This is a genomic window from Clostridium massiliamazoniense (assembly GCF_001403635.1).
Classification (GTDB): Bacteria; Bacillota; Clostridia; order Clostridiales; family Clostridiaceae; genus Sarcina; species Sarcina massiliamazoniense.
The window spans coordinates 403700-634385 of the sequence record NZ_LN879468.1 but is presented as its reverse complement, the minus strand read 5'-3'; the positions used below and the strand labels follow the sequence as shown (position 1 = coordinate 634385).

Annotated in this window: 231 protein-coding genes, 1 tRNA gene, 1 other RNA gene, 3 pseudogenes and 1 other annotated feature (2 of these 237 cut by a window edge); of the genes and pseudogenes, 75 read left to right on the top strand and 161 right to left on the bottom strand. The window is 26.8% G+C overall.

Annotation, left to right across the window (positions count from 1 at the left end; genetic code table 11):
* The 3 genes from folP to cls form a co-directional block, all read left to right on the top strand.
* Positions 1 to 284 carry the 3' end of a dihydropteroate synthase gene (gene folP / locus ARA19_RS09930; RefSeq protein WP_055070812.1) on the top strand. The gene continues 529 nt to the left of window position 1, outside the view, so only the last 284 of its 813 coding nucleotides appear in the window; its start codon lies beyond the left edge, outside the window; the stop codon is at positions 282 to 284.
* A gap of 7 nt (positions 285 to 291) precedes the next feature.
* Positions 292 to 1110, top strand: a complete 819-nt coding sequence (gene folK, locus ARA19_RS09925; protein WP_055070811.1) for a 2-amino-4-hydroxy-6-hydroxymethyldihydropteridine diphosphokinase — start codon at positions 292 to 294, stop codon at positions 1108 to 1110.
* 80 nt (positions 1111 to 1190) lie between these two features.
* On the top strand, positions 1191 to 2726 hold the full coding sequence (gene cls / locus ARA19_RS09920; RefSeq protein ID WP_055070810.1) for a cardiolipin synthase: 1536 nt from the start codon (positions 1191 to 1193) through the stop codon (positions 2724 to 2726).
* A 70-nt stretch (positions 2727 to 2796) separates the two neighbouring features.
* Here the strand turns inward: cls and ARA19_RS09915 are convergent, their stop codons facing one another.
* Positions 2797 to 3414: a 3'-5' exonuclease gene (locus tag ARA19_RS09915; RefSeq protein ID WP_055070809.1), complete on the bottom strand. Its 618-nt coding sequence runs from the start codon at positions 3412 to 3414 to the stop codon at positions 2797 to 2799.
* 143 nt (positions 3415 to 3557) lie between these two features.
* Between ARA19_RS09915 and ARA19_RS09910 the strand changes: the two genes are divergently transcribed.
* Positions 3558 to 4223, top strand: coding sequence for a hypothetical protein (locus tag ARA19_RS09910; protein WP_055070808.1), 666 nt, complete (start codon positions 3558 to 3560; stop codon positions 4221 to 4223).
* Positions 4224 to 4245: 22 nt separating this feature from the next.
* Here the strand turns inward: ARA19_RS09910 and ARA19_RS09905 are convergent, their stop codons facing one another.
* Positions 4246 to 5025 carry a biotin--[acetyl-CoA-carboxylase] ligase gene (locus ARA19_RS09905; protein WP_055070807.1) on the bottom strand — a complete coding sequence of 260 codons (780 nt, stop codon included), beginning with the start codon at positions 5023 to 5025 and terminating at the stop codon, positions 4246 to 4248.
* A 146-nt stretch (positions 5026 to 5171) separates the two neighbouring features.
* On the opposite strand from ARA19_RS09905, the gene ARA19_RS09900 reads away from it, so the two are divergent.
* The 3 genes from ARA19_RS09900 to argS all read left to right on the top strand — a co-directional run bounded on the left by ARA19_RS09900 (position 5172) and on the right by argS (position 9479).
* Positions 5172 to 6551, top strand: a complete 1380-nt coding sequence (locus tag ARA19_RS09900) for a PhoH family protein (RefSeq protein WP_055070806.1) — start codon at positions 5172 to 5174, stop codon at positions 6549 to 6551.
* Between the two features lie 232 nt (positions 6552 to 6783).
* Positions 6784 to 7425, top strand: coding sequence for a site-2 protease family protein (locus ARA19_RS09895; protein ID WP_055070805.1), 642 nt, complete (start codon positions 6784 to 6786; stop codon positions 7423 to 7425).
* Between the two features lie 91 nt (positions 7426 to 7516).
* Positions 7517 to 7736 (top strand) — a binding site (T-box leader).
* A 51-nt stretch (positions 7737 to 7787) separates the two neighbouring features.
* Positions 7788 to 9479 (top strand): arginine--tRNA ligase, encoded by a 1692-nt coding sequence (gene argS / locus ARA19_RS09890; protein WP_055070804.1) that lies wholly within the window; start codon positions 7788 to 7790, stop codon positions 9477 to 9479.
* Between the two features lie 9 nt (positions 9480 to 9488).
* Here the strand turns inward: argS and ARA19_RS17170 are convergent, their stop codons facing one another.
* The 3 genes from ARA19_RS17170 to ARA19_RS09880 are packed head-to-tail and all read right to left on the bottom strand — an operon-like array spanning position 9489 to position 11667.
* A complete protein-coding gene (locus ARA19_RS17170; protein WP_412366048.1) occupies positions 9489 to 9632 on the bottom strand; it encodes a FeoB-associated Cys-rich membrane protein in 144 nt (47 codons plus the stop codon).
* 15 nt (positions 9633 to 9647) lie between these two features.
* Positions 9648 to 11417: a ferrous iron transport protein B gene (feoB, locus tag ARA19_RS09885; protein WP_055070803.1), complete on the bottom strand. Its 1770-nt coding sequence runs from the start codon at positions 11415 to 11417 to the stop codon at positions 9648 to 9650.
* Between the two features lie 31 nt (positions 11418 to 11448).
* Entirely contained in the window at positions 11449 to 11667 is a 219-nt protein-coding gene (locus tag ARA19_RS09880) for a FeoA family protein (protein WP_055070802.1), read from the bottom strand.
* 241 nt (positions 11668 to 11908) lie between these two features.
* Between ARA19_RS09880 and ARA19_RS09875 the strand changes: the two genes are divergently transcribed.
* Complete coding sequence (locus ARA19_RS09875; RefSeq protein WP_055070801.1) at positions 11909 to 12649, top strand: ribonuclease H-like domain-containing protein; 741 nt, start codon at positions 11909 to 11911, stop codon at positions 12647 to 12649.
* Positions 12650 to 12677: 28 nt separating this feature from the next.
* Here the strand turns inward: ARA19_RS09875 and ARA19_RS09870 are convergent, their stop codons facing one another.
* A complete protein-coding gene (locus ARA19_RS09870) occupies positions 12678 to 13529 on the bottom strand; it encodes a ComEC/Rec2 family competence protein (protein WP_055070800.1) in 852 nt (283 codons plus the stop codon).
* 442 nt (positions 13530 to 13971) lie between these two features.
* Between ARA19_RS09870 and ARA19_RS09865 the strand changes: the two genes are divergently transcribed.
* Entirely contained in the window at positions 13972 to 15714 is a 1743-nt protein-coding gene (locus tag ARA19_RS09865; RefSeq protein ID WP_055070799.1) for a hypothetical protein, read from the top strand.
* A gap of 217 nt (positions 15715 to 15931) precedes the next feature.
* Here the strand turns inward: ARA19_RS09865 and ARA19_RS09860 are convergent, their stop codons facing one another.
* Complete coding sequence (locus tag ARA19_RS09860; protein WP_147574427.1) at positions 15932 to 16381, bottom strand: Lrp/AsnC ligand binding domain-containing protein; 450 nt, start codon at positions 16379 to 16381, stop codon at positions 15932 to 15934.
* A gap of 392 nt (positions 16382 to 16773) precedes the next feature.
* Here ARA19_RS09860 and ARA19_RS09855 point away from each other — a divergent pair, with 392 nt between their 5' ends.
* A complete protein-coding gene (locus tag ARA19_RS09855; protein WP_055070797.1) occupies positions 16774 to 17106 on the top strand; it encodes a YbaN family protein in 333 nt (110 codons plus the stop codon).
* A 72-nt stretch (positions 17107 to 17178) separates the two neighbouring features.
* Here ARA19_RS09855 and ARA19_RS09850 read toward each other — a convergent pair whose 3' ends face one another.
* Positions 17179 to 18210 (bottom strand): CehA/McbA family metallohydrolase, encoded by a 1032-nt coding sequence (locus ARA19_RS09850; RefSeq protein WP_055070796.1) that lies wholly within the window; start codon positions 18208 to 18210, stop codon positions 17179 to 17181.
* Positions 18211 to 18568: 358 nt separating this feature from the next.
* On the opposite strand from ARA19_RS09850, the gene ARA19_RS09845 reads away from it, so the two are divergent.
* The 15 genes from ARA19_RS09845 (at position 18569) to ARA19_RS09770 (ending at position 39966) form a co-directional block, all read left to right on the top strand.
* Positions 18569 to 19408, top strand: a complete 840-nt coding sequence (locus ARA19_RS09845) for a CvfB family protein (protein ID WP_055070795.1) — start codon at positions 18569 to 18571, stop codon at positions 19406 to 19408.
* A gap of 101 nt (positions 19409 to 19509) precedes the next feature.
* A complete protein-coding gene (locus ARA19_RS09840; RefSeq protein WP_055070794.1) occupies positions 19510 to 19941 on the top strand; it encodes a YaaR family protein in 432 nt (143 codons plus the stop codon).
* A gap of 16 nt (positions 19942 to 19957) precedes the next feature.
* On the top strand, positions 19958 to 20374 hold the full coding sequence (locus ARA19_RS09835) for an NfeD family protein (RefSeq protein ID WP_055070793.1): 417 nt from the start codon (positions 19958 to 19960) through the stop codon (positions 20372 to 20374).
* 13 nt (positions 20375 to 20387) lie between these two features.
* The gene (locus ARA19_RS09830; RefSeq protein ID WP_055070792.1) at positions 20388 to 21341 is read left to right on the top strand and encodes an SPFH domain-containing protein; all 954 of its coding nucleotides are present in this window, start codon (positions 20388 to 20390) and stop codon (positions 21339 to 21341) included.
* A gap of 719 nt (positions 21342 to 22060) precedes the next feature.
* Positions 22061 to 25423: a hypothetical protein gene (locus ARA19_RS09820; RefSeq protein ID WP_055070790.1), complete on the top strand. Its 3363-nt coding sequence runs from the start codon at positions 22061 to 22063 to the stop codon at positions 25421 to 25423.
* Between the two features lie 120 nt (positions 25424 to 25543).
* Positions 25544 to 26269, top strand: coding sequence for a putative ABC transporter permease (locus tag ARA19_RS09815; RefSeq protein WP_055070789.1), 726 nt, complete (start codon positions 25544 to 25546; stop codon positions 26267 to 26269).
* Positions 26270 to 26492: 223 nt separating this feature from the next.
* On the top strand, positions 26493 to 30224 hold the full coding sequence (locus tag ARA19_RS09810) for a phosphoribosylformylglycinamidine synthase (protein ID WP_055070788.1): 3732 nt from the start codon (positions 26493 to 26495) through the stop codon (positions 30222 to 30224).
* A 33-nt stretch (positions 30225 to 30257) separates the two neighbouring features.
* Positions 30258 to 30737: a 5-(carboxyamino)imidazole ribonucleotide mutase gene (purE, locus tag ARA19_RS09805; protein WP_055070787.1), complete on the top strand. Its 480-nt coding sequence runs from the start codon at positions 30258 to 30260 to the stop codon at positions 30735 to 30737.
* Positions 30737 to 31444: a phosphoribosylaminoimidazolesuccinocarboxamide synthase gene (gene purC / locus ARA19_RS09800; RefSeq protein WP_055070786.1), complete on the top strand. Its 708-nt coding sequence runs from the start codon at positions 30737 to 30739 to the stop codon at positions 31442 to 31444. Before purE ends, purC begins: the two co-directional genes overlap by 1 nt.
* Before the next feature lie 23 nt (positions 31445 to 31467).
* Entirely contained in the window at positions 31468 to 32868 is a 1401-nt protein-coding gene (gene purF / locus ARA19_RS09795; RefSeq protein ID WP_242862423.1) for an amidophosphoribosyltransferase, read from the top strand.
* A gap of 20 nt (positions 32869 to 32888) precedes the next feature.
* Positions 32889 to 33893, top strand: a complete 1005-nt coding sequence (gene purM, locus ARA19_RS09790) for a phosphoribosylformylglycinamidine cyclo-ligase (protein WP_055070784.1) — start codon at positions 32889 to 32891, stop codon at positions 33891 to 33893.
* Complete coding sequence (purN, locus tag ARA19_RS09785) at positions 33881 to 34492, top strand: phosphoribosylglycinamide formyltransferase (RefSeq protein WP_055070783.1); 612 nt, start codon at positions 33881 to 33883, stop codon at positions 34490 to 34492. Before purM ends, purN begins: the two co-directional genes overlap by 13 nt.
* Before the next feature lie 18 nt (positions 34493 to 34510).
* On the top strand, positions 34511 to 36013 hold the full coding sequence (gene purH / locus ARA19_RS09780) for a bifunctional phosphoribosylaminoimidazolecarboxamide formyltransferase/IMP cyclohydrolase (protein ID WP_055070782.1): 1503 nt from the start codon (positions 34511 to 34513) through the stop codon (positions 36011 to 36013).
* Positions 36014 to 36036: 23 nt separating this feature from the next.
* Positions 36037 to 37281 (top strand): phosphoribosylamine--glycine ligase, encoded by a 1245-nt coding sequence (purD, locus tag ARA19_RS09775; RefSeq protein WP_055070781.1) that lies wholly within the window; start codon positions 36037 to 36039, stop codon positions 37279 to 37281.
* A 267-nt stretch (positions 37282 to 37548) separates the two neighbouring features.
* Entirely contained in the window at positions 37549 to 39966 is a 2418-nt protein-coding gene (locus ARA19_RS09770; protein ID WP_084764572.1) for a glycosyl hydrolase family 18 protein, read from the top strand.
* Between the two features lie 88 nt (positions 39967 to 40054).
* On the opposite strand, the gene ARA19_RS09765 is transcribed toward ARA19_RS09770, so the two are convergent.
* Positions 40055 to 41875, bottom strand: a complete 1821-nt coding sequence (locus ARA19_RS09765) for an APC family permease (RefSeq protein WP_055070780.1) — start codon at positions 41873 to 41875, stop codon at positions 40055 to 40057.
* Between the two features lie 601 nt (positions 41876 to 42476).
* Between ARA19_RS09765 and ARA19_RS09760 the strand changes: the two genes are divergently transcribed.
* From ARA19_RS09760 to scpB, 15 genes are all read left to right on the top strand, one after another.
* Positions 42477 to 42974 carry a deoxycytidylate deaminase gene (locus ARA19_RS09760; protein WP_055070779.1) on the top strand — a complete coding sequence of 166 codons (498 nt, stop codon included), beginning with the start codon at positions 42477 to 42479 and terminating at the stop codon, positions 42972 to 42974.
* 194 nt (positions 42975 to 43168) lie between these two features.
* Entirely contained in the window at positions 43169 to 43642 is a 474-nt protein-coding gene (locus ARA19_RS09755) for a MarR family winged helix-turn-helix transcriptional regulator (protein WP_055070778.1), read from the top strand.
* Positions 43635 to 44609: a beta-ketoacyl-ACP synthase III gene (locus tag ARA19_RS09750; RefSeq protein ID WP_055070777.1), complete on the top strand. Its 975-nt coding sequence runs from the start codon at positions 43635 to 43637 to the stop codon at positions 44607 to 44609. The genes ARA19_RS09755 and ARA19_RS09750 overlap by 8 nt, the downstream gene beginning before the upstream one ends.
* A 50-nt stretch (positions 44610 to 44659) precedes the next feature.
* Positions 44660 to 44881, top strand: coding sequence for an acyl carrier protein (acpP, locus tag ARA19_RS09745; protein WP_055070776.1), 222 nt, complete (start codon positions 44660 to 44662; stop codon positions 44879 to 44881).
* Positions 44882 to 44949: 68 nt separating this feature from the next.
* Positions 44950 to 45894: an ACP S-malonyltransferase gene (gene fabD, locus ARA19_RS09740; RefSeq protein ID WP_055070775.1), complete on the top strand. Its 945-nt coding sequence runs from the start codon at positions 44950 to 44952 to the stop codon at positions 45892 to 45894.
* Between the two features lie 3 nt (positions 45895 to 45897).
* A complete protein-coding gene (gene fabG / locus ARA19_RS09735) occupies positions 45898 to 46638 on the top strand; it encodes a 3-oxoacyl-[acyl-carrier-protein] reductase (protein ID WP_055070774.1) in 741 nt (246 codons plus the stop codon).
* A 16-nt stretch (positions 46639 to 46654) separates the two neighbouring features.
* Complete coding sequence (gene fabF / locus ARA19_RS09730) at positions 46655 to 47899, top strand: beta-ketoacyl-ACP synthase II (protein ID WP_055070773.1); 1245 nt, start codon at positions 46655 to 46657, stop codon at positions 47897 to 47899.
* A gap of 11 nt (positions 47900 to 47910) precedes the next feature.
* Complete coding sequence (gene accB / locus ARA19_RS09725) at positions 47911 to 48414, top strand: acetyl-CoA carboxylase biotin carboxyl carrier protein (RefSeq protein ID WP_055070772.1); 504 nt, start codon at positions 47911 to 47913, stop codon at positions 48412 to 48414.
* 3 nt (positions 48415 to 48417) lie between these two features.
* A complete protein-coding gene (fabZ, locus tag ARA19_RS09720; protein WP_055070771.1) occupies positions 48418 to 48840 on the top strand; it encodes a 3-hydroxyacyl-ACP dehydratase FabZ in 423 nt (140 codons plus the stop codon).
* A gap of 14 nt (positions 48841 to 48854) precedes the next feature.
* On the top strand, positions 48855 to 50201 hold the full coding sequence (locus tag ARA19_RS09715; protein WP_055070770.1) for an acetyl-CoA carboxylase biotin carboxylase subunit: 1347 nt from the start codon (positions 48855 to 48857) through the stop codon (positions 50199 to 50201).
* Positions 50201 to 51061 (top strand): acetyl-CoA carboxylase, carboxyltransferase subunit beta, encoded by an 861-nt coding sequence (accD, locus tag ARA19_RS09710; protein ID WP_055070769.1) that lies wholly within the window; start codon positions 50201 to 50203, stop codon positions 51059 to 51061. Before ARA19_RS09715 ends, accD begins: the two co-directional genes overlap by 1 nt.
* 1 nt (position 51062) lies before the next feature.
* On the top strand, positions 51063 to 51878 hold the full coding sequence (locus tag ARA19_RS09705; protein WP_055070768.1) for an acetyl-CoA carboxylase carboxyltransferase subunit alpha: 816 nt from the start codon (positions 51063 to 51065) through the stop codon (positions 51876 to 51878).
* 119 nt (positions 51879 to 51997) lie between these two features.
* On the top strand, positions 51998 to 53182 hold the full coding sequence (locus tag ARA19_RS09700; protein ID WP_055070767.1) for a D-alanyl-D-alanine carboxypeptidase family protein: 1185 nt from the start codon (positions 51998 to 52000) through the stop codon (positions 53180 to 53182).
* A gap of 93 nt (positions 53183 to 53275) precedes the next feature.
* Complete coding sequence (locus tag ARA19_RS09695) at positions 53276 to 54016, top strand: segregation/condensation protein A (protein ID WP_055070766.1); 741 nt, start codon at positions 53276 to 53278, stop codon at positions 54014 to 54016.
* Positions 54009 to 54596: an SMC-Scp complex subunit ScpB gene (gene scpB / locus ARA19_RS09690; protein ID WP_055070765.1), complete on the top strand. Its 588-nt coding sequence runs from the start codon at positions 54009 to 54011 to the stop codon at positions 54594 to 54596. The genes ARA19_RS09695 and scpB overlap by 8 nt, the downstream gene beginning before the upstream one ends.
* Positions 54597 to 54623: 27 nt before the next feature.
* Here scpB and ytfJ read toward each other — a convergent pair whose 3' ends face one another.
* Together ytfJ and ARA19_RS09680 are read right to left on the bottom strand one after the other, a co-directional pair.
* Positions 54624 to 55076: a GerW family sporulation protein gene (ytfJ, locus tag ARA19_RS09685; protein ID WP_055070764.1), complete on the bottom strand. Its 453-nt coding sequence runs from the start codon at positions 55074 to 55076 to the stop codon at positions 54624 to 54626.
* Positions 55066 to 55656: a DUF2953 domain-containing protein gene (locus ARA19_RS09680; RefSeq protein ID WP_055070763.1), complete on the bottom strand. Its 591-nt coding sequence runs from the start codon at positions 55654 to 55656 to the stop codon at positions 55066 to 55068. Before ARA19_RS09680 ends, ytfJ begins: the two co-directional genes overlap by 11 nt.
* A 125-nt stretch (positions 55657 to 55781) precedes the next feature.
* Between ARA19_RS09680 and ARA19_RS09675 the strand changes: the two genes are divergently transcribed.
* On the top strand, positions 55782 to 56564 hold the full coding sequence (locus ARA19_RS09675) for a D-alanyl-D-alanine carboxypeptidase family protein (RefSeq protein ID WP_423230614.1): 783 nt from the start codon (positions 55782 to 55784) through the stop codon (positions 56562 to 56564).
* Positions 56565 to 56618: 54 nt separating this feature from the next.
* On the opposite strand, the gene ARA19_RS09670 is transcribed toward ARA19_RS09675, so the two are convergent.
* Positions 56619 to 57005, bottom strand: a complete 387-nt coding sequence (locus ARA19_RS09670; RefSeq protein ID WP_055070761.1) for a PadR family transcriptional regulator — start codon at positions 57003 to 57005, stop codon at positions 56619 to 56621.
* Between the two features lie 121 nt (positions 57006 to 57126).
* Between ARA19_RS09670 and ARA19_RS09665 the strand changes: the two genes are divergently transcribed.
* The 19 genes from ARA19_RS09665 to ARA19_RS09575 all read left to right on the top strand — a co-directional run bounded on the left by ARA19_RS09665 (position 57127) and on the right by ARA19_RS09575 (position 79626).
* Complete coding sequence (locus ARA19_RS09665; protein ID WP_084764427.1) at positions 57127 to 57363, top strand: hypothetical protein; 237 nt, start codon at positions 57127 to 57129, stop codon at positions 57361 to 57363.
* Between the two features lie 303 nt (positions 57364 to 57666).
* The gene (locus ARA19_RS09660; RefSeq protein WP_055070759.1) at positions 57667 to 58377 is read left to right on the top strand and encodes a pseudouridine synthase; all 711 of its coding nucleotides are present in this window, start codon (positions 57667 to 57669) and stop codon (positions 58375 to 58377) included.
* A gap of 8 nt (positions 58378 to 58385) precedes the next feature.
* Positions 58386 to 58928 carry a tRNA 5-(aminomethyl)-2-thiouridylate-methyltransferase MnmM gene (gene mnmM, locus ARA19_RS09655; protein WP_055070758.1) on the top strand — a complete coding sequence of 181 codons (543 nt, stop codon included), beginning with the start codon at positions 58386 to 58388 and terminating at the stop codon, positions 58926 to 58928.
* A gap of 74 nt (positions 58929 to 59002) precedes the next feature.
* Positions 59003 to 59884 carry a MurR/RpiR family transcriptional regulator gene (locus tag ARA19_RS09650; protein ID WP_423230605.1) on the top strand — a complete coding sequence of 294 codons (882 nt, stop codon included), beginning with the start codon at positions 59003 to 59005 and terminating at the stop codon, positions 59882 to 59884.
* Between the two features lie 292 nt (positions 59885 to 60176).
* Positions 60177 to 61406 (top strand): BaiN/RdsA family NAD(P)/FAD-dependent oxidoreductase, encoded by a 1230-nt coding sequence (locus tag ARA19_RS09645; protein WP_055070756.1) that lies wholly within the window; start codon positions 60177 to 60179, stop codon positions 61404 to 61406.
* Between the two features lie 15 nt (positions 61407 to 61421).
* Positions 61422 to 62075, top strand: a complete 654-nt coding sequence (cmk, locus tag ARA19_RS09640; RefSeq protein WP_055070755.1) for a (d)CMP kinase — start codon at positions 61422 to 61424, stop codon at positions 62073 to 62075.
* 20 nt (positions 62076 to 62095) lie between these two features.
* Positions 62096 to 62941 carry a 4-hydroxy-3-methylbut-2-enyl diphosphate reductase gene (gene ispH / locus ARA19_RS09635; RefSeq protein ID WP_055070754.1) on the top strand — a complete coding sequence of 282 codons (846 nt, stop codon included), beginning with the start codon at positions 62096 to 62098 and terminating at the stop codon, positions 62939 to 62941.
* Positions 62942 to 62978: 37 nt separating this feature from the next.
* Positions 62979 to 63788 (top strand): GNAT family N-acetyltransferase, encoded by an 810-nt coding sequence (locus tag ARA19_RS09630; protein WP_055070753.1) that lies wholly within the window; start codon positions 62979 to 62981, stop codon positions 63786 to 63788.
* A gap of 156 nt (positions 63789 to 63944) precedes the next feature.
* On the top strand, positions 63945 to 65276 hold the full coding sequence (miaB, locus tag ARA19_RS09625) for a tRNA (N6-isopentenyl adenosine(37)-C2)-methylthiotransferase MiaB (protein ID WP_055070752.1): 1332 nt from the start codon (positions 63945 to 63947) through the stop codon (positions 65274 to 65276).
* 310 nt (positions 65277 to 65586) lie between these two features.
* A complete protein-coding gene (gene mutS / locus ARA19_RS09620; protein WP_055070751.1) occupies positions 65587 to 68247 on the top strand; it encodes a DNA mismatch repair protein MutS in 2661 nt (886 codons plus the stop codon).
* A 73-nt stretch (positions 68248 to 68320) separates the two neighbouring features.
* A complete protein-coding gene (mutL, locus tag ARA19_RS09615) occupies positions 68321 to 70237 on the top strand; it encodes a DNA mismatch repair endonuclease MutL (RefSeq protein ID WP_055070750.1) in 1917 nt (638 codons plus the stop codon).
* A 15-nt stretch (positions 70238 to 70252) separates the two neighbouring features.
* A complete protein-coding gene (gene miaA, locus ARA19_RS09610; RefSeq protein ID WP_055070749.1) occupies positions 70253 to 71179 on the top strand; it encodes a tRNA (adenosine(37)-N6)-dimethylallyltransferase MiaA in 927 nt (308 codons plus the stop codon).
* Between the two features lie 89 nt (positions 71180 to 71268).
* A complete protein-coding gene (locus tag ARA19_RS09605; RefSeq protein WP_055070748.1) occupies positions 71269 to 72555 on the top strand; it encodes a methionine gamma-lyase family protein in 1287 nt (428 codons plus the stop codon).
* A gap of 224 nt (positions 72556 to 72779) precedes the next feature.
* Positions 72780 to 73625, top strand: a complete 846-nt coding sequence (locus ARA19_RS09600; protein ID WP_055070747.1) for a GGDEF domain-containing protein — start codon at positions 72780 to 72782, stop codon at positions 73623 to 73625.
* Positions 73615 to 74154 (top strand): hypothetical protein, encoded by a 540-nt coding sequence (locus ARA19_RS09595; RefSeq protein ID WP_055070746.1) that lies wholly within the window; start codon positions 73615 to 73617, stop codon positions 74152 to 74154. Before ARA19_RS09600 ends, ARA19_RS09595 begins: the two co-directional genes overlap by 11 nt.
* A 49-nt stretch (positions 74155 to 74203) precedes the next feature.
* Positions 74204 to 75076 (top strand): hypothetical protein, encoded by an 873-nt coding sequence (locus tag ARA19_RS09590; RefSeq protein ID WP_147574388.1) that lies wholly within the window; start codon positions 74204 to 74206, stop codon positions 75074 to 75076.
* 5 nt (positions 75077 to 75081) lie between these two features.
* Entirely contained in the window at positions 75082 to 76341 is a 1260-nt protein-coding gene (locus tag ARA19_RS09585; RefSeq protein WP_055070744.1) for a glycosyltransferase family 2 protein, read from the top strand.
* A 22-nt stretch (positions 76342 to 76363) separates the two neighbouring features.
* Entirely contained in the window at positions 76364 to 78487 is a 2124-nt protein-coding gene (locus ARA19_RS09580) for a cellulose biosynthesis cyclic di-GMP-binding regulatory protein BcsB (protein ID WP_055070743.1), read from the top strand.
* Positions 78488 to 78555: 68 nt separating this feature from the next.
* On the top strand, positions 78556 to 79626 hold the full coding sequence (locus ARA19_RS09575; RefSeq protein WP_055070742.1) for a glycoside hydrolase family 113: 1071 nt from the start codon (positions 78556 to 78558) through the stop codon (positions 79624 to 79626).
* A 53-nt stretch (positions 79627 to 79679) separates the two neighbouring features.
* Here the strand turns inward: ARA19_RS09575 and lexA are convergent, their stop codons facing one another.
* A complete protein-coding gene (lexA, locus tag ARA19_RS09570) occupies positions 79680 to 80285 on the bottom strand; it encodes a transcriptional repressor LexA (RefSeq protein WP_055070741.1) in 606 nt (201 codons plus the stop codon).
* Positions 80286 to 80495: 210 nt separating this feature from the next.
* On the opposite strand from lexA, the gene ARA19_RS09565 reads away from it, so the two are divergent.
* Both ARA19_RS09565 and ARA19_RS09560 read left to right on the top strand, forming a co-directional pair.
* Complete coding sequence (locus tag ARA19_RS09565) at positions 80496 to 81377, top strand: coiled-coil domain-containing protein (RefSeq protein WP_055070740.1); 882 nt, start codon at positions 80496 to 80498, stop codon at positions 81375 to 81377.
* Between the two features lie 57 nt (positions 81378 to 81434).
* Positions 81435 to 81803 (top strand): hypothetical protein, encoded by a 369-nt coding sequence (locus tag ARA19_RS09560; protein WP_055070739.1) that lies wholly within the window; start codon positions 81435 to 81437, stop codon positions 81801 to 81803.
* Positions 81804 to 81826: 23 nt separating this feature from the next.
* Here the strand turns inward: ARA19_RS09560 and ARA19_RS09555 are convergent, their stop codons facing one another.
* From ARA19_RS09555 to ARA19_RS09540, 5 genes are all read right to left on the bottom strand, one after another.
* On the bottom strand, positions 81827 to 82780 hold the full coding sequence (locus ARA19_RS09555; protein WP_055072101.1) for a tyrosine-type recombinase/integrase: 954 nt from the start codon (positions 82778 to 82780) through the stop codon (positions 81827 to 81829).
* Between the two features lie 1103 nt (positions 82781 to 83883).
* On the bottom strand, positions 83884 to 84009 hold the full coding sequence (locus ARA19_RS18140) for a hypothetical protein (protein WP_278321695.1): 126 nt from the start codon (positions 84007 to 84009) through the stop codon (positions 83884 to 83886).
* A gap of 41 nt (positions 84010 to 84050) precedes the next feature.
* Complete coding sequence (gene purB, locus ARA19_RS09550; protein ID WP_055070738.1) at positions 84051 to 85481, bottom strand: adenylosuccinate lyase; 1431 nt, start codon at positions 85479 to 85481, stop codon at positions 84051 to 84053.
* 321 nt (positions 85482 to 85802) lie between these two features.
* A complete protein-coding gene (locus tag ARA19_RS09545; protein ID WP_055070737.1) occupies positions 85803 to 86900 on the bottom strand; it encodes a 6-phosphofructokinase in 1098 nt (365 codons plus the stop codon).
* 219 nt (positions 86901 to 87119) lie between these two features.
* Positions 87120 to 88010 carry an undecaprenyl-diphosphate phosphatase gene (locus ARA19_RS09540; protein ID WP_055070736.1) on the bottom strand — a complete coding sequence of 297 codons (891 nt, stop codon included), beginning with the start codon at positions 88008 to 88010 and terminating at the stop codon, positions 87120 to 87122.
* A 283-nt stretch (positions 88011 to 88293) separates the two neighbouring features.
* Here ARA19_RS09540 and ARA19_RS09535 point away from each other — a divergent pair, with 283 nt between their 5' ends.
* The gene (locus ARA19_RS09535; protein WP_084764569.1) at positions 88294 to 89601 is read left to right on the top strand and encodes a Mur ligase family protein; all 1308 of its coding nucleotides are present in this window, start codon (positions 88294 to 88296) and stop codon (positions 89599 to 89601) included.
* A gap of 20 nt (positions 89602 to 89621) precedes the next feature.
* Positions 89622 to 90353: a type 1 glutamine amidotransferase gene (locus tag ARA19_RS09530; protein ID WP_055070735.1), complete on the top strand. Its 732-nt coding sequence runs from the start codon at positions 89622 to 89624 to the stop codon at positions 90351 to 90353.
* Between the two features lie 34 nt (positions 90354 to 90387).
* Here ARA19_RS09530 and ARA19_RS09525 read toward each other — a convergent pair whose 3' ends face one another.
* The 50 genes and pseudogenes from ARA19_RS09525 to ARA19_RS09300 form a co-directional block, all read right to left on the bottom strand.
* Positions 90388 to 90702 carry a hypothetical protein gene (locus tag ARA19_RS09525; protein ID WP_055070734.1) on the bottom strand — a complete coding sequence of 105 codons (315 nt, stop codon included), beginning with the start codon at positions 90700 to 90702 and terminating at the stop codon, positions 90388 to 90390.
* Positions 90703 to 90807: 105 nt separating this feature from the next.
* Positions 90808 to 91091, bottom strand: a pseudogene (locus tag ARA19_RS09520) (arsenate reductase family protein).
* Positions 91092 to 91275: 184 nt separating this feature from the next.
* Positions 91276 to 94092, bottom strand: coding sequence for an endo-beta-N-acetylglucosaminidase (locus ARA19_RS09515; RefSeq protein ID WP_055070733.1), 2817 nt, complete (start codon positions 94090 to 94092; stop codon positions 91276 to 91278).
* Between the two features lie 314 nt (positions 94093 to 94406).
* The gene (locus ARA19_RS09510) at positions 94407 to 94742 is read right to left on the bottom strand and encodes a rubredoxin-like domain-containing protein (RefSeq protein WP_055070732.1); all 336 of its coding nucleotides are present in this window, start codon (positions 94740 to 94742) and stop codon (positions 94407 to 94409) included.
* A gap of 370 nt (positions 94743 to 95112) precedes the next feature.
* Positions 95113 to 95238 (bottom strand): annotated as a pseudogene (locus ARA19_RS17165) (GGGtGRT protein); the annotation flags it as partial.
* Positions 95239 to 95529: 291 nt separating this feature from the next.
* Complete coding sequence (locus tag ARA19_RS09505; RefSeq protein ID WP_055070731.1) at positions 95530 to 96222, bottom strand: hypothetical protein; 693 nt, start codon at positions 96220 to 96222, stop codon at positions 95530 to 95532.
* Between the two features lie 495 nt (positions 96223 to 96717).
* Positions 96718 to 97398, bottom strand: coding sequence for an N-acetylmuramoyl-L-alanine amidase (locus ARA19_RS09500; RefSeq protein ID WP_055070730.1), 681 nt, complete (start codon positions 97396 to 97398; stop codon positions 96718 to 96720).
* Positions 97399 to 97400: 2 nt separating this feature from the next.
* On the bottom strand, positions 97401 to 97634 hold the full coding sequence (locus ARA19_RS09495; protein ID WP_055070729.1) for a hypothetical protein: 234 nt from the start codon (positions 97632 to 97634) through the stop codon (positions 97401 to 97403).
* Positions 97635 to 97750: 116 nt separating this feature from the next.
* Positions 97751 to 97894 (bottom strand): XkdX family protein, encoded by a 144-nt coding sequence (locus tag ARA19_RS09490; protein WP_055070728.1) that lies wholly within the window; start codon positions 97892 to 97894, stop codon positions 97751 to 97753.
* Positions 97894 to 98223, bottom strand: a complete 330-nt coding sequence (locus tag ARA19_RS09485) for a hypothetical protein (protein WP_055070727.1) — start codon at positions 98221 to 98223, stop codon at positions 97894 to 97896. The genes ARA19_RS09490 and ARA19_RS09485 overlap by 1 nt, the downstream gene beginning before the upstream one ends.
* The gene (locus tag ARA19_RS09480; RefSeq protein WP_055070726.1) at positions 98210 to 98854 is read right to left on the bottom strand and encodes a hypothetical protein; all 645 of its coding nucleotides are present in this window, start codon (positions 98852 to 98854) and stop codon (positions 98210 to 98212) included. Before ARA19_RS09480 ends, ARA19_RS09485 begins: the two co-directional genes overlap by 14 nt.
* The gene (locus ARA19_RS09475) at positions 98854 to 99147 is read right to left on the bottom strand and encodes a hypothetical protein (RefSeq protein ID WP_055070725.1); all 294 of its coding nucleotides are present in this window, start codon (positions 99145 to 99147) and stop codon (positions 98854 to 98856) included. Before ARA19_RS09475 ends, ARA19_RS09480 begins: the two co-directional genes overlap by 1 nt.
* Positions 99137 to 99694: a putative phage tail protein gene (locus ARA19_RS09470; RefSeq protein ID WP_055070724.1), complete on the bottom strand. Its 558-nt coding sequence runs from the start codon at positions 99692 to 99694 to the stop codon at positions 99137 to 99139. Before ARA19_RS09470 ends, ARA19_RS09475 begins: the two co-directional genes overlap by 11 nt.
* The gene (locus tag ARA19_RS09465) at positions 99687 to 100718 is read right to left on the bottom strand and encodes a baseplate J/gp47 family protein (protein ID WP_055070723.1); all 1032 of its coding nucleotides are present in this window, start codon (positions 100716 to 100718) and stop codon (positions 99687 to 99689) included. The genes ARA19_RS09470 and ARA19_RS09465 overlap by 8 nt, the downstream gene beginning before the upstream one ends.
* A complete protein-coding gene (locus tag ARA19_RS09460; RefSeq protein WP_055070722.1) occupies positions 100715 to 101152 on the bottom strand; it encodes a DUF2634 domain-containing protein in 438 nt (145 codons plus the stop codon). The genes ARA19_RS09465 and ARA19_RS09460 overlap by 4 nt, the downstream gene beginning before the upstream one ends.
* Entirely contained in the window at positions 101152 to 101502 is a 351-nt protein-coding gene (locus tag ARA19_RS09455) for a DUF2577 family protein (RefSeq protein WP_055070721.1), read from the bottom strand. Before ARA19_RS09455 ends, ARA19_RS09460 begins: the two co-directional genes overlap by 1 nt.
* A 2-nt stretch (positions 101503 to 101504) precedes the next feature.
* Positions 101505 to 102416, bottom strand: coding sequence for an XkdQ/YqbQ family protein (locus ARA19_RS09450; RefSeq protein ID WP_055070720.1), 912 nt, complete (start codon positions 102414 to 102416; stop codon positions 101505 to 101507).
* Positions 102416 to 102844 (bottom strand): hypothetical protein, encoded by a 429-nt coding sequence (locus ARA19_RS09445; protein WP_055070719.1) that lies wholly within the window; start codon positions 102842 to 102844, stop codon positions 102416 to 102418. Before ARA19_RS09445 ends, ARA19_RS09450 begins: the two co-directional genes overlap by 1 nt.
* Positions 102845 to 102855: 11 nt before the next feature.
* A complete protein-coding gene (locus ARA19_RS09440; protein ID WP_055070718.1) occupies positions 102856 to 103836 on the bottom strand; it encodes a phage tail protein in 981 nt (326 codons plus the stop codon).
* A complete protein-coding gene (locus ARA19_RS09435; RefSeq protein ID WP_055070717.1) occupies positions 103827 to 104807 on the bottom strand; it encodes a hypothetical protein in 981 nt (326 codons plus the stop codon). The genes ARA19_RS09440 and ARA19_RS09435 overlap by 10 nt, the downstream gene beginning before the upstream one ends.
* Before the next feature lie 34 nt (positions 104808 to 104841).
* Positions 104842 to 104988 (bottom strand): hypothetical protein, encoded by a 147-nt coding sequence (locus ARA19_RS17790; protein WP_197276586.1) that lies wholly within the window; start codon positions 104986 to 104988, stop codon positions 104842 to 104844.
* Positions 104989 to 105011: 23 nt separating this feature from the next.
* A complete protein-coding gene (locus tag ARA19_RS09430; protein ID WP_055070716.1) occupies positions 105012 to 105401 on the bottom strand; it encodes a hypothetical protein in 390 nt (129 codons plus the stop codon).
* 14 nt (positions 105402 to 105415) lie between these two features.
* Positions 105416 to 105841, bottom strand: coding sequence for a phage tail tube protein (locus ARA19_RS09425; protein ID WP_055070715.1), 426 nt, complete (start codon positions 105839 to 105841; stop codon positions 105416 to 105418).
* Between the two features lie 13 nt (positions 105842 to 105854).
* Positions 105855 to 106916, bottom strand: coding sequence for a phage tail sheath C-terminal domain-containing protein (locus ARA19_RS09420; RefSeq protein ID WP_055070714.1), 1062 nt, complete (start codon positions 106914 to 106916; stop codon positions 105855 to 105857).
* Positions 106916 to 107365, bottom strand: a complete 450-nt coding sequence (locus ARA19_RS09415) for a phage tail terminator family protein (protein ID WP_055070713.1) — start codon at positions 107363 to 107365, stop codon at positions 106916 to 106918. Before ARA19_RS09415 ends, ARA19_RS09420 begins: the two co-directional genes overlap by 1 nt.
* The gene (locus ARA19_RS09410; RefSeq protein WP_055070712.1) at positions 107365 to 107790 is read right to left on the bottom strand and encodes an HK97 gp10 family phage protein; all 426 of its coding nucleotides are present in this window, start codon (positions 107788 to 107790) and stop codon (positions 107365 to 107367) included. Before ARA19_RS09410 ends, ARA19_RS09415 begins: the two co-directional genes overlap by 1 nt.
* Positions 107790 to 108101, bottom strand: coding sequence for a phage head completion protein (locus tag ARA19_RS09405; RefSeq protein WP_055070711.1), 312 nt, complete (start codon positions 108099 to 108101; stop codon positions 107790 to 107792). Before ARA19_RS09405 ends, ARA19_RS09410 begins: the two co-directional genes overlap by 1 nt.
* A gap of 66 nt (positions 108102 to 108167) precedes the next feature.
* The gene (locus tag ARA19_RS09400) at positions 108168 to 108362 is read right to left on the bottom strand and encodes a head-tail connector protein (protein ID WP_055070710.1); all 195 of its coding nucleotides are present in this window, start codon (positions 108360 to 108362) and stop codon (positions 108168 to 108170) included.
* Positions 108363 to 108407: 45 nt separating this feature from the next.
* The gene (locus tag ARA19_RS09395) at positions 108408 to 109589 is read right to left on the bottom strand and encodes a phage major capsid protein (protein ID WP_055070709.1); all 1182 of its coding nucleotides are present in this window, start codon (positions 109587 to 109589) and stop codon (positions 108408 to 108410) included.
* Between the two features lie 53 nt (positions 109590 to 109642).
* Positions 109643 to 110344 carry a head maturation protease, ClpP-related gene (locus tag ARA19_RS09390; RefSeq protein WP_197276585.1) on the bottom strand — a complete coding sequence of 234 codons (702 nt, stop codon included), beginning with the start codon at positions 110342 to 110344 and terminating at the stop codon, positions 109643 to 109645.
* Complete coding sequence (locus tag ARA19_RS09385; RefSeq protein ID WP_242862421.1) at positions 110344 to 111582, bottom strand: phage portal protein; 1239 nt, start codon at positions 111580 to 111582, stop codon at positions 110344 to 110346. Before ARA19_RS09385 ends, ARA19_RS09390 begins: the two co-directional genes overlap by 1 nt.
* 20 nt (positions 111583 to 111602) lie before the next feature.
* Positions 111603 to 112691 (bottom strand): terminase TerL endonuclease subunit, encoded by a 1089-nt coding sequence (locus tag ARA19_RS09380; RefSeq protein ID WP_055070708.1) that lies wholly within the window; start codon positions 112689 to 112691, stop codon positions 111603 to 111605.
* A gap of 267 nt (positions 112692 to 112958) precedes the next feature.
* The gene (locus tag ARA19_RS09375) at positions 112959 to 113624 is read right to left on the bottom strand and encodes a terminase large subunit domain-containing protein (RefSeq protein ID WP_084764566.1); all 666 of its coding nucleotides are present in this window, start codon (positions 113622 to 113624) and stop codon (positions 112959 to 112961) included.
* A gap of 1 nt (position 113625) precedes the next feature.
* Positions 113626 to 114120, bottom strand: a complete 495-nt coding sequence (locus ARA19_RS09370) for a phage terminase small subunit P27 family (RefSeq protein ID WP_242862420.1) — start codon at positions 114118 to 114120, stop codon at positions 113626 to 113628.
* A 98-nt stretch (positions 114121 to 114218) separates the two neighbouring features.
* A complete protein-coding gene (locus ARA19_RS09365) occupies positions 114219 to 114641 on the bottom strand; it encodes an HNH endonuclease signature motif containing protein (RefSeq protein ID WP_055070707.1) in 423 nt (140 codons plus the stop codon).
* A gap of 14 nt (positions 114642 to 114655) precedes the next feature.
* Positions 114656 to 114823, bottom strand: a complete 168-nt coding sequence (locus ARA19_RS17595) for a hypothetical protein (protein WP_157452246.1) — start codon at positions 114821 to 114823, stop codon at positions 114656 to 114658.
* Between the two features lie 32 nt (positions 114824 to 114855).
* Entirely contained in the window at positions 114856 to 115071 is a 216-nt protein-coding gene (locus ARA19_RS09360) for a hypothetical protein (RefSeq protein ID WP_055070706.1), read from the bottom strand.
* 20 nt (positions 115072 to 115091) lie between these two features.
* Positions 115092 to 115709 carry a GIY-YIG nuclease family protein gene (locus ARA19_RS09355; RefSeq protein ID WP_055070705.1) on the bottom strand — a complete coding sequence of 206 codons (618 nt, stop codon included), beginning with the start codon at positions 115707 to 115709 and terminating at the stop codon, positions 115092 to 115094.
* A 78-nt stretch (positions 115710 to 115787) separates the two neighbouring features.
* Positions 115788 to 116261 carry a hypothetical protein gene (locus tag ARA19_RS09350; RefSeq protein WP_055070704.1) on the bottom strand — a complete coding sequence of 158 codons (474 nt, stop codon included), beginning with the start codon at positions 116259 to 116261 and terminating at the stop codon, positions 115788 to 115790.
* Between the two features lie 226 nt (positions 116262 to 116487).
* Positions 116488 to 116703 carry a hypothetical protein gene (locus ARA19_RS09345; protein WP_055070703.1) on the bottom strand — a complete coding sequence of 72 codons (216 nt, stop codon included), beginning with the start codon at positions 116701 to 116703 and terminating at the stop codon, positions 116488 to 116490.
* Between the two features lie 327 nt (positions 116704 to 117030).
* Complete coding sequence (locus ARA19_RS09340; protein WP_055070702.1) at positions 117031 to 117396, bottom strand: hypothetical protein; 366 nt, start codon at positions 117394 to 117396, stop codon at positions 117031 to 117033.
* A gap of 14 nt (positions 117397 to 117410) precedes the next feature.
* Positions 117411 to 118424, bottom strand: a complete 1014-nt coding sequence (locus tag ARA19_RS09335; RefSeq protein ID WP_055070701.1) for a hypothetical protein — start codon at positions 118422 to 118424, stop codon at positions 117411 to 117413.
* A 30-nt stretch (positions 118425 to 118454) separates the two neighbouring features.
* On the bottom strand, positions 118455 to 118649 hold the full coding sequence (locus ARA19_RS09330; RefSeq protein WP_055070700.1) for a hypothetical protein: 195 nt from the start codon (positions 118647 to 118649) through the stop codon (positions 118455 to 118457).
* 47 nt (positions 118650 to 118696) lie between these two features.
* The gene (locus ARA19_RS09325) at positions 118697 to 121894 is read right to left on the bottom strand and encodes a hypothetical protein (RefSeq protein WP_055070699.1); all 3198 of its coding nucleotides are present in this window, start codon (positions 121892 to 121894) and stop codon (positions 118697 to 118699) included.
* A 698-nt stretch (positions 121895 to 122592) separates the two neighbouring features.
* Positions 122593 to 123036, bottom strand: a complete 444-nt coding sequence (locus ARA19_RS09320) for a hypothetical protein (protein WP_055070698.1) — start codon at positions 123034 to 123036, stop codon at positions 122593 to 122595.
* 57 nt (positions 123037 to 123093) lie between these two features.
* Positions 123094 to 123351: a hypothetical protein gene (locus ARA19_RS09315; protein WP_055070697.1), complete on the bottom strand. Its 258-nt coding sequence runs from the start codon at positions 123349 to 123351 to the stop codon at positions 123094 to 123096.
* Between the two features lie 467 nt (positions 123352 to 123818).
* Positions 123819 to 124031 carry a hypothetical protein gene (locus ARA19_RS09310; protein ID WP_055070696.1) on the bottom strand — a complete coding sequence of 71 codons (213 nt, stop codon included), beginning with the start codon at positions 124029 to 124031 and terminating at the stop codon, positions 123819 to 123821.
* Positions 124032 to 124207: 176 nt separating this feature from the next.
* On the bottom strand, positions 124208 to 124429 hold the full coding sequence (locus ARA19_RS09305; RefSeq protein WP_055070695.1) for a hypothetical protein: 222 nt from the start codon (positions 124427 to 124429) through the stop codon (positions 124208 to 124210).
* A 52-nt stretch (positions 124430 to 124481) separates the two neighbouring features.
* On the bottom strand, positions 124482 to 124643 hold the full coding sequence (locus ARA19_RS17590; protein WP_157452245.1) for a hypothetical protein: 162 nt from the start codon (positions 124641 to 124643) through the stop codon (positions 124482 to 124484).
* Between the two features lie 30 nt (positions 124644 to 124673).
* Positions 124674 to 124925 carry a hypothetical protein gene (locus ARA19_RS09300; protein ID WP_055070694.1) on the bottom strand — a complete coding sequence of 84 codons (252 nt, stop codon included), beginning with the start codon at positions 124923 to 124925 and terminating at the stop codon, positions 124674 to 124676.
* A gap of 178 nt (positions 124926 to 125103) precedes the next feature.
* Between ARA19_RS09300 and ARA19_RS09295 the strand changes: the two genes are divergently transcribed.
* Complete coding sequence (locus tag ARA19_RS09295; protein WP_055070693.1) at positions 125104 to 125310, top strand: DUF6471 domain-containing protein; 207 nt, start codon at positions 125104 to 125106, stop codon at positions 125308 to 125310.
* Between the two features lie 45 nt (positions 125311 to 125355).
* Here ARA19_RS09295 and ARA19_RS09290 read toward each other — a convergent pair whose 3' ends face one another.
* From ARA19_RS09290 to ARA19_RS09240, 12 genes are all read right to left on the bottom strand, one after another.
* Complete coding sequence (locus tag ARA19_RS09290; protein WP_055070692.1) at positions 125356 to 125736, bottom strand: hypothetical protein; 381 nt, start codon at positions 125734 to 125736, stop codon at positions 125356 to 125358.
* A gap of 143 nt (positions 125737 to 125879) precedes the next feature.
* Entirely contained in the window at positions 125880 to 126122 is a 243-nt protein-coding gene (locus ARA19_RS09285; RefSeq protein WP_055070691.1) for a hypothetical protein, read from the bottom strand.
* Positions 126123 to 126329: 207 nt separating this feature from the next.
* The gene (locus tag ARA19_RS09280) at positions 126330 to 126818 is read right to left on the bottom strand and encodes a hypothetical protein (RefSeq protein ID WP_055070690.1); all 489 of its coding nucleotides are present in this window, start codon (positions 126816 to 126818) and stop codon (positions 126330 to 126332) included.
* Between the two features lie 366 nt (positions 126819 to 127184).
* Positions 127185 to 129074 carry an FtsK/SpoIIIE domain-containing protein gene (locus tag ARA19_RS09275; protein ID WP_055070689.1) on the bottom strand — a complete coding sequence of 630 codons (1890 nt, stop codon included), beginning with the start codon at positions 129072 to 129074 and terminating at the stop codon, positions 127185 to 127187.
* Positions 129071 to 129250, bottom strand: a complete 180-nt coding sequence (locus ARA19_RS09270; RefSeq protein WP_055070688.1) for a hypothetical protein — start codon at positions 129248 to 129250, stop codon at positions 129071 to 129073. Before ARA19_RS09270 ends, ARA19_RS09275 begins: the two co-directional genes overlap by 4 nt.
* Positions 129251 to 129258: 8 nt before the next feature.
* Complete coding sequence (locus ARA19_RS17585) at positions 129259 to 129429, bottom strand: hypothetical protein (RefSeq protein ID WP_207643339.1); 171 nt, start codon at positions 129427 to 129429, stop codon at positions 129259 to 129261.
* The gene (locus tag ARA19_RS09265; RefSeq protein ID WP_055070687.1) at positions 129426 to 130289 is read right to left on the bottom strand and encodes a ParM/StbA family protein; all 864 of its coding nucleotides are present in this window, start codon (positions 130287 to 130289) and stop codon (positions 129426 to 129428) included. The genes ARA19_RS17585 and ARA19_RS09265 overlap by 4 nt, the downstream gene beginning before the upstream one ends.
* Before the next feature lie 135 nt (positions 130290 to 130424).
* A complete protein-coding gene (locus tag ARA19_RS09260) occupies positions 130425 to 130631 on the bottom strand; it encodes a helix-turn-helix domain-containing protein (protein ID WP_055070686.1) in 207 nt (68 codons plus the stop codon).
* Between the two features lie 151 nt (positions 130632 to 130782).
* Positions 130783 to 131700 carry a hypothetical protein gene (locus ARA19_RS09255; protein WP_055070685.1) on the bottom strand — a complete coding sequence of 306 codons (918 nt, stop codon included), beginning with the start codon at positions 131698 to 131700 and terminating at the stop codon, positions 130783 to 130785.
* 215 nt (positions 131701 to 131915) lie between these two features.
* Positions 131916 to 132863: a tyrosine-type recombinase/integrase gene (locus ARA19_RS09250; RefSeq protein ID WP_055070684.1), complete on the bottom strand. Its 948-nt coding sequence runs from the start codon at positions 132861 to 132863 to the stop codon at positions 131916 to 131918.
* Between the two features lie 93 nt (positions 132864 to 132956).
* Positions 132957 to 133958: a GGGtGRT protein gene (locus tag ARA19_RS09245; protein ID WP_055070683.1), complete on the bottom strand. Its 1002-nt coding sequence runs from the start codon at positions 133956 to 133958 to the stop codon at positions 132957 to 132959.
* A gap of 26 nt (positions 133959 to 133984) precedes the next feature.
* A complete protein-coding gene (locus tag ARA19_RS09240; protein ID WP_055070682.1) occupies positions 133985 to 134677 on the bottom strand; it encodes an iron-sulfur cluster assembly scaffold protein in 693 nt (230 codons plus the stop codon).
* 244 nt (positions 134678 to 134921) lie between these two features.
* On the opposite strand from ARA19_RS09240, the gene ARA19_RS09235 reads away from it, so the two are divergent.
* Positions 134922 to 135003, top strand: a tRNA-Leu gene (locus tag ARA19_RS09235).
* A 269-nt stretch (positions 135004 to 135272) separates the two neighbouring features.
* Here the strand turns inward: ARA19_RS09235 and ARA19_RS09230 are convergent.
* The 4 genes from ARA19_RS09230 to ARA19_RS18135 form a co-directional block, all read right to left on the bottom strand.
* Positions 135273 to 137096, bottom strand: a complete 1824-nt coding sequence (locus ARA19_RS09230) for an ATP-binding protein (protein WP_147574386.1) — start codon at positions 137094 to 137096, stop codon at positions 135273 to 135275.
* Complete coding sequence (locus tag ARA19_RS09225) at positions 137041 to 137358, bottom strand: hypothetical protein (RefSeq protein WP_055070680.1); 318 nt, start codon at positions 137356 to 137358, stop codon at positions 137041 to 137043. The genes ARA19_RS09230 and ARA19_RS09225 overlap by 56 nt, the downstream gene beginning before the upstream one ends.
* Before the next feature lie 104 nt (positions 137359 to 137462).
* Positions 137463 to 138161 (bottom strand): N-acetylmuramoyl-L-alanine amidase, encoded by a 699-nt coding sequence (locus ARA19_RS09220; protein ID WP_055070679.1) that lies wholly within the window; start codon positions 138159 to 138161, stop codon positions 137463 to 137465.
* Between the two features lie 97 nt (positions 138162 to 138258).
* Positions 138259 to 138390: a hypothetical protein gene (locus tag ARA19_RS18135; protein WP_278321694.1), complete on the bottom strand. Its 132-nt coding sequence runs from the start codon at positions 138388 to 138390 to the stop codon at positions 138259 to 138261.
* A gap of 755 nt (positions 138391 to 139145) precedes the next feature.
* On the opposite strand from ARA19_RS18135, the gene rd reads away from it, so the two are divergent.
* A complete protein-coding gene (rd, locus tag ARA19_RS17160; protein ID WP_084764420.1) occupies positions 139146 to 139304 on the top strand; it encodes a rubredoxin in 159 nt (52 codons plus the stop codon).
* A gap of 25 nt (positions 139305 to 139329) precedes the next feature.
* Here rd and ARA19_RS09215 read toward each other — a convergent pair whose 3' ends face one another.
* Positions 139330 to 140370, bottom strand: a complete 1041-nt coding sequence (locus ARA19_RS09215) for a pyruvate kinase (RefSeq protein WP_055070678.1) — start codon at positions 140368 to 140370, stop codon at positions 139330 to 139332.
* A gap of 145 nt (positions 140371 to 140515) precedes the next feature.
* Between ARA19_RS09215 and ARA19_RS09210 the strand changes: the two genes are divergently transcribed.
* Entirely contained in the window at positions 140516 to 141001 is a 486-nt protein-coding gene (locus ARA19_RS09210) for a DUF4883 family protein (protein ID WP_055070677.1), read from the top strand.
* Positions 141002 to 141043: 42 nt separating this feature from the next.
* Here the strand turns inward: ARA19_RS09210 and thiI are convergent, their stop codons facing one another.
* The 8 genes from thiI to ARA19_RS17580 all read right to left on the bottom strand — a co-directional run bounded on the left by thiI (position 141044) and on the right by ARA19_RS17580 (position 149190).
* Positions 141044 to 142198, bottom strand: coding sequence for a tRNA uracil 4-sulfurtransferase ThiI (thiI, locus tag ARA19_RS09205; protein WP_055070676.1), 1155 nt, complete (start codon positions 142196 to 142198; stop codon positions 141044 to 141046).
* Positions 142195 to 143340, bottom strand: coding sequence for a cysteine desulfurase family protein (locus tag ARA19_RS09200; RefSeq protein WP_055070675.1), 1146 nt, complete (start codon positions 143338 to 143340; stop codon positions 142195 to 142197). Before ARA19_RS09200 ends, thiI begins: the two co-directional genes overlap by 4 nt.
* Positions 143341 to 143478: 138 nt before the next feature.
* Complete coding sequence (locus tag ARA19_RS09195; RefSeq protein WP_055072096.1) at positions 143479 to 143916, bottom strand: ACT domain-containing protein; 438 nt, start codon at positions 143914 to 143916, stop codon at positions 143479 to 143481.
* 5 nt (positions 143917 to 143921) lie between these two features.
* Complete coding sequence (gene thrB, locus ARA19_RS09190; protein ID WP_055070674.1) at positions 143922 to 144836, bottom strand: homoserine kinase; 915 nt, start codon at positions 144834 to 144836, stop codon at positions 143922 to 143924.
* 3 nt (positions 144837 to 144839) lie between these two features.
* On the bottom strand, positions 144840 to 146303 hold the full coding sequence (thrC, locus tag ARA19_RS09185) for a threonine synthase (protein ID WP_055070673.1): 1464 nt from the start codon (positions 146301 to 146303) through the stop codon (positions 144840 to 144842).
* Positions 146304 to 146469: 166 nt separating this feature from the next.
* Entirely contained in the window at positions 146470 to 148017 is a 1548-nt protein-coding gene (locus ARA19_RS09180) for a C40 family peptidase (protein ID WP_055070672.1), read from the bottom strand.
* Between the two features lie 96 nt (positions 148018 to 148113).
* Positions 148114 to 149007, bottom strand: coding sequence for a quinolinate synthase NadA (gene nadA, locus ARA19_RS09175; protein WP_055070671.1), 894 nt, complete (start codon positions 149005 to 149007; stop codon positions 148114 to 148116).
* An 18-nt stretch (positions 149008 to 149025) separates the two neighbouring features.
* The gene (locus tag ARA19_RS17580) at positions 149026 to 149190 is read right to left on the bottom strand and encodes a hypothetical protein (RefSeq protein WP_157452243.1); all 165 of its coding nucleotides are present in this window, start codon (positions 149188 to 149190) and stop codon (positions 149026 to 149028) included.
* 244 nt (positions 149191 to 149434) lie between these two features.
* Between ARA19_RS17580 and perR the strand changes: the two genes are divergently transcribed.
* Together perR and ARA19_RS09165 are read left to right on the top strand one after the other, a co-directional pair.
* Complete coding sequence (gene perR, locus ARA19_RS09170; RefSeq protein WP_055070670.1) at positions 149435 to 149851, top strand: transcriptional regulator PerR; 417 nt, start codon at positions 149435 to 149437, stop codon at positions 149849 to 149851.
* A 116-nt stretch (positions 149852 to 149967) separates the two neighbouring features.
* Positions 149968 to 150912: a hypothetical protein gene (locus ARA19_RS09165; protein WP_055070669.1), complete on the top strand. Its 945-nt coding sequence runs from the start codon at positions 149968 to 149970 to the stop codon at positions 150910 to 150912.
* A 41-nt stretch (positions 150913 to 150953) separates the two neighbouring features.
* Here ARA19_RS09165 and ARA19_RS09160 read toward each other — a convergent pair whose 3' ends face one another.
* The 27 genes from ARA19_RS09160 to ARA19_RS09035 form a co-directional block, all read right to left on the bottom strand.
* Positions 150954 to 152165: an NADP-dependent isocitrate dehydrogenase gene (locus ARA19_RS09160; RefSeq protein WP_055070668.1), complete on the bottom strand. Its 1212-nt coding sequence runs from the start codon at positions 152163 to 152165 to the stop codon at positions 150954 to 150956.
* A gap of 120 nt (positions 152166 to 152285) precedes the next feature.
* A non-coding RNA gene (ssrS, locus tag ARA19_RS17155) (6S RNA) lies at positions 152286 to 152479 on the bottom strand.
* A 56-nt stretch (positions 152480 to 152535) separates the two neighbouring features.
* Positions 152536 to 152931: a hypothetical protein gene (locus ARA19_RS09155; RefSeq protein ID WP_055070667.1), complete on the bottom strand. Its 396-nt coding sequence runs from the start codon at positions 152929 to 152931 to the stop codon at positions 152536 to 152538.
* Between the two features lie 15 nt (positions 152932 to 152946).
* Complete coding sequence (locus ARA19_RS09150) at positions 152947 to 153210, bottom strand: DUF1292 domain-containing protein (protein ID WP_055070666.1); 264 nt, start codon at positions 153208 to 153210, stop codon at positions 152947 to 152949.
* Between the two features lie 29 nt (positions 153211 to 153239).
* A complete protein-coding gene (helD, locus tag ARA19_RS09145; RefSeq protein ID WP_055070665.1) occupies positions 153240 to 155546 on the bottom strand; it encodes an RNA polymerase recycling motor HelD in 2307 nt (768 codons plus the stop codon).
* Positions 155547 to 155607: 61 nt separating this feature from the next.
* Positions 155608 to 156657, bottom strand: a complete 1050-nt coding sequence (locus tag ARA19_RS09140) for a DNA polymerase IV (RefSeq protein WP_055070664.1) — start codon at positions 156655 to 156657, stop codon at positions 155608 to 155610.
* A 105-nt stretch (positions 156658 to 156762) separates the two neighbouring features.
* Positions 156763 to 157236, bottom strand: coding sequence for a peptide deformylase (def, locus tag ARA19_RS09135; RefSeq protein WP_055070663.1), 474 nt, complete (start codon positions 157234 to 157236; stop codon positions 156763 to 156765).
* Between the two features lie 101 nt (positions 157237 to 157337).
* A complete protein-coding gene (locus ARA19_RS09130) occupies positions 157338 to 158507 on the bottom strand; it encodes an aspartate aminotransferase family protein (protein ID WP_055070662.1) in 1170 nt (389 codons plus the stop codon).
* A gap of 22 nt (positions 158508 to 158529) precedes the next feature.
* Entirely contained in the window at positions 158530 to 159390 is an 861-nt protein-coding gene (gene argB, locus ARA19_RS09125) for an acetylglutamate kinase (RefSeq protein ID WP_055070661.1), read from the bottom strand.
* Between the two features lie 78 nt (positions 159391 to 159468).
* The gene (argJ, locus tag ARA19_RS09120) at positions 159469 to 160686 is read right to left on the bottom strand and encodes a bifunctional ornithine acetyltransferase/N-acetylglutamate synthase (RefSeq protein WP_055070660.1); all 1218 of its coding nucleotides are present in this window, start codon (positions 160684 to 160686) and stop codon (positions 159469 to 159471) included.
* Between the two features lie 21 nt (positions 160687 to 160707).
* On the bottom strand, positions 160708 to 161751 hold the full coding sequence (gene argC, locus ARA19_RS09115; RefSeq protein ID WP_055070659.1) for an N-acetyl-gamma-glutamyl-phosphate reductase: 1044 nt from the start codon (positions 161749 to 161751) through the stop codon (positions 160708 to 160710).
* A 5-nt stretch (positions 161752 to 161756) separates the two neighbouring features.
* Positions 161757 to 163151: an argininosuccinate lyase gene (argH, locus tag ARA19_RS09110; RefSeq protein WP_055070658.1), complete on the bottom strand. Its 1395-nt coding sequence runs from the start codon at positions 163149 to 163151 to the stop codon at positions 161757 to 161759.
* Positions 163152 to 163174: 23 nt separating this feature from the next.
* Positions 163175 to 164389: an argininosuccinate synthase gene (locus ARA19_RS09105; RefSeq protein WP_055070657.1), complete on the bottom strand. Its 1215-nt coding sequence runs from the start codon at positions 164387 to 164389 to the stop codon at positions 163175 to 163177.
* 201 nt (positions 164390 to 164590) lie between these two features.
* The gene (locus tag ARA19_RS09100; RefSeq protein ID WP_055070656.1) at positions 164591 to 165547 is read right to left on the bottom strand and encodes an MraY family glycosyltransferase; all 957 of its coding nucleotides are present in this window, start codon (positions 165545 to 165547) and stop codon (positions 164591 to 164593) included.
* A 73-nt stretch (positions 165548 to 165620) separates the two neighbouring features.
* Entirely contained in the window at positions 165621 to 166187 is a 567-nt protein-coding gene (locus ARA19_RS09095; RefSeq protein WP_242862419.1) for a helix-turn-helix domain-containing protein, read from the bottom strand.
* A 173-nt stretch (positions 166188 to 166360) separates the two neighbouring features.
* Positions 166361 to 167005: a V-type ATP synthase subunit D gene (locus tag ARA19_RS09090; RefSeq protein ID WP_055070655.1), complete on the bottom strand. Its 645-nt coding sequence runs from the start codon at positions 167003 to 167005 to the stop codon at positions 166361 to 166363.
* Positions 167006 to 167008: 3 nt separating this feature from the next.
* Positions 167009 to 168391, bottom strand: a complete 1383-nt coding sequence (locus tag ARA19_RS09085; protein WP_055070654.1) for a V-type ATP synthase subunit B — start codon at positions 168389 to 168391, stop codon at positions 167009 to 167011.
* Positions 168384 to 170159, bottom strand: coding sequence for a V-type ATP synthase subunit A (locus ARA19_RS09080; protein WP_055072094.1), 1776 nt, complete (start codon positions 170157 to 170159; stop codon positions 168384 to 168386). Before ARA19_RS09080 ends, ARA19_RS09085 begins: the two co-directional genes overlap by 8 nt.
* An 18-nt stretch (positions 170160 to 170177) precedes the next feature.
* Positions 170178 to 170495 (bottom strand): V-type ATP synthase subunit F, encoded by a 318-nt coding sequence (locus ARA19_RS09075; protein WP_197276584.1) that lies wholly within the window; start codon positions 170493 to 170495, stop codon positions 170178 to 170180.
* Positions 170482 to 171483 carry a V-type ATP synthase subunit C gene (locus ARA19_RS09070; protein ID WP_055070653.1) on the bottom strand — a complete coding sequence of 334 codons (1002 nt, stop codon included), beginning with the start codon at positions 171481 to 171483 and terminating at the stop codon, positions 170482 to 170484. Before ARA19_RS09070 ends, ARA19_RS09075 begins: the two co-directional genes overlap by 14 nt.
* Positions 171484 to 171495: 12 nt before the next feature.
* Positions 171496 to 172095: a V-type ATP synthase subunit E gene (locus ARA19_RS09065; protein ID WP_055070652.1), complete on the bottom strand. Its 600-nt coding sequence runs from the start codon at positions 172093 to 172095 to the stop codon at positions 171496 to 171498.
* 40 nt (positions 172096 to 172135) lie between these two features.
* Entirely contained in the window at positions 172136 to 172615 is a 480-nt protein-coding gene (locus ARA19_RS09060; RefSeq protein WP_055070651.1) for a V-type ATP synthase subunit K, read from the bottom strand.
* 47 nt (positions 172616 to 172662) lie between these two features.
* Positions 172663 to 174618, bottom strand: coding sequence for a V-type ATP synthase subunit I (locus ARA19_RS09055; RefSeq protein WP_055070650.1), 1956 nt, complete (start codon positions 174616 to 174618; stop codon positions 172663 to 172665).
* The gene (locus ARA19_RS09050; RefSeq protein WP_055070649.1) at positions 174605 to 174931 is read right to left on the bottom strand and encodes a hypothetical protein; all 327 of its coding nucleotides are present in this window, start codon (positions 174929 to 174931) and stop codon (positions 174605 to 174607) included. The genes ARA19_RS09055 and ARA19_RS09050 overlap by 14 nt, the downstream gene beginning before the upstream one ends.
* Positions 174932 to 175244: 313 nt before the next feature.
* Complete coding sequence (locus tag ARA19_RS09045; RefSeq protein WP_055070648.1) at positions 175245 to 176918, bottom strand: B12-binding domain-containing radical SAM protein; 1674 nt, start codon at positions 176916 to 176918, stop codon at positions 175245 to 175247.
* Positions 176875 to 177417 (bottom strand): hypothetical protein, encoded by a 543-nt coding sequence (locus ARA19_RS09040; RefSeq protein WP_055070647.1) that lies wholly within the window; start codon positions 177415 to 177417, stop codon positions 176875 to 176877. The genes ARA19_RS09045 and ARA19_RS09040 overlap by 44 nt, the downstream gene beginning before the upstream one ends.
* A 104-nt stretch (positions 177418 to 177521) precedes the next feature.
* Positions 177522 to 178790 (bottom strand): hypothetical protein, encoded by a 1269-nt coding sequence (locus ARA19_RS09035; RefSeq protein WP_055070646.1) that lies wholly within the window; start codon positions 178788 to 178790, stop codon positions 177522 to 177524.
* A 162-nt stretch (positions 178791 to 178952) separates the two neighbouring features.
* On the opposite strand from ARA19_RS09035, the gene spoVB reads away from it, so the two are divergent.
* Positions 178953 to 180464, top strand: coding sequence for a stage V sporulation protein B (gene spoVB / locus ARA19_RS09030; protein ID WP_055070645.1), 1512 nt, complete (start codon positions 178953 to 178955; stop codon positions 180462 to 180464).
* A gap of 56 nt (positions 180465 to 180520) precedes the next feature.
* Here spoVB and ARA19_RS09025 read toward each other — a convergent pair whose 3' ends face one another.
* The 18 genes from ARA19_RS09025 to ARA19_RS08945 all read right to left on the bottom strand — a co-directional run bounded on the left by ARA19_RS09025 (position 180521) and on the right by ARA19_RS08945 (position 201388).
* Positions 180521 to 182131 (bottom strand): putative polysaccharide biosynthesis protein, encoded by a 1611-nt coding sequence (locus tag ARA19_RS09025; protein ID WP_055070644.1) that lies wholly within the window; start codon positions 182129 to 182131, stop codon positions 180521 to 180523.
* Between the two features lie 36 nt (positions 182132 to 182167).
* Positions 182168 to 183139: an RluA family pseudouridine synthase gene (locus tag ARA19_RS09020; RefSeq protein ID WP_055070643.1), complete on the bottom strand. Its 972-nt coding sequence runs from the start codon at positions 183137 to 183139 to the stop codon at positions 182168 to 182170.
* Between the two features lie 102 nt (positions 183140 to 183241).
* Positions 183242 to 184432, bottom strand: a complete 1191-nt coding sequence (locus tag ARA19_RS09015) for a M20 metallopeptidase family protein (protein ID WP_055070642.1) — start codon at positions 184430 to 184432, stop codon at positions 183242 to 183244.
* A 236-nt stretch (positions 184433 to 184668) separates the two neighbouring features.
* Entirely contained in the window at positions 184669 to 184986 is a 318-nt protein-coding gene (locus ARA19_RS09010; protein WP_055070641.1) for a hypothetical protein, read from the bottom strand.
* A 459-nt stretch (positions 184987 to 185445) separates the two neighbouring features.
* Positions 185446 to 188952, bottom strand: coding sequence for a transglutaminase-like domain-containing protein (locus ARA19_RS09005; RefSeq protein WP_055070640.1), 3507 nt, complete (start codon positions 188950 to 188952; stop codon positions 185446 to 185448).
* Between the two features lie 1035 nt (positions 188953 to 189987).
* The gene (locus ARA19_RS17575; protein WP_157452242.1) at positions 189988 to 190161 is read right to left on the bottom strand and encodes a hypothetical protein; all 174 of its coding nucleotides are present in this window, start codon (positions 190159 to 190161) and stop codon (positions 189988 to 189990) included.
* A gap of 90 nt (positions 190162 to 190251) precedes the next feature.
* Positions 190252 to 192243, bottom strand: coding sequence for an ATP-dependent helicase (locus ARA19_RS09000; protein WP_055070639.1), 1992 nt, complete (start codon positions 192241 to 192243; stop codon positions 190252 to 190254).
* A gap of 68 nt (positions 192244 to 192311) precedes the next feature.
* Complete coding sequence (locus ARA19_RS08995; RefSeq protein WP_055070638.1) at positions 192312 to 193070, bottom strand: cobalt-precorrin-6A reductase; 759 nt, start codon at positions 193068 to 193070, stop codon at positions 192312 to 192314.
* Positions 193071 to 193083: 13 nt separating this feature from the next.
* Positions 193084 to 193812: a precorrin-3B C(17)-methyltransferase gene (gene cobJ / locus ARA19_RS08990; protein ID WP_055070637.1), complete on the bottom strand. Its 729-nt coding sequence runs from the start codon at positions 193810 to 193812 to the stop codon at positions 193084 to 193086.
* A gap of 16 nt (positions 193813 to 193828) precedes the next feature.
* Positions 193829 to 194824: a cobalt-precorrin 5A hydrolase gene (gene cbiG, locus ARA19_RS08985; RefSeq protein ID WP_055070636.1), complete on the bottom strand. Its 996-nt coding sequence runs from the start codon at positions 194822 to 194824 to the stop codon at positions 193829 to 193831.
* Positions 194824 to 195573: a precorrin-4 C(11)-methyltransferase gene (gene cobM, locus ARA19_RS08980; protein ID WP_055070635.1), complete on the bottom strand. Its 750-nt coding sequence runs from the start codon at positions 195571 to 195573 to the stop codon at positions 194824 to 194826. The genes cbiG and cobM overlap by 1 nt, the downstream gene beginning before the upstream one ends.
* A gap of 11 nt (positions 195574 to 195584) precedes the next feature.
* Positions 195585 to 196250: a cobalt-factor II C(20)-methyltransferase gene (locus ARA19_RS08975; protein ID WP_055070634.1), complete on the bottom strand. Its 666-nt coding sequence runs from the start codon at positions 196248 to 196250 to the stop codon at positions 195585 to 195587.
* 2 nt (positions 196251 to 196252) lie between these two features.
* Positions 196253 to 196831, bottom strand: a complete 579-nt coding sequence (gene cbiT / locus ARA19_RS08970; RefSeq protein ID WP_055070633.1) for a precorrin-6Y C5,15-methyltransferase (decarboxylating) subunit CbiT — start codon at positions 196829 to 196831, stop codon at positions 196253 to 196255.
* Between the two features lie 36 nt (positions 196832 to 196867).
* Positions 196868 to 197488, bottom strand: a complete 621-nt coding sequence (gene cbiE / locus ARA19_RS08965; RefSeq protein ID WP_055070632.1) for a precorrin-6y C5,15-methyltransferase (decarboxylating) subunit CbiE — start codon at positions 197486 to 197488, stop codon at positions 196868 to 196870.
* Entirely contained in the window at positions 197485 to 198570 is a 1086-nt protein-coding gene (gene cbiD, locus ARA19_RS08960) for a cobalt-precorrin-5B (C(1))-methyltransferase CbiD (protein WP_055070631.1), read from the bottom strand. Before cbiD ends, cbiE begins: the two co-directional genes overlap by 4 nt.
* A 3-nt stretch (positions 198571 to 198573) precedes the next feature.
* A complete protein-coding gene (locus tag ARA19_RS08955) occupies positions 198574 to 199209 on the bottom strand; it encodes a precorrin-8X methylmutase (RefSeq protein WP_055070630.1) in 636 nt (211 codons plus the stop codon).
* 20 nt (positions 199210 to 199229) lie between these two features.
* A complete protein-coding gene (locus tag ARA19_RS08950) occupies positions 199230 to 200531 on the bottom strand; it encodes a cobyrinic acid a,c-diamide synthase CobB (RefSeq protein WP_055070629.1) in 1302 nt (433 codons plus the stop codon).
* A gap of 23 nt (positions 200532 to 200554) precedes the next feature.
* Positions 200555 to 201388 (bottom strand): sirohydrochlorin cobaltochelatase, encoded by an 834-nt coding sequence (locus tag ARA19_RS08945; RefSeq protein ID WP_055070628.1) that lies wholly within the window; start codon positions 201386 to 201388, stop codon positions 200555 to 200557.
* A gap of 156 nt (positions 201389 to 201544) precedes the next feature.
* Between ARA19_RS08945 and ARA19_RS08940 the strand changes: the two genes are divergently transcribed.
* Positions 201545 to 202282, top strand: coding sequence for a flavin reductase family protein (locus tag ARA19_RS08940; protein WP_055070627.1), 738 nt, complete (start codon positions 201545 to 201547; stop codon positions 202280 to 202282).
* Between the two features lie 22 nt (positions 202283 to 202304).
* On the opposite strand, the gene ARA19_RS08935 is transcribed toward ARA19_RS08940, so the two are convergent.
* From ARA19_RS08935 to hisZ, 13 genes and pseudogenes are all read right to left on the bottom strand, one after another.
* Positions 202305 to 203015, bottom strand: a complete 711-nt coding sequence (locus ARA19_RS08935) for a M48 family metallopeptidase (RefSeq protein ID WP_055070626.1) — start codon at positions 203013 to 203015, stop codon at positions 202305 to 202307.
* Complete coding sequence (locus ARA19_RS08930) at positions 203015 to 203584, bottom strand: hypothetical protein (RefSeq protein WP_055070625.1); 570 nt, start codon at positions 203582 to 203584, stop codon at positions 203015 to 203017. Before ARA19_RS08930 ends, ARA19_RS08935 begins: the two co-directional genes overlap by 1 nt.
* 411 nt (positions 203585 to 203995) lie before the next feature.
* Positions 203996 to 204808: an MBL fold metallo-hydrolase gene (locus ARA19_RS08925; RefSeq protein WP_055070624.1), complete on the bottom strand. Its 813-nt coding sequence runs from the start codon at positions 204806 to 204808 to the stop codon at positions 203996 to 203998.
* The gene (gene hisE / locus ARA19_RS08920; protein WP_055070623.1) at positions 204809 to 205135 is read right to left on the bottom strand and encodes a phosphoribosyl-ATP diphosphatase; all 327 of its coding nucleotides are present in this window, start codon (positions 205133 to 205135) and stop codon (positions 204809 to 204811) included. It abuts the gene before it with no gap.
* Between the two features lie 78 nt (positions 205136 to 205213).
* Positions 205214 to 205555 (bottom strand): phosphoribosyl-AMP cyclohydrolase, encoded by a 342-nt coding sequence (gene hisI / locus ARA19_RS08915; protein ID WP_055070622.1) that lies wholly within the window; start codon positions 205553 to 205555, stop codon positions 205214 to 205216.
* A gap of 23 nt (positions 205556 to 205578) precedes the next feature.
* A complete protein-coding gene (gene hisF, locus ARA19_RS08910; protein ID WP_055070621.1) occupies positions 205579 to 206346 on the bottom strand; it encodes an imidazole glycerol phosphate synthase subunit HisF in 768 nt (255 codons plus the stop codon).
* 119 nt (positions 206347 to 206465) lie between these two features.
* Positions 206466 to 207191: a 1-(5-phosphoribosyl)-5-[(5-phosphoribosylamino)methylideneamino]imidazole-4-carboxamide isomerase gene (gene hisA / locus ARA19_RS08905; RefSeq protein WP_055070620.1), complete on the bottom strand. Its 726-nt coding sequence runs from the start codon at positions 207189 to 207191 to the stop codon at positions 206466 to 206468.
* Entirely contained in the window at positions 207191 to 207814 is a 624-nt protein-coding gene (gene hisH, locus ARA19_RS08900) for an imidazole glycerol phosphate synthase subunit HisH (protein WP_055070619.1), read from the bottom strand. The genes hisA and hisH overlap by 1 nt, the downstream gene beginning before the upstream one ends.
* Positions 207814 to 208401, bottom strand: coding sequence for an imidazoleglycerol-phosphate dehydratase HisB (gene hisB, locus ARA19_RS08895; RefSeq protein ID WP_055070618.1), 588 nt, complete (start codon positions 208399 to 208401; stop codon positions 207814 to 207816). Before hisB ends, hisH begins: the two co-directional genes overlap by 1 nt.
* Complete coding sequence (hisC, locus tag ARA19_RS08890; RefSeq protein ID WP_055070617.1) at positions 208389 to 209435, bottom strand: histidinol-phosphate transaminase; 1047 nt, start codon at positions 209433 to 209435, stop codon at positions 208389 to 208391. Before hisC ends, hisB begins: the two co-directional genes overlap by 13 nt.
* A 1-nt stretch (position 209436) precedes the next feature.
* Positions 209437 to 210676 (bottom strand): annotated as a pseudogene (gene hisD, locus ARA19_RS08885) (histidinol dehydrogenase).
* A gap of 8 nt (positions 210677 to 210684) precedes the next feature.
* Positions 210685 to 211308 carry an ATP phosphoribosyltransferase gene (gene hisG / locus ARA19_RS08880; RefSeq protein ID WP_055070616.1) on the bottom strand — a complete coding sequence of 208 codons (624 nt, stop codon included), beginning with the start codon at positions 211306 to 211308 and terminating at the stop codon, positions 210685 to 210687.
* Between the two features lies 1 nt (position 211309).
* Complete coding sequence (gene hisZ, locus ARA19_RS08875) at positions 211310 to 212419, bottom strand: ATP phosphoribosyltransferase regulatory subunit (protein ID WP_055070615.1); 1110 nt, start codon at positions 212417 to 212419, stop codon at positions 211310 to 211312.
* A gap of 619 nt (positions 212420 to 213038) precedes the next feature.
* Here hisZ and ARA19_RS08870 point away from each other — a divergent pair.
* On the top strand, positions 213039 to 215648 hold the full coding sequence (locus ARA19_RS08870) for a cation-translocating P-type ATPase (protein ID WP_055070614.1): 2610 nt from the start codon (positions 213039 to 213041) through the stop codon (positions 215646 to 215648).
* A 110-nt stretch (positions 215649 to 215758) separates the two neighbouring features.
* Here the strand turns inward: ARA19_RS08870 and ARA19_RS08865 are convergent, their stop codons facing one another.
* Positions 215759 to 216547: a TIGR00266 family protein gene (locus ARA19_RS08865; RefSeq protein ID WP_055070613.1), complete on the bottom strand. Its 789-nt coding sequence runs from the start codon at positions 216545 to 216547 to the stop codon at positions 215759 to 215761.
* A 278-nt stretch (positions 216548 to 216825) separates the two neighbouring features.
* Between ARA19_RS08865 and ARA19_RS08860 the strand changes: the two genes are divergently transcribed.
* On the top strand, positions 216826 to 218409 hold the full coding sequence (locus tag ARA19_RS08860; protein ID WP_197276583.1) for a putative polysaccharide biosynthesis protein: 1584 nt from the start codon (positions 216826 to 216828) through the stop codon (positions 218407 to 218409).
* A gap of 31 nt (positions 218410 to 218440) precedes the next feature.
* On the opposite strand, the gene ARA19_RS08855 is transcribed toward ARA19_RS08860, so the two are convergent.
* The 9 genes from ARA19_RS08855 to ARA19_RS08820 form a co-directional block, all read right to left on the bottom strand.
* Positions 218441 to 219826 (bottom strand): MATE family efflux transporter, encoded by a 1386-nt coding sequence (locus ARA19_RS08855; RefSeq protein ID WP_055070611.1) that lies wholly within the window; start codon positions 219824 to 219826, stop codon positions 218441 to 218443.
* A gap of 171 nt (positions 219827 to 219997) precedes the next feature.
* A complete protein-coding gene (locus ARA19_RS17570; protein WP_157452241.1) occupies positions 219998 to 220156 on the bottom strand; it encodes a hypothetical protein in 159 nt (52 codons plus the stop codon).
* Between the two features lie 226 nt (positions 220157 to 220382).
* Positions 220383 to 220589 (bottom strand): hypothetical protein, encoded by a 207-nt coding sequence (locus ARA19_RS08850; RefSeq protein WP_055070610.1) that lies wholly within the window; start codon positions 220587 to 220589, stop codon positions 220383 to 220385.
* Positions 220590 to 220893: 304 nt separating this feature from the next.
* On the bottom strand, positions 220894 to 222402 hold the full coding sequence (locus ARA19_RS08845) for a DUF1846 domain-containing protein (protein WP_055070609.1): 1509 nt from the start codon (positions 222400 to 222402) through the stop codon (positions 220894 to 220896).
* 441 nt (positions 222403 to 222843) lie between these two features.
* The gene (locus tag ARA19_RS08840) at positions 222844 to 224010 is read right to left on the bottom strand and encodes an aminotransferase class I/II-fold pyridoxal phosphate-dependent enzyme (protein ID WP_055070608.1); all 1167 of its coding nucleotides are present in this window, start codon (positions 224008 to 224010) and stop codon (positions 222844 to 222846) included.
* Complete coding sequence (locus ARA19_RS08835; protein WP_055070607.1) at positions 224007 to 224489, bottom strand: Lrp/AsnC family transcriptional regulator; 483 nt, start codon at positions 224487 to 224489, stop codon at positions 224007 to 224009. Before ARA19_RS08835 ends, ARA19_RS08840 begins: the two co-directional genes overlap by 4 nt.
* Before the next feature lie 329 nt (positions 224490 to 224818).
* Positions 224819 to 226825: a YgiQ family radical SAM protein gene (locus ARA19_RS08830; RefSeq protein ID WP_055072092.1), complete on the bottom strand. Its 2007-nt coding sequence runs from the start codon at positions 226823 to 226825 to the stop codon at positions 224819 to 224821.
* A 369-nt stretch (positions 226826 to 227194) separates the two neighbouring features.
* Complete coding sequence (locus ARA19_RS08825; protein WP_055070606.1) at positions 227195 to 228022, bottom strand: Cof-type HAD-IIB family hydrolase; 828 nt, start codon at positions 228020 to 228022, stop codon at positions 227195 to 227197.
* 141 nt (positions 228023 to 228163) lie between these two features.
* Positions 228164 to 229186, bottom strand: coding sequence for a zinc dependent phospholipase C family protein (locus ARA19_RS08820; RefSeq protein WP_055070605.1), 1023 nt, complete (start codon positions 229184 to 229186; stop codon positions 228164 to 228166).
* A 700-nt stretch (positions 229187 to 229886) separates the two neighbouring features.
* On the opposite strand from ARA19_RS08820, the gene ARA19_RS08815 reads away from it, so the two are divergent.
* Positions 229887 to 230686, top strand: partial view of a 3D domain-containing protein gene (locus ARA19_RS08815; protein WP_055070604.1) — the 5' portion only. 538 nt of this gene lie beyond the right edge of the window; 800 of the gene's 1338 nt are visible here — the first part of the coding sequence; it begins with the start codon at positions 229887 to 229889; the stop codon falls past the right edge of the window.

The following is a 230686-nucleotide window of genomic DNA, read 5'->3' as shown; positions in this document are numbered from 1 at the left end:
TGTTAGATCCAGGCATAGGATTTGTAAAGACTTATAAAGAAAACTTAGAAACAATGGATAGACTAGAGGAATTGATGGATTTAGGATATCCTATGTTACTTGGAACTTCAAGAAAGTCTATGATAGGAACAGCTTTAGATTTACCTGTGGATCAAAGAGTTGAAGGAACTGTAGCAACTACTGCAATTGGTATTTTAAAGGGTTGTGATTTTATAAGAGTACATGATGTAAAAGAAAACTTAAGAGTAGCTAAAATGACAGATGCTATAGTAAGGAGGAAATAATTTAATAATGGATAAAGTAGTAATAAAGGATTTTGAGGTTTTTGCAAATCACGGAGTATTTGAAGAAGAAAAAGCTTTAGGACAAAAGTTTGTTATAGATATAGAATTGAGTTTATCAACTAGAGAAGCTGCTATAACTGGAGATTTAAAAAAATCAGTTCATTATGGGGAACTTGCTCATAAAATAGAAAAATTAATGAAAGAAGATAATTATGATTTAATAGAAACTGTTGCAGAGAAAATAGCAGAATTTACGTTATTAGAATATCCTATGGTTTCTTTTGTTAAAGTAAGAGTAAAAAAACCATGGGCACCTATTCATAGAACTTTAGATACTGTTTATATAGAAATTGAAAGAGGATGGCATTATGCTTATTTATCTTTTGGTTCAAATTTAGGAGACAAACATAAAAATATAAAGGATGCATTAGAATTAATAGATAAGTCTAAATATAATAAAGTATTAAAAGTATCCTCTATAATAGAAACAGAACCGTGGGGATATGAAAATCAGGATAATTTTTTAAATGGTGTTTGTGAAGTAAAAACATTAATGGCACCTAAGGAATTAATGGTATTTTTACTTGATATTGAAAAAGAATTAAAAAGAGAGCGTTTAATAAAATGGGGTCCTAGAACTTTAGATTTAGATGTAATTTATTATGATGACTTAATTTCAGAAGATGATGAAATAATACTTCCTCATCCTAGGATGGAAGAAAGAGAATTTGTTTTAGCTCCTTTAAATGAAATTGCACCAAATAAATTACACCCAATAAGAAAAATGAGAACTTTCGAACTTTTAAAAAATTTAAAGGAAATATAAAATTTATAATTCAGCCATTGTTTTAATATACATAAATTTAAGTAGAAAAAATAAATTAGCTAAGTTATAAAGGAGATAAAATGAAAAAAATATTAAAATTTCTATTTAGTAGGATGGCTATAGTAGGAATACTTATATTATTGCAATTAGCAATACTTTTTTATGCTATATGGGATTTAAGTGAATCATTTATTTATTTATACGCACTTTTCATTGCAATAAGTATAATGGTAGTAGTGTATATAGTAAGTAGGAATGATAATCCATCCTATAAATTAGCATGGACTATTCCTGTTCTTTTAGTACCAGTTTTTGGAGGCTTATTCTATTTAATATTTGGTGGAAATAAGACTAGTAAGAAATTTAGAAAAAAAATACAAGCAGCATATGAAGATTTTGAGCCCTTGATGAAGCAGGATCAATCTATTTTAGAAGAGATAAAAAATCAAGATAAGTTAGTATTTAATCAAGTAAAATATATTAAGGATTATGCAGGATATCCTATTTATAAAAATACTACAACAAAATATTTATCTCCAGGAGAAGAATTTTTTAAAGTTTTAATGGAAGAAATAAAAAAAGCTAAGCATTATATATTTATGGAATATTTCATAATTGAAAAAGGGGATATGTGGGATTCTATATTAAATGTACTAGAAAGTAAGGTTAAAGAAGGTGTTGAAGTAAGAGTAATTTATGATGACATGGGATGTCTTCAAACATTACCTTATAAATACAATGAAGTTTTAGAGAAAAAGGGTATAAAATGTGAAGTGTTTAATCCTTTTGTTCCACTATTATCATTAAAAATGAATAATAGAGATCATAGAAAGATAACAATAATAGATGGTCATATAGCTTTTACTGGAGGTATAAATTTAGCTGATGAGTATATTAATAAAATTGTTAAGTATGGTCATTGGAAAGATGCTTCAATAATGATAGAGGGAGAAGCAGTATGGAATTTAACTGTAATGTTTCTTCAAGCTTGGAACTTTGAAAAAAATACAAAGGAAAATTACGAGAGGTTTAAACCTACTATACATAAAGAGAAAGAATTTATATGTGATGGGTATGTTCAACCTTATGGTGATAGTCCACTAGATGGGGAAACTGTAGGTGAGAACATTTATTTAAATATAATAAATAAGGCAATAGATTATGTTTATATAAACACACCTTATCTAATAATTGATAATGAACTTGTAACGGCCCTTGTATTAGCGGCAAAAAGTGGAGTTGATGTAAGAATAGTAACTCCTCATATAGAGGATAAATGGTATGCTCATATTGTCACAAGGGCTTATTATAGTCATTTAATTGAAAGTGGAGTTAAAATTTATGAATATATTCCAGGTTTTATACATTCTAAAACATTTGTGTCTGATGATAAAATAGCAACTGTAGGATCTATAAACATGGATTATAGAAGTCTTTATTTACATTTTGAATGTGGAGTATTTTTATATAATACTAAATCAGTAGAAGAAATAAAAAGTGATTTTTTGAAGAATTTAGAAAAGTGTAAAAGATTTACTTTAGAGGATTGTAAAAATGTTAAATGGTCTAATAGAATTTTAAGAGCAATACTTAGAGTTTTTGCACCTCTCATGTAAAAAAATAAAAAGCTAATTTGATATAAATAATTTTAAATTTATTATTTATACTTACAAATTAGCTTTTTTGTTATTTGTTCAATAAATTAGTAAAATAGTTTTTAGGTATTAACCCTTTTTTTATACCATTAATTACTGTTAAATAAGTGGCAGCAGTATCAAAACGGGCATCATGATAGTTTCCACTACCCATAAATAATTTATTTGCTGTATCAGCAATTTCCTCAGGGGTAATATTTAAAAAGTTAATAACTTCTTCTAACTTAGGATTTTTGAAATCACCACTAGGTCTTAGAATTTTACAAATAGGTCTATAATATTGCATTGTACAGAAAATATTTTTAGGATTATATTCTTCTTCCATATATAATGCAGATAGTTCATGTTTTAAAAATTTAATATCAAATTGAACATTGTGTCCTATTACAAAATCAGCTTCTATAAAATCATTTAAAAATTCTCCAACCAAATCTTCAAAATACTGTCCATTACTTAAATCATATAATTTTTCTAAAGAAAAACCATGAACTTTTTCAGCTGCTGGATCCATATCTTCAACAGTAAAAAAGAAATTATGACCAGTTGTAACTTGAGGTTTAGAATCAGTATCAACTGTTATATAACTAAGTTGACAAATACTACCTGGTTTTATACTAGTTGTTTCAGTATCAAAAAATAATAATTTCATTAATAGTCCTCCAAATAAAACAAGTGTTATAGCTATATAATATTATAAAATAAAAATTATGTAAAATAAAAAAAGTACAATGAATAAATATTAAATTATTGTGGAATATTATTTTTAGTATTACGAATATAGGAGGAATTAAAATGAGTAATAAACTAAAGATAATGTGTGCAACATTAGTAATAACATTAATGCCAATGGGTTCAATTTGTTATGCAAAAACTAATCAAGTAAACTCAAATGGATATAAAACTATTTGGGTTCAAGATGAGAAAAAAGAAAATAATAAGCTAGAAGAAAAAACAATGAATTCAGAGGAAGAAGTAAAAGAAATATCTTTAGCTGAAATATTGGAAATGTCAAAGGATCAAGAAAGATGCAGCAAAGTAAAAAATAAAAATGTATGTATGAAAATCATTGTACACAAAGTTGATAAAAATGATGAATGCTATTTAATATCAACAAAAGATGGAATGCTTAAAAAAGGTGAATTTAAAATATCAAAGGAAGAAAATTCGAAGTTAGTTGATATAAAAAAAGGTGATGAAATAATATTACAAGGTACAGTAAAAGACTTGAGCAATAAAAAGGTTACATTAGAAAATACAAAAATACTAAAAGTAAACAAGAAAACTAAAGATAATAAAAAAGAGGATTGCCATAAGAAAGAGGAGCATCATAAAAAACATGACTATCATGACAAAGGTGATGAGCATAAAAAAGATTGTGATCATATAAAGATGAAAGAAGAGAAAAAAGATTGTGATGATCATAAAAGAATAGAAGAAAATAAGCAAGAAGAACAATAAAAAGCCGATTTTAATCGGCTTTTTATTTTAAGTGTTTTTTATCTATGGAAAACTCACCAGAATTAATAAATCTAATTTTATTATTATGTAATATTTTTAATGAACCATCCTTAGCTATATCTAATATTTTAACTTGAATTTTTTCATTATTATTTACTAGTGTAACTTCTTCATTAAGAAATAAACAGTTTGATTTGTATATATTTAAAACAGAGTCTAAATTAGAATTTAATTTAGGGAATAGATTATCTAAATTGTTTACAATAGATGCAAGTAAATCTTCTAAAGAGAAAGTAGTTTTATAAACTTCTTTTAAAGATGCAAAAATTTCATTTAAGTTTTCGTCAGCAGGGGATAACGAGTTAACATTTAAACCAATACCAATAACTATATAACTTAAGCCAAAAGAGGATATTTTACTTTCAACCAAAATCCCACAAATTTTTTTATTATTTATCAATAGGTCATTAGGCCATTTTATTTTACAATATACATTAAAACTTTTTAATGCTTCAAAAACAGCAACAGAGACAATTAGAGGTATTAGTTGGCATAAATTAATAGATGGAAGATTATCTTTTAATAAAATAGAAAAGTATAAGCCACCAGGTGGAGAAAGCCATTTTCTATTATTTTTACCACGTCCTAAAGTTTGTTTTTTTGCTATTATTATAGATTTATCATTTAATATTTTATAGTTCTCTTTACAGTATGCACTGGTTGAAGAAATTTCATCAAAAAATAATATAGATTTTTTGTAATTTTCATTGTGTATTTTTAATTTTAATTCATTAGTATTCATTTAAAACTCCTATTAACTATGTTTTATAAACTATTATAACAAATTTTTATGAAAATAATAGGGTAAAATAAATTAATTCCAAATTTTTGCATATAATGTTATAGGGAGGGTTTATATAAAGATGCTTTTCTGAAAGGGTGATTGGTTTGAAAAAAACTTATGTTCTAGATACTAATGTATTATTATATTCACCTATGGCGATATTTTCCTTTAAGGATAATGATGTAGTATTACCAGAGGTTGTATTAGAAGAATTAGATAATATGAAGAAAAATAATGGTGAATTAGGAGCTAATGCTAGGTTAGCTGCAAGAATGCTAGATTCTTTAAGAGGAAATGGTAAATTAAGTGAGGGCGTTGTATTAAGTAATGGAGGAACTTTAAGAGTTGAGACAAATCATTATGATACAAAAATTCCTAAATCATGGAGTATAGAAAAAGCTGACAATAGAATAATTCAGGTTTGCAAAGCCTTACAAAATTCAGGAGAAGATGTATATTTAATAACGAAAGATACCTTTGAAAGAATAAAGGCTGATACTGTTGATATAAAAAGTTCAGATTTTTACGAAGATGAAGTTCCTAAGTTTGAGGAGCAATATAGTGGAAGAATTGATGTTTATGCATCAAAGGATATTTTAGATAAGTTTTTTAAAGAAAAAGAATTAGATGCTAAGGAATTACAAGTCTTTAATGAGAAGAAAAATTCTTATGAATCACCAGAATTAGAGGTAAATGAATTTTTAATAATTCATTGTAATGATAATGAAAAACAAACAGCCTTGGGAAGATTTAATGGGAAGAAGGTAGTACCATTACGATATAAGGATAGTTGTAATATTATGGGGATTAGTCCAAGGAATGTTGGTCAAAAATTTATGTTGGAGTGTTTAAGTGCTAATGCTAAAATTTCTCCTCTTGTAATAATAAAGGGACCAGCAGGAACTGCCAAAACTTTATTTTCTTTAGCTGTTGGACTTCAAAAAATATTAGAAGAAGAAACAGGTGAATATAGAAGGATATTAGTTTGCAGACCTAATGTTACAATGGATGAGGATATAGGTTATTTGCCAGGGTCAGAAAAGGAGAAGATAGCTCCATTTATGAGGCCTATTTATGATAATCTTGAAATATTAATAGATTCTGACGAAAATGAGAGATATAAAAATGAATTAGAACTTAGGGATAAAATAGAGGAATTATTTGAAAGAAAAATAATAACTACTGAAGCAGTAGGATATTTAAGGGGAAGAAGTATAGCCAGGTCATGGGTAATTATAGATGAAGCACAAAACTTAACTCCAAAACAAGTTAAAGCTATAATAACAAGAGCAGGAGAGGGAGCTAAAATAATTTTAATTGGTGATCCTGAACAAATAGATCAAGCTTTTTTAGATTCACGAAGTAATGGCTTATGTTATGCTTCAGAAAAGATGAAGGGCAGTAAACTTTGTTACCAAGTAACATTAAAATATGACGAATGTGAAAGAAGTCCACTAGCATACGAAGCATCTAAAAGGTTGTAAATTTTCTTTAAACATTGCATCTCTATAATAAAATCCTTTATTATAGAGGTGTTTTTTAAAATTTTATGTGATATAATATACCATAAACTCAAACTTAATTCAGAGAGAGTTAAGCTTTAACTGAATTTTAGTGAAAAATATCTAGGGATATACATTTACTTATTTCTAATTTTTAAAAAATTAAATGTTACAGAAGATATCTATGAGAGAAGAAATTTGGAGGTGAAAATTAGTGTCGAACTTTTTATTACAAAAGTTTTTGATAATACCAGGAATACTTATAGTGTTTACTTTTCATAGTTTTATAAGGGCTTTAATTGCCTATAAACTAGGAGATAAGTCACAGAAAATGCAAGGAAATTTATCATTAGATCCTTTTGTACATATTGATATTATAGGATTTATAATGATTGTATTAGCAGGATTTGGATGGGGAAAAGATGCTGAAATTAATAAATATGCTTTTAAGAATTCAAAAAAGGATAATTTAAAAGTAAGTTTAGCAGGATTATTTTCATTTTTAATAGTAGCCATAGTAGCAGCTATAATAACAATGTTATGTATAAATTTGGGGTTTACTTTTAATAATGTTATTATGGCAATAATAACAGAAATATTTCAGCTAACAATGGTAGTAGCTATAAATTTATTTGTATTTAACTTAATCCCAATGCCAGGATTAGATATGTTTAGAATATTAGAAGATGTTAAACCTAAATGGGCATATAATATTCTTAATTTTGTAAGTCAATATCAAATACTTATCTTGTTTGCAATAATATTATTAGCGAATAGAGTATTAAGCTATCCTAATATAATAGTTCAAAATTTTGTAATAAGAATAGCCTATGCTATATTTGGTATTTTTAATTAGAAAAAAATTATTAAATTAATATTTTGATATTTTATCAATATAGTTGACAATTTTTAAAGTAAATTGATATAATCATATTACAATTTAAGAATAAAAATCTATGATTAGGAAAAGTAAAATATTTTAAATTTCTTTAAGCGAGCAGAAGTTGGTGTGAGTTCTGTAAGAAATAATATTTGAAAAGAGCCTATGAGATGCTATCTGAAGAAATTTTTTTAAAAAGTAAGATAGTCGCATTATAGCGTTAACTTATATAAGGTGGATTTTAATATCAATTAGAGTGGTACCGCGGATAATAGTCCGTCTCTTATTTTAAGAATAAGAGACGGATTTTTATATGTAAAAAATAGGAGGATGATAAAATGGATTATAAAAAAAATATTGCAGAAAGAATAAAAGAATATGTTGACTTAGAAGTAGAGAAAATAGAAGGACTTTTAGAAGTACCTCCTAAACCAGAAATGGGGGATTATGCTTTTCCTTGTTTCCAACTTGCTAAGGTTATGAGAAAAGCACCAAATATGATTTCACAAGAATTATCAGAGAAAATAAACAAGGATGGTTTTGAAAAAATTGAAGTTTTAGGACCATATGTAAATTTCTTTTTAGATAAATCATCATTTAGCCAATCCATAATAAACAAAGTATTAAGTGAAGGGGATTCCTATGGGGCATCTCAAGTAGGAGAAAATAAAAATATAGTTGTTGAGTATTCATCACCTAATATAGCTAAACCATTCCATGTAGGACATTTATTTACTACAGCCATTGGTAATGCATTATATAAAATGTATAAGTTTGAAGGGTATAATCCAATAAGAATAAATCACTTAGGAGACTGGGGAACTCAATTCGGAAAATTAATATCAGCTTATAAGAGATGGGGAAATGAAGAAGCTTTAGAAAAAGATCCAATAAAAGAACTTTTAAGAATATATGTTAAATTCCACGATGAAGCAGATAAAGATGAATCTTTAGTTGAAGAAGGTAGAATGTACTTTAAGAGATTAGAAGATGGTGAAGAAGAAGAAACAGCTTTATGGAATAGATTTAAAGATTTATCTTTAAAAGAGTTTAATAAGATTTATGAAATATTAGGTGTAGATTTTGATTCATGGGCTGGAGAAAGCTTCTACAATGATAAAATGGATGCTGTTATAAATGAATTAGATAGCAAGGGCATACTTACAGAAAGTAATGGAGCTAAGGTTGTAATGCTAGATGAGTATAACATGCCACCATGTATAGTTGTTAAATCAGATGGAGCATCAATATACGCAACTAGAGATTTAACAGCAGCAATTTATAGAAAAGAACATTATAATTTTGAAAAATGTATATATGTTGTTGGTAAAGACCAAATATTACATTTTAAACAAGTATTTAAGAGTTTAGAATTAGCAGGAAAAGAATGGGCTAAAGATTGCATTCATATACCTTTTGGAACAGTTAAATTTGCAGATAAAAAGTTATCAACAAGAAAAGGTGACGTTGTATTATTAGAGGATTTATTAAGAGAAGCTGTAGAAAATGCAAAATCATTAATAGAAGAAAAAAATCCAAATCTTGAAAATAAAGAAGAAGTTGCTAAGAAAATCGGAATTGGAGCAATTATATTTACTTATTTAAAAAATTCTAGAGAAAAAGATATTGTATTTAACTGGAAAGAAATGCTTAGTTTTGATGGTGAAACAGCACCATATGTACAATATGCTTATGCAAGAGCAAAAAGTATTATAAGAAAAGCTGGGAAAGTTGAAGGAAATGCAGATTATAGTAAGTTAAATTCAAAGGAAGAATTTGAATTAGCAAAATCATTAGAAGATTTTAATAATGTAGTATTAAATGCTATAGATAAATTAGAGCCTTCAATTGTTACTAGATATGCAGTTGAAGTTGCTAAAAACTTTAATAAGTTCTACAATGCACATACAGTATTAAATGTTGAGGATCAAGGACTAAAGGTTGCTAGATTAAAATTAATAGAGGCAGCAGCTCAAGTTATTAAAAATTCATTAGCATTAATAGGTGTAGAGGTAGTAGAGGAAATGTAAAAAAAGAGGCTATTTAGCCTCTTTTTTTCTTTTAGAACAATTAGAACTACATCCAGAACAATTACATTGTCCTTTTGCAGATTTTTTTAAGTTTTTAAATATTATAAATCCAACTGATAGGATTATTAATCCTGTTATTATATATTCTATCATATGTTCATCTCCTTACTAAATAAGCAAAGATCCTAAGTTAAATATTAAGAAAGATACAATCCATGCTAATGAAAATTGGAAAAGTGCTGATTTAGCCATAAACTTAGCACCAAATTCTTTTTTTAGCATTCCTAAAACACTAATGCATGGAGTATAAAGAAGTACAAAAATCATAAAGGTATAAGCTGAAATACTGTTAAAATGGGAACCTAATAGTGTAGATAAATTACCATTATATATAACTTCCATAGTGGATAGTACTGTTTCTTTAGCCATTAATCCTGATAATAATGAAACTGAAGCTTGCCAATTTCCAAAACCTAGCGGTTTGAATATTGGAGCAAAAAATTCACCTATGTATCTTAAAAAACTTTCGTTTATATTATCAGTTAAACCATGGAAATTAAAACTTTGAAGGAACCAGATTAATACACTCATTGCAAAGATTATAGTACCTGCTTTTATAATAAACCCTTTTGATTTTTCCCAAATTTGTTTTAAGACACTCTTTGGATCAGGAACTTTATACTCAGGAAGTTCTATTATAAATGGTTCTTCTTCTTTTTTAAATAATGTATTTTTAAATACTAATCCACAAAGAAAGGCTATTAGAACACCAATTATATACATAGAAGCAACAGCTAATCCACTATGTCTTGGGAAAAATACTGAAGAAAAAAGAAGATAAATTGGTAATCTAGCATTACAAGACATTAAAGGTGCTAATAATGCAGCAAGTTTTCTATCTTTTTCACTTTCTAAAGTTTTTGCTGAACTTATAGCAGGAACAGAGCAACCAAATCCAATAGTCATTGTTATAAATGCTTTTCCTGATAAGCCCATTTTTCTCATTATTCCATCCATTAAAAAGGCTACACGAGCCATATAACCACTATCTTCTAAGATGAAGATGCATAGATATAATGATACTATAAGAGGTAAAAATGAAAGAATACCTCCAACACCAGATATAATACCATCAACTATTAATGAGCTAAACCAAGGGGCAGAACCACTTAATAGATGTGCAATATAAGGCATAAAACTATTATCTATAAAATCACCTAACATATCTGAAAGAGGTTGTCCTACCCATGAAAATGTAAATTGAAATATTAAAAACATTATTGCAAGAAATATTGGATAGGCAAGTATAGGATGTAAAAATATTGAATCCAATTTTTCAGTAAATGCTGTAGAGTTAGATAAAGAATCTCTTCTATATATCTTAGAAAGTTTTTCTTCTATAAATGAGTAAGTGGATTTTTCATCGCCTAAGTTATAAACTTTAGTATCTACTTTTAAGTCATTTAATTTATCTTCTTGTAATATTTTTTTTATTTCATCAATGCCTATATTTTTAGCAGCAGCAATTGGAATTACAGTAACATTGAATTCTTTTTCAAGTTTTTTAAAATCTATTGAAATTCCTTTTTTTTCTGCTACATCAATCATGTTAATAACTAAAACTATAGGAATGTTAAATTTCTTTAATTGCATAGTTAGATATAAATTTCTATCTAAGTTTGATGCATCTACTATATTTATAATGGCCTGTGGTGAAGAAGTTTCTAAAAAAGTTTTGGCAACTTTTTCTTCATTAGAAAAGGCATCCATTGCATAGATACCTGGTAGGTCTATAACCTTTACATTATTAAAAATTCCTTCTTTTTTCTCCACTGTAACGCCAGCCCAGTTCCCAACCTTTTGATTAGAACCTGTAAGTAAGTTAAATAAAGTTGTTTTCCCAACATTAGGATTGCCAACTAAGGCTACTGAGTTCACTTAGAATTCCCCCTTATCATTTGTTAAAAGTTTATTGTATATATATTTTTTTAGCATCTTTTTTTCTAAGAGCTATATCAAATCCTCTAAAAGTTATTATTAATGGATCTCCTAAAGGAGCTTTTCTTTTTAATTTTATAGAAGTTCCTTCGATGCAACCAAGAGAAAGAAGCCTTTTTGTTAATTTTTCATTTCCTTCTATATTACTAATAATAGCTTGGTCACCTATTTTTAAATCACAAATGCTCATATATGCTCCTCCTTTATTGAAAATAATTATCATCTGCAAGTTAATATTATCACTTTTTGAACAACAATGTCAATTAAAAATGATTATCTTTACGATAACAAATGGTTAATAATTTATGAACATGAAATAATTTATGAACGTAAAATATTTAATAAATGAAGAAATAATCTATTCTAATATGTAAATATAATGTTATAATATAACATAGCACAACTATTTAATTTTAGAAAAGAGTGATAAGGTGATTATAAGAGAAAGAATTGTAGAAGTAGATAGTTTTAATAAAGAAGATGCTATTACTTTTGGTAATCATAAAGAAATATATAAAAATGCAGTATATTTTGACTTAGAACATTATGTATACAAAAAGCCAAAATGTATAGGGGTTTTTGGTGCTTGCTATTATGATGAAAAGGAAAATAATATAAAAGTTACTCAATATATGATAGAAAATAAAAATGAAGGTAAGGAGATACTTTATCTAGCTAAAAGATATTTTATAGATATATGTTCAAATAAAAAGAAAAAATATATAGTCACTTTTTCAGGTAATAATGATTTTACTGTAATAAACTATTTGTTTGCGAAATATGGAATTAATTTTAATTTTAATGATTATTTTAAATCTGTAGATATTCAAAAGATATATGAAAATATATTTAAAAAAGGTATTGGATTAAAGGCTTTAGAAAAGAAGTTTGGAATAATAAGAGAGGGTGAACTTATTTCAGGTTCAAACTTAGCAAAAACTTTTCACAAAGTCTTAAAGGATAGAGAATACTTTGAAAGAATGCCTAAGGAAAAAATTGAAAAAATACTAATTTATAATGAACAGGATGTAGTAAATTTATTTAAAATATTAGTTAATTGGAATAGTTTTGTTGAAAAAGAAAAAGAATTATTGAAAGAGGAAGAATCTATAGAAATAGAAGTAGAAAAAAATGATGAAGAAAAAAATGATGAAGAAAAAAAAGCATTATAAAAAAAGTAAGCACAGATAATATTAGTGCTTACTTTTTTTCTATTTCTATTATTGATTTTCCATAGGAATTAATTATAATAGTTCCATCTTCATCAGTTCTGTAAATTTTATTATTGAGTTTATTTAATCTCTCTAAAACTTTAGGATTAGGATGATTAAATGAATTATTTTTGCCACAAGATATTATTGAAATTTTAGGAGAAACTTTTTCTAAAAATATATTAGTGGATGAAGTATTACTTCCATGATGCCCTACCTTTAAAATATCAACATTAATATCTTTATTAATAAATTCTAATTCACCAAGCTCTTCATTATCACCAGTGAATAAAAAGCTATCTTTTTTAAAAATAACTTTAATCAAAGGAGAAAAGTTATTTATATTTTCATAATTTTTTTTTGAAGATGAGAAAATCTCTAAATAGAAGTTTTCATCAAATTTTATTTTAAAATCTTTATTTAAATTATATAAAGTTATATTTTTATTTTTTATTAAAGATAATGATTTAGATAAATCTTCACTTTCAAAATTTACTTTAGGCATAAATATAGAAGTGACTTTATAGTTAGCTATAATTTTATCTAAATTACCTATATGATCTTCATGAGGATGAGTTATAAAGATATAATCTATCTTGTTTATATTTAAACCACTTAGGTATTTAAGTAAGTTAGATTCATTTGAATTAGGTCCACAATCAATTAAAATTTTCTTGTCAAGATACTCTATTAAAGTTGCATCTCCTTGTCCTACATCTATATAATGGACCTTTAAATTTTTTATATAATTTCTTTTTGAAAAAAAGTTGTTTGTAGTTATCAATAATATAAATATAAGTAGAGAAAAAATAAAATAGAAAATTTTTTTTGATTTAAACAATATTAGCACCTCCTTTTAGTGATTTATAAAGTAATAAAGAAAAATATTGGAAAATATTAATAAATAATATATAATAATATTTAATAACCAATTTTTAGGATAAAAATACATCGAAAATAAAAAAAATAAAAAATCTTTTTTTGAAATTAATATTTGAAAGAAATAAAGATAAATACTTGCAAAAAAAGGGGCTAGACAGTATAAAATAATTATGAGGTAAATAAATTTTAATTATAAAAATATGAGATGAAGTATGTAAAATAGTATAAAACATATTAGTTTTATAATCGGTTTTTTAAAAAATTATATATTGTAGAAAAATAAAAAATAAAAAAATGAAAAAAAATATTTTTAAAATTGCAAAATGATGATATAATAAAAAAAGTAAAATAAAGATAATAATTATGTTAAATATAAAAAAAGTTTATGGGGGGCTTATTATATGAAAAAAGAATTTTCAATGAGCAATGATAAGGTAACTGTTAATTTTACAGCAAAATATTGTGATAGTTTTGAATCAATAATGGATAGTGAAGGCTTTGAAAGAGTAATTGAATCCTATTTAAAGAAGTCAAAAGACAAAAGAACTAATACTTTTAGATTTTTAAATTCAGTTTCAGGGACAGATGAAATAAGAGTTATAAGAAAGTACTTAATTAGCTCTTTTAAATTACTTTCTATGATGAAAGCGACTCAAGTTATAAGTTGTAATGAGAATTTCAAACCACTATTGGAAGATCCAAATAAATTATTAAATGTAATAGAAGAAATATATTCTTATTGGAGAAAGATGGAGAGATATACTCTTATTCACAATAATAGAATAAAAAGTGGTATAGCGGCAGTAAGCTTTACAGAGGCAAATACTCAATTTGCACAATTGATTTTAAGATTTTATAGAAGAATTACAAAGAATTTATTAAACGATACTCCAACAGTTTATAGACAACTTCCAGCTGGTGGAAATGCATGTTTGATGTTAAATAATGTTTTATGGCCAATACCAAAAGGATATGAAGTGTTAGAGGATATAAGCTTCCTAGACGGTATAGTTTTAGAAACTCCATTTATAACATATCCAAAGAAAAATACACGTGATGGAATGTTTACAGAGACCTTCGAGAATCCTATTAGAAATATAAGTTTAAATAAGGAACATTGGTTTTGTTATCCAGCTAAAGTTGGAGAATTATTAGCTTATGTATATTTCCATAGAGATTTTATGTCACATGGAATTACTCTGTGTAACCTTTTTGAAATGGCAAAATCAGATGAATATAGAGGTAAAAAACCAGATATAATATACGTGTATGGGGCTAAGGAAGATGGTCCTTTAAGAACTGAATTTTATGATGATAATAAAAATGATATGATGGTAGGATATATAAATTACAGTGATGAAGTTGATTATTTTGGGTATATGAAAAAAATGATTTTAACGCTTCATAACTTAATTATGATAAAAAGAGGTAATTTACCTATACACGGAGCTATGGTTAAAATTTTATTAAAAACAGGAAAAGAAGCTAATGTAGTTATAATGGGTGATAGCGGAGCAGGAAAATCAGAAAGTTTAGAAGCTTTTAGAACTTTAAGTGAAGATTATATAAGTGATATGACCATTGTTTTTGATGATATGGGAACTATAAAAATAGAAAAAGATAATATATATGGATATGGGACTGAAATAGGAGCTTTTGTTAGATTGGATGATTTAGATCCAGGATATGCATTTAAAGAGATTGATAGAAGTATATTTATGAATCCTGATAAAATAAATGCAAGATTAGTTCTACCTGTAGCTACTTATAATGAAATAATGGAGGGATATAAGGTAGATTTATTCTTATATGCTAATAACTATACTGCTATAAAAGATAGTGAAAAATCCATAAGATATTTTGAAAATTCAAAAGATGCTATAGAGGTATTTAGAAAAGGTGCAAGAATGGCAAAAGGAACTACTACTGAAAATGGGTTAGTAGAATCTTACTTTGCAAATCCTTTTGGACCTGCTCAAAAAAGTGAACAGTGCGATGTTTTATTAGAAAAATATTTTAATAAAATGTTTGAAAAGGAAATTAAAGTAGGGGAAATAAATACGTGTTTAGCTATAAAGGGAAAAGAAAAAATAGGTCCAAGAAAAGCTGCATTAGAAATGTTTGAGATAATAAGAAATTTATAATAAAAAAACTGCCTTAGGGCAGTTTTTTTATAGATATATCGTACATCTCTTTCATTATTAATAATATCTAGTTCAGAGGAAATCATTAATAAGAATTGTAAAATTTCATTAAATGAATCTAGAGTAAATATATTGAATAGCTATGAGATGAATTATATAGTTATTATAAGTGGAAAAAATAAGAAGCACTAGTTTAGTGCTTCTCTGTTGTATAGATTTACAGTTGTATATTTCTATCTACTGGTTGAGATAGAGAAATAAATGTATCAGTTCTATTGATTCCTTCTATTATATTTATTTTATTTAATAGTATATCTTGTAGATCTGAAATACTTTTGCATACTAATTTAGTTAATATAGTATAACTACCTGTAATTAAGTGTAATTCTACTATTTCTTTAATTGATCCTAATTTATCAAATATTTCATTATAAGAGGATGTACAATCAACATAAATACCTACAAAACAAGTAACATCATAACCTAATTTTGAAAGATTTAATAGTATTCTAGTTCCTTTTATAATGCCTAAATCCTCCATTTTCTTCATTCTAACATGAATGGTACCACCAGATACGTGGCATATTCTTGCTATTTCAAGATATGGAGTTCTGCAATCTTTAATCAGTATGTCTAAAATTTGTAAATCTAATTCATCTAAATGCATTGAGTTTGATAAAGACACAAAACCACCTCATATTATTTATTATTTATCTTTTATGATATTACTATTCTATCAAATAACAAAACAAATTTAAAGAAAAAGTTGCAGAAAAATAAAAAAAAATCAATAAAGTTGATAAAATGTTAATTAAATTTGTTGAAAAATAAAGGCTTAGAGAGTAGTTATTAATAAAATTATTAGCAATAAATTTTTATTTTAATAAAAAAACCTAAGCAAATAATAATATTCTCATCTTTTTTACATAATAATAAAATAAATGAAAAATAAGCTAGTTTATAAAGTAGGAATTAATCAAAAATATACAAATAGACTATTGAAAAAAAATGTAAAATATTCTAATATAATAATTAGAATTTATATATAGGAGGGTGAGTATGAATATAATTTTTTGGATCTTATCAGTTGTAGCTGGTGCTATAATAGTGTTTGGATCCTATGCATTATTAACTAAATTTGTTTTTAATAAAGTAGTAGTTAACAAATGGATTCTTTTAGCTGCATCATTAATATTTTTAGGATTAGGTTTTTTCTTTGTAACAAATACATGGCTGAAAATTGTTCTTGAAGGTATTGGAATAATAATATTATTTTGGTTCTTTGATGTTTATACAAATGGAAATCCAAGAATAAAAAAAGAAAAGAAAATTGTTATAAAAGCTAAAGCTAAACCAAATAGAGTTAAAAATAATAAAAAGCAAAACTTATAGCGATTAAATAAATTTAATTAAAAAGCTAAATTACTATAAAATTTTAATTTTTATAGAATTTAGCTTTTATTTTTATTCCTTTTCTTTTTCTTTTTCTAATTCAGGAGAAACTTCAAGGAAAATTGGAGAGCTTACAGCAACACGTTTATCTATTAAGGTAATTTTGATAACATACCAATTTTCCTTTATATTTATTTTTTTATTGAATAATATTTTAACTGAATGAAGATTAATATCTTTAAATTCTTTTACTGTTGTTCTGTTATTAGATAAAATTTCAACTTTAGAAATTTTTCTAATATTATCATCTACATTTATAAAAAAATTAAGTTCTTCTTTTTCGGAGATAGTAAGGGTAGAACCCATAAATGTAGAATTGATTGTAAAATAAAGTTTTAGGCTTTTAGATTCAGTAGAAAAAACTCGAAGCTTTCTAAAGGCTTCTAATAAGGCATCTTTATTAAAAGACTTTGTAATGGCACATGTCAAGTTCTCAGCTTTATCAAGATTTAATTTATGATTGTCTTGAGAGTTAATAGGGGCTAAATGCCATCCCTTATCTAAAAGATTGTAATAGAAACTTTCATGATTTGTATATTTATTATTATATATACCATTACCAACTTCTATGGTTCTAATATAATTATTAGATATTACATTAAGTGGTATATTATCAACATATTTATGTGGATGATTTATGGAGATAAGTACATTTTCAGGATTTTCTTTTAACATCCATATGAGCATATCATTAAAATTCTTTACAACACCTTTAAAATAACTTTTTGTATTAATTATATTAAAATGGCCAAGTTCAGAAGTTTTTGCCTCAAATCCAGAGAGAGCTATGAAATTATTATGCTTATTAAATTTTCTTATGGTTTTTATTAAAGTTTGCCATTTACTTATAGAATTATTTAAATTTTTGTTTATATAATCATTATGATCAGTTATAAATATAAAATCTAAAGAATTTTTATAGGCTAAGGTTAAGAGATCAATTATAGATCCTTCACCAGTAGATAGATTACTATGACAATGTGGAATGCCATATAGGAATATTAAATCATCGTAATATAAATAATTTTTATTTTTTTTATTCAATAAACTCACCTGCTTATTTCGCTATTTAAATAAAATCTTTACAATTCAAAAAAAGAAGTTTAATATGATATAAGGTTAAGTGTTAAATTTAATGAAATAAATAGTTAGTTAGATTTTAGTTTAAATATATAAGATAATTTTATTTAAATTGCAAGATAATAAATATTTATTCTAATTTTATAGAGACTATAACTATATTTTTATTTTATCTAGATATAGTTAGGGGCTTAGAGGAAATAAATAAGGTTTAATTTGTTAATTTAATTGAAGATTTCAATTTTAAAATCAATTGAAGGTTGATTTTTTACATAAGAGCTAGCTGTTACTTAATTTAAATTTCACATATAAGGAGGAAAAAATGATAAATATAGGTCAATTTAATGTTTTAGAGGTAATAAGAAAATCTGAATTTGGATATTATTTAGATAGAGGAACAGGAAGAACAAAGGATGATATACTTTTACCTAAAAGTGAACTTAAGGGTAAAGAAATAAATATAGGAGATAAATTAGAGGTATTTATATATAGAGATTCTAAGGATAGAATAATATCAACTCTTAGAAAACCATTAGCAACAGTTGGAGATTTAGCTGTATTAAGAGTAGTTGAAAATAGTCCTATAGGAACATTTTTAGACTTTGGTTTAGAAAAGGATATATTAGTTCCTAAAAAAGAAATGCTCTATGAAATGGAAGTAGGGAAATCATATTTAGTATACCTATATATAGATAAAACTGGAAGAATAGCAGCTACTACAGATGTAGACAGATACTTAGATTATATGGAAGAACCAAAGAAGTTAGATAATGTATCAGGAATAGTTTATGGCTATCAAACAAATAAATCTTTAAGTGTGGCAATAAACAATGAATTTAAAGGAACTGTTTTAAATACTGAATATTTCACTGATATCAAACCAGGTGATATTGTATCAGGGAAAATAAGCAAAGTTTATGAAGATGGAATGGTAAAAATCCAAATAAGAGAAAATAGATTAACTGAGAAAGAAATATTAGAAAATAAAATTTTGGACTACTTAAAGGAAAATGGTGGTCAAATGGAATTTAATGATAAAAGTTCAGCTGATGACATAAAGAGAACTTTTAAATGTTCAAAAAATTATTTTAAAATGGCATTAGGTGGTCTTATGAAAAGAAGATTAATAACTCAGGATAGTAATGGAACTAAATTGGTTTAATATGTTAATAAATTTTAAAAGTACTATAAATAAATATTTATAGTACTTTTTTTTTGTTTTTATTATTGTATGATTTATATATATGTAAAAGGGGGGATAATTTGGAAATTTCAAGAACTAGAACTATGATAAATAGTAAATCTACCATAAATAAGGACGTTAAAATTGAGGAAAACCGTAGTTTTTCTAAAAATTTTAATCAAGCACGTGATAGAAAAAATGAGGAAGAATTAAAGGGATTGATAGAAAAAATAAAAAAAGGAGGGAATAAATTAATAATAACTAAGTCTTATGCGGATGTAAGAGCATACAAAAGACTTATAAAGGAATATTTAGATAATATATTACCATATATATATAGTACAAAAAAGGATATAAGTTTTTGGCAAACACAATATTTTATAACTATAGATACTATAGATGAAAAGTTAGAAAATCTTATGAAGATTATGTTAAACGATGAGAAGGATGTTTTAGATGTAGCTAAAACTATTGATGAAATACAAGGGCTAATATTAGATATTTATAAATAATTTTAAGGAGATATTTATGGGAATATTGTGGTTAGCTATTATAATTATTGCCATTTTAGTAGATTTATTTACTTCGATTTTTTTATTTTCAGGATTTTCTATTGGAGCTTTAATAGCATTAGTTTTAAACATTTTTGGAGTAGCAAGTCATATACAAATTATAGTTTTTGCTGTAATTGGAATTCTGTTTATATTAATTGTAAGTCCTAAAATTAAAAAAAATATTGCAAAGAATCATAAAAATAGATTTAAAAGCAATGAAGAACGATTAATAGGTAAGGAATTTTTAGCAGAACAAGATATAGAAAATGAAGAATTAGTTAAATTAGAAGGAGTTTATTGGACTTTAAAAAATGAAGGAGCTTTAATAAAAAAGGGTGAAATTTTTAAAGTTATATCTGTTAAGGGAAACAAAATAATAATTAAAAAATAAAGGGGGATTTTTTATGGATTTAGTAGGCTTAATGATAATAGCTATTATAGCTATTATAGTGTTAACTTTATTAGTGAACTCTGTAAGGATTGTAAATACTGGACAAATTTATGTTCTTGAAAGATTTGGTCAATTTTATAAATTATTAGAACCTGGATGGCATATAACAATACCATGTGTAGATTTCGTTAGAAAAAGAATATCAACAAAGCAACAGATATTAGATATTCAGCCACAAACAGTAATAACACAAGATAATGTAAATATTCAAATTGATAATGTTATATTTTATAAAGTAATGAATGCTAAAGATGCTGTTTATAATATAGAGGATTATAAGTCAGCTATAGTATATTCAACTATAACAAATATGAGAAATATAGTAGGGAATATGAGTTTAGATGAAGTCCTTTCAGGAAGAGATAAAATAAATTTAGAACTTTTAAAAATAATAGACCAAGTAACAGATGCTTATGGAATAAAAATATTATCTGTAGAAATAAAAAATATAATGCCACCTAGAGAAATTCAAGAAGCAATGGAAAAACAAATGAAAGCTGAAAGAGATAAAAGAGCTGTAATATTAACTGCAGAAGGTATGAAGCAAAGTGAAATAGCTAAAGCAGAAGGAGAAAAACAGGCAAAAATTTTAGAAGCAGAGGCAGAGAAGGAAGCAAATATAAGACGAGCTGAGGGGCTTAAGGAATCTCAACTACTAGAAGCTGAAGGAAAAGCAAAAGCTATTGAAGCTATAGCAGAAGCAGAATCAAAGGCTATAGAAAAGGTTAATAAAGCTATTATAGATTCAGGTGCTAATGAAGTGGTAATAGCATTGAAACAAGTTGAAGCTTTAAAGGAAATGGCTAATAGTCCAGCTAATAAATTAATATTACCTATGGAATCTATATCATCTTTAGGAAGTGTAGCAGCAATAGGAGATTTACTAAAGGAAAATAAAGAAAAATAGCAAAATATAAAAGTTTGATAAATAAAAATAGAAGAACCCATCCAAGATAAAAACTTCATCTTGGATGGGTTCCTCTTCATTATAATATTTATAAATTTGCTATGAAGTTTATTTCATTAAGAAAATAAGCATATATGACAATAAAAATAATGAAAATAATAACCATTGTACATTTGAGAATTTTTGTTTGGCTAAATACATTTTTATATAATGGTTCTATAATCATACCTAGAAATATTAAAGGTAAAAAAGAAAAATTAACTAAAAAATTTTGTAAAATTGGATAATTTGTATCAAATATTGCAAAGGATGAAAGTAATAAACTCATAGCAAAATAAATTATGCAACTTAAGATAAATTTTAATAATGCTTGCTTTATTGTAGAATTCATTAGAGTCTTAACCTCCGTTATAGTTAATGTTATTGAAATATTAATCACTTATCTTGATTTATAATTATAGCAATTAATATTAAGAAAAACAAATATATAGTTTTGAATTTTGGAGTAAAGAATCATTGAATTACCTAAAAGACTTAATTTAAAGGCTTTTTATATTTAAAAAAATATATTATAAATGTGTTAATTTACTAAAAAAAATGGTATATTTAGAAGGTAAGAATAAAGAATTTGTAGAATTATAAAGTATTTGCTAAATTCGTTATATAAATATTGTAAATAGAATATTATTCCAGCATACAAAAGGAGGAAGTTTTATCTTATGGATATTAATGAAATAAATATTAAAAGATATTTAGAAAGCTACAAGAGAATGTTTTTTAAGAATCAATTAGATGATTTAAAAAGCAAAATTATATTAGAAAAAAGAAAAGAAGCATTAGAATTAAAAGATATAGATTTAAGTGAAAAGGAAGAAACTCTAAAGAACTCACTAAAGGAACTAATTAATTTTATAAAATCTATTTTAGAGAAAAATGAGGTTTTAGAAGAAGAGTGTTTAGAGGAAATAAAATTGTATATAGAAAATAAAAATTTAGATACAACAGATATGGACTCAGCTATAAAATTAGCTAAAACATTACTAAATGATTTTGAGGAATGTGAAGATGGCTCTAATTTATTAAAAGATGAAAAAGAAGAAATTTCAGAAGAAGAAATAAATAAATATATGAGTTTGTTTGAAAATAATTATGAAGAATTATTTGAAAATGATGAGTTTTTTAATGATTATTTAGATATATATAATAAAGAATTCAAATTGGAAAGTTTAAAATTATTGTTTTTTAACGGGTGCTTAATTTGCTTTGAAAAACTAAAAGAGAAAATATTAAATACAAACTTAGAAGAAATTCATAAGAAGGAAAGAATATTAATAATTTTTCAAGAATGTTATGGAGATTTAATAAATTATACTTATAATATTTTGACAAAAGAAGAAGTATGTGAAGAAAATTTCCCAAAAGGAGCTTTATTTGAAAAAATCTTTGGATTGCAATGCTTAGATACTTTAATTAAACAAATGAATAAAGTAGGGATTATGAATAAAAATAATGTACCTCTAGAAGAAATCAAAAAAAGCGTAGAAAAAAGTAAAAATGTCTACTTAAGTAATAGCAATAAAGACTATTTTAAAACAGAATCTATATATATGCTAGAAGAAGAAATAGAAAAAATATATTTAGATTTTATGAAAAAAAATAATGGTATAAGTTCTATAAGATCAATTCTAAATGAATTATTCTTCGAAGCAATGAAGTTTGTAAATAAATGTGCTATAGCAAACTTTGATATTTATACAGAAGATTATGGAAGAGATTTAAATAAATTATTTAAAATAAGAGAAAAAGTTAATCGTTCAATAGAAAGTAGGGCAAATTATTTAAGTGATTTAGATAATTATATGGATATATTAAGCAATAGTGTTAAAGAGTATCCATATAGTGAAGAATTATATGTAGAACTTGGATATTTTAAAACAAATATTTTTGTAAAGTATAATTATTTAAATAGAGCTATTGATATAATAGATAATTGTGGTGAAAAAAACAGTAGATTACTAGAAGAAATAAAAGCTACTGAAATAGAATTTTATAAAGAGCAGTTAAATTTAATTCCTGATCATATAAGTATAGATTTAAAAAGGATATTAGCAGAATATGTAATAAATAAATTTAATTTAAAAGATAATGTAGATGTAATATTTGAAGGAGAAATAGAAAAATTCGGATCTATTTTAAGCAACATAGATATTGAAAATGTTGATTTGAATTTAAGAGCTAAGGGCTTTAGAAAGGAATTAATAAGAGCTAAAAAGGAAAAATTAAGAGATGAAGATTTAATTAAGTTAATAAATGAAAATAAATTTAAATATAGTATAAGCGATATGGAAGCTTTTAAATCAGAATATAGTATATTTGGTTTTTCTTCTGAAATTGACATTTTTGAGAACCTAGATATAGAAGGTAAAAAATCTCTTTTAAGACATTGCCTGAATGCTATAAAAGAATTAGAATTTGATGAAATAAAAAGAAAAGAAGCTTTATTAGAATTAAGAGAAAGAAATATTTTAGACAAAAATTATTTCAGAGAAATTCAATATGAAGTCTTTGAAAAATTAATACCATTAACAGAGGAAGAAATTAAAGAAATAGAATTTGCTGAATCAGTTAAAGCATTATATACTAAATATTTAGAAAAAATAATAAAGTTAGATATATGTATAAGAGAAAAAAATGGAGCTATAAAGATACCCGAATTTTATAAAGTTATAAATAGAAGTGAAGAGGCAGAAGAAGTTGTTTTTGTGTATTCAGAACAGTCTAATTTTTCTTCTAAAAAGGAGTATTTTTTAATAACTACTAGTAAGATTTATTCAAGTTATGAAAATAATTATATATATTTAAAAGATATCATAGATGTTAATGTTAAAAGTTATTCTAGAGTAATAAAGGGAGAACGTATATATTTTGAAGGGGTATTTATAAATACAGAAGAGAAAGAATTCAAATTATGTTCTAATTTAACTGAAGGAAAGGAATATGTTGAATTTCTTATAAATGAAATATTAGAAAGTTATAGAAATATTTTTAAAATAGAAAAAATAATAGATTTACAATCTAATATAGAAAATATGGTAGGGTTCATGGAAGAAACTTCATCTTTAGAAAATAAAAAATTAGTAGAATCTCTTAAATTGCATTTAGAAGGAAATAAGTTTTATGATTTAATGAGCGATTTATTAAATTGTGGAAATACTGACATAAAAGAAATAATTTTAGAAATATCCAAAATTATAGGGGGAGAGCTTGGTAAAAAAATATACTTTAAAGACTTGACCACTGGGTATTCTGAAAAATTAAGTAATGCATGTACATCTTATGTTTTAGAAATTGATAAGGCTGAAGAAATTTTATTTGTTTATGATAATTCAAGATTTGGATCTGCTAAGGAAGGTTTTATAATTACTGATAAAGGAATATGTTGTAAAAATAGAATGGAAAATCCTTGGAGTATGGAATTAAGATATATAGATTCAGTAAAGGTGAAAGATAGTAATAAAATAGTATTAAATAATAGAGTCATAGAATTTGCTCATATAAAAACAAAAGAGCAGTTATATGAGATGAGGGATCTATTAGAACTTATAATATTTATAAATACTATGGAATTAGATAATAATGAAGAAGAGAAATCACCTATAATGGATTATATTATGGAGAGCTTAAACTCAATAAAATCAGAAAACTTAAGAAAATATTTATATATGCATACAGAAGGAAGAATAGCGGAGAAAAAATTTAATAATACCATTAATTCTTACGCTGAATTAGAAGAAAATGAAAAGCCTTTATTATTATTTGATAGTACGGTTTTTGCTTTTGGAAATAGTGGATTTATGATTACAACTAAAAATATATACTCTAAGGAAGCTATGGCAAAACCTATAAGGTTTAATTTAGGAGCAGTTTATAATGTGAAATTTAAAGATAATAACTTTTATATTAACTCTGTTTTATTAAAATTAAATGGACTAGATGAAAAAGATAAAGAAGAATTAGCTAATGTTATGTCAAAAATAGTTGAGTTTTTAAAAGAAAATTTTTTTAAAAAAGCAACAAATTAAAAAATAAGTGATGGATAAGGTATTTATCCATCACTTTATTTTTTTATAATAACTAAAAAAAATAAAAATATATTATATAGTGTAAGTTAATATTGTAGTAATCATTTTAGGAGAAGGAGAATGTTAATAAAATTATTTTTTTGCTTTTTCATTTATAGTATGATTGGTTGGGCTACAGAGGTTGTATTTTGTTTTATTGTAGATGATGAGATTGTAAATAGAGGTTTCTTAAAAGGGCCACTTTGTCCCATATATGGTGTAGGAGCTATTCTAACAATTATATTCTTAGGAAATATGAAAGGAAAATGGGGAGTAGTATTTTTATTAGGTGCTATATTAGCTTCTATTATCGAATATGTTACAGCATGTATTTTAGAATGGCTTTTCAAAACAAAATGGTGGGATTATTCTAACAATAAATTTAATATACATGGGAGAGTATGTTTGATAAATTCTGTGTTATTTGGGTTATTAGCCTTAATACTAATAGAATTTATTCATCCTTTAATGTTGAAAGTATTAAATAATATATCAAAAGATTTTCTATTAATGCTAGTATTTTTATTTTTTATAATATTCTTCATCGATTTATATAAATGTGTAAAAGCATTACTATCAATAAATAAAAAAGTCTATAAATTAGAGAAAATTTTAGATGATTTAAAAAAAGAGAATTTAGAATCGAGTAGCAATATAATAAAAAATAATTTAAGAGAAAAATTTAGTAAAAAAATTTTTATAAGTAGAAGAGAAAAAACTTTAATAAAAGCTTTTCCAAAGGTATCTCATAAGAAATATGATGAGAGTTTCACAAAACTAAAAAGTATAATTAAGAAAAAGGAATAATTGAAGGAAGTATCTAGAACATAAATTTTATGATTCGAAGATACTTCTTTTTAATAAAAATAAATTTATAATTTATATATTTTCTTAAATAATATACTCGTAAATGAATAATATAATAAAACAAAAAATGAATTGACACTAATAGAATAAAATGGTAATATTAAATTAATAAACGAATAATAATTTATAAATTTAAAATAAAGTTCGTAATTTGGAGGTAGAAATGGGGTTTATATTTTTTGTTGAAAAAAAGGATGGATTTAACGTAGAAGCCAAAGAGCTATTAAATGATTTTAAGCTTAACTTAAATATCATCAATTTAGAGAATGTTAGAGTTTTAAATAAATATACTTTTGATAAGGAAAATTTAAATGGCATTGAAAGTATAATACATGAACCACAAGTTGATATTTTATATAAAGAAGAGTTTGTTTTTTCAGAAAATGAAAAGGCTTTTGCTATGGAATATTTACCAGGACAATATGATCAAAGAGCTGATTCAACAGAACAATGCTATTTCATTTTAAATAATGGAGAAAAGATTAAGTGTAAAACTGGAAAAGTAATTATTTTAAAAGGTAATGTTTCAGAGAAAGATATATATAAAATAAAAAAATATTATATAAATAATGTAGACTCTAAGGAAGTATCTCCTTTTGATAATAAGATTATGGAAAATAATATAGAAATACAACCTATTGAGAAAATAAATGATTTTATAGATTATTCCTTAAAAGAAATAGAGAAATTTCATAAATCTAATTCCTTATCAATGACTATAAATGATCTTCTTCTAGTACAAGAATATTTTAAAGAAGAAGAAAGAAATCCTACAATAACAGAAATAAAAGTAATAGATACTTATTGGTCAGATCATTGCAGACATACAACTTTCCAAACCGTAATAAAAAATATAGAAATCGAAAAAAATAAGTTCACCAATCCATTAAAAGAAACTTTAGCTACATATGAAGGGATAAGAAAAGTAATATATAAAGACAAAAATAAGGATATTACTTTTATGGATATTGCTGTGATAGCTATGAAGGAAATGAAACGAAGAGGTGTATTAGATGATTTGGATTTATCAGAGGAAATTAACGCTTGTTCAATAAATGTGAAATTAGAAACAACAGAAGGTTTTCAGGATTATCTTATAATGTTTAAAAATGAGACACATAATCATCCTACAGAAATAGAACCTTTTGGTGGCGCAGCAACATGTCTAGGAGGGGCTATTAGGGATCCCTTATCAGGAAGAAGCTATGTTTATCAAGCTATGAGAATAACAGGAAGTGCAGATCCGAGAAATCCCATAGATGAAACTTTAAAGGGAAAATTGCCACAAAGAGTAATTACTTTAGGGGCAGCTCATGGTTATAGTTCTTATGGAAATCAAATAGGTTTGGCTACAGGTGAGGTAAGGGAAATATATCATGAAGGTTATAAAGCTAAAAGAATGGAAATCGGTGCTGTTATAGCAGCAGCTCCTAAAAAAAATGTTGTAAGAATGAAGCCAGAAATGGGGGATGTAATAATTCTTTTAGGTGGGAAAACAGGTAGAGATGGTTGTGGGGGAGCTACGGGTTCTTCAAAAGAACATAATGTAACATCAATAGAAACTTGTGGTACAGAGGTTCAAAAAGGAAATGCTCCAACTGAAAGAAAAATTCAAAGATTATTTAAAAAAGAAAAGGTAACTACATTAATAAAAAGATGTAATGATTTTGGGGCAGGAGGAGTTTCGGTAGCAATAGGTGAACTTTGTGATTCATTAGATATAGACCTTAGTTTAGTTCCTAAAAAATATGAGGGGTTAGATGGAACGGAAATAGCTATATCAGAATCTCAAGAAAGAATGGCGGTTGTAATTAGTGAGAAAGATAAAAAGAAATTTATAGAATTTGCAGAAGAAGAAAATTTAGAAGCAACTGAAGTTGCGAGAGTAACAGATACAGGTTATATGAGAATGTTCTGGAATGATGAACTTATTGTGAATCTTAAAAGAAGTTTCTTAAATACTAATGGTGCTAAGCAAGAAGCGAATGTTAAAGTAAGAGCACCAAAAAATAATGAAAATTATTTTGAAAGAAGAGATTTTAAATCTGTAAAAGAAGAATTTATTAAACTTGTACAAGATATAAATATTTGTTCACAAAAAGGATTAGTGGAAAGATTTGATGGAACCATAGGAGCCGGATCAGTATTAATGCCTTTTGGAGGAAAGTATCAATTAACTCCTTCAGAAGGGATGGTTGCTAAAGTTCCAGTAGAAAATGGGGAGTCCTTAGACTGTACTATTATGACATCAGGATTTAATCCATTAATATCAAGTTGGAGTCCATTTCATGGAGCTTATTATAGTGTGATTGAGGCAGTTACTAAGGTAGTAGCCATAGGTGGAGACTATAAAAAAGTAAGATTAACTTTGCAAGAATATTTTGAGAGACTAGGAAAAGATGAAGAGCGTTGGGGGAAACCATTTGCAGCTTTATTAGGAGCATTAAGGGCACAAATAGATTTAAATTTGGCAGCTATAGGTGGGAAAGATTCTATGTCAGGAAGTTTTGATAAATTAGATGTACCACCTACCTTAGTTTCTTTTGCGGTAGCAGTAGAGAAGGTAGATAATATTATATCTCCAGAATTTAAAAATAAAAATTCAAAGGTTCTTCTTATAAAAACTAACAGAGAAGAAAATGAATTATTAGATATAGAACAATATAAGTTGAATTTATCAAAAATAAGAGAACTTATAGAAACTAAGGATGTTATTTCTGCTTATTCAATAAAGGAAGGTGGAATATTAGAAGGTATATTTAAGATGGCTATAGGTAATAAAATAGGATTTATTCTAAATGAAGAAGTGAAAAAAGATGATTTAAAGGACAAACTTTATGGATCAATGATTTTAGAAGTAAATAATGACTTTGATTTATCAAAACTAACTAATATAAATTATACAATATTAGGTCATACTACAGATAATAAGAATTTGAATATTTTAAATGAAAATTTTGATTTAGATGAATTAATAGCTTTATGGGAAGATGGATTAAATTCAGTATTTAAGATAAAAACAAAGGACATTAATCAAAAAGTAGATAATTTAGAATTTTATAAGAAAACAATACTAGTTCCTAAAAATAATATAGTTAAACCACGAGTAATAATTCCAGCATTTCCTGGAACAAATTGTGAAGAAGATAGTAAAAGAGCCTTTGATAGAGCTGGAGCAAGTAGTAATGTCTTAGTTTTTAGAAATTTAAATAAGGAACAATTAGAAGATTCTATATTAAAGTTAGAAGAAGAAATAAGATCATCTCAAATTATAATGCTTCCAGGTGGTTTTTCAGCAGGTGATGAACCAGACGGATCTGGTAAATTTATAGCTACTGTATTTAGAAATGAGAGAATAAAAGATGCTGTTATGGATTTATTAAAAAATAGAGATGGATTACTGCTAGGTATTTGTAATGGCTTCCAAGCACTTATTAAGTTGGGATTAGTTCCATATGGAGAAATCACAAATCCAAGAGAGGATATGCCAACATTAACTTATAACAAGATAGGTAGACATGTAAGTTCCATAGTGAATACTAGAATTTCATCTAATTTATCTCCATGGTTCAATTCAGTTGAAGTTGATGATATTTACAAAGTAGCTGTATCTCATGGAGAAGGAAGATTTGTTGCAAATGAAACAATAATTAATGAATTAATAAGAAATGGACAAGTAGCTACTCAGTATGTTGATTTAAATGGGAAAGCAACAATGAATATGCCTTATAATCCAAATGGATCAGATTTTGCTATTGAAGCCATAACAAGTCCTGATGGACGAGTATTAGGAAAGATGGGACATTCAGAGAGAATTGGAAAAAATCTATACAAAAATGTAGAAGGTAACTTTGATCAGAAAGTATTTGAATCAGGTGTTAAATATTTTAAATAATAGGATTAAATTTATATTTAGAGGAGAAATGTAATGAAAGTAGCTGTATTTTTTGGAAGTAAATCTGATACAGAAATAATGAGAGGAGCTGCAAAGGCTTTAAAAGAATTTGGTATAGAATATAAAGCTTTTATTTTATCTGCTCATAGAGTTCCAGAGCAGTTAACACAAACTCTAAAAGAAGTTGAAAAAGATGGTTGTGAAGTAATAATAGCAGGAGCTGGTCTTGCTGCTCATCTGCCAGGAGTAATAGCTTCTCAAACTTTATTACCAGTAATAGGAGTTCCTATAAAAGGAGCTATTGAAGGGTTAGATGCTCTTTATTCTATAGTACAAATGCCTAAATCTATTCCAGTAGCAACTGTTGGAATAAACAATAGTTATAATGCGGGGATGCTTGCAGTTCAAATTTTATCATTAAAATATAAAGATATAAAAATTAAATTAGAAGATTTTAGAGAAACTATGAAGGAAAATTTCATAAAAGAAAATAGAGAAGGGATTGAATTATAATGGAAAACAGAGAAATGATATATGAAGGAAAAGCAAAGGTTATTTTTAGAAGTAATAAGGAAAATGAAGTTATAGTTTATTATAAGGATGATGCAACAGCTTTTAATGGAGAAAAAAAAGGATCTATCGAAGGAAAAGGAACACTTAATAATAATATCACTTGTTTAATATTTGACATGCTAGAGAAAAATGGGGTAAAAACACATTTAATAAAGAAGCTTAATGAGAGAGAGCAATTGTGTAAAAAAGTAGAAATTGTACCTTTAGAAGTAATAGTTAGGAATGTTGCGGCCGGAAGTATGGCTAAAAGATTAGGTCTTGAAGAAGGATTTCAATTAAAAACAACAATAATGGAAATATGTTTAAAAGATGATAAATTAGGAGATCCATTAATAAATGATTATCATGCAGTAGCAATTGGGGTTACAACATTTGAAGAATTAAAAGAAATTTATGAAATGACAAATAAAATAAATAAGTTATTAAAGGACTTTTTCTTAAAACAAAATATTAAATTAATAGATTTTAAATTAGAATTTGGAAGAACAGAAAATGGTGAAATTATATTAGCTGATGAAATATCACCAGATACTTGTAGATTTTGGGATGCAAATACTAATGAAAAATTAGATAAAGACAGATTTAGAAGAGATTTAGGTAATGTAAAAGATGCTTATGTAGAGATATTAAATAGAATAAAAGGGTAATTTCTTAAATGGGGTGTGAATATATGTATGATTCTATAAAAGATAAAATGGAAGAGGAATGTGGGGTTTTTGGTATTTTCTCTAATGAAAATACAGATGTAGCTAGATATACTTATTATGGATTATATGCTTTACAACATAGAGGGCAAGAGAGCGCAGGCATTGCTGTGTCAAATGGTGAATCTATAAACATGCATAAAAATTTAGGATTATTTACTGAAGCATTTACTGAAAGAGACTTAGAAAAATTAAAAGGGAATATAGCTATAGGACATGTTAGATATTCTACTTCTGGTGATACAAGAATAGAGAATGCCCAACCTTTAGTAAGCTCAACCAAGTTGGGGAATATAGCTATATCTCATAATGGTAATCTAGTTAATGCAGATATTATGAAAGAAATATTAGAGGATTCAGGTTATGTATTCCATACTACTAGTGATTCAGAAATTATAATGAGTTTAATAGCTAGAGGAGCAAAAAGAGGGATTATAAAAGCGATTCATGGTGCTGTACAAGCTGTAAGAGGGTCTTTCGCTTTAGTAATATCTACTAAGGATCAACTTATAGGAGTTCGTGATCCTAATGGAATAAGACCTTTATGCATTGGAAAATTAAATAATGATTATATTCTTTGTTCAGAAAGTTGTGCTATAGATGCTATTGGAGGAGAATTAATTAGAGATGTTAATCCAGGAGAAATAGTCATTATATCAAGAGAAGGAATTAAGAGCATTATTTACTCAGAAAAAACAATTTGTGAGACTTGTGCTTTTGAATATATATACTTTGCTAGACCAGATAGCGTAATCGATGGAATAAATGTTCATTTAGCAAGAGTAAGGGCGGGTGAGATGTTATTTAAGCAAAGTCCAGTTGAAGCTGATGTAGTTATAGGAGTTCCTGATTCAGGAATATCTTCAGCAGTTGGTTATGCAAAAGCTTCAGGAATACCATATGATATTGGATTTGTTAAAAATAAGTATGTAGGAAGGACTTTTATTTCGCCAAGTCAAGAAATGAGAGAAAAAGCAGTTTCAGTAAAGTTAAACCCATTAAAACCAAATGTAGAAGGTAAAAGAGTGATTTTAATTGATGATTCTATAGTAAGAGGGACGACTTCTAAATACTTAGTAGAATCACTTAGAAGGGCTGGAGCTACAGAAGTACACTTTAGAGTTGCATCTCCAGTTGTTAAATATCCCTGTTACTTTGGTATTGATACACCATATAGAAAAGATTTAATAGGTGCAAATAATTCATTAGAAGAAATAAGAGAAGCTATAAGTGTTGATTCCATAGATTATTTAAGCATAGATAATTTACTAGAAAGTTTAAGTGATGGGAATAAAGGATTCTGTTTAGGTTGTCTAAATGGTATTTATCCAGTTTCAACACCAATAGAAAAGGGAGAAGATTTATAAAGGAAAGGTAGGAGTTTTATATGGTAACAACCTATAAAGAAGCAGGGGTTAATATAGAAGAAGGATATAAGTCAGTATCACTTATAAAGGAATATGCAAGAAAAACATTAACATCAAATGTTTTAAGTGGATTAGGAAGCTTTGGAGCTTTTGTGGAACTTCCAGAAGGGTATAAAAAACCTGTTTTGATTTCTGGAACAGATGGAGTTGGAACTAAGTTAGATGTAGCTTTTAGAAGAGAAATTTATGATACCATTGGTATAGATTGTGTGGCCATGTGCGTAAATGATATTTTATGTCATGGTGCAAAACCGTTGTTTTTTTTAGATTATATAGCTTGTGGGAAATTAGAGGCAGAGGTAGCAGCTGATATAGTAAAGGGAATTTCTAATGGGTGTATTGAAAGTGAGTGTTCTTTAGTTGGGGGAGAAACAGCAGAAATGCCTGGATTCTATAAAGAAGGAGAATATGATGTTGCGGGTTTTGCTGTTGGTGTAATTGAAAAGGAAGAGATTATAGATGGAAGCAAAATAAAAGAAGGGGATATTCTTATAGGTTTACATTCTTCTGGGTTACATTCTAATGGTTATTCTCTTGCAAGAAAAATATTTGAGAATTTGGATGAAAAGATTGGAGATAAAAGTGCAGGAGAGTTATTATTAACTCCAACAAGAATATATGTTAAACCAATTTTAGAACTGTTAAAAAGTATTAAGATAAACGGAATGGCTCATATAACTGGAGGGGGATTTATAGAAAATATTCCGAGAATGTTTGGAAATAGAAACTTTACAGCAGTCATAAATAAAGCATCTTACAATATTCCAATTTTATTTAAGGAAATAATAAAAAGAGGTGTATCAGAAGAACATATGTATAATACTTTCAACATGGGAATAGGGTTTGTTATAGCTATAGATAAAGAACAAAAAGAAAATGCTATGAAAATATTAAAGGAATTAGGAGAAAATCCAGTGGAATTAGGTTATATTAAAACTGGAGGTGAAGGGATTTGCTTAGAATAGCTGTTTTAATATCTGGTGGGGGAAGTAATCTTCTTTCAATAATAGATAATATAGAAAGTGGATACTTAGATAAAATTGATTTAAGATATGTAATAAGCGATAGAGAAAATGCTAAGGGGATAAATATAGCTAAAGAAAGAGGTTATAACACTATTGTTTTAGATATGAATGAGTACGGAAAAAAATTGAGTGATGAAATTTTAAAAAAATTAAATAATAAGGTAGATTTTATTGTGTTAGCTGGATATTTATCGATTTTAACAGGGGATATAATTAAAGTTTTTAATAATAAGATAATTAATATTCATCCTTCTTTAATACCTAGTTTTTGTGGGAAAGGAATGTACGGAATAAAAGTACATGAAGCGGCTATAAAAAAGGGGGTAAAATATTCTGGTTGCACAGTACATTTTGTAAATGATGGAGTAGATGAAGGAAAAATAATAGATCAAAGTATAGTTAAAGTTTATAAAGAAGATACAGCTAAAGATCTTCAGGGAAGAATTTTAAAAGAAGAGCATAAATTACTTCCAAAGGTTTTAAAGGAATTAAGTAGTAAGAAATCAATAGAAGATTATGATTTGGTAACTTCAAATTAATTTTAAATGGAGGATATTATGATTAAGAGAGCATTAATTAGCGTTTATGATAAAACTGGAATATTAGAAATGGCAAGGTTTTTAAGAAAATGTGATATTGAGATAATATCATCAGGTGGATCTTATAAGTATTTAAAAGAAAATGGAGTAGAAGTTACTGAAATTAGTAAAATAACTAATTCTGATGAAATGTTAGATGGAAGAGTTAAAACTTTACATCCTGTTATTCATGGAGGAATTCTTGCTATAAGAGATAATGAAGAACATATGGAAACACTAAAGGAAAGAAACATAGAAACTATAGATATGGTTATTGTTAATCTATATCCTTTCTTTGAAAAAGTAAAAGAAAACATAGGTTTTAATGAAAAAGTAGAATTTATAGATATTGGTGGTCCAACTATGTTAAGATCAGCTGCTAAGAATTTTAAAGATGTTGTTGTAATAAGTGATATAAATGATTATAAAAAAGTAATAAATGAAATGAAAGAGGGAGAAGTTTCTTTAAGAACTAGGAAAAAATTAGCTGGAAAAGTATTTAATTTGATGGGGGCTTATGATTCAGCGGTTTCTAATTTTCTTTTAAATGATGAGGAGGAATTTGGGGATTATTTAAGCTTATCATATAAAAAAATTCAAGATTTAAGATATGGAGAAAATCCACATCAAAAAGCAGCATATTATGTTTCAACTGAAGTAGATGGTGCTATGAATAATTTTGAAGTTTTGAATGGGAAAGAATTATCCTATAATAATATAAAAGATTTAGATATAGCTTGGAAAGTAGTTAATGAGTTTGAAGAAATAGCTTGTTGTGGACTTAAGCATAATACACCTTGTGGAGTTGCCATCGGAGAAAATATAAGTGAAGCTTATTTAAATGCTTATGATTGTGATAAAACTTCTATATTTGGAGGAATTGTTACAGTTAACAGAAAATTAGATAAGAAGACTGCAATAGAGATGGTAAAAATATTTTTAGAAGTAGTAGCAGCACCTGATTTTGATGAGGATGCTCTAGAGGTATTAAGAACAAAGAAAAATTTAAGAGTCTTAAAAATGAATAAAAAACCAGCAAATAATAAGTATGTAGTATCAGTAGATGGTGGAATCCTAGTTCAAGATGAGGATAATAAATTTATAAACTCATTAGAGGTTGTAACTAAAAAAGTTCCTACAGCAGAGGAAATAGAAAGCCTAAAGTTTGCGATGAAGGTTGTTAAATATGTTAAATCTAACGCAATAGTTGTTGCAAAAGGGAAAAAAGCAGTAGGAATTGGTGGCGGTGAAGTAAATAGAATCTGGCCAACATCTCAAGCTTTAGAAAGGGGAGAAGGAGCGACAGTTCTTGCATCTGATGCATTTTTCCCATTTGATGATTGTGTTAGAGAGGCAGGAAAATATGGAATAAAAGCTATAATTCAACCTGGTGGTTCTATCAATGATAAGCTATCAATAGAAGCATGTAATGAATTAGGAATAAGTATGATTTTAACAGGCGTAAGACATTTCAAACATTAATTATTTAGGAGAGTTTTAGTTATATGAAGATATTATTAATAGGATCAGGTGGTAGAGAACATGCTATAGCAAGAAAGATATCTAAAAATGAGAAGGTTAGTAAGATATATTGTGCTCCAGGAAATGGTGGAACTGCAATAGAAAATAAATGTGTGAATATAAATATAAATTCCATTGAAGAATTAAAAACATTTGCTATTAATAACAAAATAGATTTAACTATAGTTGGACCTGAAAAACCTCTTATAGATGGAATAGTAGATATATTTAAGAAAGAGGGACTTAAGGTATTTGGTCCAAGTCAGAAAGCTGCAATGTTAGAGGGAAGTAAAAGTTTTTCAAAAGATTTTATGAAGAAATATACAGTGAAAACAGCAGAACATGAGTCCTTTAGTGACTATAAAGAAGCTTTAAATTACTTAAGAAAAAAAGAATTTCCTATTGTTATTAAAGCTGATGGATTGGCTGCTGGAAAGGGAGTTTATATTTGTCATAATTATGATGAGGGAAGAAATGCTTTAAAAGAGATTATGATAGAAGATATATTTAATGGTGCTGGAAGTATAGTCGTAATAGAGGAATATTTAGAAGGGGTTGAAGCATCTATATTATCTATAACAGATGGGAAAACAATAAAACCATTTATTTCTGCAAAAGATCATAAACAAATTTATGATGGTGGTAAAGGGCCTAACACAGGAGGGATGGGTGTACTAGCTCCCAATCCATATGTTACAAAAGAAGTAATGGAGGATTTTGAAGAAAATATAATGAAAAAAACTTTAGAGGGAATAAAAGAAGAAAATTTAGATTTTTGCGGAATAATATTTTTTGGAATAATGATAACAAAGAAAGGATGTTATTTATTAGAATATAATGTGAGAATGGGAGATCCAGAAACACAGTCAGTATTAGAATTAATGGACAGTGATTTGTTAGAGTTGGTTGAATATAGTTTAAAAGGGAGTTTAAATTTATTTGATTTACGATGGAAAAATAAGTCCTGTTGCAATATTGTTTTAGCTTCTGAAGGATATCCAGGACCTTTCAATAAAGGGGAAGAAATAGAATTTAATAAAAAGATGATAAATAATATTATATTTGCTGGTTCTAAATTAGATGGAGATAAAATGATAACATCAGGAGGAAGAGTTCTTTCTGTACTTGGAGTGGGAGATAGCAATAAGGAAGCAATTTTAGATGCTTATGATAAAATAAACTTCATTGAATTTAAGGGGAAATATTTTAGACATGATATAGGGATGTAAAAAAAGAGTATCATAAAGTAGAATTTAAAATTCTGCTTTAAAGATACTCTTTTTTTGTGTATATCTAAGAAGTTATTAATTATTCTTTTAAAAGGTAGTATTATACAATAATAAACTCTTAAATAAAATACTCGTAAATGATAATTAAAAAACAAAAAATATTAAAAATATATTATTAATAAAAATAAATTAAATGATTGATTAATCAAAAAATAATGGTAAAATTAGGATATGTAATTATTTTCATTTAATACAAGGGGGATTTTTATGGCTAAAAGAGCTTTTAAAAAAAAGGCTAAAAAATTAGTAGTATTCTGTACACTAACTTCTATATTGTTAGGTGCAACAATTACAACTTTTCCTATAACAACAGTACAAGCTGTTGAAAAACAAGCACAAACTCAAAAGCAAAATCAAAAAAGAAATGTAATGTATTATGGAGATTGGTCTATATGGGGAGGACAAGGAAATTTTTATCCAAAAGATATTCCTGCTGATCAATTAACTCATTTAAATTTTGCATTTTTAGATTTTGATGCTAATGGTAATTTACAGTTTACAGATAAAGATGCAGCTGTTGGTGCTCCTGTTGGTGAAACTGGAGTTCAATGGGGAGGAGCAAACGCTGGAATTCTATCAGCTTTCCAAGAATTAAGAGCTAAAAATCCAAATTTAAAAATAGGTATATCTGTTGGAGGATGGTCTAAGTCAGGTGATTTTTCAGAAGTTGCAGCAAATGCAGCTGCAAGAGCTAACTTTGTAAAGAATATGGTTAAATTTGTAGAATATACTAATATGGATTTTGTTGATTTAGATTGGGAATACCCTGCAGAAAAAAGAGATCCAGATAAAGTTGATAATCAAAATGATGAAGGAACAACAAAAGCAAGACCAGAAGATAAAGAAAATTATATAAAATTATTACAAGATTTAAGAAATGCATTAGATGCTAAGGGAAAAGAAATAGGAAAAACATATGAAGTCTCTGTAGCATTGCCAGCACCTAAAGCAAAATTAGATTTAGGTATTGATATAGATAAATTATTTGATATTGTAGATTTTGCTAATATAATGACTTATGATATGAGAGGAGCTTGGGATGAAACAAGTGGACATCAAACAGGATTATATGCAAATCCTAATGATCCAAATCTCGAAGCTGGTTTATCAGTAGATCAAAGTGTTAATTATTTGATAAGCAAAGGTGCAGAACCAGAAAAAATAGTTGTTGGAGCTGCTTATTATACAAGAGGTTGGGAAAAGGTATCAGAAGGTTCTGATTCATCACTACCAGGACTATTTGGAAATGCTGAAATTGTAGCGAAAGATGCAGATCAAACACCATCTAGAGGTGGTGCTAATGAGGCTCCTCTAAAAGTTGGTGAAGGTGGAAGAAGAGGTGGAGTTTGGTCTTATGGCAGTTTGGATAAGCTTAAAGCAGCATATCCTGGATTGAAGGAATATTGGGATGATACAGCGAAGGCACCTTATTTATATGATTCAAAAACAGGAGCATTTTTCACTTATGATAATCAACGTTCTGTAACTGAGAAAACAAAATATGTAAATGAAAATAATTTAGGTGGAATGATTGCTTGGATGGCATCACAAGATGCAAAAACTTCTTCTGGTAAAAGAGATGAATTAACCAAGGTTACGAAGGAAGGTCTTTTTGGAGCTGCTAAATTACCTGAAAATAAAATAGTTTATTCAACACTTGATATAGAATGTACCATTAAAACTGTAAAAGAAGAATGGGGCTCAGGTGGTGGATATGAAATTACAATAAAAAACAAAGAAGCGCTTCAAGAATCAGATGCAGTTTTAAAAGAGGTTGAAAGAGGAGGAGAAACAATAAAAACTCCTAAATTATATATAGCTAGTGATGTTTCATTAACTGCTGGAGATCATATGGCTGGTGTGGTATCAACAAAAGATGGAATAACATCAGTTGATTTAAAAGGTGTTTGGGAAGGAAAAAATATAGAACCAGGACAAAGTTATACATTTAAATTATCAACACCGACAGCTCAAGAAGATACATCTGCTATAAAGGGTATAAATATAGTTCAACGTATGAATGAAAGTGGAACAGAAATAGCAAAACAAAATATATATGGTAAAGATTTCACTGAACCTGGTGATGGAGAAGAAGCTCAAAATACAGCACCTGTAATAAATGGAGTTGAAAATAAAACAATATTAGTTAATGAAAAATTTGATAAGCTAGCAGGAGTTACTGCTATGGACAAAGAAGATGGAGATTTAACATCTAAAATAAAAGTAACAGGAGAAGTTGATACTTCAAAAGTTGGAGAGTATAAATTAACTTATTCTGTAACTGATAGTAATGGTGTTGAAACTAAAAAAACAATAATTATTACTGTTAAAGATAACGTAGTTAATAAGGATACTTATGATCCTTCTAAAATTTATTTAACAGGAGATATAGTAATTTATAATGGTAAAAATTACAAAGCTAAGTGGTGGAATCAAGGAGAAGCTCCAGATAAAAGCGCTGCTTGGGAACTAATAGTTGAAATTAATGAAGATGGAAGTATAGATTATACACAAGGAAAAGCCTATAATAGTGGAGATATGGTTAGATATAATAATAAAAATTATAAAGCTAATTGGTGGACAAATTCTATACCTGGAAGCGATTCATCATGGCAATTAATATAATAGAATATCTATAATAGAAAAAAAAACCTTAGTAATTTTGGTTTCTTAACTAATGGAAACTTATTACTAAGGTTTTTTATTATATTTTTTAAATTATATAAGGAATTGTAACAACTGCAATATCCCTATGTTTTAATAAAGAGGCTCTTACTATAAAACTTAACTGATTATGAAGTAAGTTATCCCAATTTTTAGATGTAACTAATTGTGGTAAAACTACTGTTAAGGTATTATTAGGAGCAATTTCTTTATTAGTTTTTTCAATAAATTTTATTAATGGTGATCTTATTTCTCTATATGGGGAATCTATTATAACTAATTCAACACCTAAATTATAAGAATTCCATTCTTTTAAAAGATTTTCAGTCCATGCTTTGTTAGTTGAAATATGAACCACAATTAATTCATCAGCTACTGATTTTGCATAGTTAAAAGCTTTAACAAAGCTTTTATTAAATGAACTAACTGGTAATATAAAATACCTTTTTCCTTCTTTAGGATTTGCTTTAAAGCAATTACAATTTATAGCTAATGCATCATTAGCTATTTTATAATGCTTATGTATTTTAATCATTAAATAAACTAAAAAAGGGATTAATAAACAAATAACCCAAGCACCTTCTAGGAATTTAGTAGCAGTTATATCTACGGCAGTAAAGGCTGTCATAATAGCTCCAAGCCCATTTATAAACATTTTACCTACCCATCCCTTAGGTTTTTTTCTCATCCATCTAACAAGCATACCGAATTGAGCTATTGTAAATGAAATAAATACACCTATAGCATATAATGGTAGTAAGGCATCTGTATTTCCATTAAATCCTATTACTAATAAACTTGATACTACTGCTATTAATAATATACCATTAGAGTAACTTAGTCTTTTACCAACTTTAGTTAGTTGTCTAGGTGCATATCCATCTTTAGCTATTATTGATAGTAGTAATGGTAACCCAGAAAATGCAGTATTTGCAGCCATAACTAATATAATTGCAGTAGTTGCTTGGATAAAGTAATACATTACATTACGTCCAAATACCTGTGTAGCAATTTGTGATATAACTGTTTGTTGATCAGATGGTACTGCATTATATATTGTTGATAAATAAGATAATCCACCGAATATAAGGAATACTAAAAGTGCTAATAAGAATAATACAATTTTAGCATTTCTTTGAGATGGTTTTTTAAATGCAGGAACCGCATTACTAACTGCCTCTATACCTGTTAACGCAGTACAACCAGAGGCGAAAGCTTTTAGGAATAATAGTATACCTATATTTTTTGAAAAAGTAGGTAGCGGATATAATGCTTTAGGTTGATAATGAAATACGTGATATTTTATTAACCCAAATACTATCATACTTAAAATTCCCAATACGAAAGCGTAAGTAGGAACACCAAATACGGTAGATGCTTCTTTTATTCCTCTTAAATTTCCTATAGTTAATAATATAATGAGAATTACTGTTATTAATACTTTATAGGGCAATAACTGTGGTATTGCTGATGTTATAGCTTCAGTACCAGCTGTTCCACTAACGGCTACTGTTAAAATATAGTCAACCATTAATGCAGCAGCAGCAGTTAAGCTAGCTTTAGGTCCTAAATTATCTTTTGCAACTATATAAGCCCCTCCACCTTCTGGATAACAATCAATAACTTGTTTATATGAAAAAATAAGTAAAAACATTAAAAATAATATCATTACCGATACATATAACATATACTTGTATGAATATAATCCGGCTACAGGTAATAGTACTAATAATATAGCTGACCCAGCATACGCAACTGATGATATAGCATCACTTGCTAATATAGGTAAGCCCCACAAAACATTCAATTTGCTTTCCTTTACATCATCATTTTTTAAAGACTTTCCAAGTAATAAATTTGAAATGTTCATTTTTTCAATTTCCACCTCTACGTGTATTATGTTTTAAATAAATTTAATGTTGTTGTAGTTGTATATAATGACTCTAATTATATATATTGCAATAAAAATTGCAACCAAGAACATTTATTAATACTTTATTAAAAAATCATTTAAATTAATGAATTAATAAATTTTATCTTTATTATTTAATAAAATACAATTTAATTTTTGTATAATGAAGTATATCTTTATTATGCCTTAGAGCTCTAAGAAAAATTATTAATATAAATTTGTTAGTACATAAACAATATTTGTTAAGTTAATTTTAGATTTATTAATAAATTAAAAAAATTACTTTCAAAATAAAAAGTAAATTTAAGAATGATTAAAAAAAATAATATATTAATGAAAGAAATAAATTTAATAATAAAAATAAGATTTTATATTTTGAATTAAATTCTTTAGATAAAGGGATTTTACTTTTTATGAAGTTGCTGAAAATATTACAACTTGATAAAATATAATTAATTTTAAAATAAAAAAATAAATTTAATTATAAATTATATTTAAAAAAATATGATATTTTTTGTTTTAATAAGATGATATTAAATTCTAAATCTAGGAGGATATTATGGAATCAAAAAGACAAGATTATATTTCATGGGATGAATATTTCATGGGAATAGCTTTAATAAGCTCTTTTAGGAGTAAAGATCCAAATACACAAGTTGGTGCATGTATAGTTGACAAACATAATAAAATAATTGGAATAGGATATAATGGGCTTCCTATAGGATGTTCTGATGATGATTTTTCTTGGGAGAATACAGGAGATTTTCTTAATACTAAATATCCATATATTTGTCATGCTGAATTAAATGCAATTTTAAATAGTATTGGAAAGGAACTAGAGGGATGTAAAATATATTCTACGTTATTTCCTTGCAATGAGTGTGCTAAAGCTATAATACAATCTGGTATTAAAGAAGTTATATATCTCTCAGATAAATATAGCAATACAGAAAGTGTAAAAGCATCAAAAATAATGTTTGAAAAAGCTAAAATAAAATATAATGAATTAACTTCTGAGAGGGAGACTTTAATTCTTTCATTTAATAAATTATCCTAAATTTTTTAATTTAGGATAATTTATTATTATATTGGAAATACTTACTAAAAAGACTTACAAGATTTCTAAAATTTTATTGACAGTTCCATGTAATTGTAGTATATTTTGATTATCAAAATAACTGCTTTGAAAATCAAAATATTTAACTTATGATAAAGTTTGTAGTAAAATATTTAATTAAGGAGCTGATAATAATGGAGAAAAGTAAAGATGTATTAAATAAACTTTTTGTTGAAGTTTTTAATGATATATTATTAATTGAGCAACAAAGCTTTAAAAATGGAATATTATCTGATTTATCCGTAACAGAAATTCATACTATAGAGGCTATAGGATATAAAGAATCTAAAACTATGTCTGAAATAGCTAATAGTTTAAATATAACTGTTGGTACATTAACTACTGCTATTAATAAGCTAATAAAAAAAGATTATGTAGAAAGAAAGAGAATTGAAACTGATAGACGAGTTGTATTAGTTCAACTTACTAGAAAGGGAAAATTAGCTTATAGAATACATGAAAGATTTCACAGAGAAATGATAAACAATGCACTTAGTTCTCTTAATAGTGAAGAAGAAAGAGTATTAGTTGACGCTTTAGAAAAAATGACAGTGTTTTTTAAAGAAAAATATATAGATGAAAATTTAAAGGAGAATGATTATGAGTAACTCTAAAATAATAGGAATAGGCTCTTATGTTCCTTTAAATGTATTAACTAATTCTGATTTAGAAAAATTAGTTGATACAAGCGATGAATGGATAGTATCAAGAACAGGAATAAAACAAAGACATATTTCTGTTACAGAAAATACTTCTGATTTATCTACTAAAGCAGCTATAGAAGCTCTAAATAATAGCAATTTAAAAGCAGAAGACTTAGACTACATAATAGTTGCTACATGTACCCCAGATAAATTTATTCCATCTACTGCATGTATAGTTCAAAAAAATATAGGAGCTAAAAACGCTGCTGCCTTTGATGTTAGCGCAGCTTGTACTGGGTTTATATATGCATTACATCTTGCATCTTCATTAATAAAGGCCGATACAGCAAAAAACATCTTAGTTATAGGAGCTGAGGTTTTTTCAAAAATACTTAATTGGGAAGATCGTTCTACATGTGTCTTATTTGGAGATGGAGCTGGTGCAGCTATTTTATCAAAAGATGAAGAATATGGAATAATATCATCTAAAATACATTCTGATGGAGATAAATGGGATGCTTTAGTAGTTGATGCACTTAATATAAGAAATCCTTTTGTAGATAAAGAAAAAAGTGATAATTTTGTGTCAATGAATGGTGGAGAAATCTTTAAATTTGCTGTTAAAGCTTTTGAAGGTGCAGTTAAAGAACTTACATCAGAAGCAAATATCTCAATTGATGACATTGATTTTGTAATACCACATCAAGCCAATTATAGAATCATAGAAACTATAGGAAGAAGACTAAATATTCCTATGTCTAAATTCATAACCAATTTAGAAGATGTTGGAAACACATCTGCTGCTAGTGTTCCACTTGCATTATATGATGGAGTAAAATCTGGCAAAATAAAAAAAGGTGATAAAATTTTATTAATAGGCTTCGGTGGAGGTTTAACTTGGGGTGGAACCCTGATTAAATGGTGTTTGTAATTTAATTTCATATAAATTATAATAAATTTAAATTTTAGGAGGAATACAATATGGTATTTGAAAAAATAAGAACAATAATATGTGACAAGTTAGAGATAGAAGAAAGTAAAGTTACTTTAGAAACTACTTTTGAAGATTTAGGAGCAGATTCATTAGATCTATTTGAAGTAATAATGGATATTGAAGAAGAATTTGATATTAAATTAGAAGAAGCAAATGACATAAAAACTGTTAAAGATGCAGTAGATTATGTTGAAAAATTAATAGGTTAATTTCATTTAATAATATGAGGCTATATATCTATAGCCTCTATAAATTTAAAGTTTAGTTGGAGGGCTTTATGAAAAGAATTGCTTTTTTATTTGCAGGTCAAGGATCTCAATATGTAGGTATGGGAAAGGATTTTTATGAAAATTTTAAAGAAAGTAAGGAAATATTTGATAAGGCAAATAAAATTTTGAATAGAAATATTACCGACATATGTTTTAATGGTCCAATAGAAATGCTTAATAAAACTGAGAATACACAACCTTGTATTGTTACTACTAATATGGCTATACTAAAAGCCTTAAATTCTTTAGGAGTTCATTCTAATATATCCTGTGGATTAAGTTTAGGAGAGTATTCAGCACTTTTAAACAATAATGTTTTAAAGTTTGAAGAAATAGTGAAATTAGTCGAAAAAAGAGGAATATTTATGCAAGAAGCTGTTAAACCTGGTGTTGGTGGAATGGTAGCAGTTTTAAAATTATCAGAAAATGATATAAAAGAAATATTAGAAAAGTGTTCTCACTATGGAATAATTGAATGTGCTAATTATAACTCACCAACACAAATAGTATTATCAGGCGAATTAACAGCTTTAGATAGAGCAATAGAACTAGTAAAAGAAAAAGGCGGAAGAGCAGTTAAACTTCCTGTTTCAGCTCCATTTCACTGTTCAATGCTAGAACCAGCTGCTGAAAAATTATCAGAAGAACTTGCTAAAATTACTGTTAATGAGATAAATGGAACTGTACTTTCAAACGTTAAAGGTATAAGCTATGATAAATCAGATGATGTTAGAAAATTATTAAAAACTCAGGTTGAAAACTCTGTATTATTTATGAAGAACATAGAATATATAAAAAGTTTAGGTGTAGATATATTTGTAGAAATAGGACCAGGTAAAGTTCTAAGTGGATTTGTAAAGAAAATATTTAAAGAAGCAATTATATTAAATGTAGAAAATATAGAATCATTAAATAAAACAATAAATGTATTAAAAGAAATGGAGGTAATTTAGTAAATGTTAGAAAATAAATGTGCCATTGTAACAGGAGGCACTAGAGGTATAGGAAAGGCTATAGTTTTAGAACTTGCAAAATTAGGTGCTAACTTAGTTATAGGTTATAGAAGTTCTGATAAAGAGGCTGAAGAATTAAAAAGTGAAGTTGAGAGTTTGGGAAGAAAAGCTATATTAGTAAAGGGTGATGTCTCAGAAGTTGCTTATGCAAAAGAACTTATTTCAACTTGTAAAGATAACTATGGTAAAATAGATATTCTTGTTAATAATGCAGGTATAACAAAAGATAATCTTATTTTAAGAATGAGTGAAAGTGAATTTGATGATGTAATAAATGTGAATCTAAAAGGTACTTTCAATTGTTCAAAAGAAGTTTCAACGGTTATGCTTAAACAACGATATGGAAAAATAATAAATATGGCTTCTGTAATAGGTGTAATAGGAAATGCAGGGCAAGCAAATTATGCAGCATCAAAAGCAGGTATAATAGCTTTAACAAAATCAATGGCTAAAGAACTTGGCTCTAGAGGAATTCTAGTAAATGCTATTGCACCAGGATTTATTGAAACAGATATGACAGCAAAATTACCTGAAGAAGTTAAAAAGTCTATAAAAACTAATATTGCATTAAAAAAATTAGGTGCACCATCCGACATAGCTAAATTAGTAGCATTTTTAGCATCAGATAACTCAAATTATATAACTGGGCAAGTAATAAATATTGACGGCGGAATGGTAATGTAAAAAGGAGTAGATTTAAATGGAACATAGAGTAGTTATAACAGGACTTGGAGCAATAACTCCAGTCGGAAATAATGTGAATGAATTTTGGAATAATATAAAAGATGGCGTTTGTGGAATTACAACAATTGATAAAGAAAATTATTTTGATACAACAGAATATGATGTTCATATAGCAGGAACAGTCAAAAATTTTAGTGCTGAAGATTATTTGGGAAAAAAAGAAGCGCGTAGAAGTGATAAATTTGTTCATCTTGCAATTAAAGCAGCAGATGAGGCTATGGAGGATGCAAAATTAAAAATAGAAGATATTGATCCTTATAGATTTGGAGTTATTGTAGGATCTGGAATTGGTGGATATACAACAATGGAATCTCAAATGGAAGTATTATTAAAAAAAGGTCCAAAAAGAGTATCACCATTTTATATTCCTAGTTCAATAATAAATATGGTTTCTGGTACATTATCAATGAGATATGGTGCAAAAGGTATATCAGCTTCTACTGTAAGTGCTTGTGCATCAGGAGCAAGTTCTATAGGGGATGCTTTTAGACAAATAAAACATGGTTATATGGATATAGTTATTGCTGGAGGTTCAGAAGCGGCAATAATTAGATCTGGAATTGCAGGTTTTTCTAACCTAAAAGCACTAAGTACATCACAAGATTTAGAAAGAGCTTCAATCCCATTTGATAAGGAGAGAAATGGATTTGTAATGGGTGAGGGAGCTGGTATATTAATACTAGAAAGTTTAGAAAGTGCTAAAAAAAGAGGAGCTAAAATTTATGGTGAAGTTATTGGATACGGAGCAACAAGTGACGCTTATCATATAACATCTCCAAATCCTAATGGTGAAGGTGCCGCAAAAGCAATGGAAAGCGCTATATTAGAAGGCGGAATTAATAAAAATGATGTAGCTTATATAAATGCTCACGGAACAAGTACAGCTGCAAATGATAAAGTTGAAACTCAAGCAATAAAAAATTGTTTTGGAGAGAGAGCATATGATATTTCTATTTCTTCAACAAAATCAATGACAGGACATTTACTAGGTGCAGCTGGAGCTATAGAAGCCATTATTTGTGTTAAAGCTATGAATGATAGTTTTGTACCACCAACTATTGGTTATAAAGTTAAAGATGAGGCATGTGATTTAAATTACACACCAAATGAAGGAGTTAATAAAAAAATTGATTATTCATTAAGTAATTCACTTGGTTTTGGTGGCCATAACGTTTCATTATTATTTAAAAATTATAATTAGAGGTGGTTATAGTGAATATAACAGAAATTAAAGAATTAATTGATAAAATAGATAATTCAAATATAAGTTTATTTGAATTAAAATTAGATGATAATTATTTAAAAATGGATAAATCAGAAGTGAGAAACACTTCCTCTTCTGATTATTCTAATTATGAAAGTGATAAGTCAATCGATACAAACAAAAATATCAGTAGCAAAATAGAAAATAATATAGAAGTTTTAGATAAGAAAAGAGACTCTGTTGATTCTTTAGAAAAAGAAATAGATGAAAATTTAACAATAATAACATCTCCAATGGTAGGAACATTTTATGAAGCACCTGGAGTTGATTTAGATCCATTTGTTAAAGTTGGTGATTCTATTAAAGAAGGTGATACTCTTTGTATAATAGAAGCTATGAAACTTATGAATGAATTAGAATCAGAGATAAATGGAGAAATAGTTTCTATTATGGTTAAAAATGGAGAGATGGTTGAGTATGGAAAACCTTTATTTAAAGTTAGGAGGAAATAATTAATGTTAGGAATTAATGATATAAAGAAAATATTACCACACAGATATCCTTTCTTATTGGTTGACAAGGTTGAATATCTTGAAGAAGGATCTAAAGTGATAGCATATAAAAATGTTACTGCCAATGAGGAATTTTTCCAAGGGCATTATCCAGAATATCCTATAATGCCTGGTGTATTAATAGTAGAGGCATTAGCACAAACTGGAGCTATTGCTTTACTTACAAAAGAAGAATTTAAAGGTAAAACTCCACTTTTTGCAGGTATTAATAAAGCTAGATTTAAAAAACAAGTTGTTCCCGGAGATGTTCTAAAATTAGAAGTAGAAATAACAAAATTAAAAGGACCTGTAGGAATAGGAAAAGGAACTGCATCTGTTGATGGTAAAATTGCTTGTAGTGGTGAAATTTTATTCGCAATACAATAGGTTAGGTGATTTTTATGTTTAAAAAAGTATTAATTGCAAATAGGGGTGAAATAGCTGTAAGAGTTATACGTGCCTGTAGGGAACTTGGAATTTTAACTGTAGCGGTTTATTCCGAAATGGATAAAGATGCACTTCACGTAAAACTTGCTGATGAAGCCGTATGTATTGGACCATGGAACTCAAAGGATAGTTATCTTAATATAGCCAATATATTGAGTGCCTGTGTTCTAACAGGGGCAGAAGCTATACATCCTGGATTTGGATTTTTATCTGAAAATCCTAGATTCGCAAAGATGTGCGAAGAATGCAATATAAAATTTATAGGTCCATCTTGGCAGGCTATAGAACTTATGGGAAATAAAGCTAGAGCAAGAGAAATTATGAAAAAAGCAGATATTCCTATAGTTCCAGGATATGAAGGCGTTATAGAATCAGCAACACATGGTTTAAGTATAGCTAAAGAAATTGGATTTCCTGTCATGATAAAAGCAGCAGCTGGTGGTGGCGGTAAAGGAATAAGAATAATAAGAAAACTAGAAGAATTTGAATCAAATTATAATAATGCAAAAGCAGAAGCTAAAGCAAATTTTAATGATGATACAATGTATATAGAAAAATTTATAGAAAATCCAAAGCATATAGAATTTCAAATATTAGCTGATAGTTTTGGAAATGTAGTTCATTTATTTGAAAGAGATTGTTCTGTTCAACGTAAAAATCAAAAAGTTATAGAAGAAGCTCCATCTAGTATATTAAATGATGAATTAAGAAAAATAATTGGTTCTGCAGCTATTTCTGCTGCAAAAGCTGTAAATTATGAAAATGCTGGAACTATAGAATTTCTTTTAGACAAAAATAATAATTTTTATTTCATGGAAATGAATACTAGAATACAAGTAGAACATCCAATAACTGAAATGATAACTAATATTGATTTAGTTAAAGAGCAATTAAGAATAGCTTCAGGTGAAAAATTATCTATTTCTCAAGATATGCTTACTATAAATGGTCACTCTATAGAATGTAGAATAAATGCTGAAGACCCTTATAAAAACTTCATGCCTTGTCCAGGTGTAATAGAAAGCGTTAATATTCCCGGTGGATTCGGTGTAAGAATGGATACTGCCATTTATCCTGGTTATAAAATTCCTCACTGTTATGATTCAATGATAGGTAAATTAATAGTCCATGGTAAGGATAGAAATGAAGCTATAATTAAGATGAAAAGGGCTTTAGATGAATTTGCAATAGAAGGTGTTACAACTAATATAGATTATCATTTTGATATATTAAATGATGATAAATTTATAGATGGTTCATATGATACATCATTTTTATCAAATAAGTTGGTGAATAAATAATGTTAACAGATATACTAAATAGAAGAAAATTAATAACAGTAAGTAAAGTTGAACTAAAATCTGAAAAAAAAGATAAGCCTAATATCCCTACAGGAATGTGGAGTAAATGTAATAACTGCAATGCTCTTTTATATACAGAAGATTTAAAAAATAATTTAAATGTATGTCCTAATTGCAATTATCATTTTAGATTAAATTCTAAAGAAAGATTAAAAAATATATTAGATGAAAATACATTTGTTGAATTAAATTCTACTCTAAAAGGGAGAAATCCTCTAAATTTTGAAGGATATAATGAAAAAGTTAAACTTACTGAAAAAATGAGCAATTTAAATGAAGCTGTTATAACAGGAATTGGAGCTATAAATCATATTAAAGTTGCTATAGCTGTAATGGATCCTAATTTTATGATGGGAAGCATGGGATCAGCTGTAGGTGAAAAGATAACAAGATTAATCGAATATGCTACAGAAAAAAAGCTTCCATTACTAATTTTCACAGCTTCTGGTGGTGCTAGAATGCAAGAAGGAATATTTTCTCTTATGCAAATGGCGAAAATAAGTGGAGCTTTATATAGACATTCAGAGGCTGGACTTTTATATATAACTATATTAACAGATCCTACTACTGGTGGAGTTACTGCAAGTTTTGCAATGGATGGGGATATTATATTAAGTGAACCAAATTGCTTAATAGGATTTGCTGGTAGAAGAGTAATAGAAAAAACAATAAATGAAAAATTACCAAATAAGTTTCAACAATCAGAATTTTTATTAGAAAAAGGATTTGTGGATAAAATAGTAAATAGAAAAGAGTTAAGACATTTACTAAGTAAAATTTTGAAAATTCACGAGGTGTAAAATGAGTAGAGATTTAATAAGAACAATGAGTTGTTGGGAGAAAGTAGAAACAGCTAGAAGACTAGATAGACCTACAGCTAAATTTTACATTGAGTCCATTTTTGATAGTTTTATAGAATTGCATGGAGATCGTTCATTTGGTGATGATAAAGCTATTATGGGTGGAATAGGAACTTTAGCAAATAGATCTTATACTATAATTGGTATATGTAAAGGTGAAAATACAAAAGAGAATATAGAAAGAAATTTCGGAATGCCACATCCAGAGGGATATAAAAAAGCACTGAGATTAATAAAACAAGCAGATAAATTTAATAGACCAGTAGTATGTTTTATAGATACACCGGGGGCTTTTTGTGGATTAGAAGCCGAAGAAAGAGGGCAAGGTTATGCTATTGCTGAAAATCTAGTTAGTTTAATGGGAATAAGAGTTCCTATAATTTCTATTGTAATAGGTGAAGGTGGTAGTGGTGGAGCATTAGCTCTAAGTATTGCTGACAAAATTTATATGCTAGAACATTCTATTTATTCTATATTATCACCAGAAGGATTTGCTACTATTTTATGGAAGGATAGTAGCAGAGCAAAAGAAGCTGCTGAAGTAATGAAAATAACAGCTCAAGACTTAAAAAACTTTAATATTATTGATGGAATAATAAAAGAACCTTTAGGGGGAGCTCATAAAAATCCAGATAGAGCTTCTTTATTAATAAAAAAAACAATTTTATCAGCAATAGATGAATTAGCTGATTTAGATGCAGAAACACTTAAAAATAATAGATATAATAAATTTAGAACAATTGAACAATCACTATAAAAATAGTAAGAAATGAATATATATTCATTTCTTACTATTTTTTTATATATGTTAATATTAAGTTCACTTTCATATTTTTTTTCTTTTTGGAAATGCTATTTATGAAAGGAGTTTTTTATATGAAAATTAAACTAAATAGAATTGCTGCTATATTACTTTCAACTTTAATGTTATTTTTTATAGCTATTACACCACTCACTGTAATGTCTGATGAAAAAACATCTACTGAAAAATCATCTGCTTTAGATGTAGATGCAAAATCTGCTTTATTAATGGAGGTTTCTAGTGGTAAAATAATATATGAGAAAAATCCTAACGAAAAATTCGCACCTGCTTCAGTAACAAAAATAATGACAATGTTACTTACAATGGAATCTGTAGATTCAGGGAAAATTAAATTAAATGATAAAGTAACAGTAAGCGAAAATGCAAAAAAAATGGGTGGAAGCACAATGTTATTGGATACTGGAGAAATTAGAACTGTTGAAGAACTCTTAAAGGGAGTGGCTATAGCATCAGGAAATGATTCAGCAGTTGCCCTTGCTGAATATTTAGGTGGAAGTGAAGAAGCCTTCGTAGAAATGATGAATAAGCGTGCTAGTGAATTAGGGATGAAAAATACTACATTTAAAAATTGTACTGGATTACCTATACAAGGACATTTATCAACAGCTTATGATATATCAATAATGTCTAGGGAACTTCTCAAACATGAAACTATTTTAAAATTTTCAGGGAAATATATGGAAACAATTTCTGAAGGCAGAAGAAGTCCTATAGAATTAGTGAACCATAATAAATTAGTAAGATTTTTTAATGGGTGTGATGGTCTTAAGACCGGTTTTACAAATGAAGCTAAATATTGTATATCAGCAACAGCTAAAAGAGATGGAACTAGGGTTTTAGCTGTAATAATGGGTGCCCCTACCTATAAAGTAAGAAATAGAGATGCAAGTATGTTGATGAATTATGGTTTTTCAAAATTTGAAAGTAGTAAAATAGCAACTAAAGATTCAGAAATTGAAAAATGTATATTTAATAAAAAAGGAGATAAATACATAATATTAAAAGCCTGTACTGATTTAACTTTAACATATCCAAAAGGTATGAAGGAAAAAATAGTTAAAAAGGTTAAAATAGATGATAACAAGACTGTTTTCAAAGCTAATGAAAAAGCAGGTAAGTGTGAATACTATATAGATGATAGTTTAATAGGAGAAATAGATCTTTACTCTGATAGAGATTTAAATTTAAATAGTTTCTTGGAAAAAATCAAAATTAAATTTAATAGTTTATTTTCTTAAAAATTGATAACAAAAGGAAGTTTGAAAGACTTCCTTTTGTTTAAGTATTTTGATATTATTATATAATTAAATAAAATGTTAGGAGAGTTGTTCATGGCAATGCCAATAATAAAAATATCTAATTTTGATGGGCCATTTAATTTATTATTACATTTAATAAAAAAAAATGAAATGGATATAAATGAAATTAGAATAGAAGAAATAGTAAAACAATATTTAGATTATATAAATTTTATGAAAGAATTAGATTTAGAAATAACTTCAGAATTTATTGTAATGGCAGCTACGCTTATAGAAATAAAATCAAAAACTTTACTACCAAAAGAGCAGAAAGAGGAAGAGGATAAAGATCCGACAAAAGAACTTTTAGTTAAACTTAATGAGTATAAAAAATTTAAACTTATAGCGGAATATTTTAAAGGCAAGGATTTTGATGCTGGTACATCATTTACAAAAAAGCCTGAAATAATAGAAGATGTAAAAGAAATTGATAACTTTAATTATCTAAAAAATACTTCTATGTTAGATTTATATAATCTATACAATAAGTTAATGAGATTATATAATGAAAAACAAAATCATGGAAATGTTATAGAAAAAAAAATAAAAGTAGATCAATATAAAATTAAAGATAAAATTAAATTAATAAAAAATAGTATAAAATTCAAACCAATAGTGAATTTTTCTGATATAATAATAAATTGTCAATGTAAATTAGAAGTTGTAGTTACATTTCTAGCTTTATTAGAAATGATTAAAAATAATGAAATAACAGTCATTCAAAATAATAATTTTGATGAAATAATAATAGAAAGGAATAATGAATTTGAATAATATATCTCAAATAGAATTCAAAGAAGTATCAAATAAAAAAAGGTTATTTTCAATAATAGAATCACTACTTTTTGTTAGTGGAGATCCATTAAGTCCAATTGAAATATCTAAAGCAATGGATTTACCAATAGAGGAAGTTTTATCTGTATTAAAAGAATTAGCATTAAATTATGATAATGAAGATAGAGGAATAAACTTAATAACTATTAATGGAAATTTTCAGTTAGTAACAAAAAATGAAAATAGTATTTTCATACAAAAATTACTAAAAAAGAATACAAGGCAATCTTTATCACAAGCTTCTTTAGAAAGTTTAGCTATTATAGCTTATAAACAACCTATAACTAAAATAGAAATAGATGAAATACGAGGTGTAAAAAGTGAAAGTGCTATTCAGAGATTAATAGAAAAAAATTTAATTGAAGAAACTGGACGAGCAGATGCCCCTGGAAGACCAATATTATATGGAACAACAGATGAATTTCTAAGACATTTTGCATTAGGTGAACTTAATGAATTGCCTTCAATTGAATTATTTGATGATAACAATGAAACAAAAAAAGAGAGTTATGAAAGATAATTTTTCATAACTCTCTTTTTCTTCTGGTTAGTCAATATCTTCATATTCATTAACTATATCATTATTATTTTCATTTTTTTTCTTTTTTCCTTTACAGGATTTATCTAAAAGGTCTTTTAACATTTCTATAGCTTGAGGTACTGTATCAATTAATTTATCATAAGGATTACTTGACTGTGTTACAGGTAATAATCTAATATTATTATCTTTAAAAATTAAAAATGCCACTGGTTTTACTGATACTCCAGATCCTGATCCACCACCAAAGGGAAATTTCCCTTCTGAATTTAAAGTTTCTTTAGTTTTAGGGAAATCTGTTCCTCCTGAAGCAAAGCCAAAACAAACTTTTGAAATAGGAATAATATATGTGCCATCTTTAGTTTCAATAGTTTCACCTATAACAGTATTTACATCAATCATAGTTCTTAAATTTTCTAAGGTACTTTTCATTAAACTTTCTAGTGGGTGTTTATTTTCCATATGTATTCCCCTTTTGGGTTCCTCCTTTAAATCTTGTATTTTTTATAATAATTACTATCATAATAATAATTTGCACAAGATTAACTTTAATTATACTTTTATTAAAAAAACTAATTGAATTTTTATCTTCGAAAATAGGTGTTATTTTATTATAATTTATTTTTAAATTAAAAAATAAATTAATAGTAGCAAAAAAAGAGTAAAATACAGCACTTATTAAACCGTAAACTATAGCTGTAATAGCTGCATCACATAGTGAATAAGAAATATCATTATAAATAATTAACTTTGGTTTATATTTATTATCTATAAAATTATTTATTAAATTTATTTTTTTTATATCAAGATGTTTTAATAAGTATACTGTTTTCTTTTTACTTTTTTTTTCGTTTTTAGTTTTTTTATCTTTCGAATTTAAGTTTTTAACTTTCAATAATAATTCACTTATATTCATTTTTAAAATATTAAATTTAAATAATTTTATTTCGAAGTTATTTCCATCAAAAAAAAGAGATAATTTAATTTTTATAGGAAATAATAATATTAAAATAATAACCAATGTAATAAATAGTTTAAACATAAAAAGCCTCCTTAAATATCTATATTAAGTATTAGCTAATTTAATAAATTTTACTACAATTTCTCAAAAAATATAGATTTTAAGTAAAAGGCTACCTATTGGAGGGAATTTTTATGAAAAAATTAATGAGTTTATTAATATCACTTATGTTAATAGTTACTTTTCCTGTAACTACATACGCTCAATCTATAGCAAATACTGCTAGAAATGCTATTGCTATAGATGGAAAGACTAAAGAAATTTTATTTGAAAAGAAGGCTTTTGATAATGTTGCAATGGCAAGTACTACTAAAATAATAACAGCTCTAGTTGCAATTAATTATGGGAATTTAGATGATACTGTAACAATATCTAAAAATGCCTCTTCTATAAGAGGATCTAAAGTAGGATATAAAGCTGGAGAAGAAATAAAATTAAGAGAACTTTTGTGGGGATTAATGCATAAATCTGGTAATGATGCAGCTATAGCTATAGCTGAACACTTAGGTGGAAGCATAGATGGTTTCGCAGTGATGATGAATAATTTTAGTAAATCTATTGGCTTAGTAGATTCTAATTTTCAATCTCCTCATGGCCTAGATAGCTCTAAGCATTTTTCAACTGCTTATGATTTAGCTATGGTTGCATCAGTAGCAATGGAAAATGATACATTCAGAGAAATTGTTTCAACTAAATCTTTAGGAAGAAATGTTTATAATTTCTCAAGAGATTACAATAATATTAATAAAATTTTATGGCGTATTGAAGGGGCTAACGGAGTTAAAACAGGATATACTGGTCAGGCTGGTAAATGTCTTGTTTCATCGGTTAGAAACAAAGATAGAAACATTATTATTGTTGTTTTAAATTGTAATGACAGATGGAAAGTTACTGAAGATATTTATAATAAGGTAAAAGGAACAATATAAAAAATAATCATCTAATAGTTTAGGATAAATCCTAATATTAGATGATTATTTTAGTTAAGAAAGCATTTTTATTAAAACATCTAATGTTGCCTTGTTTTTATGAAGTGCATCTATATAGTCAGCAACATGAGTTTGGTAGAATCTAATACCTTCATCTGTTATTTTATATATCTTTCTACTTCTTTTATTTATAAATTCATCTCCTATCCATCTACTTACTACAAGTCCATTTTCCTCCATAGAATATAATGTATCATATATTGTACTAGAGGAAACAGGAAAAGGTAATGGAGAATTAGAAAATGTATTCTTGAAAGTTTCTAAAACCTTATTACCAAATATCTCTTCATTTTTAGATAATTCCTTTAATATATAAAAGGTATATAATTGTTTTGTATTAACTATATTTCTAGGTGCAACCATTCTATTTCTTGAAGACATAATACCCCTCCAATTTATTATTTTAATTTTATTATAAATATAAAATTAGTTATATACAATAACAAATAAAAATCACACTTTTATGGAGTTTAGAATATATTGTAGTAAAAGAGGTGATATTATGTCAAAGAGAAGATGTTGTAATAATTGTTGCTGTAATCCTTGTTGTAACACTTGCTGCAATACTTGCTGTAACAATTGCTGCAATAATTGCTGTTGCAATTCTTGGGCAAGTGGTTGTTGTAACAATGGTGGTTTATTTGGTTCTAATAACCTTTTATGGTTATTCCTTTTAGGTGGATTTGGATTTAACGGATGTAGATCTGGATGTTTTGGAAGAAACAATTTCTTTTGGTAGGCTTTAAAAATAAACTAAAAAATGGGCTATTATATTAGCTCATTTTTTAGCTTTACATAAAATTTTATTAAATTCACAGATAGAACTAAAACTTTATCTAATTTTTAATGAAAGTTATCTACGAAAATATGATTATTTATTTTCAATTTATAAAAGCTTGAGTATTTCAGATACTGGTCACTAGATAAAATAATTTAAATTAAGATTATCTTTTACATAATAGTTTAAAAGATTATGAAAGTATTGCTTATATTTTAAGAATTATTTAAAATATAATAGTCTAATAGACTAAGGAGGTCCAATATGGAAGAAAGACTACAAAAATACATGGCTAAGTGTGGTGTCGCATCTAGAAGAAAATGTGAAGAAATAATTTTAAATGGTAATGTTGAAGTTAATGGAAGCTTTATAACAGAATTAGGATTTAAAGTGAATGAAAATGATGTAGTAAAAGTAAACGGTAATATAATAAAAGTAGAAGAAAATAAAGTATATATTATTTTAAATAAACCAACTGGATATATTACAAGTAATAGTGATGAAAAGGATAGAAAAACTATTTTAGATATAGTGAATGTAAAAGAAAGAATTTATCCAATAGGAAGATTAGATTATGATAGTTCAGGATTATTATTACTGACTAATGATGGAGATGTATATAATAAAATAATACATCCAAAAAAAGAAATAGAAAAACGATATTTAGCTACTGTAAAGGGAAGCTTTTCAAAAGAACAATTAGAAAAATTTAAGGCTGGTGTTGATATAGGAGGATATATAACAGCTCCTGCAAAGATAAAAGTTGTTAAAGAGGGTAAAGGTAATTCAGTTGTAGAAATAACAATACATGAAGGGAAAAATAGACAAGTTAGAAAAATGTGTTCTGCTTTTAACCATGAAGTTTTAAGTTTAAAGAGAATTGCTATTGGAAAGCTATCTTTAGATGATTTGAAAGAGGGTCACTGGAGATATCTAAACGAAAAGGAAATATCATATTTAAAATCTTTAAATTAGGAGGATTTATGTTTAATTATGTTAACAGCGTTAATATACTAATTCATGATATTGTAAGAGAAAAAATTGATAAGAAGAATGTAGCTATAGATGCTACTTTAGGAAATGGACACGATAGTGATTTTTTAAGTACAATATTTGAAAAAGTTTATTCATTTGATATTCAAAAAGAATCAACAGATAAATATATAGTTAAAAGCAAAAAGAATGTAGAAGTTATTTTAGATAGTCATGAAAATTTCAAAAATTATATAAATGAAGAAGTTAATTGTATAATTTATAATTTAGGCTATCTTCCTGGTGCAAATAAACATATTACAACAAAAGTAGAAAGTACAATAAAAAGTATTAAGGAAGGATTAGATTTATTAAGTAAACATGGCTTAATGTTAATTGCTATATATTCTGGTCATGAAGAGGGGAATTTAGAGAAAGATGCCATTCTAAAACTTGCAAAAACTCTACCTACAAATAAATATGGAGTATTATTTAGTGATTTTATAAATCGACCTAATAATCCACCTTCATTATTAGTTATAGAGAAAATATAACTTGAAGAAAAAAAGGTAAAATGATAGAATTGATATATATTTATTTCATTTTCATTTAGGTTTTAGAAAGGAAAATGTATATGGAACATAATCAAGATTTAATGAAACTTATACAAAGTAAGTTTCCTAAGCTTAGTAAAGGGCAAAAGTTAATTGCTGAATATATATTAAACAATTATGATAAAGCGGCTTTTATGACAGCAGCCAAGTTAGGAATAAATGTAGGGGTTAGTGAGTCTACTGTCGTTAGATTTGCTATAGAATTAGGATTTTCAGGATATCCTAAATTACAAAAGTCATTACAAGAATTAATAAAAAATAAATTAACTACAGTACAGAGACTTGAATTATCTAGTGATTTTATAAAGGAAGAGAATCCTTTAAAAGGAGTTTTAAAAGCTGATATAGAAAATATAAGATCTACCTTAGAAAAAATAAATAATGACGATTTTGAACAAGTAGTTGCTGATTTATTTAAGGCTAAAAGAATATATATAATAGGACTAAGAAGTTCAACAGTTTTAGCAGAGTTTCTAGGATTTTACCTTAATTTAATATTAGAAAATGTAAAAGTGGTTTCTAGCGGAATTAGTGATATATTTGATCAAATGATAAATATAGGTGAAGGTGATGTAATAATAGGTATAGGATTTCCAAGATATGCATTAAAGACAATAGATGCATTAGAATTTGCGAAAAGTAGAAATGCAAGGGTTGTAGCTATAACAGATAGCTTAATATCTCCTTTAGCTACTAATGCTGATTGTACCTTAATTGCTCAAAGTAATATGGCATCATTTGTAGATTCACTTGTTGCTCCTCTTAGCATAATAAATGCTTTAATAATATCTGTGGGAATGCAAGAAAAAGAAAAAATAACTCATACTTTTGAAAGCTTAGAAAACATTTGGAAAGATTACAATGTCTATTCAAATAACAAAAACAATATAGATTAAGAAAAGATAACTCCTTAAAAAGCAGGAGTTATCTTTTCTTATGTTAATTCTGCAATTAAAATAAAAATAGACAATTAAAAATAGAAAATTGATGAAAATAATATTGTAAAACAAAAAGAAAAATAGTAAAATTAACCGAACTAAGATTCATATTTAGTAAAGGAAAGTAAGTTATAAATTAATGTAAATAAATATTAAATACTAATATAGAAATAAAATTTTAAGATTTGACAATTATAATAATAAAGTTGTATCATAAAAATGTTTTAACTAATTTTAAGGAGCTGATAAATTGGCCAAAGTGATAGTAGTTGGTGCTGGTCCAGCTGGAATGATGGCTGCTATAAAAGCAGCAGAACAAAATGAAGTAACATTAGTAGATGGAAATAATAGATTAGGCAAGAAAATGTTTATAACGGGAAAAGGTCGTTGTAATGTTACAAATTCAAAAGATATAAGTGATTTTTTTGATTATATATATGGAAATGCTGAATTTTTATATAGCTCTTTATATCAATATACTAATATTGATGTTATAGAATTTTTCAAAAACAATGGAGTTGAACTAAAAGCTGAACGTGGAGGAAGGATGTTTCCTAAATCTGATAAATCCTCTGATGTAATATCAGGAATGAAACGAGCTTTAAAATCTGCTAATGTAAAAATTCTTTTAGAAAGTAAAGTTATTGATGCAAAGAGTGAAGATAATAAAATAAAGTATTTGCTTTTACAAGATGGAAGAAAAATCAAAGGTGATTATTTTATATTTTGTACTGGTGGTGTTTCATATCCATTAACTGGTTCTGATGGTAAAGGTCATGAAATAATTAAAAAACTTGGACATAATATTACAAAATTAAAACCATCATTAGTTCCTATAGAATTAAAAGAAGATTTTATTAAAGATTTAGCAGGATTAAACTTAAGAAACATAGAATTAACACTTAAGTCTAATAATTCTAAAAAATATTTATATAAAGATTTTGGTGAAATATTATTTATGAAATATGGTATATCTGGACCACTTTCATTAAAAGCTAGTAGATTCATTAAGGATGAAGAAACAACAGAATATACAATAGAATTAGATTTAAAACCTGCTCTTACAGAAAAAGAACTTGATGCTAGAATTCAAAAGGACTTTAAGAAATACATCAATAGTGACTTTAAAGATTCCTTAAATGAGCTGTTACCTCAAAAATTAATTCCAATTATTATTAGTGAATCTAAAATAGAGGAAAATAAGAAAGTTAATTCAATTACAAAGGATGAAAGAAAAAATTTAGTTAATTTACTAAAATGTTTTAAATTGCATATTTTAGGATTAAGACCTTTATCAGAGGCCATAGTTACTGCTGGGGGAGTATCTGTAAAAGAAATAGATCCTTCAACAATGAAATCTAAATTAATATCAAATTTATCCTTTGCAGGAGAGCTAATGGATGTGGATGCATTTACTGGTGGATATAATATACAAATTGCTCTTTCTACAGGATATTTAGCAGGAAAAGAAATAAATTAAAGAGGGTGTAAATTTATGGATAACAAAATTACAATTGCAATTGATGGACCAGCAGGAGCTGGAAAAAGTACTATTGCTAAAATAATAGGTAAAAATTTAAATTTAATTTATATAAACACAGGGGCTATGTATAGAGCTGTAACTTTAAAAGCTCTAGAAAAAAATATAAACCCAACTGAAATTTTAAAATTAGAATCTTTAATAGATACTATGGATATATGTTTTATAAATGATGAATTAATACTAAATGGTGAAAATATTAATAAGGAACTTACAACACCGAGAATAAGTAATAATGTTTCGCAATATGCATCTATTAAAGAGGTTAGAGTTAAATTAGTTGAAATTATGAGAAAAATGTCTCAAAAATATAATGTTATAATGGATGGAAGAGACATTGGAACAGTTGTTCTTAAAGATGCTAATTATAAATTTTTCTTAACAGCTAGTGCAGAAGAAAGAGCTGAAAGAAGATTTAAAGAGTTGAAGGATAAAAATATAGAAGTAGATTACAATAATATCTTAGAAGAAATTATAAAAAGAGATTATATTGATTCTACAAGAGAAGTTGATCCTTTAAAGAAGGCTAATGATGCTATAGAAATTGATACAACTGGATTAAATATAGATGAAGTTGTTAATTTAATTTCATCATATGTAAAAAAATAAAATTTGGAGGATTTTATTAAATGAAAAGAAAAATAATACTTGCTGAAAATTCTGGATATTGTTTTGGAGTTAAAAGGGCCGTAGATGAAACAATAAAAATAAAATCAGAAAGTAGCGAAAATATATATACATTAGGTCCTTTGATTCATAATAATAATGTTGTAAATGATTTAAAAAAACAAGGTGTAATTGCTATAAATAATGAAAATTTCTCTGATTTAAATAAAGGGGATGTAGTTGTTATACGATCTCACGGTGTTAAAGAAAGTACTATAAATTATTTAAATGACAATGGATTCATTGTTAAAGATAATACTTGTCCTTATGTAACTAATATACATGAAAAAGTAAAAAAATATTATTCTTTAGGATATAAAATTTTAATAATAGGAAATAAAGACCATCCAGAAGTTATAGGAATAAATGGATGGTGCAATGATGAAGCTATTATAATTAATTTAGATAATTTAGATGTTGAACTTCCTAAAAAAGTTTGTGTTGTTTCACAGACAACAGAAAAGAAATCAACCTGGAATAAAGTTCTAGCTAAAGTTTCAGATGAATGTAAAGAATTTATAGCTTTCAATACTATTTGCTTAGCTACAGATACTAGACAAAAAAGTGCTAGAGATATTGCTAAAAAAGCAGATATGGTTCTCGTTATCGGAGGAAAAAGTAGTTCCAATACAACAAAATTATATGAAATATGTAAAGAAGAATGTAGTAATGTATATCATATTGAAAATAAAGATGATTTGACAGAAGATATTATAAATTTCAATTGTGAAACTATAGGAATAACTGCTGGAGCATCTACGCCAGATTATATAATAAAAGAAGTCATAAGTATTCTTGAAAGAAAATAATATATAATATCATGTTATTAAATTATAAGAGGGATTTATGATTATTGAAAATTTATCAATTTTAGATTATTTCAAACTAAAAGATACAATTAAATTAACTTTAAAAGAACATAATAAAAATTTTAATTTTTTTAATTTATTTAATTTCAAAAAAATAAGTCATAATAATGAGTTAATTATGCTTTTATTTGTAAAGAAGATTGACTTCAATACCTTTGAAGTAGAAAAATGTATTTTAATTAATAAGTTATTTTTTTCAGATAAGAAAATTTATAAATTAAAGAGTAAAAATCAGACATTAAAATTAATTACAAAAGACGAAACATTTTTTCAATTGATTAATAATACAAAAGGTTCTAATTTAATATTAAATTCTGATATAGATAATATGAATTTATACGAGTTTAAAAATTCTTATAATGATTACGAATTTGAGGAGTTTAATTTAAAGTTAAATTTAAAAGAAAGATGTGAAATTCAAAATGAAATTTTCTTCGATAAGAATAGAATTCCTCTCAAAGAAAATGATATTATATACGAATGTAAAAAAGAAAACTATATTCCAAAGTTAGCCTATTTTATTAAGATAGATAGTAATTATGCTGGGTATGGACAGGTTCTTTTTATTGATGATAATTACTATATTGCTAATTTTGGATTAATTAATAAATATCGTAGTAAGGGGTATGGAGAAATATTCTTAAGTTTTCTAATAAAAAAAGCTAAAGCCTTTGGAATAAATAAAATTTATATAAAAGTAGATAGAGCTAATGAAATTGCTCTTCATTTATATAAAAAAGTTGGATTTAAGTATTTTAAAGAATTAAATATATATGAAATTGACTAGTTAAAGCTAGTCAATTTTTTTATTTATTATTATAGCTACAATTTAACTGATATAAAAAAGTATTACTTTATTTTTAGAATAAATATAAAAGACTTTAAAAAAACACTTAAATTTTATATAATATGGTGAGGTTATTTTTTATAAAGGAGTTTTTTTATGAATAATAAAAATTTAAAGTATTACATAGAAACTTGGGGTTGTCAAATGAATGAAGAGGACTCTGAAAAGCTTTCAGGAATGTTAAAGAGAATAGGTTATGAATTAACAGATAGTAGAGAATCTGCATCTATAATAATTTTTAATACTTGCTGTGTAAGAGAAAATGCTGAAAATAAAGTTTTTGGTAATCTTGGACAATTAAAAAAATTAAAAGAAAAAAATCCAGACTTAATAATAGCTATATGTGGATGTATGATGCAACAAAAGGGCATGGCAGATAAAGTGTTAAATATGTTTCCATTTGTAGATATAATTTTTGGAACTCACAATGCTTATAAATTCCCTGAATATTTAAATAGAGTTATTCAGGATGGTGTCCAAGTTAAAGAAATATTAAATAAAGAAGAAGGAATAGTTGAAGGAATTCCTGTGGATAGAAAAAGCGATACTAAGGCTTATGTTACTATAATGTATGGATGTAATAATTTCTGTACTTATTGTATAGTTCCGTATGTTAGAGGTAGAGAGAGAAGCAGAAAACCTGAAGATATTGAAAAAGAAGTTAAAGATTTAGTAGCTGAAGGATATAAGGAAGTAACATTACTAGGACAAAATGTTAATTCTTACGGAAAAGGTTTAGAAGAAGAACTTTCATTTGCTGATTTATTAAGAAGATTAAATGAAATTGAAGGTATAGAGAGAATAAGATTTATGACTTCACATCCAAAAGATCTTAATATGGATGTTATTAAGGCAATAAAAGAATGTGATAAGTTATGTGAACAAATTCATTTACCTGTACAAAGTGGATCAACTAAAATCTTAAAGGATATGAATAGACATTATGATAGAGAATATTATATAAACTTAATAAAAGACATAAAGAGAGAAATACCTAATGTTGGTATAACTACAGATATTATAATAGGTTTCCCAGGTGAGACAGAAGAAGATTTCAAAGATACATTAGAACTTGTAAAAGAAGTTGAATATGATTCAGCTTTTACATTCATATATTCAAGAAGACAATATACACCTGCAGATAGAATGGAAAATCAAATAGAAGACGAAATAAAACATAGAAGATTTAATGAGTTAGTAGAGACTGTTAACTCTATTGTTAAAGAGAAAAATAAAACTCTTGAAGGTAAGAAATTAGAAATTCTTGTTGAAGGACCTAGCAAAAATGATGATAGTAAATTAACTGGAAGAAGCAGATCAGGAAAACTTGTTAATTTCCCAGGAGATAAATCATTAGTAGGAAAATTAGTGGATGTTAAAATTATAAAATCAAAAGGTTTTTCTCTTGAAGGTGAAATAGTAAAATAAAAATATAAATTCTTACTTAGAGTAATAATGCTTGTTTTTATAGCATTATTACTCTAATTTTGTTATTATGATAGAATATAAAGTATAATTTAAAAATCTAAATTCAAAATTGACATATTTATATATTTGTATCATAGTTACTAATTAATATAATTCTACTTAAAGTTTTTTATTTTGTGGTGATATTAATAATTAAAGTAAATTCAACTATGATTAAGTTAGAGTTCTTTATTTTTATTAAGTCGTTTCAATTTAATTGAAGACTCTAATTAATTTAGGTTTCAAGTACAAAAATTAGGAGGGAATATAAATGGCATTAACACCAATGATGCGTCAATATATGGAAATAAAAGAAAAATATCAAGATTGTATTTTATTCTTTAGACTTGGTGACTTTTATGAAATGTTTTTTGAAGATGCTAAAACAGCATCTAAAGAATTAGAATTAGTTTTGACTGGAAGAGATTGTGGTCTAGAAGAAAAAGCACCTATGTGTGGAATTCCATTTCATGCAGCTAATTCATATATATCTAGACTTGTGTTAAAAGGATATAAGGTTGCTATAGGAGAACAAGTTGAAGATCCTTCAGTAGCTAAAGGTATAGTTAAAAGAGATGTTGTAAAAGTAATAACTCCAGGTACATATGTAGACAGTACAAATGCTGAATATCAAAATACATATATAAGTGCTATTTTTTTAAATGAAAATGGTTATTCTATATCTTCATCTGATATATCTACTGGAGAATTTAAAGTAACATCATTTCAATTAGATGATTCTCTACTTTTAGATGAATTATCTAAAATAAATCCTAAAGAAATACTTATTGATTCACATTTTGATTCTAATAAAGTTCAAATGATTACGAGTATAATTCCATCTTTAATAACAATAAAGGATTTTTCACTTTTCTCTTGCTCTGAAGAAGAAATGATTTCTCAATTTAATAACTATTCTGATGCAGATTTAGATATTAATTGTAAAGTAGTTTCATCAGTTCTAATGAAATACATTTTTGAAACTCAAAAAATGACTTTATCAAATATAAATATTTTAGAGAGATATTATATAGTTAATTATATGACTATAGATAGTAGCTCAAGAAGAAACTTAGAACTGACAGAATCCTTAAAGGAGAAAAATAAAAAAGGCAGTCTTATATGGGTTATGGATAAAAGTGCTACTTCTATGGGGGGGAGAACTCTTAGAAAATGGATAGAAGAACCTCTTTTAATAAAGAAGGAAATAGAATATAGACTAGATGCAGTAGAAGAACTTGTTAATAATATATATTTAAATGAAGATTTAAGAGAAGCATTAAAAAGTATTTATGATATAGAAAGAATTGTAGGTAAAATATCTAACCAAAATGTAAATGCTAAAGAATTACTATCTTTAAAGACATCTCTTCAAAAAATACCTTCATTAAAAAAGGAACTTTCAAATTGTTCTAGTCCATATTTAAAATTTATATATGATAATTTAGATGAACTTTCTGATATAGAAAGTCTATTGACTGAAGGAATAAATGAAGAAGCTCCAATTACTATTAAGGAAGGTAATATCATAAAAGATAACTACAACGAAGAGGTAGATAGTTTAAGAATTGCTAAAGTAAACGGAAAAGAGTGGATTGTAGCATTAGAAAACAAAGAACGTGAATTTACTGGAATTAAGTCTTTAAAAGTAGGATATAACAAGGTATTTGGATATTATATTGAAATTTCTAAGGCGAATTATAATTTAATACCAGAGGGACGTTATATAAGAAAGCAAACATTATCTAATGCTGAAAGATTTATAACACAAGAACTTAAAGAAATGGAAGATAAAATTCTAAATGCGGAAGAAAATCTAACTACTTTAGAATATAATTTATTCATAGATATAAGAAATAAAGTAGAAAAGCAAATAAATAGATTAAAAGAAACAGCAAAATTAATAGGAATATTAGATTGTTTAAGTACCTTAGCCTTAATTGCTAATGAAAACAATTATGTTAAACCAAAAATAAATGAAGAAGGTATAATAGAAATACTTGATGGAAGACATCCTGTAGTTGAAAAAGTTATTGATAATGGTGAATTTGTCGCAAATAATACATTAATAGACTTATATGATAATGAAATATTATTAATTACAGGACCAAATATGGCTGGAAAATCAACTTATATGAGGCAAGTTGCATTAATATCAATAATGGCTCAGATAGGATCATTTGTTCCTGCAAATAAAGCAAACATATCAATATGTGATAAAGTATTTACTAGAATTGGTGCTTCTGATGATTTAGCTGGTGGAAAATCAACTTTTATGGTTGAAATGTGGGAAGTATCTAATATATTAAAAAATGCTACAGCAAAAAGTTTAGTATTATTAGATGAAGTTGGTAGAGGAACTTCTACTTATGATGGACTTAGTATAGCATGGTCCGTTATAGAATATATAAGTAAAAACTTAAAATGTAAAACAATGTTCGCTACTCATTACCATGAACTTACTAAGCTTGAGGGAATGCTAAAAGGGGTAAAGAATTATTCTGTGGCAGTAAAAGAATTAGAAGATAATATTGTATTTTTAAGAAAAATAGTAGAAGGAGGAGCAGACCAGTCTTATGGAATTGAGGTTGCTAAAATTGCTGGACTTCCTGAAAATGTAATAAAAAGAGCTAAAGATATCTTAAAAGATCTTGAGGATAATTCATTCAAGGAGAATATGAACTCTATAAGCACTACGGATATTAAAGATGATAAAAATATTTTAAAAGAAACTACAACGAGTGAAGAAGTTGCAACTACTAAAATAGAAAAAACTAAAAATGATACAGAAAACATTCAACTATCTTTTTCTACTTTAGAAAAGGATACTATACTTAATAATATTGCAAATTTGGATGTTTTATCAATGACTCCAATGGATGCGATGAATGAATTATATAAATTAATAAAAGAAGCTAAACAGCTTATATAAATTTTAATAGTGGCTTTTTTAAATACTTTTTTAATTTAGTCACTAAATTTTTAAATAAAAGGATTGAATTTATATGGGGAAAATAAATATACTAGATCAAAATACAGCTAATCAAATAGCTGCAGGAGAAGTTGTAGAAAGACCCTCTTCTGTTGTGAAAGAATTAGTTGAAAATTCAATAGATGCAAATAGTTCAAATATAACTATTGAAATTTTAGATGGAGGTACTTCACTAATAAAAATAATTGATGACGGAAATGGTATAGAACCAGATGATCTAAAAAAAGCTTTTATGCCTCATGCTACATCTAAAATAAAAAATATATCTGATATATATTCTATAAATAGCATGGGATTTAGAGGTGAAGCTTTAGCATCTATTGCATCAGTTTCAAAAGTATCTCTTAAGTCAAAAGTAGCTCATGAAGAGGAAGGAAGAGAAATTTCTTTAGAAGCAGGAAATATAATTTATGATGGAGAAGTTGGAATTAATAATGGAACTATAATAGAAGTGAGAGATTTATTTTTTAACGTTCCTGCAAGAAAAAAATTTTTAAAATCGACTTCAAGGGAAACAGCTATAATTAGTGACATTATTAATAGGATAGCCTTAGCTAATCCTAATATTTCATTTAAATTATTTAGTAATAATAAAAAGGTATTACATACTTATGGAAATGGAAATTTAGTTGATACTATCAGAAGTGTTTATAATAAAGAAACTAGTTCAAATTTAATAGAATTTGAAAAACATTTAGATACTATTACTGTATATGGTTTTATAGGAAATAAAGAATTAGCACGAAAATCTAGAAGTAATCAAAGTATATTTGTAAATAAAAGATATATTAAAGATAGGGCAATAAATGTAGCAGTCGAGAATGCTTATAGGTCATTTAATACAAGTGATAAATTCCCCTTTTTTATACTTTTCATAGAAATATATCCTGAGCTAGTCGATGTCAATGTACATCCAACTAAATCTGAAATAAAGTTTTCTAATGAAAGGGAAGTTTTTTCAGCCGTTTATTCAGCTGTTCATAAAGCCTTTGGAGACTATGTTAAAGATGAGTTTAATGTAGAAAATGATATTTTTGTTGATGATTATAAAGAAAAAGAAGAAGTGAATCAATTAACATTTGAAAATAAAATAAATGAATTAACTAAATTAGAGGATGAATATAAATCTATAGATGAAAACTTTAGAAATAACCCTGAATTAAAAAAGAAAATTGTATCTATACCAGTTGATTTAAACAAAATTGATAATATAGATTATAATTCTAATAATTTTGATAATAATAATTTAGAAGTAGAAGAAAGTGTTGCAGAAGAAAAAAAAGATTATGATGAGAATAACACAAAGAATATAAAAAATAATAATGATCAGATATCTAATATTGAGCCTAAAATTCCAAAACTTAATATAATTGGTCAATTTAACAAAACTTATATTTTAGCTGAATACAATGATAATTTGTATTTAATCGATCAACATGCAGCACATGAAAAATTGTTATTTGAAAATTATATAAATTCTATAGAAAATGCAGATTTAATTATACAACCACTTATTGTACCTATAGTATTAGAATTATCTTTAAATGATTATGGATATTATGAGGAAAATAAAGATTTATTCGAAAATGCTGGTTTTAAAATTGAAAGCTTTGGAATGAGTTCTATAAAAATAACAGAAGTTCCTTACTTTTTAAATAAATTAGACCCTAAAAACTTATTATTATCTATTATAGATAATCTTAAAGCTTTAGGTTCTGGTAAAACTGTTGAGGTTAAGTATAATAAAATTGCTACACTAGCTTGTAAAGCTGCTGTTAAAGCAAATGATATATTATCTATTGCAGAAATGGAAAAATTATTAGAAGATATGAGATATATGGATGATCCTTTCCATTGTCCTCACGGACGACCAACTATAATTAAATTTTCAAGATATGAATTAGATAAAAAATTTAAAAGAATTTTATAAAAGAAAGGACTAATTATGAAAGATAAATTATTAATAATAGCTGGTCCTACAGCTGTAGGAAAAACAGATATTTCTATTAAACTAGCAAAAAAACTTAATGGTGAAATAATATCTGTTGATTCAATGCAAATATATAAACATATGGATATTGGTTCTGCAAAAATAAGTAAAGAAGAACAAGAAGGAATAACCCATCACTTAATAGATTTTTTAGAACCTACAGAAGAATTTTCAGTAGCTGATTTTAAGGAATTAGCAGAAGAAAAAATTAAAGATATTTATTCAAGAGGTAAATTACCTATCTTAGTAGGTGGAACAGGATTATATATAAATTCTCTAATATGTAATTTAAGTTTTACTGAAAGTGAAAAAGATGATAGTTATAGAGAAAAATTAAATTTATTAGCAGAAGAACATGGAAATGAACATATCCATGATTTATTAAAGGAAGTTGATCCAGAGAGTGCTAAAAATATACACTTTAACAATAGAAAAAGAGTTATAAGAGCTTTAGAAGTTTTTAAAAATACAGGAAAACCTTTTAGTTCATTTGTTGATAATAATATCTATAATTGTGATTATGATTTGTATTATTATGTATTGAATATGAATAGAGAAAAGCTATATGAAAGAATAAATAAAAGAGTAGATATAATGTTAGAAAGAGGTCTTATAGATGAAGTTAAATCATTAAAAGCTATGGGATTAAATGAAAATATGCAATCTATGAAAGGAATAGGATATAAGGAACTCTTATTAGCTTTGAACAATAGATTATCATTAGACGATGCCATTGATAAAATAAAGCAAGGAAGTAGAAATTATGCTAAACGTCAACTAACATGGTTTAGAAAAGACCCAAGAACTAAATTTATTGACAAAGATAAATTTAAAGGTGAGGAAGAAATCATAAATCTAATTATAACTGATATAACTAAATAACCTTTCATCTCTTAATTTGCCTAATTATAGTACCTATGCTAATATAATTTATGGATTAAAAATATGTTAATAATCTGGAGGTTACAGTTATGATAAATGCTACAAAAGATTTATTAAAAGAAAAATATCAATTCAATGATAAAACATTTAAACTTTTAGAAGCTACAATGAAAGATATAAAAAATGAATTTAAATATTATGATGAAATAAGAGAATTTAACCAAATAAAAGTTTTAAATGCCTTTCAAGAAGAAAGAATATCAGATACCCATTTTACAAACTCCACTGGATATGGTTATGGTGATATAGGAAGAGATACTCTTGATTTAGTTTATGCTAGAATTTTCAAATGTGAAAAAGCTCTTGTTAGACCACACTTTGTAAATGGCACTCATGCTATTGGAGCTGCTATATTCGGAAATTTAAGACCTGGAGATACATTATTAGCAGCTACAGGAAGCCCCTATGATACTTTACATAAACTTATAGGCGTTGAAGATAGTACTGAAAGAACAGGTTCTTTAAAAGAGTATGGAGTTAAATATAAACAAGTTGATCTAATTGATGGAAAAATAGATATAGAAACAGTAAAAAAAATATTATCTGAAGATAAGACTATAAAATTAGTTCATATGCAAAGATCTACAGGTTATGGATGGAGAAATGCATTTTCAGTAGATGAACTTGGAGATGCAATAAAAGAAATGAAAGCAATTAGAGAGGACATTTCTGTTTTTGTTGATAATTGCTATGGTGAGTTTGTAGATATAAAAGAGCCAACAGAAGTTGGAGCTGATTTAATGGCTGGTTCTTTAATAAAAAATATTGGTGGAGGAATTGCTCAAACTGGTGGATATATAGTAGGTAAAGCTGATTTAGTAGATCAAGCTTCTTATAGACTGACAACTCCAGGTATAGGTGGAGAATGTGGTTCAACTTTCAATGTAATGAGAGAATTTTATCAAGGTTTATTTTTAGCACCTCATATTGTTATGGAAGCTGTTAAAGGAGCTGTATTCTGTGCAAGAATTTTTGAATTAGCAGGTTTTGAAGTTCTTCCTAAATATAATGATAAAAGAAGTGATATTATACAAGCAATTAAATTCTTGGATAGAGATAAACTTATAAAATTCTGTAAGGGAATACAATATGGGTCACCAATAGACTCATTTGTTCAATGTGAACCATGGTCCATGCCAGGATATAATGATGAAGTTATAATGGCTGCTGGAGCTTTTATTCAAGGATCATCTATTGAACTTTCTGCTGATGCTCCAATAAAAGAGCCTTATGTAGCATATATGCAAGGTGGATTAACCTTTGACCATTCAAAAATTGCTATATTAATAGCTTTAAATAATGTAATAAATAACTAATAATTATTTTTAAAAGGTGATTTCTAGAGAATTTAGAAATCATCTTTTTTACATAAAATTACATAGGTCTATAAAAAATTTTTTAAATAGAAATATTTAATGAATTTTTAACAAATTTAATTACTTTTATTTACAAAAAAGTATTATTATATCTTTATATATAGAATAAATAACTCTAAAATTATTTAGGGAGTATAAAATAGAAAAAATTATAGGAGGGGATTATGAATAATAAGTTAAAAAAATTAGATTTATTTTTTGTGCTTTTTATTTTGGTTTTCTTTATATTGTTTAGCTTTATATTCTTATCAAAGGATTTTGATTCATTTAATAATTTTATATTATTTGGTGCTTTAATAATTGTATTATTCATAGCCTATTTTGAAAAGTTAATTTGGGGACTATTAAGTAGCATATTTATAATATTTCTTTATTCTAGCTATGAAATATATTATAGTTTTTCTCTTTCAACTCAATTACCACTAACTGTATACATGTGGATAATATTAATACCTTTTTTAGCTTATATAACAGGTAAAATATCTGAATCAATTAATGAAATAGCAGATGAAAATTTTGATCTAATAAATAAGTATAAAGAATTAGTTACTATAGATCATAGAACAGGATTAAAGAACATAAAGGCTTTTTATTTAGATTTAGAGAGAGAAATAAGCAGAACTATAAGACATAATACTAATTTATCTCTTATGGTGATTAAATTACCATTCTTAAACCAAATAAAATCTATATTAAGCCAAAATGAATTTAATGAACTATTAGATAGTATATCTAGAGCTTTAGAAGATTCTACTAGATTAGAAGATTCTATATATAATTTAGAAGATCATACTTTAGCTATATTAATGATTGAAACAGATATAAAAGGAGCTGAAGTTGTAAAAAATAGAATAAAAGATAAAATATCAAAAGAAAATTTAAAACTTAAAAGTAGTGGGAAAAATGTAATAATAGATTTACAAATAGGTATAGTTCAATATAGCAAAAATATTAAAAATGCCTTTGAATTTAAAGAAAAAGCAGAAGAGGAAACAATATATGATTTATAAAAAAAGTATTATTTTTATAATAACCATGAGTTTATCATTATTATTTATATTGAATAATAATGATAAAGTTTTCGCTGAACCTATAAATGGGAAAACTCTAATAATTTATAATAATCAATTAAATAACTCCCAAATATTAAATAATATTAAGTTTATTAGTAAGGCTTTTTCTAATACTATTACAACTATAAATATAAATAATTATACCAATAATTTAATTAACAATTATAGTAAAGTAATTATTATAAATTCTGAAGAGAAAATTAATAATTCTATTTTGTTAGACAATATTAAAAATTCAAACATCCCAATATGTTGGATTGGAACAGGACTTAATAAACTGCTTAATGTATATAGTTCTTCTATAAATATTATTGAACATAATACTATCGCTACTAATGTTACTTTTAATAATAATACTTATCCTATTAACATACAAAATACTTTTTATACTTTTCAAGGGTTAAATGGATTAAATATAAAAAGTAATTTTAGTGATGGAGATATAAAATTTTCCCTATATATTTGAATATAAGAATATAATGTATGTTACGGTAGTACCTAATTCTAAAATATTAATGAATATATTTTGTGAAAATTTACATAGCTTTTTTAATATCTCTGATACATCCACAAATAAAGAAGTTTCATTTACTTTAGAATTAAATAGTATAAATGATATTGATAATGTACTACAATATTCGAATTATCTTCACAAAGAAAATATTTCTTTTTGGGTAATTATATCAAGTAAATTAATATCCAATCATTCTATGGATGTAATAAATACATTAAATAAGATTCAAAATTTAGGTGGCAGTATAATTTTAAATGATAATTCTATCAATAATTATAATGATTTATTATCATATTTATTGAAGAATGGTATATATCCTTTAGGATTATATTTATCAGAAAATAATTTTCAACATTATGAAGAGTTAAAAAATAATTTTTCTTTATTCCTATTAGGAGATTCAACTTCAAAATATCTTAATGTATCAGATTTTCCTTATAAAATAGTAAATGCATCTAATACTTTTGTTATGGATAATTTAAATATTAATAACCTAGAAAGTGAGCTTTATATTAAAAAGTTTAAATATTATTTTTCAGCATTACCTAATGGAAGTTTTTCAAATATTATTATACCTTCCAATGTTAATTTAGAAATTTTTGAAGGTATAATTAATTGTATAAAATCTGAAAAAGCAATAATTGTTGATGTTAAAACACTTTCTAGCACTATAATTTTTAATGGTTCATATATAAAAAATAATAATGGTAGAGTATCTACAAATTATAAGAATTCAGATTTCAATAATAAACAAACTTCAATTATAGGAAAAATAAATAATATATTAATAATAATAGTTGGAGGATTTTGCATTATTTTTTTAATTGTTTTTATATATTATAGATACCTAAATAAAAAGAAATTTTTAAGGTGAGTTTTATGAAATTAGAAATTGTTAATATGCTTTTTATATTTTCTTTGATCTCTATTTGGATTTTATTACTTATAAATATCCTTTTAGCTTTCAATGGTTATATATATTACTTAAAAGTGCTTAAATCGGATATTAATTTAATTGAAGATTCAAATTGTCCTACAGTATCTATAATGATACCAGCTCATAATGAAGAAAAAGTTATTTATAATACAGTACGGTCTTTATTATTGTTAAATTATCCAAAGGATAAATATGAAATAATAGTAATAAATGATAATTCATCTGATAAAACAAATGAAGAATTACAAAGAGTAAAAAAGAATTATGAGGGAGATAATTTAAAAATCATAAATACAGATAAAATAACAGGTGGTAAAGGTAAATCTAATGCACTTAATATAGGATTTAATCATTCAAAGGGTGAATATATAGCAATTTATGATGCAGATAATACAGCTGAAAGAAATGCTTTAAAATATTTAATAACTAGAATACATTATGATAATTCCTTAGGTGCTGTAATAGGTAAGTTTCGAACCAGAAATAAAAAAAGCTCCATTTTAACTAGATTTATAAATATAGAAACTTTAAGTTTTCAATGGATGTCTCAAGGTGGTAGATGGAATTTATTTAATCTTTGCACCATACCAGGAACAAACTTTGTTATTAGAAGAGATATAATAAATAAGTTAGGTGGCTGGGATACTAAAGCTATTGCTGAGGATACAGAAATAAGCTTTAGAATTTATAAATTAGGCTATAAAATTGCATTTATGCCTTTAGCAGTAACTTGGGAACAAGAACCTGAAACTGTGAAGGTATGGTTTAAACAAAGAACGAGATGGGCAAAAGGTAATATATATGTTATAAGCAAGTATATGAAAGTATTATTAACTGAAAAACCTTCAAAAATTACCTTCGATATAATTTATTTCTTTGGTGTATATTTTTTCTTTTTATTTTCAGTAATAATATCTGATATATTATTTTGCTTAAGTATCTTTACTAATATACAAATAAGTATAAGTGGTAATTTTACTTTACTATGGATATTAGCTTACATACTTTTTGTTTTAGAAATATATGTAACGTTAGCCATAGAAAAGGGAGAGAGTACAATAGATAATTTAGTTCTAGTTCCAATTATGTATTTTACTTATTGTCAATTATGGTTAATAGTTGCTATTAATAGCCTTATACAATTTATAAGAGATAAATTATTTAAAAGAGAGGTTAAATGGTATAAAACTGAAAGATTCTAATGAAAGGTTAGACAAGAGTAATATGAAGAAATTTATTTTAATTATAGTATCACTTATTATTACATTTTCATCTATAACACTTTTTTCATCGGAAAAGGCCTATGCTGAACCTATGCCAACAAAGGATATTCAAACTCCTACTAATGCTAATCAAAATTTTAATTCTATAAATTTTATGTTTAATAATGATTTAAAATCTGTAGGAGTAGCTAGATCACAAAGTTTTTCTTTTTATATTCAAAAAAATTGGAAGCCTAAGGATTCATTTCTAAACCTTATTTTTACTCAGAGCCAATTAACTCTTAGTGATCAATCAACATTAACAGTTCAAGTAAATGGAATAAGTATATATTCTATTAGATTGGCAGGAAAAAATAATTATAATGAACAAATAAAAGTTCCAATAAGAGGTGAATTACTTAAATCTGGAGATAATATAATAACCATTGAAACACATAGAAGAATAAGTAATGATTTATGTGCAGATGACTCAAACACAGCAAACTGGATAGAATTTAGCAAGGATTCTTATGTTCATTTAAATTATAGTAATAAAGGCTCAAGATTTAATTTAAATGAATTTCCTTATCCATTTATAGATAATACTATACTTAATAGTACTATTAATGTTGTTACCCCTAAAAATCCGACTTCTAGTACTCTTTCAGCTGCTATGGAATTAAGCAGTTATTTGGGAAATTATGGAGGGGATGCTAACACTAAAGTTAATTTTACTACGTATGATTCTATAGATGATTTTAAAAATAAAAACATTATATTTATTGCTAATGAAAATAATTTACCTACGGACATAAGTTCTTTATTAACTAAAGAAGAGCTTGAAGCTATTAAAAATGAAACATTAATAAAAAATATAGCTAATCCAGTTAGCCCTAACTATAATATACTACTTATTATAGGGAGTGATTCAACGATTAATGAAGCAGTAAAATTTTTATATAATCCAACATTATTAGAACAAGCTAATCAAAACAGTATTTTTATAAATAGTTCTTTAAATGTTGATGATATACAAAATGACTCTAAAGAAGGAGATTTATTAAGCTTTAAAGATTTGGGTTATGGAAATGTAATTTTAAGAGGGCCTTTACTTCAAACTGCTAATTATAATTTTTCAATTCCTCCAAATAAATTAGTTCAAAATGGAGCTACACTTAATTTGAAATTTAGATATGCTAAAGATTTAGATTTTAATCGTTCACTTATAACTGCTTATATTAATAATATCCCTATAGGGAGTAAAAATTTAACAGAAGCAAATGCTGATAATGATTCTGTTACCTTTAGTATTCCTAAGGATATAACTCAAAGTAATAACTATAATGTTAGAATAGAGTTCAATTTAGCTATAAATGCTAAAGAATGCACAGCAAGAGACGATAAAAATCCATGGGCTTTTATCTCTAATGAATCTTATGTAAGTTTACCAACTAGTAATAGAGATTATTATAGTTTCAATAATTATCCTTATCCATTTGTGGAGAATAACAAGCTTAATAATATATTATTTGTATTACCTAATGACTTAAGTAATAATAATTTAACTATTGCAGCAAATATTATGTCTTATATTGGAAGGTATTCTAAGTATAATAACGGAAATATCAAAGTTATTACAGCTAATAATTTTAATAATTCTATGAGTAATTATAATATAATAATGTTAGGCACTCCAGCTAATAATACTGCAATAAAAGATATAAATAATTCTTTATATCTTAAGTTTAATAAGGACTTTACTGGATATGAATTAAATAATCCTAAGATTCAATTATTACCTAATTACAGTGAAAATATAACTACATTACAATTATTAAAATCACCATTTAATTCTTCTAAGGGATTATTAGTCATCTCAAGTCCTAAAGAAGAGGATTTAAATCTTGCTAGCGACATTTTAAATAACTCTAAAGATATATATAAGCTTAAAGATAATGTTTCAATTTTAGATAATGATGGAAATGTAATTAATTATAGTTTTGATTTACCTCAAGATAAAATAGAGGCTAATAAAACTAAAAAATATAATATAAATATGTCTATAGTTGTTTTTATAATAATGTTAATTATAATATTTATTATAATCGGATTATTATTTAGGAAAAAATTCAAGAAATATAAATAAAAAGTTTTAAAGCTATATTATAATCTTAATAGACTGTAATATAGCTTTAATCATTGAAAGGAGAAACTATGATAAAAAAAATAATTGCTATAGCTTCTATTATAATAATTATTGTGATAACTTTCTTCTTAGGTTTTACCTATATCAATAAAAAAAACTCTAGTTATGGAAGTATAAATCAATATAGAGATTTAAAATCTGGAGATTTAGCTACAGACTATACAATCCCTCAAGCTTTAAATGATATAAAATCTATGAATTTAAATACAATAAATATACCTATAGTTGTAAATATAAAGACTTTGAATTCTAATGAAGTAGAAATTGAGAATTGGAGTTTAGATAGGGCTATAGAGTTAATAAAGGAGCTAAAGGGGACTAATGTTAAAATTATTTTAGAACCATATCCCTGGATTGATAACGGTTCTAAATATGAAACTAATTTTAATCCAACTGATAAAAAATTATTTTTTGAAAATTGGGAAGATAATGTTATTAAACCAATTTTAAATAAAGTAGCAATTCCATATAACGTTTTTGCTATTAATATAGCATCTAATTTTGTTAATTTATATTCTTATTCTACTTATTGGGATAATATAATAGCTTATATAAGAAAAAATTTTAAAGGGTTTATAACATATAAAGTTTCTTGGTGGTATACAGCTAAGTGGGATAGAAATAGTTATAAAAATTTTGATGATGTATTAAATAATGAAACCTTATCAAGAGTAGATTTCATAAGTGTTGCTGCTTATTTTGAACTTTCTAATAATGAATATAACACTGTAGAGCAACTGAAAAATGATTTATATTCTACCACTAGGTATAATAGAGAACAGGATGTTGTAAAACAACTATATGAACTTCATAAAAAATGGAATAAGCCAATATTTTTTGGTGAATTAGGTTTTCCTAAAAAGGCTGGTGCTGCTATAGAACCATGGAATGAAAATATTTCTAATACCGTTAATGACACTGAACAAGCAAATTGTTTTAAAGCTTATGAAGAGGTATTTTCAAAAAAAGATTGGATTTTAGGATTTTCTGTATTTGCTATAGGCAATAATAATACTGATCATTGGTATTATCCTTGCAATGAAAGCAAAGAAATAATAAAAAATTGGTACAATAAATAAAAAAATGACTGTCTTAAAATAGAATATATCCTATTTTAATGCAGTCATTTTTTTTAATAATTTCTATAAATACCAACTAATTTTCCTAAAATAGAACATTCCTTAACTATTATAGGTTTCATGTTTCTATTTTCTGGTTGAAGTCTATATTGATTTTTTTCTTTAAAAAATCTTTTTATAGTAGCTTCTTCACCAATCATAGCAACAACTATTTCTCCGTTTATTGCAGTAGTACATTTTTCTATTATAGCTAGATCACCATCTAAAATTCCAGCTTCAATCATACTTTCACCAGAAACTTTCAACATAAATAAGTCTTTATTATGCTTGACATAATCTATAGGCAATTGAAAATTATCTTCTATATTTTCAACAGCTAAGACAGGTTCTCCCGCTGTAATTTGACCTACTATTGGTATTGAAATCATTTCTTTCTTATTTGATAATTCTACAATCTCTAGTGCTCGTGGTTTAGTAGGATCTCTATATATATACCCCTTTTTTTCTAATCTTTTTAAGTGCCCATGTACAGTAGATGTTGATTTTAATGAAACTGCTTCACATATTTCTCTAACTGAAGGCGGGTACCCTTTATCATTAGTATATTTTAGTAAGAAGTCATAAACCTCTTTTTGTTTTTGAGTAATTTGATCTGCCATAATACACACCTCATAATATTATTGTACTCATTATATCATAAGTATGAGCTTATATCAAACATACGTTCTTCTTTATAAAAATCATAATAATTATATACAATATCAAAATCCTTTATTTGACAACTCTAATCTGGTAATGTTATTATTATATTACAATAAGTATTACTTTACCTGGTAATACTTACTGTAATACTAAATAAGGAGAAGGTTATGAACAATAAAGAATTAAAAGTAAAATCCTTCAGAGTAGATGAAGATACGTTTTCCAAATTTAAAGAAATAGCTGCATCAGAATTCGGAAACCAAGGGCAATGTTTAGATGCTCTTATAAACCTTTATGAAACAGAACAATCTAAAAGCACATTAGTAACACGTCAATTAGAAATAGAAAGTTTTCAAGATTATATAAATAAAATAAATAGACTTTTTGTAACATCATTACAATTAAGTGAAGATGCTGAAAATAGAGCGAAAGAATCTTTTGTGAAAAAATTAGAATCAAAAGATGAGGCTCTTTTAACTTTGAAAGAAAAATTGGAAATAAAACAAAAAGAAGAACAAATGTTGAAAGAAAAAATCAAAGAATTACTTGGAGAACAAAAAAAATATAAAGAGGAATTAGAAAATTTAGAAGAAAGTAAAAGCACTTTAACTCAATTAGCTAATAGAAATTTTGATTTATCAGAAGAATTGAAAAAGAAAGTTCAAAAACTAGAAAAAAAAATATCAGACCAAGAAAAAATAGACGAATCTTTATTAAAAGTTAAAGAAGATTTGTTAGAAGAAAAAAATAAAACAAATCAATTAAATAGAGAATTAGAGGAAGAAAGGAAAAATATAAGTAATGTAAAAAAAGAATTATTAATAAATGAAAAAAGAATCGAAGATTTATTAGAAGAGAAAAAATCATATCAATTACTTATAGAAAGACTTAGAAGCGACCATAAGACGGAATTGAATATTTTAGAAGGTAAGTATTCTGAAAGATACAAAAACGAATTAGAAGAGCGTATAAACCTCTTAAAAAGAGAGCATAATTTAGAAATAAAAGAATTAGAATTTAAAATAAAAACATTAGAAAATAGGAGTTAACATTACTAGTTTTATTTGTTATAATATAAAGCACCATTTAAGAAAGGAATGAATAACATGCATATTATTAATGAAGATGATATTTGCGATATAATCGGAGGGAAACCTTGCAATAACTGTGGCAAATGCCTAGAGATGGAAGGTATAGATATTAAAGCAATAAATATAGATAGTATAGCTAAAAAAGAAGAAGAGAATGCTTTTCTAGAAAGTCAATTAACAGATTCTAATTTTACTTTAGATAATCTAGTGTTAGAAAAAGAGGAAAGTGATTGGGGAGTAAAACTAGAAGATTATAATTTAGAATACGAAGATGCCTTCGAACATATAGAATACTTAGAAGATATGGATTTTAATGATGATTTATTCTTAGAAGAAAATACAGAAGAGTTAGCTCCTGGTCTTAGAAGAATAAAGAAAAAATAGAGTAGGGGAGACCTACTCTATTTTTATATATTAGATAGAGGGTTTTTATTAACTGCCTCCCTTAAATCATCATCATCAACATGGGTATATATTTGTGTTGTAGATATATTTTCATGACCTAAAACACTTTGTATACTACGTATATCTACCTCCCCATGCTTATACATCAAAGTCGCAGCAGTGTGCCTTAATTTATGTGGTGTATACTTTGTTCCAAGCCCAACTTGTGTAGTATACTTTTTAACCATCAATTCTACAGTTCTTTTATTAATCGGTCTATTTCTTGAAGATATAAACATAAAATCCTTATATTCATCAGGTATATTGAGCCCTTCTCTAAATTTTAAATATTCATCTAACGCTTTTATGCAAAGTTTATTCAAATATACAACTCTTTCTTTATCACCTTTCCCTACAATAGATAATGTATCTCCTCTGAATTTGCTTATTTTTATGTTGCAAAGTTCCGATAATCTCATTCCGCAATTCAAGAATAAAACTAAAATACAGTAATCCCTTTTATAATTTTTATTATCTTTATCCATATTATCAAGTAGTTTAATACTTTCTTCTAAGGTTAAATATATAGGGTTTCTCTTTTCAATTTTAGGAGTCTCTAAATCTGCAGTTGGATTTTCTTTTATTATTTTTATTTTATTTTGAAGAAACTTAAAATAAGATTTCAAAGCAGCAACTTTTCTTGATTTGGCATAATTACCATTATCCCTAACCTGCTCAACATAACTTAAAAAGGCATATAAATCTCTAAGTTGCACTTCTTTTACAAAATTATCATCCAAATCACTTATATCTAATTCTAAAAGTTCAACACCTTTAGGCAACCCTCTTTTATAAGCTTTTAGAAATTTGAAAAACAATATCAAATCAGTTCTGTATCCAATTATCGTATTTGGAGATTTACCTTTTATTGTTTCCAAATAACTCAAGAAATCCGTTAGAGATTCAGGTCCTTTGATAACTAAGTTTAAATTTTTATTTCCAAAAAAATCATTATTTTTATCATTACTATTAAAAAAGAAATTATCCTCAGTTATTGTTTCGAAATTATTTTCCGTATTCCTGTTGCTTTTAGAATTTTTTTTAGCTTTAGATTTACTTCTATTAAGCCCTAATTCTTTTAGCCAAATTTGAACTGTTCTAATATTCACTTTGTATATATCAGCGAGATCTTTAGTGTTTAATTTTTGTTTTTCTAAAAGTATATAAATATCTTTTATTATATATTCGTAATTTCTATTATTATTTTCAGCTTTATAATTATTATATATTTTTTTTAATTTTTCCTTATCTTTTTTACTTAACTCAACATTTAAAAGTTTTTTTATTTCTTCGGTATAAACGAAGTTTTTATATTTATATTTTTTCGTTGTATCTTTCATATACTTTTTCTCCTAAATACATTGATATAACTATATTATACCACACTTTTCATTGTTAACAACGAATTTCGTTAAATAACAATTTAACGAAATTATATAAAGATTAAATCCTTTAACCCCCATAACCACTTAACGATTTAATCTTATCACACCCAACCCATATACCTTTCTAATTCACAACACTCATATGCAGAAAAATAAAATTTAAAACTTTAACGAATTACCAAAATTACCTTCTCTCAATTTTCAAATTCATTTTTTTATTAAAATCGTTGTAAGTATTTTTACCAAGCAACTCAAATATAAAAGACATTCAATTAGATGTAGTTATATAAATTGCAAATTTTTAATTATTTTCACTTATGATAAATAGATGTTGTGATAAACAAATATTAAATAAAATAGTTTTTTTCATCAATATCCAAAGTTTCAATTGGTATTACTATATTTTTTTGAAAACATTTTATTTTATAGCTTTATAAAACTTCTAACAACATCTATTATACCTCACCTTTCTATCTTTAAATAGTAATACATTAAGTATTACAATATAATGTATTGCTATTATTAAATTATTTTATTAACATTGATTTTTTAAGAAAATTTACACAAAAAAATATTTATAGTATAAAAAATAGGAATCATATAAATTCTATTTATACAATTCCTATTTTCTAATATTATATTTCTCTATTTTTTACCATATTTTCATATTCAGAAACAGAAATGGTTTTACCGTTTGATAATGTATAACTTATTATTTTATTCTCATTATCTCGTTCTACAGACTTAATAGTCAACTTCATAAAAAATCACCTCAATAGTAGTTTTTTATGAAAAAATTTTTTTATACGTTTATTTCACTTTTTATAGATAAAGCCTCTTCATTTTCTTCTAATATATTGTTTACATATTCTTCTATAAATTCAACAACTTGACTAGAAGCTCTTCCTGTAAACTTTATAGGATCAATTATTTTTAATATTTCTTCCTTAGATAACTTAAATCTTTCATCCTTAATTATATTATCTATAAGATTATTTGATAATCCTTCACCCTTAACTCTTTTAGTGGCTTCCATTGAATATTCACGAATTATTTCATGAAGTTCTTGTCTATCACCACCACGTTTAACAGATTCCATCATTATATTTTCGGTAGCCATAAAAGGCAATTCACTTTCTACATGTGCTTTAATAACTTTATCATAAACAACCATTCCCTCAGAAATGTTTATATACAGGTTTAAAACACCATCTAGAGCTAGAAAACCTTCTGCCATAGCAATTCTTTTATTAGCTGAGTCATCTAAAGTCCTTTCAAACCATTGAGTAGCTGCAGTGATAGCAGGATTTAAAGCATCAACCAATACGTATCTAGCTAATGATCCCATACGTTCGCTTCTCATAGGGTTTCTTTTATAAGCCATAGCAGATGATCCTATCTGACTTTTTTCAAAAGGCTCCTCTATTTCCTTCATACTTTGAAGTAATCTTAAGTCATTGGAAAATTTATAGGCACTTTGTGCTATCTCAGATAAAGTATTTAAAACTATAGAATCTAATTTTCTAGGATATGTTTGACCAGTGACAGCATAACTTTTATTAAACCCCATCTTCTTTGCTACTATAATATCTAAAGTTTTCACTTTTTCTTCGTCACCTTCAAATAAATTCATAAAGCTAGCTTGTGTACCAGTAGTTCCTTTTACGCCTCTAAGTTTCAACGTACTTATTAAAAATTCTAAATTTTCCATATCCATAACTAAATCCTGCATCCACAAAGTAGCTCTTTTTCCTACTGTAGTTAACTGAGCAGGCTGAAAATGTGTAAATCCCAGAGTTGGCATATCTTTATATTCTAAAGCAAATTTTTTTAAATTATTTAATACTACAGCAATTTTCTTTTTAATTAAGCTTAGAGCTTCTTTCATAACAATAATATCTGTATTATCACCAACATAACAACTAGTAGCCCCTAAATGTATTATCCCCTTTGCCTCAGGACACTGTTTACCATAAGCATAAACATGACTCATTACATCATGTCTTACTTCTTTCTCCCTAGCTTCAGCTACATCATAATTTATATCATTTATGTATGCTCTTAACTGCTCTATTTGTCTCTCACTTATATTTAAATCTAATTCTTTTTCTCCCTCTGCTAAAGCTACCCATAACTTTCTCCACGTTGAAAACTTCATATGATCAGAAAAAATATATGACATTTCTGATGATGAATATCTAGAATTCAACGGATTATTATATAAATTTTTCATTTAATCCCCTCCTAAAACATTTGTTAAAAATTCCTAAAATAATTATATCATAAATAATAAATAATATGAACAAAAATAGTAATTTTTAATTTAATGTTCGTATTTTTATGCTTTCTAATTTTAGTATTTACAAAAAGACTAAATATATAACCAAAAGAAGTACTCTTAATATAAGTCAGATTTTTTCTATATATAAAAAAAGATGATTTACCGATACCTACTAGTAAATCATCTTATATTATAATAAAACTTATATAACCAATTAAATATAAGCTAAAAAATCAATTTGAAATCTAAATTGATTTTAACTTTATAATAACATTAATCACCAAAACTAATTCCCATCATTTTAGCTGCTGCAACCTTTTCATCATTAGCAGTTATACACTTAGTATTACCGATAACTTCTTCTAAACTTACATAAGATATATTTTGTCCTTTTAAACACACCATATTACCAAATAATTCTTCATTTATAAGTTCAGTAGCCTTTACTCCATATCTTGTTGATAGTATTCTATCATAAGCAGATGTATTACCACCTCTTTGAATATGCCCAAGAGTTGTGCTTCTAACTTCATGATTCTTAATTATAGCTTCTAAATCAGCAGCTATTTTATTCCCTATGCCTCCTAGTCTTATTGGATCTGGACTATCATCAACTATTTTCGCAACAACAACATCTCCATCTTTTGGTTTTGCACCTTCTGCAACTACAATAATAGTAAATTGCTTTCCAGCCTCTTCTCTTTCTTTAACTTTATCAACTATTTTATTAAGATCATATGGTATTTCTGGAATTAATATAACATCTGCAGAACCAGCGATACCAGCATCTAAAGCTATCCATCCAGCATTTCTTCCCATTACTTCTAACAACATTATTCTATGATGTGATTCAGCAGTTGTATGCAATCTATCTAAAGCTTCACAAGCAATTTCTGTAGCTGTATTAAATCCAAATGTAACATCTGTTGCCAATAAATCATTATCTATTGTTTTTGGAACACCTATAACATTAACTCCTTTTCTAGCAAAATCTCTAGCTGAAGTTAAAGTTCCATCTCCACCTATAACAACTAGTGCATCTACTCCTAAATTCTTCATGTTTTCTATAGCTTTATCTGATACATCTTTTTTTACAGTTTCACCATTTTCAATTACTTGATAGTCAAATAAATTATCCTTATTTGAACTATGTAATATAGTTCCGCCTCTATGAAGTATTCCAGATATAGAATTTAAATCTAGCTTTATATAATCATTATTATATAATCCTCTATACCCAAATTTATACCCTATTACCTCGTAACCATATTGAAGTATAGCTGTTCTGGTTACTGCTCTTATAACTGCATTAAGCCCTGGACAGTCTCCACCCCCAGTTAATAAAGCTATTTTTTTGATTTTCTTAGACATGTGTTCTCCCCCTCTTACCACTTAAATATTACAGGTTAAGAATTTTTTGACCAATTTAATTTTATTCAGGCAATATGATTAATAGTACCTATTAAAATTATATACTATGGTAATACTTTCTTGCAATGGTAATTTAATGAAATTGATAATTTAATATAATTAATAACCTGCATAGATTAGTCTTTTAGACAAACCATATACAGGCCATATATATAACTATTAAATTATTTTTGTAAATAATAATACTGCTAGTACTATACCAGCACAAACTCTATAAATAGCAAAAACTCTCATAGGTTTCTTCTTTAAGTAGCTTATAAACCTTTCTATTACAATAAGTGATACTACAAAAGCTACTATAAATCCAATTATTAAAGCTACCCAATAAGTTGAATTCATTATAGAATAATCAAACTTCAATAAGTCTAAAGCTGAAGAACCAACCATAGCTGGAATAGCTAAAAAGAAGGTGAATTCTGTTGCTACAGTTGTATTAAAACCAGCAACCCATCCTCCCATTATAGTTGAAGCACTTCTAGACATTCCTGGCCACATAGCTAAACATTGAAAAAAGCCTACTAATAAAGATTGTTTATAAGTTATTTCATCAACAGATTTAGCTTCTCTTCTTTTCTTTCTATTCTTCAAATACCAACTTTCTATAACTACTAACAAAATACCACCAACTATAAAAGCTATAGCAACTGAATCTGTGTTAAATAAGCCTTTGATTTTATCATATAAAACTAATCCAAAGAACATAGCTGGTAAACTACCTAAAATAACGTTTATGCCAAATTTAAAACCAGTCTCCGATTTCTTCACTAAAGATTTATCTTTCTTTATAAACCCGATTATATAGTTAAAAAACTCAACAATAGAACCAAAAATTTTCTTCCTATATAAAACTACAACAGCTAAAATAGCACCTAATTGTATTACAACTTCATACATTTCAGTAAACTGAGATGCTTGAGGCATTGTAGAATTTCTAAAGTTTATTAAGTCCCCCACTAAAATCATATGCCCTGTAGAAGAAACTGGAACAAACTCTGTAAGTCCCTCTACAATAGCTATAATTATAGCCTTAAAAATAAATAAAAAATTCATTAATTTCCTCCCCTTATATTTTATTGTTAAACATTTCTATTATACTAAATTAATTATATGTATGTCTATTTACTTATTTATGTATAATGTTAAATTAAAAAATATATTTTAAACTATTATGTTAATTCACTGTAAATAATGCAATTTACATTCCCTATAATATATAATATAATATTTAATGTTATTTAGATAATATGAGATATAATAAATATTTAACATAATTTGCATACTTAAAAGTTAGGCGGTGTTTAAAATAAGTACAATTGCTATATTAACAACAAAAATGGCTCAATCATTGGCAAAAAACTTGTTTAAAGGTGGAAGTAACTATCCAGGTAAAATGGCCTTAAAAATGGATAAAGATATTTTGAAAAAAGTTGCAGCTAATTATAATGTAATATTAGTTACTGGAACAAATGGTAAAACTACTACTACATCAATGATCTATAATGTATTAAAGGCAAATGGATTTGATGTAATAACAAACAGTACAGGTGCTAACATGTATCCAGGTATAGTTAGTTCATTTGTTGAACATTATAAGTTTTCTGGAAATAAAAACAGATATGCTGTTATAGAAGTCGATGAAGCTAACGTTAAATTTATAACTGAACATATAACTCCTCAAATAATTACTATTACTAATTTATTTAGAGATCAATTAGATAGATATGGTGAAGTTTATACTACTTTAAGTAAGATTATGGAAGGAATTGTTAAAGTTCCAGAAACTACTTTATTATTAAATGGAGATGAATCACTATTAGCAAAGCTAGATGTTCCTAATAAGAAAGTTTATTATGGATTTGAAAAATCACCAATGACTGATACTAAAATAGATATAAATGCTGACGCTAAGTTTTGTAAATTCTGCAAATCACCTTACGAATATAATTTCATAACTTATAATCACTTAGGAGATTTTTATTGTCCTAATTGTGGATTTAAAAGAGAAAATTTAACATATAAAGTTACTGATATCGTTGATTTAAATCCTGATGGTTCAGTAGTAAAATTAAATGGATCACAATTTACTATAACTCAATCAGGTTTATACAATATATATAATGCTCTGTGTGCTTACTCAATAGCTAAAGAATTTAATATATCAGATGAAGTGATTGAAAAATCATTTACAAGTCAAAGTTCAAGTTTTGGTAGACAAGAAGTTATTAAAATAGGCAATAAAGAGTTAAAAATAATCTTAGTAAAAAATCCTGCTGGTTATAACCAAGCCTTAGAAACTTTATGTCTAAACTCTAATGCCTTCTCAGCTGCCTTCATGCTTAATGATAACTATGCTGATGGAAGAGACGTATCTTGGATTTGGGATGTTAAATTTGAAAAACTTGCTAACATGAATATTAATGAAGTATTTATATCTGGAATGAGATTATACGATATGGCTGTAAGACTTAAAATAGCTGGATTAGATCCTTCTAAATTTATAATGGAGTCAGAATACGAAAAATTAGTTGAAAACTTTAAAAAGTCTTCACAAGATAAAATATATGTGTTAGCTACCTATACTGCTATGATAAACTTTAGAAAATACCTACATTCAAAAGGGTATATAGAGAAGTTATGGTAGATAGAAAGGAGTTAATAAAAATGGAACTTAATTTATGTCATTTATATCCTGATCTTCTAAACGTATATGGAGATGTAGGGAATTTATTAATATTAAAACATAGAGCTGAAGCTAGAGGCATAAATGTTACTATGTCAAATATATCTATGGGAGATACTTTCAAAAAAGAAGATCACGATATAGTTTTATGGGGTGGAGGTCAAGACTTTGAACAATCAATAGTCTCAACAGACTTAGTTGGAGAAAAAGTAGATTCACTAAAAGATTATATTGAAGATGGAAAAGTATTAATTGCAATATGTGGTGGATATCAATTACTAGGTAAATACTATACAATGGCTAATGGTGAAAAAATAGATGGATTAAATATCCTAGATGTTTACACCGAAGCTGGAGATACTAGATTTATCGGAAATACTGTTATTCATAATGATGAATTTAATGAAACTTATGTTGGTTTTGAAAATCATTCTGGTAGAACTTATCTTGGAAAAGGATTAAAACCAATGGGAAAGGTTTTAGCTGGATATGGTAATAATGGAGAAGATAAAGCTGAGGGATGTGTATATAAAAATACATTTGCAACTTATTTTCATGGATCATTATTATCAAAGAATCCAGAACTTGCAGATAGATTTATAAAATTAGCTTTAGAAAAGAAGTATAATAAAGAAATTAATTTAGAGCCTTTAGATGATTCTATAGAATTAAAGGCAAAGGAATTTATAGTACAAACTTATGCTAATAAGTAATAAAAAAGACTATGCTTTAAAAGTATAGTCTTTTTTATTTTCTTCTTCTTCTATGTCCTGCACTCATAGAATTATTTGATTTACTATTTATTTTTATTATAAATGATAATACAACAAAAATTAACATTCCTAAAGCAATAGTAAGTAACCACGTAAAAAAATCCTTCATTGTTATATTATACTTACCAAAAAAAATATTTACCTTGCTAATTATAAAGTGGATGAATCCTATAGATACCGTTGCAACACCACCTATAACAGATGCTATTAAACCTTCTTTAATTCCTTTAAATAAGCTTAATATACCCAAAAGAATAAATGTTATTATGAGCACTACATAAATAGCCATATTGAATCTCCTAAAATAATTACTACACTTAAATTTACTTCACTTCTCTAAAATATATGAATAAATTTAAAGTATTAATTTACTTTAGAAGAAAATAGTTATATCTTATTCCCATGTTTTCCATATATCTATAGCATATCCTACAGTAGCTTCTTTTCCATTTCTTACAATAGGAGTATTATACAAAGATGGATTCTTCAAAAGCATATCTTCACGAGTTTCTGCTCCTCTTATTTTATCCATATTTAATTTAACATAATCTTTGGATTTTTTATTAATTAAATTTTCAAGTCCAATAGCTTTTTTTACACTTTGAAGTTCACCTTAAAAAATCTTTCAGCCTTCTTAGTATCATTACATTTTTTAGTTCCAAATATCTGTATATTCATTCTTTTACCTCTTCTTATATATAATATAAATTAAAATAATATATATTATATCATAAGCAAAATATTATATTAAACTTTAAAATATTCAAAATAATATAAGAAAAACTAACCATATCTTAATTTTTTCTTAAAAATCAATATGGTTAGTTTAACTACAGATTCATCTCTTATTAATTTTTATAAACTATTTAATACCTTTAACTTGAATTTCATATATTCTTACTGCTGAGTCAGAATTTTGTGTTGGCTTTATTGCTGTAACTCTTACATATTTAGCTTTCACAGGTTTAAATGTATCTAATGTATTAGCTGCTGAATTTCTAGTAACATTAACTACTTCTGTAAAATCTACACTATTTTCACTAACTTCAATAGTATACGCCTTTGTATTCATTCCATCACTTTCACCACCTGCTTCTGCATGAGCCATAGCAACTTCACTTATGACTTTAACACCACCAAGATCTACTGTTATTGAATGTGGTGCTTTTCCTGTAGCGCACCATTTTATATCTGTTTTCCCATCAAAAGCAAATTGAGGTGCTTTGTTATTATTTACAAAGGATGATGCTTCAACTTTTTTACCTTCTGATAAATTAGCTAGCTCTTTAGCTTCATTAGTAACCTTTATTACTTGTTCAAGAACTTTAGTATTTTCTCCAGACTTATTTTTAGCTACTAACTTAATTGTATAATCACCTTCTTTATCGTAAACAACCTTTGGTGATTTTTCAGTACTACTCTCTACTTTTGCTCCTTTTAATTCCCAAGCAAAAGTTTCTGAATTTGGAGAAGAAATATTTTCTAAAGTTATTTCTTCGCCCGGAGCAACTAATGTTTTTGAAATTTTAAATTCTGCTTTAGGAATTCTATTATCTGGCCATTCCATTGAAGCACTTGAACTAGTTCCTCTTTCTCCATTCTTATTAATAGCAAGAACTTCAAAATTAGTTGTATTTTCTTCACCTTCTCTTGGTAAAGCATTCAAGAAGAAATTATTACTTGGAGTAACACCAAGGAAAGATTTTGTGCCATCTTGATTAGTTTGATAAATTTCAAAATGACTTGTATCAGAATCTTTATTACTCTCCCATGATAATTTTACTCCTGCAAACATACCATCTTCATCAAAAACCTTATCATCAACTTTTAAGTTTGTTGAAGAAGCTTCTTTAGCATCCTTAGTTATGGAAATATTCCCAAGATTAACTCTTAATCCACTTATAGATTCATCTGAAGATAAACCAAGTGAAATTGTTTTTATAGATTTTCCAGATAACTTAGAAACATCATAAGATATAGTTGACCAAGTATCAGCTGTTACCTTATCCTTTGACTTTAAAATCTCAGTTGAACCATCATGTAATTCTAATATTAAATCAAGATTAACTTCCTTAGAGGCATTTATAGTAGTTTTAAATGAAACTTTATCTTCTAATTTCAAATCTGCACTATATAATTTAATTGTAGATGCTTTTCCACTATCTAAATTTCCAGATAATTTAATTGAATTTCCACCATAAAAGGCATTTGCATAATCTATATTAGCATCTATCTTATTATTACCTTCATTTTTTATCATCCATCTGTATGTTGGCATAATATCAGACATACTTCTATTATTCCAATCTGTCTCTGAAACTTTTTCACCATTAATAAAGAAATTATATCCATGTCCTAAATTAAAATTGGTAACAAAAGGTAAGTTATTAATAACTGTTTTTTCTATAGCATAAGTAGAAATACCCTTCCATTCTTTATCTGTTGCCATTGTTTTTACTGAAGGATCATTATTTTCATTAACCCAAAGTCTATTTTCCTTATCATGAAAATCATCAATAGATTGTGCTGATGAATAAGTCCAACTAGGGCAATATAATCCTAAAGAGGTATTCCCCTTTTCGAATAAATCCCAGCGAATAGGTGTATTTATTCCATTTTGTTGAATGTCAACTCCAGCAAATAATTTATTAGGATTAATTCCAAGTTCATCAGCCTTCTTAGTTGAAGCTTCTAAAAGATTTTGATCAGCAAGTTTATCAGTCGTCCACCAAAAGTTTAAAAACATACTATCTGCAATAGCTTTTTTATCATCTCCAACTAAGAAAAATTTATTTTCATCAGTTAAAGCATTTTGCCACTCCATTTTACCATCCTTAGTCATTGAATCATACCACATTAATTCAAGATTTTCCTTAGCTTTTTCTTTAAATTGACTTATAAAATCTTTCATAAGAACAGCATGCCCCTCTGTTAATGGCTCTTCTTCAGTTCCTTGTGTTTCTTGATTTATAAACCATCCATCAAAACCATAAGTATTTGCAACCTCTATAAGTTTATCAACCATTGGAAAATTCCCATTTGAATCTTTAGTTAAAAATTCATTTAACCACTCGATTTTTCCACCATGCTCTGTCATTGGGAAAAATACTGTTCCTAAAACAGGAACTCCATTCTTATGTGCAGAATCTATAACATCAGCACTTGGAGGGACTATAAGCCCTTCACCTGATGAACCTCCCCAATAAACCATCTTATCTATATACTGCCAATAGGAAAATACATTAGATGAAAATTTATTACTTCCTTGTGATGGATTTCCACTTGTACTACTATTCATTATAGAAATAGCAACTATCTCTTTATCCTTTGATTGCGTATCATTTACAGGAAATAATTTATCCTTATTAACCCTATTAGCTAATTTTATAGTACTTTTATTAAAATTAATATTTTTGTCATTACTAGGAGTCCAATTTAATAATTCAGACGGAAACCAATGAGGTGCTGTTGGTTGATTATTCATTATAAGTTCAGGATTTGTTACTTCTTTACTTATTGTATACTTAAATTCATTTACATTCTTCTTTTGATTAAAAGCAGTACAACTTACCATAGAAGAAGCAATAGAAAATGATAAAAATACCGCCATTAATAACTTAAGTTTTTTTCCACCTTTTTTATAATTTTTTTTATTTTTACTTTTTTTACGTAGCTTCATAAATATCCCCCTTGAAATTTAGATATTAAAAAGTTAAAGGTTTTCATCAAGTCTAAAAATAAATTTAAATTATATCTATACTTTACCAATAAATTTGAAAAAGCATAATGAAAAAAATTTAGATTTTATGGACAATTTCTAACTACTATTTTCATATACTTTATTTTTTAGTATAACTATATTCTCTTTAAAATAAAAAAAATAATAGTGAACAACTTATATTTCTATAAATCATTCACTATCAATTTTCTATTTTGATTCATTTAGATTTAATACTTTTTTACTTCCCTTTTTGTTTAAATAAAAATATAATTTTACCACTTACCGTTAGCCATATGCCCTGCAAGCTCTGCTTTACATCTTTGTTTTATAACCCAAGCTTCATTTTTTGCTTTTTCAAAACCAGATACACACTTTGGATCAAGGTTTAATATTATACCTTCTTCTGAAAGTTTAGCAATCTTTTCTGCTAATAAAATAATTTCAGCATGAATGCTGTTAGTTCTATCTGAAGCATAAATTTTATCAGCATCTTCCTTACTAAGTTCAACGAACTTATCCTTTCCTAAATTACATTTTGGACAAACTTCTGGTGCTTCAACTCCTTCAGCTACATATCCACAAACAGTGCATTTAAACAACTTTTTCATAACTATTTCCTCCTCTATTTATATATCTATCTCTACTTACGATATTTCAAATATATTTATTTCTAATTATTATATTTAATAGTTTAATCTAAATAATAATTATTGTCAACTAATTATATTAATTAATTAAAATCTAGTTTGATATTATATATCCCCAATGAAAATATAATTTTTTTAATGAAATTAAGAGAATAATAGAATTTATTAAGTTAATATTATATGAGATTAGATATTTCCTCCTAATCTCATTTTTCTTTATACAAAAAAACTAATCACGTCATAGCCTTTTTACAAAATGACGTGATTAGTAATTTATAAACAAAATCTATTCAAATTTTAAATATAGAACTTTAAAGAATGGCTTACCATCCTATTTGTTCATTGCTTCTTCTACAGCAACTGCTACAGCAACTGTCATACCAACCATTGGATTGTTACCAGCACCGATTAATCCCATCATTTCTACGTGAGCAGGAACTGATGAAGAACCAGCAAAGACAGTTAGCTACCTCAGTGAGGTTAAACAAAAACATATTTTCACGTTAATACTTGTTTATATTATAACTCAACGTACACTAACTATTCAATAAAAATTTTAAAAATATTTTAAAATAAAAAATCTCTACATTAATATATAGTATTAAAATTAAAAAAATATCTAATTCAATATTTTCTCTAAAATATGTATAAAAAAATATTGTATGATTTGATTAGATCATACAATATTAAAAAATTATTATTCTCTATCTTTAATCTTCTTATTTCTTTTAACTTATTTATAGTTCTACTACTTAGTTAACGCTGGATGTACAAATTCATTTTCACTAAGATCTATAAAATTATCAGTAAGTATTTTATCCCAATTAATTTTATCTACAGTATCTTTACTGTAGTCAAAACTTAATGCCTTTCCTTCCGATTCATTTCCATACTTATCTATAAATTTAGTATTAAACATAAATTGATAAGAACTTATTTTATCTCCTACTTTAGCATCAACTGCTTGTATAATTGCTTTAGCATCTAAATAAGCACCTTTAATCATAAAATTATTTGTTAGATTATCTGATAAATTCATTATAAAAACTACAGGACTTCTATCTCCCTCTAATCCTTCTACATAGTTTACTTGTGTTACATTATCAATAGATTTAGGTATAGCAGCTGTAATCATATCTTTTGTTGACTTTTTTGTTTCAACAGGAGCTTTTTCTACTACTGGTGCTGATTCTTCTTTAGCCTTTTTATCATCTTGTTGTATTACTTCTTTATTTTCAACTTTACTAGGAGTAGATTCACTATCAGAAGTTAAATAACCTACAAGCATAAATCCAAAAAATACAGTTACTATAGTTCTTATTACCTTATTAAATTTTTTGTACTTAAACATAGTGAAAAGACCAACTGGAAAAAATACAATAAGCATTAATACAGTAAACCAAGTCCTTTCAAAAACACTAACTTTCATTTTTTCTTTCATTTCATCACCCCAACAAATATATTACCATATTAAAAATGATTATAAATTAAATAATTTGTTAATAATTGTAAATATGAGATTATATGGATATTAGTCTTTTAGTAGTTGGTGGTATAACTTTAATTATTTTATTGCTTCTTATGTATATTTCAATAATGAAATTTTTAATGAATTATAAATTTTAGATTAAAAGAATTAAGTAAACTTCTACAATTTATTCCTCGTGCAAATGAAATAAAAGCAATGCTAAAAAACTGCATTGCTTTTACTGATTTTAAACTTATAAAAGTGGTGTAAAAAGTATATTTATCAAATTTTGATAGCATAAACAGGTATAGTTTATAGATATAATTTGTATTTATAAGTTTAAATGTGCACTTTTAACCATAGTAATTAAAAGTTGATAAGTGTATTGGCTATTATAACTCTCTCAAATATATAATATTATTATTTAGAATTTTTTTCAATATATTACTCATATTGTTAAAATAACTTTTATTTTTTCTTAACTTCTATAATAGTTGCATTATTTTTAAGAGCTGTTTCTACCATTCCTAAAATATTTTTATGATTCGCATAAGCTGTTCCTCGTTGTTTTCCATCTACAAAAACTCTGTAAACATTAGATGTTGTAGTAGAATTAGTTTGTTGTTTTGGAATATAATTAGCTCCTGTAATAGCTTTAAATATCGCCCTGCAGATTTTTTCAGTATCCCACTTGTCCATATCCTCTTTATTTGAACAGAATCCAAGTTCTATTAATACAGCACTAGCATTTGTGTTTCTAAGGACATAGAAATTAGCTTCTTTTTTTCCTCTATTTTTCCACCCTATAGAGCTTACCAATTCATTTTGAATTTTAACAGCATATTCATGTCCTTTTCCACTTTTAGCATAAGAAAAAGTTTCTACACCATTTGCATTTTTATCTGAGAAACAATTTAAATGTAAAGATATAAATAAATCTAAATATTGTTTATTTGCTAATGTTACTATATCAGCTAAATCATTATTTGATTTATCTACTGTACAATCTATAGCACTATGACCTGATTCTTTTAACATAGTTCTTAATCTTTTACCAACTAATCTATTCATATCAGTTTCATTTTTATATCCAACTGCTCCTGTTCCTTTTCCAGTTAAACAATGTCCATCATTAATACCATATATCATATTTACTTCTCCTCCCCTGAAACTTTTTTCTCTACTGCTTCTAATCTAGTATCTATCTTAATTAAAGTAGTATTGAAACTATCTAAACTCTCTCCAAATCTATCTAGTTGTGCAAATAGTTTTTCTTCTCTTTTATTATTATCCTCTCTTTGTTGCTGGTTAGTTGTATATATAAAATAAGCACATCCCATCACACAAGCTATGGGAAAGCCTAAATTTGTTATTATTTGTTCCATCTTCTTTCACCTCTTTAAAATAATTTTCTTAAGGTCATTTCTAAACTGTCATTTTTATAAAAAAAGAGACTTAGAATTAATCTAAATCTCTCAATATATTGCTGAACAATATGTTTCTATTCTTCAACTATATAGTCTTGTCCAGTTATCAGTTTAAATTCTTCTTCTGTTATTTTCTTTGCTTGTACAAATATTTTCACTTGCTCTACTTCATAAATACCATCTTCATAATATTTTTTTATCTTTTTATACCAATCCATTACCTCATTCCTCCCATTAATGCAACTTCTAACATTAAGTCTCCAATATCATTTTTAAGACTTTCTATTTCAATATCTTTTATTGCAGCATCTAAAAGTAAATCTGCATTTTCATTTTCTAAATTAAATATTTTTTTATCTTGCTCTTTTAATTTATATTCTAAATATTTTAAATCATCATCGCTAATTGTAGGAGGAATATCTGGCGGAATAACTTCTTCTATTGGCGGTTCTTCGCTAGGCTCTATATATTCATAGCTTTCAACTATTCCATTGTCGTATGTGTTATAAACTATACCATTTAAAATTTCACTTTTAATTAAAATCATTGTAATCTATCCCTCCCTTATCTTTATCTAATAATACGTACGACACTTCTGCTCCTGATATAGTGAATTTTTCAATTGGTTTAGGTATTAAAATAGTTTTATTTACATCAACTCCATTTGAGTAATCATAAGGATCAACCCCGCAACCCATAAAAAGATTTTCTGCAAAAATTAAATTAGAGTAAAATTGTTGAATAGAGAATTTTGGTGTTTTAAAGTATGTGCACTCAAAATTTCCAACTCTACCTGAATTAGAGCCCGAATAAGGCCTACCATATATTATTCTAATAGATATTATATACATTAATTTATTAGCAGGACATGTTACAGTTGTTTCTTGAAAATAGTATGAGCTATCCCTCTCGGCAGTTCCTGAAATACATATCTCCGCATCTTCTCTAACTAAATACTTCAATCCACAACCTTCTAAACTAGGATTTTTAATAGCCTCAACTATTTGATTCTCCTTTACTTCTGTTTCCTGCTTAATATCTAACAATTGTTCAGTATTTTCTTCTATACCAGCTTCAATATTATTTAAATTTTCAGCACTCAATGGAGTACCTTCTTGAATAATTTCTCCAACTTCATTAACTATTTTATCTTTCCACTTTGTCTTCACATATGACATTAAACCACCTCCATACGGTCTATTCTAAGAAGTATAGTCAGTACTTCTTTGCTTGTCTTATTAAATTCTCTACTATCTGTTAATATAGGATTATTATTAGCATCAACTATTTTTATATTGTTGATTAGACCTACTCTATTGCCAAAAGTAACATATACAGATAACCCCTCACCTGTATTTTCTTTTTTTAAAAGTTCAACTTCTTGCAAAACTCCATTTAGCTCAAATTGACATTTAACACATTTATTAAGTATTAGCTGCATTATTTCTTCTTTAATATAACTAGCTAACATCTATTACCACCTCTTTCGTTGTAAACTGTTCTACACTTGTTTCTACTTCATTGCAGCAATAAAACTCTTGTTTAAATGCTTTTTTAGTAGAATAAACTCTTATAAAATTTGCTATAGAAGCTATTAATTGATAGTTCAGATGTGCTGGTTTAATCTCATCAATTTGCTTTATTAGTTCCTTACTGTCATTTATACTACCACTAAAAAAAGTAACTATAAATTCATAATTCTCATTATTCTCTACAACTTCAACTCTTCCATCTGTAAATCCTAAACAAATATTTTTTATTACATCAATAGAAGTTGTCCCTGTTCCTTGTAGTTTAGCTTTTATTCTTGCTATTCTTTCAGTTATTGCTATAGTCGGATTAATAGGAAGACCAAATATAGTTTCATATCTTCCAAGTTCCTGAGAATGTTCTATAAATAAATTATCTAATGAAGTTAATATAAAATTATTAAGATCATGAAGTTTTTCTTTATTTATACTTCCAAGAGTTTTAACTGTTTTAGAATTTTTATAGTATTTAGGGAGATTACTATACATATGTAACCTCCCTAAAAACTGCTATTTCAGTATTAGAAATGCTTACATTTTCAGTAGAATTGTTTAAAGTTAAATTTCTATAATCAGCAACTCCTAGTACATTAAAAATAACAGAACCAAGTCTAGCATAAGATATATAATCAGATTTAAATGCTTGTGCTTTTATATATGCATCAATAGCTTTTCTAACTTCCTCTTTTACTATTTCAACATCATAATTTTTAATATCAACAATTAAATCTACACTAATAATAATATCTTTAACTGTAGCACTAGAAACGCTCACAGTTGCTCCTATTGGTCTTTTCCCATCTATATTCTCCTTAACATTATTTATAAGATTTTTATCAGCAGGAAGGCTATTAGAATTAATTATTACAACTTCAACTGTTCCATTGCCATTAGCTAAAGGGATAACTTTAACTCCTCCTACGCCATCAACTTCATTTGCCCAATTTATATAATCTTGAACATTGCCACTTGTCGAAGGCCTTCTAACTTTAGCATAATACCTTTCTCTTAAACTATCATCAGTTTCTTCATCATATCCACCTGTAAAAGTACTTAAATTAGTAACTGATGTTAACCCTTGTATAGTTTGAGGAAAACTTTTGATAGCACCTATAACAACATTTCCTATACTGCCTTCAATTTCACATTCAGCAGTAACTTCAATAGTTTTATTTGCTGGTATAATTCTATCTTCTGAAATTCTAAAAAATAAATTATCTGATGCAACTTGCATACCTATTCGTATTTCTGCCCCAGCTTCTCCAGTTATTTTAACTAATCCTTTTGATTTACTTGCTCTTCTTCTTTCAAGCCCTATTTCATTAGCTTTTCTATCAAGAAATTCACCTGTTGAAGTATCCACAAAAGCTTTATTTTTAATACTTTCCGTAATACTTCTACTATCTTCTAAAACATCAGCAACTGGTTTTAATAAATCATAAAAAAAAGAACCTTCTGATTTATCAAAATCATCTGGAACTTTAGATAACATTTCTTCTAATATTTTCGTCACAATACCACCTCCTGAATAAAGAAATTACCATTTCTAATTTTCACATTAAAACTTATTAAATAAGTTCTATGTTGTCTTTCAATAGTAAAACTATCTATACTTTCTATATTTTCATTGGTTAGTAAAGCCTCTGTAATTTCTCTTTGCAATTCACTTTCAATAAAACTTTTAGGGAAATCTGAATTAAACAATAAATCCTCTAACCTTATGCCATACTTCTCATAGATAGAATATTTAAACTTTTCTGTTCTCAATAGTTTATCTATCCATATCTGTATGGAGTCAATACCTTCAGCTACATCAATCTTGCCATCAGAAAAAATAAATTCGCCTTCATCGAAATTAAATTTAAAAGTTTTCTTAGGTTTATTTTCGCTAGGCTTATTAATATTATCTTGTAATTCTAATAAGTCTACATTAAGCTTAGGTAACATTAACTCACCTTCCTAACTTTGTCTATAACAAAAAAAGTTCCATTATCTTCACTACAGATAACTAGAACTAAATCAGTATTTTTTAAGTATTCATTTTTAATAGTTAGATTACCACTTGTGTTTACTGTTCCATGTTCTGCTATATTATCTAAATTATAATCAACATCTAAAGTAATATCATCAAGCAATACACTATTGCAGATATAAATATTATTTTGTGCTATAACTTGTCCATTAAGTAAGCTAATCTTAATTGGATTAGTGGAAATAATTTTCCCAACCAATGCACCTAATTTGCTGTTATTGTTTCTCTTTTTAAATTCTCTTGCTAATTCATGTTGCCATGCCATTCCTATACCTCCAATGTAATATCAACTTTGTGAATTTTATTGTTATAGCTGTGACTAGCACTTTTAATTTTTTGTTTTCCTGTAATGCCATACTTTGAAAATTCTTTACCTAAGTCAATTAATCTATTAGCTTTTATGCTACATCCACCATTTAAAGCTATACAGTTAAAGGAAAAGTTCTTTTTAATCCTATTCTTTTCAGCTAAAGTATTTCTAGCCATATTAATAGCCTTTGCTTGTTCTTCTTCACTTACAGTTAAGTATTCCTGTAATAATCCATATTTATTAATACTATTATTATCACTTTCAACAGCATGTATAGTATTGCTTTCTTCGCCATCGTTAACTACTATTATTTTATTTCTTAATTCACTTAAATCAGTATCATAGCTTATTTCTTTAGAAATTAACAATTTAGGATTAATAGTTTCAGTATAAGCTTCTAATATTTTTAAAGTTGCACCTTGAAATTCTGAAAAATATTTTTTACCTTGATCTGTTTCTGCTAACTCTAAAATTTCTTTAGTAATATCATTTAAAGATTTATCCTTAAATAATTGATCTATAAGTGTAGGAATATTTATACTTTCAATGTAAACTCCAAAGTTGTTCCATAACTCTTTAAGTGCATTACTAGCAGCAGTTTTATTAAACTGTATTAAGGTTTCGTTATTCCCATAGAAAGAATAATCTAAACAACTATAGCTATTAGAAAAGTTAATATAAGATTTTTTTACTATTATCCCTTCAAAAAATCTTATATTATCATCCCAAAGGGTAATGCTTTCCCCTTCTTCTAAGTCATAAAGACTATCAAAGCTTAGTTCTATTCCGAAGTTATCACCATCACTACTCCAAGCTAGATTATTACTTTTAGGAAGTATATCAGTATTGTTATAATATAAACTTAACATTATACTTCCCTCCATTCCTTTAGGCTTAAACTATAATATATGTCCTGATTTTTAGCTATCCTATAACTAAAACTTTCTATAGTACAAGCTATATTAATTACAGTTTTACTCATATCTTTATTTTCATTTCTGTCCATGACAACTCGAATAGGCTTTTTATAAGCCATACTAGTATTAATTAAATTTAAAATACTTGCTGGATTAATTTGTCCTTTGCTCCAACTATACTTATCACTATAAGCTGGTAAAAAACTTTCTATTGTAAAGGTTAACAATGATATTGTAGTTTGAAAACTATAGATACCAGCTCCATTAGTTTCAAACTCTTCGCTATTAATTGCCCTTTCTAAATCAGGTAAATCTGTTGGAATGATAGGAAGTCTGTAAACTTCCGATCTATCCAAACTACTCAAAAATATATCTGCCATCTACATCCCTCCTAACTATTTAACAAAGCAACTTTAATTTTTTCTGCTACATATGCTCCTGTTGCCTCCATAAATTCTTTATTTCCAATGACGTTGCCTGCTATATTAACATCTACCTTTATAGCTCCTCTTGAATTTTCAAGCATTTTTTTACTTTTATCAGCTGGAATAACTCGGCTTCCGTTAGGCAAGTCAACTATTTCTCCACCTCTTTCATTAATCTGTGCAAGACCACCTGAGAAATAGCTTGTACCATTTGCAAACCTAGGAATAGTCGGAATATTAACATTTACTCCCTTTCCTCCAATCACAGGAATCCAATCAGGCACTTTAAAAGAGAGCATAGAATTAATTCCTTTGATAACAGCATTTATACCATCAATCATACCATTAAGAATTCCTGTGACTATTCCTCCTAATGAAGTCCAAATTCCAAAGAAAATTTCTTTAACTCCATTCCAAGCCTGTTCCCAATTCCCAGTAAAAACTCCAATTATAAACTCCAAAATTCCATTGAAAATACTCATTAGCCCATCAATTACAGCTCCTATAGTAACAGCTATATTTTGTATAGTAGTTCCTATGAAAGTAAAAGCCGTAACAAACGCCATCTGAAACACTTGACCTATAAAAAAGCCAAGTGGAGCTAGTACATTAAGCCATAACCAATTAAGTATTTCTCCTACTTTTTGAATAACAGGTACTATTTTATCGTTAAACCATGAATATAAATTTTGAAGGACTGGAATCATATTTGCTAATAAACCTGATGCAAATTCTTTAAATTTCTCCCAAAGTCCATTAACTATATTTCTAAACCATTCGCATTTTTGATATGCAATTATAACTATTGCAATTAATGCTCCTATTGCAACTGCAATCCAGAATATAGGATTAGTTAAAAATGTAACATTCAGTAGTGCATTTGCTTTTGCTAATAATCCAGTTGCTGTACTTGCTGCATTAAAAGCTTTCTTTAAAGCTAGTACCATACTGACATTACAAATGCTGCTAATCCTCCAATAACTCCTAAAATAATAGGCAATAGCTTTTTAAGTACCTGTATAAAACCACTGATGAAATTTTTAGCTTTTTCAAACCCACTTTGAATATTCTTAACTACAGTATCTACATTAATTCCCTTAATGAAGTCATTTAGTTTTTTAGCCATCTTTGCTAGAAATGGTAGTAGACCTTTGCTTAAACTACCTGCTAATTGTAGAATATTTTCTTTCATTAACTTTGTTTGGTTAGCAAACGAATCACTTGTCTTATTAAAATCTCCTTGTGCATCAGCTGTCTTTTCCATTAAATACTGATATCTTAATGTAGTCTGTTCCCCTTGACTCATAGCTTTCCATTGTTTCTTTATACCTTTAGTTAATGCAAATGCTTCCATGTTTGTAACAGACATATTAACTCCTAAAGCCTTCATAGGTTCAGTTTCTCCACTTATTGCGGCTCTAAGTTTATCAAAAGCTACATCAGGCTCTAAATTATAGAATGAAGCCATATCCCCAGCAAGACCTGTTAGGTTTGTTGACATCTCTACAAGCTTATCTGAACTAACTCCACTCGATTTCATTAATGCTCCTAAAGTAGAACTATATCTTTTTGCACTTAATTCATTTAGCCCGAACTTTTCTAATGCTCCCTTACTCCATTCATCAACTTTTTTTGACATATTACCAAAAGTAGTATCTACAACGTTTTGAACTTCCTCTAAATCAGAAGCATAATTAATTCCTATTCCAGCTAATGCTACACCTGCTGCTCCAGCCATTGTTGCACTAGCCTTTACAATATTTCCAAAAGCACTAACTGTACTTTTAGCCATTTTATTAATTCTATTTTGTGTTTTTTTTACTTGTCTTTCAAACTTTTTTGTATTCCCAGTAGTTCTTTGCAATGCTGATGAAAATTTATCTTTAAGATTTAATATTGCATTAATAGCTCTTCCCATCATTTCACCTCCCTCTGTTAAAATTTAAAAAGCACTACTTACTTCCAAATAGTGCTTTATATTTTTCAGCTTCTTCTTTATAAAAATTATTTTGAGAATGATACAAAAAAAGCTTTTCTCTTATATCAAGATTAGCTAATTCATGTAATTTCCAGCCTCGAGCAACATAAAAAGCATACATATTAAAATCTGCATCATTCTCTATTAGTTTTTTATTTGTTCACTGAATTCGTCTAGATCTAAATGCTCTGTAAGTTTATCAAAAACCTTCAATACTTGTCCCATAGAAAATACTTTTGAAACAATATCAAAAGGATCTACTATTTCAAAAGCTTCGTGTAATTCTTTAGATTTTAAAGCTTCACAATGAGTGTATATAAGCTTTTTAGCTTTCTCATAAACTTGTCTCGTATCTTTTTCATCTATGTCTTCCATCAAGTCTAATATTTCTTCATCGCTTGGAAGTTTGAATAATAAATTTCCTTCTAAATTTGGACAATAAATATCTCTATATTCTTTTTTATTTTTTTCTAATAAAGCCTTTTTAGCTATAATATCTTTAAATGTTAATCTTTTTATTGCATCATTACTCATAATAATTCACTCCTCTAAATTGTTTCTAAAATTTCGTAATCGCTAAATTTGAATGGTATTTCTTCTTCTACTAATGCTTTCGCTTCAAATTTAGCGAGCATAGCTTCAGTTATAATCATATTTTTAATAGCAGTTCTTTCAGATTTCTTAGTTACTACATCTGTTAACTTAGTTATTACAGATAACTCAGGGAAAATACCTGTTTTATAAGAATCTGCTACCAACTTAAGGACTTTACTATCTACTTTTTGTAAAACAGTAGTTCCTTCACCTGTCCAGCCTGTATAACTATGATGTGTTGCATTATCTCCACATACATTCGCTTCTTCAAAGTTGCCTGTTATCTTAGCTTCAATGCTCTTTATTTCTGCTAGTAGTTCTCCATTTAACCATACGTAACCATTATTACCTTTTAAAATCCTGTTTGGATTAAATGCCATATTCTTTTACCTCCTAAAACATAGTTATGTCAAACATTAAGTTTTCCATAGCACCTAATATTTTTATATCACCTAGTAGATATACGTTTCTTTTAAAAGTTTTAACTTTTACTTCTTCATCACTCCAACTTTCTGACTCAGGCTTAACCCCTAACCAAGCTTGTCTTTGTGCAGTTACATTAATATCAGCATAATTTTTATAATCAGAATCTAAAATATCTTGTTTTGCTAAAACATCCAAGTAAGTATTTATGCTAGAAATAAATAAAATTTGATTATCTAATTTATTTTTTACTTTCCCTATATACTCTTCCTTGAAGATATTTGTTATATCATCTCGTATAAGATCCATTGCTTCAACTATATCTATATGTCTCATGTCTTCAGAATTACTTTCATTAAACGTAACCAATGTATTAATTCCAAGCCCCACTTTTACTTTATTATCATCATTAATTAGTACAAAACTACCTTTTTTAAGTTCTGCATCTACATCAGCTATTTCGGTACATCTAATAAGCTTGTTACAAGTTCTATAAGTAACCCCTCTTTCAACATTACTACTAGCTAAAAGTCCTAATAAACTAGGAATATACTTGTCTCCAGTAGTCTCTCCCCTTTTATCATTAAAGATTACCTTTTCATTTACAAAATTAACCACATGTTTATTGTCAATATTTTGACCTTTGTAAACTACAGCTTTATAACTTTTCCCTTTTACTTCATGCTCTTTTATAAAATTAATAATTTCGCTTGAACTGTTATCAACATTAGATGCTATCCAACAAGTTTTTATATTTTCTTCAATTAAATCCAGTCCTGCTTCAACCGTATCAGCATTAACCACATACATTTCAGCAACTCCATATTCCATACAATCTTTTATGTCTTGTAAGTTTTCATCAGTGTATTTAGATTTATCTTTATCTAATTCCTTTAAGCTTTTATATTTAATTAATTTTTCTGTTTGTTTTTCATCGTTTATTATTAAACAAGCTATAGCTCTTTCGCTTCTTTTTACTAAAGTATTTGCTAATTGCTTAAATTTAATATCAATAATTGGCAATGATAACATTAAATTTCCTCCTCGTAAATTAAATTTTCCATAAATTCTTCATTATCAGAATCATAATTTTTCTTGTTATTAATTTCATAATAATTAATAGAAAAACTACAAACTAAAACAGTATCAACTGTTTCAATCTGTAGTTCCTCAATATCAATCACAATATCGTTAACTTCAATAAAAGTTAATTCTTTTACTAAAATCTCAGACATTTTTAAATTATCTAATTTATACTTATTCCTGTCTTTTGCAAAGAAATAAAGTCTAAACTTCAAATTATTATTATTATACTCAGATGTTAAGTTTTCACTATTAACATCATCTAAAGTTAGTTTGATTGAAGGTCTTATTATAGTGCCTTCGACTTCTTCATCGATTATTTTTAGTCCGTTAAACCCACTATTTTTTATAATTTTTTTTAGTTTTAAAATTACAGACTTATAAATTTCTATAATCATTAATTCAGCCCCTTTTCAAGTGTTTCATCAATAAATTTTTGAGTATCTTTATAGAATTCACTTTGAAATTCTTTTTCTGTATCTTCGAAGATATGTTTTCCTTCTACAAATCCTTTTTCTTCTCCGTTTACAACTATTCTGTGTCCCTTTTCAATCAAATGTGAATGTGGTGATGCTGAATAACTTCTTATAGCCCATCCCCCGTTACCAGTATATTTATAGACTTTTCCTCTTTTTATAGATTTGTGATAATTCCCTGTTTTTTTCTTAACTTTACTTTTAGCTTTTGCTTTTGCTTTCTTATTTAGTTTACTTCCTTCTTGTCTCATAAATTTTTTACATTCATTAGGCATTTTCTTATTAGCTAAGTCAAGTAATTTATTTTCAAAGTTAGTTAGTTCTCTTAAATTAAAGTCTACTTCCATTATTCCACCACCAGCGTACAATAAACTTCAATAAAATCATTGTTATCAAACCGAGGAAGATGATAATCTATATTAAATCTCTGTTTGTTATAAATAAAGTACATAGAATTATTTATCTCTTTAAGACTTAACTTTCTAATAATAACTTTAATTTTTATCTCAGCAGAATTATCTTTTTTTGTACCACCAGTTGGTACTACATAACTCCAAATATTTTTTATCTTAGCAAATTTATGCTCTATTTCCCCAAGTTCATTTTCAACTTCTACTTTATCCCAAACTTCAATTTTATTGTTAAGATTATAATTCATCTTCATACCTCAGCTGTTCTTGCAATATAATAGAAGAAACTATTTTATTTTTTTGCATATTCTTATCTATAGAAAAATAGTTATTTGCATACATATCGCTAACAAGAGTACATAATAAAATAATTTGTTTTTTCTAGTGTTATCATATTTGCCTATAGCATCTTCTATATATTCTTTTGCAACAGATATTAGTAACTCTAATAATTTATCATGCTCTTCAAAATCGATTCTTAAATAATTTTTAACTATATTAAGTTCCATTATTATATCCCTCCCAAAAATAGAGGGAAATTAATCCCTCTTTAATTATTTTTTAGTTTTTAATGCTTGTCCTATTGTTATTTCGCATCCTATCATTGCTTCTTCTACAACTTCTTGTATATCTAATCTTTCCCTTACTTTCATAGCTACTTTATCATTTTTCCATGTTGAATCAGATCTATCATTAAAATCTATAGATAAAGATTCTCTATCAAAAATTGTTATAGCTTCTTTTAGGTCACCAATATAAACAGGAGCTTTGCCTTCAACAGTTGGCATAGTTTTATTAGAAACTTTTTTAACAGGATATAATCCAAACAATAATTTTTTAGTAGCGTTAGTTGGATCTGGTTGTAATATATATTTACCGTCCCCATCTTTTAATTTATCTAAATAGTTAAAAGCATCCTGATTTAATAAAACAATAGAAGTTGCTTCATAGGCAGTGTCTAATTGTACATTTAATATATCTTTTAAATCATCAAAATTCGCTATTTGAACTGGATTTTTACCCCAAACTTCTTTTAATTTAGCAACCACTAAAGCATTTCTTGTTGCTTTAGATTTTTTTGCTATCCAATTTTTCAAATATGCTAATATATTTTCATCACTATCTTCTAATAATTCTCTTGTTACATTTAAAATCCCACCTTTTTTCTTTACTTTATATTCTACATCTCTAAATTCAGGAGTTGAAATTTCTGGGAATTGTTCTGCTTCTTCGACATTATCGAAAGGCGTGTGATCTGCATTAACTTCTATAATTCTAGAACCAGAAAGAGTTGTAGTTTTTTCTGTATGCACTAATAATTCTAAAGAATCATCAGCTTTTCTTAATTCTTTTATTTCTGTTCTTACATCCCTAGGTACTGTTAATCCCCCATCTTTATCAACGCCTTCTGTCATGGTAGTTGCATTAACTATATCTATATCTTCTTTAGACATCTTAAAACCTTTTACAACCTCAGATTTTATTGTATTTATAAAAGCTTTTGTTTTATTTCTAACTTCTTTACCTTCAATTTTCTTCCCTTCTTCTTTTATCATATTTTGTACCCTTTCCATTTCTTCTTTGTCTAATTCTTCTTGTATTGCTATTGCTTCTTTCATATTCTTAACTTCTTCCATCTTTGCTTTAGCATCTGCAATTTTATTTTTATTTAAGAAATTTTGCACCTCATTTTTTAATCCTTCTAAATTTTGTTTCATTTCATCAATTTTTTTCATGTTTTATAATCCTCACTTTCATATTTTCATTAATTTTTTGCATAAAAAAAGAACTAGATTAACTCTAATTCAATTGATAACTTTAATTTTTCATTTTCTATTTCCCCAAGTTCATTTTCAACTTCTAATAGATTTTTTGGCATATTCTTATATCCATAATCCTTATCAATTCTAGCAACTGCCTTATTTTCTGCAATTACTTCTACATTAAAGTATTTACTTGCTTCTGCTCCAGTCAGCCAAGTTTCTTCGTTGACCATATTTTTTATAGTCTCTAATTCAATGTCATCTTTTAGTTTTGTAACATAAGTGTTAAGAATTCCTTCTTCTATACTATCAAGTGTATCAGCTGTTTTTCTCATGTCATTAGCATTACCTGCACAGCAACAAAGAGGTTTGTGGATCATCAAATAAGAATTTGCAGGCATTATAATTTTATCCCCAGCCATAGCTATAACACTTGCTATACTCCCAGCTAATCCATCGATATATACAGTCTTTTGTCCCTTATGTCTCTTTAAAATGTTATAAATAGCTATACCAGCAAATACACTACCGCCACCTGAGTTTATAAAAATGTCTAAATTAGAATTTTCATCGACAGATTTTAAGATATCTAAAACATCCTGAGGGCAAGTATCTACATTTTCCCACTTGTCCCATTCTGAACTCACTATTTCACCATCAAATCTTAACTCAACCTTGTCAGTCAAATTTTTAATCCTTGGTAAATTCATTTTTATTGTTTTATTCATTATTTTTCACCTCCTCCTGAATATTGTTTTCCTAGATCACTTAACGGAATACTAGCACCATTTCCAATTATTAATTTATCTGTTCCTTCAATAAAAGGTAAATCTTCTTTGTCTCTAACTTCTGCAATAGTCATGTACCCACTTGCAATTGCTTTTGTATAAGCTTCGTAACGTGTCGCTAAATCTGATCTGACAACACTATCTACATTAAATTTCCAAAATAATTCATTTTGTTCTTTTTTAGATATTATTTTATAGTCCATTTCCTGTTCATAGATAGTTAAAACATTTTGCAGAGTATCAGAATAAAATGCTCTATTTTGTTGTTCTATATTGTTATAAGTAGATTTTTCCATATCGTTCAGTTGGAAACCTTTAATCCCAAACGCATTGGCTATTTGTCTTGTAGTTAACCCTTGCATTTCAAAGAATTGGTTGTCACTTAATTTAGTTTCCAACTGATTAACCCTAAAATCGGTTGGAATTGGCACTACCTTACCAGCATTTTTTGCACCACCCATTTTTGCAAATTTAGCTATTATGCTTTGTTGTTTAGCCTCATTTAGATCACCTGCATATTCTACAATCAGCGGATTTATCAGCCCTGTTTTATATTTTTCGCTTATAACCTTTGCGGCTCTTTGTTCTCTTTCAATTGTGTCATATAGATATTTTTTTATAGAAGTACCTTCTAATCCATTATTTTTAACTGCAAAATTTTTGAAATGACATATTTCATCCGCATCATATATAATTTCTTCACTACTATTTCTATAAATATAGTAGACATTCATTTTATCTCCAACTATTCCAACATCATCAATGAATACTGTTATCAAGTCAGGATTTAATATATATAATCCATCCACTTTCCCATTTTTAGTACTTATATACCAAAAGGCATTACCCCTATCAAGTCTGTAAAATTCAGTTAAAAAAAGAAAATCATGAGTTGTCATAAATTTGTTTGGTCTACTTTTAAGTAAACTGTAAAGATAATGATTAGTAGCTTTTTCACTCCCTTGTTCTTTTTCTCTGTATAATTTCAAAGGTAATTTAGCAACAGCATTACATCTAATATTCATGCAGCTATAATAAGTAGCACTATTTAATTTACTACTACCTATATCTCCAACACTTCTAACTCTATTTACTAATTCATTTAAATCAACTGTGGTCTTCTCTTCAACAACCTTTTTTTCTTCTGTTTTATTGTTAAATAAATCTTTTATCCCCAATATTTCACCTCCCTCCGCAATTACCAATCTTCATTGAGCCATTCATCTACATCAAAATTACTTTCAACTTCGTAATACATTGCAAATTTAAAAGATACTAAAATAGCATCTACAGGATCTATCTTAAATTTTGTAGCATCTTTATCTACTTTCACCTTCTGATTGCTGGTTGTTACAACAGCATTACTCATAGCAAAATTTAGCAAAGGATTTTTAGTGTAAACTATATTTCCTTCATACACTTGTTCTCTAAAACTACAAGTCGCTTCACTTAAAGACCTATGAGACTGAGGAACACTATATACTCTATATCCCTCAGCTTCTAAATCTAACATCATCTGTGAAGCATTATTTTCATCAAAACATAAACCTGCTATAGACCATTTGTTTTCATCACAAACCTTTTTAGCATACTCCCAAACCAGCTTTTGATTTATAATTTGTGTATCAGTAACAGATAAATATCCATTCATTTCCCATGCTTCATATGATACTTTATCTTTAAGTGTTCTTTCTTGTAAACGTTCTCTGTTAGGAATGAAACTATGTGTAGAAATAATATATTTTTTTATTCCTTTGTCTAAATAAGGTATTATAAAAGCAACAGAAGTCAAATCTATCTTTGTAGACATATCAAACCCCACCCAAACTGACATACCTTCTGTGTTTATGGGTAGCTCTTTAACCTCACATTTTTTCCATTTCTCTATGTCCATATATCCATTTTCTTTAGCTTGTACCCATAAATTTAAGCACTTAGTTAGAAACCCGGGCATTTTTTCTGGTATTTGCATTGCTACTTTATATGCCTTTTGTATCTTATCAACACCTTCAGCATAAGTCATTCTAATTGGATTAGCCTTTTTCCAACTTCTTATATTAGTTACTTCTTCTTTCTTATCTATCTCAAGTATATCAACGAAATAATTATCATTATCTACATCTATACTATGATTTAATATATTTGTACAAAATTCATATTCTTGAGTATAACAAGGAAATGTTAAATCAACTCCAGCCGTAGTTATTATCATCAACAATGATTCTTTTGTATTAGCTCCATAACCTAAATCATAAAATTCTGTTGTTTCATGCTGGTGATATTCCATTTTGTTACCCTATAAGGCTTTTTATCCTTATGTTCTAGGAGTTTCCTCGCATTACGGTATGTCTATTCATACCTAGTTCGGCATACATCTTCATCACACAATTTATTTAATTATGAGGTGTCGGACACTCTTGGAGGAATTATATTCTATAAATTAGTTTCATCCTCTATGCTCTACGATGTTTATATACTTTTAAATATATAAGTTATCTCGGTGTTGGCATATTATCTATTCTTAATAACTTAGCTTTCACCGATATTGCCCGATTTAAACTCGACAAATATATCTATCGAGAACTAGTATAGCTGGATTAGTTCCATCACCTTTTTTACCATCTTCTTTACACAATGCTTTAAGATAACTTCCTGTTTTTATATGTGTAATCCTATCTCTTGTAATTTTAAATTTACTTTTTAATGGACTGCCTTTAAGCATAAGAATACATTCATCAAAAATAATTTTTGATTGTTCTCTTTTAGTTCCCGCACAATAAGCTTCATACAGCTCATTATTTTTTGTAGATTGTGTAGCTATTTCATAGAGAACGACACCAGATTCCATTTGAGATTTAGCATTTTTTCTAGCCACTTCTATAAAGGATTGATTAAATCTTTTATAATCTGTTTGTTTGTGTCTCCATCCATAAATTTGACATAAGCAAAACTTCTGCCATACATTTAAAATTATAGGTTTATTAGCTAACGTTCCTTTGCTGTGTCTTAAGTAACTAAACCAATTCACTATCTTTTGTGCTTCTTCTTCATTCCAATAGTAATTAAAATTATCATCATTTTCTATTCTTTCTAGATCATTCAGAAACCTTTTACAAGCCCATTTATGCTTTTGACAAGATATATAATCTTCATATTCAGATACAAATTTATCTTCTAAGCAATTATTTGCATATTGTATTAATTCATCTAAAATAGTCATTTTATATATCCCAAAACTCATCTGTAAGTTCTTTCTTAGTTTCAGTTGACTTGATTGATGCTAATTTTAATCTACTATCAATACTCAATCCTAAAAGACTAGAATATTTCCTCATCTCATCACTATATTTCATCTGAATTTTTATCAAAGGATTTTCTATAATATTAGTAGCACCACCCTTGTTAGTATATTGTATTGTTAAAGGTTCATCTTTCAATAATTTTGTTGTTTCTATATAACTAGAATAGGCATTACAATAAGCACCAAGGTTATTTAAATCTAAATTTGAGATAACACTTATTGTTCTAAATTGTTCAACTAGCCTTTTCCATTCATTTCTAGCTATTTTATCTCTAAGCCACTTCGGAGACTTTTCGAGTTGATCTGAATTTGTTTTTATTAATTCTTGCCGATATTCTAATTCAGCTCTTTCTTCTTGAGTTAAATGTTTAGTTTGTAACTCAAGTGGTTTTTTAGGTCTAGCTATAGCAATCACCTACCTTTCTATATTATTTATCCCTTAAGCATTCATTTTGGGAAATTTGCGTGAAGAAAACTGGGCATGGGGTTTAGAAGAAATCTACCAAAACATTTTTACCTAGCCCTAGTCCAATTTTTAATTATATTAAATAATTTTTCTTGTATTATCTTCTTAATAGCCTTATCTTTATAAGCAGCGTGAACTTTGTTATGACAGTCATGACACAGGCTAATACAATTATCTTTATCTAATCTCTTGTCCCATTCCTCTCTTACTTCTACGACATGATGTATAACATTACATACACTTATTCTATCTTTCTCTAAGCAAAGCAAACATAAATTATTATCTCTACTCTTTACTAAGTCTCTTATTATCTTCCATGTTTTACTATTATAGAAACTAACTATATCTTTATCTCTTGTCTTATCATAACTTTTCTTTCTCTCTCGTTCTTTCTCTGTACATTTAGCACATAACTTAGCATTTCTATCAATCATGTTTCTGCATCGAGGACACATCTTAAGAATAGCCATTGAACACATTCCTCCTAAACTTCTGTTATTATAGCTATTTCTGTTACATTAATAATGCTGTCTCCAATTCTTATGTATTCTGTATTTTTTCCTATTTTAACAATAATATCTTCTATAGTATCTTTGCTATCAAGCACAACATGCCCATCTCTATTTTTAAAATACATTCTATACCTATTCATTTAATTCCCCCACAATAAAAAGAACATAGAAATTAATCTATGTTCTTAATAATCTCTCTTAATTTTTCATTTTCTTCTCTTATCTTTCCATCTTCTGCAATTATTTTTTCTAATTCTTTTCTTATCTCTTTATTCATTTTATCACTTTCTTCTTTTAGTTTATCTATTCTCTTATCGTTATTTTTATATATTATTACCTCTCTAAATATAAGAATAATTAACGCTACATCTAACACTACTGATAACATATTTACACACCTCACTTAAATTAAATAAAATCAGGTTTCTTAGGTTCTAAATGTATCCAGCGACTGACACCAATTCGACAAATATAAGAATCATTTATATCGTACTCTTCATAAAGTTTCTTAATATCTTTTGCTTTATAACCATTCTCTTTAAGCCACAATATACCTGCAACAATTTCCTCATCAAACTTTGAGTTTGGATTCTTACTGCCTAGATTTGATCTACGTCTTTTATAAGTGCTTGTACTATTTTTGTTACTACTATGCTTTCTTACAATCATCATTTTATTGCAAATAGTATCTCGGTATAAATTAACATAGAATTGCTCTAATACTTCTAAAGACTTTTGGACTGCTTCTTTATCTTTTAAACTCATTTCTGATATTTTGTCTACTAATTTAGATTCTCTTAAAACTTTAAATCTTAATTCTTCTAAATCATAATACTTTTGCAATATAGCTTTATTTGTATTAGCATATAAACCACGTTTTAAGTGATATAAGTGTCTACTTAAAGCATCATTTATTTCTATTGCACTTCCTATATAAAGTATTTTCTCTTGTCCATTTTCTTGTATATACATTGCATATACTCCAGCAACTCTAACATTTCCTTCAATTATCATTTTATTTTTCATATTTTACTCCTCTTTGCTTTTCAAGATTAAGCATAACTTTAATATTTATTTTTAATTTTTACTATAAAAAAAGAGCAGCTAACTTAATAACCACTCATAATCTTCTAATTGTTTTTTAACTGTATAGAAATTATTAATAAAATTCTTAAAGTAAGCAACTTTCTTTTTCTCTTGTTCTATTGTATTATGTGCTTCAACAAGTTCCTTAGTAATACTTTCCACTTTATCTTTATTATTTCTCTTGTACCAAGTTGCTAAAGATTTTATTTTACTTTGTTGTTGTTGCTTTAAGAATTTAATACTTTCTTTTCTCCAATTTATTTCTTCTCTATATAATGATATTATTAATTCTTGTACAATCGTAACCTCATCAAAATTATTAAATTCAGCTATTTCTTTTGTATTAAAATTAGTAATAATATTATATTCTGTGTCCCATATTGCACAAGAAATAGTTCCTGTTTGATTGCATTCTGTAAGTCCCCAAATGTATTCTTCTCTTGTTAATGCACTTACTCTATTTTTTATACTTATTAATTGTTCATTTATCATAAATCCTCCTACGCTTTTAAGGACAAAGCATAACCTTAATATTTGTTTTATGTACTCTTAATTATTTGTATAAAAAAAGACATAAGAAATTAATCTTATGCCTAATAATGAATTAAGAAAATTAGCAATGAAAGATATTATCACCTTCCAACACTTCAAAAGGGAAAGCTAGAGTAAAGTGTAGCGTAGCGCAACGATCTAGCTTGACCTATATGATTAATTCACTTTATATTCTTTTAACTATAATTACATTATTCCAACAATATTTTCTATTTTCAGCTAACATGCATTTATTATATATTTCTAATATTTCAACAGCATATAAATTACCATCAGTATATACATTTATATTAGCATCCTTTTCTATAATTATCGCACTTTTCCCTATAATATCCTCCAATTCTCTCATATTTATTTTTAAACCAACTTCTATCTTCTCCATAATAAATATCCTTCCATATGATGATGATATACTTCAAATTTTCTATTTCATTATAACATATATATAGTAATTAAATTCATCAATAAATGCGTTTACGCGTTTAGAAAGTAATTAGTAACTCTTATTACTATTAGTATCTCTTACTGCACCTTACAGAGGGGACTAAATCACTCCCCTTTAACCTTAATAAGCATTATATATAAGGGACTAAATCACTCCCCTCTATCAAAAAGAACTCTAAAAAAATATATAAATGATATAAATTAAGATAATACTTATATAAGCACTCTTAGAAGAGGTTATTTTGATCCCTTGTAGAAAAGGCACTTATCCCCATAAACTTTCTATTATCTCATCTTTCTTAGCTTCTACTATATTTCTAAATGTATTCCTAAAATTTAATAACTCTACATCTGTAAATTTTGATAATTGTTTTTTATTACTATACCCTATTTTTTCTAATGTAAATGATTCTTTATACATATTCTTATATTGTTTTTTTAGCTTATCAATTTCTTCTAACATTGCACTTCTATTTACTACAAATCCAATTTTTTTATCAGAAGTTTTTATAACCTTGATTTTTTCTTTCTCTTCAATTTTATCAATGTTTTGTTTAGATATAAAGTAACTATACATTGCTTTGTAATATTCATCATAGTTAACTAATAGTTCCCTATCTTCATCAATCACTTGAAGTTCTTCTTCTATTTTGTATATTTATCTCCAGCTTTTTCATTGGCTATATCATAGTAATATTCAGATATTATTTTTTTATTTTCTAATAAATTTTTAATAATATCAATTTCAGTTCTATTCTTTTTATTACATATAGCTTCTAACTCTTCTAATTTGTCATAATCTTTTTTAGTTGCTGTTCCAGCTTTTATTTTATTTTTTATCGCAGTCATTTTCCCACCAATGACTCTATTATCAGTTTTATAATTTTTCTTAAACACATATCCTGTTTCTTTTAATCTATTTTTATAGAATTTTATAGCTTCTTTAAGCATATCTACACTTTCTTCATTTTTATAGATTATATAAGTATTGTTTGATTCGTAGACTGCTTTTTTATTCCCAACTGGACTATAAACTCCTGCATTTCCAAATAAAATTAATTTATTTTCTACTAGAATATCTAAATATTTTTTTATAGTACCTTCATTAATCCCTATATTTTTAGCTATAGCTTGATATGAAGGATAAGCAACTGGATAATTACCACCCTGAACAACTTGATCTATATTTTTATCTATAGTTTTTATACAACTCTTAATATAACAATATAAATTATATAAAATTGCTTTATCTACATTATTAATTTCTACTATTTTCCTAAAAATACTATAATCAATAATAAAAAAACAAATATCTTTATTATCATCATCTGTTTCAAAGAAATTTGTTTTTATTTTTATAAGCTCTTTTAATTTTAAATCTTCTGTTACTCCTGATATGAGACCTTTATTTTGTAATTTAATAAGCATTTTTTTAAATATTTCATTATTTTTTCCTTCTCCAGCTTTTGGTTTATAACCTGTTTCAAGAATTATGTCTTCTAACGTAGTTGAACTTTCTCCGATTAAATCTTTCTTTAGATATAGATAAGAAGCTACTAATAATAATTTATTATCTACCTCTTTTAGTAATCCTCCATTTCCTTCCTTACTTGATTTAACAAAATAATTTGGTATTTTAATAAAAATATTTTTCTCCATCTTAAAATCTCTCCCCTTAAAATTTTACTATTATTTATAATCTACATGATATATCTTTCTTAAATTTAATAGATTAGCTCTAGCTTGTCTTAATTCTTTACTGTCAATAAAGCTAAATATTTCTTTTCCATTATCTGTATAAACATAGTAATCAAATCCTAGAAAACTTAAAGCCTTTGCTAATCTTACACTATTTACTATAAAATATTTGTTTTTTTTCTCCACTTTAATTCCCCCTAATTTTTAGGGTACTTTGAAAGTACCCTATGTTTTTATAACTCTATTGCTACTTTATAATAAGTTTTACATTCTTCTAATACATTTACTTTTACTTCTTTCCTTTCAAACTCATTATCATTTAACTTTCTTCCTTCATTTAAATCATAGTCATATTTTCTAGTTTTTTTATTTAAGTTATTATAAGCAAATCCCATGTTTTCACCGTTTCTATCCATGAAATGAACCTTGTTATCTATTATGTTAATTACTGCTTTTTCTAATAGTTTATTTTTAGTCTTAGCTACTTTAAGACTTATTACTTCTTGTCCTAACTTTTGTTTTTTCTCTATAACATCTATTAATTGTAAGTTTTTATTTCTCAATTTTGCCTTTACTTTACGATATTTTTTAAACTTCCAATCGATATTCCCTTCTGTATCTTCTATATATGCCGTTGTCTCAAAATCATTGTCTTTTAGGAGGTTTTCAAAGGTATTATAGCAACAATTAATTAAAAATCTACTTGTTATTCTTGCCTTTATTAGTGCATCTCCTAATTCTTCATCATTATATTTTTTTCTTAACTGCTCATATTTTTCATATCCTTTAATATCAATGATATTTAGTTTTTCTGTATTCCCTTTGTATTTTTCTCTATTTTTTCTATAAGCACTATATAATTTTTTAAAATCATCAGTACATTTTTTATTTTCTATACACTTATCTTTAAATAAACTATATATAAGATTTTTTTCTGAACTGTTATCTTTTCTATTTTTTTGTTCTCGCAATGGTTTTATAATCTCTTTATTAATTCTACTAGCATTTATATTTAAAGCAGTATGACTATATTGACACTGCTCATAAGGGATATACTTGATATTTTCTCTATTTTTTGTATAACTATAATAGTGTAAGAAGGTTGGATATTTCATTTTTTTATAAGGTTTTAATCTTGCTAAATCATCTTTGTCAGGAACTACTAAGGTTTTAGGTGCATCTATGGCTAACTGTGACATTAATAAAGCATAATACATTTCTTCTCTTAAATTATAGAATTGATCTATTAAATATTTTTTTATAACTTTTTCTTCACAGTCTCCTAACCATATAAATTTTTTCTCTTGAAGTGCCATATCTAAATACTCTTGAAATTTACCATTAATTTTTTTGTTTATTGTATATATTCTATCTTGTATATTATCTATAGTCTGTTCATATCCTTCTCTTTCTTCCTTGTTAACCAATTTCTTTTCTGCCTTTAAGCTAACTATATCTTCTTCTAATTGTGCTATCTTTCTTAAGTCATCTTTAAGAAATTCTTTTGAATAATAATCTCTTAATTCTTTCCATCTATAATATTCTTCTCCTTGTATATACCCTAATTCTTGTGCATAGTTAGATAATTTTGTTGTAATATTAGCTATACTTCCTATTATATTTCCACTTGCTTTTAAAATACTGTATGCTTCATTTTCCATATTATACGGTAGTTTAACGGTATCTCCGTTGTCCATAGTGTTTAAAAAGTGTCTGCCATCCTTCGGTTCTATAACTGCATCACATAATGTTTTATTATCCCAAACTCCAACAAAGTCTAGATCATAATCTAATCCTGAGCAAATTGAAGCCATACTATCTGCCTGATTAAAGAATATTAATTCTGAAGTTAAGTGTCCAAAATGCTTATCCAACAATTCATTTTCTACTAACTTTATTTTATGAGTTTCGGAAAATACAGCTTGAGGATATCTATTCATTACTCTATTACCAATTTCTTTTGGTACATAAAATTCATGTGCCTGAAGCCCATTAGTTGTATCAATTTCTCTCATCATTATAAATCTTGCATAAGTTACAGGACATATACAACAAGTTTTATAATTACCCTTAACGTAAAATCTTCCTCCTGCTAATTGATTTGCAGTTTTTTCTATATTTCTATTTGTTGTTGCACTAACTATATGTGTTTTTATAGTATTTTCATTAATCTGTAGTAATTTTTGAACTTTTGTACTAGCACTTATTTCTTCTTGAGATTCTCTTGCTATATCTTTATAATAAAGTCTTGTTGCATCTATATCTCCCTTTATTATCTTGCTCAAATATCTTTCAGTGTCAGCTGATAATCCTGATATTTCTTTAGGGGTAAGCATTGTATTATTAATTAATTGATAGGCTGTTAAAGTATGTGTTTGCAAATTAGCCTTATTAATTTTTGTTATTTCTAACCCTGTTATTAAATCTGAATATTTTTGCAACTCTTCATCTTTTTTAATTATATTATTCATTTCTTCATCTATTTTAGTTGGCGTATCTTTTAAATACTCGAAGTTCTTCCACCATTTTGCCATATTTGTGTTTATAACTAGATCAGCTTTGCTTATATTTTGCCAATTATTATATATATCTAATGTCCAATAATTACCCTTGCTATCTTTTCTGAAATAATCATATTTTATATTTTCATCGTATAAATCATCGAACAGTTTGTGTAAATCAGCTTTAACACATAATCCTTTCACAGCTAAAGCAGATTTTCTAATACCTATAAAATCAATTTTTTGTTTAGTTTTTAAAGTTGCTTTTAATATCGGTTCTAATTTATGATTAAAAAAGCCACAACCATCAGCAAAATCAAACGTTGGTGTAACATTATCAACTTCTTTACCTTTTTCAATAAATTTGTATCCTTTATCATTTTTAATAAAAGTACAATAGTTATTCGATGTTGCTTTAAAAGTTGTAGACGGTAATATAATTATTTTCGGTTGATAATTTATATAATAAGATCCAGATAAACTTAGAGATAGTCTAGTAACTATATCTTTATTTATGCTTATTTCATCTTTCTCTTTAAGCTTTTTCATTTTATCTAAGCTATCTACTTTTTCTAAAATTCTTTTAAAATCATATTCTGATTTTTCAATGAATAAGCACTCACATTTATTTTTTGTTTCTTCTGTAGCCTCTATTTTCATCATGCTGGGTGAACTCATTAAATACTTGAATTGTCTTCCATTTATCTCTATACCATTAACTATTTGTTCTTTTGCTATATCATAGTCTTCTGCTAAAATAACCTTTATTATATTGTCTAATTTAATTCCATCTTTTAGCTCTATATCTTTATATCTGCAATACAATCTAAGCATTCTATTTTCTACTAAAGATATTTCCTCACATTTCATTTTTTCCGTATCTTTTAAGTTTGTCCAATAATTTACTTTAATTTGTTTTAATTTCTCCATCTTCATATTCTCCCCTTAAAAATTATTTATGGCTTTATAGCCTTATTATCCATCTTTTCTCGGTAGCAAATAGCGTAGCGTTAAGTTTGCTACCAAACAGGTTCTTTACAATCACTTATTTTTTTCTCTTCCTTAATGATAACTATAAACTGCTCTTAAGCCTAGTAAATAAGCCACTTCAGAAAATAAGCCGTATCATTTTGCCTTATTTTTTATCTCTTTATCACCATATTAGCAAAAGGCAACTCACTTCAATAAATAGCTTATATACTGACTTTGGGTATATGTACGAGTGTCGACATAGTTTTTTTATATTTCTGATATATATCTACCATATTAATAAAAGGAAATTAAATTTAAGGAATGGCTTACTTACTATCTTTAAAGCACTTAGACTTTTTCTACATATTGATTCTCTCCCTTAAGGATTATTAAGCATATCTCTGTAAAGCTAGTAACTAAGCCATTTATGAACCTATATTAATAAATTTTGGTGAAAATTACTCTGTTTTTATATAAAACATTCCTTTTAAATCATAGTAAACGTTTACTAAAAATTTTAGAATTATATATAAATAAAATGGTTATTTTATATTTAAATTTAAATATGTTGTTAGATTATATCTAGATACTAATTGCTAAAGTAAAATTAGCATCTAGATAGTTTTACTTAAATTTAATTATTTGAATTGAATGATTTAATATAGATTTAATTTTTCATATATCCTTCTTTCACCTTCAACAGCCTTACATTTTTCAATTTTCTTTATCCATTCTTTCTTTTTCTGTTCAAAATTATCCAAATCAATTTCTACCATTTCTTCGTATAATTTAAATCTAGATTTGTTTGTATCTAAGTCTATAATTTCACTCAATCCCCATACTTCCCCTGATTCATAAAGCTGATTTCTTATCATTTGGTTATCATCATTTTTTGAAAAATTCTTATATTTTTGTAATTTAACCTCATCAAAAAACACTTCTGAATCAACTAATAACCCTTCTTCAATATGTTCTTTAAACTTTCTATAATCCATAAATAAACAATCTTCATTATAATCCAATTCTAATTCTATATAAAACATAGATTTACCAGCAAAACACCTTATTATATCTTTGATATATGTTATTCTTAATTCCATATTTATATATCCCCTAAATTCTTTTTATTTTTAATTATTTATTATAAAATTTTGATTTTAATTATTTTCAAAAATAAGTTTTTTTATTGATTTTTTTAATATTTCATTGCTTAATTCATTCTTAAATTTACTACCAAATTCCTTTTTTAATTTTTCATCAATCATTTCATTCAATTCTTTTTCTGTTATTATTTTTATTACTTTCCCATCATTTTCTGAAATAACTTCATATATGATTTCTATTTGTTTCTCAACTTTCTTTATAAGTTCTTCTTGTCCATCATTTAATTCAACTTTTAATTCTATCTTCATCATAAATTACTCCCCCTATATAATCAGATTTTAACCTTTTTCTTACTCTTATTATATAGCATTTGTTAACAAATTTATAATTAACTTACATTAAATAATTTATGTCTATTTAAACACTTCGTCTTTCACACAAAACGCGAAGTATTCTTACTTTTAATGACAATAACACTTGTTTTAAAAGTATCATTTTTATAAATTTCCTTGTTTTAATTGTTAACAAGTTCATAATTTATTAATACTGTTTTTTAACTAACTATAATTTCCTATTATTATTATATCTTAGATATAATAATAATAGGAAATTTTCTAGTAATAGGAAGGGAACTGTTACTTCCCTTCCGTGTTTATTCTTTTGTACAATTTATAATAGTTTTTCAGCTAATATTTGTAATAACTTTATTATCTCGTAAAGGATAGTTAGTATAGTCATTACAATTATAAATTGTTGTTTATTAGAAAATTTCCTTTTCTTAAATTTCTAACATTCTTAACGCTTTTCTGTATAATATATAATCATTTTCCATTATAAAGCCTCGTTCTTTTTCGTCTTTTTCCATTTCTCTAATTATTTCTCTACAAATTTTATTATGCTCTTCTTTGTCATTAGAAAATGGCTTGTTCCAATCTTCTTTAATCGATTGCATTGCTTCTTCTGTAACGTAAGTACTTCTTATTACTCTCATATATTTTTTACCCTACTTTTTAATCTATTCTTATCTTAATTTATTATCTTTTGTTCTTTATCTATTTTTAAAAATTGTAATTTACAGTTGCAATTTGTGACCTCGACTTCAACATAAAATTTCACACCATTATATTTATATGTATGTGTGATTTATCTTCTTATATTTCTTAAATTTTAAGCAACTTCTTCTAAATATTCTAATATACAAGTTTCAAAAGTATCTTCTAATATTTCCTCAATATCCTTACCTTCAACACCATTCATTTCTTGGTACTCTATTTCTTCATCTACTATATTTTTAGCTAATTCAAATAATTCATCTGAAACCTTCTCATTGATATAGTAAGTATTTCCTTTAACCACAACTCTATTTTTATACATTTCGATTCTCAACATACCCTAATTCTCCCATTTTATTTTAAATAAATTATTAACAAATAATATTTTTTTACATTACAGCAAGTATTATAAATTTTATAAGATCTATAACCAAAAATGAACATATCATAGAATTTATTTTTTTAATCTCTCTATATTTTTCTTCAACTCTTTCTTCTAATTCTTCTAATTCTTCTATTTTTTCTTCCATTTCTCTGACCTTTTCTTCCATTTTATTCTCCCCCATACCCTTTTTATAATTTTAATTATTTTCTAAATTAACTATTGCACTTACTAATTCTCTTCTAATATAAATAACACCTGGTTTTATATATTTATTTGTAGTTTTATTTATATCTATTATTCTGTAGTAATTTGTATTGTTACTTTTGCTTACTAATAAAACTTGTAATGTATTATTAATATCTAAAACATATGCTATTTGCTCATCTTCAAAAATGTATTCTTTTAGTGTCTTTTGCATTTCTTCTGTTAAATTTTTTATATTGTCCATACATCCTCCTCCTCTCTTAATTATTATACTTAAAAATAAATTTATTCACTTTATGATTTAATTATATACTCTATAGTATATAATGTCAACAGCTTTTTTTCAAAAATCTAAATATTTTTTATACTTTATTGAATAAAATTATACTACAGGGTATAATAAGTATATAGGAGGGTTTAAAATGAGAAGTGAAGACTTAAAAAAAATAATAAAAAGTGAATTAGCACTTAGAGACATGACACTAAAAGATCTATGCGATAAAATAGGAGAAACTTCTGCAAATCTTAATAATAAACTTACTAGAAATACACTAAAAGTTAGAGAATTAGAAACTATACTGGATGCATTGGAACTAAAATTAGAAATCGTAGAAGATACAAAAGAATAAAAAATAAGGGATATGCTTTGCTTAACATATCCCTTATTTAACAATTTATTCTTTTAAACTAAAACTATCTAATTCTACTGTAACTGTTTCATGTTCTTTATTGGTTGAAACATCAACTTTTTGCTTAGATTTAGCTGAAAATTTATTTAAATTTATTATTCCATCGTCAACAACGACACCATCTTTATCTTTAAATTGAACGTTATAGTATATATAATCAAAATTAAATTCACTATTATTTTCTAAAATACTTACATACTTAGTCCAATCATACTCTTTTGAACTTTCAAATTTAATTTCTGTAGCTAATTTTTCAGCAAATGTTTTAGCATCATTATTTTTATTTATTATAGATGCTTTAGCTTTGAAATCATTATATGTCTGTTTATTATTTTCATTTATTACAAGTCCATGTTTATCAACCATATTTATTAAAGCTGGCTTTCTTAGAGCTTCTGATTCTTCTGAAAATTTACCTGCTAATTCAAAATCTTCTGTTTTAAATGATTCTATTTGTTTTTTTGTTCCTTCAATATAATCCTCAGCACTTTTTAATAATTCTTTATCTTCTATCTTTCCTTTAGCTCCTCTAATGTTTTTACTTCTCTTTCAACTATTTCAATATTTTTATTGTTTGAATTTTCATCATTCGTTACTTTATCTTGCTCATCCCATCTTTTGTTTATAGCTTTTGAAGCTATCTTTACAAACTCCTCATCCCCACTAATTTTACTACTTGTTGTTGCTGAACCACAACCTACCAATAAAGTGATTGATAGAGCCGAGATTATACCTGTTATTAATTTTTTCATTTTTATCCCCCTAAAACAATTTCTACATAATTATATATATTTTACAATATTATTACAATGGATAATTAATTAAGATTTTGTAACTCTAAATAAACTTTACTTTAAGTATTTTCTTGTATAAAAAAAGAAACTGATGGTTAAAATATAACTATCAGAAAAGAAAAACTAAGTTTTTACTTATTTACATACCCTATTGCCTAATAGCTTTTAGCTATATAGATTAATAACTTTAGATTTCTTCTTTATAGATCTAATTTTTTGGATTGACTTAGATTTATTGGAGAAGAACATTTTAGTTTCAACTTCTAGCAAAGTATTGATTGTGTATAATGTTAGATTTGAAATATACTCTCTATCTAGGCAATGATATATAAAATGAATATCACTTTGAAACTTTTCTATATCAAGCTTTAAGTCTTCATTGATAAATTGTGTTATCTCTAAAATTGCTTGAGCTGATATAGAATGATTATTAATCATTAAATTAAAATTGTTATAGACTTTATTTCTTAGATTTATATTGTCTGTAACTTCTTTATTAAGTTCCTTTAATTCCTTTTTATTCATTAAATAATAAGGTTTAATAACTGGAACTTTATTTTTTTTCTTAAAATTCTTTTTGTATAAATAATATACATAGAAAACTCCAAGAAGCAGTAATAGGGAAATTTCTTGAATAAATTGTGTTATTATCATTTGTATCATATCCTTTCAATTTTAATTAAGTCATAAAATTACGACTCCTGCATGCAGGTATCAGCCGTTTAATTTGGCATAATTCATTACTATATTTCTATTGGAACATTTAATCTGTGTATCTATTGAAATAATTAATGTAATGTATAAAAAGGGTATGTACTTTGGGAGGATAATCCTCCCTTTTTATGAACAAATTTAATGACATATCTTGCAAACTAAGAATGTTAACTAGCTATTACCTTATCTGTTATTCTACTATTTGCCATTAACAAATCAACATCTTTAAAGCAAGTATTTAAGCCACTTTTTAAAGTTGTAATAATAGGAACAAGCGTGAGCGAAGTGAGTGTTATTGAATAATGATTAACAGATTAGCTTGTCCTTAATTGCATTCCTTAGGTTACTAAAATCCACTGAAGTATGAATTAATTTAATTTTTTTGCTAGAACAAGATAACTTATCTTCTTTTCCTATAATTATTACAAAATCTTCTCCTAACCTTTCATACAATTGCATCTTTTTTTCTCCTGTAAAATGTGATAAATCGCACTCTATATAAGCCTTATACAGTTGGTCTTGAAGTTTAAATTCTATATAAGCATCTGGTCTTAACTTACCTTTTAACAAGTGATGCTCAGTCTTAAATTCCAATACTTCTGCCCCTAACTCTTTAATCCTTGTATAAGCATTAATTATATAAAGATCATGTATGCTTTTACTTTTAACCATATAAATAACTTTTTCCTTCATTTCTTTATGAATTTCTGATTTTATAAACCCTTTCTCTTCTAATTTTTTTAAGACTCTACTACAACTCGCTCTAGCACTGCCTTGCTTTAAATTACTAAAGAATATTACTTGTGCTTGTTTAAATGTTATTGCTCCATAATTTTCTATAAACTTCAATATGTCTTTATCTCTATCTGTTGTCTGAATTACATTTTTACTCAGAGAAATTACTTTATTTTCTTCTGTCCTTTTAGAATTTTTCATCTTTGCTTTTTCTAGCATTTTTAAATATTCTTCTCTACTTAATATTAAATGTTCATGTTTTTCTTGTTGTTGTTGAACTTGATTTTGATATGTTTCTTTAGATGTGTTTTCTTCAGTTGGTACAATAATTTCTTTAACGTATTGTTGTAGTATTTTAAATTCTTCATCGACATCTGGTGCTATTAAATATTGATACTCTGCACCATCTATTATAAATTCTCGTGGTTGTAGACGTGTTGCTTCTGCTGTGTTAATAATATTTGTACTATCTATAACAGAACGTTGCTTAAAACTAATTCTAGTCATTTGTGCTTTTATTTCGGATGGTATATTAGCACATGTAGACCTTTGTGTACAACTTAGAAAATGTACACCACTACTTCTACCAGCTTTTGCTATAGTTAATATATTAGACCAACACTTATTTTTTAATGCTTTTATCTCATCATTTTCTGTATCTTCTGGTATAAAAAATGATACTTCTTCTATCACCATAAAAATTCTTTTTTTAAAATCTTGCTTTCCATATTTACTATTCCATTGATCTAAATTTTTGATTCCCCTATCTGTAAATTCCTTACTTCTTTTATCTACTTTCTTAGCTAATTTATCTAATATCTCTGCTGTTTCTTTTAGACTATAACTTACTTTTTTAACTGGTTTACAATCTTTAAAAACTCCTATTTCTCCCTTCACTATCTGAGATAGATAAACCTCTATATTTTTAGGATTATTGTAAATTAAATTAGCTAAAATAGTTGCTAATAAGAATGTCTTTCCTGTTCCTGTAGTTCCTGCAATCAGCAAATGAGGATCTTGGTTAAGTTTTATTTTATAAGGCTTTCCATTGTGCTTATACCCTATCCAAAGCGAATTAGTATCACATCTTACTGGCTCATATTTAAATTCAGGCTTTTTATTAATTATATTTAGATATACAAATTTGTCATATTTATCTTTAGTTATTTCTAACATACAATTTAAATTATCTTCTAATGTTTGTTTTGCTTGCTCTAATTTTTCTAAACTTATTCCACTTGGCAACTCTGTTATAGCCTTAAATCCAAAGCTAGTTTTTTCTAAGTTATTTAAAAATGGAATTATATCTTCTTTATTTTTTAAGTTACAATTTAAACATATGTTATTCCATTTTTCACTTATTTTTTTCTTTTCTTTGAAATTAGGATCATAATTCCAGACGTAGTGTAATGTTGGGATTGCTATTATACTTGTTCCTAGCAAAGCTAGTGTATTAATCATTTTTTACACTTCCTAAGCAGTGCTTCCTGCATCAACTTTTTATAAAATAGTAATGCAAAATAATCAAAAATTTCTTGAGTTTGGGCTATAAAACTAGCTTTTGCTAATGCTTCAGTTTCTATATTTATTAACTCTAATGTTGTAAAATTTTCTTTCAATTTTTCAATCTCTCCCATAAGTCCTCCTAAAAATCAAAGTTATTATTATTTGTTTGATTTATATTAATACTATCAATTTTACTTCTTTTCATATCAGCAATTATTAGTTCTTTAATATAAACACTTGCAGATAACTTTTTCATCACATAATCATAAATATACTGTTCATTTTTTTTAAAACTTACTGGTATTTTCATCTCCAAATATTCCTCCCATAATTTTCAAAAGCTATAGCATTAGCATATAAACTATTATTTATTAACTTAGCATGATTAAGTCTTTTTTTCAGACTTTTAAATAACATCATTCCTCCGCCACCCGTTATTCTTAAATCATGCGTTTTTAATGGATATTCAATTTCTAATTTTTTTATCAATGTTGTTGCAAAATCTCTAAATATATCTTTTGCATAATCAGTAGATCTTGAAACTCCATAAATCTTTAATCCATTCCTAACTATTCTATCAAAATCGTTATCTCTTAAATCTAATGATTCTCTAGCATTTATAGTTTTTATATAATTTGACTTTAAATTTTGTATTCCTATTGGTATACTTAAGGGATTATTAACCTTTCTTCTTCTATTAATTGTTTCTATTAAAGCTATATCTGTTGTCCTTCCTCCTATGTCTACTAATATACAATCATTATTAGTATCAACTGTTAAAACACCCTCAGGGACAACTTCAACATCTTGAATTACAAGTCTTTTGCCTTTTCCATTTATAACTATATTTTTTTCATCATTATTCATTATGATATTTTTTAATTTTTCTTTATCAGCCTTATATTGTGATATTGGTAAGCCTAATACTACCTTATTAAAAATATCATTGCTACTTAAAGCCAAAGATCCATATAGCAATGGAAGTAGATTTTTCCTTTCAACTTTTCTATAATTGCTATCATACTCGCCTATACCAATGAAATACTCCTCATCATCAATCGTCATGGTGTCTGTTTTGTTAAAACTGTCCAAAAATGATACTTTAGATTCAAATTGAAGTAGTTTTGAATTTTTTGTTATACTACTCCCTATATCTATGCCTATTTCCATATTTCTTTTTACCTCTTTTTATTTCTCATGATATATTTATACGCAAAGTAGTATAAAAAGTTTCCTACTTTGGATAAAAAAAATACAAAAAACAAAAAAAATATCTTATTCAAGAAAAAAAGAGTAGTTTTTTAACTACTCCTCCTCAAATTCTATTAGTTCATCAATTGATATTCCTAACTTCTTAGATATTTTATAAAAAATTTCGATTGATGGCTGTTGCATGTTGTTTTCGTATTTATTGTATTGCGTTTTATTCAGTCCTAAAAATTCAGCAAATTCTATTTGTTTTCTATATCCTAATTGTAATCTTACTTGTAACAACTTATTCTTTATTGGCATAACTCCCCCTATGTATTTATTATCTATAGGTAAATTATACCATTTAATGGTTGTAAAAGCGAAAAAATTTTTTAGGTAAAGTAAATAAAATCTTGATTTTAAGATAACTTTGAGAAGGTTCTATATTTAATTATCAAACAGCATTTTAATTCTAAGCATCTTGTAGCTTATATTGTTCTAAATTAGCTTTATTTCTAGCTTCTATAACTTCAAGTGGTTCTAAATCATCCCAACCTAAAAACTCATCTTCATCATATTTTTCTGGTCTTTGATTGTAATTAGAAAATCTTAATTGCTTTTTAACTTTCTTAACAGTACTTTTAGGAGCTTTAACAGATTTATTAATTTTCTTAGTTAAGGCAATAACTTCTATAAGCATTCTTGTAATATATTCTTTAGCACCACTTATATTAATTCTCTTCCAATACTTTTTAATTTTTGTTTTTATATGTGTAAATACACTTACTCTATCATCTGCACTTAACTTATAATCTTTTAATAAATTTTCTGCTATTTCTAAGACTTCTTTTTCACTTTCAAATTTTGTTTCATCGTATAAAGTATTGTAAGATAACTTAAGATTAAGATTTTCCAAATGAGAATCCTCATACCCATTGACTTCACTTACTTGAACACCTGCTGTTACTATTTGTATTTCTTGTTCATTCTCAATTAGAATTGTCTCTTCGGCTGATGCAACTTCTTCTGCTCTCTCTTCTAACTTTAAGTTACTAAAATATCTACAAAACTCATAAGTGTTTGCTCCAAACTTAGTTCTAGCTTTTGTTACTCTTATTAATTGTAATTCTTCTAGTGTAGACATTAATTCATAGAACTTTGTTTCTTTGCATCTATAACTACTATGACATTCTTCTATATAAGCCTTTCTTAATGCTCTTAAGCTAGCTTTAAGTGTATTATCATTGAACAAAATTATCTTATCTATTGTTTTCTTTAGCATAAATCTATATATGCTCATTAAGTGTTTTCTTTCTTGCTTATCTAGTAATTGATTAAATCTCAAATTTTCTTCTGCTGTAAATTGTATTTTTTTAATATAATTTTTCATTTTCATTCTCCCTTACGATTGAGAAAATAAAAAATCTATACTTATTCACACCAATTAAAAAATCAAAAAAATTTTTAGATTTTGCTTTGACTTGTGTTAAATAATTTGTTACAATTAACTTAATGTATTTCGTAATTGCACCTTTTGTTTGGTGTGATTAAGTTTCTCCTTGTGGTGTTGGTAGCACTAGCAAGGGGATTTTTTTATTTTCTATATTATTTTTTTACTTTTATATGATGTTTTTGTTGACTAAACTCTTCTAGTAAATTAAATTGATTTACGTCTTTTTTTAAGTCTTCAACTAACAGGTTGATATAATTTTCTGTCATAGTTAAAGAGCTATGTCCTAATATTTTTTGTAATGTAGTTACACTTCCACCTGCCATAATCCACTTCTTAGCAAAAGTATGTCTATATCTATGAATCCCTGTTTTAACAATTTTTCTTTTAATGTTATATTGTCTTAATGATTCGCTAATTGTGTTTTTGGTTAATTGTTTACCATAGACATTACAAAATAAATACTCTTCTTCAGTTTCAAAATCTCTAAATTTCAGATATTCTTTAAGAATTTTTATAATGGATTTGTTTAATGGTATTATTAAAGGTCTTCTATTTTTAGTCATTATTACATGTACAACTTCATTCTCCAGATCTAGATCTTTAATTTTTATATTTATGAAACTATTAAGTCGCACTCCAACTGACATTAAAAAATTTATAATTACCCAATCCCTATATTCAGGAAAAGTGGCTTTGTTTAAATCTGGTTTTTTTAATAGAACTTTTAATTCATTATCTGTATAACATTCAATTGGAGTTCTAGTTGTTTTAGGTAAATCAATTTTAAAAGTTTGCAAATAGTCATTTCTCATAAAAAAATACATCAATGTTTTCAAGTCTCTTGCATATGTATGTAAAGTAATATCATTTATTTGTAAATTTTCTTTGCAATCAATGACAAAGTTAGGTACAGTATTTTTATTAAAATCTTTTATTAATGTATCTTCAGATATAAATTTTGTTATACTTATAAAGCTCTCTTGATAATGTTTTATTGTTGCTTCTCTTAAATTCCTAGCTTTGCAATTATCTATATACTCTTCGAACCCTTCTTTGAATGTTAGTGAATTCTTTTTGTTTTTTAGCGTAATTCTTTTCATTTTTCACCTTTCACCCTCTTTTAAGCATAAAAAAATACACACATTAATTACTCTATAAAAGTAAATAACGTGTGTATAATTTTATCTATCCTATTATTTGTTCATTGCTTCTTCTACAGCAACTGCTACAGCAACTGTCATACCAACCATTGGATTGTTACCAGCACCGATTAATCCCATCATTTCTACGTGAGCAGGAACTGATGAAGAACCAGCAAATTGTGCATCTGAATGCATTCTTCCCATAGTGTCAGTCATACCATATGAAGCTGGACCTGCTGCCATGTTATCTGGGTGAAGAGTTCTTCCAGTACCACCCCCTGATGCAACAGAGAAGTATTTCTTACCAGCAGCAACGCATTCTTTTTTATATGTTCCAGCAACTGGGTGTTGGAATCTTGTTGGGTTTGTTGAGTTACCAGTAATTGATACATCAACACCTTCATGATGCATTATAGCAACACCTTCTCTAACATCATCTGAACCATAGCATTTAACTTTAGCTCTTGGACCGTTTGAGTAAGCTTTTTCTTTAACTATTTTTAATTCTCCAGTGAAGTAATCAAATTTAGTTTGAACATAAGTGAATCCGTTGATTCTTGATATTATCATAGCAGCATCTTTTCCAAGACCGTTTAGGATAACTCTTAATGGTTCTTTTCTTACTTTGTTAGCTTTTTCAGCTATTTTTATAGCACCTTCAGCAGCTGCAAAACTTTCGTGTCCAGCTAGGAATGCAAAACATTTAGTATCCTCGCTTAAAAGCATAGCTCCTAAGTTACCATGTCCTAAACCAACTTTTCTATCATCTGCAACTGAACCTGGGATACAGAATGCTTGAAGACCTTCTCCAATTGCTTCAGCAGCATCAGAAGCCTTAGTACATCCTTTTTTGATAGCTATAGCAGCACCTAAAACATATGCCCAAGAAGCATTTTCAAATGCTATTGGTTGAGTTTCTTTAACAATTGTATATGGATCTATTCCTAAATCATCACATACTTTTTTAGCATCTTCTAATGTTTTCATTCCGTACTTTTCTAGTACTGGAGTAATTTGATTAATTCTTCTTTCATAACTTTCAAATAATGCCATTTTAAAAATCCTCCTTTAAATTTAAATTATTCATGTCTTGGATCTACAGTTTTTACAGCATCGTCAAATCTACCATATTGTCCTGTAGCTTTTTCCATAGCTTCGTTTGCACTCATTCCTTTAGCAACAAATTCCATCATTTTGCCTAGGTGAACGAATTTATATCCAATGATTTCATTATCTTCATCTAAAGCTATTTTTGTTATATAACCTTCAGCCATTTCTAAGTATCTAGGACCTTTAGCTAAAGTACCGTACATAGTACCTACTTGTGATCTTAAACCTTTTCCTAAATCTTCAAGACCAGCTCCTATTGGAAGTCCTCCTTCTGAGAAAGCAGTTTGGCTTCTTCCGTATACTATTTGAAGGAATAATTCTCTCATAGCAGTATTTATAGCATCACAAACTAAATCTGTGTTTAAAGCTTCTAATATTGTTTTTCCTGGTAATATTTCTGAAGCCATTGCAGCAGAATGAGTCATTCCTGAACATCCTATTGTTTCAACTAAAGCTTCTTCGATTATACCATCCTTAACATTTAAAGTTAATTTACAAGCTCCTTGTTGAGGTGCACACCAGCCTACTCCGTGAGTTAATCCTGATATGTCTTTAACTTCTTTAGCTTGTACCCATTTACCCTCTACAGGGATTGGTGCTGGGCCATGGTTTGGTCCCTTAGCAATTACACACATTTCTTGAACTTCGCTTGAATACATCATCTTCTTTTTCTCCTCCCTACAAGATAACTAAATATAACAAACAATTAAATTGCTATATCCTCTAATTAAGTTATATGGGATGTTAATAGTCCCACTGGGGTATATAATCACCCCAAATCTATTTTAACAAATCTATCAAAAAGTAACAATACTTTTATTTAAAATATGACAAACTATATTAACAATTTATTATAAATTCCCTATTGATATCCTTTTATGATTATGGTATCATATTTATTGTTAAGCCGAAGTGGTGGAATGGCAGACACAGAAGACTCAAAATCTTCCGGGAAACCGTGCGGGTTCGAGTCCCGCCTTCGGCACCAAATTAAGTTATATCAATGATTGATAGCTTTTAGGATTTATTTTCCTAAAGGCTCTTTCTTTATATAAAAGTCAGCTAGAGGTCAGCTGAACAAAAAAAGTTAAAGTTTACTTAAGTTAATATAAGTTATTTTAACCAATTTTTATGATTTATTTTTGGTAAATTATTTGAATAAATTTTAGTTTTTAGATGGGTTAAATTCAATTTTATTGAAATTAAGTTTTTAAAATTTAGTTAACTATTAACTTATATTTTACATTTTTCGAGTATTTATTTTAATTCCTTTGGAAGCTTAGTTATAAAAGTACTTGTAGTTTTCTCCCTTCCTCTAATTATATTTAAACTATGAAACGCTGGCATTTTTATAAGTTCATCAATAGTAAACTTATCTCCGATTTCTTCTTTTAATAATTTATAATTATCCTTTTGGCATCCACTAAGGAACATAAAATTACAACCAGTTCCTAGTAAAGGTTCTAATAAGCTTTTAAACTGTTTTAAAAATTGACAGGCAAATACATAGGTAGTTCTAAACTTTCTATCCTCAGCTATATTTTTAATCATTAAACTAGTACTATTATCTAATTGATGTATTTCATCAAGCATTATATGAACTACTTTTCTCGCTTCTCTATCTTTAATTAAAGCAGCTCTCTTTTGTCCAGCTAATTTCATTCTGCTTAAAAAATAAGTCATTACAATATCTTTTAATTCATAATCATTAAAATAGTCCTCTGGCATCAATACTAATACTACTTTATTTTGTTCAAATACATCTACAAAGTTAATATTATTTCTTTCTATACCCATTAGCATCTCTTCTGTTTTACTTGACCTCAGTAAAGCATTAAACCTATCAAGAACTCTATCAGCTTTATTATTAGTTCCTATAACTGTTCTTTTAACTTTACCATCTTTCCCTTTACTTTCTTTATATTCATTTAATCCCTCAAGCTCATTAAATCTAAAATCATAGTTTTTAAGTATTTTGAAGTCTTTTACTTTTTTTATAGCTTCTTCTCTGAATTTATAATTAACTAGTATAGAATATATTGAATATAAATCTTTATATCCAGCTAAAAAACTAATACTAGATGCAGCTGCTAATATATTACTCATATTAGATGTAAGTTCTTGAGCATCACCTAAGTTAATAGTATTGATGAATTTTTCAACAAGCATAGCATAATCACTAGCAAAACCTTTTAAATTACGTATATACTCTTCATCCTTTAGAATGTTACTAGTATCAAGTTCTGGATAATCAAAAGTAAACCCTTTAGATAAATCCAATATAATTAAATCTCCCTTTGGAACATGTTTTGCAACTTCCCAGGCATTCTGATTATTTTCTATATAGTCAAAGTATATAATGCAATCTCCTCCCTTATAAGCATTATATACGTAGTTTTCAAAATACTTAGATTTACCAGCACCTTTAACTGATACAATAGCTTTAGAATAGTATAAAAGGTCTTTTATTCTACTGTAATATGCCATTGTTTTTAAATTCCCATATAAAGAACCTAGAGGGATATAACCATCTTGAAGTTCTTTAGGCAATTTAACTTCTTCAAAGTCTAAGTTTTTTATCCCAACTTCTTTTTGGAGTGTCATTTGTGGAAGTTTAAAAAAATTTTCAAGTTCACTAGCTGATAGGAGCATTGAATCTTGATCTAATAATGTAGGAATAGTTTCTCTATGTTCTATACTTAATAAATTAGATTTATTCAATTTTATATTTTTGGGTGTAAGAGAATTATTTAAATCTAAACAACTAAAGCAACTTGAAAATTGTTTAAGTAAAAACTCCCTTCTTTCTTCACTTATTGAGTAAGCAATTCCTCTAAGAGTAACATCAAATCCTTTTTCCTTGCCTTTATTCTTCGTTGCTGGTCTTAATCCTGTTTCAGCTAACATTACATTTAAACTATCGTCAGTTGTATCTATTTTTTCTATTCCTTTAGAACCAAAAAGTATTTCTTCAGCACAATATAAAAGTTCTAGAGAAATATCTAAGGCAACATTTCCTATACATTTAGCAACTTGTCCTGAATTTAAAGAAAACTTTGAAGGCAGAAAATGAAACATCATCTTTAGTTATTTCTATTTCATAGACAATATTATTTTGTAAAATCAAAAGGTCTGTATCTTCTTTTTTAGTAGTAATTTTCTTTAGTGAATCTCTTTTGAATAGTTTTCCTAATGGGAGTGGTTCTCCCTCTCTTTTAAGATGCTCTAAGCATTTAAGATTATATAAATCAGAATATGGAACTACATTATGAAGTGATTTTACTATATCTAATATCTTATTATTTTCCATAGTGGAATGTGGAATTATTTTTACCCCTCTCATATTTCTTCCTAAATATTAATAATTTATTAAAATTGAATTTATTTATAGAAAAATGGTATCTTTTCTATATGTATTTGCATAAAATACAACCATCTTTTCTTATTTTACTTTTGTTTAATTTCTATAATGCCTACATTATTTTTAAGAGCAGCTTCAACCATACCTAAAATATTTTTATGGTCTGCATAAGCAGTTCCTTGTTGATCACCATCAACAAAAATTCTATAAATATTATTTTTATTGGTAGTTGGAGTTTGTGCTGATGGTTTACTTTCTATATAATTAGTTCCAGTAATAGCTTTAAATATTGCTTTAGCTATTTTTTCTACATCAAATTTATTCATATCTGATTTATTAGTTATAAATCCTAATTCTACTAACACTGCTGGAGCACTTGTCTTTCTAAGCACATAGAAATTAGCTTCTTTTTTTCCTCTATTAGTCCATCCAATAGTTTTTACAAGTTCATTTTGAATATTTTTAGCATATTCATTTCCTTTTCCTGATGTGCTTAATGAGAAAGTTTCTACACCATTAGCTTCTGAATTTTTATATGAATTTAGATGTATAGATAGAAATAAATCGGCTTTATATTTATTAGCTTCTGTAACTATTCTTTCTAATTGTTTATCTTTATTATATTCATTATCACATTTACAATCTTTAAATTGGTGACCATGTTCTATAAGCATTTCTCCAAGTCTTTTTAAAACTTTTCTTGCTTCAACTTCTTCTTTCAATCCATTTCCTCTAGCTCCTACTGCTCCAACTAGAGCATGTCCAGCATCTCCTGTTATAACCATAGTATTTTCCCTCCCCTGAAACCTTTTTTCTACTACTTCTAATCTAGCATCTATCTTAATTAAAGTAGTATTGAAACTATCTAAACTCTCTCCAAATCTATCTAGTTGTGCAAATAGTTTTTCTTTTATTATTATCTTCTCGTTGTTGCTGGTTAGTTGTGTATATAAAATAAGCACAACCACATACTGCAGCAATTGGAAAACTTAAATTTGTTATTAATTGTTCCATATTATCACCTCATCAATTTCTTTTTTAAAGTTATTTTTGAAGCTAATGTTGAGTTCCTCTAGAATCTACTATAATCTATTTCATTATTTCATCATCTTTTATAACACTATATTATCATTATTATGTTAGTATGAGCCTTTAATAAATTGTTAATAATTATAATGAGGTGATTATATGGATATTAGTCTTTTAGTACTTTTAGTAATTGGTGGTATAACCTTAATTATTTTATTATTTCTTACATATATTTTAATAATGAAATTTTTAATGAATTATAAATTTTAAATTAGAAATGATATATATTTAACTATATTTATAAAAACTACTTGTAAAATTTTAAAGCTAGTAAATATTTTTCCTACTAGCTTTAAAATTTATTTTTAGGAATTTATATAATAAAAAAGAAAGTATTAAGCTAAATCGGTACTATAACTTTAAAAGATTTAATTAAATTCTTTCATCTTTTCTAATAATTCATTTTTAGGGAACTTAATATTTGGTTGTTGTCTAGCTAGTTCTAAATTACGTTCATGATTCTTTCTTCTCTTATTATTCTTAATTTCTGTTGGGGGAGCATTTCTTTTTCAAAATTATTCATCATTAAAATCATCCTACTTTTTGTATAATATTAATAAATCAAATGTTATTATAATCATATTTTAAATAAGTTTGAAATCTTTCTAGATTCATAGAATAATATTATATTACAACGGAAAAGCTAAATTAAAATATTAATTAAGGAGGTTAATACTAATATGGATAAATATATATGTTTAGTATGCGGTTATGTTTATGATCCAGAAAAAGGAGATCCTTCACAAGAAATAGCTCCTGGAACAGCTTTTGAAGACTTACCTGATACATGGGTTTGTCCTTTATGTAAAGTTACAAAAGATAACTTTAAAAAACAATAATAAATGCATAGAAAAAAGATAAAGGCTACTTTGCCTTTATCTTTTTTGTTATCTTAGTATAATATTTCAAAATATTATCAAGTGTTTTTACTACTTCATATTGTTTTTTCCCTATTGTAGTTTCACCTGTTAACATAAACCCTGTTGCATTTTTCTTTACCATATTATATATATCATTTAATTCATTAACTGTAGGTTTATTTCCATATTTCATTGAATTTAATATATGTGTTGCTATTATAAGCTCTTTACTTTTTTTAGATAAATCATAAGCTATTTTTTCTTGTATTATAGGAATAGACATTAAATTACTCTCAGGTACTAAATCACCTCTAGCTATAACAAATCCATCTAATTTATCAGCCATAGCCTTAACATTCATTACAGCTTCTTTAGTTTCAATTTTACCAAATAACTTCGGTATTAAATCTCCTCTTCTTAATGAAGTAAAAACTGCATTTTTAAATTCTTCGCAATCTTTTTCATTAGAGCAATAAGAATAACAAATTATATCTGCTTTTTCATTAATAGCAAACTGAATATCTTTTTTATCTTTTTCAGTAATACCCCATCCACTTCTATCTATACCAGGCAAATTGCATCCTTTTTCAGGTCTAACCATACCTCCATTTAATGATAATGTATCTATATAATTTTCCTCTATACTTTTTACTTTAAACTCCATTGTTCCATCTTTCATATATATTTTTTTAAAATCTTTTTTTAAAAGCCTATCTCTTGAAATACTTAATGGAATTAATCTTTTCTCACTGTATTTTCTATACAGTTCCTCAATATCATCTTCACTACAAAAATAAATTTCATCACCCTTATCAACATAAAAAGAATCAGCTATTTTATTAGAAACTCTTATTTTGTTTCCCTGTATATCCATTAATAATTTAACCGAAAAGTAATTTCTACGTATATATCCTACAACTTTATCTATATTTTCATAGTTTCCATGAGATAAATTTATTCTTATAACATTGGCTCCACCAGATATTATTTTATCTATAGTATCGTTATCACAGGATCTTGGTCCAATAGTTGCTATTAAATACATAAATCTTCTCCTATAATTACTTACTATAAATTTATACTACTTTAAACTCAAAAATATAACATATTCTAAAAAATATTGATTATGATAAAAAACAAGTTCTATATTTTACATAAATAAAATATTGATATATAAGGAGGTATTAAAAATGAAAAAATGTATTTTTTATCTTTGTTTATGTATAGCTTTTTCATCCTTTATATTAAAAGGATGTGCCATAGAAGAATATACTACTTCAACTAAGAAACCTAAAGAACTTTATTATACAGAAAATTTAATTAATGATATGAAGAATTCAAAATTTTCAGTTAGGATATTAGAGACTAGTTTTTATAAAGAAGTTATATTAAAAGAAGAGAATTTAAATTTAATTACAGATTTAACTAATGAATTAAAGAATGGACAAATAATAGAAGAGGCTACCCTAACTGAAGATTACCTACCAGAAAAATCTTTATATAAAATGTATATAGATATTGAAACAAAAGGAAAATATATTATGGAAATTTATGGAGATGACTTAATAGCTATTTATCCTTGGGATGGCTACTATAAAAAAGATATCTTAAAACTAAATAATATTCCAGCATCATTAAAACCAGAGAATTTATGTAAATATATATTGAAACTATAAAAATAAGGCTATATCTAAATATAGAATATAGCCTTATAATAATTAAAATACAAAAACTTCCGTTTCTTCTATTGCTTTATCTACTAATGCATCAATATCTAAAACACTTTCTGATTTTCTCATGTCATCTAATCTTGGTTTAGTTTTTGGATGCTTTGGAACGAATATTGTACAACAATCTTCATAAGGTAAAATAGATGTTTCATATGTTCCAATTTCTCTTGCAATATCCATAATATCCTCTTTATCCATTGTAACTAATGGTCTGAATATTGGTCTATCAGCACAATCAGTACTTACTATTAAACCTTCCATAGTTTGAGAAGCAACTTGCCCTATACTTTCTCCAGTTGAAACAGATTGAACTTTATGCTTTTCTGCTAATTTACATGCAACTCTCATCATAAATCTTCTCATGATTATAGTTAATTCATCTTCTTTACATTTTTCTATTATAGCCATTTGAATTTCTGTAAATGGAACTACATTTAAATTAACCTTTCCTGTATAACCAGCTAAAATTTTTGCAAGTTCTTTAACTTTATCTTTTGCTCTTTCTGATGTATATGGGTGTGAATGATAATAAACACAATTTAATTCAACACCTCTTCTTGCCATTAAATATCCTGCAACAGGAGAGTCTATTCCGCCTGATAACATAAGCATTGTACTACCATTCATTCCATAAGGTAGTCCTCCAACAGCTTTTATTATATCTTTATTAGTCCAAACATAACCAAATTCTCTTATTTCCACTTTTAAAAGACATTCTGGATTTCTTACGTCAACAGATATTCCACCTGCCATACCTTTTAATACATAACCACCAATTTCTCTTGATACTTCCATAGAGTTTTTTGGATACTTTTTATTAGCTCTATTTGTTTCAACTTTAAAAGTTTTAGCATTACTTGCTTTTACTTTATTTAAAGCTTCTTCATATATTGCTTCAGGAGTAGCTTCAACTTGAGTAACTAAAACAAGTTCCTTTATACCAAAAACTCTTTTTACTCTATCAATAGCAACTTCTAGGTTTTCTGATTCTATAAACCATCTTCCTTGGTCTGTTATTATTTTATAATCTATATCTTTAAGCTTTTTTTCTATATTACCTCTTAATTTATTCTCAAATTTATTTTTATTTAATCCTTTTAAAAATATTTCTGGTGCATATTTAACTAATATTAACTTTTTCATCTTTTTAATCTCCTTAAAAATACTAACGCTTCTTTTAATGCATTAATTGTATAATCTACTTCATCTAAGGTATTATCTCCAGAGAAGCTAAATCTAATAGCTCCTTCTATTTCCTTAGGACATAATCCTATAGAATGTAATACATGACTTCCTTTTTTCGAAATTGATTTTGAAGAACAAGCTGATCCTGTAGATACAAATATACCTTTTTCCTCAAGAATATGAAGTAATACCTCTGCTCTTATTCCTAAAAATGATACATTTAATATATATGGACTTGTAACCTCATCATTATTACTATTTATTTTTATATCTTTTACTTCTGAAAGCTTTTCTATAAAATATGTTTTTAGTTTTTCTACTTTATTAAAGTTTTCATTTATCTCTTTAAAAGTAATTTCTGCAGCTTTCGCAAATCCAATTATTGAATATAAATTTTCAGTTCCTGCTCTTCTACCAGCTTCTTGGGAACCACCTGTTATTAATGACTTTAATGCTGTTCCCTTTTTCATATATAAAAATCCAACACCTTTAGGACCATGAATTTTATGTGCTGATGCAGAATAAAAATCTAAATCATACTCTTTAACATCAATTTTAAATTTACCATAACTTTGAACTCCATCTACATGTAATTTCGCTCTACTACTTTTTTCTCTAACTATTTTTGATATTTCTTTTAAATTATTAATAGAACCTATTTCATTATTAACATGCATAATAGAAACAAGTACAGTATCTTTTCTTATATTATTTTTTAAATCTTCTAAATTTATTCTTCCATTAGAATCTACTTTTAAATAAGTAATAGATACACCATTCTCTTCTAACTCTTTACAGGTTTCAAGAACACTTGGGTGCTCATAGGTTGTTGTTATTATATGTAAACCTGGCTTAGCCAAACCTCTTAACACAGTATTATTACTTTCACTTCCACCTGAAGTAAAAAGTATTTCTTCCTTAGATGCATTTATAGTTTTAGCAATAGTCTCTTTAGCTTCCATTAGCTTTCTTTGACTTTTTAATCCTAAACTATGCAAAGAAGAAGGATTTCCATAATATTCTTTCATGGCTTTAAATACTTCATCACATACCTCTTCATAAGGCTTTGTTGTAGCACTATTATCAAAATAAACTTCCATAAAAGAACCTCCCTTCAAAATAATTTTTCTCAGATAATATATTTTACCACAGATTAACTTTTATTTCATTTAAAATTAATTTTATTCAAAAACAAATAGGTAGAGTAGTCACACTACTTTACCTATTTATATAACCTATTATTCCATAGCTATAAATTCAACTTTTTCTACTCCATCTATTGCATCTATTTCATCTAAAATTTCTTGTACTTCTTTACTGACTGAAGAAATATCCATAGTTATACTAACGTGTGCTGAATTATTTATAGGTATTCCTTGATCTATAGTTAATATGTTACCATTGTATTTTGAAAGTAAATTAAGGACTTTAGAAAGTACCCCTTGCTTATGTGTAACCATCATATTAAAAATTATTTTTCTACCTTGAGATGTTTCTGCAAACTCAAATACATAATCTTTATATTTATAATATACACTTCTACTAATTCCAGCTTGCTTAGTTGCTTCAGTTACCTCTTTAACCTTTCCTTCCTTTAAAAGTCTCTTTGCAATAATTACCTTTTCAAATACTTCCGGTAAAACCTTTTTATCAATAACTAATAACTGACTACTCATCATAATCACCTTTCCTCTACTTGCGCCCCTTTATTGTCTACTATTAAATTAATAAGTTTAACCTCATTTTTTAAAGCTAACATATCTTTTTTCATATTAATAGTATTTTTTTCTATATCTTTGCTGTTAAAAATACCTATGATAGTAGGACCTGATCCACTTATAAATGTTCCTAGTGCACCATAACTATTAAATTTACATAGTATATTTTCATAATCATCTATTAAAGAACCTCTATAATCTTGATGAAATTTATCTCTACATGATATTTTTAGCAAATCATAATCTTTATTTATAAATGCTAACAAAGTAAGCATACTATGTCCAACATTATAGATACCATCACTTAATTTTATTTCTTTAGGCAATATCTCTCTAGCTTTTTCTGTTGATATTTTAAAGTTTGGAATATAGCAAGAAAATACTATATCTTCACTTATATCTTCACTTATATCTACTCTATTATAATACAGCTTATCCTCTTCTACAACTGTTACAACTAAGCCCCCTAAAATAGCTGGAGATACATTGTCAGGATGTCCTTCTATATCAGTTGCTACTTTAACTAATTCTTCCCTAGTAAATTTATTACCTAATATTTTATTAGCAGATACTAATCCTCCAACTATACAAGATGAACTACTTCCGAGTCCTCTAGCTATAGGAATATTATTTTCTTTTAATGATATTCTAAATCCATTATATTTATATTCATATTTATCCAATAATAAAATCATAGATTTATAAAATATATTATCTTTATTTGAATATTCTAATTCAAATCCATCAAATATTACTTCTGAACTAGTCTCTATTTCCTCTACTTCAAATATATTATATATATCAAGTGCCATTCCCATAACATCAAATCCTGCTCCAATATTAGCACTAGTAGCTGGTACTTTAACCTGAAATTTCATCTTCTATCCCTCCATAAGTAAAGTACTAATAAGTTCTTTTATTTCATCCTTACCACAGTTTATATTGTGTTTTATTTCCTTTTTATTTAAATCTTTTATGCCATTTGGAATAGTAAGTGAATATTGTTTTGAAAGATCTTTTACTAACTCAAAATCACTTTTCCCTATAGTAGAAGTTCCTAAAGCATTTAAAATACTTCTTATAAATTTAAATGGTGAAGCTGTAGATACTATTATATATTCACTATTATCTTTCGATTCTTCTACATACTTCATGTATACATCATATGCTACTGCTGTATGTGTGTCTATTAAATAATTATACTTATTATAAACCTCATTAATTCTTTTTTTTACCTCTTCATCAGTAGAATAATTAGCATAGAATCCTTTTAATTTTTTTTTCATTTCCTCATCAATTTTATAAGAAAAATCATTTTTCAAATTTTCCATACACTGCTTAACCTTTAAAGAATCTCTATCACTTATTTCAAATAATAATCTTTCTAAATTTGAACTTATTAATATATCCATTGATGGTGTTTCCGTGATTTTAAATGTCCTATTAATATCATAAACTCCTGTATTGAAAAAATCTGTAAGAACATTATTAACATTGGATGCACATATTAATTTTTTTATTGGAAGTCCCATAGTTTTTGCATAATAAGCAGCTAAAATATTTCCAAAATTTCCTGTAGGAACAGAAATATTTATTTTCTCACCTAAACTAAGTTTTCCACTATTAACTTTATCAAAATATGCATAAAAATAATAAACTATTTGAGGTACCAGCCTACCAATATTTATAGAATTAGCTGATGATATATTTAATTTATTAGCTTTTAAAATTTTCTCAATATTTTTATCTAAAAATATTGATTTAGCAGCACTTTGTGCATCATCAAAATTCCCTTCTATAGCTATTACCTTTAAATTATTACCTTCTTGTGTTATCATTTGATATTTTTGAATATCACTTACTCCATCTTTTGGATATAAAACAATAACATCTATTCCATCAATATTTTTAAATCCTTCTAAAGCTGCTTTACCAGTATCTCCAGAAGTTGCAGTTAATATTATTGTTTTATTATTAATATTTAACTTATCTTTAGATAATTTAATTAGGTAAGGCAGTAGAAGTAATGCAGCATCCTTAAAAGCAAGAGTTGGTCCATGATACAACTCTAAAAAATTATTTTCAATTTTAACTTCAAATCTATCATTATAAGCCCTATTTATTGCTTGTGCTATATTTTCTTTTCCTAAATCTAAAAAATATTTAGATATTATTTCTAATGCTAAATCATTATAAGTTAATTTAGAAAACCTAACTAATTCCTGTTCACTTAATCTTGGAATAATCTCAGGAACATATAAGCCAGAATCATTAGCTATTCCATTGACTATTGCTTCCATAGAGGAGTTTGCAATATCCATTCCTCTAGTACTAATATACCTCATAAAAAACCGCTCCTTATTTCCATTTATTTACTTTCATTATATCTTAGCATGCTTTTTTGAAAAATACAACTGTTTTTCATAAAAATACTCCACATAGAATTAACTAATTTATAGCATATAAAAAGCTGTATTCGAAGTATCTAAATACAGCTTTTATTTCTATATATTATTTTAATATACGTCTTACTCTTCCTACCTTATTCCATGGAACATTAGAAATCCTTACAAACTCTCCTGATCTTGGAGATTCTAACCATTGACCATTTCCTACATACATTCCTACATGATTTAAATCTGAATAGAATAATAAATCTCCCTCTTTTATGTTATTTAAACTTACTTCTATTCCATTATTTATTTGACTATAAGTGGATCTTCCTATGTTAATACCTATTTGTTTGAATGACCATTGCATAAGTCCAGAACAATCAAAAGCTTTATATCCATTATCTATATATTTTGAATCCAAACTATAATTCATTGTAGGGTATTGAGATTTTAAGTTATTTAGTAATGATCTTGTTATTGTTTCACCAGCACCCCCAAAAATATAAGGAGAACCTATTTGACTTTTCATTACACTTAGTAACGCTCCATAGGTTTTACTTACCTCATTATTAGAACTACTTCCACTTCCACTATTAGAATTACTTTCTAATAATCTAACATAATCTTTATGAGCATAACCCTTTTTCCCGTTGATATTTATATAATACCAACTACCATTTTCCCCCTCTACTTTAAAAGTATCGCTTGGAAGTAAGTAAGTTAGCACAGTACTATTAGTTGATGGTTTACTTCTAACCCTTAAATTAGTAGAAACATTTTTTAATTTAGCATCTTTATATTCTTTAAATAATATTAATCCACTTTCATTATTTGAACTGTTATTAGAATTATTATCATTTGGCTTTGATAGTTCTTGAGTACTATTACCTGATATTTTTTTTATATAACTTGCTGAAACATATCCTTTAATAGACCCAACGCTTATTTTGTACCATCCATTACTTTCGGAAATTATGTTAACTTTTTCATTAGGTTTTAAATAACCAAGTATAGTTGAAGTAGTATTAGCTTCAGCTCTTATTCTTAAACTGCTGCTAACATTAAAAACTTGACCAATTTGTCCATTTGTATTGTTACTAACTTGTCCACCCGTATTATTAGGACTACTATTGTTGTTATTATTTCCATTTACTATAGTTACATAATCACTATGAACATATCCTGTAATTCCTTTGTGATTTATTTTGTACCAAGAATTTTCTTTACTCTCAATATTAAAAGTTTCACCATTTTTTAATGTTCCTTTTACTTGTGAGCTAGTACTTGAACTTGCCCTTATTCTTAAGTTAGATGACACATTTATTACTTTCCCAACTAAAGAACTCCTCACACTTAATTCATTTTCTTTCTCTTCTTTAACTTTTGCTGTATCTTCCTGAACTTCATTTTTTTTAATTTCTACCTCTTCTTCTAATTGTTCTGATTCTACTTTCATTTCATCGAAAATTTGAATTTCCTTTATATCTATATCTAACTTATCTTTTTCTTCATCAGTCAATGCTTTGAACTTATTTTCTTCGTTAGTTTTTTCATTTTTTAATTCATCATTATTTTCATCTGCATGAGTTTCTAAAGTCATCATTGAACTATTAGTTACTCCAACAGCAGATAAAAGCATTAAAGCTATAGCTTTCTTTTTACACAAATATATTCACACCCTTTAATTAAATATAATATGTTATTGGAATACAAATCTCTCAAGTTAAATAAAATATTATCAAAATATAACGCTTTATAATAACTAAGCCAATTCATGCATTCTTATTAATGGTTTTCTAGATTTTTTTACCAAATCATTATCTATTTCAACTTCATTTTTTTCAAATAATAAAGTATCTCGCACATCCTCCAAAGTAGTTTTTTTCATATCAGCACAAACTATATCTTTCTTTAATTTGTGATAATAATTTTTATCAGTAAAACTTTTATTAACACCATTTTCGGTTAATACTAATATTTCATTTTTCTTTAAATCATTTACGTAGCTTATTATTTCACTTGTACTTCCTATAAATTCTGATAAATCCCTTATCTTTTTGTTACATTCAGGATGACAAACTATTTTTATATTATTAAATTTTGACTTTATAGATTTGACCTCATTTATGTCTATATGTTCATGAATTGGGCAATACCCATCTAGTAGTATGAAATTTTTATCACTTATTTTTTCTGCTAAATATGATCCTAAATTTCTATCAGGTATAAATATAATATTTTTCTCTGGTAATTTTCTTATTATAGTCTCTGCATTTGAAGATGTAACTATGACATCTGATATAGTTTTCAGCTCTAAAGATGAATTAATATAAGTAACTACAGCAACATCTTTATAATCTTCTTTTAACTTTAATATTTCATTTATATTTAACATATTTGCCATAGGACAAGTTGCCTCTCTATTAGCTAACAATACCTTTTTAGTTGGTGATAATATTTTAGCGCTTTCACCCATAAAATCTACGCCACAAAAAACAATAAGTTTATTCTTACTTTCTTTGCTAATTCGAGATAAATAATATGAGTCCCCGACATAATCTGCTATATCTTGAATTTCCTTATTTTGATAATAATGTGCTAATATAAGCGCATTTTTCTTATCTTTTAAATTTAAAATCTCATTATAAATATTCAAAATAACCCCCAAAAAATTTTAATTAATTATATACTCAAGTTCTTCTAATTCATTTATATGTTCTATAGAATCATTATTAAATAGTATTTGAAAGCAACATAACCCATCAATCTTGTCTATAGGACATTCCTTGTTACACATAAATATATTATCTCCACTAGACCAAAAAGGGCATTTTTCCATATTGACCACTCCCTCCTATAAAGTTATCTTTAATGATATTATATTGTAATTTTTTTAAAAATAAAAGAAATTTTTACTAAATATATATTTATAAACAATTAATTAAAAATATTTGTTAAAATTTAACTAAATATTTTATTTAATTAATATTAACTTATTTTTCATTTAATAATAATTGACAGTTAATAATCATTATTATAAAATAAAATAGATTAAAAAGATTATTTAAGAAAAGGAGAATAATATGGATAATATCACAAGAATTTTTAAAGAGAAAAAGCTTAAGCTTACTCCTCAAAGAATTGCTGTTTATAAATATTTAAAAAATACTAATGAACATCCATCTGCTGAAGTTATATATAAAGCTTTACAAGAGGAATACCCTACAATGAGTTTAGCAACTGTATATAAAACATTAAAAACTTTAGTAGAAGTTAACTTAGTAATAGAACTTAATCTTGGTGAAGGTAATTTTAGATATGATGCTACTACATCTAATCACTCACATATCCAATGTTTGCATTGTTCAAAAGTTGTTGATTTATATGGATTAGATGTTGAAGATTTAAATAAAAAAGCCTCTGATATATCTAATTTTGAAATTTTAAATTCTCAAAGTTATTTTTATGGAATCTGTGAAACCTGTAAAGAAAACATGTAATTCTCATTAAAGGTTGATAGTATTAATAATACTATTTACCTTTTTTATTTTAAATCACATGATAAATGAATTAATTATGTATTTATACATATAATTATTATGAGGTGATTTAAGAAATGTTTTTTAAAGTATTTAACAAAAAAAAGATTTTACTATTTTTTTTAATTAATCTAATAATTGTATTTTTTTTAATTTCTTTTTATTTCATTAGAAAAATATACTTACTTAAATCAAAAGATGAATCAATATTAACATTTTCATCTTCTGTTTCAAATGATGGAAAAAGCTTCCTTATTGATTTAAATGGAGATAATAAAAAAGATATTGTATACATAACTTCCTCGTCAGAAAATCAATATATTATATCCTGCAATATTAATAATAAAAATTATTCTTTAGATGTTAAATCACCACTAAATACTTTAGGAGTATCAAATGAAATTTGGCCTATTTCTATTAATTTTTTAGATTTATCTAGAAATAAAATTCCAGAAATAATAATACAATCTAGTGAAAATAACGTACCAATAAACCATATATTTAAATGGAATGGAGATCACTTTAAAGATGTTTATTGTTCTACTAATAGTTTTTTAGGAGTACTTGATTCAAATAATAATAAAACTCCTAAAATAATTTCTTTTTCTTTAGATAATACAGAAAATAATATAGAAAAATATATGTTAATAAATAATAATTTAAAAAATATTTCTTATGAAAAAATTTATCTAGAAAGTTATTCAATAATTCAAAATTTTATTAATATAATAACTCTACCTTATAATCTTTATGATTTACCAGATGTATTTTCTTCAAATGTTTCAAGTAAAGCAATTCATGATATTGATATTATAAATAAAGATAATTTTTATTATGTATTTCAAGATGCTTTCTTTAGAGATTCAAAATGGGATACTAAGGGAAATATTACAGAAATGAATTGGCACTTAAGATTTAGAAAATCTTCAAAATCAAATAAAGACGAAAATTCACTTCTTCAATGGAATTTAACATTAAAAAAAGATAATAATAATAAATTTATCATTGATAAAATAGAATAAAAAAATTAGATGGAGAAAAATTTCCATCTAATTTTTTTATTCTATAATATTAATTCTAATTGTCTTCTTATAGCTTTAATAAAATCTTCTGTATTTAAACTTTGCTTACAGTTATCTTTTAATAATAAAGCTAAATCTTTTGTTACTAATCCACTTTCTATAGTATTAATAGTTGCCTTTTCTAATTTATTTGAAAAAGTTATTAATTCATCAATATTATCTAATTCTCCTCTTTTCCTTAAAGCTCCGGTCCATGCAAATATAGTAGCTACTGAATTTGTGGAAGTCTCCTCCCCCTTTAAATATTTATAATAATGTCTTTGAACAGTTCCATGAGCTGCTTCATATTCAAAATATCCATTAGGTGACACTAATACAGAAGTCATCATTGCTAAAGATCCAAATGCTGTTGCTATTAAATCGGACATAACATCTCCATCATAATTTTTACATGCCCATATAAATCCACCTTCTGATTTTATTACTCTAGCTACTGCATCATCTATCAAAGTATAAAAATATTCTATGTTATTCTCCATAAAAAGATCTTTATAATAATTATTAAATATATCATCAAATATATCTTTAAATTCATGATCATATATTTTTGATATTGTATCTTTTGCTGAAAACCATAAATCTTCTTTACAATCTAAGGCATATTTAAAACAAGAATGTGCAAAACTTTCAATTGAGCTATTGCTATTATGCATTCCCATTACTATTCCATCTGAATTAGAAAATTCATGAATTATTTTTTTTTCTTTTTCACCATTTTGATTTTCTACCAATATAGATACTGAATCACCTTTATTACATTTAATTTCTGTTGATTTATATATATCTCCATAAGCATGTCTAGCTATAGTTATTGGTTTATTCCATCCCTTCACATAAGGCTTTATATTATTTACTACTATAGGCTTTCTAAATACAGTTCCATCTAAAATAGCTCTTATGGTTGCATTTGGACTTTTCCAAAGTTCATCAAGATTATATTCATTTAAACGAGCTTTATTTGGAGTTATAGTTGCACATTTAACAGCAACTCCATATTTTTTAGTTGCATTAGCTGCTTCTATAGTCACTTTATCAGCAGTTTTATTTCTATTTTTTAAGCCTAAATCATAATATTCAGTTTTTAATTTAATATAAGGATTTATTAATTCATCCTTTATTAATCCCCAAATGATTCTAGTCATTTCATCCCCATTCATTTCAACTAATGGATTAATCATTTCTATCTTTTTCATTTTTTTTGCCCCCTTTAATTAAATTAATTATAACTTAATAGTAAAATAATGTAAATAATTTGTTTTAAAAGTATTTAAGAGCAAAAAAAAACTTTGCCTAAGCAAAGTTTAATTTCTAAATTAATTCCCGAAATGCCGTCACACTTATTTATTCATACCTGCTCCTCGCAGGTGGGTTCTGTTCACCTTAATCTCTACTTTTTCCTGCCATATTAATCCTATAGGATGGGAATATAGTATCATTAAGGTTTTTACAAATCCCGATATCAAAATGTAGGTTGAATATATAAGCTTCGCGTACATTCTAGGACTCACTTCATGATTTAATTATAACAAATAATTATAAATTGTCAAGAAAGCTATTTTATTTTTATAGATTATCTATAATATCTTCTAAATCTATAGAATCATCCTCTGTTAATATTAAATAAAACTTTTGATATGTATAATCACTAGTACTTATATCCTCTGCTTTAAATTTAGCTATTAATTCAAATTCTTCCATTAAATCTTCATTTATTTCTGAAACATTATCGTAAGCTAAATCATTTAAATAAGGAATTATACCAGTTGCTATCCATTGAGTATCATTTTCATCATAATCTGTTTCTTCGCTAGCATAAGATTTTGCTGCACTTATTTCATCTTTATCAAAATCATAGAAAAATTTAATTGCTATAACTTCATCCTGAGCATCAATCTCAACTTCCTCTATATCAGTTAAATTATTATCTTCTAAAAATTCTATAATTGATTGTTTTTCCATTTTATCACCTATTTATTAATATGCTAATTCTTTATATTTTTTCTTTACTTTATTGAATTCTTCATCATTTTCTACTAAATTATATTCTTCACCATTTTCACTTTTATCAACTCTGAATATAAACATGTCAACTTCTTCTTTATCTTCAGCTTCTAATGGAGATAATAAAATATATTTTTTTTCATTTTCAGTATCTTCATCTAAATAAATTTCTGCTATAACTTCAAACTCCACTTTGTTTCCATCTTCATCTCTAAAAGCCATTACATTTTCTTTCATCTTTAAATTCACCTTTCTTTATAAAAATACTAATCATTTACTAATTCTGATATATTTCCATTATAAAAAATATATTCATAATGTAAAGCTCTTGTTAATACAACATAAAGTAATTTTTTATCCATATCAACATTTTTGTAAATTTCACTATTTAAATTATAAACAATAGAACAGTCAAACTCTAGTCCTTTTGTTAAATATGAAGGAATTATTATAAAATCTAATTCTAAAGTTTTATCTTCTTCTTTTACTAATTTAAAATCATACTTTGAATATTTTTTTATAGCATCTCTAATTTTCTTGCATTCCTTATAGGTCTTTCCTATTATAGCAATTGACTTTTTATTTTTTGAGATCATATCATTAACAATTTCATCTAGTTGTATAACAAAATCTTTTGTAGTTTTAAATTCACTTATTTGTGGTTTATCTCCATGTCTTAAAACTGGCAATGCTGGTTTAGGATAATTATCTTGTTTCCTTAACACCTTATTGGCAAATTCTATAATTTCTACAGTACTTCTATAACTCTGAGTTAATGCTTTATATATTCCTTTATTTTCATAGATTGACGTCATTATAGAATTCCAATCTTTTATTCCTCTATAAGAATAGATACCTTGCCCTATATCACCGACTATAGTTAGACTTTTTCCTAAAGATTTCATAGATATAACTTCTATTTGAAGTGGTGAATAATCTTGTGCTTCATCCACAACTATATGTTTCACCATTTCACTTTCTTTAATACCATCTATTTTAAATTGTAAATAAAGCATCGCCGCTAAATCATCACAATCAATTATATTATTTTCATTATTATAAATAAGTTCCTCTTTAATAAACTCATATAATTTATTTGGTATTTTTCCTGAAGTCACTAAATTAAAAGTTTCACTATCTTTAAAGAGATTAATATATATATTCTTAGTATCTATGCCTTTCCATTGTTCAAAATAAGAATTAAATTCTTTTTTACCATCTTTTTTTATGCTTTCTTTTTCTTTATCACGTTCATCATATATTCTTATAATTTCTCTTCTTCGTTCTTTCTCATCTTCAATTATTTTTTTAGTTCTAGCTATAGTATATTCATATTTAAAATCAACCTTTTCTAAAACATCAAATAATTTATCACCCAGTTTTTTTTCAAAGTATCTTTTTATTTCATCTTTTCTTTTATTTATAGGATACTTTGCTAGATCTTTTAAAAATAATCTTTTAATTTCCTTACTATCAAAAAGCTTATAACCTTTTATTGTTATATCTTCTATTGAACTATCATCTTTTTCTAATACTTTTATATATCTATCTAATATCTCTTTAAATGCTAAAGAACCTTTTAATTTGCTAGCATTTTTCATATATTTTATTTTTTCTTGTTCCTCTTCATTAGCCTCTAATATTTTTATTAATTTCTTATCTTTAGTTATTAATTTTCCCTTTAATTTCAAGGATTCAATTGCTAATTCTTCAAAAGTTTTTTGTGGTACTAAATCTACACCTAAATTTGGTAGAACTTCTGATATATAATCTAAAAATATTTTATTTGGTGCAACTACTAGAATATCCTTATTTGTTAAAGATTCATTATATCTATACATAAGATAAGCTAATCTATGTAGAGCAACTGTTGTTTTTCCTGAACCAGCTGATCCTTGAATGATTATGGGAAAACTTTTATCAGCTCTTATTATTTCATTCTGTTCTTTTTGTATTGTAGCAACAACCTCTTTAAGCTTTTTCCCAGTACTTTCTTCTAGATTTACTTTTAAAAATTCATCTATTAATGAGCTTTCACTCTCTTCAGAATTTCCTGCTGCCTTTAATATAATTTCATTTATTCCTTCATCAAAAAACTTTTCAATATCATTATTACTATTGTATAAAAATTTTCTTTTTAATTTTAAATCTCCATCAATAACACCAGATGGTGCTTTGTAATAAGCCTCTCCTTGTGTTCCACTATAATATAAATCTGCAATAGGAGCTCTCCAATCTATAACTTTTTCTTCACCCTCTTGCACATCTCCTAAACCTATTTTACCTATATAAAAACTCTCTGTATCTTTTCTACGTTCCCTAAAATCTATTCTAGCAAAGTAAGGCTTATCTTTAGCTTCTTTATAATTTTCAATATTTTTTTTTACTATATTATATAACTTTCTATTAATATCAAGTTCTTGATTATAAGCACCCTTACTCTTCTTTTCTAAAGCTGCTATTCGTTCCTTTAACCCAGTTTCTTCTACACCTATTCTATTTTCTTCTAATTCAATCCAATTTTTTAATTCTCTTAAGTGCTCTTTTTCCTCAAGCAGTAACTTATCTTCCATTAATTCTCACTCCTTACTGGCTAATTATAGATTATAATTAATGAGATTTTTTTTGTCAATTTTAAATATTAAATAAACTCAATTGCTCGTTGTCTAATTGTTCTAATGATGATACACTAATACCTATTAATCTTAATTTCTTCTCTATGATAATTTCATTTAATAATTTAATTGCTTCACTATATATATTATCTTTATTCTTTAAGTAATAATTTAAAGTTTTACTTTTACTATGATTAATAAAATCTCTATCCTTTATTTTTAATGTTATTGTTTTTGCTTTCAATTCATGTTTTTTTAGATATGCCTCTATATATTCAGAAAAATTCATTAAATATTGTCTGAGTTCCTCTATATTTTTTGTATCTTCTTTTAGAGTTATTTCTTTTCCAATAGATTTTCTCTCTCTTTTGTTTATAATTTCTCTATTATCTATCCCTCTAATCCTATCATATATTTCATTTCCGAATTTTCCAAAGTATTCTGAGTATATATCCTTTGGAAGTCTGTACATATCATTAATAGTATAAACACCTATATTATTTAATTTTTTAACGGATTTCTGACCAAGGCCATATACCTTAGATATTTCTAATGGTCCTAATAAAGTTTTAACATTTTCTTTTTTTATTTCCATAAGTCCATTAGGCTTTTTCCAATCAGATGCTATTTTAGCTAAAAATTTATTATAAGATATTCCTACTGACAACGTTAATCCAATATTATTTTTTATAAGATTTTTGATTCTCATAGCTACGTCCATTGATGATTCATCTAAATCACTTATATCCAAATAAGCCTCATCTATACTGACTTGTTCTATTTTTTCTGTAATATCATAAAGTAAATTGAAAACCTTATTGGAAACTTCTCTATATCTATAATATCTTATAGGTACAAATATACCATTAGGACACAAAGCCTTTGCTTTAAATCCAGGCATAGCAGATTTTACTCCATATTTTCTAGCTTCATAGGAACAAGTTGTAACAACACCTCTCCCACTTTCACCTCCAACAATTATAGGCTTACCTTTTAACTTTGGATTATCTAAAATTTCTACTGAAGCAAAAAAAGCATCCATATCTACATGTAAAATTCTTCTCTCCAATAAAATCACCTATTCTATATTAATACAAAAAAATCAAATTACTTGTAAGTTTATACTTACCTTTTAGTAATTTGATTTTTAGTTTAATTTATAAATTATATTTTATTATTCTTCTTCATCTACTAATTCATACATTTCACTAGCTCTATCAACATACATTATACCTTCTAAATGATCTATTTCATGAAGGAAGCATCTTGCAAGTAAATCTTCTGCTTCATAAACTTTCTTTTCACCATTTTCATTTAAAGCTTCTATCTTTACTTTTACAGGTCTTTCAACTAATCCCTCATGCATTACATAACTTAAACATCCTTCATAATCTTCATGAGTTTTTTTAGATACTTTTAATACTTTAGGATTTACTAATACATATTCATTTTCCCCATCACCAAAATTTATGTATATAACTCTTTTATTAACTGCTATTTGTGGTGCTGCAAGACCTATTCCATCAACTGTAGCTAGAGTATCCTTTAAATCCTTTATAAGCCCTTTAACATCATCTATATTATCAACTTCTTGAGATACTTGTCTTAAACATTCTGCTCCTAGTTGAACTATTTCTTTAACTGCCATCTTAATTCTCCTTTCAAATAAAAAAAACGTTAAAATTATATTTTAACAAAACACATAATTATATTAAAACATATTTCTAACATTTTTTCATTAATTATATTCTATAAAATTTCTTTTAATACTGATATAGCCTTTTTTAATTCATTCATAGTTATAGTAAGTGGTGGAAGAAGTCTTATGGTATTATTTCCTGCTGATAATAATAAAACACCTTTTTCAATAGCTTTATCTATATACTCATTAACATTACCCCTTACCTCAATTCCAACCATTAACCCCATTCCTCTTATTTCTACAATATTATCACTTTTAATCTCCTTTAAAGAATTAATTAAATATAATGATTTTTCATTTATTTCATTTAAAAACTTAGTATTTGAAACTTTACTTAAAACATATTTAGCTGCTGTTGTAACTAAAGGATTTCCTCCATAAGTTGAACCATGATCACCATATTTAAATACTCCTGAAGTTTTTTCATTACAAATAACTGCTCCTATAGGGACACCTCCACCTAATCCTTTAGCTAAAGTAACAATATCTGGAGTCACATCAAAATTTTCAAATGCAAACATCTTTCCAGTTCTACCTATTCCACATTGAACTTCATCAAATATCAATATTATATCTCTTTCATTACAAACCTTTTTTAATTTTGTAACAAATTCACAACTTAAAGGCAATACTCCACCTTCACCTTGAATTGGTTCTACAATTATAGCGCAAACATTATTTTTATTTAGCTTTGATAATATATTCTCTATATTGTTAGCTTCTCCATATATGAATCCCTCAGGGAATGGATAAAAATATTTATGAAACTTTTCTTGTCCTGTTGCCTTTAAAGTGGTTAATGTTCTTCCATGAAAAGAATTTTTAAGTGTTAGTATCTTATCCCTACCGAACCCATATTTATCATAACTATATTTTCTTGCTATCTTTATAGCACATTCATTACTTTCAGCACCAGAATTAGAAAAAAACACTTTATCCATTTTACTAAGTTGAACTAATAATTTTGCTGCTTCTACAGTGTTTTCATTTATAAATAAATTAGATGTATGTGATATTTTTGATAATTGATTTTTCAACTCTTCAACGAATTCTTCATCACAATATCCTAAGGAATTAACACCTATTCCAGAGGTTAGATCTAAATACTTCTTTTTATTATTATCATATAAATATGTCCCTTTTCCATATTCTATAACTATATCATGAACTTTATAATTATTTATAATATACTTATAATACTCTTCTTTATTAACCATTAATAATCACCCTCAATATTAATTATTTCTCTATCATTGTTCCTACTCCATTACGTGAAAAAAGTTCTAGTAATATTGTATGAGGTATTCTTCCATCTATTATATGTGCCTTCTTAACACCATTTATTATAGCTGATTTACAACATTCTATTTTAGGAATCATTCCACCTTTTATAATTTTATTCTCTATAATTGTATCTAACTCTTTTAAATGTATATTAGATATTAATGTATCTTCATCTTCTATATCCCTTAATATTCCTTGTACATCTGTTAATATTATAAGTTTCTCTGCTTTAAGTGCCCCAGCTATTTTTGCTGCTGCTATATCTGCATTTATATTATAAGCTTTTCCATCATCTCCATATGCTATAGTAGATATTACACTTATATAATTTTTTTCTAATGCACTACTTATAACTTCTGTGTTTATTTCTTCTATTTCTCCCACATAGCCATAATCCATATTACTTATTTTTTTATTAGCTTTTATCATAGCACCATCTATACCACATAATCCCAATGCTTTACCACCATTCTTATTAATGAGAGCAACTAATTCTTTGTTTACTTTTCCTGCTAAAACCATTTGAACTATTTCCATAGTTTCCTCATCTGTATATCTTAATCCATTTATAAACTCTGATTTTTTTCCTACTTTTTTAAGCATATTATCTATATCTGGACCGCCTCCATGAACCAATACAACTTTTATTCCTACACAATTCATTAAGATTATATCTTTTATTACAGCCTCTTCTAAACTCATGCTCTGCATTGCATTACCACCATATTTTACAACAATCACCTTTTCTCTATATTCTTGTATATATGGTAAAGCTTGTATTAATGTATTTGCTCTTGTCAAATTAGATATTTTCATATTAAAATCCTCCTAATATAATAAAGTTAATTCAGTGATAGGTTTTATCTACCACTGAATTGCCATGTTGTTATTTTATTAGGTTCTATAATCTCCATTTATTCTGACATATTCATATGTTAAATCACATCCAAAGGCAAATCCTTTTTCTTCACCTTCATTAAGGTTAACTAATATTGTTATATCCGTTGAATCTAATATAGCAGTTGCTTTTTCTTCTTCAAATTGAAGAGGAATACCTTCCTTAAATAATTCTATATACCCTTTAGAGCTTTCTATAGCTAATACTATTTTACTTATATCAAATTCTATTCCAGAATACCCTAAAGAGCATAATATACGTCCCCAATTAGCATCTTTTCCAAACATAGCTGCCTTTACTAAATTAGATTTTATTATGCTTTTTGCAAGTATAACTGCATTTTCCTCTGTTTTGCAATTATAAACAACAGCTTCTAAAAGTTTAGTAGCACCTTCCCCGTCTTTAGCCACTAATTTTGCTAATTCTACCAATGCATAGGTTAATGAATCAAGAAATTCATAGTAATCTGAATTTTTTTCATTTACCTCATCATTATTTGCTAATCCATTTGCTAGTATCATTATAGAATCATTTGTACTTTCATCACCGTCTATACTAATTCTATTAAAACTCTTATTAACAGCATATACTAAAGCTTCATGTAACAACTCAACACTTATATTTATATCAGTTGTAACAACTCCTAATGTTGTTGCCATATTAGGACAAATCATTCCAGATCCTTTTGCCATAGCGCCTATTTTCACTATTTTATTAGCTATTTTGCAAGATACTGCAACTTCTTTTTTTATAGTATCTGTAGTCATTATTGCTTCTCTAGCATATATATTTCCTTTAATACTTAAAGATGATTTTAGCTTTTCTATATTATTTTCTATAAGTTCTATATTTAAAGGAACTCCTATAACACCTGTAGAAGCTACCAAAACATCCTCTTCTGATATGTTTAAACTATCAGCAGTAATCTTTGTCATTTTATATGCTTTTGCTAAACCATCGTTCCCCGAACAAGTGTTCGCATTACCACTATTTATTATAATTGCTTGAGCTTTACCATTATATAAATGTTTTTTAGTTACTATTATAGGATTTCCTTTAACTATATTTTTAGTATAGACAGCAGCACCATTACATAATTTTTCTGAATATATAAGTGCTAAGTCTAATTTTTCTTTTCTTTTCTTTAGTCCACAATGGATTCCAGAAGCTAAGAACCCTAAAGGCTCTGTTACTCCACCTTTTATTATTTTCATATAAGAAAGCCCCCTTTTTCTTTAAAAAGCTGTAGCAATAGACTTCAGTCCCTTATTTTCTTCAATCCCCATTAATAAGTTCATATTTTGTATGGCTTGACCTGCTGCTCCTTTAACCATATTATCTATAACAGAACATATTATGCACCTATTACATCTATTATCCTTGTGTATAGATATATTACAGTAATTAGAGTTTTTAACATCTTTAATTTTAGCATTACTTCCCAAAGGTAATACTTTTACAAAATACTCATTTTCGTAAAACTTAGAATATATTTTATGAATGCTTTCAAGAGAGTATTCACCTTTTAAATCAAAATATATAGTAGATAAAATTCCTCTATTCAAAGGTACTAAATGAGGTGTAAATGTAATCTTAACATTAGTATCAGAAAATTCATTTATAATTTGTTCTATTTCTGGAGTATGCCTATGAACTCCCCCTAAAGAATAAGCATTTAAAGATTCATTACACTCTACAAAATGATTTCCCAAAGATAGCTTTCTTCCAGATCCCGTAACACCAGATTTAGAATCAATTATTATACTTTGTTCATTAACCAAATTACTTTTAATTGCAGGAATCAACCCTAAAGCTATGGATGTTGGATAACAACCAGGGTTTGCTATTATTTCATAATTACCTTCTATAATTTTATTTCTATGAAATTCTGGAATACTATATATTGATTTTTCATGAAGAGGTTTATAATCAAACCTCTTGTTATACCATTTAATATAAGACTCCTCATTTTTTAATCTAAAATCTGCTCCAATATCTATAAATTTTTTTCTATACTTTAAAATTTTAGATGCTAACCTTTCACTTAAGCCATGAGGCAATGCTCCAAAAATAACATCACTTTTAGATATAACACTATCTTCATCCTCACATATTAAATCAACTATTCCGCTAAAATTCTTATATACAGAAGAAATTAATTCATCTTTAAAGGTTACAGAACTAATAGCTTCTACTGAAACAGCTTCGTGATTAAGAAGAAGCCTCAATAGTTCAGCTCCTACATAGCCAGTTGCCCCAATAATACCAACCTTTATCAAAATAATCACTCCTTATCCATTTCTTTTTTTACTATATAATCTTTAAGTTCTTTTAACCTAATTGTCACTTGTTTAGAGCTTGGTCCTCCAATAACATCTCTATTTTCAACGCAATTTACTATATCTAAAACTTCATAAGCCTCTTCTGTAAATACCTCTGAAAAACTTTTAAGTTCCTCTAATGATAAATCCTCTAAGTGTTTTTTATTCTCTATACAATAAAACACCATTTCTCCTAATATTTTATGAGCATCTCTAAATGCAATATTTTTTTTAACCAAATAATCAGCTAAATCAGTTGCATTTATAAACCCTTCCTTACAAGCTTTTTTCATATTCTCTTCTTTTACAGTTAAAGTATCAATCATTTTACTAAATGTACTTAAACAAATTTTTACTGTATTTATAGAATCAAAAATTAACTCTTTATCTTCTTGCATATCTTTGTTGTAAGCAAGCGGAATCCCTTTCATCATTGTTAATAAAGCCACTTGATTTCCGTATACTCTTCCTGTTTTTCCTCTAACTAATTCAGCTACATCAGGATTCTTTTTTTGTGGCATAATACTAGATCCTGTAGAATATGCATCATCTAACTCAACAAAAGAAAATTCCGAAGAACACCAAAGTATTATCTCTTCACTAAATCTAGATAAATGCATCATAATCATAGACAAATCATTAGCTAATTCTAATACAAAATCTCTATCTGCTACAGCATCTATACTATTTACTCCTAACCTATCAAAATTTAATAATTCTTTAACCATAACTCTGTTTATAGGATAAGTTGTTGTTGCTAAAGCTCCTGAACCTAAAGGCATAGAATTCATTCTTTTATAACAATCTTCTAATCTTTCATAATCCCTCTTTAACATTTCAGAATATGCCATTAAATGATGAGCAAATGTAATTCCTTGCGCCCTTTGAAGATGGGTATATCCTGGCATTATGGTATATAAATTTTCACTAGCTTTTTTTAAAATAATTTTTTGAAAATCTAGTATACGACTTTTTAAATTCTCTATTTCACCTTTTAAATACATTCTAATATCTAAAGCAACTTGGTCATTTCTACTTCTTGCTGTATGAAGTTTTTTACCAACTTCACCAATTTCTTTAATCAGAAGCGTTTCTATATTCATGTGAATATCTTCATTATCTGAAGTAAAACTTAATTCACCATTTTCTATTTTATTAAGGATTGACTTTAATCCTGCTATTATCGTCTTTCCTTCTTCTAAGCTTATGATTCCACAGTTACTTATCATTGTAACATGAGCTATACTTCCTTCTATGTCTTCCTTATACATTACTTTATCTATATCAATAGAAGAATTAAAATCATTTACTTCTTTAGAAGTATCTTTTTGGAATCTTCCGCCCCAAAGTTTCCCCATTATATCATCTCCTATTCATTTTGTTATTTAAAATGTTTTTTTCTTTTCATTGCAACAACCTTAGATGGCAAACCATATAGATTTATAAAACCTTCTGAATCATTTTGATTATATACTTCATCCTCATCGAATGTGGCAATATCTTCATCATACAAAGAATATTCACTATCAATTCCAGCAGTTATTATATTACCTTTATATAACTTTAATTTAACATCTCCAGTAACATATTCTTGTGTTTTATTAATAAAAGACATTAAAGCCTCTCTTAAAGGACTATACCATTGACCATAATAAAGAAGTTCTCCTAATTTCTTTCCTATACCTTCTTTATAATGTAAAGTCTCTCTATCTATAGTTAATGTTTCTAATTCTTTATGTGCATAATATAAAATACTACCTCCTGGAGTTTCATAAACACCTCTAGATTTCATCCCTACTAATCTATTTTCAACTAAATCAATAATTCCTATAGCATTTTCTCCACCTAATTTATTTAATTTTTCTATTATTTGAACTGATCCTAAAGCTTCACCATTAATTTTAGTTGGAACACCTTTTTCAAAGTGAATTGTAATGTAAGTAGCTTTATCAGGTGCTTTTTCAGGAGTAACTGTTAATTCTAAGATTTTTTCATAATTAGGCTCATTTGAAGGATTCTCTAAATCAAGCCCTTCATGACTTAAATGCCATAGATTCTTATCTTTACTATAATTAGTTTCTCGTGTTAATGGAATATCTATATTTCTAGCTTCTGCATAGGCTATTTCATCTTCTCTTGATTTAAGTTCCCAAGTTCTCCACGGAGCTATAACAATCATGTTTGGTGCAAATGCCTTTATTGCCATTTCAAATCTTACTTGGTCATTCCCTTTACCAGTACATCCATGAACTATTGCATCAGCTCCCTCCTTTATAGCAATTTCAACTAATCTTTTACCTATTAATGGTCTTGCAAACGCAGTACCTAAAAGATATTTTTCTTCATAAACTGCATTAGCTTTAAGAGATGGAAAAATTATTTCATTAACTAAGTCCTCTTTTAAATCCTCTATATATATTTTAGAAGCTCCTGTTCTAAGAGCCTTTTCTTTCAATGGCTCAACCTCACTACCTTGACCTACATCACCAACAACTGCAATAACTTCACATTCGTAATTTTCTTTAAGCCATGAAATCATTATTGAGGTATCTAACCCACCTGAATATGCCAATATAACTTTATTAATTTTTTTCATATTAATAGCCCCTTTCATTTTCCATATATTGTAATATATTTTTATTATAATATTATTTCCTATAAGAAACAAGCATACTTTTATATTTATGCATTAATTTAATTGATGTTCCAATAATTTCAAATATATATAAACTTATAATGAATTTTTATGCATTATTAAATATATAAAAAAGGATGTATATTTTTTATACATCCTTTTTTATATATTTAATAATGCTAATATTATAGATATAATACTAAGTATTCCACTAAGTATAGATATATAGGTAAATATCTGTTTTTTATTTAAGCCTCTTTTTTGTAGTCTATAATGTAATTGAGACCTATCAGCTTTATATATTTCTTTTCCATTTATAAATCTCTTGATTATAACAAATATATTATCAAAAATAGGTATTCCTAAAACTATAAATGGAATAATAACTGATATTAATGTTGCTTGCTTAAAGCTTCCTTCTAAAGCTATTATAGAGAGCATAAACCCTAAAAAATTAGCCCCTGAATCTCCCATAAATATTTTAGCTGGATACTTATTAAATTTCAAAAATCCTAATACTCCCCCTAATAATATAACTGCTGTTATTGCAGAATCATATTGATCTTTAACCAAAGATACAAAAAAAAGTGTAATAGATGAAATAGAAACGATGCTTCCTGCTATTCCATCCATTCCATCACTCCAATTTACTACTGTAGTTAATCCAAATATCCATGTTATAGTAAAAAAGTATTGAATTAAGGGATGAAAAAATATAAATTCTCCATTTAAGGGATTGGTAAATCCTTTAAAAACAATTCCTATAGAAAAAATTAATGAAGCTGATAAAATTTGAACTATCACCCGAGGCATTATAGAAAATTCTTTTTTTCTAGCCTTATAATAATCATCCACTAATCCTATCAATAATATTAATGTTGCTCCTAAAAAAATATAAATTGAATTTTCAATTTTATATTTATATGAAAAAAATAAATATATGATAAAAAAACTTATATACATACATAATCCACCAACTAATGGTGTACTTTTTTTATGTTTTTTTCTTTCTGTTGGTTTATCTGTAAAATCTAATTGAAAACTTATATTTATAAAAATTGGAATTAATTTAGTTACCAATATATATGAAGAAATTATTGCAATAAAATACTTAAACATAAATTTATCCTTTCTTAATAATATATTTATTATTGACAGAAAGTAATTTATATATTAAGCAAAAATTAATTATTTATCCTTGGTTTAAACAAACAGAGAATATATGACACTTTGTTTTTTCATTATTCTCACTAGCTAATATTTCATATTTCTTTACTAAATTTCTAAGCTCTTGATCAAAATCTTTAAAAAGTTCTTCATCTATATTTATATCTCGAGAAATTATTGAAATAGCATTATTTTCACTGTTATTAATTTTTTTAATTAAGGTCTCTATAGACTTTTCTTTTGATTTATCATAATATTCATTAACTATATTAAGTACTTGTGACTTATATACTCTTTTAGTTTGAATATTTATTTCTTCTCCTTCTATTAAATAATTATTTGCTGTTAAATAATAATATTTAGCAATAATACCTTTAACCTCTTTAGTTCTAACTAACTCAATTATTCCAGCACGTTCTAATTTTTTTATATGATAATGAATTTTAGCTGGAACTTCTCCTAAATAGTCAGCAATTTCCTTTACTGTAGCCTCTTCTCTACTATTTCTTAAAAAAGTTATTATTCTAAGTCTATACGGATCAGAATATGTTTTTATTTCTTCTATGGTAGTAAGTGTCATAGTTTCTTTCAAAAGAAATCCCCCCTTATTTACATTTATTGTAAACCTTATCCAAATTATAACATAAAAAAAATAGTTTTAATACGGTTTAGTATATAAAAAATAACATTCATTCAAAACTTTTTACCTCTTGTATATACATTTGTATTTTTTTATAAACAAAAAAGACACCCTTATGGTGTCTTTTAAGATCTTTCTGCTATCATAGACTTTACTTTCATAAGTCTAGTAAGTGCTGACCTTTCATTTTCATCTAATTTCATTCTAATGAATCTTATAGTCTCTTTTAATTGAGGAATTGTCATATACTCAAGAGCATTTACTCTTCGTCTTGTCTTCTCTATTTCATCAGCCATTAATTGACAAGATTTTTCAACTTCAGCTAATTCTAAAAGTTTTGGTAATATACCATGTAATTTTCCTATAGCATCATCAAGTTCTGCTGAAGTATTGACAAATCCATAAGGATAAATACTTCCTTCATCACCATCTAATTCTCTTTTAAAATTCATAACTGGTACATTAACACTCATTATATTTTTATTTCCAACATCAACTGTTATATTATCCTTTGGATATGATATGGCCTCTTCTAAGAATTCTGAACTCATTCCAGCTCTAGCCATAACAAAATCCTTTAATGAAGCTCCAAGCTCTGATTCTACATCAGCTCTTAACTTATTATTATATTTAACAAGCTCGATGAATTGTCTAACTAATTCATCTTGCTTATCTTTTAATAATTTATGACCTCTAGTTGCTGTGCTTAATCTTTTTTTAAGCTTAGAAAGTTCCATTCTAGTAGGATTGACATTTAATCTTTGTGCCATATGCTACTCATCCTCTCCTAAAGGCATATATTTTTCTAAATATTCATCTCTAATTCTCTTAAGTTCTGATTTTGGTAATATCTTAAGAAGCTTCCAACCAAGATTTAGAGTTTCCTCTATTGTTCTGTCAGTTGTAAGACCTTGTGATACATACTCCTTTTCAAAAGCTTCTGCAAATTTAGCATAAGCTTTATCAGTATCTGATAATGCTGATTCTCCTAATATTGCAGCAAGTTCTTTTGCTTGTTTTCCTTGAGCATAAGAAGAGAACAATTGGTTCATAGTATCAGCATGATCTTCTCTTGTCTTACCTTTACCAATTCCTTTATCTTTAAGTCTTGATAATGAAGGTAAAACATCTATTGGAGGCATTATACCTTTTTTATACAATTCTCTTGACAATATTATTTGTCCTTCTGTAATATATCCAGTTAAGTCTGGAATCGGATGGGTCTTATCATCTTCCGGCATTGTTAATATAGGTATTTGAGTTATTGATCCTTCTTTACCTATTATTCTTCCTGCTCTTTCATACAATGTAGAAAGGTCAGTATAAAGATATCCAGGATATCCTCTTCTTCCAGGAACTTCTTTTCTAGCTGCTGAAACTTCTCTTAAAGCTTCACAGTAGTTAGTTATATCAGTTAATATTACAAGAACGTGCATTCCTTTTTCATATGCAAGGAATTCAGCAGCTGTTAAAGCCATTCTTGGAGTTGCAATTCTTTCAATAGCTGGATCTGATGCTAAGTTCATAAATAATACTGACTTATCTATAGCTCCTGTTCTTTCAAACTCTTCAACGAAGAATTCTGCTTCTTCAAAAGTTATACCAATTGCTCCAAAAACAACAGCAAATTTTGAATCTGAATTTAAAACCTTAGCTTGTCTAGCTATTTGAGCAGCTAGCTGTGAATGTGGAAGACCAGAACCAGAGAAAACTGGTAACTTTTGTCCTCTAACAAGTGTATTAAGACCATCTATTGCAGAAATACCTGTCTGAATAAACTCAGAAGGGAAGTTTCTAGCCACAGGATTTATAGCCTCACCATTAATATCTAATCTTTTTTCTGGGATTATTTTTGGCCCATTATCCTTTGGACGTCCCATCCCATCAAAGACTCTTCCAAGCATATCTTCTGATACACCAAGTTCAAGTGGTCTTCCTAAGAATCTAGCCTTAGTTCCTTTTACATTGATACCTGAAGATCCTTCAAATATCTGAACCATAGCTTTATCGCCATTAACTTCAAGAACTTTTCCTCTTCTTAGTTCTCCTGTTTGTAACTCTATTTCAACTAATTCATCATATTTAACACCTTCAACACCTTCTACAGCCATTAAAGGTCCAACTACTTCAGTAACTGTTCTATATTCTTTAAGCATCAAGAACTCCTCCTTCGCTTATTAAATTATCAATAACTTGTTTTAATTCAACAATAATATCATCTATTTTATTTATCTCATTTTCAGGAATATACTTACTTCTTGCAATTCTATCCCTTATTGGTAATTTTAATATTTTATCTAAATAAACTCCTGCATCTAAAGCTCTTTTAGCTTCTACTTGGAAGCTTAATACTGCTTTAAGCATCTTATATTGCTTTCCTAATGATGCATAAGTATCAACTTCATGGAAAGCATTTTGTTGAAGATAATCCTCTCTTATTGATTTAGCAACTTCAAGCTTTAATCTATCTCCTTCTGATAAAGCATCTATACCAACAAGTCTAACTATTTCTTCAAGGTTAGCTTCCTCTTGAAGTAATGCCATAGCTTCATTTCTTAATGCTGACCAATCTTCAGCAACATTTTCATCCATCCATGAACCCATTTTTTCTAAATATAATGAGTATGAACTTAACCAGTTTATTGATGGGAAATGTCTCTTATATGCTAACTGTGCATCTAATCCCCAGAACACCTTAACAATTCTTAAAGTTGATTGTGTTACTGGTTCTGATATATCTCCACCTGGAGGGGATACAGCTCCTATAGCAGTTACAGCTCCTTCTCTACCATCCTTACCTAAAGTTATAACTTTACCAGCTCTTTCATAATAATCAGCAAGTCTTGAACCTAAATATGCTGGGTAACCTTCATCACCTGGCATTTCTTCAAGTCTTCCAGACATTTCTCTTAATGCCTCAGCCCAACGTGATGTTGAGTCAGCCATTATTGATACAGAATAACCCATATCTCTAAAGTATTCTGCAATAGTTATACCTGTATAAATTGAAGCTTCTCTAGCAGCAACTGGCATATTTGAAGTATTGGCTATAAGTACAGTTCTTTTCATAAGACTTTCACCAGTCTTAGGATCTTTTAATTCTGGGAATTCATTTAGAACATCTGTCATTTCGTTACCACGCTCACCGCAACCAACATAAACAACTATTTCAGCATCTCCCCATTTAGCTATTTGGTGTTGAACAACTGTTTTTCCAGCTCCGAAAGGTCCTGGTACTGCAGCAGCTCCACCTTTAGCTACTGGGAAGAACGTATCTACAACTCTTTGTCCTGTAGTCATAGGCTCTATAGGATTCAATTTTCTTGCATATGGTCTACCTTTTCTTACTGGCCATTTTTGCATTAACTGAACTTCTTTATCACCTTTATCAGTAGCTATTACAGCTATAGTTTCTTCAACTGTAAATTCACCTGATTTAATTTCTTTTATAATACCTTCTATTCCAAAAGGAACCATTATTCTATGTTCAACAACTGGAGTTTCTTGTACTACACCTACTACATCTCCAGCTTGTACATTATCTCCAACCTTTACTGAACTTTCAAAAGCCCATTTCTTTTCTCTATTTAATGATTTTACATGTACTCCTCTTGAAAGGAAATTTGTTCCTGCTGCCTTTAAAAAAGCATCAAGTGGTCTTTGTATTCCATCAAACATTGATTCTATAAGACCTGGTCCAAGTTCAACTGAAAGAGGTTCTCCAGTAGTTACAACTGGGTCTCCTGGCCCAATTCCTGAAGTTTCTTCATATACCTGAATAGAAGCTTTATCGCCTCTCATCTCAATAATTTCACCGATTAATCCTTTAGATCCAACCTTTACAACGTCATATATATTAGCTTCATCCATTCCCTCAGCTACAACAAGAGGTCCTGCTACTTTAACAATTTTTCCACTTTTCAAGTTATCCAACCTACCTTCCTATAATATATTAACACCAACTGCTTTTTCTACATTTTCTGAAATTCTCTTTGATCCTATGTTTAAAGTTCCTTGATTGCTCGGAATTAATATCACAGCTGGAAGAACTTTATTATTATATCTTTCGATAGTTTCCTCTATATCTTTTGCCACTTGCTCTGTTATGAAGATTACAGCATAATCTGTCATTGCAAGCTTATCAACTGTTTTTCTAGCTTCTTCAACTTCAATTACAGGAAAAACATCTACCCCTAATGCTTTGAATGCTAGAACAGAATCTTTATCACCAACAACCCCTATTTTTTTATACATAAGCATCACGTAGCCTTTCTCTTATTACTTCTTCAGAAATGCTATTAAGCTTACCTACCATTATAGTTCTAACTTGCTTAATCTCATTTTCCTTAGCATAAATATATGCTAATACTGGCATTGCTCCAGATGTAATAAATTTAGAATCCTTCATATAATTCATAATATAATTATCAATTAATTTTTCAAAGGAACTAACTGACTTACTTTCTGAATACTCAGCAACACCTTCTTTAATAATATTTCCATAATCAGTATAACTTAATTTACTCCAAATATTTTCTGTAGCATCATTTAATAACATTATTAATTTCTCATTATCAATTTTTCCACCTGGAATTAATACAGAATTTAAAAATTCTTTATTTTTTTCTTGTTTTTTAACTCTCAATAATGTTTTTATATTAGTTAAATCAATTTGCATAGCAATATATTTTGCTATCCCGTCATGATTTAATTTATTTTCTAATTCTTTAATATGCATAAATTGATATTTATCAATTATAGTATCTATTCTTTGAGGATCTTTATTTAACTCAAAGTCCTGAACAACTTTTTCTATGCATTCTCTCATAAGTTGATTTAAATCTCTATAGTATTCAGTTTCTACTGCTTGTTTTAAATCTATCACTTTTGATATACCTATCGGTATTAACATATAGGAAAAATCTTTATTTAATATCTTCCCCTTAATTAAAACTTTAAGATTATGATAGTCATATTTTACTGCCATTACATCTATAACTTCTCTTACAGGACACATCTTATATAAATTTTCATATACATAAGTTAATTCTCTTGAAAGAACTATCTCATAATCTTCTGGCTTATTAATATCAGCCATATGTGCTCCATAATCTGTTTCTTGAAGTACCTTTAATGCATCCTTGGATGTCTTACTATCTATAAGTCTATCAATCTTTGACTTATCAAGGAGTTTGGTTTCTAAAACCCTAAGTCTTGGTAATACTTGGGTGAATTGCATTTCTTTCATACCTTATCCCCCTTAACTAAATAATATCCTCGCTATTTCAAATTCTACATCATCTCTTGATGCATCTACTAAAGAATCAAATGTCATATTTATTTCTATTCCATTTTTCTCTAATATGAATCCACCATTAAATTCTCTTTCTAAATTACTCAGTGAAATTTCACCTTTTTTCCCCTTAAGCAAAAGCTCTTTATTTATTTCATTTATGAAAGTTAAATCCAATAATTCTTTATTGTTTTTACTTAAAATGATTTTTTCATCACCAACTATATCTAAAGATAATATTTTATTCTTTATAAAATTTTTCAGCTCAACTTCTGACATAGAATTTAAGCTTTCTTTAGCTCTTAAAAATATACTATCCATAACTTTTTGTTTTACTTCTAATTTTTCATTTCTTATCTTTAATTCTGCACTTGATAATATTCTACTCTTTCTATCAATAGATTCAGTTTCTGCCTTTTTAAGAATTTCTTCAGCTAATTTATTAGCTGAAGAAATTTTCTTTTCTATTATTTTTTCACATTCAAGTTTAGCTTCCTTTAAGATAGCTTCCTTTTGATTTTCTGAATCTTGCTTGATTTTAGAAGTTATTTGCTCTAAATTTGCCATTAAACCACTTCTCCAATCTTTAAACTTACTATCTTTTTAATTATTTTATTGTGTTTACTAATAAGAATGATATAACGAATCCTAATAAAGCGTATGTTTCAACCATAGCCGCTAAGATTATACCTTTAGTTGTATGTTCTGGCTTTTTAGCAAGTATTTGAATTCCAGCAGCTGCTGCTTTACCTTGAGCAATACCTGACCATAAACCTGAAATAGCTATTGGTAAACATGCAAATAATAAGAACATACCATTTTGTAAACTAATACCTTTGCTCATAGCATTGAAAGCTAAGAAACCTATAACGAATCCATATAATCCTTGAGTACCTGGTAATAATTCAAGTACTAACGCTTTACCAAATTTCTCTGGTTCTTCTGTAACTAAGCCTGAAGCAGCCTCACCAACTATTCCAACTCCTTTAGCTGATCCTATACCTGACATACCTACAGCTAAAGCTATACCTAAAGCACCAAAAATCATTCCTCCATGTTGTGTAAAAAAGTTAACCCAAGTTTCCATAATTTTAATCCTCCTAAATATTCACCTAGTATAATTTTTAAATTATTTTATTTAATTTTTTTTAAAGTTATATACTTATTTATTGTAGATAATGGTGAGAATGGTCTTCCACCACCATCATAGAATTTTGAGAAATATTCAACATACTGTAATCTTGCAGTATGAACATATGCTCCTAATAAGGATAAAAGCATATTGAATATATGAGCACCTATAAAGGCTAATGGTCCAACAATTATTACTGACCAACCAGGTAACATTCCTATAATAAGGTTTAATGCTGCTGCAATTGATCCCCCTGCAATTCCTAAAGCCATAAGTCTTGTGTAAGAAACTAAGTCTCCTACATAACTTGTTACACCATATAAAGCATATAATCCTTGTCCAATTTTAGCCCCTGTAGTGGCTTCATTCCTACCTTGTGTTGCTACTATTACTATAGAACCAATAACAGCAAGAGCAATTCCAACTATTTTTAAACTAGGAACTACTAACATTGCAAGACCTACTAAAAGCATAACCCATGATCCAACATCAAAGAAGGCATATAATGGTTTACCATCTCTTATTAACATGTATGCTTTTATTCCTAGTCCAAAGAATATTTGGATTACTCCAAATCCAACAGCTAATAGTAATAGCATATTAGTGTCCTTACTTGGACTAATTAAACCAATTCCTAAACTTTCTTTAATATCTATACCAAACACAGTACCAAATATTAATCCAAAAGCTGCTGTTGAAATACTTAGATACATAAAGAATTTAATAAATTTCTTCATACCATCATCTAAATTAAATAATTTTAAAACAGCTACAGTTCCTAAGAATAATGCTAGACCATAACCAAAGTCAGCAACCATCATACCAAAAAATACGATATAAAATGGTGTTAATAATGGTGTTGGATCTATCTCATTATATTTTGGTAAACTATACATCTCTGTTATAGAATCAAAAACTTCTGCTGGCCCTTTATTTTCTAACTTAATAGGTACAGTTTCAATTTCTTCTTCTTTAACATCTTCAAAACTTATATAATAAGTTTCCCCCACAATACTTTCAATATTTTCTTTTAAAAGATCATTATCTTTACTTGGAATCCATCCTTGGAATAAAACTGTTTTATCTGTCTTAAGTAAATTTTTATTTACCCTTTTTCTAAGAAGATAATTTTCGTAGTATTCATAGGCTAATTCTAAAATTTTCTTTTGAGATTCAAAAGTTAAAAGTTCATTTTTAATCTTTGTCTTCTCATTTTCTATTTCCTTTATAGATCCTTTAAAGTTATCTATAATATTTTTAGGAACATCTGTATGTTTTGTTTGAAATGGTGAAAATCCAAAGTTTTTAAGAAGTTCTTCAACTTTTTCTTTATCATCATTTACTGTAATAGCAAAAACAAAAATATCTTGGTTATTTTCTGAAACTATTTCTAAATAACTTTTTTCAGAAACAGAATTAAGTTCTTTTGATATAACATCTTTATATTGCTTTGGTAAACTACCTAAAAACATAGATGTCATTTTTAATTCATTTACTTCACTTAATGGAGCATCAAAGTTTTTCCAAGGTATTAAGTTTTCTATCTCACTCTCAAGCCTATTTTTTTCATTTTCTAACTTTGAAAGTGAATTTTCAAGTTCCTTAACTTCAGAATAAACTTCTTCCCAATTACTTGATTCAACTGAATTCTTAAGCTCGTCCAAAGTTAAACTTTCTTTTCCTTTTTTCATAGCTTTGATTCCAGATTCATCAGCAATATAAGTTCTTAAAAAATCTATTGAACTTCTTGTTTTAGAAACATTTTCTTCAATAATTGATGTTTCAGAATCAATATCTTCTTTTTTTAAACTTTCAAGAATTTCATTTCTTTCAATTAAATCATCACTTTGAAGGTTAATAAATTCAACCTCTAAGGAACCTTGAATTTTTTCAAGTAGCTTTTCCTTTTCTGCTTCAAAGGTAAGTAAAGTGAATTTATTCATTTTAACTATTGCCATGAATATTCACAATCCTCTCAATCACTAATTTAACAGCTTCATCAACCTTATTTTTAGATACTGATTGTATCTTAGCACATTCTGACTTACTTGCTTCAAACATTGTATCAGCTTCTTTCTTAGTAGCTTCAACTTGTTTTTGGATTTTTTCTTCACCTTTATTTTTAGCTTCATCAACTATTTTTTTAAACTCATTTTCCCCTTGTTGATTAGCCTTAACTATCATTTCCCTTGCTTCAGTTTGTGCTTCTTTCATAAGTGTCTTTGCAGCTTCTTCAGCTTTTTTAATTTCATTAATTACTTCTATTGCCAAAATTTCACCACCTTTAAAACATTAATAAAATATATCTTAATACTTTATATAGTATTAATTAACACTTAATCTAATTATTATTATACACAAATATTTTTTTAATTCAATAACTTATTTTGGAAAACTTGTACTTTTTATCATTGTTTACATTTTGTTTCCCTTTTATACTTAAAAAATTCATACAACTAGCATTATTACTAGCTTTACATATAAAATTCTACAAATTAGAACAAGGGATATTAATACATTTATTTGTAAAATAAAAAAAGCTTACATCTTATTAAAATGTAAGCTAGAAATTAATGTAATATTTTTAAACTTCTAAAAGTGTCACCATGTTATTTTCATCATATATAATATAAGTATTTTCTAATAAATATTCACCTTTATCTAAGTACTTTAATATATTTATTCTAAATTTTTCTATATGATATTTTTTTAAATTACTAATATTAAATCTTTCCTTAACTATTTCTCTTATACTACGCTCTTCTTCTTTCGTAATATCTCTAAATAAAAATTCTGGTATCCATTTTTTATTATTATAATTTAAATAATCGTATTTTAATAACTCTTCAAATAAAATTACATCTTCAGAGTTAATTTTATTTTTGAAAAATGAATAATATGCATTATAATAATCTAAATTTGATAAACTTCTCTTAAAATAACCTTTTTCTATAAAATAATTAGCTAAATCATAATATAAATCAAAAGGTGATGTATATTGCTCTAATATTAATTTAATAGAATTTTTGAATCTTCCTGAGTTATAATATTTATCAGTTATATGTTCAACCTTCTTTAAAGTTAAAAGTTCATCATAACTAATATCACTACTTCTAATTATTTCATAAGGTGCGTAAGGTGAATATACTATTCCCCACTTTTCAGCATCTAATCGCATTGATGATCCCTTTAATAATTTTAAGAATCCTAATTGTATTTCATCAGGATTTAAAGAATGAACATCATTAAATGACCTTTTAAAAGATTCCATATTTTCACCTGGAAGTCCTGCTATCAGATCTAAATGTTGCATAACATTTCCATTCTTAGCTATTCTTAAAACTTTATCTTGAAGATTTTCAAAGGTTATAACTCTGTTTATATTATGAAGAACCTCTATATTGCTAGTTTGAACTCCTATTTCCAATTGAAATCTACCTTTAGGTGCCTTATTTAACAATTCAATTTCTTCATCTGTTAATATATCAGCAGCTATTTCAAAGTGAAATCTTGTTTTTGTATCTTGTTCAATTAAAAACTCTAAAAGTTCTTTAGTAAATTTCTTATTACAATTAAAAGTTCTATCAACAAATTTAACTAATGGTATTTCTTTTTTCATGAAATAAGTTAACTCTTTTTTTACTCTATTTATATCTAAAAATCTTACTCCATGCATTACAGAAGATAAACAATAAGAACATTTAAATGGACATCCTCTGCTTGCTTCATAATAAACTATTTTATTTTCTATATCCTCATTTTCTTCATAAGGAAATATAAGATCATTCATATCCATATCTTTTCTTCTTCTATTAAATAATATCTCATTATCTATTTTATAATAAATACCATCTATTTCATTTAAAGTTTTATATCCTAATTTATATTCAACAAACTCCCTAAATGTTACTTCCCCTTCACCCTCTATTAAATATTCTCCTGGATGACTTTCTAAATATTCCTTGGCACCATATGAAACTTCTGGCCCCCCATATAGTATTTCTAATTTAGGATTCACTAATTTCATAAGTACTGCAAGTTTATTTATAAACTCCATATTCCAAATATAACAAGAAAATGCAACAACATCTGCTTTTTCTTCTATTATTCCTTCTAAAACATTTTCTATCCTATCATTTATAGAAAACTCCTTTATCATACAATCGTAATTCAAGTCCTGTGAATAGGCTTTTAAATATCTTATAGCTAAATTACTATGTATAAATTTCGAGTTTATCCCTACTAATAATATTTTCATCCTTATTCGTTCCCTTCTTTTTAAGCTTGAGATACATTATTTTATCCCAAATAATAGTTTCTGCTATATCAAAATTTTTTTCAAGTATTTTTTCTATATTATCTAATTTAAATTCTACAAAAGGATTTAAATTAGTATATTTAAAGTTTTTAGTTATTTTATTTGGTAATAAAGCATAAATATCATCTCTCACAATCTTCCCCTTTTCCTTTACTCTATCCCATATATAAATTTCACCATTTTCCTTTAATGATTTATTTATATCATTAAACATATTTTCTAATTCTAATTTACTAACCATACTACAAACAAAAAAAACTGCACAATTATCATAAATCATCTCATCTGATAACTTACAATCATCTATATCAACTAAATCATTATTATGTTTAGTAATATTGTATATAATTCCTGTATTATCATTACTTATATCTAAGACATTTCCCTTTGGAGAAAAAAAAGTTAAATCAACAAATAATCTTTTTCCTTTAATATTCATAATTTCACCCCTAATAAATTTTATGTGATATATTGATATAACTTATATCTAAATTAATTTTACATTTTTTACCATAATAAAACAACCCTAAAAGGGTTGCTTTATTATTTTTTCCTTATTAATTTAAAAAAGAAACTTATAGCTATTATTATCAATGTTAAAGTAATTAATAATAATATAAAAAAAACACTACCTAATACCATTCTTTTCTTATTACATTTGATTTCAACTAAATATCCATTTTTATTATCTAAAAAATAAAAATTATTATTATAAAACTTTAAGTCACTTAAAAAGCTATTTTTTATTTTCATTAATTCTTTTTTTTCTCCAGATTTATTAAGACTTATTAAGCTTTCTTCATTTTTATCATAAATTATAATAGAATCTTTTGTTCCTAATACACCATCTTTATCTATAGCTAATCTTCCTAAAGAATTAATTTCATCATTTTGATAAAACGGTGCTGGTGGAATATTAGGATGTTTTTTTAATAAAAAACCTTGTTTTACTTTTCCTTGCTCTCGAAACCTTGGAGAATTAACTGGATCTCCTCCACTATAATCTGGCCATCCATACCATGTATTAGTTAATGTATAAATATAATCTACATCTCCATATAAAGGTCTTGCTCCACTTTCTTCTATCCCCCCTACAGTAATGTATATTTTTTTATTACAATCATAATCAATTCCTAAAATATTTTTAATACCATAAGCAAATAATTCACTCTCAAAAGTATTCATATCTATTTTGAGCACTGAAGCAGTACTTAAAACTTTATTCTCTATTTTCTTCTCATTTTCAACCTCCTTATCTTCAGACAAAGAGGCAGTATGCTTTTCATTAAATTCTAAATTAATAGGATATTTCTCTCCTTGATTATTAGGATTTAAACTTAAATCCTCTTCATTGAGTATTCCAGCATTAGTAGCCGAATCTATAGTTAAAAATAAATTATTATCCATTATTAACAGCTTATTTTTCTCTACATTTTTATAATTAGGAATATTGTTTAAAATTATTTTTTCTTCCTTTGTTTTTAAATTATAATACATAAGCTTTTCATCTAAAATAAAAAATAACTTTTCACCACTTATTTTAACTTCGCCAATATTCTGTCCTTCTTTTTTTAAAACTTCTTCCTTTGAATTATCTTTGTTTATTTTTATTATTTCATCACCTTGAGAAATATAAATCTCACCATTATGATAAAAATCAAAAGATTTAGCTCCTTCTAATTTTTTTGATAATATTTCATAATTATAACTTTCACTTATATAATCTTCATTAAATTTAATATTAAAAAAAATAAAAAAAGAAGTAGCTAAAATCAATATTACGGCACTTATTATAATACTTGTCTTTTTCATATCCCTCCACCAAATTAAATTAATATCTATAAATTATATGATTGCTATTTAAGAAAAATTATGTATTTAAAAACATAATATTTATTATTTTTAGAATATTTCATATATCTACAGAATATTCTTTACTGTTAAACTTCTATCAGAAAGGAGGTACCTTTAGGAATGAGTAAAGATAATTTTTATCGAAATTCTTTTCTACTTACAACATCAAATTTAACTACTGGTGTACTTGGGTTTGTATTTTCCATATATTTATCTAAAATTTTAGGTCCTGAAGGTGTTGGATTGTTTGGCTTAGTAATGCCAATATATAATCTCTTTATATCACTTATGACTGCAGGGGTAGTTGCTTCAATTTCAAAAATAACAGCAGTCTATTCGGCCAAAAATGATTTTAATAATATCTTAAAAACCATGAAAACAGTTGCTACTTTTAATTTTATTTGGGCTTTTTTAATAGGAATATTGGTATTTTTTCTTTCACCAACTATAGGAGAATACTGGGTTAAAGACCCTAGAACAGTTAAGGCAATAATGATAACATCACCTGCCATGGTATGTATTGCTTTATCCAACATATTAAAAGGGTATTTTTATGGAACAACAAATATAAAAATCCCGGCATTCATAGATATATTTGAGAAATCTCTTAGAATCGTACTAATTTTTGTATTATTATTAATATTTAAAACAGATAAATTAGAAATATTAGTTATGTTAGCCTATTTAGCTATATGTCTTGGAGAATTTCAAAGTCTTATTCTACTTTATGGTGCTTTTAAACATACAGTTAGGAAAATACCAGTTAATTACAATATGTGCAAAAGTAAAAAGGAACTTTTAAAGGATGTATTAATAACATCAATACCTCTTTGTCTTAATGGTTTTTTAATAAGCACATTTTCAACTATTTCTACACTTATAGTTCCACGACAATTAATGAAAGCTGGATTTGAATACTCAGAAGCACTAGCTCTAATAGGGAAATATTCTGGAATGGCTTTAGCAATTGTAACATTTCCTTTGATAGTTATAGGATCATTAAATACATTAATAATACCAGATTTATCTAAAAGTTTAAGTAATGATAATATGAGATCTGCATCTAGAAGAATAAAGAATGTAATAAAAATATCATTTCTTATAGGAATATGTACCACTATTCTCTGTTTATGTATTCCTAATTCCTTAGGATATTTATTTTTTAAAAGAGATGATTTAGGTTTATATATTAGAGCAGCCTCTATTTCAATGCCTTTTTTATTTGCATCTAATACAATGTTTGGTATATTAAATGGCTTAGATAAGCCAAATATAATATTAAAAAATACAATAATAACAGAAGTACTAGAAATAACCCTATTATTCTTTTTAACAGCTATTCCGTCAATAAATATAATGTCCTATGCTATAACAATGGCTATAGTTTCTATCATATCATTAATGTTAAACTTATATGAAGTATATAAAGTTATAAATATAGAAATATCTATAGTTAATATATTGATATATACACTTGCTTCTATTTTTGCATTTAATGTTTTTAAGTTAATTATTTCTTTAACTCCAACACTGGATTATAGAATTCAAAGTTTTCTAATAGCTTCACTAACTGTTTTATTATTCTTCTTATTGATAATGTCCACTAAGAATAAAAAAATTGTTGTTAAATAAAATACTAAAAGGAGGTTGCAATTAACCTCCTTTTTGTCATTTCTTATATTAAACTTTTATTTAAACTTCTTACTAATAAAACTAGGAATTCTATTATATAAAGATGGTGATAATGAAACAACATCATCTTTCTTTATTGCTCCAAGAATTATAATTCCATGTAGATATAAAACACCACCTAAAGCAACCATAAATAAAAGCATTAATACTCCTATAAGTGGATTTAAAGTATTTATATCAACAAATGAATAAACTATAATTTTAAAAAGCACTATACCTACAGTCATATATATAGATGCTAGTAATGGTTTTGCAAATACTATTAGATTATTTATTTTTATATTAAGAACTTTCTTTAATTTTCTATTATTAAGTATCATCGATATTAAAAAACAAAGAATAAACCCGACTATTGCACCGTATATATTTATTTTCGGATTACCAACTAAAATATAATTAGTTATAAATTTAATTCCAAGACCTATAATTAAAGTAAAAATTACATAATAAAAATTGCTTAATCCTTGCAAAATTATATTTTGGATAAGTACAATAGACATAAGAACCACTACTATGGAACCTAAAACCATCATTAAATGTCCATCTGTACTTCCATATATGTATTTATATACTTCCTTACTTAAAGTAGCTAGTCCAAAAGCTGCCGGAATAGATAGTAAATATGTTACTCTAAAAGAAAAAAACATTTTTTCTTTTATTGTTGCCCTATCTTTAAGAACATTAGCTTTAGATATAACTGGTAATATTACTAATCCAAGAGATGTCGCAAATAATAAAGGAATATTTATTAAAGTTCTCCATTGTCCCAATAATCCATACATTTCATTAGCTCTTGTCGTTGTATAACCAGCATAAACAAGTCTACTTTGTACATTAGCCATATCAATTACATTTCCGAAATTTTGAAGTCCAGAACTAAGCATTATAGGTAAAGCATACATCCCCATGGTTCTAATAATTCTTTTAGTCCTCACTCTAGAAGTTGATGGATTATGACTTTCTTTAGCTATTTTATCCAATCTAAATATATAAAAAACATAAATTAAATAAGCTAAAGCAATTAATGCTCCTAAGGAAGTTCCTAAAGTTCCACCAGCACTACCTAATGGAACAGAAATTTTTATAAGTATAGCTGCAAACAATAAACTAAATAAAACATTAGCAATTTGTTCTAACACTGATGCAATTGCAACAGGTTTTATTTGATTTATTCCCTGAAAGTAGCCTTTATAAGTAGCTAGTAAGGAAGTTATTAATATAGCTGGTGCTATAAGTATAAGTCCATAAGTAATATCTTTATTATGTACCATATTTGATATAATTGGTGCACTAAATATAAGAAGCATAGTAAATAAACTACCTATTAGAAATAATAAAGTTCTAGATATTTTAAAACTTCTCAATGCATCTTTATGATTCCCAATAGCCCCTAATTCTGAAACATATTTTGCAACTGCTGTTTGCATTCCTATGTTTAGTAAAGCATAAACAAATACAAAGACATCATAAACTTGGAAGTATATCCCCATACCTTCCTTACCTAAAATTCTTGTCAGTGCTGGTACATAAATCAAAGAAAATATCTTAGCAACTATACCAGCAAGAGACAACATAGCAAAACCCTTAGTTGTTGATTGTTCTTTCATAATTTTAACCCCTTAAATAAAATTTATTTTATAAAACTAGATTACGAACTTAAATACGTCTCTTTTTATTTTTTTGAATATAGGAGGTAATGACTCAGCTACTGTTTTATTTTTTAAATATCCAAACTTACTTGGTACCTCTTTAAATACTACTTTATAAGCATATAAGAATTGATAATTTAATCCATATTTATTTTCATAGAATGAATTTAACTCTTTATCACCATATTTAAAATCTCCAATTATAGGGTTTCCTAAAAACGCCAAGTGAGCTCTTAACTGATGACTTCTACCAGTTATTAATTCTATTTCTATTAAAGAATAAGCACCATTACTTTCTATAGTTTTAACATCCATAGCTATTTTTTTAGTATTTGGTCTATTTTCATTATATACAGTTGATTTATTGTACTCTTCGTCTTTAGTAATATATGCTTCATATTTACCGTCTTTTATTCTTCCTTTTACTAAAGCACAATAATATTTTTTTACTGTTCTTTCTCTAATCATTTCATTTAATAACTTTAATGATTCGAAGTTTTTACCAAAGAATACTATCCCAGATGTATTTCTATCTAGTCTATTACATGGTGCTGGTGTAAAAGTAATTTCTGACTCTGGAGTATAATCTCCTTTTTTGTATAAATAGGATAATACATAATCATTTAAACTTGGTGGACCATCCTTTTTATCTGAATGTACTAATACTCCAGGCCATTTTTCAACAAGAACCATATTTTCATCTTCGTATACAATTCTAATTTTACTTGAGTCAACCATTTGAAAATTCTTAGTTTTATTCTTTTTAGCATTACTTTGAATATACTTTATTACAAGTTGATCTCCCTCTTCTAGTACATATTTCTCCTTTTGTTTTTTTCCATTTACTCTTATATCACCTTTTCTAAGAGCTTTGAAAATTGCACTTAATGGAACATCTTTTAATAACTTTCTTAAAAATTTATCTAATCTCTGTCCCGCTTCATTTGAACCTATTTGTATATTCATTAAATCACTCCTATTGTTTTTTCTTTTCTTATCTTTTAATGTTTACTTACTTCTTAATATATTAAAATAAATTTAATCCTTAACAAAATATATAACCTAATTTTAATTATTCAAATAATCTAAAGCTATTTTGCATTGTAACATTACCCCAATTTCCAATGCATCTTCATCTAAATTAAAATTTGGACTATGAGCTGGATCTACTATATGTTTTGCTTCATTTCTAACACCTAAAAAATAAAAGGCTGCTGGAATTTCATTTGAAAAGTAAGCAAAGCTCTCAACCCCTAATTTAGTAACCTTTTGATTTTTAACATTTTCATTTCCTAGAATACTTTTAGCATTTTTAATAACTAAGTTGGTAACCTGAGAATTATTATTAAGAATAGGATAACCTTCCTCTATATCAATACTATAATTAGCATCATTACAGGAACATATAGCATCTACAGTATCAAAAAGTTTTTTCTTTGTAAAATTTCTTTGTTCTGCTTCTGTTGTTCTAATAATCCCTTTTAAAATAACTTCATCTGGTATAACATTAGGTGCCTTACCTCCATGTATACTTCCCACAGTAATTACTGCTGGATTGACTATATTTATTCTTCTACTTATAATACTTTGAATTCCCATTATAATTTGAGAACTTATTACTATAGGATCAATAGTTTTATGAGGATATGCTCCATGACCTCCTTTTCCCATTATCTTGATTGAAAATGGATTAGATGCCGCATTCACAGCTCCCTCTTTTATCATTATTTTTCCAGTATCAAGTTCTTCTTCAACATGTAATCCAACTATAATATCAACTTTAGGATTTTGTAGGACTCCCTCTTTAATCATAAGAACTGCTCCACCAACTGTTTCTTCTGCTGGTTCAAATATTAATTTAATAATCCCTGAGAATTTATCTTTATTTCTATTTAAAATCTTAGAAACTCCAAGTAAAATTGCCATATGAGCATCATGTCCACAGCCATGCATTTTACCAATATTTTTTGACTTATATGAACATATATTTTTTTCTTTAATTGGAAGTCCATCCATATCAGCTCTTAATGCTATGCATTTTTTTAAAGTAGAGTTTTTAGTTCCTTCTATTATTCCACAAATACCTGTTTTTGAAAAAGAAAAATTTTTTATATTTTCAGAATCAAGAAACTCTTTTATTTTTTTAGAAGTATTAAATTCTTCAAGTCCTAATTCTGGATACTGATGAAAATACCTTCTTAAATTAATTACCTCATTTTTAATTTTTAAAACCTCTGTTACTAAATCAAAACATTCCATAAGTATAACTCCTAAAATATTAATATATACTAATATTAATATTAAAACATCTATTAAATTATATATTATGAGATGTAAAGGTTCAATTAATCATAAAATATTTTATACTTTATTAAAGTATTAGATAGAAAATTGTATTTTTTTACAAGTATTTTTGTAATGTACTTTTCAATGATACACTAAATCAAAAAATAAAAAAAGGATTTAGATACTTTTCTACTAAATCCTTTTAAAAGTCACCATTCAAATTCAGAATTTGCAACTTCATCTTCTTCTATTTCATCTTTATTATTTTTTAATTCATCAGCATAGATTTTATACATTTCTAAATCTTCTACATTTTTTTCTGTTTGCGCTATTTTAAGAATTTCATTATCTACATCTTTTTGAAGTTCTTTATGGTAACGATTTTTTTCTTTATCACCAGAAGCTTCTTTCATAAGAAACTTATCATAAGCTTCCTGCTCCTTCTCTGTTAAAATACCATTTTCATTAACTTTAATTTTAGCCAAATATTTTACCCAATCTTCTCTATTAAAATCGAAAAAATTCATATACTCCTCCTATAAATAATCAATTAAGACTTAATTTAAATAAAATAAAAATTTATATGAATTAGTATATCCAAGTTACATAAAATATATTGCTAAGAATATAATCTTCTGTACTTCCTACTTTTTTTCATATTGAATGGAATCGATCTTTTGTAATAATAACTTAAATAAAAAATAACATTGTTAAAATTTGTTTTACAACAAAATAGTCATAGTATACCTAGAATTATTTAACCAAGAAATTAAGTCTTCAAATATAATCTTATTAATTCCACAGTGATTTTTAAAATCTCTAATAGATTACATCAACACTTTATCTTTTAACATAAATACCTATATAATTATTTGTAAATTATATTATAAAAAAGAGCTATACTTAAGCGAAATTTTGAAGTTAGCTCTTTTTTATTTATTGTTTTATATTACCAATCAAATAACCTCTTTAATACATTAGAAAGATTATTTAAAATTAACCATTTCAAATCCATTGCTTGTTATTTTTACATATTGAGTATTTTTATTTTTATTCACATTAATTTGTTTATGATTATTTGAAACAATTAAATTTCCTTGATTTACATTATACTTAAATTCTAATATGTCTCCTATTTTATAAGATCTTCCACTTAAGTATTTAGAAAGTGATGATGTTGGAGTATTACCATTAGCATTAAATGTTGAAATAACTTTTCCTGTTGATCCATCAATTAAAGAAATACTCATAAAATGATTTGAAGTGTATCCACCTAAATACTGATTCGATCCGCTTACTATAAATGTGTGATTTTCTTGATTTAATTGTATATCTGCAGCATTACTTCCCCATCCATTTACTATTTCTATATTTGATGGATAGATATCTTTAAATAGATTTCTAAATGCAGGATTATTTCCTAAATTAAAATTATAATATAAGGATCCATTCCAAATTTCTCCTGTATGATACCAAGCCATAGAAGGATCATTTACAAAATAACTTTCATAGGACCTATTAGGATTCCACGCAGTTATTTGAACAGAAAAACTATGTCTACTTGAATTAACAAATTTACCACAATCAAACATATGCCAAGTTGTATCTACTGTAGCCCATCTATTCTGACCTTGTAACCATACTTGATTCCAAGAATGATATCCACCATAAGTTTCATATGGTCCAGGCGTATTAACATATCCTGTTACAACCCTTGAGCATAGCCCCGCATATTGACACATTGCAACATAAAGTTTTGCTTTATTATAACAAACTCCCCCATGTTCCCAAGTATTAATAGTATTTCCACCAGCACTTATATAAGGAATTGGTGACACTAACTTATATATAGCCTTAGCTTTTTCATAGTCTGTAATACATCCTTTTATTGCATTATTTACAGCTTCCTTCATGGCTTGATTCATTACAATACTTTTTGCTTGTCCTTCAGAACTAGAATCCCATCCACTAGCAGTTAATCCAGTAGAAACCATACCTTTTTCTGCATAATAATCTGATATATTGAAAGGAGTATTATAAACTCTTTGCCCTTTAACGCCATCTACTAATCCATTTTGTGTTATAATCACTGATTTAATATCGTTATTAGAAGTAACAGCCTTACCATTATTACAAGCATTTACATGTAATACTCCTGGTTTAGCATATATAGTTACTTTGTCCCCAAAATTGTATGAAATATTGTTAATAGAGTTTATTAATTCAGCAACACTATTATTTCCATTAAAAGATTTATTTAATATTACTTTTCCTTTAGAATTTTCAATATTTATTGAAAATACTTTCCCGTCATATTTACTATCCAATACGGCTTTATTGACAGAAGTTATGGAATCTTTACTATAAGTTGTTGGATTTTTAGGATTTATGCTATTGAATATTCCATAACCCTCCCATTGTGTTTTCATCGTAACAGGATTGAAAGTAAGTTCACCTAAATCTTTTCCAACACTTCTTTGTGTAATATATATTCCTGAAGTATCTTGTAATTTATTTTTATAAGAAAGATAAGTAGTTACTGGTACTGTATTAAAAGAAGATACAACTATAGGTGTTTCTAAAGTTACAGGTTCCTTTGTATTTATATTAATACTATATTGACCCTCATTACCTGAAGTAGTTGTAAATTTTTGACCATTGCAAGTAACACTTACAGCTGTATTAGGAATTGACTTTCCTGTTAAAGTAAAATTCTTTGTGCTATTTTTAGTTAATATATTTAAAGGGTTAACAATTAATTGATTAGTATAAGGCTTTAATCCATTAGGTGTTATTTCATAATATTGAATATATTGAGATGTATATCCTACACTAGTATTATTCTCATTTATAGTTACTTTAGATTGTGATGGATTGTAACATACGGAAATAACATCGCCATAATTAAATGATTTATCATTAAAAGCATCATGAAACTTTGTTGTATTCTCTCGTCCTGCAAACATCCCACCAGCAATAATTTGAGCATTTTTAGGATTATATATCTCCATTTGAATAGCATTTCCTACAGCATTAGCCCCTAAAAAAGCATTATATCCCTCAGCATCTATTTTCATATTGCTTGGATTAAATTTAAGAATTTGAACTAAACTCCCCCAATTATTATATATCTTTATATTATAATTAGAAATTTTAAAACTCTTAGTATTTAAAGTAACAATTTCAGGGTATGTATTTTCATTTGCATTAATATATATTAAATTTCCTACCTTTATATCATTACCTAAATTGTAAGTAAATTCACCATTTTTATTAGAAGTGGTTGTATATTCTTTATTATTAGCAGTTATGACTACTGTAGAATTCGGTAAAGTTGTTCCAGTTACAATAGTTCCATTAGTTGAATATAAAGCCCTAAAATTTTTATTGTTGAACCCTTCTGCAACTATACCTTTTTTAGTTAGCTTAAATAAAATATTACCTTTATATGATTTATTATTACTATTAATATGTTCTCCTGAATTAGATATTATTTGAATAGAATCACCATACTCAAATTTTTTCCCATTTAACTCTTTTGCTAAAGCTTCTCCAGCTATAACTCCACCTTTAAATGTTTTAGTTGATATAACTTCACCATTTTTATTTAATAAAGAAACAGTCATTGCATCATTACCAGTATAATAAGGATTTGTTTCTCCTCCTTCATTAATTACTTTTAAAGTATTATTATAATTAAATCCTATATTAACGATACCATAATTCCAAACATCTTTTATATTTATATTTTCGCCTTGAAGTATATAATTATTTGGATTAGGTTTTACTATAGTTGTACTTTCTAATTCATTATAAGGTTGAATAGTTATTATCTCTCCTATACTAGCATTTAAATTTACATTGACTAATCCTTCACTATTTGAAATCGCTGTAGTTTTCTTTCCATTAACCATAAAAGTAACTTCAATATTTGGCTTTACCTTACAAAAAACTTCTGTATTATCGCCACCATTATTTAATGCCTTAATATCATAAGCACTTTTTGTTATCTGTTTTAATCCAGAATCTGTATATTGATATGCCACTGTTTTTGATTCACTTGTATTATTAATAATATATTTAGATCCTGTATTAGAAGTTATACTTATTATATTACCTATCTCTAATTTATATCCATTTAATTCATTAAAAGCTTCATTTTCTGGGTAAGTTCCATGTTTGAATGATACTGTTTTTAATATAGTTCCATTAGGTTCTTCTATAGTAAATACTAAATTTCCTTTGGCATAGGGGTTTATCTCAGACCATCCTTTAGTTATATTTAATATTCCATCTTTTATACTTACATTAAATAAACTTTGATTCCAAACATTATTAATTTTTATTTCTTCCTGTATACTAGTATTCTTATTCTTATTTGTTAATACCTTTACATTTTTAACTTTAGTATCTTTTTTTATTATAGGTCTTCCTACAACTACTATTGATGAAACAGCCATCATTATAGCAATAGCTTTTGCTGTCTTATTCATAATTACTCTCCATTTTTTAATATTTTATTTAATATAATTTAAAAAATTATTTAACGTAAATATTATATACATTATATTCTTTAATCACAAGTAATATATATTATAAAAAGTATAAAATTGTAATTTGTTTTAATTAGATTTTAAATTTTAAAAATAAAATTATATAAAACTAAAGAAATTTATCTTTATTTTATAATTATAATACTCTGAAAATCGTCATGGGATATTGTCAATAACACACTAATCTAAAAGCAATAATTATATATAGATGTTTTTTTTAACAAATTTTGTTTATTCAATACGTATAATTTTATTACAAGTCTAGTAATATTTATTTTATTTATTTTCTAATTCATTTACTGTAATCATAAAAAATCACTTTAATTAATATTATATTTTCTAGATAGCTAGTCTTTATTATATATTTATAAAATATATATCTTCAGAATTTATTACTTACTTTTTTATTTTATTAAAATTCAGTTAAATTAATCTTAATCAATAAATTTAAAGATAAATGTCCATACATTATATAACATATATATTCTTTTATAAGAAATACTATAAATATAATATAATAATTAGTTCAAATTAATTTTTATATTATAAATTATCATTAACCAGATTATATATTAAATGAGGTGTTACAAATGAAAACTTCAACTAAAAAAGTAAATGAACAAATGTTAGATGTAGCAAAAGGAAAAATGGACAAAGCTCAAAAAAGAATAAAAAAGAATGAAAAATAATTATTATCAAAATGAGGTGTTTTAAATGGAAACTATAAAAAAACCAAGTGAAAAATTAGCTAATAAAGTAGCAAATAGAGTAGTAAATGAATCACAAGGTAAAATGAATAAAACTTCAAAAAAGAATGAAAAATAATTATTAATTAAAAAATGGTACTAAAAAATAAGAGTAGATAATCTATTTTTCTATAAATTATCTACTCTAAATTTATTTATACTATTTTTATAATTTAATAATAATTAATTATAAAATTTAATTAATTCTGCTTCCGCTTTTTTAGTTCATCTACAACCTAGAACACCTTTCACAAATCTCTTCATCAAGAAATTTATAGTCTTCTATAATTCTCCCACAGATCTCACACCTGATTCCATCTTCGTATTCATCTTCTCTATCCTTTGGTTCTTTGAATTCATAGTCAAAATCAAAATTTTCAAAAAAATTTTCTCCCATATTCATAATGCATTGCTCCTATCCATTTTGAAATTGCTTAATTTATAATAGTTTTATTGAAATTGTAATCAATACAGTCCACAACTAAACTAAGTCCTATTCTAATATCTCTAATAAGTTACTTTCAACAACAACTCTTATTTTAAACATTCTAAGGGTATTATCACCAAAGAAAACTTTAACTACATCTTTAGTTACATCTTCAACAGTACCTTCTCCATAGGTTTTACTTCTAACTCTTTGACCTTTTTTAAAGTCACTTTTGTAGTGTTCATCTCCTTCATTCCCCACTAATGATATAGGTATAAATGGACTCCTATCTTTAAAGTTGCCTTTAACACTTTTAGGTGAAAAAATATAAAGATTATCTATGGCGCGAGTAGCTCCAACGTAGAAAAGTCTTCTTTCTTCTTCTATATTTTCAGCGTTTTTATGTGGCATACTATCAACAACAGCATTTATCATATAAACATTTTTAAATTCCATACCTTTAACACCGTGGATAGTGCTAAGTATCACCGAGTCTACATTTAAACTTCTAGCCTCTGCTAAGTTTTCTTCCACTTCTTTTATATGTGTTAAGAATGGGAGTATTTTATTAAAATCCCTTGCTGATATTTTAAATTCTTCAACTATTTCCATTAGTTCATCTATGCTTTGATTATATTTTGAACTATAGTCTTTTAAATAATCCATATAACATAAATCACTTAGTATAAATTCTATAGCTACTCCTAAGGTCATTCTATTCAAACTTATAACATCTTCTTTAAGATCTTCTATTTTTTTCACTTGAAAGGGATGCACTTCTCCATACTTCAATAATAAATCAAAGACATCTAATCTCTCTTTTTCACTATTAAATTTATTTATAGATGTTTTTGAAATATATCTATAAGGTTTATTTATTATTCTTGTAAAAGCATCTCTGTTATATGGATCTAAAGATAATCTAAGATAAGCTATTAAATCTTCACAAATAAAGTGTTTAAAGAAATTAAATTCCTTATCTAAAAGTTTGAAAGGTATTTTGTATCTAATAAAAGCATCAATTATACTTCTTGATTCCATATTTGTTCTATATAATATAGCATTATTACTGAATGCAACATTATCTTTTTTAAAATTAAGTATTTTATCAGATATAATCTTACTTTGTTCACTTTCATCAAAAGGTCTTTTAAATTCAATAATACCTTCCATATCCTTTGAATGCATTATATCTTTTTTGTTTCTATTTACATTACAATCTATAATTTCTTTAGCTGTGCTTACTATATTTTTTACACTTCTATAATTGTATTTTAAATATATTTTCTTGCCATTAGGAAAGTAATCTTCAAACCTAACCATAACTTCTGGATTAGAACCCCTAAAAGAATATATACATTGGTCTTCATCTCCAACAGCAAAAAGCTTCGATTCAATTCTTTGTAAAAATTCTATTTGTATATCATCACAATCCTGAAATTCATCAACTAACATATATTTAAAAAGACTTCTATAACTATCTAAAAGTTTACTATTCCCTTCTAATAGTTCTAGGGTCTTTATTTGTAAATCATCAAAGTCCCATAAATTTTTATATTCCTTATAATTTTCGTAAGCATTATAAGAATCTAAAAATATTTTTTCATCTAAAGTTGCTTTAAATGCTTCTCCAGTCCTTAAAGAGCTTTTTCTTGCTGAAATATTATTTAATACTTCTTTTACTTTATCATCACTTACATCCTCAGTTATTTCTTTAAGTTGTTTTTTTATAACACCATAACTTTCCCCAGCACTTATAAGCTTTATTTCTCCATAATATCTTAAAAGAATTTTATAAAATAGCCCATGAAAAGTACCAAAGAAGGGAGCGCTATCACTATTAGATATTTTTTTAAATCTTTCCTTCATATTTTCAGCAGCAGCCTTAGTAAAAGTAAGTACAACTATATTTTTAGGGCTAATGCCTTCATTAATTAATTTAGTAATTTTATGTATTATAACAGTGGTTTTTCCTGAACCCGGAGGTGCAACTATTAATGTATTATCACCTTTATCTTCTACAGCTTGTCTTTGAAATTTATCTAAATTTTTAAACATCAATATCCTCCTAAATTGCTTAAACTATTAATATTATAGCCCTAAATTATATAATTGTAATCATTAATTTAATAATTAATTAAATAACTAATAACCTCTTCTAAGTCATACATTGTTTTCCCATAATTAACTTCTGGTTTTTCTAAAATTATTAATTTTGCCCCAGTTTCTCTAGCAGCCATTGCTTTTTCCAATGCTCCTCCAGAAATACCACTATCCTTAGTTAAAATAGCATCACAACCATATTGATTTAAAAAACTTTTATTTAATTCCTTATTAATAGGTCCTTTTATAGCTATTATATCTTCAATTTTTATATTTAAATCTAACATTTTCTTTATAATATTTTCAGCCGGAAGGACTCTATGAATTATTCTATTACTTAAATTTAAATTAATAATTGTTCCTAAAGTATTTCCACCTAATGTATTTAGAATTGGTCCTTTAATTTGCTTATCTATATCTATTAGCTCATTAAGTTCTGAAATTCTAATTATATTATTATATTGAAAATCTTTAAGAGCTCCTTTTCTTTCATATCTTAAATAATCTATTTTTAACTCTTTACAAACATATAAAATATTTTCACTTATTTCTTTTGCATAGGGATGAGTTCCATCTAATATTAACCTTAATCCTAACTCTTTAGCCTTATTTAACAACTCATCTCTTGTTAAAGGTTCAGTATTTAAATATTTAATATTAAAGTCCTTTAAAAGTTCACCACCATAAGTTGTAGCTGTAGAAACAAATAAATTATTAGTATGCTTTGTTAATTCTTCAAGTATAATTTTCCCCTCTGAAGTTCCTAATATTAATCCTATCATTTCAATCATTCCTTTATTTACTTCTAGTCAAATTATATCCTCTTGGTGTTACAAATAACCCATCCTTATAATAGCTTTCAGAATTTCCTATTATAACTATAGACATCATCCCAACATTCTCATCTGTAAATGTATCAAGTGTATAATATTCAACTTCCTGACCATCCCTTAAAGCATTAGTTACTACTGCAACAGGAGTATTTCCAGCTCTATATTCTCTTATAGTATTTATTGATTCCATTAAGTAATGTGGTCTTCCTTTACTCTTTGGATTATAAAGAGAAATTATAAAATCCCCTTCAGCTGCTAATCTAACTCTAGTCTTTATTTTATCATAGCTTGTCATTAAATCACTTAAACTAATATTACAATTATCATGCATAAGTGGAGCCCCTAAAATAGATGCTGCTGCACTTGAAGCTGTTATTCCTGGAATAACCTCAACATTCTCATCTTTTTTTAATTCTAATATAAGTCCAGCCATTCCATATATACCTGAATCTCCAGTACTAACTAAAGCTACATTATTGTTTTTTGAAAGTTCTAAAGCTTTTTCGCAACGTTCTCTTTCCTTTAACATCCCTGTTTGATAAACTTCTTTCTCTTCAATTATTTCTTTAATCATATCTATATATTTATTATAACCTACTATAATATCACATTTTTTAATAGTCTCCATGGCTTTTATACTCATATGTTCTATACCACCTGGTCCTATTCCTATTACATATAAAGTTCCCATTATTATTCCTCCTAAATTATGCTAACTCTCCAATAGAGATTGTCATTCCTTCAAAAGCACTTTTTTCTAAAAGTATCTTCCCATGAAGTAATAAAACAGCAGGTTCACATACTGCTCTAACACCAATAGATTTTTCTACAAAATCACTTCCTTCAAAATTATGTTGAACCTCTTTTATTTCCTCCTTAGAAAATGTAATAAACTCTGAATTTAAACTTTTAGCTAAATTAACAATTGCTTTTTCTTCTTTTTTTATATCTATTGAACCTATTTTTATAACAGCTCTTCTATCTATATTATTTTCTTCTAAAGTCTTAAGGACAAAATCTAAAAGTTTAGAACTCGAAATATTTTTACGACACCCTATGCCTAAAACCACATTTCTTCTTATAAGTCTTAAAGATGTACTCTCATCATAATTTACATCATTTAATTTATTAGTAACCCATAATAAATTATTTCTTATTACATCTGTTTTCTTATATCCCTTTGGAATGCTTATGAGATTTTCATCATCTTTAAAATAAACCTCTTCTCTATTAACCAAAGCACTAGAAATTATTTTTATCTTACTATAATCTTCTATTATTAAAGAATTTCTTTTCGCAATTAAGTCAGGTGCTTCAACACCAATATTATCTGTTGCTGTAGTTATAACAGCTGTAGAACCTAAAAGTTTTGAAAGTTCATAGGTATATTCATTAGCTCCACCTAAATGTCCACTAAGCAAACTTATAACAAATAACTCATTTACATCAATAACAATTATTGCTGGATCCTTTGACTTATGTTCCACAAGACTAGCTATAGCTCTTACAGCTATACCTGTAGAACCTATGATAATTATAGCTTCACAATTATTCCATAAGTTCTTTGTACTTTCTTTTAAATTAAAGTTAGCATCTAAAACTTTAGATACTAACTTTACATCTTTTTTTAAATCATCATAGTATGATATTATCTTCCTTGCAATGGCATCTCCCTGCTTATTTATTGAGATAACACCTATCATTACTCTTCACCTTTTCTGAACATATGACTAAAACTTTTATCATATAAAAGACTTTTTTCATAATCACAATCAATAAAATCACCAACCAATATTTGTGCACACTTAGTTATTCCTGCTTCTTTAACTTTTTGTGCAATATCATCTAGAGTTCCAAGTATATAACTTTCATCATTCCAAGTAGCTCTAAATACAACAGCCACCGGTACATCTCCTCTTTTATATCCTTTTTTTAGTTTTTCAACTACTTTATCAATCATTGATACTGAAAGAAATAAAGCCATAGAAGCCCCTATTGAAGCTAACTTCTCTAAATCTTCTTTTTCTGGCACAGGGGTTCTCCCTTCAACTCTAGTTAATATTACTGTTTGACTTACTGAGGGTAAGGTAAATTCCTTTTTTATAACAGAAGCTGCTGCTGTAAATGAACTTACTCCAGGTATCACTTCATAATTTATGCCTAGTTTCTCTAATTCATCCATTTGCTCCTTTATAGCTCCATAAATAGATGGATCTCCAGTATGAAGTCTAACTACAAGACTATTTTTACTTTCTTTTATTGCATCAATAACCTCATCCAATGTCATTGATGCAGAATTATAAAACTTACATCCATCTTTACAAAAATCTAAATGTTTATTACTAACTAAAGAACCAGCATAAATTACTACATCAGCCTTTTCTAGAATACTTCTTCCCTTTACTGTTATTAAGTCAACATCACCAGGTCCAGCTCCTATAAAATAAACCATCTAACTCACTCCTATTCTTTATTGGCAATTATAAGTGACATATAATCTCTATGATTTAAAATATCTTCCCTATTAGTTAATACAACTTCTCCATCTCGTCCAACTCTACTAACTAACACATACTTAAATCCTTTTTCTTCTAACTTATTTATTACCTTTTCTTCGTTTTTGTAAACTTTCATAATAACAACATATTTTTCATCTTTTATATCATCGACTCTTGCTGCTGGTAATATAAGTAATGGTTCATTTCCAACTACTAAAGTTTGATTTACTAAACTAGCAGCTGCACAGAAAGATGTTATCCCTGCAATAGTTACCACATCAAAACCTTTACTTTTTATATAAGTAAGAAGATGTATGTAAGTACTATAAACATATGGATCTCCAATTGTTAGAAATGAAACATTATTTCCTGCCTTAAGTTCACTATATATAAGTTCATATATTTTTTTAATTTTTTCTTCTTTATCAGCTTTTCCCATAGGAAAATGCATTTTATATACTTTTTTATCACCAGTTATATATCCTTCTACTGTTTGAAAAGCTATGCTTTCACCACCATCTTCAGCACTAGGTGCAACTATAACCTCACTATTATTAATAGCATTTAATGCCTTTACTGTAACTAATTCTTTATCTCCCGGTCCTACGCCTACTCCGTATAAAATACTCAAATCTATTTCTCTCCTTTAATTATAAAAATAGGGTTATTTGCTATAAGCATCATAGCTTTACTACTAACTTTACTTATATTGACATGACTTATTTCTAATTTATATTCAAGTTCTTTTAACTTTTCTATTGCCTTGTAAGCATTGTTCAAAGTTATCATATTTAAAACTATTATTCCATCTTTTTTTAAAGCTTTATTGGATAATTCTAATATGTCCTCTAGACTTCCACCACTTCCACCTATAAATATAGAATCAAATTTCTCTTCTTCCTTCGACTTATTGATAAAGTCTCTCAAAAAGTCTGTACCATCACACTCTATTAATTTAAGATTATTACACTTAAATTTTTCAATATTCATTTTTGCTACGTCAATAGCTTCTTTATCTCTTTCAACAGTATAAACTATTCCATTTTTAGCAAATAATGAACTTTGTATAGCTATAGTTCCTGTTCCTGTTCCAATATCTAAAACTCTACTATTTTCATGTAAATTCATTTTAGAAATGGCTAATATCCTAATGTCCTCTTTTGTCATAGGACATTCTCCTCTTATAAATTCTTTATCACTTATCCATTTCATAACAACACTCCATATTCCAATTTATTTTTTATATTGCTAATTAATATCTTTATCTATGGCTACTACAGTTAAATCACTAAACTCTTTCTCAATAAAATCTGCTGGAATTCCAATAGTTATTTTTTCATCTTCATAAGATAAATTTTCTCCAACTATTAATTTACATTGAATGTTATTTTTAAGTAATATTTTAGCTAAAGATGAAGGATTATTTTTTTTATCAGTAAGCCAAAATGATAGATTATAATTAAGTACCTTTTCTAAAAACTCATTATCTCTTCCATGTAGACTTCCAATAAATGCATTATTCCATAAAACTCCTAATTTACAACTTAAGTATTGAAAAGAACTTATTCCTGGAATTAATTCTATAGGCTCAGAACAATTACTTTTTATATAATTAGCTATACTATAAAATGATGGGTCTCCGGAGGCTACTAAAGCTATATCTGTGTTTTTATACTTATTTATGAATTCTATAATCTCTGATAACTTAGAAACTACAATAAACTCCTTTTCTTTTAATGTATCTATTTTGCATAAACTATTCACAACTCTAGAAAATCCAATTGTTTTTTGTGATTTACTAATTATTTCTATAGCTCTCGGAAGTATATACTGAACAGAGCCAGGTCCTATACCAACTATATAAATCATAAATCCCTCCTTGAATCATAAAGAATATTAAAATCTTTATATCCACTATACATAATAATATTAAATTTTATTTTTTCATAAGCTCGTTCATTAAGCTTCTTTAATATTTTTTCACCAATCCGCCTATAAAGTTCTTCATAACCAGCACCTAATAAATTAACAGCTCCCTCACTTGTTTTCTCATTAAGAACACTATTTATAAGATTTAAAGATTTACCCATTAGAGCTAGTTCTAATGCGATAACTTCTAATCTAACATCAGATACCTTACTATGTGTATTAAAACACCCAAAAGCAACCTTGCTTAATTTTCCTATATGTCCAACAATGGTTATAGATTGAATTCCTTTGCTTAAAGCTTCATCTACTGCAAAACCAACAAAATTTGATATAATCACAATATTGTTATTATTTATATTTAAAAAATCACAAAGTGTTTCACCTATATTTCCAAAGGCAAAAATTAAATCTTTATGTTCTAAAGCCTTTTGATTTATTTCTACAGAAATTGTTTCCTTTAAAGCATCTTGAGACATAGGGTAAACTATTCCTGTAGTTCCCAAAATAGATATACCATCTACTATGCCTAATCTAGGATTAAAAGTTTTCTTAGCAATTTCAGCCCCCCTTGGAACGAATATAGTTATTTTTACACCTTGTCCTTTTGGCAAAACTTCTAATACTTCTTTTTTTATCATTTTCCTTGGCACAGGATTTATAGCAAAATTCCCTTTCCCTATAGAAAGTCCATCTCTAGTGACTTTTCCAACTCCAATTCCTGCATCTAATACAAAGCCTTCTTTTATAATTTCTGCTTTTGCACAAATTTCTACTCCATTGGTTATATCTATATCATCGCCACCATCTTTTATTACAGTAGCTATAACAAAATCATTTTCTTTTTTTATCTTAACATCTATTAAAAGATCAATTCCCTTTGGAGTTTCAATTAAAACCTTATTAATTTCAGAATTATTAAACAATGCAATAGTTGCTGCTTTTGCTGCAGCAGTTGCTGATGAACCTGTTGTATATCCACATCTAAGTTTCTTTCCATTACTTTCAACATATAAATCTAACATGAATTAATAATTTTCCTCTCTATTATAATCCATGTAAAGCAATGCATTTATTATGGCAGCTGAAACAGTACTTCCACCCTTTCTTCCGTTAACTCTAATAAATGGTATTCCTAACTCTTCAAGGCCTATTTTACTCTCAGCAGCCCCAACAAATCCAACAGGAACTGCTATTATAAGTTTTGGCTTTGCCTTTCCTTCTATAATTAACTCTCTTAATTTAAATAATGCAGTTGGTGCATTTCCAAAAACAAATATATCAACATTTTCTTCTACCGCTAATTCAACAGCAGCCATAGATCTAGTTATATTTCGTTTCTTAGCAATATCAAAAACCCTATCTAAAGCCACATAACAATTTGCTTCACAGTTCATAGCTTTCATAGCCCTCTTATTAAATCCATTTATAGACATGTTTGTATCTGCATATATCTTAGCACCATTTCTTAAAGCTTTTCTCCCAATTTCAATGGCATTTTTACTTATTTCAACTAAATCCTTATATTCAAAATCAGCAGTCGTATGAATTACCCTTTTTACAATTAATAATTCATCTTCATTGAAATTATGGTTACCCATTTCACTTTCTATTATCTCGAAACTTCTTTTTTCAATTTCAAAGGGATTTTTTATATAACTCATAATAATTACTCCTAAACAAATTATTTTTTCTCCTTAGGCAATATATAATCTAAAAATTTCAGATTACCTAAAAAATGAATATGTGCATATGTAGCTATAGTGTTTTTATTTTTATAACCACATTTCCATAACTTTTCATTTCCTAAAAAACTATTTTTGCTTAAATTAAATATTGTATCTTCCTCTGTTTCAAATACAGATTTATGAAATTCATGACAATTAACATCTATAGAGTTATTACTTAATTTTGCATAACCAAAATTCTGAAGTTTATTTGTCATTTTACAATTTCCATCTAAAAAGCCTACCATCTCATAACCATCTATAGACTTTGATAAATACATAAGCCCTCCACATTCAGCATAACAATAAGTACCTTTTTCAAGGGCATCTTTTATACTTTTTAGCATGGATTTATTTAAACTTAATGATTCTTTAAATATCTCTGGATATCCTCCACCGATATAAAGAAAATCAATATTGTTAGGAATTTCTTTATCTCTAATAGGACTAAAATAGTGAATATCACCTAAATCCTTTAATAACTCTAAATTATCATCATAATAAAAGTTAAATGCTTCATCAAAAGCTATAGCTATTTTTAACTTATTTTTTCTTTTTACAGCATATTCTTTATGATATTGACCTTTGTATTCTTTGAATGATTTAATTAAAAGATCTATATCTACATTTTCTTCTATTAATTCAGATGCTACATCTACTTTATCTAATATATCTTTAATTTCAACAGCTTGAATTAATCCTAAATGTCTACTTTTAATTTCTAATCTTGAATCATTTGGTATAAATCCAAAAACCTTTATTTTACAATACTCTTCTACTATTGCTTTAAGTAATAAATAATAACTTTTACTAACTCCATTAAATACAATTCCTGTAATATTAGCCTTTTGAAAGTTTAGCAACCCATTAATTTCAGCCGCTATTGTAGTGCTTTTTCCCTTTGGATTTAAAACAAGTATTATAGGTAAATCCCCTAAAATTTTAGAAATTTCATAGGTTGAACATTCTGTTCCCACACCTTTACCATCATAAAGGCCCATAACACCTTCTATTATTCCAAAATCCTTATTAGCTTTACTATATACATAAATTATTGCATCTTCTCCCATTAAATAGGAATCTAAATTTTTAGAATTAATACCTAAAACTTTCTTATGAAATGCTGGATCAATATAATCAGGTCCTACCTTATAGCCCTGAATACTATAACCTTTTTTCTTCATAGCATTCATTAACCCTAAAGTAAAAGTTGTTTTTCCTCCACCGCTGCTATTTGATGAAATTATTATTGATTTCATTAATTTAATCTCCTAGATTGAATTTAATTTTTTATATATTTTTTAGTTTCTCCAATCATGTGATAAGTACCTTCTATAACATCTTTTATTCTTAATATATATAACTCCCTAAATTTCTTAATCTCTCCAAGACCATTTATAAGAACTTCAACTGATATGCCCTCATTTTCTAAATAAGTTTTTAATGAGCCTTCCTCATTAGAAGCCATATCTTGCTTAGCATGGTGTCCTGCTAATAATAATAAAGGAATAACCTTAACTTTTTTTATTGATTTTCTTTTTAGAATAGCAAGTACATCTTCAAATTTAGGATATGCCTCAACAGTTGTTATAAATACGTTATCATATCCTTTATAATTCAATATACTTTGAAGACAGCCATAAGCTGAATTAGCAGGATGTGCTGTTCCATGGCCGAATAAAACTACTGCCTTATCATCTTTTAATATTTCATCCTCAACAGCATTAATAAACTCAATATAGTCATTTGGTGTACCATTAGCACCACCGTAATAGAATATCGGTCTACCTAATAATAAATTTTCAAAATTATTTTTATTATCATTAAAAACTTTTTTTATGTAATCATATTCCTCGCCAGCAATTATGTGTAATGGCTGAATTATTACTTCTTCATAACCTAAGTTTTTTAATTCCTCCAATGCTTCTTCAGGTGTTTTTATAACTTCTCCACTTTGAGCCTTTATTTTTTTTATTATTCTATGAGCAGTAAATGCCCTAACAACATCATAATCTTTAAATTCTAAAGCAATTTCCTTTTCTATGATAGATATTGACTTATCTACAGCATCAATATCACTACTTCCAAAACTAGTTACTAAAATAGCTTTTTTCATTTTTAAAATCTCCCTCATTATACAAATTTTATGTTTATATAATTTATTATACAATAAATATCAGATTAAATTAAAGTAAATATGTATTATCTTTAAACAATATGAATTTTCATGTTATAATAATTTTAAAATTGATAAATAAAGGGAGACTTTTTAATGAAAAAAATAGATTTCAAAGGTAGTGTAATGCTAAATCCTGTTCCACCAGTTATGATAACTTCAAAGAATAAAGAAGGTAAAACTAATGTTTTTACAGTAGCATGGACAGGAACAATATGCACTAGACCTCCAATGCTTTCCATTTCAATTCGTCCCGAAAGATTATCTTACGAATATATAAAAGAAACAATGGAATTTACCCTTAATATCCCATCTGTAGATTTAGTAGAAATGGTTGATTTTGTTGGGATAAGAAGTGGAAAAGCTGTAGATAAAATTTCTGAATTAAATATACCACTTAAAGAAGGTACAAATATAAACGTTCCATATATAGAATCATGTCCAATCTCCATAGAATGTAAGGTTAAAACAATATTACCTCTTGGAAGTCATGATTTATTTATAGCAGATGTTATGGGTAGTCATATAGATGAAAATCTTCTAGATGAAACTGGAAAAATCCACTTTGAAAAGGCTAATCTTATTTGTTATTCTCATGGAGAATATTATCCAATGTCTAGAGAAGCAATAGGAAAATTTGGGTTCTCAGTGGCAACTAATGACTTCTTTACTGAAAAGAAAGTTGAATATAATAAAAACTTAAATAATTTTAAGAAAAAATATTCAATAGAAAAAAAAGAAAACAAGAATGTTCCTAAAGTGAATTCTCTAAAGAAAAATAAAAAAAGAGATGAAAAGGGGAAAAAGATACGAAAAAGAAATAAAAATAGATAGGCTCTAATTAGCCTATCTATTTTTATAATTCTAAGGTTATGCCATTATTTTTAAGCCATACTCTTAACTCTTTATAATCACTTAAAATAGATTCAACACTATTCCAAAAATCCTTTGAATGATTTTTATGTTTCATATGACTCATTTCATGAATTATTAAATAATCAATTACTTTAGGTGGAGCCATTATTATCTTCCAATTAAATAATAAACTATTATCACCAGTACAACTTCCCCATCTTCTTTTTTGCTCCTTTACACAAACTTTTTTAGGAGTATGTTCAAAAAATGACCTATAATAACTAATTCTATTAATAATATGTTTTAGTGCGAAATCCTTATAAAATTTTAAAAGCATCTCTCTTGTATCTGTTAAATCAGAGCTTTTATATAACTCTATTAACTGTTCCTCTTTATTAATTTTTACTTTATTTAAATTCATTGACTCTTTAATATTTAAAGTATAAAGTTCACCAAGTAGATAATACTTTTCTCCATCTTTATATTCTCTATTAATAAATAGCTTATTTTTTTCTTTCATTCTACTAACTTGTTTATAAATCCAAGACTCATTATTATTAATTATTTCTAATATTTCTTTTTTGGTTAAAGTTTTAGAAGCTCTCACTTGCAAAGTTGAATCTGATGAGATTTCTATAGAAAGCCCCTTCCTCTTTGTTTTTATAATATTTCCTGATATATACAAATTATTTATTTTTAAATTAAAAGTCATCAAAAACTCCCATTACAATTTTCTTGTATTAGCTCTTTCTTCTCCATCAAGTTAACAATTTCAACTAAACTTTTATCAATATTAAAATCAACAATTTGATTTAGTTCATTTTTTAAACAATTAATATTTTTATAGTATTTTACAGAAACTTTAATTAAATCATTCTTAGAGAAATATTCAGTGATTTCAGAACAAATATTATTAAATTCATTAGAGTCAAAATCACCATATTCAAGCTCCTCTAACTTATTGAAAAAATAAGAATATTTTTTTATTAAAGTTTTATCGTAATACTTATCATTTATAGTGAAGAAATTTAACATTTCTCTATAATCAACAGCTTCAATAATAACTTCTTCTTCTTCACCCTTTATATTTGAATAAGTGAAAGAAGGAAGTATTACATATTTAACGAACCTTACCATCTCTACTGCATTACTAAAAAAATAATACTTTGAATTAATATGGATTTCCTTGTTGTTTATATAAAAAGTTAAAATGTAATCATTAGTATTAACATTATTTTTATGATATTTTAAGTAATCTCTCCAATAATGAATCGCACCCATTTTATACACCTCTATATCACTTAATCTTTAATTAATTTTATCATTTACTAGTTAATTAATAGTAACATAATAATTAAAATATTCTATATTTCTTGAAATTTATAAATATAAATAAAAATGTACAAGCCTTTATAAATTTAATATCTAATTATATTTTAGAGACTTTTGAGAAAAAACAAGTAAAAGATTCCTATTTACTTGTTTCTTGGTAGTATTTTTTTATTTTTTATATTTTAATACTCATTTACGAGTATTTTATTTAAGTGTATTATAAAAGAAAATAAATCAAAACTTAATTAAGAAATTAAGTAAAATTTCTAAGAATTAATAAATTCCCACTAAAATATCAGATAGGCTTAATGCTCCATCTACATTTTAGTGGGAACTCTCTAAAGAATAGAATTATATTTCTTAAATTGATATATGCATAGAATCATAGGCAAAACTTAAATATCCTTTAAAGGTATTTTCCATTGATTTATATTCATCATAGCCAATGCCCCATTGCTCTTCTATATGAGTTATTATTATCTTTTTTATATTTAGAGTTCTCCCAATTTCAATAATTTCTTCAATATAATATAAAGCTGGATTATTTTCTGTATACTTCTTTCCTTTTGGCATTGAACTACCTATTATTAATATGTCAGAAGAAAGAAACTCCTTTCTCATAGGAAATGGTTTTATATCACAAGGAGCATAAATTATTTTACTTTCACCTTCTGATAATAAAAAAATAGTAGATACTATATTAGTAACAACAGGAAATAATTTTATTTCTATTTTATTAAATTTAAAAAAGTCGCCCTTTATAATTTGACATAAATTCTTATTACTATAATATTCTAAATAACCACTAAATCTATTTTTTATTGCTAATAAATCATCCATAACCTCTGGTAATCCATATATCTTAGTTGATATTCTCTCTACTTTATACCTCCATCCCTCATGGAGTTGTTCTATAACCCTCATTCCTAAACTATGGTCTGGATCCCAATGGGAATACATTATTCCATCAACCTTAAATATATTCTCTCTATTTATTTGATAATTTATCTCCTCTGGAGTATCTATAATAATATTAATATCTTCTATATATAAAGAAGAACCCGTTCTTTTATAGGGTTCTCCTTTTTTTCTAGCTTCCTTGCAAATATTACATTGACATGTTGGCCTCGGCAGTGCAACACATCCTCCAGAGCCTAATATTTTTATATTCATTTATAAATTTTCAACCTTAGCTCTTTCAGGTTTTAGATTACCTATTTTTTTTCTTCTTTCTATTAAAACTTTTTCAACTTCTGAAGGCTTTATATTTAATTGAGCCATTAAAACTAAAATGTGATAAGATAAGTCACACAACTCTTCTATTTGTTCTTCTTTATTTTCCCCTTTTGCTGCGATTATAACTTCAGTACTTTCTTCTCCAACCTTCTTTAATATTTTATCTAAGCCCTTATTAAATAAATATGTTGTATAAGATCCTTCTTCTTGATTTTCCTTTCTATTATTTATAACTTCATATAATTCATTCAATATATTTTCCATATTACTCTCCTTAAACTATTTTTAAAATAAAAATAAGGATTGCTTTTTTAATTCAAGCCAATCCTTATATGCCAAAAACTATTCTACTATTTTATTGTGAAAGCAACTTTTCTTTCCTGTATGACACGCTACTCCTATTTGTTCAACTTTAATAAGCAATGTATCTCCATCACAGTCACTAATTATTTCTTTAACTCTTTGTTTATTTCCTGATGTTTCACCCTTATTCCATAATTCTTTTCTAGACCTTGAGAAAAACCAAGTATAACCACTTTCTAGAGTTTTTTCTAAACTTTCTTTACTCATATAAGCCATCATTAAAATTTCATTACTAACGTAATCTTGTATTATAGCTGGAACTAATCCATATCCTTTATCAAAGTCTATTTTCCCAAAATTTTCTCTGTTGATATTTTTCATAATTCTTACCCCTTCTTATATTACTATTCTGTCATTCTTACTTCTATGTTTTTAGATTTTAAGAATTTTTTCACTTCACCAATAGTCAATTCCCCATAATGAAATAAGGACGCTACTAAAGCTGCATCACTTATATCATCTACTAAAACATCATAAAAATCATGTAATTTACCACATCCCCCAGATGCAATAACAGGAACATTAACTGCTTTACTAACAGCTCTCGTAAAATCTAAATCATAGCCTAACTTCGTTCCATCCTTATCCATAGAAGTTAATAATATTTCCCCTGCTCCTAATTCCACTGCTTCCTTTATCCATTCTATAGCATCTATTCCAGTATCTATTCGTCCCCCATTTATATAAACATTCCAACCAGAATTATCTGCTCTTCTCTTTCCATCAACAGCTAACACTATGCATTGACTTCCAAAGTGACTTGCACTTTCCTTTATTAATTCTTTATTGTTAATGGCCGCTGAGTTTAAGCTTACTTTATCTGCTCCAGCCCTTAGTATATCTTTAATATCTTCTATAGACCTTATACCTCCCCCTACGGTAAAAGGAATAAAGATATTTTCAGATATAGCCTCAACAACATTTCTAAAGGTTTTTCTTCCTTCATGGGTAGCCGTTATATCTAAAAATACTAATTCATCAGCACCTTCATCATTATAAAATTTAGCAAGTTCTACAGGATCTCCTACTTCTTTTATTCCTACAAAGTTGATTCCTTTTACAACTTTTCCATCCTTAACATCTAAGCAGGGTATTATTCTTTTACTATGCATTTCTCCTCCTTTTAGAACTAAAGTTCCCTTTTATTTTCTCATATTTATTAGAAATTTTTAAGTTAAACTTTTCCATATTTTGTTAATTTAAATTTAATTTATTAAACATTTCTTGTTTATTATTCATAAGTACCTTCAATAGTTTCTATAGCTTCCTTTAAATCCAAAGTTCCTTCATAAATTGATTTTCCTACTATTGCACCATATATATTTAATTTATTTATATTTTTTAAGTCATTTATATTTTTAACTCCACCAGAGGCTGTTATACTTATTGATACATTATTTTTAATCTCCGTTAACATATTTAAATTAGGACCTTTTAAAGTTCCATCTTTAGATATATCTGTTACAATTATATTTTCTACCCCTAAGTCCTCTAAATACTTACAAAAATCTATATAATGTAAATTACTTTTATTTAACCATCCATCTGTACATACAAAGTTATTATTGAAATCAACTCCCACAGATATTCCTTTTTTAAACTCCCTTATAGCCTCTTTTAAGAACTCCTTATCCTTAACTGCTGAAGTCCCCAATATAACCCTTGACACTCCATTTTCTAATAATTTTGATACCCTTTTTATATCTCTTATACCTCCACCAACCTCTACAGGTATATTCACTTTATTAGCTATCTCTATTATTTTCTTATGATTTTTAGCAACTCCACTTTTAGCACCATCTAAATCAACTATATGAATATATTTTGCCTTTGCTCTTTCAAAGCTTATAGCAGCATCTACAATACTCTCTGCAACCTTTTCTTTTTTATTATAGTCACCTTTATATAATCTTACAGCTGTTCCATCTAGTATATCTATAGCTGGTATTATTATCACTAAATCATCTCCCCAAAATTCTTTAAAATCTTAAGTCCTACTTCTCCACTTTTCTCTGGATGAAATTGAGTTCCAAAAACATTATTATTCCCTACTACAGCAGCAATTTTATTATTTCCATATATTGTATCTCCTATTAAATCCTCTTTACTTTTCACAACTCCATAGTATGAATGAACAAAATAAACAAAGTCATTTTCATTTATATCTTTTAATATAGGACTTACTTTTTTTATCCTTAAATTATTCCATCCTATATGTGGTATTTTTATCTTTTCTTCCTCTAAAGCACTATTATCTAACTTTCTTATTTCCCCTTTTATAAGGGATAACCCCTCATATTCGCCACCTTCATAACTTTTATCAAATAATAACTGCATTCCTAAGCAAATTCCCAATATAGGAATTCCCTCTTCTGCTTTCTTTATAATAAGTTTATCTAAGTCTCTAACTTTTAAATTTTCTATAGCATCTTTAAAGGCTCCAACCCCTGGCAATATTATTTTTTTTGCTCCTTCTATTTTTTCTTTACTATTTGTAATTTCACACTCTATATTTAAATATCTTAATGCATTATATACACTTTTTAGATTTCCCATACCATAATCAATAATAGTAATCATTATAATACCCCTTTGCTACTTTGGACTCCATGTCTTTCTCTATCTATAGTTCTAGCTTCCTTCAATGCTCTTCCAAAAGCCTTAAATAATGCTTCTATTTTATGGTGATCATTAGTTCCATAAAGTATATTACAATGTACCGTTATTCCACTATTACTAGAGAAAGCTCTAAAAAACTCTTCTACCATTTCTGTAGAAAAATTTCCTATAGCTTCTCTTTTAAATTCTCCATTAAAAACTAAGGCGCTTCTACCACTAATATCTATAGATATAAAGGCTAAAGCTTCATCCATAGGAACATAAAAACTTCCATACCTCTTTATGCTCTCCTTATTTCCTAGAGCTTCCTTAACTGATTTTCCAAGGGCTATTCCAACATCTTCAACAGTATGATGGTCATCTATAAATAAATCCCCAGTACAATTAACTTCTAAATCTATTCCACTATGAAAGGAAAATAAATTTAGCATATGATCAAAGAAACCTACACCTGTATCTACTTTAGCTATACCTTCTCCATCTAAATCTATCTTTACTGATATAACAGTTTCATGTGTTGCTCTTTCACAACAACCTACTCTTCCCATAATAACCTCCCCTTTATTATCCTCTCTATACTTTTAATTAAAACTATATTTTCTTCTCTACTTCCAACAGTTATTCTTATAGAATTATTATTAAAATCTCTTATTAATATTCCATCCTCTTCTAATAATTTTCCTAATTTATGGGTTCCTTTTCCCATCCCAAATATATAATTACCATTACTCTTATAGAACTTTATATCTTCATTATTAAATTCTTTTAATTTCTTAAATAAAAACTCTCTTTCCTTTACAATTTTATCTGCAGATTCTATCATAATCTCTTTATATTTCAAATTATTAGTTGCTATCATATTTGAATAAGAATTTATATTATAAGGTACTTTTAACTTACTTAATTCTTTTATTACCTTTCTTCCACCTATAAGAAATCCTACTCTTAAAGCTGCCATTCCCCAAGCTTTAGATAAGGTTCTTGTTACTAACAAGTTATCATAGCTTTCAACTAAATCCACAACTGATTGTCCAAAAAACTCATAATAAGCTTCATCAACTAAAATTATAGTATTCTTTAAATTATCTAATATTTCAATTATTTCATCCCTAGAAAATGCCATTCCAGTAGGATTATTGGGATTTGAAAATATTATTAAATCAGCTTTTTCTTCCTTTGAAAACTCAATAAACTCCCAAATATCTATAGGTCCCTCATTAAGATTTATATTAAATTTTTTAATAGTTCCCTCATTCATAGAACAATAAAAATCATACATGCCAAAATCAGGGTTCAAGGTTACTAAAACCTTCCCATGATTTATATAATTAGAAATTACTAAATTCAACATTTCATCAGAACCATTACCTACAATTACATTTTCAGCACTTAAATTTACATACTCAGCATATAAGGCTTTTAATGCTTCATAATCATTATTAGGATATCTATTTATACTTAAGTTTTCTAAAGAATTTAATGAATTTTTCAAATTTTCCTTAAATGGATTATATCCATTTTCATTTCCATTTAAATAAATTCTTATATTTTTTCCCTTTGGAACTTCATAACTACTACTCATTTCAATCCAACCTTACCTTTATAGAATTTTTATGTGCTGTTAATCCTTCTTTTTCGGCTAGAAGCATTATCTTTTCTCCATTTTCTAATATGGCTTCCTTACTATAATGAATAAAAGAAGATTTCTTCACAAAACTCTCTACGGAAAGGGCTGAAAAAAACCTAGCAGTAGAATTAGTTGGCAATACATGATTAGTTCCACCAAAATAATCTCCTATAGGTTCTGGAGTGTTGTATCCTAAAAATATAGATCCTGCATTTTTTACACCTTCTAAATATCTCATTGGTTCTTCTACCATTAACTCTAAATGTTCTGGAGCTATTTTATTACTAATTTCTATAGCTTCTTCTATGGATGACACAATAAATGCAAGACCATGATTTTTTAATGATTCTTTTATTATTTCTTTTCTCTCTAAAGCTTCAATTTGCTTAATTATCTCTTGATGCTAACTTATCATGTTCTGCTTGAGATAACATATCCGCTGCTACAAATTCAGCTTTTGCATTTTCATCTGCAATTACTAATATTTCACTTGGCCCTGCTATCATATCTATATCTACATCACCATAAACTATTTTTTTTGCTGTAGCTACAAATATATTTCCTGGTCCCACAATTTTATCAACTGCTTTTATAGTCTCTGTTCCATAAGCAAGGGCTCCTATAGCTTGCGCTCCTCCCACTGAATAAACCTTATCTACACCTGTTATAATAGCTGCCGCTGCAATATATGGATTTATCTTTCCATCCTTATTAGGAGGAGTAACCATAGAAATTTCACTGCACCCTGCAATCTTAGCTGGAATTACATCCATTAAAACAGTAGATGGATAAGCTGCTGTTCCCCCTGGAACATATACCCCTATTTTCTCTATGGGAGTTACTTTTTGTCCTAAATAAACACCATTATCTTTAAAAAATATATAATCATTTTGTTTTTGCTTTCTGTGATAGTCTTCTATGTTTTTTTTTGCTTCTTCTAATGCTCTATAGAACTTATCCTCTACAAGACTAGCTGCCTCTTTTAATTCCTCATAGGAAACTGTGAGCTTATTAAGTTTTACTTTATCAAAAAGCTCTGTATACTCTATTAAGGCTCTATCCCCTTCATTCCTTACCTTATTTAGAATATCTTTAACTCCCTTTTCAACATCTAAACTTTCTTTATTCTTTCTATTTTTAAAATTTGAAATTATATTATCCAAATTTTCAATTTTTTTAAAGTTAACACTCCATATCTCCCCCCTTATAAGACACTTTCAACTTTATCTATAAATTTTGTAATCTCTTCTTGCTTCATTTTAAAGCTTGCCTTATTTACTATAACCCTTGCACTTAAGTTACAAATTTCATCTAATACTACTAAACCATTTTCTTTAAGAGTGGTTCCTGTTTCCATAATATCAACAATACCATCACAAAGACCTAAAATAGGTGCTAGCTCAACAGAACCTTCTATTTTAATTACCTCTACATCCATATGTCTTTTCTTAAAATATTCCCTCGCCACATTAGGATATTTAGATGCTATTTTAATATGTGAAACTGAATCATATAAAGTAGTTTTTGGCATGGCAGCTACTATAAATTTACATTTCCCTATATTTAAATCCAAAACTTCATAATAATTTTTACTACCTTCTAATATAGTATCCTTTCCAACTACAGCTATATCTGCAACACCATGCTCAACATAAGTTAAAGCATCATTTGATTTAACTAAAAAATATTTAATCTCTTCCTTCCCATCTTGAAACACTAATTTTCTCCCTTTATCTTTTAGTTCTGTGCAGTCCATCCCAGCTCTCTCTAATATTTTTATAGTTTCCTTTTCTAATCTTCCTTTTGTAAGAGCTATATTTATTCCCATATTACTTTGCCTCCTTTAGAAGAACAACTTTTTTCCCTTGCTTTCTTTTTTCGTTAGCCACTTTAATTTTTTCATTGAAGTTCTCACTATTATAAAATATCTCTTCGCTTTCTTCCTTATCTAAAAATTCATCTTTATTTATTATTTCTATTAATTCATTTATTCTAAGAGATAAACCTATAGCTTCTAAATCTCTTCCATAGCTTTTGATTAAATTATCATATCTTCCGCCGTATAATATATAATTTCCAATGCCCTCAACATAACCTCTAAACACAATTCCTGAATAATATTTTATTTTTGGTGCCATTCCTAAATCAAAACTTAAATATTTTTCATATCCCATTGAAGCTAAACTTTTATAAATCTTATCTAAATAATCTATATACTCTCTAATTAAGCTATCATCTATTAAATTTCTTCCCTTATCTAAAATATCCCTATTTCCAAAATACCAAGGAATTTCTTTAAATATTTTTTTATATTTTTCCTCTATATTTAGTTCATTTAAATATTCTTCTAATTCTACTAGCTTTTTATCTTCTATTATTTTTATTAAATACTCTTTACTATGCTCATCAAGATTACTTAATTCACATAATCTCCTTATTATTCCTATATGTCCTAATTCTATTTTAAAATTATCTATATTACTGCTTTTTATAGCTTCTATACCTATTATTAATACCTCTACCTCAGAAAAAAAATGCTCCCCACCTATATATTCAATTCCACAATCTATATATTCATTTCTTTTTCCAACTAAACTTTCATTTACTCTAAAAACTCTTGATTCATATCTCAATCTTAAAGGTAATTCAGAATTTTTAAGTTTAGAACTTACAACTCTAGCTATAGGAATAGTACAATCAGCCTTAAGGGCTAAAATTTTCCCCTTATTATCAAAAAATTTATACATTTCTTCTTGGCTTATACCATCCCTATAGTTAGTAAAGGTATCATAAAATTCTAAGCTTGGAGTTATAACTTCACTATAGCTCCAACTTTCAAATAAACTATTCACTTTTCTTGTAAGCTTCTCTATTACTCTACAATCTTCATAAAGTAAATCTCTTGTTCCATCTGGAACATTCATTATATTTTCTTTCATAAATTTGCCCCCCATTATAGTTTTTACTTTTTTTAACTTTATTCCAAATAATTACTTATTTAGTTTATTATAGCATATTTCTTTATTAATTTTATAGACTAATATCCTTTTAAAATTGAAAGTTGGTTTTAAATAAATTATTATTTAGCAACAACTTCCATCATAACTTCATAATATTTACTTATTATTAATTAATGTAATATCTAATTAAATTAATACTTACTTTTTTTACATCTTATTTTGTAAAAATAGTTGCAATTCTCCTTAATTTTGTATATCATAAATTACAAGAAGAATTTAATCTTATTAAAGGGGAGTAGTCGTAAATATAATATCAACAATCTCGGCAATATAGCCTGGTATTATATACCTCCATTTGGTGACAAGACTTTTAATATAATTTTTCAGATATAAAAAACTGAAAGATTATATTAGAAGTCTTATTTTTTTACACTTTTCATAACTTAATATATAAAGTGAAGTTTAATTAGTCTTATATAAAGCATAATAATTCCTATTTAAGATTATAGAAGATATTAGTTATCAGACCCAAAATAGAATATTATAACCGCTAATTATTAGACAAAGTTAAATATAATTTAAAAGGGGGTTCTTTAAATTGAAAAATGCTTATAAAAAATCTATTGAAAAAATCTCAGAAGATTTAAGTGTCGATCTATCGGTAGGCCTTAATGATTCTGATGTAAAAGAAAGACAAGATAAATATGGATTAAATGAACTTAAAGATGGTCCTAAAAAAACAACTTTTCAGGTATTTCTAGAACAATTTAAGGATTTGTTAGTAGTCATACTTTTAGTAGCAGCTATAATATCAACATTTATTGGTGATTTAGAAAGTGCACTTGTTATATTTATAGTAATTTCAATTAATGCTATTTTAGGAACCATACAACATATCAAAGCAGAACAATCACTTAATAGTCTTAAGGCGCTTTCATCACCTAAAGCTAAGGTTTTAAGAAATGGAAAAAAAGCAGAAATAGATTCTAAGGAAATTGTCCCTGGTGATATTCTTATATTAGAAGCTGGTGATTTCGTAGGAGCTGATTGTAGAATAATAGAAAACTTTTCTCTACAGGTTAATGAAAGTTCTCTAACAGGAGAATCTGAAAATATAATAAAAAACACAGATTTAATTGAAAATGATGAAGTTCCTATAGGTGATAGAAAAAATATGGTCTTCTCAGGAAGTTTAGTTACTTATGGTAGAGCAATTGTTGTAGCAACAGCCACAGGAATGTCCACTGAACTTGGAAAAGTTGCCAAGCTATTAAAAAATACTCAAGAAAAGAAAACACCTCTTCAAGTTAACTTAGATAACTTTGGAAAGAAATTAGCCTTTGCTATAATAGGAATTTGTATAATAGTATTTAGTCTTAGTCTTTATAGAGGTGAACCTGTTATGGATGCCTTTATGTTTGCAGTAGCTCTAGCAGTAGCAGCTATTCCTGAAGCTCTTAGTTCAATAGTTACTATAGTTCTTTCCTTTGGAACTCAAAAAATGGCTAAAGAAAATGCTATTATTAGAAAATTACAAGCTGTTGAAGGACTTGGTAGTGTATCTATAATCTGTTCAGATAAAACAGGTACTCTTACACAAAATAAAATGACTACTAAAAAATTATTTGTTGATAATAAAATATTAGATTCTAAAGATTTAAATGTAAATAATACTTTAGAAGAAAAACTGTTAATGATGAGTATACTATGTAATGATGCAAGTAGTTCAACAGGTTCTGAAATAGGAGATCCTACTGAAGTTGCTTTAGTCAATTTAGGATTACTTCATAATCATAATGAATTAAAATTAAGAGAAGAAAATAAAAGATTATCCGAAGTCCCTTTTGATTCTGACAGAAAACTTATGAGTACTGTTTATAATCTAAATGGTGAAAACTTAATGATTACAAAAGGAGCTCTTGATGTACTGTTAAATAGAGCTAAATATATAGAAACTTCTAATGGTATTGAAGAATTAACAGATGAAAAGAAAAAACATATCAATTCAATAAATATGGATTTCTCTAAAAATGGTCTTAGAGTTCTTGCTTTTGCCTATAAAAATATAGGTTTAAATACTGAAATAACTCTTAAAGAAGAAAATGATTTAACCTTTGTTGGATTAATTTCTATGATGGATCCTCCAAGAGAAGAATCTAAAGCCGCAGTTTTAGAGTGTATAAATGCAGGAATAAAACCAGTAATGATTACTGGTGACCATAAAATCACTGCTTCTGCTATTGCAAAAGAAATTGGAATATTAAAAGATGAAAATGAAGCTATAGAAGGAAAATACCTTGACAAATTATCTGATGAAGAACTAAAAGAACTAGTTCCTAAAATATCTGTATATGCTAGGGTATCTCCAGAACACAAAATAAGAATAGTAAAAGCATGGCAAGACCTTGGAAATGTTGTTGCTATGACTGGAGATGGAGTTAATGATGCTCCTGCTTTAAAACAATCTGATATTGGTGTTGCAATGGGAATAACAGGTTCAGAAGTTGCAAAGGATGCCGCTTCCATGGTTCTTACAGATGATAATTTTAGTACAATTGTAAAAGCAGTTGAAAATGGTAGAAATATATATAGTAATATAAAGAAATCTCTTAAATTTCTTTTATCTGGCAATACTGCAGGTATATTCTCAGTATTATATGCCTCTATACTAGCTTTACCAGTTCCATTTGCAGCAGTCCACTTGTTATTTATAAATCTTTTAACTGATAGTTTACCTGCAATAGCCTTAGGTTTAGAACCTCATAGTAAAAATGTAATGAAAGAAAAACCTAGAAAACTAAATGAATCAATATTAACTAAAAATTTTACTCTTTCAGTAATATTTGAAGGATTCATTATAGCTCTATGTACTATGATTGCTTTCCATATTGGATTAAAAGAAAGCTCAGCTATTGCTAGCACTATGGCATTTGCAACTCTTTGTTTAGGACGACTTGTTCATGGCTTTACTAGTAAATCTAATAGGGTTTTAACAATTAAAGAGTTTACTTCTAATAAATTCTCTTGGTATGCATTCTTAATTGGATTTGTTTTACTTAATGCAGTATTACTAATACCTATTTTAAGAACACCATTCCAAGTTTCAGCTCTTTCTTCTACGAATTTATTCATTGTATATGGACTTTCCATTGCCCCATTAATACTAATTCAAATATTTAGAGCTATAAAGATACTGATAAACAAATAAATAAAAGCATATCTAGATAAAATAATTAAGAAGGGATATATCATAGTTTTGGTATATCCCTTCTACTTTTGTTACTTATACAACTAGGTTAATATATAAAGTAATATATCTTAATCTTGGAATAAATCTCCTAAACCACCAAGTATACTACCTTGGCCTACTTCTTTTCCTCCGCCTTGTGGAGCTGCTGCAAAGACTTTAGATGCCAATCTACTAAATGGTAAGCTTTGAATCCAAACTTCCCCTGGTCCTCTTAAAGTAGCAAAGAATATTCCCTCACCACCAAATAAACTATTTTTTATTCCACCAACATATTGTATATCATAATCTACACCTTGAGTCATTGCTACTAAACATCCTGTATCAACTTTTAATACTTGTCCTGGCATAAGTGTTTTTCTTACAATAGTTCCACAAGCATGAATAAATGCTATGCCATCCCCTTCTAACTTTTGTAATATAAATCCTTCTCCACCAAAAAAGCCTGCACCTAATTTTCTCTTAAAGTCAATTCCAACACTAACTCCTTTTGCTGCACATAAGAAAGCATCTTTTTGGCATATTATTTTACCATTGTACATTCTTAAATCCATTGGAACTATTTTTCCTGGATAAGGTGATGCAAAAGATACAGTTTCTTTTCCATAGCCTCTATTAGTAAATACTGTCATAAATAAACCTTCACCAGACACAGCTCTTTTAGCAGCACTACCTAATTTTCCAAAGAACCCCTTTTCTCTTCCACTTCCATCCCCAAAAATCGTGTCCATTTGAATGTCATTATCCATCATCATCATAGCTCCGGCTTCTGCTATAACTGATTCATTTGGATCTAATTCTATTTCTACAAATTGCATATCATCCCCATAAAGTCTAAAATCTATTTCATCTGCTCTCATTTACCACATTCCTCCTAAGTATTATATAGTAGATTTTCTTAATTAGATTATATATAGTAAAGGGTCCGTTTACAATATTAATTTTATATTAAAAATATTTTCTAAGTCTAAATCAAAATTCTTCTATTTGTTACTATTCTTCATAATTTGTTACTATTTATTTAAATTATAAAAAAAATAATGACTAATAAGTTATAATATTGTAAAATTAAATTTTGTAGTGTATATTCTAAAGATGTCCTCGATTTTTAATTAAAAGGGAGATGATTAAACTGAAGATGAAAAACAGTTCGAGAGGGGTAATGATATTAACCTTTACAAATATATGTTCAAAGTTATTATCATTAGTATATATTCCTCTTTTGAACCATAATATAGGTAATACTGGCTATGGTGTTTATGGATCAGCCTATAGTATATATACCTTTGTTTATATGGTTACTATAGCTGGAGCTTCCACCGCCATACCTAAATTAATTTCTGAATATATGGAAACAGATCACGAACGTGATGCAATGGCAAGTTTTAAAATTGGTCGTATTATCCTTATTGCTATGGGGCTTATTATGACAATACTTTTATTTGTATTAAGTAGACAAGCTGCTGCTTTTGGAGGATATGAAAGTGCTTATCTTGCTATAATAGTACTTTGTCCTAGTATCTTCTTAACTGCACTAGGTAGTTCCTATAGAGGATATTTTCAAGGTAGAAGTAATTTAATACCTCTTGGAATATCTCAATTTATAGAACAAGTACTTAATGTAATTTTTAGTGTCTTTTTTTCATTTATACTTGTTAAATACAGTGTTACTCTAGGTGTTGCTGGTGGTGCTGCTGGTACTGCTATTGGTGCTTTAGTTTCTTTAATTTATTTAAAATATAAATTCATTAAAGACCAAAAAATAGAAAGAGACAAAACAAAACCTAGAATGCATAGTAATAAATACATATTTAACTATATAATTAAATTTTCAATACCTTTAATTATATCAACTGGATGTATTTATGCTGGTAATAATCTTCTTGATTTAAACTTTATAACTACAGGTTTACAAAAGGCTGGATTCTCAGAAGCTGCAAACCAAGCTACCTATGGTTATTTTAACAAATATATGCAACTTATAAATACGCCTATGATACTAATAAGTTCCTTAGCTATCTCTATATTACCTTTAATAGCTAGAGCAAATGTATCAGGTGATAGAAAGAACCTACAAAACTCTATACAAGATCTTATAAAAGTTGGTTTCTTAATAGGAATGCCTGCTGCTATAGGTCTATCTGTATTAAGCAAAGATGTATTTACTATGATTTTAGGCCCTCATAATACTGGAGGTGCTTCAATAATGAAATATGGTGCTTATGTATTTATATTTTCTTCTGTTTATCAACTTACAAATACAATGTTAAACAGCTTAGGAAAAGTAAAAGAAGGTGCTATAAACTCTTTAATTGGAGTTGCTATAAAATTAATATGTGACTATTTACTTATACCAATAGTATGTATAAATATTTATGGTGTTATTATAGGCTTATTAATTTCAAACATAGTAACATTAATACTAAATGTTTTTGTAATAGAAAGACATATTGGAAAAAGAGGTTTATTATATACTAGCTGGCAGAAACCTGCTATAAGTGCTATTATAATGGGAATAGTTGTTTTCTTTGTTGATAAGATTTTCCTTATATTCTTCTCTTTATTCCTATGGATATATATTGCAAATCTTATTGCTTTATTAATAAGCGTTTATGTGGGTGCTTTAGTTTATGTACAAGCAATGGTAAGACTTAAAGGTGTTGACCAAGCTTTACTTAATGCTGTACCTAGAAAATTTAAAAAAGTATTATTATTAAAATAAAAAAATGGGCTACGTAAAATAGCCCATTTTTTTATTTTACTTCTTCAAATTCTTCCTTTATTTTAGTTAATTTCTTTTTATAAAAAATCCAAAAAGTAATAATAGTAATTATTGTGGCTACTATATCTGAAATTGGTTCTGCAATTAATGTAGCATTTAATTTCCATTTATTCATCTTAAAAAATTCTGGCAATATAAATATTAATGGTACTAATAAAAATATTTTTCTTAGCAATGCTAAAATCAATGAATTTTTTGCTTGTCCTAAAGCTAAAAAAGTTTGTTGACAAGCTATTTGTGCACCAAATAGAAAGATACCAAAGAAAAAAATCTTCATACTTTTAGCTGTTATTTCTATAAGTTCTGGATTATTATTAAATATTTTAACAAACATCTCTGGAAATACCATTATGGATACCCACATTATACTTGTGTATGCTAAACAACAAATTACCAATAATTTAAAAGTTTCCTTTACTCTTTTTATACTTTTAGCCCCATAATTATAACTTATTATAGGCTGAGCTCCTTGACTTAATCCTACTAAAGGTAATAATACGATTTGCATTATACTACTCATTATTGTCATTGCACCTACTGCTAGGTCTCCACCATAAGCTTGTAATTTATTATTTAAGCTAACTACAACTAAACTTTCTGTAGCTTGCATTATAAATGGTGAAACCCCTAGTGCAATTATTGCACCTAATATTCTCATATCTGGAATTATATATTTTTTTCTCACTCTAATTTTATTTTTCTTTCCAAAAATAAAGCTTAATACCCATATAGCTGAAACAAACTGCCCTAATATAGTTGCTAACGCAGCTCCCTTAACCCCCATGTTAAAAGTAAAAATAAATATAGGATCTAAAACTATATTTATAATTGCTCCTATCATAACAGTTGACATACTTATTTGGGCAAAGCCTTGAGTATTAATAAAAGGATTAAGCCCCAAAGCAAATTGTATAAATATTGTCCCTATTAAATAAATTGATAAATAATCAATAGCATATTTTATAGTTGCTTCACTAGCTCCAAATGCATTTAATATAGGCACCTTAAATATGGTAAAACCTACAGTTAAAATAACAGATACTACTATTAAAGTAGAAAAACTATTACTTATTATTTTTTCTGCTCCCTCTTTGTCTTTTGCTCCCATTTTAATAGCTGCTAGTGGTGCTCCTCCCATACCTATTAAAGCACTAAAAGCAGATATAAGCATTAAAATAGGAAAAGCAACTCCAACACCAGCCATAGCCATTTCACCATTTTGGATTCTCCCTATGAATATTCTATCCACTATGTTATATAAAATATTAACTAATTGAGCTATAATTGCAGGTAATGCTAAAGTTACTAATAACTTTTTTATATTGCCCTTTCCTAAATCTGTTCCCCCGTTAGACATCATTCCTCCTAAAATATTTTAAATTAATTACCTAATATAGTAATTTATTCCTTAATTATACTCTTATTTTTTGTACTTATAATTAAAAAATTATTAATATTTTAATATAAACTAAAATAAAAAAAGTATGTATCAAATCATATTGCAAATTTGATATATACTTAATAATCTTTATCTTTTCGAACCTTTATTAATGGCTCCTAATTTTCTTCTTCTAATTTTAGTTTTCATTCTTAATTGATTAACTCTTGCTTTTCTTTTTAAGCCTTCTTCTCTTACAATGGTATTCTTTGTTAATTTTTCTTCAGCTAAATGCATTTCATTATCCATTTTTAACACTCCCTAATAATATAATTAATATTATTGTAATCTTTTTCCTATTTTCATACAAGATTAGTATATTTAAATCTAAAATGCATAATATCTTAATTTTTAACAAAAAACTAAAAAAAATAAAATCTTTATAATTAGAATTCAATTTTTTACGCAAAAAAAGCTAAATTACTAAAATTATCAACAAAATAACTCAAAATGTAATTTAGCTTTTTATTTAAATTTACTTAACAATATCTTTATGTCTTATTATATTATAATTATTTTTTTCTTTCACTTCAAATAAAGCAACCACAATTAAAGTTAAAATACTTAATACACAAAACATCTTCTTATTAAAAGTAAATATATTACTTAATTGAACCAATAACACACCTAATACTAAATAAAAAAGTTTTGATATATATTTTTTTCCAAGTATCTTTTTCATTTGTTCTCACCCTTTTTTTATCTGATAGCTAGAGGCTGTAATATTCCTATCTCCTATAAGTAGGATACAAACAACCTCACGCTTCTAGATAACGCCCACTAAACATTCAGATGGAGTCAAAACTCCATCTGAATTAAGTCTACGTTTCTCTAATTGCTAGTTACTACAATATATCTATATTTATATAATGAAGTAACTTCAAAATCCTAGATAAGTTTTACTAAAAAGTCTAATTATTTTCTAATATCTTTAGTATTGCTCGATTAAAATAAAATATAATAAATTAAACTCAATTTTTAATTTATTAATTATTATAGTAAAGACTTTCTGTAGGATATTCTGGATCACAAGTTATATCTATTCCTAATTTTCTAAAAGTTTGCTCATCAGCTCCAGATACTATTGTTGTTGAATGAGCTTGTGAACCTTTAAGCATAGCTATTTTTTCCATAGCTACTTGTGCCATAGGATTTGTTGCAGCACTAATACTTAAAGCCATTAAAACTTCCTCACAATTTAAAGCTGTTCTATTTGATGCTAAAGTTTTAGACTTTAAATTCTTTATAGGTTCAAGTATTACTGGTGATAAAAGATGCATTGAATCATCTATATTAGCATAATATTTAATAGCATTAACTACTACAGCAGCTGTTGCTTCCATAAGATCTGAACTTTTACCTGTTAATAAAGTTCCATCTTCTAATTCTATAGCTACTACTGTGCATGGATCTTTTTCATCAGCTGTTTCTTTAAGCTTAGTTGAATATTCTCTTGCAACTGGTACAACTTTTCTATCATCTTCTTTAAGCTTTAACTCTTCCATTATTAGTTTACTTCTATGAAGAGTCTCTTGATCAACAAAGCCCTTTTTATATTCACAACTTGTTTTAAAATATCTTCTTATTATTTCTTGTCTTGAGGCTTCCTTTACAACTTCATCATCAATTATTCCAAATCCAACTCTATTTACGCCCATATCTGTTGGTGATTTATATACTGATTCTTTTCCTGTTATTTTTTCTATTATTCTCTTTAAAACTGGAAAACTTTCAACATCACGATTGTAGTTTATAGCTGTAGCTCCATAAGCTTCTAAATAAAAAGGATCTATCATATTAACATCTTTTAAATCTACTGTTGCAGCTTCATATGCTATATTTAAAGGATGTTTTAAAGGTACATTCCATACTGGGAATGTTTCAAATTTAGAATATCCACATATTTTTCCTCTTTTATTTTCATGATACATTTGACTTAAACAAGTTGCAAGCTTTCCACTTCCAGGTCCTGGAGCAGTAACAACTACAATTGGTTTAGTTGTTTCTATATATGGATTTTTACCATAACCTTCTTCACTTACTATAGTATCAACATCTGTTGGATATCCTTTTGTTGCTGCATGCTTATAAACTTTTATTCCTCTTCTTTCAAGCTTATTTATAAATACTGTTGTAGCTGGTTGCCCACTATATCTAGTTATTACAACACTATTTACATCTAAGTCCCAAGCTCTAAAATCATCTATTAGTCTTAAAACTTCAATATCGTAAGTTATTCCAAAGTCACTTCTCATTTTATTTCTTTCTATGTCCCCTGCATAAACACAGATTACTATTTCAGCTTTATCTCTTAACTTATGAAGAAGTTTTATTTTAGCATTTTCATCAAAGCCTGGTAATACTCTTTTGGCATGAAGATCAAATAATAATTTTCCTCCAAATTCTAAATAAAGTTTATCATAATCATTTACTCTCTCTAAAATATACTTAGATTGTTCCTCAAGATATTTTTTGTCATCAAATCCTATTTTCATACTTCATCCCCACTAACTTTTATTATTTTTTACTTATTATAACTTAATTATTCTTTAAGCTATAATCTAAAAATCATATTCTTTTAAAAGCTTTGTTTACATTAATATTTCCATAAAAAATAATCTTTATGCTTAATTGCTAAGATTTTTTATTTTGTAAATTAGATAAATGTATAATTTCTTTTAATAAAAATATATCTTAGTATATTATTAATTTTTTGTCAATAATATAATGCTCACTATATTATATCAAATTTTTAAAGAATTTATATTTTTATTACAAATATCATTAATATATTTATACATTTTCTACTCTTATAAAAAAAAATTATATTTAATAATATTTATATTTCTCTAATTAAAATAAACTACAAATTATAAAATACTTTAAAAATTAATATCTTATAAATATTTGTAGTTTATTAAAATATTCATATTTAATTATTTATATTTTTCTATAAACTTTTTAATTCTTTTCATAGCTTCAATAATATCATCCATTGATGCTGCGTAACAAGCTCTTATGAATCCTTCTCCACATTCTCCAAAGGCATTTCCCGGAACTGCAAGTACCTTTTCCTCTAATAAAAGTTTTTCACAGAATTCATCAGAGGTCATTCCTGTTGATTTTATACAAGGAAATACATAAAGTGCCCCTAGAGCTTCAAAACATTCTAACCCCATTTCTCTAAATGAATTTAGTATATATCTTCTTCTTCTATTGTACTCTCTAGCCATTTCACTTACACTATCATCACCATTTTTTAAAGCTTCTATAGCTGCATATTGAGCTGTTGTTGGAGAACACATTATTGCATACTGATGTATTTTTTTCATTGCTTCAATTATAGCCTTATTTCCACAAGCATAACCTAATCTCCACCCTGTCATTGCATAAGCCTTTGAAAATCCATTTATAACTATAGTTTTTTCATACATTTCTTCAAAACTTGCAATAGAAACATGTCCCTTATCATAGCTTAATTCTGCATAAATCTCATCTGATAAGACTATTATGTTCTTGTCCTTCAAAACCTCAACAATAGGAATTAAATCTTCTCTTGTCATAATTGATCCAGTAGGGTTATTTGGAAATGGTATTATGACAACTTTAGTTTTTTTAGTTATTGCCTTTTCTAGAGCTTCTGCTGTAAGTTTAAAATCATTTTCCTGTAACAGTTCTATAGTAACTGCTTTAGCTCCAGTAAAGGTTGTACATCCTTTATAAGCAACAAAGCTAGGTTCTGGTATAATCACTTCATCTCCTGGTCCTACTAAAGCTCTTAAAGCTAAATCTATAGCCTCACTTCCCCCTACAGTAACTAAAATCTCATTTTCTGGTTTATATTTTAATAAAAATCTTCTATTCATATAATTAGAAATTTCTTCTCTTAACTCAACAAATCCTGCATTAGATGAATAATGCGTATGTCCTTGTTCTAAAGAATAAACACCTGCTTCAATTATATTCCAAGGAGTAACAAAATCAGGTTCACCTACTCCAAGAGAAATAACATCTTCCATTTCATTTATTAAATCAAAATATTTTCTTATTCCAGAGGGTGGCATATTTTTTATATTTTCTAAAATCATATTTTCTACAATCATACAAATAACCTCTCTCTGTTTGCAACTTTTTTTTCTTTAAAAATAGTTCCATGTTCCTTATATTTCTTTAAAACAAAATGCGTAGCTGTTCCTGTTACATATTCTTGAACTGATAATTTCTCAGATACAAATAAAGCAACTTCTTTCATTGTCTTCCCCTCTACTATTACTGTTAAATCAAAACCACCTGATGACATTAAGTAACATGCTTTTACCTTAGAGAACTTATATATTCTTTCTGCTACCTTATCAAAGCCTACTCCTCGTTGAGGTGTTATCTTTACCTCTATTAAAGCTGTAACTGTTTCTTTCCCTGTATTTTCCCAGTTTATTAAAGTTGTATATCCTGCTATTATATTTTTCTCTTCATATTCTCTAATAGCCTCTCTAACTTCTTCTACAGTTTTCCCAGTCATTTTAGCAATTTCAACATCACTATATCTACTATTCTTTTCTAGTACTTCTAAAATATCATCCATAATAATCCCCCATTCGCTACTACTTAATAAAAAAGGATTCTGCCAAATACAGATAAATACAATATAAAATTTACTACCTTTTTTTGTATTATATACAATGAATTTTAATTTTTCAATACAAATTAATAATAGTTTATTAACTATTTACTAAATCTTTGATTTAGTTATAAAAACTTACTCAGGGAGTAAAACGAGTCGAAATTCCTTTTAGTAGAAAAAACATTAGAGCTTCTTTACGTAGGTGAGTGGTCACAAATAGTGAACCTATATATCTAGATAAAAAGCAGAGAGGATGTATCTGTAATTTGATACATCCTCCACTTACCTTTTTATTTTCTTCTTCTTGAAGTTCTAGAATTTGATTTTTCGCTTTTAACTCTTCCTCTTGAAGTTTCATTTTTACTATTTCTATTTTGATAATTATTATTTCTTCCGTCTTTTCCTCTTGAACTTGAATCCTTACTTCCTTTTCCCTTTGCATTGCTAGAATTATTTTTCTTTCTTCTTACTAATCCATGTGCCTCTTTATATCTTTGTTCTTTTGACTTTATTAAACATTTAGGTCCATTACCTATTAAATCTTCTCTACCAGCTTTCATTAAAGCATCATAAACTATATTATAATTTCTAGGCTTTCCAAATTGAAGTAGAGCTCTTTGCATAGCTTTTTCTTCTTTTGTTTTGGGAGTATAAACCTCTTCCATAGTTATAGGATGTAATCCTGTATAGTATATAGTAGTTGATAAAGTTCCTGGAGTTGGATAAAAATCTTGAACTTGTTCTGGTTGATATTTTATATCTCTTAAATATTCTGCTAACATTATAGCATCATCCAAAGTACTTCCAGGATGACTTGACATTAAATATGGAATTATATATTGTTTTTTTCCTAAGCTTTCTGTAATTCTAAAAAACTTTTCTCTAAATTGGTCATAAGTTTTCCCAGCTGGTTTTCCCATATACTTAAGTACATTAGGTGAAATATGTTCTGGTGCTACCTTTAATTGACCACTTACATGATGTTCAACTAACTCTTTAAAGAAAGTATCATCCTTATCCTTCATTACATAGTCATATCTAATACCTGATCTTATAAACACCTTTTTTATTCCTGGTAACCTTCTAACTCTTCTTAAAAGATGTATATATTCCTTATGGTCTACATCCATATGGTCACATATTTTTGGTGACATACATTGTTTCTTTTTACAAGCACCAAATTTTAATTGTTTACTACAGGATGGTTTTCTAAAGTTAGCTGTTGGACCTCCTATATCATGTATATACCCTTTAAAGTCTTTAAACTTTGTCATTTCCTCCGCTTCTTCAACTATTGAATCTTCACTTCTACTTGATACAATTCTTCCTTGATGGAAAGTTATAGCGCAAAATGAACAATCTCCTGAACATCCCCTTGAACTCATTATACTGAATTTAACTTCTTCTAGGGCAGGAACTCCCCCTAATTCTTCATAAGAAGGATGATATTCTTTAGTATAAGGAAGTGCATATACTACATCTAACTCTTCTCTAGTCAATGGTTTTTCTGGTTGATTTATAACAACATATTTATCTTGATGTTTTTGAAGTAAGGTTTTCCCTCTAAATGGATCCTGCTCTTCATATTGAATTTTAAAAGCTTCACAATATTTTATTTTATCTGTAGAAACTTCCTTATATGATGGCAGTTCTATGTAATCATCATATACTTCTTCTAAACTATCTGCTATATAACAAGTTCCTGGAACATGTCTTATGTATTTTGCCTCAAATCCTTGATTTAAATAATCAGCTACTTCAACAACTTGTCTTTCACTCATTCCATATATTAAAAGATCTGCACCACTATCAAATAAAATTGATTTTCTTACATTATTATCCCAATAATCATAATGAGCAAATCTTCTTAAACTTGCTTCAATCCCACCTATAACTACATTAACATTTTTATATGCTTCTCTTATTTTATTACAATAAACTATTGTAGCTCTATCTGGTCTTTTTCCCATTACACCACCAGGTGTATATAAATCCTTTTCTCTAAGTCTTTTACTAACTGTATATTTATTAACCATAGGGTCCATATTACCACCATTAACTAAAAATGCTAATCTAGGACGCCCCAATTTTTTAAAATCATCTGTTGTACTCCAATCTGGTTGAGCTATGATACCAACTTTGTACCCTGCATTTTCTAAAACTCTTGCTATAACAGCAGTACCAAAGCTATGGTGATCTACGTAAGCATCTCCTGTTATGATGATAAAATCACACTGTTCCCAGCCTCTTTCTTCCATATCCTCTTTACTTATTGGTAAAAATCTATTTTCCATCAATCCATCACCTACATAATTATATTTTAATTTTAGTTTATAAATGGGGCTGTACAAAACAGCCCCTTTGGTTATATATCTAATTTTTATATAAAATTATTCTTTTATTACATCTAATAGATGATTTAATATTTCTCTATTCTTATAAATTAGACTATAACTTTAATAAAACTAAAATTACTTCTATATAAATTGAGACTTAATTTACATCAAATTAAATCTTCATTTAAATGTTAGTCAAAATTATCTAAAGACTTGTATTTATTAATTTTCACCTTATGAAAAATTAAAATATTACAAACATTAGTCATGAGATAAAGTCTCATCTCCCTAGTATATAAGGTACTTACCTAAGCTGTCAATAAAGATTATTTAAAAATTGTTTTCAGAATTCACAAATTTAGCTACAGCATCCTCATTATTGCTTCCTATAACTTTAGTAGCAACCTTTTTCAATTCATCAACTGAATTTCCCATAGCATAGGCTCTATGAGCTATTTTAAACATAGAAATATCATTTGTATTATCTCCAAAACATATTAATTCATCATATTGAACATATTTTGAAAGTTCCTTTATTCCTTTAGCCTTTGAAGCTAAATCACTATGGATTTCAAGGAAGTAACATTTTTCATCATATATATCCTGTGAATAGTTAACATATATTCCTTCTATATCTTTTATTTGATTGTAAATATCTTTTATTGCAGAAAGTTTGTCCATAATTACAATATTAACCACATCTTTTTCTTCTCCTATAGCTTTATATGAATCTGTTTCTATAAAAGTTTTATATTTACTTACTACTCTTTCCTTATAATAGTTATTATCAAATTCTAAGTCTAAATTTTTGTAATATACATTTAATTTATTTTCTTCTATAGTATATAAAAATATATTTTTATTATTTATTTCTACTACATTTAATATCTGCTCTATAGCTACTTTATTAATGGTTTTAAAATCTAAATAATTTTTATTTTTCATATCATATATTATTACACCATTCATCAACACAACTGGTATTGAAATATTTAATCCATCTAATAAATCATTAATTGTTCCTGGTGTTCTTGCAGTTGCCACTGTAAACATAACACCCTTCTCTATTAAATTATTTAATATATCCTTGCTATAATTAGATACTACTTTATCACTATTTAATAAAGTTCCATCTAAATCTGAAACGTATAAATTCATTACATACCTCCATAATACTAGTAAAATTTAAATAAACTAAAATTTAATTTACATAGAGGATTTTGACTCTAGTTAAATTTTAAAGTTATCTCTTAACTTATATTCTAAACTTTTATATTAATTCTACTATAATTAGTCTTTTTACTTATTTTCTCTTTCTATGTAATTACAAAAATAATACATAAATCTAGCTAATTGAACTTGTGCCATATTCAAAGTTCTAACAGCTGCTAGCATTTGCTCTTTACTATTATTTTCTCTAGTTTCCTCAATAAATTCTCGAGCATATATAGCACTTTCTCTCGCTATATAAGTACAATATTCCTCTAAATCTAAATCTAAATTCTTATTATATATTTCCTTAACCATTAATACCTTGTCTTTAACTTCTTCATCAGTACTTCTTTTACCTACTATATAATTGTATATTTCTTTACTATCTAAGACAGAACTTAATAGCAAACTTTCTCCTTTAGTATATTTTGAAATAATTTTAGAAGATTTCTCCTCATCTTTCAACCAATTCCTAACTATCTTTTCAAAATCTGAATGATTAGAAAAAATTCCTTGTCCGATTCCTTCAATATTAGCAAAATCTATTATTTCCCCGATAAAATTAGTTGGCTTATGTATATTATTAGTTACATGATGTGGCTCATTCATATCTGCTAAAAAGTGACATGCATAGCTTAAATATCTCATACATTTTTTTTGTTTTCCTTTTTTTTGATATTGCAAAGCCTTATTAGCAAAAAATTTAAAACTTTCTAAAGCTGTATTACCTTTTCGTCCAAAATAATTGCTTTTATTATCTTCATTATAAAAATGCTCTGAAAATAGCCTAAAAAATGTTGATATTCTAACATCTGGCTTTCTTGAATATGATGGTCTAAGCCATTTTATACTTTTACTTACATTATGAGTTAAATCATATAAGCTTAAACACCAAACAATGTTTTTTTCAAATTTATTATCTTTTATATATTTTCTATTATCATTAACAACTAATATATCAGCTCTGTGTAATAATATATCATGGGTATTAGATTTAACTAATGCTTTATGAAGTACTTTATCTAAATTTTCATGAATTTCATGAAAAGTCTTATTCATATTTTTAATAGTTTTATTTATTATTCTTTTTGTTTCATCTCTATAAGTCAATTTCTTCACCCCAATATAATATTAATTATACCATTTTATTATATTTATATCTAATTTTAAATGAAAAACAATATCAATAAGCACTTTCTATTCTTTAATTTTCATAAAATACGAATATTAACTCTTAAATTATAATTATTTTTTATTTTTAAAATCTTAAGAAAATTAATTTTCTTAATAAAGTTAGTTTTCTTTTTATTAAATTTTCCACTACAAAAAATCATTGAAAAATCTATTCTTTTCTTTATAAACTTACTATAAAACTAACTTTTTTCATGTTTATATATAATAAATTTAAATTATTAATATTTCGCAAATTTTTTTTTTATTTTTTCTCACTCAATTTTAATACTTTTATTTTAAATTAAGTAAATAAATTGAATTTATTTTACTTGTATGTTCAATTTTTTTATTATCCCACTTAATTTTTTTATACGAATTTTTTTATTTCTTTTAAAATTATTATACGTATTTTGCTCTATATATAATAAATTATCACCCATATCTCACCATTAAAGTTCTATACGTATACGAACTTTAGCTCGAGTTTTTGTAACTATTTTGTAACCTTTATTTAATTCCATTTCACTTTTTTTGTACTTCTATGTTATAATATAAAACATAGTCGAAAAAAGTCATAAAAAATATTGTCCAAGTTACAACAGTGAATTCGCAATTGAAGGAAGGAGTTTTAACTTTTATGTTTAAAAAATTTATGTCTTTATCTCTTGCCTCGGCAATTGTAGTTGGTACAAGTGTACAAGCTTTAGCTGCACCAGAAACCGCTACTACAAGTAATATACAAGAGAATAAGGCAAAATATAAGGCTCTAGGAAATGAAATACTAGACCTTAATGCACAATTATCTGATTTGAATGTTCAAATTGAGCAGTTAAATGCACAAACTCAAGAAAATAACGAAAAAATGCAAGAAACAACTCAAAAAATAAATGAAACAAAAACACAAATAGATAATGTACAAAAAGAAATAGATGCCAAACAAAAGATTTTAGGGGTAAGACTTGCTGCAATGTATAAAAATGAAGTTGATTTTAATCCAATAGCATTTTTAATCAGTTCAAATAGTCTTTCAGATTTCTTTTCTAGACTAGAAGCTTATAGAAAAATAATTAGTCTAGATGATAACTTAATATCTGGTTTGAATCAAAATAAACAAACTTTAAATAATGACATGACTAGTATGAAGAATAAAGAGCAGGAATTGTCTAATTTACAAGCTGAAAATGAAAAGAATTTGGCTAGTTTAAATGAAAAGAAAGAAAGTCAAAAGACAACAATAGACAAGCTTAATGCTCAAAGAAATTCTGTATTATCAGTTATTACAGAAAATGAGAATTCTTTAATATCTTACTCTGTAGATATTATAAATTCTTCTAATCCGTCTATTGATCAACTAAAGTCTGCTGTTAGTTCTCTTAATGAGATACTTCCACAACTTAGTGTTGATTCTGTAATAAATACTGCTAAGACGGCTATAAA

What these genes read in the sequence shown, in the direction of transcription:
- ARA19_RS17570 (WP_157452241.1), bottom strand. Translation starts at nt 220,156, where the DNA reads ATGGATAATGAAATGCATTTAGCTGAAGAAAAATTAACAAAGAATACC.
- ARA19_RS09005 (WP_055070640.1), bottom strand. Translation starts at nt 188,952, where the DNA reads ATGAATAAGACAGCAAAAGCTATTGCTATAATGATGGCTGTTTCATCA.
- ARA19_RS09045 (WP_055070648.1), bottom strand. Translation starts at nt 176,918, where the DNA reads ATGAAAATATTATTAGTAGGGATAAACTCGAAATTTATACATAGTAAT.
- ARA19_RS09695 (WP_055070766.1), top strand. Translation starts at nt 53,276, where the DNA reads ATGGCAATGCCAATAATAAAAATATCTAATTTTGATGGGCCATTTAAT.
- ARA19_RS09500 (WP_055070730.1), bottom strand. Translation starts at nt 97,398, where the DNA reads ATGATATATGGTATTAATGATGGACATTGTTTAACTGGAAAAGGAACA.
- ARA19_RS09345 (WP_055070703.1), bottom strand. Translation starts at nt 116,703, where the DNA reads ATGGAGAAGATAGAAGTTGGTTTAAAAATAAATATGAGAGAATTGGAG.
- ARA19_RS09455 (WP_055070721.1), bottom strand. Translation starts at nt 101,502, where the DNA reads ATGGCATGGCAACATGAATTAGCAAGAGAATTTAAAAAGAGAAACAAT.
- lexA (WP_055070741.1), bottom strand. Translation starts at nt 80,285, where the DNA reads ATGGCAGATCAAATTACTCAAAAACAAAAAGAGGTTTATGACTTCTTA.
- ARA19_RS09365 (WP_055070707.1), bottom strand. Translation starts at nt 114,641, where the DNA reads ATGGCTATTCTTAAGATGTGTCCTCGATGCAGAAACATGATTGATAGA.
- ARA19_RS09070 (WP_055070653.1), bottom strand. Translation starts at nt 171,483, where the DNA reads ATGAAAGAAATGCAATTCACCCAAGTATTACCAAGACTTAGGGTTTTA.
- ARA19_RS09265 (WP_055070687.1), bottom strand. Translation starts at nt 130,289, where the DNA reads ATGGAAATAGGCATAGATATAGGGAGTAGTATAACAAAAAATTCAAAA.
- ARA19_RS17170 (WP_412366048.1), bottom strand. Translation starts at nt 9,632, where the DNA reads ATGATAGAATATATAATAACAGGATTAATAATCCTATCAGTTGGATTT.
- ARA19_RS09195 (WP_055072096.1), bottom strand. Translation starts at nt 143,916, where the DNA reads ATGAGTAGTCAGTTATTAGTTATTGATAAAAAGGTTTTACCGGAAGTA.
- cbiE (WP_055070632.1), bottom strand. Translation starts at nt 197,488, where the DNA reads ATGATTTATATAGTTGGTATAGGACCTGGCTCTGTTCAGTATATACTT.
- ARA19_RS09200 (WP_055070675.1), bottom strand. Translation starts at nt 143,340, where the DNA reads ATGGAAGTTTATTTTGATAATAGTGCTACAACAAAGCCTTATGAAGAG.
- ARA19_RS09395 (WP_055070709.1), bottom strand. Translation starts at nt 109,589, where the DNA reads ATGAAAAAAATTGATGAAATGAAACAAAATTTAGAAGGATTAAAAAAT.
- hisZ (WP_055070615.1), bottom strand. Translation starts at nt 212,419, where the DNA reads ATGAAAGAAAATATAATGAATGTTCCAGATGGAACAAGAGATTTACTT.
- ARA19_RS09560 (WP_055070739.1), top strand. Translation starts at nt 81,435, where the DNA reads ATGCATATTATTAATGAAGATGATATTTGCGATATAATCGGAGGGAAA.
- ARA19_RS09280 (WP_055070690.1), bottom strand. Translation starts at nt 126,818, where the DNA reads ATGATAATAACACAATTTATTCAAGAAATTTCCCTATTACTGCTTCTT.
- argH (WP_055070658.1), bottom strand. Translation starts at nt 163,151, where the DNA reads ATGGGGAAACTTTGGGGCGGAAGATTCCAAAAAGATACTTCTAAAGAA.
- ARA19_RS09270 (WP_055070688.1), bottom strand. Translation starts at nt 129,250, where the DNA reads ATGGGAGAGATTGAAAAATTGAAAGAAAATTTTACAACATTAGAGTTA.
- ARA19_RS09380 (WP_055070708.1), bottom strand. Translation starts at nt 112,691, where the DNA reads ATGGAATATCACCAGCATGAAACAACAGAATTTTATGATTTAGGTTAT.
- ARA19_RS09670 (WP_055070761.1), bottom strand. Translation starts at nt 57,005, where the DNA reads ATGTCTTCAAGAAATAGAATGGTTGCACCTAGAAATATAGTTAATACA.
- ARA19_RS09585 (WP_055070744.1), top strand. Translation starts at nt 75,082, where the DNA reads ATGAAATTAGAAATTGTTAATATGCTTTTTATATTTTCTTTGATCTCT.
- ARA19_RS09590 (WP_147574388.1), top strand. Translation starts at nt 74,204, where the DNA reads ATGAATATATTTTGTGAAAATTTACATAGCTTTTTTAATATCTCTGAT.
- ARA19_RS09705 (WP_055070768.1), top strand. Translation starts at nt 51,063, where the DNA reads ATGAGTAGAGATTTAATAAGAACAATGAGTTGTTGGGAGAAAGTAGAA.
- ARA19_RS09375 (WP_084764566.1), bottom strand. Translation starts at nt 113,624, where the DNA reads ATGACTATTTTAGATGAATTAATACAATATGCAAATAATTGCTTAGAA.
- ARA19_RS09425 (WP_055070715.1), bottom strand. Translation starts at nt 105,841, where the DNA reads ATGGCATTTAATCCAAACAGGATTTTAAAAGGTAATAATGGTTACGTA.
- ARA19_RS09315 (WP_055070697.1), bottom strand. Translation starts at nt 123,351, where the DNA reads ATGATGAAGATAGAATTAAAAGTTGAATTAAATGATGGACAAGAAGAA.
- ARA19_RS09025 (WP_055070644.1), bottom strand. Translation starts at nt 182,131, where the DNA reads ATGAAAGAACAATCAACAACTAAGGGTTTTGCTATGTTGTCTCTTGCT.
- ARA19_RS09595 (WP_055070746.1), top strand. Translation starts at nt 73,615, where the DNA reads ATGATTTATAAAAAAAGTATTATTTTTATAATAACCATGAGTTTATCA.
- ARA19_RS09495 (WP_055070729.1), bottom strand. Translation starts at nt 97,634, where the DNA reads ATGGAACAAATAATAACAAATTTAGGCTTTCCCATAGCTTGTGTGATG.
- ispH (WP_055070754.1), top strand. Translation starts at nt 62,096, where the DNA reads ATGAAAAGAAAAATAATACTTGCTGAAAATTCTGGATATTGTTTTGGA.
- ARA19_RS09085 (WP_055070654.1), bottom strand. Translation starts at nt 168,391, where the DNA reads ATGCTTAAAGAATATAGAACAGTTACTGAAGTAGTTGGACCTTTAATG.
- ARA19_RS09450 (WP_055070720.1), bottom strand. Translation starts at nt 102,416, where the DNA reads ATGTTAAGTTTATATTATAACAATACTGATATACTTCCTAAAAGTAAT.
- ARA19_RS08940 (WP_055070627.1), top strand. Translation starts at nt 201,545, where the DNA reads ATGAAAAAAATAGATTTCAAAGGTAGTGTAATGCTAAATCCTGTTCCA.
- ARA19_RS09410 (WP_055070712.1), bottom strand. Translation starts at nt 107,790, where the DNA reads ATGGAAGTAGACTTTAATTTAAGAGAACTAACTAACTTTGAAAATAAA.
- ARA19_RS09215 (WP_055070678.1), bottom strand. Translation starts at nt 140,370, where the DNA reads ATGTATTTAATAGCAACTATTGGACCAAGATCCTGTGATAACGATACT.
- cmk (WP_055070755.1), top strand. Translation starts at nt 61,422, where the DNA reads ATGGATAACAAAATTACAATTGCAATTGATGGACCAGCAGGAGCTGGA.
- ARA19_RS09335 (WP_055070701.1), bottom strand. Translation starts at nt 118,424, where the DNA reads ATGGAGAAAAATATTTTTATTAAAATACCAAATTATTTTGTTAAATCA.
- ARA19_RS09355 (WP_055070705.1), bottom strand. Translation starts at nt 115,709, where the DNA reads ATGAAAAATAAAATGATAATTGAAGGAAATGTTAGAGTTGCTGGAGTA.
- cbiG (WP_055070636.1), bottom strand. Translation starts at nt 194,824, where the DNA reads ATGATAGGTGTTATCTCAATAAATAAGCAGGGAGATGCCATTGCAAGG.
- def (WP_055070663.1), bottom strand. Translation starts at nt 157,236, where the DNA reads ATGGCAGTTAAAGAAATAGTTCAACTAGGAGCAGAATGTTTAAGACAA.
- ARA19_RS09350 (WP_055070704.1), bottom strand. Translation starts at nt 116,261, where the DNA reads ATGATAAATGAACAATTAATAAGTATAAAAAATAGAGTAAGTGCATTA.
- ARA19_RS09700 (WP_055070767.1), top strand. Translation starts at nt 51,998, where the DNA reads ATGAAAATTAAACTAAATAGAATTGCTGCTATATTACTTTCAACTTTA.
- ARA19_RS09290 (WP_055070692.1), bottom strand. Translation starts at nt 125,736, where the DNA reads ATGGTTGATAAACATGGACTTGTAATAAATGAAAATAATAAACAGACA.
- cbiT (WP_055070633.1), bottom strand. Translation starts at nt 196,831, where the DNA reads ATGAAATGGATAAGTGATAAAGAATTTATAAGAGGAGAATGTCCTATG.
- ARA19_RS08930 (WP_055070625.1), bottom strand. Translation starts at nt 203,584, where the DNA reads ATGGGTGCGATTCATTATTGGAGAGATTACTTAAAATATCATAAAAAT.
- ARA19_RS09240 (WP_055070682.1), bottom strand. Translation starts at nt 134,677, where the DNA reads ATGATGTATTCAAGCGAAGTTCAAGAAATGTGTGTAATTGCTAAGGGA.
- ARA19_RS09300 (WP_055070694.1), bottom strand. Translation starts at nt 124,925, where the DNA reads ATGGACAATATAAAAAATTTAACAGAAGAAATGCAAAAGACACTAAAA.
- ARA19_RS09830 (WP_055070792.1), top strand. Translation starts at nt 20,388, where the DNA reads ATGGATTTAGTAGGCTTAATGATAATAGCTATTATAGCTATTATAGTG.
- ARA19_RS09860 (WP_147574427.1), bottom strand. Translation starts at nt 16,381, where the DNA reads ATGCATTTAGATGAATTAGATTTACAAATTTTAGACATACTGATTAAA.
- ARA19_RS09055 (WP_055070650.1), bottom strand. Translation starts at nt 174,618, where the DNA reads ATGGCAATAGTTAAAATGAATAAATTCACTTTACTTACCTTTGAAGCA.
- ARA19_RS17790 (WP_197276586.1), bottom strand. Translation starts at nt 104,988, where the DNA reads ATGTATGCTTTTTATGTTGCTCGAGGCTGGAAATTACATGAATTAGCT.
- ARA19_RS09715 (WP_055070770.1), top strand. Translation starts at nt 48,855, where the DNA reads ATGTTTAAAAAAGTATTAATTGCAAATAGGGGTGAAATAGCTGTAAGA.
- ARA19_RS09820 (WP_055070790.1), top strand. Translation starts at nt 22,061, where the DNA reads ATGGATATTAATGAAATAAATATTAAAAGATATTTAGAAAGCTACAAG.
- ARA19_RS17585 (WP_207643339.1), bottom strand. Translation starts at nt 129,429, where the DNA reads ATGAAAATACCAGTAAGTTTTAAAAAAAATGAACAGTATATTTATGAT.
- ARA19_RS09430 (WP_055070716.1), bottom strand. Translation starts at nt 105,401, where the DNA reads ATGAGTAATGATGCAATAAAAAGATTAACATTTAAAGATATTATAGCT.
- ARA19_RS09245 (WP_055070683.1), bottom strand. Translation starts at nt 133,958, where the DNA reads ATGGCATTATTTGAAAGTTATGAAAGAAGAATTAATCAAATTACTCCA.
- ARA19_RS09360 (WP_055070706.1), bottom strand. Translation starts at nt 115,071, where the DNA reads ATGTTATCAGTAGTGTTAGATGTAGCGTTAATTATTCTTATATTTAGA.
- ARA19_RS09060 (WP_055070651.1), bottom strand. Translation starts at nt 172,615, where the DNA reads ATGGAAACTTGGGTTAACTTTTTTACACAACATGGAGGAATGATTTTT.
- ARA19_RS09915 (WP_055070809.1), bottom strand. Translation starts at nt 3,414, where the DNA reads ATGAAATTATTATTTTTTGATACTGAAACAACTAGTATAAAACCAGGT.
- purE (WP_055070787.1), top strand. Translation starts at nt 30,258, where the DNA reads ATGAAAGTAGCTGTATTTTTTGGAAGTAAATCTGATACAGAAATAATG.
- hisG (WP_055070616.1), bottom strand. Translation starts at nt 211,308, where the DNA reads ATGGGAATAAATATAGCTCTTACAAAAGGAAGATTAGAAAAGGAAACT.
- spoVB (WP_055070645.1), top strand. Translation starts at nt 178,953, where the DNA reads ATGAGTAAAGATAATTTTTATCGAAATTCTTTTCTACTTACAACATCA.
- ARA19_RS09660 (WP_055070759.1), top strand. Translation starts at nt 57,667, where the DNA reads ATGGAAGAAAGACTACAAAAATACATGGCTAAGTGTGGTGTCGCATCT.
- ARA19_RS09325 (WP_055070699.1), bottom strand. Translation starts at nt 121,894, where the DNA reads ATGGAGAAATTAAAACAAATTAAAGTAAATTATTGGACAAACTTAAAA.
- hisF (WP_055070621.1), bottom strand. Translation starts at nt 206,346, where the DNA reads ATGCATAGTAAAAGAATAATACCCTGCTTAGATGTTAAGGATGGAAAA.
- ARA19_RS09400 (WP_055070710.1), bottom strand. Translation starts at nt 108,362, where the DNA reads ATGGAACTTAATATAGTTAAAAATTATTTAAGAATCGATTTTGAAGAG.
- ARA19_RS09680 (WP_055070763.1), bottom strand. Translation starts at nt 55,656, where the DNA reads ATGTTTAAACTATTTATTACATTGGTTATTATTTTAATATTATTATTT.
- ARA19_RS09420 (WP_055070714.1), bottom strand. Translation starts at nt 106,916, where the DNA reads ATGTTATCATTGCCAATTATTGATATTAAATTTAAGCAATTAGCAAAT.
- ARA19_RS08850 (WP_055070610.1), bottom strand. Translation starts at nt 220,589, where the DNA reads ATGAAAAAGATACTTGGAAAAAAATATATATCAAAACTTTTTTATTTA.
- ARA19_RS09020 (WP_055070643.1), bottom strand. Translation starts at nt 183,139, where the DNA reads ATGAATATACAAATAGGTTCAAATGAAGCGGGACAGAGATTAGATAAA.
- ARA19_RS09855 (WP_055070797.1), top strand. Translation starts at nt 16,774, where the DNA reads ATGAATATAATTTTTTGGATCTTATCAGTTGTAGCTGGTGCTATAATA.
- ARA19_RS09155 (WP_055070667.1), bottom strand. Translation starts at nt 152,931, where the DNA reads ATGGAAAAACAATCAATTATAGAATTTTTAGAAGATAATAATTTAACT.
- ARA19_RS09750 (WP_055070777.1), top strand. Translation starts at nt 43,635, where the DNA reads ATGAGTAACTCTAAAATAATAGGAATAGGCTCTTATGTTCCTTTAAAT.
- miaA (WP_055070749.1), top strand. Translation starts at nt 70,253, where the DNA reads ATGAAAGATAAATTATTAATAATAGCTGGTCCTACAGCTGTAGGAAAA.
- ARA19_RS09835 (WP_055070793.1), top strand. Translation starts at nt 19,958, where the DNA reads ATGGGAATATTGTGGTTAGCTATTATAATTATTGCCATTTTAGTAGAT.
- ARA19_RS09485 (WP_055070727.1), bottom strand. Translation starts at nt 98,223, where the DNA reads ATGATTTTAATTAAAAGTGAAATTTTAAATGGTATAGTTTATAACACA.
- ARA19_RS09075 (WP_197276584.1), bottom strand. Translation starts at nt 170,495, where the DNA reads ATGCTTATGTATAAAAAAATAGGGGTTGTTGGTGATAAAGATTCTGTT.
- mutS (WP_055070751.1), top strand. Translation starts at nt 65,587, where the DNA reads ATGGCATTAACACCAATGATGCGTCAATATATGGAAATAAAAGAAAAA.
- ARA19_RS09065 (WP_055070652.1), bottom strand. Translation starts at nt 172,095, where the DNA reads ATGGCAAATTTAGAGCAAATAACTTCTAAAATCAAGCAAGATTCAGAA.
- ARA19_RS09600 (WP_055070747.1), top strand. Translation starts at nt 72,780, where the DNA reads ATGAATAATAAGTTAAAAAAATTAGATTTATTTTTTGTGCTTTTTATT.
- ARA19_RS09015 (WP_055070642.1), bottom strand. Translation starts at nt 184,432, where the DNA reads ATGGAATGTTTTGATTTAGTAACAGAGGTTTTAAAAATTAAAAATGAG.
- ARA19_RS09150 (WP_055070666.1), bottom strand. Translation starts at nt 153,210, where the DNA reads ATGAAAGAAAATGTAATGGCTTTTAGAGATGAAGATGGAAACAAAGTG.
- ARA19_RS09580 (WP_055070743.1), top strand. Translation starts at nt 76,364, where the DNA reads ATGAAGAAATTTATTTTAATTATAGTATCACTTATTATTACATTTTCA.
- ARA19_RS18140 (WP_278321695.1), bottom strand. Translation starts at nt 84,009, where the DNA reads ATGAAGTTGACTATTAAGTCTGTAGAACGAGATAATGAGAATAAAATA.
- ARA19_RS09530 (WP_055070735.1), top strand. Translation starts at nt 89,622, where the DNA reads ATGGAACTTAATTTATGTCATTTATATCCTGATCTTCTAAACGTATAT.
- ARA19_RS18135 (WP_278321694.1), bottom strand. Translation starts at nt 138,390, where the DNA reads ATGGAACAATTAATAACAAATTTAAGTTTTCCAATTGCTGCAGTATGT.
- ARA19_RS09035 (WP_055070646.1), bottom strand. Translation starts at nt 178,790, where the DNA reads ATGAAAAAGACAAGTATTATAATAAGTGCCGTAATATTGATTTTAGCT.
- ARA19_RS09505 (WP_055070731.1), bottom strand. Translation starts at nt 96,222, where the DNA reads ATGAAAGAAAAAATGAAAGTTAGTGTTTTTGAAAGGACTTGGTTTACT.
- argJ (WP_055070660.1), bottom strand. Translation starts at nt 160,686, where the DNA reads ATGAAAATAATAAAAGGTGGAGTAACAGAGCCTTTAGGGTTCTTAGCT.
- ARA19_RS09880 (WP_055070802.1), bottom strand. Translation starts at nt 11,667, where the DNA reads ATGAGCATTTGTGATTTAAAAATAGGTGACCAAGCTATTATTAGTAAT.
- purC (WP_055070786.1), top strand. Translation starts at nt 30,737, where the DNA reads ATGGAAAACAGAGAAATGATATATGAAGGAAAAGCAAAGGTTATTTTT.
- hisI (WP_055070622.1), bottom strand. Translation starts at nt 205,555, where the DNA reads ATGAAAAATATCAACAGAGAAAATTTTGGGAAAATAGACTTTGATAAA.
- ARA19_RS09675 (WP_423230614.1), top strand. Translation starts at nt 55,782, where the DNA reads ATGAGTTTATTAATATCACTTATGTTAATAGTTACTTTTCCTGTAACT.
- ARA19_RS09445 (WP_055070719.1), bottom strand. Translation starts at nt 102,844, where the DNA reads ATGGCAGATATATTTTTGAGTAGTTTGGATAGATCGGAAGTTTACAGA.
- mnmM (WP_055070758.1), top strand. Translation starts at nt 58,386, where the DNA reads ATGTTTAATTATGTTAACAGCGTTAATATACTAATTCATGATATTGTA.
- ARA19_RS09815 (WP_055070789.1), top strand. Translation starts at nt 25,544, where the DNA reads ATGTTAATAAAATTATTTTTTTGCTTTTTCATTTATAGTATGATTGGT.
- ARA19_RS09770 (WP_084764572.1), top strand. Translation starts at nt 37,549, where the DNA reads ATGGCTAAAAGAGCTTTTAAAAAAAAGGCTAAAAAATTAGTAGTATTC.
- ARA19_RS08840 (WP_055070608.1), bottom strand. Translation starts at nt 224,010, where the DNA reads ATGATTGTAGAAAATATGATTTTAGAAAATATAAAAAATATGCCACCC.
- cls (WP_055070810.1), top strand. Translation starts at nt 1,191, where the DNA reads ATGAAAAAAATATTAAAATTTCTATTTAGTAGGATGGCTATAGTAGGA.
- hisE (WP_055070623.1), bottom strand. Translation starts at nt 205,135, where the DNA reads ATGGAAAATATATTGAATGAATTATATGAAGTTATAAATAATAGAAAG.
- ARA19_RS09250 (WP_055070684.1), bottom strand. Translation starts at nt 132,863, where the DNA reads ATGAAAAGAATTACGCTAAAAAACAAAAAGAATTCACTAACATTCAAA.
- ARA19_RS09255 (WP_055070685.1), bottom strand. Translation starts at nt 131,700, where the DNA reads ATGAAAAATTATATTAAAAAAATACAATTTACAGCAGAAGAAAATTTG.
- cobM (WP_055070635.1), bottom strand. Translation starts at nt 195,573, where the DNA reads ATGGTTTATTTTATAGGAGCTGGACCTGGTGATGTTGACTTAATAACA.
- ARA19_RS09295 (WP_055070693.1), top strand. Translation starts at nt 125,104, where the DNA reads ATGAGAAGTGAAGACTTAAAAAAAATAATAAAAAGTGAATTAGCACTT.
- ARA19_RS09305 (WP_055070695.1), bottom strand. Translation starts at nt 124,429, where the DNA reads ATGTTGAGAATCGAAATGTATAAAAATAGAGTTGTGGTTAAAGGAAAT.
- ARA19_RS09310 (WP_055070696.1), bottom strand. Translation starts at nt 124,031, where the DNA reads ATGAGAGTAATAAGAAGTACTTACGTTACAGAAGAAGCAATGCAATCG.
- ARA19_RS09220 (WP_055070679.1), bottom strand. Translation starts at nt 138,161, where the DNA reads ATGGTTATAACAGGAGATGCTGGACATGCTCTAGTTGGAGCAGTAGGA.
- ARA19_RS09845 (WP_055070795.1), top strand. Translation starts at nt 18,569, where the DNA reads ATGATAAATATAGGTCAATTTAATGTTTTAGAGGTAATAAGAAAATCT.
- cobJ (WP_055070637.1), bottom strand. Translation starts at nt 193,812, where the DNA reads ATGGGAACTTTATATGTAATAGGAATAGGACCAGGTGGTATAGAACAT.
- ARA19_RS17580 (WP_157452243.1), bottom strand. Translation starts at nt 149,190, where the DNA reads ATGGAAAAATGCCCTTTTTGGTCTAGTGGAGATAATATATTTATGTGT.
- ARA19_RS09760 (WP_055070779.1), top strand. Translation starts at nt 42,477, where the DNA reads ATGGAATCAAAAAGACAAGATTATATTTCATGGGATGAATATTTCATG.
- ARA19_RS09105 (WP_055070657.1), bottom strand. Translation starts at nt 164,389, where the DNA reads ATGAAAAAAATTAATAAAGTTATATTGGCATATTCAGGTGGGTTAGAT.
- ARA19_RS17575 (WP_157452242.1), bottom strand. Translation starts at nt 190,161, where the DNA reads ATGAATATGGGAGAAAATTTTTTTGAAAATTTTGATTTTGACTATGAA.
- perR (WP_055070670.1), top strand. Translation starts at nt 149,435, where the DNA reads ATGGATAATATCACAAGAATTTTTAAAGAGAAAAAGCTTAAGCTTACT.
- ARA19_RS09040 (WP_055070647.1), bottom strand. Translation starts at nt 177,417, where the DNA reads ATGAATATTAAAGGAAAAAGATTATTTGTTGATTTAACTTTTTTTTCT.
- ARA19_RS09165 (WP_055070669.1), top strand. Translation starts at nt 149,968, where the DNA reads ATGTTTTTTAAAGTATTTAACAAAAAAAAGATTTTACTATTTTTTTTA.
- ARA19_RS09415 (WP_055070713.1), bottom strand. Translation starts at nt 107,365, where the DNA reads ATGATTATAGAAATTTATAAGTCTGTAATTTTAAAACTAAAAAAAATT.
- ARA19_RS08845 (WP_055070609.1), bottom strand. Translation starts at nt 222,402, where the DNA reads ATGAAAATAGGATTTGATGACAAAAAATATCTTGAGGAACAATCTAAG.
- ARA19_RS09260 (WP_055070686.1), bottom strand. Translation starts at nt 130,631, where the DNA reads ATGCCAATAAAGAATAAGTTGTTACAAGTAAGATTACAATTAGGATAT.
- helD (WP_055070665.1), bottom strand. Translation starts at nt 155,546, where the DNA reads ATGGAAGATAAGTTACTGCTTGAGGAAAAAGAGCACTTAAGAGAATTA.
- ARA19_RS09765 (WP_055070780.1), bottom strand. Translation starts at nt 41,875, where the DNA reads ATGAACATTTCAAATTTATTACTTGGAAAGTCTTTAAAAAATGATGAT.
- ARA19_RS09545 (WP_055070737.1), bottom strand. Translation starts at nt 86,900, where the DNA reads ATGTCTAAGAAAATCAAAAAAATAGCTTTATTAACTGGGGGTGGAGAC.
- ARA19_RS09865 (WP_055070799.1), top strand. Translation starts at nt 13,972, where the DNA reads ATGAAAAAAGAATTTTCAATGAGCAATGATAAGGTAACTGTTAATTTT.
- hisB (WP_055070618.1), bottom strand. Translation starts at nt 208,401, where the DNA reads ATGGGAAGAGTAGGTTGTTGTGAAAGAGCAACACATGAAACTGTTATA.
- ARA19_RS08865 (WP_055070613.1), bottom strand. Translation starts at nt 216,547, where the DNA reads ATGAGAGCAGATGAAATAGATTTTAGACTTTATGGGGATGATATGCAA.
- ARA19_RS08950 (WP_055070629.1), bottom strand. Translation starts at nt 200,531, where the DNA reads ATGAAATCAATAATAATTTCATCAAATAGCAGCGGTGGAGGAAAAACA.
- ARA19_RS17590 (WP_157452245.1), bottom strand. Translation starts at nt 124,643, where the DNA reads ATGGAAGAAAAGGTCAGAGAAATGGAAGAAAAAATAGAAGAATTAGAA.
- rd (WP_084764420.1), top strand. Translation starts at nt 139,146, where the DNA reads ATGGATAAATATATATGTTTAGTATGCGGTTATGTTTATGATCCAGAA.
- ARA19_RS08925 (WP_055070624.1), bottom strand. Translation starts at nt 204,808, where the DNA reads ATGAATATAAAAATATTAGGCTCTGGAGGATGTGTTGCACTGCCGAGG.
- ARA19_RS09525 (WP_055070734.1), bottom strand. Translation starts at nt 90,702, where the DNA reads ATGGCTATTTATGTAGTGCTCATAATAACATTTATTCTTTTGGGTATA.
- ARA19_RS09100 (WP_055070656.1), bottom strand. Translation starts at nt 165,547, where the DNA reads ATGTTTAAGTATTTTATTGCAATAATTTCTTCATATATATTGGTAACT.
- ARA19_RS09210 (WP_055070677.1), top strand. Translation starts at nt 140,516, where the DNA reads ATGAAAAAATGTATTTTTTATCTTTGTTTATGTATAGCTTTTTCATCC.
- ARA19_RS09160 (WP_055070668.1), bottom strand. Translation starts at nt 152,165, where the DNA reads ATGAAAAAGATAGAAATGATTAATCCATTAGTTGAAATGAATGGGGAT.
- purD (WP_055070781.1), top strand. Translation starts at nt 36,037, where the DNA reads ATGAAGATATTATTAATAGGATCAGGTGGTAGAGAACATGCTATAGCA.
- ARA19_RS09510 (WP_055070732.1), bottom strand. Translation starts at nt 94,742, where the DNA reads ATGAAAAAGTTGTTTAAATGCACTGTTTGTGGATATGTAGCTGAAGGA.
- ARA19_RS09575 (WP_055070742.1), top strand. Translation starts at nt 78,556, where the DNA reads ATGATAAAAAAAATAATTGCTATAGCTTCTATTATAATAATTATTGTG.
- thiI (WP_055070676.1), bottom strand. Translation starts at nt 142,198, where the DNA reads ATGAAAAAGTTAATATTAGTTAAATATGCACCAGAAATATTTTTAAAA.
- ARA19_RS09535 (WP_084764569.1), top strand. Translation starts at nt 88,294, where the DNA reads ATGGCTCAATCATTGGCAAAAAACTTGTTTAAAGGTGGAAGTAACTAT.
- ytfJ (WP_055070764.1), bottom strand. Translation starts at nt 55,076, where the DNA reads ATGGAAAATAAACACCCACTAGAAAGTTTAATGAAAAGTACCTTAGAA.
- ARA19_RS09000 (WP_055070639.1), bottom strand. Translation starts at nt 192,243, where the DNA reads ATGTTTAAAAATTTAGATAAATTTCAAAGACAAGCTGTAGAAGATAAA.
- ARA19_RS09650 (WP_423230605.1), top strand. Translation starts at nt 59,003, where the DNA reads ATGTATATGGAACATAATCAAGATTTAATGAAACTTATACAAAGTAAG.
- argS (WP_055070804.1), top strand. Translation starts at nt 7,788, where the DNA reads ATGGATTATAAAAAAAATATTGCAGAAAGAATAAAAGAATATGTTGAC.
- ARA19_RS08995 (WP_055070638.1), bottom strand. Translation starts at nt 193,070, where the DNA reads ATGATAGGATTAATATTAGGAACTTCAGAGGGGAAAATTATACTTGAA.
- fabF (WP_055070773.1), top strand. Translation starts at nt 46,655, where the DNA reads ATGGAACATAGAGTAGTTATAACAGGACTTGGAGCAATAACTCCAGTC.
- ARA19_RS08935 (WP_055070626.1), bottom strand. Translation starts at nt 203,015, where the DNA reads ATGACTTTTAATTTAAAAATAAATAATTTGTATATATCAGGAAATATT.
- purB (WP_055070738.1), bottom strand. Translation starts at nt 85,481, where the DNA reads ATGAAAAATTTATATAATAATCCGTTGAATTCTAGATATTCATCATCA.
- ARA19_RS09010 (WP_055070641.1), bottom strand. Translation starts at nt 184,986, where the DNA reads ATGAATTTTTTCGATTTTAATAGAGAAGATTGGGTAAAATATTTGGCT.
- ARA19_RS09905 (WP_055070807.1), bottom strand. Translation starts at nt 5,025, where the DNA reads ATGAATACTAATGAATTAAAATTAAAAATACACAATGAAAATTACAAA.
- ARA19_RS08835 (WP_055070607.1), bottom strand. Translation starts at nt 224,489, where the DNA reads ATGGATGATATTTTAGAAGTACTAGAAAAGAATAGTAGATATAGTGAT.
- ARA19_RS08860 (WP_197276583.1), top strand. Translation starts at nt 216,826, where the DNA reads ATGAAAAACAGTTCGAGAGGGGTAATGATATTAACCTTTACAAATATA.
- ARA19_RS09475 (WP_055070725.1), bottom strand. Translation starts at nt 99,147, where the DNA reads ATGTTAGCTAGTTATATTAAAGAAGAAATAATGCAGCTAATACTTAAT.
- thrB (WP_055070674.1), bottom strand. Translation starts at nt 144,836, where the DNA reads ATGAAATTTCAGGTTAAAGTACCAGCTACTAGTGCTAATATTGGAGCA.
- ARA19_RS09225 (WP_055070680.1), bottom strand. Translation starts at nt 137,358, where the DNA reads ATGAGAGGGGTAAAAATAATTCCACATTCCACTATGGAAAATAATAAG.
- ARA19_RS09440 (WP_055070718.1), bottom strand. Translation starts at nt 103,836, where the DNA reads ATGGTACTAGCTTTAAAGAAAGCTTTTAATGCAGCAAGTACAGCAACT.
- ARA19_RS08945 (WP_055070628.1), bottom strand. Translation starts at nt 201,388, where the DNA reads ATGAAAAAAGCTATTTTAGTAACTAGTTTTGGAAGTAGTGATATTGAT.
- ARA19_RS09390 (WP_197276585.1), bottom strand. Translation starts at nt 110,344, where the DNA reads ATGAATAAAACAATAAAAATGAATTTACCAAGGATTAAAAATTTGACT.
- ARA19_RS09285 (WP_055070691.1), bottom strand. Translation starts at nt 126,122, where the DNA reads ATGAAAAAATTAATAACAGGTATAATCTCGGCTCTATCAATCACTTTA.
- ARA19_RS09540 (WP_055070736.1), bottom strand. Translation starts at nt 88,010, where the DNA reads ATGAATTTTTTATTTATTTTTAAGGCTATAATTATAGCTATTGTAGAG.
- ARA19_RS09755 (WP_055070778.1), top strand. Translation starts at nt 43,169, where the DNA reads ATGGAGAAAAGTAAAGATGTATTAAATAAACTTTTTGTTGAAGTTTTT.
- ARA19_RS09435 (WP_055070717.1), bottom strand. Translation starts at nt 104,807, where the DNA reads ATGGGAAGAGCTATTAATGCAATATTAAATCTTAAAGATAAATTTTCA.
- ARA19_RS09405 (WP_055070711.1), bottom strand. Translation starts at nt 108,101, where the DNA reads ATGAATTATAATCTTAACAATAAAATTGAAGTTTGGGATAAAGTAGAA.
- cbiD (WP_055070631.1), bottom strand. Translation starts at nt 198,570, where the DNA reads ATGTTAGATTTATATGTTGAAAGTAATGGAAAGAAACTTAGATGTGGA.
- ARA19_RS09230 (WP_147574386.1), bottom strand. Translation starts at nt 137,096, where the DNA reads ATGATGTTTCATTTTCTGCCTTCAAAGTTTTCTTTAAATTCAGGACAA.
- fabG (WP_055070774.1), top strand. Translation starts at nt 45,898, where the DNA reads ATGTTAGAAAATAAATGTGCCATTGTAACAGGAGGCACTAGAGGTATA.
- ARA19_RS08955 (WP_055070630.1), bottom strand. Translation starts at nt 199,209, where the DNA reads ATGAGTTATATAAAAAATCCCTTTGAAATTGAAAAAAGAAGTTTCGAG.
- acpP (WP_055070776.1), top strand. Translation starts at nt 44,660, where the DNA reads ATGGTATTTGAAAAAATAAGAACAATAATATGTGACAAGTTAGAGATA.
- fabD (WP_055070775.1), top strand. Translation starts at nt 44,950, where the DNA reads ATGAAAAGAATTGCTTTTTTATTTGCAGGTCAAGGATCTCAATATGTA.
- ARA19_RS09090 (WP_055070655.1), bottom strand. Translation starts at nt 167,005, where the DNA reads ATGGCACAAAGATTAAATGTCAATCCTACTAGAATGGAACTTTCTAAG.
- folK (WP_055070811.1), top strand. Translation starts at nt 292, where the DNA reads ATGGATAAAGTAGTAATAAAGGATTTTGAGGTTTTTGCAAATCACGGA.
- ARA19_RS09810 (WP_055070788.1), top strand. Translation starts at nt 26,493, where the DNA reads ATGGGGTTTATATTTTTTGTTGAAAAAAAGGATGGATTTAACGTAGAA.
- ARA19_RS09565 (WP_055070740.1), top strand. Translation starts at nt 80,496, where the DNA reads ATGAACAATAAAGAATTAAAAGTAAAATCCTTCAGAGTAGATGAAGAT.
- ARA19_RS09515 (WP_055070733.1), bottom strand. Translation starts at nt 94,092, where the DNA reads ATGAAGCTACGTAAAAAAAGTAAAAATAAAAAAAATTATAAAAAAGGT.
- argB (WP_055070661.1), bottom strand. Translation starts at nt 159,390, where the DNA reads ATGAAAATATCTAATTTGACAAGAGCAAATACATTAATACAAGCTTTA.
- ARA19_RS09320 (WP_055070698.1), bottom strand. Translation starts at nt 123,036, where the DNA reads ATGGAATTAAGAATAACATATATCAAAGATATAATAAGGTGTTTTGCT.
- ARA19_RS09480 (WP_055070726.1), bottom strand. Translation starts at nt 98,854, where the DNA reads ATGTCATATGTGAAGACAAAGTGGAAAGATAAAATAGTTAATGAAGTT.
- ARA19_RS08825 (WP_055070606.1), bottom strand. Translation starts at nt 228,022, where the DNA reads ATGAATTTATACGTTTCAGATTTAGATGGAACTTTATTAAATAGTGAT.
- ARA19_RS09130 (WP_055070662.1), bottom strand. Translation starts at nt 158,507, where the DNA reads ATGGTTAATAAAGAAGAGTATTATAAGTATATTATAAATAATTATAAA.
- ARA19_RS09630 (WP_055070753.1), top strand. Translation starts at nt 62,979, where the DNA reads ATGATTATTGAAAATTTATCAATTTTAGATTATTTCAAACTAAAAGAT.
- hisC (WP_055070617.1), bottom strand. Translation starts at nt 209,435, where the DNA reads ATGAGTAGTAGTTATGAAGTTCCAAAGGGAAAAAATATAAGAATTTAT.
- fabZ (WP_055070771.1), top strand. Translation starts at nt 48,418, where the DNA reads ATGTTAGGAATTAATGATATAAAGAAAATATTACCACACAGATATCCT.
- purH (WP_055070782.1), top strand. Translation starts at nt 34,511, where the DNA reads ATGATTAAGAGAGCATTAATTAGCGTTTATGATAAAACTGGAATATTA.
- ARA19_RS08855 (WP_055070611.1), bottom strand. Translation starts at nt 219,826, where the DNA reads ATGTCTAACGGGGGAACAGATTTAGGAAAGGGCAATATAAAAAAGTTA.
- purF (WP_242862423.1), top strand. Translation starts at nt 31,468, where the DNA reads ATGTATGATTCTATAAAAGATAAAATGGAAGAGGAATGTGGGGTTTTT.
- ARA19_RS09470 (WP_055070724.1), bottom strand. Translation starts at nt 99,694, where the DNA reads ATGTATAGTAATCTCCCTAAATACTATAAAAATTCTAAAACAGTTAAA.
- ARA19_RS09910 (WP_055070808.1), top strand. Translation starts at nt 3,558, where the DNA reads ATGAGTAATAAACTAAAGATAATGTGTGCAACATTAGTAATAACATTA.
- mutL (WP_055070750.1), top strand. Translation starts at nt 68,321, where the DNA reads ATGGGGAAAATAAATATACTAGATCAAAATACAGCTAATCAAATAGCT.
- hisH (WP_055070619.1), bottom strand. Translation starts at nt 207,814, where the DNA reads ATGATTACTATTATTGATTATGGTATGGGAAATCTAAAAAGTGTATAT.
- ARA19_RS09665 (WP_084764427.1), top strand. Translation starts at nt 57,127, where the DNA reads ATGTCAAAGAGAAGATGTTGTAATAATTGTTGCTGTAATCCTTGTTGT.
- ARA19_RS09460 (WP_055070722.1), bottom strand. Translation starts at nt 101,152, where the DNA reads ATGTTACCTAAGCTTAATGTAGACTTATTAGAATTACAAGATAATATT.
- purM (WP_055070784.1), top strand. Translation starts at nt 32,889, where the DNA reads ATGGTAACAACCTATAAAGAAGCAGGGGTTAATATAGAAGAAGGATAT.
- ARA19_RS17595 (WP_157452246.1), bottom strand. Translation starts at nt 114,823, where the DNA reads ATGAATAGGTATAGAATGTATTTTAAAAATAGAGATGGGCATGTTGTG.
- ARA19_RS09275 (WP_055070689.1), bottom strand. Translation starts at nt 129,074, where the DNA reads ATGATTAATACACTAGCTTTGCTAGGAACAAGTATAATAGCAATCCCA.
- thrC (WP_055070673.1), bottom strand. Translation starts at nt 146,303, where the DNA reads ATGAGGTATATTAGTACTAGAGGAATGGATATTGCAAACTCCTCTATG.
- ARA19_RS09605 (WP_055070748.1), top strand. Translation starts at nt 71,269, where the DNA reads ATGATAAATGCTACAAAAGATTTATTAAAAGAAAAATATCAATTCAAT.
- accD (WP_055070769.1), top strand. Translation starts at nt 50,201, where the DNA reads ATGTTAACAGATATACTAAATAGAAGAAAATTAATAACAGTAAGTAAA.
- miaB (WP_055070752.1), top strand. Translation starts at nt 63,945, where the DNA reads ATGAATAATAAAAATTTAAAGTATTACATAGAAACTTGGGGTTGTCAA.
- ARA19_RS09490 (WP_055070728.1), bottom strand. Translation starts at nt 97,894, where the DNA reads ATGGATTGGTATAAAAAGATAAAAAAATATTATGAAGATGGTATTTAT.